The 171627-nt window shown below is 62.6% G+C and carries 160 protein-coding genes and 11 pseudogenes (1 of these 171 cut by a window edge); 99 read left to right on the forward strand and 72 right to left on the reverse strand.

The window, feature by feature from the left end:
* From PTE31013_RS16295 to PTE31013_RS16310, 4 genes are all read right to left on the reverse strand, one after another.
* Positions 1-770, reverse strand: partial view of a DHA2 family efflux MFS transporter permease subunit gene (locus tag PTE31013_RS16295; RefSeq protein ID WP_150613824.1) — the 5' end (the start) only. 781 nt of this gene lie to the left of the window's left edge; 770 of the gene's 1551 nt are visible here — the first part of the coding sequence; the start codon lies at positions 768-770; the stop codon falls past the left edge of the window.
* A 36-nt stretch (positions 771-806) separates the two neighbouring features.
* Positions 807-2042: an HlyD/EmrA/EmrK family protein gene (locus PTE31013_RS16300; protein ID WP_150613825.1), complete on the reverse strand. Its 1236-nt coding sequence runs from the start codon at positions 2040-2042 to the stop codon at positions 807-809.
* 73 nt (positions 2043-2115) lie between these two features.
* Positions 2116-3633, reverse strand: coding sequence for an efflux transporter outer membrane subunit (locus tag PTE31013_RS16305; RefSeq protein WP_150613826.1), 1518 nt, complete (start codon positions 3631-3633; stop codon positions 2116-2118).
* A gap of 117 nt (positions 3634-3750) precedes the next feature.
* Positions 3751-4221, reverse strand: coding sequence for a MarR family winged helix-turn-helix transcriptional regulator (locus tag PTE31013_RS16310; protein ID WP_174978603.1), 471 nt, complete (start codon positions 4219-4221; stop codon positions 3751-3753).
* A 317-nt stretch (positions 4222-4538) separates the two neighbouring features.
* Here PTE31013_RS16310 and typA point away from each other — a divergent pair, with 317 nt between their 5' ends.
* Together typA and PTE31013_RS16320 are read left to right on the forward strand one after the other, a co-directional pair.
* Positions 4539-6359, forward strand: a complete 1821-nt coding sequence (typA, locus tag PTE31013_RS16315) for a translational GTPase TypA (RefSeq protein ID WP_150613828.1) — start codon at positions 4539-4541, stop codon at positions 6357-6359.
* Positions 6360-6573: 214 nt separating this feature from the next.
* Entirely contained in the window at positions 6574-7686 is a 1113-nt protein-coding gene (locus PTE31013_RS16320) for an enoyl-CoA hydratase/isomerase family protein (RefSeq protein ID WP_150613829.1), read from the forward strand.
* Between the two features lie 38 nt (positions 7687-7724).
* Here the strand turns inward: PTE31013_RS16320 and PTE31013_RS16325 are convergent, their stop codons facing one another.
* The gene (locus PTE31013_RS16325; protein ID WP_150613830.1) at positions 7725-8153 is read right to left on the reverse strand and encodes a hypothetical protein; all 429 of its coding nucleotides are present in this window, start codon (positions 8151-8153) and stop codon (positions 7725-7727) included.
* 174 nt (positions 8154-8327) lie between these two features.
* On the reverse strand, positions 8328-8981 hold the full coding sequence (gene lexA, locus PTE31013_RS16330) for a transcriptional repressor LexA (protein WP_150613831.1): 654 nt from the start codon (positions 8979-8981) through the stop codon (positions 8328-8330).
* Between the two features lie 254 nt (positions 8982-9235).
* Here lexA and PTE31013_RS16335 point away from each other — a divergent pair, with 254 nt between their 5' ends.
* The 6 genes from PTE31013_RS16335 to PTE31013_RS16360 all read left to right on the forward strand — a co-directional run bounded on the left by PTE31013_RS16335 (position 9236) and on the right by PTE31013_RS16360 (position 15364).
* Positions 9236-10267, forward strand: a complete 1032-nt coding sequence (locus PTE31013_RS16335) for a sulfate ABC transporter substrate-binding protein (protein ID WP_174978594.1) — start codon at positions 9236-9238, stop codon at positions 10265-10267.
* Positions 10268-10300: 33 nt separating this feature from the next.
* Positions 10301-11164 (forward strand): sulfate ABC transporter permease subunit CysT, encoded by an 864-nt coding sequence (gene cysT / locus PTE31013_RS16340; protein WP_150613832.1) that lies wholly within the window; start codon positions 10301-10303, stop codon positions 11162-11164.
* 20 nt (positions 11165-11184) lie between these two features.
* The gene (cysW, locus tag PTE31013_RS16345; RefSeq protein WP_246174635.1) at positions 11185-12090 is read left to right on the forward strand and encodes a sulfate ABC transporter permease subunit CysW; all 906 of its coding nucleotides are present in this window, start codon (positions 11185-11187) and stop codon (positions 12088-12090) included.
* A 27-nt stretch (positions 12091-12117) separates the two neighbouring features.
* Positions 12118-13200, forward strand: coding sequence for a sulfate/molybdate ABC transporter ATP-binding protein (locus PTE31013_RS16350; protein ID WP_150613834.1), 1083 nt, complete (start codon positions 12118-12120; stop codon positions 13198-13200).
* A gap of 32 nt (positions 13201-13232) precedes the next feature.
* Positions 13233-14171 (forward strand): CysB family HTH-type transcriptional regulator, encoded by a 939-nt coding sequence (locus PTE31013_RS16355; protein ID WP_150613835.1) that lies wholly within the window; start codon positions 13233-13235, stop codon positions 14169-14171.
* 152 nt (positions 14172-14323) lie between these two features.
* Complete coding sequence (locus tag PTE31013_RS16360; RefSeq protein ID WP_150613836.1) at positions 14324-15364, forward strand: asparaginase; 1041 nt, start codon at positions 14324-14326, stop codon at positions 15362-15364.
* A gap of 124 nt (positions 15365-15488) precedes the next feature.
* Here the strand turns inward: PTE31013_RS16360 and glxR are convergent, their stop codons facing one another.
* The 3 genes from glxR to gcl all read right to left on the reverse strand — a co-directional run bounded on the left by glxR (position 15489) and on the right by gcl (position 19323).
* On the reverse strand, positions 15489-16391 hold the full coding sequence (glxR, locus tag PTE31013_RS16365; protein WP_281351822.1) for a 2-hydroxy-3-oxopropionate reductase: 903 nt from the start codon (positions 16389-16391) through the stop codon (positions 15489-15491).
* Between the two features lie 216 nt (positions 16392-16607).
* On the reverse strand, positions 16608-17399 hold the full coding sequence (gene hyi / locus PTE31013_RS16370; protein ID WP_150613838.1) for a hydroxypyruvate isomerase: 792 nt from the start codon (positions 17397-17399) through the stop codon (positions 16608-16610).
* Between the two features lie 157 nt (positions 17400-17556).
* Positions 17557-19323, reverse strand: coding sequence for a glyoxylate carboligase (gene gcl / locus PTE31013_RS16375; protein WP_150613839.1), 1767 nt, complete (start codon positions 19321-19323; stop codon positions 17557-17559).
* Between the two features lie 129 nt (positions 19324-19452).
* Between gcl and PTE31013_RS16380 the strand changes: the two genes are divergently transcribed.
* From PTE31013_RS16380 to PTE31013_RS16420, 9 genes are all read left to right on the forward strand, one after another.
* Positions 19453-20364, forward strand: coding sequence for a LysR family transcriptional regulator (locus tag PTE31013_RS16380; RefSeq protein ID WP_150613840.1), 912 nt, complete (start codon positions 19453-19455; stop codon positions 20362-20364).
* A 116-nt stretch (positions 20365-20480) separates the two neighbouring features.
* The gene (rpsF, locus tag PTE31013_RS16385) at positions 20481-20858 is read left to right on the forward strand and encodes a 30S ribosomal protein S6 (protein ID WP_150613841.1); all 378 of its coding nucleotides are present in this window, start codon (positions 20481-20483) and stop codon (positions 20856-20858) included.
* A 46-nt stretch (positions 20859-20904) separates the two neighbouring features.
* Positions 20905-21207, forward strand: coding sequence for a primosomal replication protein N (gene priB, locus PTE31013_RS16390; protein WP_150613842.1), 303 nt, complete (start codon positions 20905-20907; stop codon positions 21205-21207).
* Positions 21208-21209: 2 nt separating this feature from the next.
* Positions 21210-21491 (forward strand): 30S ribosomal protein S18, encoded by a 282-nt coding sequence (gene rpsR / locus PTE31013_RS16395; protein ID WP_017232288.1) that lies wholly within the window; start codon positions 21210-21212, stop codon positions 21489-21491.
* Positions 21492-21518: 27 nt separating this feature from the next.
* Positions 21519-21971, forward strand: coding sequence for a 50S ribosomal protein L9 (gene rplI / locus PTE31013_RS16400; protein ID WP_150613843.1), 453 nt, complete (start codon positions 21519-21521; stop codon positions 21969-21971).
* A gap of 302 nt (positions 21972-22273) precedes the next feature.
* Entirely contained in the window at positions 22274-23641 is a 1368-nt protein-coding gene (locus PTE31013_RS16405) for a replicative DNA helicase (protein WP_150613844.1), read from the forward strand.
* A gap of 114 nt (positions 23642-23755) precedes the next feature.
* Complete coding sequence (locus tag PTE31013_RS16410; protein WP_150613845.1) at positions 23756-24382, forward strand: DUF47 domain-containing protein; 627 nt, start codon at positions 23756-23758, stop codon at positions 24380-24382.
* 13 nt (positions 24383-24395) lie between these two features.
* Complete coding sequence (locus PTE31013_RS16415) at positions 24396-25406, forward strand: inorganic phosphate transporter (protein WP_150613846.1); 1011 nt, start codon at positions 24396-24398, stop codon at positions 25404-25406.
* Between the two features lie 367 nt (positions 25407-25773).
* Entirely contained in the window at positions 25774-26037 is a 264-nt protein-coding gene (locus tag PTE31013_RS16420; RefSeq protein ID WP_150613970.1) for a cupin domain-containing protein, read from the forward strand.
* Here PTE31013_RS16420 and PTE31013_RS16425 read toward each other — a convergent pair whose 3' ends face one another.
* From PTE31013_RS16425 to PTE31013_RS16475, 11 genes are all read right to left on the reverse strand, one after another.
* Positions 26038-26856 carry a C40 family peptidase gene (locus tag PTE31013_RS16425; protein ID WP_150613847.1) on the reverse strand — a complete coding sequence of 273 codons (819 nt, stop codon included), beginning with the start codon at positions 26854-26856 and terminating at the stop codon, positions 26038-26040.
* Between the two features lie 199 nt (positions 26857-27055).
* Positions 27056-28801 (reverse strand): PhoH family protein, encoded by a 1746-nt coding sequence (locus PTE31013_RS16430; RefSeq protein ID WP_150613848.1) that lies wholly within the window; start codon positions 28799-28801, stop codon positions 27056-27058.
* Between the two features lie 299 nt (positions 28802-29100).
* Complete coding sequence (locus PTE31013_RS16435) at positions 29101-29562, reverse strand: peroxiredoxin (protein ID WP_150613849.1); 462 nt, start codon at positions 29560-29562, stop codon at positions 29101-29103.
* Positions 29563-29621: 59 nt separating this feature from the next.
* Entirely contained in the window at positions 29622-30527 is a 906-nt protein-coding gene (locus tag PTE31013_RS16440; RefSeq protein ID WP_150613850.1) for a polysaccharide deacetylase family protein, read from the reverse strand.
* 197 nt (positions 30528-30724) lie between these two features.
* Entirely contained in the window at positions 30725-31774 is a 1050-nt protein-coding gene (locus PTE31013_RS16445) for a bifunctional UDP-4-keto-pentose/UDP-xylose synthase (RefSeq protein WP_150613851.1), read from the reverse strand.
* A gap of 7 nt (positions 31775-31781) precedes the next feature.
* The gene (locus PTE31013_RS16450; RefSeq protein WP_150613852.1) at positions 31782-32705 is read right to left on the reverse strand and encodes a formyltransferase; all 924 of its coding nucleotides are present in this window, start codon (positions 32703-32705) and stop codon (positions 31782-31784) included.
* Positions 32702-33724: a glycosyltransferase gene (locus tag PTE31013_RS16455; protein WP_150613853.1), complete on the reverse strand. Its 1023-nt coding sequence runs from the start codon at positions 33722-33724 to the stop codon at positions 32702-32704. Before PTE31013_RS16455 ends, PTE31013_RS16450 begins: the two co-directional genes overlap by 4 nt.
* Positions 33721-34887, reverse strand: coding sequence for a DegT/DnrJ/EryC1/StrS family aminotransferase (locus tag PTE31013_RS16460; RefSeq protein WP_150613854.1), 1167 nt, complete (start codon positions 34885-34887; stop codon positions 33721-33723). The genes PTE31013_RS16455 and PTE31013_RS16460 overlap by 4 nt, the downstream gene beginning before the upstream one ends.
* 91 nt (positions 34888-34978) lie before the next feature.
* Complete coding sequence (locus tag PTE31013_RS16465; RefSeq protein WP_150613855.1) at positions 34979-35350, reverse strand: SMR family transporter; 372 nt, start codon at positions 35348-35350, stop codon at positions 34979-34981.
* Between the two features lie 113 nt (positions 35351-35463).
* Entirely contained in the window at positions 35464-37164 is a 1701-nt protein-coding gene (locus PTE31013_RS16470; protein WP_174978604.1) for a glycosyltransferase family 39 protein, read from the reverse strand.
* A gap of 56 nt (positions 37165-37220) precedes the next feature.
* The gene (locus PTE31013_RS16475; RefSeq protein ID WP_150613857.1) at positions 37221-37607 is read right to left on the reverse strand and encodes an Mth938-like domain-containing protein; all 387 of its coding nucleotides are present in this window, start codon (positions 37605-37607) and stop codon (positions 37221-37223) included.
* Between the two features lie 321 nt (positions 37608-37928).
* Here PTE31013_RS16475 and PTE31013_RS16480 point away from each other — a divergent pair, with 321 nt between their 5' ends.
* From PTE31013_RS16480 to moaE, 6 genes are read left to right on the forward strand one after another with little or no spacing between them, the layout of a single operon-like run.
* Positions 37929-39155 (forward strand): pyridoxal phosphate-dependent aminotransferase, encoded by a 1227-nt coding sequence (locus PTE31013_RS16480; RefSeq protein ID WP_150613858.1) that lies wholly within the window; start codon positions 37929-37931, stop codon positions 39153-39155.
* Positions 39156-39192: 37 nt separating this feature from the next.
* Complete coding sequence (locus tag PTE31013_RS16485; RefSeq protein ID WP_150613859.1) at positions 39193-40503, forward strand: homoserine dehydrogenase; 1311 nt, start codon at positions 39193-39195, stop codon at positions 40501-40503.
* Positions 40504-40543: 40 nt separating this feature from the next.
* Entirely contained in the window at positions 40544-42010 is a 1467-nt protein-coding gene (thrC, locus tag PTE31013_RS16490) for a threonine synthase (RefSeq protein ID WP_150613860.1), read from the forward strand.
* A gap of 42 nt (positions 42011-42052) precedes the next feature.
* Positions 42053-43264 carry a molybdopterin molybdotransferase MoeA gene (locus PTE31013_RS16495; RefSeq protein WP_150613861.1) on the forward strand — a complete coding sequence of 404 codons (1212 nt, stop codon included), beginning with the start codon at positions 42053-42055 and terminating at the stop codon, positions 43262-43264.
* A 39-nt stretch (positions 43265-43303) separates the two neighbouring features.
* Positions 43304-43561, forward strand: a complete 258-nt coding sequence (gene moaD / locus PTE31013_RS16500) for a molybdopterin converting factor subunit 1 (RefSeq protein ID WP_150613862.1) — start codon at positions 43304-43306, stop codon at positions 43559-43561.
* 55 nt (positions 43562-43616) lie between these two features.
* On the forward strand, positions 43617-44099 hold the full coding sequence (moaE, locus tag PTE31013_RS16505; RefSeq protein ID WP_150613863.1) for a molybdopterin synthase catalytic subunit MoaE: 483 nt from the start codon (positions 43617-43619) through the stop codon (positions 44097-44099).
* A 57-nt stretch (positions 44100-44156) separates the two neighbouring features.
* On the opposite strand, the gene PTE31013_RS16510 is transcribed toward moaE, so the two are convergent.
* Positions 44157-44642: a group III truncated hemoglobin gene (locus PTE31013_RS16510; RefSeq protein WP_150613864.1), complete on the reverse strand. Its 486-nt coding sequence runs from the start codon at positions 44640-44642 to the stop codon at positions 44157-44159.
* 282 nt (positions 44643-44924) lie between these two features.
* On the opposite strand from PTE31013_RS16510, the gene clpB reads away from it, so the two are divergent.
* Positions 44925-47561 carry an ATP-dependent chaperone ClpB gene (gene clpB / locus PTE31013_RS16515; protein WP_150613865.1) on the forward strand — a complete coding sequence of 879 codons (2637 nt, stop codon included), beginning with the start codon at positions 44925-44927 and terminating at the stop codon, positions 47559-47561.
* Between the two features lie 243 nt (positions 47562-47804).
* Here the strand turns inward: clpB and PTE31013_RS16520 are convergent, their stop codons facing one another.
* Positions 47805-48704 carry an AraC family transcriptional regulator gene (locus PTE31013_RS16520; RefSeq protein WP_150613866.1) on the reverse strand — a complete coding sequence of 300 codons (900 nt, stop codon included), beginning with the start codon at positions 48702-48704 and terminating at the stop codon, positions 47805-47807.
* 244 nt (positions 48705-48948) lie between these two features.
* Between PTE31013_RS16520 and PTE31013_RS16525 the strand changes: the two genes are divergently transcribed.
* The 3 genes from PTE31013_RS16525 (at position 48949) to aceA (ending at position 52308) form a co-directional block, all read left to right on the forward strand.
* Positions 48949-49443 (forward strand): gamma-glutamylcyclotransferase family protein, encoded by a 495-nt coding sequence (locus tag PTE31013_RS16525; protein WP_425495575.1) that lies wholly within the window; start codon positions 48949-48951, stop codon positions 49441-49443.
* Between the two features lie 251 nt (positions 49444-49694).
* Positions 49695-50606, forward strand: a complete 912-nt coding sequence (locus PTE31013_RS16530) for a DMT family transporter (protein WP_150613867.1) — start codon at positions 49695-49697, stop codon at positions 50604-50606.
* A gap of 379 nt (positions 50607-50985) precedes the next feature.
* Complete coding sequence (gene aceA, locus PTE31013_RS16535) at positions 50986-52308, forward strand: isocitrate lyase (RefSeq protein ID WP_150613868.1); 1323 nt, start codon at positions 50986-50988, stop codon at positions 52306-52308.
* A gap of 235 nt (positions 52309-52543) precedes the next feature.
* On the opposite strand, the gene PTE31013_RS16540 is transcribed toward aceA, so the two are convergent.
* Entirely contained in the window at positions 52544-52978 is a 435-nt protein-coding gene (locus tag PTE31013_RS16540; RefSeq protein ID WP_174978605.1) for a universal stress protein, read from the reverse strand.
* Positions 52979-53106: 128 nt separating this feature from the next.
* Positions 53107-54093 carry a LysR family transcriptional regulator gene (locus PTE31013_RS16545; RefSeq protein WP_246174637.1) on the reverse strand — a complete coding sequence of 329 codons (987 nt, stop codon included), beginning with the start codon at positions 54091-54093 and terminating at the stop codon, positions 53107-53109.
* Between the two features lie 119 nt (positions 54094-54212).
* Here PTE31013_RS16545 and PTE31013_RS16550 point away from each other — a divergent pair, with 119 nt between their 5' ends.
* Both PTE31013_RS16550 and aceB read left to right on the forward strand, forming a co-directional pair.
* On the forward strand, positions 54213-54920 hold the full coding sequence (locus PTE31013_RS16550; RefSeq protein WP_150613870.1) for a haloacid dehalogenase type II: 708 nt from the start codon (positions 54213-54215) through the stop codon (positions 54918-54920).
* A 93-nt stretch (positions 54921-55013) separates the two neighbouring features.
* Complete coding sequence (gene aceB / locus PTE31013_RS16555; protein ID WP_150613871.1) at positions 55014-56612, forward strand: malate synthase A; 1599 nt, start codon at positions 55014-55016, stop codon at positions 56610-56612.
* Positions 56613-56736: 124 nt separating this feature from the next.
* Here the strand turns inward: aceB and PTE31013_RS25275 are convergent, their stop codons facing one another.
* Complete coding sequence (locus tag PTE31013_RS25275) at positions 56737-56859, reverse strand: hypothetical protein (protein ID WP_281351823.1); 123 nt, start codon at positions 56857-56859, stop codon at positions 56737-56739.
* Positions 56860-57003: 144 nt separating this feature from the next.
* Between PTE31013_RS25275 and pip the strand changes: the two genes are divergently transcribed.
* Positions 57004-57942 (forward strand): prolyl aminopeptidase, encoded by a 939-nt coding sequence (gene pip / locus PTE31013_RS16560; RefSeq protein ID WP_174978606.1) that lies wholly within the window; start codon positions 57004-57006, stop codon positions 57940-57942.
* Positions 57943-58121: 179 nt separating this feature from the next.
* Here pip and PTE31013_RS16565 read toward each other — a convergent pair whose 3' ends face one another.
* Complete coding sequence (locus PTE31013_RS16565; RefSeq protein ID WP_150613973.1) at positions 58122-59912, reverse strand: DEAD/DEAH box helicase; 1791 nt, start codon at positions 59910-59912, stop codon at positions 58122-58124.
* Between the two features lie 426 nt (positions 59913-60338).
* Here PTE31013_RS16565 and tsaB point away from each other — a divergent pair, with 426 nt between their 5' ends.
* The 4 genes from tsaB to PTE31013_RS16585 are packed head-to-tail and all read left to right on the forward strand — an operon-like array spanning position 60339 to position 63739.
* Complete coding sequence (tsaB, locus tag PTE31013_RS16570; protein ID WP_150613872.1) at positions 60339-61127, forward strand: tRNA (adenosine(37)-N6)-threonylcarbamoyltransferase complex dimerization subunit type 1 TsaB; 789 nt, start codon at positions 60339-60341, stop codon at positions 61125-61127.
* Positions 61127-61606, forward strand: a complete 480-nt coding sequence (rimI, locus tag PTE31013_RS16575; protein WP_150613873.1) for a ribosomal protein S18-alanine N-acetyltransferase — start codon at positions 61127-61129, stop codon at positions 61604-61606. The genes tsaB and rimI overlap by 1 nt, the downstream gene beginning before the upstream one ends.
* Complete coding sequence (locus tag PTE31013_RS16580) at positions 61593-62639, forward strand: uracil-DNA glycosylase (RefSeq protein WP_150613874.1); 1047 nt, start codon at positions 61593-61595, stop codon at positions 62637-62639. Before rimI ends, PTE31013_RS16580 begins: the two co-directional genes overlap by 14 nt.
* Positions 62600-63739, forward strand: a complete 1140-nt coding sequence (locus tag PTE31013_RS16585) for a DUF1853 family protein (RefSeq protein ID WP_174978595.1) — start codon at positions 62600-62602, stop codon at positions 63737-63739. Before PTE31013_RS16580 ends, PTE31013_RS16585 begins: the two co-directional genes overlap by 40 nt.
* Positions 63740-63764: 25 nt before the next feature.
* On the opposite strand, the gene thiD is transcribed toward PTE31013_RS16585, so the two are convergent.
* Positions 63765-64598, reverse strand: a complete 834-nt coding sequence (gene thiD / locus PTE31013_RS16590; RefSeq protein WP_150613876.1) for a bifunctional hydroxymethylpyrimidine kinase/phosphomethylpyrimidine kinase — start codon at positions 64596-64598, stop codon at positions 63765-63767.
* 1 nt (position 64599) lies between these two features.
* The gene (lplT, locus tag PTE31013_RS16595) at positions 64600-65892 is read right to left on the reverse strand and encodes a lysophospholipid transporter LplT (RefSeq protein WP_150613877.1); all 1293 of its coding nucleotides are present in this window, start codon (positions 65890-65892) and stop codon (positions 64600-64602) included.
* 339 nt (positions 65893-66231) lie between these two features.
* Between lplT and alr the strand changes: the two genes are divergently transcribed.
* Both alr and radA read left to right on the forward strand, forming a co-directional pair.
* Entirely contained in the window at positions 66232-67302 is a 1071-nt protein-coding gene (gene alr / locus PTE31013_RS16600; protein ID WP_150613878.1) for an alanine racemase, read from the forward strand.
* Between the two features lie 23 nt (positions 67303-67325).
* Positions 67326-68699: a DNA repair protein RadA gene (gene radA / locus PTE31013_RS16605; protein ID WP_150613879.1), complete on the forward strand. Its 1374-nt coding sequence runs from the start codon at positions 67326-67328 to the stop codon at positions 68697-68699.
* Between the two features lie 169 nt (positions 68700-68868).
* Here radA and PTE31013_RS16610 read toward each other — a convergent pair whose 3' ends face one another.
* The 7 genes from PTE31013_RS16610 to dapC form a co-directional block, all read right to left on the reverse strand.
* On the reverse strand, positions 68869-70815 hold the full coding sequence (locus tag PTE31013_RS16610) for an ATP-binding cassette domain-containing protein (RefSeq protein WP_150613974.1): 1947 nt from the start codon (positions 70813-70815) through the stop codon (positions 68869-68871).
* A gap of 173 nt (positions 70816-70988) precedes the next feature.
* Positions 70989-72416, reverse strand: coding sequence for a cardiolipin synthase (gene cls / locus PTE31013_RS16615; protein ID WP_150613880.1), 1428 nt, complete (start codon positions 72414-72416; stop codon positions 70989-70991).
* A 110-nt stretch (positions 72417-72526) separates the two neighbouring features.
* Positions 72527-73423: a 50S ribosomal protein L3 N(5)-glutamine methyltransferase gene (gene prmB, locus PTE31013_RS16620; RefSeq protein ID WP_150613881.1), complete on the reverse strand. Its 897-nt coding sequence runs from the start codon at positions 73421-73423 to the stop codon at positions 72527-72529.
* Positions 73424-73442: 19 nt separating this feature from the next.
* Entirely contained in the window at positions 73443-74594 is a 1152-nt protein-coding gene (gene dapE / locus PTE31013_RS16625) for a succinyl-diaminopimelate desuccinylase (RefSeq protein WP_150613882.1), read from the reverse strand.
* A gap of 4 nt (positions 74595-74598) precedes the next feature.
* A complete protein-coding gene (locus tag PTE31013_RS16630) occupies positions 74599-74946 on the reverse strand; it encodes an ArsC family reductase (RefSeq protein ID WP_150613883.1) in 348 nt (115 codons plus the stop codon).
* 86 nt (positions 74947-75032) lie between these two features.
* Positions 75033-75860, reverse strand: coding sequence for a 2,3,4,5-tetrahydropyridine-2,6-dicarboxylate N-succinyltransferase (gene dapD / locus PTE31013_RS16635; RefSeq protein ID WP_150613884.1), 828 nt, complete (start codon positions 75858-75860; stop codon positions 75033-75035).
* Between the two features lie 24 nt (positions 75861-75884).
* Positions 75885-77087: a succinyldiaminopimelate transaminase gene (gene dapC / locus PTE31013_RS16640; protein WP_150613885.1), complete on the reverse strand. Its 1203-nt coding sequence runs from the start codon at positions 77085-77087 to the stop codon at positions 75885-75887.
* Between the two features lie 343 nt (positions 77088-77430).
* On the opposite strand from dapC, the gene PTE31013_RS16645 reads away from it, so the two are divergent.
* The 5 genes from PTE31013_RS16645 (at position 77431) to def (ending at position 86452) form a co-directional block, all read left to right on the forward strand.
* On the forward strand, positions 77431-78417 hold the full coding sequence (locus PTE31013_RS16645; RefSeq protein ID WP_150613886.1) for a DMT family transporter: 987 nt from the start codon (positions 77431-77433) through the stop codon (positions 78415-78417).
* Between the two features lie 121 nt (positions 78418-78538).
* A complete protein-coding gene (gene smc / locus PTE31013_RS16650; protein WP_150613887.1) occupies positions 78539-82054 on the forward strand; it encodes a chromosome segregation protein SMC in 3516 nt (1171 codons plus the stop codon).
* A gap of 39 nt (positions 82055-82093) precedes the next feature.
* Positions 82094-83620, forward strand: coding sequence for a cell division protein ZipA C-terminal FtsZ-binding domain-containing protein (locus PTE31013_RS16655; RefSeq protein WP_150613888.1), 1527 nt, complete (start codon positions 82094-82096; stop codon positions 83618-83620).
* Between the two features lie 188 nt (positions 83621-83808).
* Positions 83809-85902, forward strand: a complete 2094-nt coding sequence (gene ligA / locus PTE31013_RS16660) for an NAD-dependent DNA ligase LigA (protein ID WP_150613889.1) — start codon at positions 83809-83811, stop codon at positions 85900-85902.
* Between the two features lie 16 nt (positions 85903-85918).
* Complete coding sequence (gene def, locus PTE31013_RS16665; RefSeq protein ID WP_150613890.1) at positions 85919-86452, forward strand: peptide deformylase; 534 nt, start codon at positions 85919-85921, stop codon at positions 86450-86452.
* Positions 86453-86733: 281 nt separating this feature from the next.
* Here the strand turns inward: def and PTE31013_RS16670 are convergent, their stop codons facing one another.
* The 3 genes from PTE31013_RS16670 to map all read right to left on the reverse strand — a co-directional run bounded on the left by PTE31013_RS16670 (position 86734) and on the right by map (position 91829).
* Entirely contained in the window at positions 86734-88323 is a 1590-nt protein-coding gene (locus PTE31013_RS16670; protein ID WP_150613891.1) for a pseudouridine synthase, read from the reverse strand.
* Positions 88320-90884, reverse strand: a complete 2565-nt coding sequence (locus PTE31013_RS16675) for a [protein-PII] uridylyltransferase (RefSeq protein WP_150613892.1) — start codon at positions 90882-90884, stop codon at positions 88320-88322. Before PTE31013_RS16675 ends, PTE31013_RS16670 begins: the two co-directional genes overlap by 4 nt.
* Positions 90885-90965: 81 nt before the next feature.
* On the reverse strand, positions 90966-91829 hold the full coding sequence (gene map, locus PTE31013_RS16680) for a type I methionyl aminopeptidase (protein ID WP_150613893.1): 864 nt from the start codon (positions 91827-91829) through the stop codon (positions 90966-90968).
* Between the two features lie 484 nt (positions 91830-92313).
* Here map and rpsB point away from each other — a divergent pair, with 484 nt between their 5' ends.
* The 16 genes from rpsB (at position 92314) to PTE31013_RS16760 (ending at position 107899) form a co-directional block, all read left to right on the forward strand.
* Entirely contained in the window at positions 92314-93066 is a 753-nt protein-coding gene (gene rpsB / locus PTE31013_RS16685) for a 30S ribosomal protein S2 (RefSeq protein WP_150613894.1), read from the forward strand.
* 155 nt (positions 93067-93221) lie between these two features.
* Positions 93222-94100, forward strand: coding sequence for a translation elongation factor Ts (gene tsf / locus PTE31013_RS16690; protein ID WP_150613895.1), 879 nt, complete (start codon positions 93222-93224; stop codon positions 94098-94100).
* Between the two features lie 100 nt (positions 94101-94200).
* Positions 94201-94914, forward strand: a complete 714-nt coding sequence (pyrH, locus tag PTE31013_RS16695; protein WP_026131984.1) for a UMP kinase — start codon at positions 94201-94203, stop codon at positions 94912-94914.
* Positions 94915-94999: 85 nt separating this feature from the next.
* On the forward strand, positions 95000-95560 hold the full coding sequence (frr, locus tag PTE31013_RS16700) for a ribosome recycling factor (protein WP_150613896.1): 561 nt from the start codon (positions 95000-95002) through the stop codon (positions 95558-95560).
* Between the two features lie 64 nt (positions 95561-95624).
* Complete coding sequence (gene uppS / locus PTE31013_RS16705) at positions 95625-96407, forward strand: polyprenyl diphosphate synthase (RefSeq protein WP_150613897.1); 783 nt, start codon at positions 95625-95627, stop codon at positions 96405-96407.
* Positions 96407-97216 (forward strand): phosphatidate cytidylyltransferase, encoded by an 810-nt coding sequence (locus PTE31013_RS16710; RefSeq protein WP_150613898.1) that lies wholly within the window; start codon positions 96407-96409, stop codon positions 97214-97216. The genes uppS and PTE31013_RS16710 overlap by 1 nt, the downstream gene beginning before the upstream one ends.
* Positions 97217-97218: 2 nt before the next feature.
* Positions 97219-98418 (forward strand): 1-deoxy-D-xylulose-5-phosphate reductoisomerase, encoded by a 1200-nt coding sequence (gene ispC / locus PTE31013_RS16715; protein ID WP_150613899.1) that lies wholly within the window; start codon positions 97219-97221, stop codon positions 98416-98418.
* A gap of 42 nt (positions 98419-98460) precedes the next feature.
* Positions 98461-99852 carry an RIP metalloprotease RseP gene (gene rseP, locus PTE31013_RS16720; protein WP_150613900.1) on the forward strand — a complete coding sequence of 464 codons (1392 nt, stop codon included), beginning with the start codon at positions 98461-98463 and terminating at the stop codon, positions 99850-99852.
* A 71-nt stretch (positions 99853-99923) separates the two neighbouring features.
* Positions 99924-102227, forward strand: coding sequence for an outer membrane protein assembly factor BamA (gene bamA / locus PTE31013_RS16725; RefSeq protein WP_174978596.1), 2304 nt, complete (start codon positions 99924-99926; stop codon positions 102225-102227).
* Between the two features lie 55 nt (positions 102228-102282).
* The gene (locus tag PTE31013_RS16730; RefSeq protein WP_150613901.1) at positions 102283-102825 is read left to right on the forward strand and encodes an OmpH/Skp family outer membrane protein; all 543 of its coding nucleotides are present in this window, start codon (positions 102283-102285) and stop codon (positions 102823-102825) included.
* 26 nt (positions 102826-102851) lie between these two features.
* On the forward strand, positions 102852-103910 hold the full coding sequence (lpxD, locus tag PTE31013_RS16735) for a UDP-3-O-(3-hydroxymyristoyl)glucosamine N-acyltransferase (RefSeq protein ID WP_174978607.1): 1059 nt from the start codon (positions 102852-102854) through the stop codon (positions 103908-103910).
* A complete protein-coding gene (gene fabZ, locus PTE31013_RS16740) occupies positions 103907-104365 on the forward strand; it encodes a 3-hydroxyacyl-ACP dehydratase FabZ (protein WP_150613902.1) in 459 nt (152 codons plus the stop codon). Before lpxD ends, fabZ begins: the two co-directional genes overlap by 4 nt.
* Positions 104366-104382: 17 nt before the next feature.
* Entirely contained in the window at positions 104383-105174 is a 792-nt protein-coding gene (lpxA, locus tag PTE31013_RS16745; RefSeq protein WP_150613903.1) for an acyl-ACP--UDP-N-acetylglucosamine O-acyltransferase, read from the forward strand.
* A gap of 3 nt (positions 105175-105177) precedes the next feature.
* The gene (gene lpxB / locus PTE31013_RS16750; RefSeq protein ID WP_174978597.1) at positions 105178-106353 is read left to right on the forward strand and encodes a lipid-A-disaccharide synthase; all 1176 of its coding nucleotides are present in this window, start codon (positions 105178-105180) and stop codon (positions 106351-106353) included.
* 122 nt (positions 106354-106475) lie between these two features.
* Complete coding sequence (gene rnhB / locus PTE31013_RS16755) at positions 106476-107123, forward strand: ribonuclease HII (RefSeq protein ID WP_246174644.1); 648 nt, start codon at positions 106476-106478, stop codon at positions 107121-107123.
* Positions 107120-107899, forward strand: a complete 780-nt coding sequence (locus tag PTE31013_RS16760) for a TrmH family RNA methyltransferase (protein ID WP_150613905.1) — start codon at positions 107120-107122, stop codon at positions 107897-107899. Before rnhB ends, PTE31013_RS16760 begins: the two co-directional genes overlap by 4 nt.
* 106 nt (positions 107900-108005) lie before the next feature.
* On the opposite strand, the gene ppsR is transcribed toward PTE31013_RS16760, so the two are convergent.
* Positions 108006-108884, reverse strand: coding sequence for a posphoenolpyruvate synthetase regulatory kinase/phosphorylase PpsR (gene ppsR / locus PTE31013_RS16765; protein WP_150613906.1), 879 nt, complete (start codon positions 108882-108884; stop codon positions 108006-108008).
* Between the two features lie 265 nt (positions 108885-109149).
* Between ppsR and ppsA the strand changes: the two genes are divergently transcribed.
* The 3 genes from ppsA to PTE31013_RS16780 all read left to right on the forward strand — a co-directional run bounded on the left by ppsA (position 109150) and on the right by PTE31013_RS16780 (position 113272).
* Entirely contained in the window at positions 109150-111540 is a 2391-nt protein-coding gene (gene ppsA, locus PTE31013_RS16770) for a phosphoenolpyruvate synthase (RefSeq protein ID WP_150613907.1), read from the forward strand.
* 176 nt (positions 111541-111716) lie between these two features.
* A complete protein-coding gene (locus tag PTE31013_RS16775; protein WP_150613908.1) occupies positions 111717-112151 on the forward strand; it encodes an NfeD family protein in 435 nt (144 codons plus the stop codon).
* A 143-nt stretch (positions 112152-112294) separates the two neighbouring features.
* A complete protein-coding gene (locus tag PTE31013_RS16780; protein ID WP_150613909.1) occupies positions 112295-113272 on the forward strand; it encodes an SPFH domain-containing protein in 978 nt (325 codons plus the stop codon).
* Between the two features lie 166 nt (positions 113273-113438).
* Here the strand turns inward: PTE31013_RS16780 and smpB are convergent.
* Positions 113439-113888: pseudogene (gene smpB, locus PTE31013_RS16785) on the reverse strand (SsrA-binding protein SmpB); the annotation flags it as partial.
* 154 nt (positions 113889-114042) lie between these two features.
* Here smpB and PTE31013_RS16790 point away from each other — a divergent pair.
* Entirely contained in the window at positions 114043-114477 is a 435-nt protein-coding gene (locus tag PTE31013_RS16790) for a type II toxin-antitoxin system RatA family toxin (protein ID WP_150613978.1), read from the forward strand.
* The gene (locus tag PTE31013_RS16795) at positions 114467-114802 is read left to right on the forward strand and encodes an RnfH family protein (RefSeq protein WP_150613911.1); all 336 of its coding nucleotides are present in this window, start codon (positions 114467-114469) and stop codon (positions 114800-114802) included. The genes PTE31013_RS16790 and PTE31013_RS16795 overlap by 11 nt, the downstream gene beginning before the upstream one ends.
* Before the next feature lie 93 nt (positions 114803-114895).
* Here the strand turns inward: PTE31013_RS16795 and PTE31013_RS16800 are convergent, their stop codons facing one another.
* Entirely contained in the window at positions 114896-115825 is a 930-nt protein-coding gene (locus PTE31013_RS16800) for a DMT family transporter (protein ID WP_150613912.1), read from the reverse strand.
* Positions 115826-116108: 283 nt separating this feature from the next.
* Here PTE31013_RS16800 and guaB point away from each other — a divergent pair, with 283 nt between their 5' ends.
* Genes guaB through guaA form a run of 3 tightly spaced genes read left to right on the forward strand, consistent with a single transcriptional unit; the run spans position 116109 to position 119826 of the window.
* On the forward strand, positions 116109-117569 hold the full coding sequence (gene guaB, locus PTE31013_RS16805) for an IMP dehydrogenase (protein WP_150613913.1): 1461 nt from the start codon (positions 116109-116111) through the stop codon (positions 117567-117569).
* A gap of 6 nt (positions 117570-117575) precedes the next feature.
* Positions 117576-118268 carry a hypothetical protein gene (locus PTE31013_RS16810; protein WP_150613914.1) on the forward strand — a complete coding sequence of 231 codons (693 nt, stop codon included), beginning with the start codon at positions 117576-117578 and terminating at the stop codon, positions 118266-118268.
* Positions 118243-119826, forward strand: coding sequence for a glutamine-hydrolyzing GMP synthase (gene guaA / locus PTE31013_RS16815; RefSeq protein ID WP_150613915.1), 1584 nt, complete (start codon positions 118243-118245; stop codon positions 119824-119826). Before PTE31013_RS16810 ends, guaA begins: the two co-directional genes overlap by 26 nt.
* Before the next feature lie 272 nt (positions 119827-120098).
* Here guaA and PTE31013_RS16820 read toward each other — a convergent pair.
* A pseudogene (locus PTE31013_RS16820) lies at positions 120099-120242 on the reverse strand (IS3 family transposase); the annotation flags it as partial.
* Between the two features lie 45 nt (positions 120243-120287).
* Here PTE31013_RS16820 and PTE31013_RS25385 point away from each other — a divergent pair.
* Positions 120288-120464, forward strand: a pseudogene (locus PTE31013_RS25385) (IS30 family transposase); the annotation flags it as partial.
* Here PTE31013_RS25385 and PTE31013_RS25170 read toward each other — a convergent pair.
* The 5 genes and pseudogenes from PTE31013_RS25170 to PTE31013_RS16850 form a co-directional block, all read right to left on the reverse strand.
* Positions 120415-120998: pseudogene (locus tag PTE31013_RS25170) on the reverse strand (transposase); the annotation flags it as partial. The pseudogenes PTE31013_RS25385 and PTE31013_RS25170 sit on opposite strands and share 50 nt — an antisense overlap.
* Before the next feature lie 132 nt (positions 120999-121130).
* Entirely contained in the window at positions 121131-122336 is a 1206-nt protein-coding gene (locus PTE31013_RS16835) for an MFS transporter (RefSeq protein ID WP_150613918.1), read from the reverse strand.
* Positions 122333-122662: a hypothetical protein gene (locus PTE31013_RS16840; protein WP_150613919.1), complete on the reverse strand. Its 330-nt coding sequence runs from the start codon at positions 122660-122662 to the stop codon at positions 122333-122335. Before PTE31013_RS16840 ends, PTE31013_RS16835 begins: the two co-directional genes overlap by 4 nt.
* A gap of 2 nt (positions 122663-122664) precedes the next feature.
* Positions 122665-123228 (reverse strand): isochorismatase family protein, encoded by a 564-nt coding sequence (locus PTE31013_RS16845; protein WP_150613920.1) that lies wholly within the window; start codon positions 123226-123228, stop codon positions 122665-122667.
* Between the two features lie 28 nt (positions 123229-123256).
* Positions 123257-123709: a MarR family winged helix-turn-helix transcriptional regulator gene (locus PTE31013_RS16850; protein ID WP_150613921.1), complete on the reverse strand. Its 453-nt coding sequence runs from the start codon at positions 123707-123709 to the stop codon at positions 123257-123259.
* Positions 123710-123756: 47 nt separating this feature from the next.
* Here PTE31013_RS16850 and PTE31013_RS16855 point away from each other — a divergent pair.
* Positions 123757-123930, forward strand: a pseudogene (locus PTE31013_RS16855) (DUF3363 domain-containing protein); the annotation flags it as partial.
* A 42-nt stretch (positions 123931-123972) separates the two neighbouring features.
* Here PTE31013_RS16855 and PTE31013_RS16860 read toward each other — a convergent pair.
* The 18 genes and pseudogenes from PTE31013_RS16860 to PTE31013_RS16945 form a co-directional block, all read right to left on the reverse strand.
* A pseudogene (locus PTE31013_RS16860) lies at positions 123973-124101 on the reverse strand (IS3 family transposase); the annotation flags it as partial.
* A 280-nt stretch (positions 124102-124381) separates the two neighbouring features.
* Positions 124382-125407, reverse strand: a complete 1026-nt coding sequence (locus PTE31013_RS16865) for a porin (protein ID WP_150613922.1) — start codon at positions 125405-125407, stop codon at positions 124382-124384.
* Positions 125408-125495: 88 nt separating this feature from the next.
* Positions 125496-126845 carry an MFS transporter gene (locus tag PTE31013_RS16870; protein ID WP_150613923.1) on the reverse strand — a complete coding sequence of 450 codons (1350 nt, stop codon included), beginning with the start codon at positions 126843-126845 and terminating at the stop codon, positions 125496-125498.
* Between the two features lie 115 nt (positions 126846-126960).
* Entirely contained in the window at positions 126961-127884 is a 924-nt protein-coding gene (gene kce / locus PTE31013_RS16875; RefSeq protein ID WP_150613924.1) for a 3,5-dioxohexanoate:acetyl-CoA acetone transferase, read from the reverse strand.
* Between the two features lie 18 nt (positions 127885-127902).
* On the reverse strand, positions 127903-128721 hold the full coding sequence (locus tag PTE31013_RS16880; protein ID WP_150613925.1) for an IclR family transcriptional regulator: 819 nt from the start codon (positions 128719-128721) through the stop codon (positions 127903-127905).
* Positions 128722-128748: 27 nt separating this feature from the next.
* A complete protein-coding gene (locus tag PTE31013_RS16885; protein WP_150613926.1) occupies positions 128749-129501 on the reverse strand; it encodes an NAD(P)H-dependent oxidoreductase in 753 nt (250 codons plus the stop codon).
* 4 nt (positions 129502-129505) lie between these two features.
* Positions 129506-130453, reverse strand: coding sequence for a DUF6282 family protein (locus PTE31013_RS16890; RefSeq protein ID WP_150613927.1), 948 nt, complete (start codon positions 130451-130453; stop codon positions 129506-129508).
* Between the two features lie 60 nt (positions 130454-130513).
* The gene (locus PTE31013_RS16895; RefSeq protein ID WP_150613928.1) at positions 130514-131275 is read right to left on the reverse strand and encodes an HpcH/HpaI aldolase family protein; all 762 of its coding nucleotides are present in this window, start codon (positions 131273-131275) and stop codon (positions 130514-130516) included.
* Between the two features lie 2 nt (positions 131276-131277).
* Positions 131278-131673 carry a cupin domain-containing protein gene (locus PTE31013_RS16900; RefSeq protein ID WP_150613929.1) on the reverse strand — a complete coding sequence of 132 codons (396 nt, stop codon included), beginning with the start codon at positions 131671-131673 and terminating at the stop codon, positions 131278-131280.
* Positions 131674-132191: 518 nt separating this feature from the next.
* Positions 132192-132383 (reverse strand): annotated as a pseudogene (locus PTE31013_RS16905) (phosphopyruvate hydratase); the annotation flags it as partial.
* A 121-nt stretch (positions 132384-132504) separates the two neighbouring features.
* Complete coding sequence (locus PTE31013_RS16910; RefSeq protein WP_150613930.1) at positions 132505-133308, reverse strand: enoyl-CoA hydratase/isomerase family protein; 804 nt, start codon at positions 133306-133308, stop codon at positions 132505-132507.
* Between the two features lie 13 nt (positions 133309-133321).
* Positions 133322-134071 carry an SDR family oxidoreductase gene (locus tag PTE31013_RS16915; RefSeq protein WP_150613931.1) on the reverse strand — a complete coding sequence of 250 codons (750 nt, stop codon included), beginning with the start codon at positions 134069-134071 and terminating at the stop codon, positions 133322-133324.
* 52 nt (positions 134072-134123) lie between these two features.
* Complete coding sequence (locus tag PTE31013_RS16920) at positions 134124-135302, reverse strand: thiolase family protein (RefSeq protein ID WP_150613979.1); 1179 nt, start codon at positions 135300-135302, stop codon at positions 134124-134126.
* Positions 135303-135382: 80 nt separating this feature from the next.
* Positions 135383-135661 (reverse strand): muconolactone Delta-isomerase, encoded by a 279-nt coding sequence (locus PTE31013_RS16925; RefSeq protein ID WP_150613932.1) that lies wholly within the window; start codon positions 135659-135661, stop codon positions 135383-135385.
* Between the two features lie 41 nt (positions 135662-135702).
* On the reverse strand, positions 135703-136854 hold the full coding sequence (locus PTE31013_RS16930) for an acyl-CoA dehydrogenase family protein (RefSeq protein WP_150613933.1): 1152 nt from the start codon (positions 136852-136854) through the stop codon (positions 135703-135705).
* Between the two features lie 47 nt (positions 136855-136901).
* Positions 136902-138179, reverse strand: a complete 1278-nt coding sequence (locus PTE31013_RS16935) for an MFS transporter (protein ID WP_150613934.1) — start codon at positions 138177-138179, stop codon at positions 136902-136904.
* A 132-nt stretch (positions 138180-138311) separates the two neighbouring features.
* Positions 138312-138968, reverse strand: a complete 657-nt coding sequence (locus PTE31013_RS16940) for a 3-oxoacid CoA-transferase subunit B (protein ID WP_150613935.1) — start codon at positions 138966-138968, stop codon at positions 138312-138314.
* Positions 138969-138974: 6 nt separating this feature from the next.
* The gene (locus PTE31013_RS16945; RefSeq protein ID WP_150613936.1) at positions 138975-139688 is read right to left on the reverse strand and encodes a 3-oxoacid CoA-transferase subunit A; all 714 of its coding nucleotides are present in this window, start codon (positions 139686-139688) and stop codon (positions 138975-138977) included.
* A gap of 288 nt (positions 139689-139976) precedes the next feature.
* Between PTE31013_RS16945 and PTE31013_RS16950 the strand changes: the two genes are divergently transcribed.
* The 7 genes from PTE31013_RS16950 (at position 139977) to PTE31013_RS16980 (ending at position 146411) form a co-directional block, all read left to right on the forward strand.
* The gene (locus PTE31013_RS16950; protein ID WP_150613980.1) at positions 139977-141176 is read left to right on the forward strand and encodes an acetyl-CoA C-acetyltransferase; all 1200 of its coding nucleotides are present in this window, start codon (positions 139977-139979) and stop codon (positions 141174-141176) included.
* Between the two features lie 28 nt (positions 141177-141204).
* On the forward strand, positions 141205-142032 hold the full coding sequence (locus PTE31013_RS16955) for an alpha/beta fold hydrolase (RefSeq protein ID WP_174978599.1): 828 nt from the start codon (positions 141205-141207) through the stop codon (positions 142030-142032).
* 50 nt (positions 142033-142082) lie between these two features.
* A complete protein-coding gene (locus tag PTE31013_RS16960; RefSeq protein ID WP_150613938.1) occupies positions 142083-142973 on the forward strand; it encodes an MBL fold metallo-hydrolase in 891 nt (296 codons plus the stop codon).
* A gap of 93 nt (positions 142974-143066) precedes the next feature.
* Positions 143067-143987 carry a LysR family transcriptional regulator gene (locus tag PTE31013_RS16965; protein WP_150613981.1) on the forward strand — a complete coding sequence of 307 codons (921 nt, stop codon included), beginning with the start codon at positions 143067-143069 and terminating at the stop codon, positions 143985-143987.
* An 81-nt stretch (positions 143988-144068) separates the two neighbouring features.
* Complete coding sequence (locus PTE31013_RS16970; protein ID WP_150613939.1) at positions 144069-144578, forward strand: nuclear transport factor 2 family protein; 510 nt, start codon at positions 144069-144071, stop codon at positions 144576-144578.
* A gap of 122 nt (positions 144579-144700) precedes the next feature.
* On the forward strand, positions 144701-145450 hold the full coding sequence (locus PTE31013_RS16975; protein ID WP_150613940.1) for an electron transfer flavoprotein subunit beta/FixA family protein: 750 nt from the start codon (positions 144701-144703) through the stop codon (positions 145448-145450).
* A 13-nt stretch (positions 145451-145463) separates the two neighbouring features.
* Positions 145464-146411: an electron transfer flavoprotein subunit alpha/FixB family protein gene (locus tag PTE31013_RS16980; protein WP_150613941.1), complete on the forward strand. Its 948-nt coding sequence runs from the start codon at positions 145464-145466 to the stop codon at positions 146409-146411.
* Positions 146412-146553: 142 nt separating this feature from the next.
* Here the strand turns inward: PTE31013_RS16980 and PTE31013_RS16985 are convergent.
* Positions 146554-146760, reverse strand: a pseudogene (locus PTE31013_RS16985) (LysR substrate-binding domain-containing protein); the annotation flags it as partial.
* A gap of 108 nt (positions 146761-146868) precedes the next feature.
* Here PTE31013_RS16985 and PTE31013_RS16990 point away from each other — a divergent pair.
* A pseudogene (locus PTE31013_RS16990) lies at positions 146869-147036 on the forward strand (DUF3363 domain-containing protein); the annotation flags it as partial.
* Between the two features lie 58 nt (positions 147037-147094).
* On the opposite strand, the gene PTE31013_RS16995 reads toward PTE31013_RS16990, so the two are convergent.
* Complete coding sequence (locus tag PTE31013_RS16995) at positions 147095-148075, reverse strand: AraC family transcriptional regulator (protein WP_150613943.1); 981 nt, start codon at positions 148073-148075, stop codon at positions 147095-147097.
* A 293-nt stretch (positions 148076-148368) separates the two neighbouring features.
* Here PTE31013_RS16995 and PTE31013_RS17000 point away from each other — a divergent pair, with 293 nt between their 5' ends.
* The 4 genes and pseudogenes from PTE31013_RS17000 to PTE31013_RS17015 form a co-directional block, all read left to right on the forward strand.
* Positions 148369-149436, forward strand: a complete 1068-nt coding sequence (locus tag PTE31013_RS17000) for an aldo/keto reductase (protein WP_150613944.1) — start codon at positions 148369-148371, stop codon at positions 149434-149436.
* Positions 149437-149580: 144 nt separating this feature from the next.
* On the forward strand, positions 149581-150600 hold the full coding sequence (locus tag PTE31013_RS17005; protein ID WP_150613982.1) for an SDR family NAD(P)-dependent oxidoreductase: 1020 nt from the start codon (positions 149581-149583) through the stop codon (positions 150598-150600).
* 120 nt (positions 150601-150720) lie between these two features.
* Positions 150721-150957 (forward strand): annotated as a pseudogene (locus tag PTE31013_RS25175) (hypothetical protein); the annotation flags it as partial.
* Between the two features lies 1 nt (position 150958).
* A pseudogene (locus PTE31013_RS17015) lies at positions 150959-151264 on the forward strand (DUF3363 domain-containing protein); the annotation flags it as partial.
* A 16-nt stretch (positions 151265-151280) separates the two neighbouring features.
* On the opposite strand, the gene PTE31013_RS17020 reads toward PTE31013_RS17015, so the two are convergent.
* A complete protein-coding gene (locus PTE31013_RS17020; protein WP_150613945.1) occupies positions 151281-152210 on the reverse strand; it encodes a LysR family transcriptional regulator in 930 nt (309 codons plus the stop codon).
* A gap of 296 nt (positions 152211-152506) precedes the next feature.
* Between PTE31013_RS17020 and PTE31013_RS17025 the strand changes: the two genes are divergently transcribed.
* Positions 152507-153925 (forward strand): aldehyde dehydrogenase family protein, encoded by a 1419-nt coding sequence (locus PTE31013_RS17025; RefSeq protein ID WP_150613946.1) that lies wholly within the window; start codon positions 152507-152509, stop codon positions 153923-153925.
* Between the two features lie 164 nt (positions 153926-154089).
* On the opposite strand, the gene PTE31013_RS17030 is transcribed toward PTE31013_RS17025, so the two are convergent.
* A complete protein-coding gene (locus PTE31013_RS17030; protein ID WP_150613947.1) occupies positions 154090-154971 on the reverse strand; it encodes a LysR family transcriptional regulator in 882 nt (293 codons plus the stop codon).
* Positions 154972-155068: 97 nt separating this feature from the next.
* Between PTE31013_RS17030 and PTE31013_RS17035 the strand changes: the two genes are divergently transcribed.
* From PTE31013_RS17035 to PTE31013_RS17070, 8 genes are all read left to right on the forward strand, one after another.
* Positions 155069-155668, forward strand: coding sequence for an NADPH-dependent F420 reductase (locus PTE31013_RS17035; RefSeq protein WP_150613948.1), 600 nt, complete (start codon positions 155069-155071; stop codon positions 155666-155668).
* A 47-nt stretch (positions 155669-155715) separates the two neighbouring features.
* Entirely contained in the window at positions 155716-156210 is a 495-nt protein-coding gene (locus PTE31013_RS17040; protein WP_150613949.1) for an SRPBCC domain-containing protein, read from the forward strand.
* Positions 156211-156226: 16 nt separating this feature from the next.
* Positions 156227-156730, forward strand: a complete 504-nt coding sequence (locus PTE31013_RS17045; RefSeq protein ID WP_150613950.1) for an SRPBCC domain-containing protein — start codon at positions 156227-156229, stop codon at positions 156728-156730.
* Between the two features lie 24 nt (positions 156731-156754).
* Positions 156755-157549 carry an SDR family NAD(P)-dependent oxidoreductase gene (locus PTE31013_RS17050; RefSeq protein ID WP_150613951.1) on the forward strand — a complete coding sequence of 265 codons (795 nt, stop codon included), beginning with the start codon at positions 156755-156757 and terminating at the stop codon, positions 157547-157549.
* Positions 157550-157754: 205 nt separating this feature from the next.
* Positions 157755-158030 (forward strand): Rossmann-fold NAD(P)-binding domain-containing protein, encoded by a 276-nt coding sequence (locus PTE31013_RS17055; RefSeq protein WP_174978600.1) that lies wholly within the window; start codon positions 157755-157757, stop codon positions 158028-158030.
* A gap of 282 nt (positions 158031-158312) precedes the next feature.
* Positions 158313-158954 carry a DUF2239 family protein gene (locus PTE31013_RS17060; RefSeq protein WP_150613952.1) on the forward strand — a complete coding sequence of 214 codons (642 nt, stop codon included), beginning with the start codon at positions 158313-158315 and terminating at the stop codon, positions 158952-158954.
* Between the two features lie 22 nt (positions 158955-158976).
* A complete protein-coding gene (locus PTE31013_RS17065; RefSeq protein WP_150613953.1) occupies positions 158977-159438 on the forward strand; it encodes a DUF1330 domain-containing protein in 462 nt (153 codons plus the stop codon).
* Positions 159435-160346 (forward strand): alpha/beta fold hydrolase, encoded by a 912-nt coding sequence (locus PTE31013_RS17070; RefSeq protein WP_150613954.1) that lies wholly within the window; start codon positions 159435-159437, stop codon positions 160344-160346. The genes PTE31013_RS17065 and PTE31013_RS17070 overlap by 4 nt, the downstream gene beginning before the upstream one ends.
* Here PTE31013_RS17070 and PTE31013_RS17075 read toward each other — a convergent pair.
* Complete coding sequence (locus PTE31013_RS17075; protein ID WP_150613955.1) at positions 160288-161196, reverse strand: LysR substrate-binding domain-containing protein; 909 nt, start codon at positions 161194-161196, stop codon at positions 160288-160290. The genes PTE31013_RS17070 and PTE31013_RS17075 overlap by 59 nt on opposite strands.
* A 158-nt stretch (positions 161197-161354) precedes the next feature.
* On the opposite strand from PTE31013_RS17075, the gene PTE31013_RS17080 reads away from it, so the two are divergent.
* Genes PTE31013_RS17080 through PTE31013_RS17090 form a run of 3 tightly spaced genes read left to right on the forward strand, consistent with a single transcriptional unit; the run spans position 161355 to position 163095 of the window.
* Positions 161355-161915: a sugar ABC transporter gene (locus PTE31013_RS17080; RefSeq protein WP_150613956.1), complete on the forward strand. Its 561-nt coding sequence runs from the start codon at positions 161355-161357 to the stop codon at positions 161913-161915.
* On the forward strand, positions 161908-162234 hold the full coding sequence (locus PTE31013_RS17085) for a hypothetical protein (RefSeq protein ID WP_150613957.1): 327 nt from the start codon (positions 161908-161910) through the stop codon (positions 162232-162234). The genes PTE31013_RS17080 and PTE31013_RS17085 overlap by 8 nt, the downstream gene beginning before the upstream one ends.
* Positions 162235-162255: 21 nt before the next feature.
* A complete protein-coding gene (locus PTE31013_RS17090) occupies positions 162256-163095 on the forward strand; it encodes an MBL fold metallo-hydrolase (RefSeq protein ID WP_150613958.1) in 840 nt (279 codons plus the stop codon).
* Between the two features lie 69 nt (positions 163096-163164).
* On the opposite strand, the gene PTE31013_RS17095 is transcribed toward PTE31013_RS17090, so the two are convergent.
* Positions 163165-163365 carry a hypothetical protein gene (locus PTE31013_RS17095; protein ID WP_150613959.1) on the reverse strand — a complete coding sequence of 67 codons (201 nt, stop codon included), beginning with the start codon at positions 163363-163365 and terminating at the stop codon, positions 163165-163167.
* Positions 163366-163562: 197 nt separating this feature from the next.
* Positions 163563-164267, reverse strand: coding sequence for an SDR family oxidoreductase (locus PTE31013_RS17100; RefSeq protein ID WP_150613960.1), 705 nt, complete (start codon positions 164265-164267; stop codon positions 163563-163565).
* Between the two features lie 291 nt (positions 164268-164558).
* On the opposite strand from PTE31013_RS17100, the gene PTE31013_RS17105 reads away from it, so the two are divergent.
* The 8 genes from PTE31013_RS17105 (at position 164559) to uraD (ending at position 171469) form a co-directional block, all read left to right on the forward strand.
* Entirely contained in the window at positions 164559-165173 is a 615-nt protein-coding gene (locus tag PTE31013_RS17105) for an LON peptidase substrate-binding domain-containing protein (protein ID WP_150613961.1), read from the forward strand.
* A 151-nt stretch (positions 165174-165324) separates the two neighbouring features.
* Positions 165325-166194 carry a ParB N-terminal domain-containing protein gene (locus PTE31013_RS17110; RefSeq protein WP_150613962.1) on the forward strand — a complete coding sequence of 290 codons (870 nt, stop codon included), beginning with the start codon at positions 165325-165327 and terminating at the stop codon, positions 166192-166194.
* A gap of 2 nt (positions 166195-166196) precedes the next feature.
* A complete protein-coding gene (locus tag PTE31013_RS17115; RefSeq protein WP_174978601.1) occupies positions 166197-166868 on the forward strand; it encodes a GntR family transcriptional regulator in 672 nt (223 codons plus the stop codon).
* A 186-nt stretch (positions 166869-167054) separates the two neighbouring features.
* Positions 167055-167858, forward strand: a complete 804-nt coding sequence (dkgB, locus tag PTE31013_RS17120; protein WP_150613963.1) for a 2,5-didehydrogluconate reductase DkgB — start codon at positions 167055-167057, stop codon at positions 167856-167858.
* A gap of 156 nt (positions 167859-168014) precedes the next feature.
* A complete protein-coding gene (gene tadA, locus PTE31013_RS17125) occupies positions 168015-168560 on the forward strand; it encodes a tRNA adenosine(34) deaminase TadA (protein WP_150613964.1) in 546 nt (181 codons plus the stop codon).
* Positions 168557-169501 (forward strand): muramoyltetrapeptide carboxypeptidase, encoded by a 945-nt coding sequence (gene ldcA / locus PTE31013_RS17130; RefSeq protein ID WP_150613965.1) that lies wholly within the window; start codon positions 168557-168559, stop codon positions 169499-169501. The genes tadA and ldcA overlap by 4 nt, the downstream gene beginning before the upstream one ends.
* 354 nt (positions 169502-169855) lie before the next feature.
* Positions 169856-170800, forward strand: a complete 945-nt coding sequence (gene puuE, locus PTE31013_RS17135) for an allantoinase PuuE (RefSeq protein ID WP_150613966.1) — start codon at positions 169856-169858, stop codon at positions 170798-170800.
* A 135-nt stretch (positions 170801-170935) separates the two neighbouring features.
* Positions 170936-171469 carry a 2-oxo-4-hydroxy-4-carboxy-5-ureidoimidazoline decarboxylase gene (uraD, locus tag PTE31013_RS17140; RefSeq protein ID WP_425495576.1) on the forward strand — a complete coding sequence of 178 codons (534 nt, stop codon included), beginning with the start codon at positions 170936-170938 and terminating at the stop codon, positions 171467-171469.
* The last annotated feature ends 158 nt before the right edge of the window (positions 171470-171627 follow it).

Raw genomic sequence — 171627 nt, forward strand, 5'->3', positions numbered from 1 at the left:
GTAATTTCCCATATGACGAAGAAGCAGAACGACACCAGTGCCACGAGTGCGAGCACGACAATGGTCGACGAATTGAACCAGTCGAGTTCCTTGCCCTTGTCGAGCATCACCTGGAGCGAGCCGACCCACAACACGAGCAAGGCCAGCCCGACGGTGTCGATCGGCTTGCGTTGCGTGGCGGTTTCACGCTTGGCGTAGATCAACCATGTGACATACGCGGCGGCGATGCCGATCGGGATGTTGATGTAGAAGATCCAGGGCCAATGGTAGTTATCCGAGATCCAGCCGCCGAGAATCGGCCCCATCACCGGCGCGACCAGCGTTGTCATGCCCCATAGCGCAAGGGCCATTGAACTCTTCGCGCTCGGATAGCTCGAGAGCAGCAGCGATTGCGAGAGCGGAATCATCGGCCCGGCCACCGCGCCCTGCAACACGCGAGCCGCGAGCAGGAATTCGAGCGTGGGCGCCATGCCGCACAGCCACGACGCCAGCACGAACAGCAGGATCGACGAAATGAACAACCTGACCGCACCGAAGCGCTCGGTCAGCCAGCCCGTGAGCGGCACCGAAATGGCGTTGGCCACGGCGAACGACGTAATCACCCACGTTCCCTGGCTCGACGAGACGCCAAGGTCGCCGGAAATGGCGGGAATCGATACGTTGGCAATCGAGGTGTCGAGCACGTTCATGAACGTGGCGAGCGACAAGGCGATGGTGCCGAGGACCAACTGGCCCCCCGTCAGGGGACCAGAAGCGTTTTGATTTGCCATGAGATGTCAAAGGGGGTGGGGGCACCCCCCTCCGCTTTACAGGGGACGTGCGCGAGCCGGCTGGTTGCGCGTGTCGCTGGCGCCGTCTGCGCCTGAGGCAGCCGCGGCACCGGCGTTTTCGGTGATGATCTTGGCGACGATGTCGTCGGCGTCGTGGCCGATTTTGTCGAACACGTCGGTGGCGTACACCGGCAGGGCGGGCGCTTCACCCAGTTCCTTGCCATTCGTGTTTCGCACGTCCACCTTGACCTGCATCGACAGGCCGACACGCAGCGGATGCTGCTGCAACTGCTTCGGGTCGAGCGCGATGCGCACCGGCAGGCGCTGCACGACCTTGATCCAGTTGCCCGTCGCGTTTTGCGCCGGCAACAGCGAGAACGCGCTGCCCGTACCTGCCGAGAAGCCCGCCACGGTGCCCTTGTATTCCACCGCCGAACCGTACACGTCGGCGGTGAGTGTCACCGGTTGGCCGACGCGCATGTGCGCGATCTGGACTTCCTTGAAGTTGGCATCGACCCAGACTTGATTGAGCGGCACCAGCGCCATGAGCGGTGCGCCCGTGGCCACGCGCTGACCGACCTGCACCGAACGCTTGGCCACGTAGCCGTCGACCGGCGCCGGGATCGACGTGCGGGCGTAGTCGAGATACGCTGCGCGCACCTTCGCCGCGGCCTGTTGCACGTTCGGGTGCGTTGTCACCGAGGTCTTGTCCGTCAGGGCCCGGTTCGACACCCATTGCGCACGCGCCTGCTCGAGTGCGGCCTGTGCCGTCTTCACGGCGTCCTGTGCGTGGGCCAGTTCTTCGCGCGACACGGCGCCCGTCGCAATCGCCATCTCGCGGCGCTTCACGTCGGCCTGCGTCTTGGCCAGCTCCGACTCACGCATGGCCACGGTGGCGGCGTAGGCGTCATTGTTCACGAAGTAGGTGCGCACCTGACGCACGGTCTGCGCCAGATTGGCCTCGGCTTGCAGCAGGGCGACGCGGGCATCGGTCGGGTCGAGCGTGACCAGTGGCTGGCCCGCCTTGACCAGTTGCGTGTCATCGGCCTTGACGCCAGTCACGGTCCCTGGCACCTGCGGGGTGATCTGCACCACGTTGCCTGCGACGTAGGCGTCGTCGGTGTCTTCGTAGAAGCGCGCGTACAGCCCGTAATAGGCACCGTAGGCGATGGCCGCGATCGCGATCACGGCCGTTAGCGTCAGCATCATGCGGCGGCGCTTGCCATTGCCCTGAGCCGGCTGGGCAGGTGCTTGTTGTTGGTTCTCGCTCATCATTCGCTCCGTACTAATCTCTTAATGTGCTTCGACGTTGTCTTGTCAGTCTTGTGTGATGTGTAGCGGCCGCTCAGTGCGTCTGCACGGCGTTGCCGTCGGTCTTGGCGGGGCGTTCCTGCCCCACGACGAGACCCGCCGCCTGGGCATCGAAGCCACCGCCAAGCGCCTTGATCAGGCCGATCTGCTGGTCGCGGCGTGCACTTTCGATATTCACGCGCGCCTGTTCCTGCGTCAGCAGCGACGACTCTGCCGCGAGCACGGTCAACTGCGGCGTGAGACCCGCCTTGTAACGGTCGACGGCCAACTCGTAGGCGCGTTGCGCGGCGTCTTGTGCGACGCGTTGCGAGACCATCTGCTTGTCTGCCGAGCGGATCGACGACATGCGATCCGCGATGTCGCCGAGCGCCTGGTTCAGCGTCGAGTCGTAGTTCGCCACCGCGCTTTCATACGCCGCGTATTGCCCCTTCAGGTTGGCGCGCAGGCGGCCGCCGTCAAAGATCGGCAGCGAAATTACCGGACCGTACTGGATGCTCTGGCTGCTCGGATCGATCAGCTTTCCGAGCCCGAAGGTGGAAAAGCCAAATGCGGCGTTCAGGTTCACATCCGGATAGAAGCGTGCCTTCGCGACATCGACACCCTTGAGCTGTGCTTCCACGCCCCAGCGTGCCGAGACGATGTCCGGGCGGCGGCCAAGGAGCGTGAGCGGCAGGTTGTCGGGCAGGGCCGGTGTCGCGAGCTGTGCGAGTGTCGGACGCGCGACCGACAGGCCGCGATCCGGCCCCTTGCCGAGCAATACGCCGAGTTGATGGCGCGTCAGCAGGATCTGGCCGTCGAGTTGCGCGATTTGCGTTTGAATGTCGGCCGTGTTGCTCTCGGCCTGCTTCTGCTCGACTTGCGTGTCGAGACCCGCCCGCACGCGGTCCGCCGTCAATCGGCCGAGGTTTTGACGTTGCTTGCTGATGCGATCGAGCACGTCATGCAGGGCGTATTGCTGGGCGAGTTGGTTGTAAGCGCGAGCCACGGCCGTGGCCAGCGCGAGCCGCACCTCCTGATCTTCGGCTTCTTCGGCGCGCTCGGCCGACGTGGCTTGTGCCCGCGCCGAGCGGTTCTTGCCCCACAGGTCGAGTTCCCACGACAACGATGCCGTCAGATCGCCCTGGGTGAACCAGGTGCCGCCGTAGCCCGGCGGGTAGATGGTGTTCTCCGTGAATTTTTCACGATAGATGCTGCCCGAGGCGTTCACCGACGGCAGCAGCGCGGCGGCCGCGCCTTCGGTCTGTGCCTGCGCCGCCTTCAGGCGGGCGGCCGCCATGGCCAGATCGGGGTTGCCGGCAAGGGCTTCGTCGATCAACGAGACGAGTTGCGGGTCGCCGAACCGCTGCGCCCAATCGGTGCCCGGCCACTGGCCGCCCTCGCCGGGCAGGCTGCGCTGGGTCTGATACTGCTCGGGGGTACTGATGTGCTTGTCGCTATGGATGCCGGCAAAATTCGCACAACCGGCAAACCCCAGCGTCACTGCCGCCAGACAGAGGGCGGAAATGATGGAGCGGGCCCGCAGATGCGGGAGGAACGGTGAGGCCACTTTCATCGCGAAGCCTTTACGAGTGACATTAGGGACCGACAATAATCGGAAACTGGGGATGACGAGTACCAGGAATAGTGGACTCGACACGCTTTTCTGCGGCAAATCGAGGGCGCGTCGCCGTCATCCGGTCTCGCCGTTGGCGATGACTCGTCGCAACAGGCTTTTCAGAAACCCCACCTCTTCCACGGAGAATCCCCGCATCAGATGGTCGGCTGCGCGCACGAAAATGTCCGGCATTCGGTCGGCCATGGCGTATCCGGCGTCGGTCGCACTCAGGTTCACGGTGCGGCGATCCATCTTGCTGCGCTCACGCACGAGCAGACCCTGTGCTTCGAGCCGGTCGAGCAGGCGCGTGACGGCGCTCGCGTCGATACAGTAGTCGCGCGCCAGATCGGCCGCCGTCTTGCTCTTGCCTGTGGCCACCTTGTAAAGCATGGTGGCCTGGGTGCTCGTCAGGCCGTATTGCGACGTTTCTTTCGTCAACTCCGCCAATATCAACTGGCGCACGCGGGCGACGAGATAGCCCAGGGAATTGTCGATGTCGTAGGCACACCCCGGGGAATCATTCGGGGGCGCATCCGGCGGCGACAGCGGCGCGGCATCGGAAGGGGGCGTGGACGGATCGATCATTTTCGTGTTGCTGCAATAGTTGACTAGTCACGATTATAGCGGTGACTTAATAAATTGCAAGGCCATGCAATGATTGACTAAGCAAATATTTCACTGAAAATTAGACGCCAGACTCTAATTTGGTGTGGCTGTGAGGGGGCGGCGCGTCCCGGTGAAAGCGACGCTGGCGCGGTTTCCACAGGGGGTGTCGTTGTTGCATTGCAGAAAGGCCATGACGTGAGACACGCGCAAGTGGTAGAATCGCTGATTCTCCAAAGGCTTTTTTCGAGCACCTCTTCATGACCCGCGCTCTCCGTAATATCGCCATCATCGCGCACGTCGACCACGGCAAAACCACGCTCGTCGACCAATTGCTGCGCCAGTCGGGCACCTTCCGCGAAAACCAGCAAGTCGCTGAACGCGTGATGGACTCGAACGACATTGAAAAAGAGCGCGGCATCACGATCCTCGCCAAAAACTGCGCCGTCGAATACGAAGGCACGCACATCAACATCGTCGACACGCCGGGACACGCGGACTTCGGCGGTGAAGTGGAGCGCGTGCTGTCGATGGTCGACAGCGTGCTGTTGCTCGTCGACGCCGTCGAAGGCCCGATGCCGCAAACGCGCTTCGTGACCCGCAAGGCCCTCGGCCTTGGTCTGAAGCCGATCGTCGTGGTCAACAAGATCGACCGTCCGGGCGCACGTCCGGATTGGGTGATCAACCAGACGTTCGATCTGATGGACAAGCTCGGCGCCACCGACGAGCAGCTCGACTTCCCGGTCGTCTATGCGTCGGCCCTGAACGGTTTCGCCAGCCTCGACTCCGATGTGCGCGAAGGCACCATGCGCCCGCTGTTCGACGCGATTCTCGAGCACGTGCCGGTCCGTGAGGCCGATGTCGACGCGCCGCTGCAACTGCAGATCAGCTCGCTCGACTACTCGACGTTCGTGGGCCGTATCGGTATCGGCCGTATCACGCGTGGCCGTATCAAACCGGGCCAGCAAGTGGTGATGCGTTTCGGTCCGGAGGGCGAAGTCCTCAAGCGCAAGATCAATCAGGTGCTGACGTTCCGCGGCCTGGAACGTGTGATGTCGGACGGCGCGGAAGCGGGCGACATCGTGCTGATCAACGGTATCGAAGACGTGGGTATCGGCGCGACGATTTGCGACGTGGATGCGCCGGAAGCCTTGCCGCTGCTGACGGTGGACGAGCCGACGCTGACCATGAACTTCTGCGTGAACACCTCGCCGCTGGCCGGCCGCGAAGGCAAGTTCGTGACGAGCCGCCAGATTCGCGACCGTCTGCACAAGGAACTGAATCACAACGTGGCGCTGCGCGTCAAAGACACCGACGAGGATTCCATCTTCGAAGTGTCGGGCCGTGGCGAACTGCACCTGACGATTCTCATCGAGAACATGCGTCGCGAGGGCTACGAACTGGCCGTGTCGCGTCCGCGCGTGGTGCTCAAGGAAATCGACGGCGTGAAGCACGAGCCGTACGAAATGCTCACCATTGACGTGGAAGATGAGCATCAGGGCGGCGTCATGGAAGAAATCGGCCGTCGCAAGGGCGAAATGCTGGACATGGTGTCGGACGGCCGCGGTCGTACGCGTCTTGAGTACCGCATTCCGGCGCGTGGCCTGATCGGCTTCCAGGGCGATTTCCTGTCGATGACCCGCGGTACAGGCTTGATGAGCCACATTTTCGATGCGTACATGCCGCTCAAGGACGGTACGCTGGGCGAGCGTCGCAACGGCGTGCTGATCTCGCAGGACGACGGCGCGGCCGTGGCCTATGCCCTGTGGAAGCTGCAGGATCGCGGCCGCATGTTCGTGTCGCCGGGCGACGCGCTGTACGAAGGCATGATCATCGGTATCCACAGTCGTGACAACGACCTTGTGGTCAACCCGATCAAGGGCAAGCAACTCACGAACGTGCGTGCGTCGGGTACCGACGAAGCCGTGCGCCTGGTGCCGCCGATCGCGATGAGCCTCGAGTACGCTGTGGAATTCATCGACGACGACGAACTGGTCGAAGTCACGCCGCAGACGATCCGCCTGCGCAAGCGCTATCTCAAGGAACATGAGCGCAAGCGCGCGTCGCGTGAAGAGAAGTAAAGCCGGCAAGGGGATCGCGGCGTAGCAGAGAGACTTCTGTTGCGCACCGATGCCTGTCTGTTGGAAAGAAAGCCGGTGCCTCGCGCCGGCTTTTTTGTTTTATCTTGCCGTGTTGGCTGATGTGCGGCGCAAGTGTGTCCGCATGGTGTTGATCGCCCCAGAGGATCGCGTTGTGCGCGCGTCCGTTCCATTGACGTCTTTGAATCGCCCAGACATGACCGACTTTGTTCGCACCGAAATCCGTGGTCGCATCGGCTTCATCACGCTGACCCGCCCGAAAGCGCTCAACGCGCTCTCGCACGACATGATTCGTGCAATGGCTTCGGCCCTCGACGCGTGGCGCGACGATCGGGATGTGCTTGCCGTCGTCTTGCAGGGCGAGGGGGAGAAGGGCTTGTGCGCGGGTGGCGACATCCGCTATTTCCACGAGGCCGTGAGTGCGGGGCGCACCGACATCATGGATTTCTTCACGGACGAGTATGCGTTGAACTACACGATCGCCACTTACCCGAAGCCCTATATCGCGCTGATGGACGGTGTGGTGATGGGCGGCGGTATGGGCATCTCGCAGGGCGCGGCGCTGCGCATCGTCACCGAGGCCACGCGCATGGCAATGCCCGAGACGGCGATCGGTCTGTTTCCCGACGTGGGTGGCGGATGCTTTCTCGCCAATCTTGCCGGTCATCTTGGCGAGTACCTTGGCACGACGGGCGTGGTGTTCGGTGCCGTCGACGCGTGCGAGATCGGCCTGGCTGACATAGTGGTGCCGCGCGCCGAATTGCCTGCGCTCTGCGCATGGCTGGCGAACCGCGATTGGCCGGACAGCGGGGCGGTACTCGATGCGGCACGCGCGTTCGCCCGACAAAGCTCGCCGCCTGCCGGCCTGGCCCCTGGCAAGCTCGCGCCGCTGCGCGACGCGATCGACCGTCATTTCGGTCTGGCGGATATGCCGGCCATCCTGGCGTCGCTCAAGCACGAACCCCGCTGCGAGTTCGCCGGCTGGGCACAGGAGACGGAAGCGCTGTTGCGCGCCAAGCGTTCGCCGTTGATGGTGTGCGTTACGCTCGAACAGGTGCGCCGCGCACGCAAGCTGTCGCTCGCCGATGAGTTGCGCGAAGAGTGGCTGATGATGCGCAGCGTCTTCAATCTTGACGGGCGCACCGGGGCTGAAGGCATAGAAGGCATTCGCGCGATGGTCGTCGACAAGGATCACTCGCCGCGCTGGCAGCGCGACAGCATCGAGGCGGTGACGCCCGCGGACGTCGCGCGATTCTTCGACGGCGATCGTTCCGGTGCGGACAATCCGCTGCGCGAACTCGGGCAATAATTCCGTCGCACAGTGGATCGGCGTGCTCGCCAGAAGGCTTACACCGCTGCCTGACAGAACTGCTCGCCAACGGCCAGATCGAGCTTGCGGCAGATGTCGGCGATGCTGCCGACCATCACGATGTGCGACACGTCGCGATACACGCGGACCTCGTGCCCCTCGTGCGCACCCTGTGCCGTAGGCGCGTCGTGCCGCTGGGTGCCTCGCACGCTGCGTGAGGCCTTGACGGCTTTTCCCGTGGGACAGGTGCGGCGCGTCGCCGATGCCACGGCGGCCGCGAGCGTGCGGGGCAGGGCGGTAGAGCGCGAGCGCGCAGGCACGGTGTAGGAGCGTGCGATGGCCGGGGCGGCGGCAAACGGGCCGGACAAGGCCGAGAGTCCGTACACCGCAGACAGTCGCGCCTGCGACGACGCACGAACGCGCGGTTGATCAAACGACGTACGCAGCAAACCAAAGAGTCGAGCCATGATGCGATCTTTCCTCCAATGTGGGTCTGAGGGGCGCGTCCTGCCACGACCTTGGGAAATTGCGGGCGCAGCAGGGCACGGGCGCCGGACCCAGCCCGGCGCAGTCGGAAAAGCAAATCGTCAGTGAGCGGGGCGCTGCGTTACCGTGACGCGGCGCAGTGCCCGGGATGGTGCCTAGAGATCGTTATTGCGGATCAGGCCGACCGCAATGCCTTCCAGCGCAAAGTCACCGCTGCCTTCATTCACGTTGATGTTCTGGAAGTCGGGGTTCTCGGCGATCAACTCCACGCCGCCCGGCACACGGTGAAAACGTTTGACGGTCACGTCGTCACCGATGCGCGCCACGACGATCTGACCCTCGCGCGCGTCGGCGGCCTTCTGCACCGCCAGCAGATCGCCGTCGAGAATGCCCGCGTCGCGCATCGACATGCCGCGCACCTTCAGCAGGTAATCGGGTTGGCGTGCGAACATATTCGGATCGCACTGGAAATTGCGTTCGATGTGTTCCTGCGCCAGGATCGGGCTACCCGCCGCCACGCGCCCGACGAGCGGCAGCGACAGTTGCATCAGACCCATGTGCGGCAATGTGAACTGATAGGCGCCACCGGCTTCGTCCAGCCGCTTGAGACGGATGCCGCGCGACTGGCCCGCGGCCAGTTCGATCACCCCTTTGCGCGCCAGCGCCCGCAGGTGCTCCTCCGCGGCATTGGCGGAAGAGAAGCCGAGTTCGGCGGCGATCTCCGCACGCGTCGGCGGAAAGCCGGTGCGCTCGATCGCTTGTCGGACCAGTTCGTAGACCTGCTGTTGACGAGCAGTAAGTTTGATCATGGCATCACTGTATGGAAGCACAGGTGGCTGTATTTTTGTACAGTGTTTGCAAAAACGCAAGCGAAAACTTCATCGGGACATGGCGTTCTTGCGTCACGCACGGGGCTTGGGACTTCCCGCCCGTTCCGTGTGGCGTGGATAAACACGCGTCAATCCACAATTCGGCATAAGCAATTGCTTAAGTATTATTTTTAATTATTTAGATGTCCCCATAGACTGGCCTCCTACACAAGACACAAGGGGGCGTGCAAGTCATGAGCCAAGCCATACGGGGATGGAAAGTCAAGGCGTTGGCGGTCGCACTGGGCGGGCTGACGCTGGCGGCGGGCCTGTCGATTCAGGCACAGGCCGCGAGTCTTTCGCTGCTCAACGTGTCGTACGACCCGACACGTGAGCTGTACGCCGACTACAACAAGGCGTTCGAGGCCCACTACAAGCAGACCACTGGCGACACGGTGACGCTCAAGGCCTCGCACGGCGGCTCGGGCAAGCAGGCCCGTACCGTGTTGGACGGGGCGCCGGCCGACGTCGTCACGCTCGGCATCTCCGCCGACATCGACGAACTGGCGCGGGCCGGTCTGGTGCACAAGGATTGGCAGACACGTCTGCCCGACAACGCCACGCCGTACACGTCGACCATCGTGCTGCTCGTGCGCAAGGGCAACCCCAAGCAGATCAAGGACTGGAACGATCTCACCCGGCCGGGCATCAACGTGGTCACACCGAACCCGAAGACGTCGGCCGGTGCCCGCTGGAACTACCTCGCCGCGTGGCTCTATGCGCTCAAGCGGCCTGGCGGCAACGAGCAGACAGCGCGGGCGTTCGTCGCGGCGCTATACCGGAATGTCAGCGTGCTCGACTCCGGCGCGCGAGGGGCCACGACGACCTTCGTCGAGCGCGGCATCGGCGACGTGCTGATCGCCTGGGAAAACGAAGCACTGCTCTCTGTGAAGGATCTCGGTCCGGACAAGTTCGACATCGTCGTGCCGTCGTCATCGATCCTCACGGAACCGCCGGTCGCGGTGGTCGACAGGAACGTGGACAGGCACGGTACCCGCAAGGCCGCCGAGGCCTATCTGCAGTGGCTGTATTCGCCGCAAGGGCAGGAGATCGCCGCGAAGCACTTTTATCGTCCCCGCTCGCCGGACATCGCCAGAAAGTACGCATCCCAGTATCCAAAGCTCAAGCTCTACACGGTGGACGCCGATCTGGGGGGCTGGACGAAGACGCAGGCCAAGCATTTTGCCGACGGCGGCATCTTCGATCAGATCTACACGACGAAGTAATCCCGGGACCTCGGGAGACAAAGGGATGCACACATGAGTACCGCACTGTTTCCTCGCTGGCGCAAGCCGAGTGCCTTGCCCGGCTTTGGCTTGACGATGGGCTACACCGTGGCGTACCTGAGCCTCGTGGTGCTGGTGCCGTTGCTGATGGTCTTCATCAAGGCAAGCTCACTCGACGTGGCGAGTTTTTTCTCCGCCGTCAGCTCGCCGCGCGTGCTGGCCTCTTACCGTCTTACGTTCGGCCTCTCGCTGGCGGCCGCCGTCCTTAATGCGGGGTTCGGATTTGTGCTGGCATGGGTGCTGGTGCGCTACACATTCCCCGGCAAACGCTTCGTCGACGCGCTGATCGACCTGCCGTTTGCCTTGCCGACGTCGGTCGCGGGGATCGTGCTGGCCGCGATCTACGCGCCGAACGGCTGGATCGGACGCTGGTTCGCGCCGCTTGCGATCAAGATCGCCTTTACACCGTTGGGCATCTTCGTGGCGCTGACGTTCATCGGGCTGCCGTTCGTCGTGCGCACGCTCCAACCCGTACTCGAGGTATTCGAACGCGAGCAGGAAGAGGCCGCCGCATGCCTGGGCGCGACACGTTGGCAGACGTTGCGCCACGTGATTCTCCCGGCGCTGCTGCCCGCCTTGCTGACCGGTTTTGCGCTGGCGTTTGCGCGCGCGGTGGGGGAGTACGGTTCGGTCATCTTCATTGCCGGCAACTTGCCGATGGTCTCGGAGGTCACGTCGTTGCTGATCGTCACCAAGCTCGAGCAGTACGACTATGCGGGCGCCGCGGCGCTGGCCGTGGTGATGCTGGTGATTTCGTTCCTGTTGTTGCTGCTGATCAATACCCTGCAATGGTGGTGGCAACGCCGTCATGCGGGCCGAAGCGCCAGTGGCGTGTAATTCAGGAGAGCGTTTCGATCATGTCCGATTCCCTTGCATTGCCACGCGCGTTGCCGCCCTCCACCCAGGCCCGCCAGGCCCATCCGACGGGCGAGCCGGCGTTCGTCAAGGCCGGACTCATTGCCGTGGCGCTGCTGTTCTTCGCCTTGTTTCTGCTCTTGCCGCTCGCGTCGGTCTTCGTCACGGCGCTGGGCAAAGGCTTCGCCGCGTACTGGGATGGGCTCACCCACGACGATGCGCTGTCCGCCCTTCGTCTCACGCTGCTGATCGCCGCCATCGCCGTGCCGCTCAACCTGGTGTTCGGTGTGGCAGCGTCGTGGGCGATCGCGCGCTTCGACTTCAAGGGCAAGAGCGTGCTGACCACGCTCATCGACCTGCCGTTCTCGGTCTCGCCGGTGATCGCGGGCCTCACGTTCCTGCTGATCTTCGGCCGTCAGGGGCCGCTGTGGGACTTTCTCGACGCGCACAACCTGAAGATCGTGTTCGCGTTGCCCGGACTGATCCTCGCCACGGTGTTCGTCACGTTCCCGTTCGTGGCGCGCGAACTGATCCCGCTCATGCAGGCGCAGGGCGGCGAGGAAGAGGAAGCGGCGCGCGTGCTGGGCGCGAGCGGCTGGCAGGTGTTCACACGTGTGACGCTGCCGAAAATCAAATGGGGTCTGCTGTATGGCGTGATCCTCTGCAATGCCCGGGCAATGGGCGAGTTCGGTGCCGTGTCGGTCGTCTCCGGCCATATTCGCGGCGAGACGAACACGCTGCCGCTGCACGTGGAGATTGAATACAACGACTACCACACCGTGGGCGCGTTCGCGGCGGCGTCGATTCTGGCGTTGCTCGCGCTCGCCACGCTGGCGTTGAAGCTGTGGGGCGAACGCAAGCTGGCACAAGACGAGGCCGCGCGCCGTAAAGACGCCGTGCGGGCCTGAGCGGACATCGCCTCAAGGAGCAAGACAATGAGCATCCAGGTACAACAGCTGTCGAAACGCTTCGGCGATTATGCGGCGCTCGACGACGTCACACTTGAATTTCCGGCCGGCGAACTGGTCGCGTTGCTCGGGCCGTCCGGCTGCGGCAAGACCACGCTGCTGCGTATCGTGGCGGGGCTCGAGTTCGCCGACACCGGCCGCGTCGTGTTCAACGGCGAGGACATGGCGTCGGTCGGCACGCGCGAACGCCAGGTCGGCTTCGTGTTCCAGCACTACGCGCTTTTCCGTCACATGACCGTGTTCGAGAACGTGGCGTTCGGCCTGCGCGTGAAGTCGCGCCGCCAGCGGCGCTCGGACGCGCAGATCCGCGCCAAGGTGCACGAACTGCTCGGCCTCGTGCAACTCGAGTGGCTGGCCGATCACTATCCTGCGGAACTCTCGGGGGGGCAGCGTCAGCGCATTGCGCTGGCGCGTGCACTGGCCGTGGAACCGAAAGTGCTACTGCTCGACGAACCGTTCGGTGCGCTCGATGCCAAGGTGCGCAAGGCACTGCGCAGCGAATTGCGCCGTCTGCACGACGAGCTGCATATCACCACGATCCTGGTCACACACGATCAGGAAGAGGCGCTCGACGTGGCCGATCGTATCGTGCTGATGCATCACGGCAAGGTCGAACAGGTCGGGGCGCCGCAGGACGTGTACGACACGCCGCGCAGCCCGTTCGTCTATGAGTTTCTCGGCGATGCGAACCGGCTGCCGGGCGCGTTGCGCACGCACGACTTCATCGCCGATGTCGGTGCCGGCGCGTTTCGTGTGACGGTGGGAAAGGACGATTTGCCGGCCCTGTCGCAGGACGGTCGCGCGATGGCGTACGTGCGTCCGCACGATCTCGCGCTACTGCCGGCGCACGACGGCGGGCCGGGGATCGACGTGGCGGTGCGTCGTGCGATTCCCCTGGGCGGCACGGTGCGCGTGGAACTCGCCGCACCAGGGGGCGCGGTGTGGGAGGCAGAACTGACCCGCTCGGGCTGGCAGGCGCTGGGGGCGGGGCAGGGGGCGACGCTGCGGGCGGTGCCGCGTCAGTTGCGGGTGTTTGCCGAGCAGGTGTGAGCCGCACGGCGCAGCAAGGAGGGAATCCCATCATGAATTTTCAGCAATTGCGCTACGTGCGCGAAGCCGTTCGGCAGAATCTCAACCTGACGGCAGCCGCGAGCGCGCTCTACACGTCGCAGTCGGGCGTGAGCAAGCAGATCAAGGATCTCGAGGACGAACTGGGCGTGGATGTCTTCGTGCGTCGCGGCAAGCGGCTCACGGGCCTCACCGAGCCCGGCAAGGCCGTACTGCAACTGATCGAGCGCATGTTGCTCGACGCCGAGAACCTGCGTCGGGTGGCGCGTCAGTTCGCGGATCAGGACAGCGGTCACCTCGTGGTGGCGACGACCCACACGCAGGCGCGCTATGCGCTGCCGCAGGTCATCAAGTCGTTCACGCACGTCTATCCGAAGGTGCATCTGGCGTTGCGTCAGGGCAGCCCGCGTCAGATCGCGCAGATGGTGATCGACGGCGAGGCCGACATCGGCATCACGACCGAGGCGCTCGATCGCTTTCCCGATATCGTTACATTCCCGTGCTATTCGTGGCATCACGTTGTCGTCGTGCCGAAGGATCACCCGCTGGTCGGGCGTGAGCGCGTCACGCTCGCGGACATCGCCGACTACCCGATCATCACCTATGACGGCGACTTTACAGGCCGCTCGCACGTGGACAAGGCGTTCTCCGATCTGGGGCTGGTGCCGGACATCGTGCTCACCGCGCTCGATACGGATGTGATCAAGACTTACGTCGAGCTGGGATTGGGCGTGGGGATCGTGGCGGCGATGGCCGTCGATCCGCGCAAGGACCAGGATCTGGCCGTACTGGAACTGGACAATGCGTTCGAGCCGAGCACGACGCGCATCGGCTTGCGTCGCGGCGCGTTCCTGCGCTCGTATGCTTACCGTTTCATCGAAACGCTTGCCCCGGCGCTCAAGGAGCAGGACATCTCGACGCAACTGCGGGAAGCGCTCGAATTTGCGGCCTGACGCTGCGTCGCGCTGTCGCGCCGGGCGCCTTCCGACGCACTGCCGGGCGTTCGCCGGCGCGTCGCCGACGTCGGCCCCGATCCCGCCCAACGAGGCGGGATCGATATTTTCAACGATTGGGAAGCCGGGCAGTATTGGATACAATCAATGCCATGACTTCGACCTCATTCAACCCGATTCCCCACTACACCGTGTCCTCGGGCGATCTGCCGCGCATCGCGCTGCTCGCCACGGGCGGCACGATCGCGGGCAGCGCGGCCGACGCGACGCGCACCGCCGGTTATCAGGCCGGGGCGCTCGGTGTCCAGGACCTGCTCGCGGCGGTCCCGGCGCTGGGCAGCGTTGCGCATATCCACGCGGAGCAGGTCGCTCAGATCGATAGCAAGGACATGAGCGTGGCGCTGTGGCAGAAGCTGGCCGCTCGCGTGAACGCCTTGCTCTCGCAGCCCGACGTGGCCGGTGCGGTGATCACCCACGGCACCGATACGCTCGAAGAAACGGCGTACTACCTCCATCTGACGGTCAACAGTCGCAAGCCGGTGGTGCTGACCGCGGCGATGCGGCCCGCGACGGCGCTCTCGGCCGACGGCCCGCTCAACCTGCTCAACGCCGTGCGCGTGGCCACCGACCCGATTTCGGCCGGACGTGGCGTGATGGTGGCCGTCAACAACCAGATTCATTGCGCGCGCGACGTCATCAAGACGAGTACCTACAAGGTCGACGCGTTTCACTCGCCGGAGATCGGCTTGCTCGGCTGGGTGCAGGACGAGCGCGTGGCGTTTCAACGCGCGGCGTTGCAGTATCACACCGTCGAGAGCGAGTTCGTCGGACTCTCGGGCGAGCTGCCGGCCGTGGAAGTGGTGTCGAGTTATGCGGGTGTGTCGCGGATCGCCGTCGACGCCCTGGTAGAAGCCGGCGTGCAGGGCATCGTGGTCGCGGGCACGGGCAACGGCTCGCTGCATTCATTGCTGCAACAGGCGCTGGCCGAGGCCGTGCAGCGCGGCGTGACGGTCGTGCGTGCGGCACGCGTGGGCAGTGGGCACGTCATGCATAACGGCGCGGCGCCCGACGATCAGTACGGCTTCGTGAGCGCAGGCAACCTGCACCCGTTCAAGGCGCGCGTGCTGCTGATGCTGGCCTTGCAGGCCGGCGTGGCGCATGAGCGGATGCAGAGCCTGTTTGACGAGTATTGATCCAAGGCGTCGGCGCGTAAAAATCGGCCTTCAAAATATACGGGCGCCGGACCTTGCGGCCCGGCGCCCGTTGTCGTCCATCGCCTCTCCCTGATGGCCTGACGCGCCTTACGCGGTCAATGCTTTACGCCACCGTATGGTTGGCCAGCATTTCCAGTGCGCGCACCATGCCCGAGTGATCCCACGCGGCGCCGCCGTTCGCGGCACACGCGTTGAACAGCTCCTGGCACGTGGCCGTGTTCGGCAGCGACACGCCGAGGGCCTTGGCGCTCTGCAGCGCCAAATTCAGATCCTTCTGGTGCAGGGCAATCCGGAAGCCCGGTTCGAAGTTGCGCTTGACCATGCGCTCGCCGTGCACTTCGAGAATGCGCGACGACGCGAAGCCACCCATCAGCGCCTCACGCACCTTGGCCGGATCGGCACCCGCCTTCGACGCGAACAGCAGGGCCTCGCCCACGGCTTCGATCGTCAGCGCGACCACGATCTGGTTGGCGACCTTGCAGGTCTGGCCAGCGCCACTCTCGCCGACGAGCGTGATGTTCTTGCCCATCAGCTCGAAGAACGGCTTCACATCGTCGAACGCCGCTTGCGAGCCGCCGACCATGATCGACAGCGTGCCGGCCTTCGCACCGACTTCGCCGCCCGAGACCGGGGCGTCGAGGTACTCGCAACCCAGTGCCTTGACCTTCTTGGCGTATTCCTTCGTTTCGATCGGCGAGATGGAACTCATGTCGACGACGATCTTGCCTGCCGACAGGCCTTCGGCGAGGCCGTCCTGACCGAACAGGACAGCGCCCACGTCGGGGGTATCCGGCACCATCACGAAGACGATGTCGGCACGCTTGGCGACTTCCTTGGCCGACGTGCAGACCGTGGCCTGACCGTCGATCAGGTCTTGCGGGGGCGTGCGGCGCTCATACAGGAACAGCTTGTGACCGGCGTTCTGCAGATGCTTCGCCATCGGCGCGCCCATGATGCCAAGACCAATGAAACCGAGTTGTGCCATTTCGAGACTCCTTGTTGCCAAAGTGTGAGTTTTTGTCGCTGACGCCCGGACGAGCGGGGCGGTGATGCCGTGTCATGTCCCCCGTGCTCCGGCCGCATGCCCCCTGCACGCGGCCGGCGGGGCCCTTCCTCGTCGAAACCCGGTCAGCCGGCGCACCGCCAAGGGCGGATGCGCCTTCGTTTCGTCCGCACGCCACCGGGGGAGGTGCCGTGCGGCGCGTATGGGGGAGCGCAGGAATTACGCCGCTTCGCGCATGCCCGCTGCCTTGAACCAGCCGAGGCCCTCGGTCGTGGTGGTGGCGGGCTTGTACTCGCAGCCGATCCAGCCCGTGTAGCCGATGCGATCGAGGAACGCGAACAGATAGGGGTAGTTGATCTCGCCCGTGCCCGGCTCGTTGCGGCCCGGGTTATCCGCCAGTTGCACGTGGGCGATGCGCGCCAGATTCGTCTCGATGGTCTTGGCGAGTTCGCCTTCCATGCGCTGCATGTGATAGATGTCGTACTGCAGGAACAGGTTGTCCGAGCCAACCGCGTCGAAAATCTCCAGTGCCTGCTTCGTGCGGTTCACGAAGAAGCCGGGAATGTCGTACGTGTTGATCGGCTCGACCAGCAGCCGGATGCCTTCGGCCTTGAGCGCATCGGCGGCGAAGCGCAGGTTGGACACGAGCGTGTCTTGCGCGACTTGCGTCGACAGGTCCGCGCCTTGCTTGCCCACGAGGCAGTTCAGTTGCTTTACGCCCAGCGCCTTGGCGTAGGTGATGGCTTCGCCCACGCCGTCGCGGAATTCGGCCACGCGATCAGGGAAGATCGCAATGCCGCGCTCGCCCGCATCCCAGTTACCGGCAGGCAGGTTGTGCAGTACGAGGTCGAGCTGGTACTGGTTCAGCTTGTCAGCGATCTGGTCGCGATGAAACGCGTACGGGAACAGGAACTCCACGCCGCGAAAGCCCGCTGCGGCGGCCGCCTTGAAGCGGTCGAGGAACGGCACCTCGTTGAACAGCATGGTCAGATTGGCGGCAAATTTCGGCATTGCGCTGACTCCTCTTTCTCTCTTTTAGGGGGTGGTTTCGACGATTTCGATGTCAGGGTGTTGCGAGGTTGCGGAGCGCCTGCCTTGGGACGGTCAAGGGGTCTAGCCGAGAGCGCAGGGGACGCAAGCGCCCCGCAAACCGTTTTGCAGCGTTGACTTACGCCGACACTGCGTTGTCTTCTTCCACGACGTCGATGATTTCCTCGAACTCGTTGACGTTGTCGATCTCGGTGCCCATCGCAATGTTGGTCACACGCTCGAGAATCACTTCCACGATCACCGGCACGGAGAACTCGGCCATCAACTTGCGGGCCTGGGCAAACGCGGGCTGGATGTCGTTCGGCTGGAACACACGGATCGCCTTCACGCCGAGGCCTTCGGCCACCTTCACGTGATCGACGCCATAACCGTTGACCTCCGGCGAGTTCACGTTCTCGAACGCGAGCTGCACGCAGTAGTCCATGTCGAAGTTGCGCTGCGCCTGGCGGATCAGGCCCAGGTACGAGTTGTTCACGACCACGTGGATGTACGGCACCTTGAACTGCGCGGCCACGGCCAGCTCTTCGATCATGAACTGGAAGTCGTAGTCACCCGAGATCGCCACCACGTCCGACGACGGCGAGGCAACCTTCGCACCGATGGCGGCCGGCACCGTCCAGCCCAACGGACCTGCCTGGCCGCAGTTGATCCAGTGGCGCGGCTTGTTCACGTGCAGGAACTGCGCGGCGGCGATCTGCGACAGACCGATGGTCGAGACGTAACGCACATCCCGGCCGAAGAACGCGTTCATCTCCTGGTACACGCGCTGCGGCTTGATCGGCACCTGATCGAAGTCCGAGCGGCGCAGCATGGTGCGCTTGCGCTTCTGGCAGTCGGCCACCCATTGCGCACGATCCGGCAGGCGACCGGCGGCCTTCAGTTCCTTGGCGACTTCCACGAACAGGGTGAGCGCGGCCTTGGCGTCGGAGACGATGCCGTAGTCCGGGCCGAACACGCGGCCGATTTGCGTCGGCTCGATGTCGACGTGCACGAACTTGCGGCCCTTGGTGAACACATCGACGCTGCCCGTGTGGCGATTGGCCCAGCGGTTGCCGATCCCCATCACGAAGTCCGAGGCCAGCATCGTCGCATTGCCGAAGCGGTGCGAGGTCTGCAGGCCGACCATGCCGGCCATGAGCGGATGGTCGTCGGCGATGGTGCCCCAACCCATGAGCGTGGGCACGACCGGCACGTTTACCGTCTCGGCGAACTCGACGAGCAGGTCGGCGGCGTCGGCATTGATCACGCCGCCGCCCGAGACGATCAGCGGGCGCTCCGAGGCGACCAGCATCTGGATGGCTTTCTCGATCTGGGCACGCGTGGCCGCGGGCTTGTACACCGGCAGCGGTTCGTAGGTGTCCGGATCGAATTCGATCTCGGCGACCTGCACGTCGAACGGCAGGTCGATGAGCACCGGACCCGGACGGCCCGAGCGCATCAGGTGGAACGCCTGCTGGAACACGCGCGGCACGAGCGCGGGCTCGCGCACCGTCACGGCCCACTTGGTGACCGGCTTGGCGATCGACTCGATGTCGACGGCCTGGAAGTCTTCCTTGTACAGACGGGCGCGCGGGGCCTGGCCGGTGATGCACAGGATGGGGATCGAATCGGCCCAGGCCGAGTACAGGCCGGTAATCATGTCGGTGCCCGCCGGACCCGAGGTGCCGATGCACACACCGATATTGCCGGCTTCGGCGCGGGTGTACCCTTCGGCCATGTGAGACGCGCCCTCGACGTGGCGTGCGAGCACGTGCTCCACGCTACCGGCCTTGCGCATTGCCGAATAGAACGGGTTGATGGCGGCACCGGGCACACCGAATGCGGTGGTAATACCTTCTTTCTCGAGCACTCGGATTGCGGCCTCTACGGCGGTCATCTTGGCCATGTGACGTCTCCAATGGGTAAATGGGTAATGAGTCAATGCGTTGGAGGTCACTTTAAGCCGGTACGATTTGTTTGATAAGATCACAAAAGATCGTTTTTTTAAGAACAAAAAGTATCGAATGGAGGGGCGATGGACCGTTTCAAACAGATCGAAACCTTCGTGCAGGTGGCCGAAGCGGGCAGTCTGGCCGCAGCGGCCCTCAAGGAGGGGGTCTCGCCGGTGATCCTCGGGCGGCGCATCGACGCGCTCGAAAAGCGCCTCGGCATCAAGCTCATGTACCGCTCGACGCGGCGGCTTGCGTTATCGGAAGAGGGCGGCGCGTTCCTGGAACGTTGCAAGCAGTTGCTCGGCGACTGGGAGATGGCCGAGAACGAAATCAGCGCGGGGCGTCACGCCGTCTCGGGGCACCTGATTGTCTCGGCCCCGGCGGCGTTCGGGCGCAAGCACGTCGCGCCACATGCGCCGGCGTTCCTGCGCCTGCACCCCGAGGTGCAGATTTCGTTCAACCTGACCGACCGTGTGGTCGATCTCGTGCGCGAGGGGTATGACATGGGCATTCGCATCGGCGGCTCGGTCGACCCGAATTTCGTGGCGGTCAAACTCGCCCAGAATCGGCGTGTGGTGTGCGGCACGCCGGCGTATTTCGCCCGCTACGGCCGTCCGAAGACGCTGGAGGACCTGGCCAGACACAACTGCCTCGCATTCAACTTGCAGGGCGGACAGCAGCGCGGTTGGTACTTCAAGCGCCAGGGCAAGCTCGTGACGATTCGCGTGACGGGCAGCCTGGATTGCAACGACGGGGAGTTGCTGCACCGCTGGTCGCTGGAGGGGATCGGGCTGGGCTGGCGCTCGACGTGGGAGATCCAGCGCGAATTGCTCTCCGGCGAGCTGGAGACCGTGCTCGACGAGTACGCGCTACCCGACTACGACATCCTCGCGGTGTATCCGCAGCAGCGTTTCCAGCCCGCGCGGGTGCGTCTTTTCATCGAGCAATTGCGGCAGATCTACGCCCGTCCGAACTACTGGCTGGAGAACACCTGACCGCCGGCGATCGGGCGGTAGTTGATGATCGACGTGAAATCCGCTAGAATCGCGTGTTCTGCAACCTTGCTGCACTGGTTTTGACGCCCGGGCGGCTTTGTCCATAAGGAGCTTATATGCGTCATTATGAAATCGTATTTATCGTTCACCCCGATCAGAGCGAGCAGGTGCCTGCGATGATCGAGCGCTACAAGAGCATGGTGACGGCCAAGGCCGGTCAGATCCATCGCGTCGAAGACTGGGGCCGTCGTCAACTGGCCTACATGATCGAGAAGCTGGCGAAGGCTCACTACGTCTGCATGAACATCGAATGCGACCAGGAAACCCTGGACGAGCTGGAACACGCATTCAAGTTCAACGACGCCGTGCTGCGTCACCTCGTCGTTCGCATGAAGAAGGCCGAGACCGCACCGTCGCCGATGATGAAGGAAGTGGCCCGCGAAGAAGCCAAGAAGGCTGCCGCGACGCCCGCGACCGAAGCCGTCGCTTCGTAAGTAGCGCACCGGAACGCACCAGGGCGCCAACGGAGACGTCGACCGCGTGAATCGCTTACGGCTCGAAGCCAGCATTGTCGAAATCGGCACGCTGCGCTATACCCCAGCCGGGCTTCCCGTGATCGATGTCACGCTGGCCCACGCGGGAACGGCCGAAGAGGCGGGTGTGGCCCGTCAGGTCGAGTTCTCGTTGCCAGCCGTTGCGATCGGTCCCCTCAGTGCCAAAGTCATGGCGTTGGGACTCGAGAAACCGGCCCAGTGGGCTGGGTTTCTGGCCAAGAAGCATCGCAATAGCCGCACCCTGGTGTTTCACATCACAGCATTGCAAGTATTTGAAAAGGATTGTTGAACATGCCGCGTCCTAACGGTAAAAACAAGAAGTTTGATCGCCGCCGCCAACAGCAAAACCCGCTGTTCAAGCGCAAGAAGTTCTGCCGCTTCACCGTCGCTGGTGTTGACCAGATCGATTACAAGGATATCGAGACGCTGAAGGACTTCATCGGCGACAACGGCAAGATTACCCCGGCTCGCCTGACGGGCACCAAGGCGCATTACCAGCGCCAGCTCGATACGGCCATCAAGCGCGCGCGTTTCCTCGCGCTGATGCCGTACACCGATCTGCACGGTGCTTAATCGCCAGTCGACGAAGGAGAATAGATAATGCAAGTGATTCTGCTGGATAAGGTCGTCAACTTGGGTAACCTGGGCGACATCGTGAAGGTCAAGGACGGTTTCGCACGTAACTTCCTGATCCCGACGAAGAAGGCTCGCCGCGCCACCAAGGACGCGATCGCCGAGTTCGAAGTTCGCCGCGCCGAACTGGAAAAGGCTGCCGCCGAGAAGCTGGCTGCCGCACAAGGCGAAGGCGAAAAGCTGTCGGGCCTGACCGTGCAAATCTCGCAGAAGGCCGGCGTTGACGGCCGTCTGTTCGGTTCGGTCACCAACTTCGACATCGCCGAAGCCCTGGCTACCCAAGGTTTCAAGGTCGAGAAGATGCAAGTGCGCCTGCCGAACGGCCCGCTCAAGACCGTGGGTGACTTCCCGGTTCAAGTGGCGCTGCACACGGACGTCGTCGTCGACGTGAACGTGTCGGTGCTGGGCGAGCACGCCTAAGCGATATCCGCGTCAGCTTCCCGACGCGAACAAAAAACGGAAGTCGGTCCGCCGGCTTCCGTTTTTTTTATGCCTGTCCCTTCTGTCGTGTCGGCTGCCGGATGGCTCGATGGCCGTGCACATGCCAGTCTATGCCGGCCGTATCACGGTCGCGCACTCCCTTTCACGTTCCTCTCGTTCGATAGCGCCGCCTTATGTTGCCCCCAGGGAAACTGCTGAACAAAACACGTTCGGAAAAATCGCCGCGCAAGCGGGATTTCGCCGGGTCGGACCGAGAACGCGGGAACGGTATAATGCCCGGCATGAACGCACCCGATCCCCAACTCGATTCCCTCAAAGTGCCGCCGCACTCCATCGAGGCGGAGCAATCCGTGCTCGGCGGGCTGCTGCTCGACAACGGGGCGTGGGATCGAATCGGCGACTTTCTGGCGGAATCGGATTTCTACCGCTACGACCACCGGCTCATCTATCAGCACATTGGCCGACTGATCGCCGGCGACCGACCTGCCGACGTGATTACCGTCTTCGAGTCGCTGACCTCCGCGGGCAAAGCCGAGGACGTGGGCGGGCTCGCCTATCTGAACGCGCTGGCACAGAACACGCCGAGTGCCGCGAACATCCGTCGTTACGCGGAAATCGTGCGGGACCGTGCAGTGTTGCGCAAGCTTGTCACGGTGGCCGACGAGATTGCCTCCGACGCCTTCAATCCGCAGGGCAGGGAAGTGCGCCAGATGCTCGACGAGGCCGAAGCGAAGGTGTTTGCCATCGCGGAAGAAGGCTCGCGCAGCACCAACGGCTTTCTTGAGTTGCAGCCGCTGCTCACGCAGGTCGTCGAGCGCATCGACGAGTTGTACCACCGCGAAGGCGGCAGCGACATCACCGGCATTCCGACGGGGTTCGTCGACCTGGATCGCATGACGTCGGGTTTCAACGGCGGCGACCTGATCATCGTGGCCGGCCGTCCTTCGATGGGTAAGACGACCTTCTCGATGAACATCGGCGAGCACGTCGCCGTGGAAGAGGGGTTGCCCGTCGCCGTGTTCTCGATGGAAATGCCGGGCACGCAGTTGGCCATGCGTATGCTGGGGTCGGTGGGCCGTCTCGATCAGCATCGGTTGCGTACCGGCAAGCTGGTCGACGAAGACTGGCCGAAGCTCACGCACGCCATGCAGAAGATGAACGAGACGCAGCTTTTCGTCGACGAGACGCCTGCGCTCAATCCGATGGAGCTGCGCGCGCGAGCGCGTCGTCTGGCGCGTCAGTGCGGCAAGCTGGGGCTGATCATCATCGATTACCTCCAGTTGATGAGCGGGTCGGGCAACGGCGAAAACCGCGCGACGGAAATCTCGGAGATTTCGCGTTCGCTCAAAGGTCTGGCCAAGGAACTGAACGTGCCCGTGATCGCGCTCTCGCAGCTCAACCGTAGTCTTGAACAACGCCCGAACAAGCGTCCGGTCATGTCGGACTTGCGTGAATCGGGCGCCATCGAACAGGATGCCGACATTATCCTGTTCATCTATCGCGACGAAGTGTACAACCCCGATACGCCCGACAAAGGCACCGCCGAGATCATCATCGCCAAACAGCGTAACGGTCCTATCGGCCAGGTGCGCCTGGCGTTCATCGGCGCGTATACGAAGTTCGACAATCTGGCCGGCCCCCAATACTGACGCGTTGATTTCCACCCATTCGTAGGGGCGTGCGGTAACGCACGCCTGCAACGAGGTAGAATGTGACGTTTTTGTGTCGACCCGCCCCCAATTCATATCCGGAGTTTTCCAATAATGTTCGGTCGCTTCATGCCCACCGAGGGCAAGTTCTTTGAGCTGTTCAACCAGCACGCGGCGTGTATGGTTGCCGGCAGCCGCGAGCTGTCTGCCATGCTCAACGATCTGCCCAATGCCGAGGCACGCACCGTTGCCGTGCAGAACAACGAGAAGAAAGCGGATCGCATCACGCACGAGACCATCGACCTGATGCACAAGACGTTCATCACGCCGTTCGATCGCGACGAGATCCACAAGTTGATCAGCACGATGGACGACATCCTGGATCTGATGGAAGACGTGGCGACCGCCGTGTGGATGTACGACATCAAGAGCGTGCCGACCGAGGCGCGTACGCTGGGCGAAATCTGCGTGAAGTGCTGCGAGCGTGTGCAAAGCACCGTGGCGCTGCTCCACGACATGGATCGTGCCCGCGAGATCCTGAAGCTCTGCGAGGAAATCGACGGACTCGAATCGGACGCCGACCGCCTGTTGCGCGCCTCGCTCTCGAAGCTGTTTCGCGAAGAGTCCGACGTGAAGGAACTGATCAAGCAGAAGGCCGTGTCCGAATTGCTCGAATCGGTGACCGATAAGTGCGAGGACGTTGCCAACATCATCGAAGGCATTGTGCTGGAAAACGCCTGAGCGGAGACTTTCGATGGCAACGCTGCACATCAGCCTTTGGCTGATCGGACTGTTGGTCGCACTTGCGCTCCTGTTCGACTTCATGAACGGCTTTCACGACGCCGCCAACTCGATCGCCACGGTGGTCTCGACGGGCGTGCTCAAGCCGCACCAGGCGGTGGCTTTCGCCGCCATGTTCAACGTGATCGCACTGTTCATCTTTCACCTGAAAGTCGCGGCCACGGTGGGCAAGGGGACGGTTCACCCCGAGATCGTCGATCACTATGTGATCTTTGGCGCCCTTGTCGGGGCGATCGCGTGGAACGTGATCACCTGGCACTACGGCATTCCGTCGAGTTCGTCGCACGCGCTGATCGGCGGTTTGGTCGGCGCCGCGGTGGCCAAGGCAGGCACGGGGGCGCTCGTCACGAGCGGTCTGCTGCAAACGGTTGCATTCATTTTCATCTCGCCGCTGCTCGGTTTCGTGCTTGGTTCGTTCTTCATGCTGCTGGTGTCCTGGCTGTTTTTCCGCACGCCACCCGCGCGCGTGGATCGCTGGTTCCGCCGCTTGCAACTGGTTTCGGCCGGCATGTACAGCCTGGGACACGGCGGTAACGACGCGCAGAAAACCATCGGCATCATCTGGATGCTGCTGATTGCCGCGGGCATGTGGCCGCAAGAAGCCGCGGAACCGCCGCTGTGGGTGATCGTGGGGTGCTACCTGGCGATCGGTCTGGGCACGATGTTCGGTGGCTGGCGTATCGTGCGCACGATGGGGCAGAAGATCACCAAGCTCAAGCCGGTCGGTGGTTTCTGTGCCGAAACGGGCGGGGCGTTCACGCTGTTCTTCGCGTCCTGGCTTGGTGTGCCGGTCTCGACTACGCACACCATCACCGGGGCCATCGTGGGCGTTGGTGCCACGCGCAAGCTCTCGGCGGTGCGTTGGGGAGTGGCGGGCAACATCGTGTGGGCATGGGTGCTGACAATACCGGCGTCGGCGTTCATTGCCGCGATCGCCTGGTGGGTCGGCAAGCAGATCCTGTGATCCGGGCTCGGCGGGCGACCCGTTTCATGACGGTGTAACCCGCCCGGGCAACGAAAAAAGCGGCGTCAGCCGCTTTTTTTGTGTGCTTCGGCCGTCCATGGACGGTATGACGACATTGACAGGCCATATCGGCGCGATCGAGAGAATCAATTTCAATAGCCAATTGCGATTAATTATTATTTGTTCATAGTGTTTAATCGAGCCCCTGGGAGGCTAACATGAAGGCATTGATCCATCGTTGTCTGCATCGTCGTCCGGTGTCCACGCTGGTGGGCGTGGCGATCAACGTCGGCGGCGCCGCGACGCTGCTTGCGCATCTGCGCTGACCCAGAGACACCCTTCAATCCATCGTCGACACGGCATGCCCATGCAACGCGACGCATTCGAACGAGAACTGTCCCACGAAGGCTTCACGCAGCAGGTGACGGTGACCCGCGCGGCGGGCGAACTCGAGACGCATACGCATCCCTTTGAGGCGAAGGCGTTGATTCTCTCCGGTGAGCTCGCCATCCGTGTGGGCGACAACGAGCGCGTGTATCGCGAGGGTGATGTCTTCCATCTGGGCGCCGATGAAGCTCACGCGGAGCGTTATGGCCCGGCAGGCGTGCAGTATCTCGTCGGCAGGAAGTGATTACATCGAGCTGTTGGCGAAGCGGGCGATCGGGTCGTCGTCCTGCGCGGCCGGGGCGGCGAGATTGGCCGTGCGGCTTGGCGCCGAGACCTGTGGCGTTTCCATCGGCGACGGTGTCGCCGCGGTAAGCGGCCGGTTCGGTGCCGGGTTCATCGGTTCGACAGGCTCGCCGGTCGGCGCGACTGCCGCGGGTGTCCGGGCAAGCGAGGCCGGCGCCGAGCGATTCACATACGTCGTATTGCCTGCGGGGGCCTTGTTGGCCGCTACGCGTCTAACCCCATCGATCCGGCGCGCCCAATACGGAATGTAGAGACTCTCCAGGCGCACCGTTCCCCCTGTGTTCGGCGCGTGTACGAACTGCCCCTGACCCACGTAGATGCCCACGTGCGAGTGGGCGCGCCCTGTCGTGTTGAAGAAGATGAGATCGCCCGAGGCGAGGTCGTCGCGCGCCAGCGGTGTGCCAACACCGCTCATGTCGGCCGCCGTGCGGGGCAGGTTCACACCGGCAGCGCGCGCCACGACATAGCGCACGAGGCCGCTGCAATCGAAACCGGAATCCGGGGTATTGCCGCCGTAGCGGTAAGGAATGCCAACGAGGCTCATCGCTTCGAGCGTGATTTCCTCCTGACCTGCGCTGCGCTCGGGGCCCATCGTACGGTTGCCGTAATTCGCACCGCCGCCCTGTCGGATCGACGGACCCGATGAACAGGCGGCGACCAGCAACGTGAGCGCCAACGCGCCTGCGCAACGGCCCCACGCGTTCGGCAGGACTGCCGGATGCGTCACGTCGCGAGCAATGAGGCGAGAGAGTAGTCGCATGCGCCGAGTTTACGACGCTTACGGGGCCGATGCATCGCAAAAGTGCCGAAATGGGGGCGTTCCGTGGCATCGACGTCACAAATCAGCGAAATCCCGGGCGATGTTGTGGTCGGTGCGCCGCCCCGGCGGCAACAAAAAACGGCGCCCGAAGGCGCCGTCTTGGCGAGCCGGGAGGCTCGCTGTCCGCTGTCAGCAGACCTCAGAGAATTTCTGCTGCGTAGTCGGCCAGGCGCGAACGTTCACCACGCGCGAGCGTGATGTGCCCACTGTGTCCCCATCCCTTGAATCGATCCACCACATAGGTGAGCCCCGAACTGCCTTCGGTCAGGTACGGCGTATCGATCTGCGCGATGTTGCCCAGGCAGATCAGCTTGGTCCCGGGGCCGGCGCGCGTGACGAGTGTCTTCATCTGCTTCGGCGTGAGGTTCTGCGCCTCGTCGATGATGACGAACTTGTTCACGAACGTACGGCCGCGCATGAAGTTCATGCTCTTGACCTTGAGTCGTGAGCGAATCAGTTCCTGCGTGGCTGCACGCCCCCATTCGCCTGCGGAATCGTCGGTCTTTTGCAGCACTTCGAGGTTGTCGTCGAAGGCGCCCATCCACGGTTGCATCTTTTCTTCCTCGGTGCCTGGCAGGAAGCCGATATCTTCACCGACGGGCACGGTCGCGCGCGTGATGATGATTTCGTTGTAGCGCTTCTCGTCGAGCGTTTGCGCCAGCCCGGCGGCGAGCGCCAGCAGCGTCTTGCCGGTACCGGCCTGTCCGAGCAGCGTGATGAAGTCGACTTCGGGATTCATCAGCAGGTTCAGCGCGAAGTTCTGCTCGCGGTTGCGTGCCGTGATGCCCCACACATTGTTCTTGTGGTGCCCATAGTCGCGCAGCGTTTGCAGCAGGGCTGTCTTGCCGTTGATCTCGCGAACCTGCGCGTAGAAGGGGGCCTCGCCGTTGTTGGTTTCCAGGTAGACGAACTGGTTGATCAGGAAGCTCGCGCAGAGCGGCCCGGTAATGCGATAGAACGTAGTGCCGGTGCGGTTGTCCTGCCAGCTCTCCATGCCCTTCCCGTGCTTGGTCCAGAAGTCCGGCGGCAGGGGCATCACGCCCGAGTAGAGCAGATCGCTGTCCTCGAGCACCTTGTCGTTGAAGTAATCTTCCGCGGGCAGGCCGAGCGCATGCGCCTTGACGCGCATGTTGATGTCCTTCGACACCAGCACGACCTGACGATCGCGGAACTTGTCCTGCAATGCGCGCACGACGCCGAGAATCTGATTGTCGGCCTTGCCCTGCGGCAACCCGTCGAGCGGCGGCACGTCGGACAGGTCGGTCTGGAAGTACAGGCGACCCGTGGCGTCCTTGTTGCCGAGTCGCGAGAGGAGGATGCCTTCGGCCATCGAATTCGTGCCGCTCTCGGCGACGAGCCCGTCAAGCGTGCGGCTCACCTGACGCGCATTGCGCGCCACTTCCGACATGCCCTTCTTGTGGTTGTCCAACTCTTCCAACGTCATCATCGGCAGATAGACGTCGTGCTCTTCGAAGCGGAACAGGCTGCTCGGGTCGTGCATGAGCACGTTCGTGTCGAGCACGAAGAGCTTGGCCGGTTCCTGGTCCTTGACGCGCGCGCGTCTCGACCCCGTGCCCGCCGCTGCCGCCGGCTTCACGGCCTTGAGAGACGGTGCGGCACCGTTCGACTCGGCCGCCGGGGGCGCCTGCGGCGAACGTGCCGCAGGCGACATCGGTGCTGTCGTCTGCGGTGCCGTTGCGGGTTTGGGGACGACCTTCAATTCGGCCGTGCCGGCACCCGTGGCACCGGCCGTCTCACCCAGTGCGAGTTGTTCAGACGAGGGAATCGGTTTCTTGGCCTCCGTGCGCGAAGGTTTGAGGCGAGTGGGGAATTGTTCCGGGGCAAGCAGCGAGCCCGGTTTGGTCGGCGCCGATGGCAATGGCATAGATTTCCCGTTCAAGAAAACACAACACGACTCGGCCGGGACAGGCAGCGGTACCCCACGTCCCGGCAACAAAAAAGCCGCCTGCCCGGACGCACCGGAGAGGCGGCTTGGCTGAAGGCGCCGCCGTGGCGACGCCTGCAATAGTCTCGTTCAATGCGCTTCATCATTACGGCCGACTATAACGTCTCTTGCCGTGCTTGTATAGCGCCGAATGTATGCGTTGGCAGTCGCGATCGGCCCGCGCGCAACACCGCGCGGAATCGTGCTCGCGCGGGCTCCGCGACGGCGCCCGCGCAGGGTCAGATTGCCTGCACGGCACTCAACACTTCGGCAACGTGATCGGGCACGCGCACGCTGCGCCATGCGTTGCGCAACACGCCCTTCTCGTCGATCAGGAATGTGCTGCGTTCGATCCCCAGATGTTCTTTGCCATACAGTTTTTTCAGCTTGATGACACCGAACAATTGGCAGACGGCTTCGTCGCCGTCCGAGATCAGCGGGAAGGGCAGATCCAGCTTTCGCTGGAAATTTTCATGCGAGCGCAGGCTGTCACGCGACACGCCGACGATTTGCGCTCCGGCGGCCTGGAACTGGGCGTAGTTGTCGCGGAAGTTCATGCCTTCCGTCGTGCAGCCGGGGGTGTTGTCCTTCGGGTAAAAATAGATCACCACCTTCTGGCCGCGATGCGCCTTGAGCGAAAAATCGCCGCCGGTGGCCGGTGCGGTGAAATCGGGCACGGGGGTGTCGATGGCTACCGTCACTATGGTCTCCTTGGGTGGCCTTTGCCAGGCCGGAACGGGGAAGTGGGTCGAAAACGGACTCAGGCCGTGGCCTGGCCCTCGAGAATCAGATCGCCCGAGCGGCCCGGAATTTCGCCCCACACGACGGGATGCGCCGGTAGCGAGGCGAGATCGAGCGTCTCGTAGTATTGGCCCATTGTCACCAGGCCATGTCCCTGGCGACGCCACCCGGCGAGCAATTGACGGAACAGCGGGGCCAGCTTCTGACCTTCGAGTTCTGCGTGAAGGGTGAACACGTGATCTTGCGCCGGATCGCGGGTCAGGGCAAGCAGATGCTCGGCCACGCCGTGGATGTCGCGACCATCGATGCCCAGCAACTCGTCGACCGTCGGCAGTGTCGTCGGCATCTGCACATGCTGCAGGCGCACGCCATCGACGATCGGGTAGTGCGGGGCGGTGCCGCGTCCGTCCGACGCATACTTCATGCCCCAGGCATCGATCTGCCGAAACGCGTGTGAATTCATCTGCCAGCCGGCTGCGCCATGCGTGGGCGGCGAGGCTCCGAAGACCTGGATGAAGCGCGCATGGGCCTGCGACATCTGTCGTTGCGTCCAGGCCGCATCGCGCGTGCGCACGTTGTCTTGCCAATACGTGTGATCCCACGTGTGGATGCCGGTCTCGTGATTCGCGTCCCGCACCATGCGCATGACGTCGGCGGCGCGCCGCCCGATGTCCGGGCCGGGGAGCAACGTGCCATACATGAGCGTCTTGAAGCCGTAATGCTCGACCACCGACGTGCGTGAGACCTTCTTCAGAAAACCGGGACGGAAGACGCGCTTGAGCGCCCAACCGGTGTGGTCCGGCCCGAGGCTGAACAGGAACGTCGCTTGCGCCTCATGCTCCGCGAGTGCCGCGAGCAGATTGGGCACGCCTTCGCGCGTGCCGCGCAGGGTGTCGACGTCGATCTTCAGGACAATGTTGGCCATAGCCGCCCTTGAATGAGGTATCGCGACGACCGCGTGCGATATCCTGGACTGCGAAACAAACTACCGAGTCAAAAACGCCCGATGTGCCGAGGGCGCACCGGGCGTGCAATACGATGGGCGGCAACGGGCAATGCGCGGCCCGTAACGCCCAGATGGCAGGCCGGACGGCTGAGCCCGGACCTTGCCCCTGATGTCGCTTACTCGACCTCGACCAGACGGCGAGCTTCGGCGACATGGCCACGATACGCTTCGAAAATCTTGCGCAGCGCATCGTCCATCGACGTGGTGGGGGCCCAGTCGAGTTCCTGCATGGTGTTCTCGATCTTCGGTACGCGGTTCTGCACGTCCTGGTAGCCGTTGCCGTAGTACGCGCCCGACGAGGTCTCGACGAGCTGAACCTTCTTGGCCGTCTCGGCGTACTCGGGGAATTCGGCCGCCAGCTTGAGCATCATGTTGGCCAGCTCGCGCACCGAGAAGTTGTTCGCGGGGTTGCCGATGTTGTAGATCTTGCCGCTGGCGATCTTGTCCTTGTTGTCGATGATGCGCACCAGGGCGTCGATACCGTCGTCAATGTCGGTAAAGGCGCGCTTCTGGTTGCCGCCGTCGACCAGGCTGATGTTCTCGCCGCGAGCGATGTGGCCGAGGAATTGCGTGACCACGCGCGACGACCCTTCCTTCGGCGTGTAGATCGAGTCGAGACCGGCGCCGATCCAGTTGAACGGACGGAACAGCGAGAAGTTCAGGCCTTCCTGCATGCCATAGCCCCAGATCACACGATCCATGAGCTGTTTCGAGCAGGCATAGATCCAGCGCGGCTTGTTGATCGGGCCGTAGATCAGCGGCGAGTTTTCCGGATCGAACTCGCTGTCGGTGCACATGCCGTAGACCTCGGAGGTCGACGGGAAGACCAGGTGCTTGCCGTACTTCACGGCTGAGCGCACGATCGGCAGGTTCGCCTCGAAGTCGAGTTCGAACACACGCAGCGGGGCCTTCACGTAGGTGGCCGGCGTGGCGATGGCGACGAGCGGCAGGATCACGTCGCACTTGCGCACGTGGTACTCGACCCACTCCTTGTTGATCGTGATGTCACCTTCGAAGAAGTGCATGCGCTCGTGATTGATCAAATCGCCAAGGCGATCGGTGAGCATGTCCATGCCATAAACTTCCCAGTCGGTCGTCTCCAGGATGCGCTTCGACAGATGGTGGCCGATGAACCCGTTGACACCGAGAATCAGGACTTTTTTCATATTGCGGTCAGTGATTGAGCTGGGAAAACTGTGCCGGCGTGACTGCTTTGCCGTCCAGCAATAGTTCATGAATGACGACGGCGTTCGCGTCGCCACAAACGCCAAGGAGCGCATTATCCACTACTTGCAGTCCGCAGGGCAAACCGGCGGGTGCGGGCGCGCGTGACAAACGGGCGCGCGTGACGACCCAACGGCGGTCCGCCAGGTCGGTGAACGCCCCCGGATAGGGCGGTGCGACCGCGCGAATCAGGTTGTAGACGTCCTTCGCGGGCTTCGTCCAGTCGATGCGGCCGTCTTCCGGCTTGCGTCCGCCGAAGTAGCTGCCCGCGGCCAGTTCGTTGGTCTGTCGCGGCGCCGTGCCGGCGATCAGGCCGGGCAGACAGCGCCAGAGCGTCTGCTCGGCGGCAACGGTGACCTTCTCGAAGACCTCGCCCGCCGTGTCGTCCGGCAGGATCGGCACGGCGGCCTGGTCGATGATGGCGCCGGCGTCCGGCTTGGCGGCCATCTCGTGCAGCGTTGCCCCGGTTTCCGTTTCGCCCTGCAAAACCGCCCAGTTCACGGGCACGCGGCCGCGATACTTCGGCAGCAGCGAACCGTGCATGTTGAACGCGCCGCGCGGGGCGAGGTCGAGCACCGCCACGGGAATCATGTGACGGTAGTAGAAGGAAAAGATGAAGTCCGGGGCGATGGCGCGGATGCGGGCGGCGAGCGCGGGATCGGCCGGGTCGTCGGGGGTGACGACCGGGATGCCGTGCTCGGCGGCGACACTGGCCACGCTGCCGAACCAGATATTCTCGTTCGGATTGTCCTGGTGCGTGACGACGAGCGCGACGTCGACGCCGCGTGCGAGCAGGACCTGCAGGCAGCGCACGCCCACGTTGTGATAGGCGAAGACGACGGCCTTGGCGGCTGGGGTCACTTGGGCGTTCATGAGGCGTGCGATCCCAGTTCCGTGGCGCCAGTCGCCTGGCGCACGCTCGACGCGGCGCCGGCGCCCTTGTCCGGATGGCCGGAAGACGGCTCTTCCAGCACGGCTTGCACCAGATAGCGCGGACGCTGGCGAACCTGCTGATAAATGCGGCCGATGTACTCGCCGAGCAGGCCCATGCCGAACAGGATTACGCCCAGCAGGCAGAACGTGACGGCGAACAGCGTAAACACGCCCTGGACTTCCGAGCCAAAGAGGAAGCGGCGGGCCATCAGCACGACGAACAGCACACCGGAGGCCGCCGACAGGGAAATGCCGACGCCCGAGAGCCACTGCAACGGCACCACCGAGAAGCCGGTGACGAGGTCGAAATTCAGGCGAATCAGGCTATAGAGCGAATACTTCGACTCGCCGGCGAAGCGCTCCTCGTGGGCGACATCGACTTCGGTGGGGTTTTGCGCGAACGTGTAGGCGAGCGCGGGAATGAACGTATTGATCTCGCGGCACTGATTGACCGTGTCGACGATATGACGACTATAGCCGCGCAGCATGCAGCCCTGGTCGGTCATGCGGATGTGCGTGATGCGCTCGCGCAGGCGGTTCATGGCGCGCGAGGCGCGGCGGCGGAACCACGTGTCCTGACGGTTCATGCGCACCGTACCCACGTAGTCGTGTCCGGCCGCCAGTTGCTCGACGAGCTTGCCAATTTCCTCCGGCGGATTCTGCAGATCGGCGTCGAGCGTCACGACCCATTCGCCGCGCGTGTGTTCGAAGCCGGCCAGGATGGCCATGTGTTGTCCATAGTTGCCGTTGAACAGCACGACGCGCGTTGTGTCCGGGCGCGCGCGGTATTGCTCGGCGAGCAGCGCGGCCGAGCGGTCGCGGCTGCCGTCGTTGACGAACACCACTTCATAAGCCACGCCCAGCTTGTCGAGCGCCGGATACAGCCGGGCGAAGAGGGCGGCGAGTCCGGCCTCTTCGTTATAGACCGGGATGACGATGGAGAGTTGTGGACAATTCATTTTTGATGTTCGGCGCAGAGGGCATTGACGGCGTCGCAGACGCGCACGACGTCGGCGTCCGTCATGGCGGGGAAGAGGGGCAATGTCAGGATCGCACGGCCCAGGCGCTCCGTATGCGGGAACTGCCCTTCCCGGAAGCCTAGCGCGCGGTAGAGGGTGAACAGGTGGATGGCCGGATAGTGCACGCCGCTGCCGATGCCACGTGCCTTGAGCTTTTCCATGAAGCCCGCGCGGTCGATCGTGAGGTGCGCCAGCGGCAGCTCGACCTGGAACATGTGCCAGTTCGAGTGCGTGAAGTCGGCGCGCGGCAGGCCGAGGCCCAGCGCCACGGCCGGACCGCCCGCGAGCGTGTCGAAGTACTGTCGCGCGAGCGCTGTGCGACGGCGGTTGAATTCGGCCAGATGCGGCATCTGGCCGAGGCCGACGCGTGCGGCGACGTCGGTGAGGTTGAACTTGCCGCCGAGCACATCGACATCCATGCCATCGAGGCCGGTGCGGGTCACGCCCTGCAGGCGATACTTCTCGGCCAGACGCGCTTCGTCCTCGTTGTTGAAGACGAGCGCACCGCCTTCGATGGAGGTCAGGTTCTTGTTGGCGTGGAAGCTGAACGAGACGAGGTCGCCGAAGGCGCCGATGCGCTTGCCGCCCCAGGTCGAGCCCATCGCTTGCGCGGCGTCCTCGATCACGCGCAGGTTGTAACGTCGCGCGATGTCGTACAGCCGGTCCATGTCGAGCGGCAGCCCGGCGAGATAGACGGGGATGATCGCGCGCGTCTTGGACGTGATCGCCTTTTCGAGCAGATCGAGATCGAGATTGCGGGTGGCCGGGTCGACGTCGACGAACACGGGGGTTGCGCCGACTTCCAGGATCACGTTGGCCGTGGCGACCCACGACAGCGGCGTGGTGATGACTTCGTCACCGTCTTGCACGCCGGCCAGGCGCAGGCCGATTTCGAGCGTTGCGGTACCTGAGTTGAAGACGCGTACGGGGCGCCCGCCGAAATAGTCGGACAGGGCCTTCTCGAAGGCCTGCACTTGCGGGCCCGAGGTGATCCAGCCGGAGCGCAGCACCTCGGCGACGCCGTCGATGGTGGCGTCGTCGATGCTCGGCCGGGTGAACGGCAGGAACGGTAGATTCGGTTGGGCGGTTGCCGAGTCGCTCATGATGTAAGACCAAGCCTCAGATAAGCAGGGGGAAAAGCGCCAGCGCTTGCGTGTTGCGGCGCGTCCGTGAATTCGATCCGCGTTGGCAGTCTCAACTGCGCGCCAGGATATAAACGCCGACCAGGATGATGCCGATCGCCACGACGCGTTGCATCGACAGCGTTTCGCCAAACAGATACCACGCGGCAACGGCATTCACGACGTAGCCGAGCGAGAGCATCGGGTAGGCGATCGAGACCTCGACGCGCGAGAGTGCCAGAATCCAGACCACGACGCTGATCGCATAGCATACGAGCCCGCCCATGATCGGCACTTGCGTAGCGAGCTTGATGCCGATGGGTACGATGTTGGCGCGCGTGAATTCGAGCGCACCGATCGAGCCGGCGCCGGCCTTGAGCAGCAACTGGGCGCACGCATTGAGCAGCACGCCTGTGAGAATAAGCGAAAACGTAGCGAGATTCATGGAACGTTTGTGAACAATTATGGGTGCCGCAAATTGGCTGGCGCTTAGTTTCCCGAAGCGCGTCAGCCGTTCTTTTGCCTTCGACCGAACGGATCCGGAGATCGCTAGGTGCACTATTTTACGTTGTCTTCTACCTGGGGTTTGGCGATCACGACGCGGCGGGCGTCACGCGCGATGATCCGCATCGGCAAGTGCGCGGATTCGAGCTTGCCGAACGTGTCCGGATCCACCAGCGCGAGCGCTTTCGGATCGGCGCGCCAGCGGGCGTAGAAGTCGTCGAGCGTGGGCAGCCATTTCTGCGGCTCCTGCTTGACGCCGAATTCGAGTTCGTCCGGGTGCTGCACCATGATCATCGTATGGCCGAGGTAGTAAGGCATCGTGTGATCGAGCACATTCACGGAATAGAACGGCACGTTCGGCCCAAGCCGCTGCATTTCCGCCTGGATCGCCGGCACGAGCAACACCCCCGAGCTTTGGCGGCCGAACACTTCGTGTCCCATGCCACCGACGCTCACGAGCAACAGCATGGCGCCGGCAAAGGTGAGCAGTGCGCGCCGCGCGCTGTGCCGCGCCAGCCGCCATGCCACAAGCGTGCCGACCAGGCCGATGCCAACGGCAACATACAGCCAGATCTGGAAGGCCTTGTACAACTCGTTCGGATTACGCACGCTTCCGGGGCGTCCCGCGAAGATGGCCACCATCACGAGCGCGGCGATCAGCAGGATCGCATATCCGGCCAGATGCACGCGTACCGTGTCGCGGCGCAACTGCGCCAGATACAGGCCGAAGAGCAGCGACATGGCCGGCGCGATGGGCAACAGATACGAGATCAGCTTCGAGTGCGAGGCGCTGAAGAACACGAAGATGAAACCCGACCACACCCACAGCATCAGCGTGGGGGCGAAGCCGTTGGGCTGACGGGGCATGCGCAGCGTGGCGCGTACGGTGCCCGGCAGGATCGAGAGCCAGGGCAGGAAGCCGACGAGGAACACGGGCACGAAGTACCACGGCGCGCCATCGCGGTTATGGCCCTCCATCGCAAAGCGCCGGAAGTGCTCGTTGATGAAGAAGAAGTCGAAGAATTCGGGGTTGCGCAGTTGCACCAGGACGAACCACGGGGCCGCGATCGCGAAAAAGACGATCAGGCCGCTGCCCAGGTACAGGCGCCGCCACAAGGTCCAGTCCCGCGCGATGAGCGTATAGAGGACAAGCACGGCGCCCGGCAGCACAACACCGACGAGTCCCTTGCTCAGCACGGCAAGCGCCATGGCCGCCCAGCACAGCCACATCCAGCCACGCACGGCGGGGCGCGCGAGGCCGGGCCGCTGGGCGAGCAGCAGCGCGCACAGCGAGAGTCCCATGAAAAACGACAAGCCCATGTCGAGCACGTTGAAGTGCCCGAGCAGCGACCACAACGGCGCGCTGGCGAGTGCTACGGCCGCGAACAGGCCAACCCGGGCATTGAACACCCGCCGGCCGGTATAGCCGACCATCAGCACGCCCGCGAACCCAGTGAGCGCGGTCCATAGCCGCGCTTGCCATTCGCCAAGCCCGAATGCCGCGAACGTGAGCGCATTCATCCACGTTTGCATCGGCGGCTTCTCGAAATACTTGTAGCCGTTGTATCGCGGCGTGATCCAGTCGCCCGTGGCCCACATTTCGCGCGCCATTTCCGCGTAGCGGCCTTCGTCGCTCGCAATCAGGTGGCGGTAGTCGAGCACGCCGAACCACACGAGCGCAAAGGCGATGAGCAGCAGCCAGAAGGCGGCGGGTGAGAGCGGGTAGGACGTGGGCGGCGCGTTGGGCGCGCACAGGGGCGGCGTCGCGAGGGGGGCGGCGGCCGGCAGGCCGGTAGCGAGCGGGCGGCGGCTCACTCAGTCGCCTCGGTTTCGATGAGCAGGGCGAGTACGACGCGGCGTCCTTCGCTCATCAGGATGTTGTACGTGCGGCAGGCGGCCTGCGTGTCCATGGAGTCGACACCGACGCGCTGGCTGGTGAGCGACGTGGTCAGCCGCGGGTGCGCGAAGCGCAGGCGGTCGCCGCTGCCGAAGATCACGACTTCGGGATCAAGCGCGCGCAATTGATCGAAATGGGCGGATTCCAGTGCGTCGAAACGCGAGACTGGCCAGGCCTGGATCTCGCCCTCGGGCGCAATGATCACGCTGTGCTCGTGACGAATCTTGTTGACCTCGACATAGCCCGGGCCGTAGCCGGTGACCGTGTTCAATGCTTGCGACGGGTCTTGATGCAGTTTCACTTTCGAAAGATTCCCTACCCGGTGCTTGCCCGGGGGTGGATGAGCGTCGGCGGATCGATCAACGGGCGGGCATCTTGCCTCGCGTGGCGCAAACCGTCAATGATGCATTGCCGAACTCTGTCATAATTGGCTAAATTATAGCTTTTTGCCGTACGCAGCACGGCAAAACCGTTGCAGTGCGGCATTTGCCACGCCGAAACCGGGGAAATGCGGTGCCATGTGCGCTTCGCGCGCATCGCCGTCCGACCGCCGGAGCGTCGTGCGTCCCGCCTGCTGCCGGCTCGTCCGGATCCTGCGCCGTCCGCCAAGACCACAACCGCCGTGAAACCGATCCTCAAATCGCTGAAATTGCAGAATGTCTGCTACGACATTCGTGGGCCCGTGCTCGAACATGCCAAGCGCATGGAAGACGAAGGTCATCGCGTCATCAAACTGAACATTGGGAATCTGGCGCCGTTCGGTTTCGAGCCGCCCGACGAGATCGTGCAGGACATGATCCGAAATCTGCCGAATTCGGCGGGTTACTCGGATTCGCGGGGCGTGTTCGCGGCGCGCAAGGCGATCATGCACTACTGCCAGCAAAAGCGCATCAAGGACGTCCAGCTCGACGACATCTACCTCGGCAACGGGGCGTCCGAGCTGATCGTGATGGCCATGCAGGCGCTGCTCAACGACGGCGACGAAGTGCTCGTGCCCGCGCCCGACTACCCGCTCTGGACGGCCGCCGTCAGCCTGTCGGGCGGCACGCCGGTGCATTACGTCTGTGACGAGCAGGCCGACTGGCAGCCGGACCTGGCGGATATCCGCAAGAAGATCACGCCGAATACGCGGGCGATCGTCATCATCAACCCGAACAACCCGACCGGGGCACTGTACTCGGACGAACTCCTGAAAGACATTGTCGCCCTCGCGCGCGAGCACAAGCTCATCATTTATGCCGACGAGATCTACGACAAGATCGTCTACGACGGCGCCGAGCATACCTCGATCGGCTCGCTCTCCGAAGACGTGCTCACCATTACGTTCAACGGCCTGTCCAAGAGCTATCGCGCGTGCGGCTACCGCTCGGGCTGGATGGTCGTGTCGGGCGACAAGCGTCCGGCGTGCGACTACATCGAAGGGTTGAACATCCTGGCCTCGATGCGCCTGTGCCCGAACGTGCCAGGCCAGTACGCCATCCAGACGGCGCTAGGCGGCTACCAGAGCATCAAGGACCTGATCGTGCCGGGCGGGCGCCTGTACGAGCAGCGCGAGATCGCGCACCGCATGCTCACCGACATTCCCGGCGTGACCTGTGTGAAGCCGAAGGCCGCGCTGTACCTGTTCCCGCGTCTCGATCCGGCGGTGTACCCCATCGCCAACGATCAGGACTTCATCCTCCAGTTGCTGCTCGAAGAGAAGGTCCTGCTGGTGCAGGGCAGCGGCTTCAACTGGATGCATCCCGACCATTTCCGCGTGGTGTTCCTGCCTCACGAGGGCGACCTGGAAGACGCCATCAGTCGCATTGCCCGCTTCCTTGACGGTTATCGCCGTCGCCACGGCAAGTGATGCGCGCCAACCGATTTCGACTTTTGAGTAAAACTGCATGAAACCGATCAAATTGGGCCTGCTCGGCCTTGGCACGGTGGGCTACGGCGCCTTCCAGGTACTGGCTCGCAACCAGGAAGAAATTCAACGTCGCGCCGGCCGGGGGATCGAGATTACGAAGGTCGCGGTGCGCAATGTCGAACGCGCGCGCGGCCTCGTCGGCCATGCCGCTGTCGTGACGGGCGATCCGTTCGAGGTGGTCAACGATCCGGACATCGATGTCGTGGTCGAGACCATTGGCGGCTATGACCTCACGAAGGAACTGGTCCTCAAGGCGATCGAGAACGGCAAGCACGTGGTCACGGCCAACAAGGCGCTGCTGGCCCTGTATGGCAACGAGATCTTCGCCGCCGCGCGCAAGGCCAACGTGATGGTTGCCTTCGAGGCGGCCGTCGCCGGTGGTATTCCCATCATCAAGGCGCTGCGCGAAGGCCTGACTGCGAACCGCATCCAGTGGATCGCCGGGATCATCAACGGCACCACGAACTTCATTCTGTCGGAGATGCGCGACAAGGGGATCGACTTCGACGTGGCACTCGCCGACGCCCAGCGTCTGGGCTACGCGGAAGCCGATCCGACATTCGACATCGAAGGCGTCGACGCCGCGCACAAGCTCACGCTCATGAGTGCCATCGCGTTCGGCGTGCCGGTGCAGTTCGACCGCGCCTATGTCGAAGGCATCACCAAGCTGTCGGCGCTGGACATCAAGTATGCGGAGGAATTTGGCTATCGCATCAAGCTGCTGGGCATCACGCGTCGTACCGACGCCGGCATCGAACTGCGCGTGCATCCGACGCTGATTCCGGCCAAGCGCCTCATCGCCAACGTGGAAGGCGCCATGAACGCCGTGCTGGTGCAGGGCGACGCCGTGGGCGCCACGCTTTACTACGGCAAGGGCGCGGGCGCCGAGCCGACCGCCTCGGCCGTGGTGGCCGACATCGTCGACGTGACGCGTCTGCAAACGGCCGATCCGGAGCATCGCGTGCCGCATCTGGCGTTCCAGCACGATGCGCTGTCGAACACGCCAGTGCTGCCCATCGACGAGGTCACGACCAGCTACTACCTGCGCCTGCGCGTGGTCGATCGCGCGGGTGTGATGGCGGCACTCACGCGCATCCTCGCCGATCTGGACATCTCCATCGATGCGTTGCTGCAAAAGGAATCGCGCGAGGGCGAGCACCAGACCGACATCATCATCCTGACGCACCAGACCCAGGAAAAGCACATCAACTCGGCCATCGCGAAGATCGAAGCCATGGACGCCGTGCTCTCGACGGTCACGCGCATCCGTATGGAGGCGCTGAGCTAAGCGCCGGCCACACGAACCGATACGACAGGACACGACCCACATGAAATACATTTCCACGCGCGGCGCGGGCCTGACCTCGGGCGAGCCGCAATCGTTCTCCAGCATTCTGCTTGGCGGCCTGGCCCCGGATGGCGGCCTCTATCTGCCGACGCAATACCCGCAGGTGACGGCCGACGAACTGCGCGTCTGGCGCCAGTTGTCATACGCCGAACTGGCCGCGAAGGTGCTGGCCAAATTCGCGGGTGACATTCCGGCCGAGATCCTGGCCGACCTGACGGCACGCACCTACACCGCCGAGGTGTACCGCAACGTGCGTCCGGGCGAGGATGCTGCCGAGATCACGCCACTGCTGCCGCTGGGGGTCGAAGGGGGCACGCAGCTCTCGCTGCTGGCGCTCTCGAATGGCCCGACGCTGGCGTTCAAGGACATGGCCATGCAGTTGCTGGGCAACCTGTTCGAGTATGCCCTGGCGCAGCACGGCGATGCGCTCAACATTCTCGGTGCGACGTCCGGCGACACCGGTAGCGCGGCCGAGTATGCCATGCGCGGCAAGGAAGGCATTCGCGTGTTCATGCTCTCGCCTGCGGGCAAGATGAGTGCGTTCCAGACGGCCCAGATGTACAGCCTGCAGGATCCGAACATCTTCAACCTCGCGGTCGAAGGCGTGTTCGACGACGCGCAGGACATCGTCAAGGCGGTGTCGAACGATCATGCCTACAAGGCGCGCTACAAGATCGGCACGGTCAATTCGATCAACTGGGCGCGTGTCGTGGCGCAGGTCGTCTATTACTTCAAGGGCTACTTCGCGGCCACGGGCGGCAAGTCGGGCCAGGACGGCGAGGTGTCGTTCACGGTGCCGTCGGGCAACTTCGGCAACGTGTGCGCGGGCCATATCGCGCGCATGATGGGCCTGCCGATTCGCAAGCTGGTCGTGGCGACGAACGAAAACGACGTGCTCGACGAGTTCTTCCGCACTGGCCACTACCGCGTGCGCAAGTCCGCCGAGACGTTCCACACCAGTAGCCCGAGCATGGATATCTCGAAGGCGTCGAACTTCGAGCGTTTCCTGTTCGATCTGCTCGGCCGCGATGCGCAGGCGACGGCCGCGCTGCTCTCGAAAGTCGAGCGCGAAGGCGGCTTCGACCTGTCGGGCACCGAGGCCTTCGCCCGTGTGGCGCAGTTCGGTTTCGTCTCGGGGCGCAGCACGCACGCCGATCGCGTGGCAACGATCCAGGACGTGGCCACGCGCTACGATGTGGTCATCGACACCCACACGGCCGACGGCGTGAAGGTCGCGCGCGAAGCGCTCGAGCCCGGCGTACCGATGGTGGTGCTCGAGACGGCCCAGCCCGCAAAGTTTGCCGAGACGATTCGCGAGGCCTTGCATCGCGAGCCGCCGCGTCCGGCCGGATTCGAGCAGCTCGAATCGCTGCCGCAGCGCTGCGAGACGGTGCCGAACGACGTCGCGAGCGTGAAGGCCTATATCGCCGAGCACACCGGCCTGTAAGGCGGCGCTCGTCCTGCCCCCTGACTTCCCCGCGCCTTCGACATGCTGAGTACACAAGAAGCCCTGGACGCCGTGCTGGCGGCGGCCCGTCCGCTGGATCGGCGGGAGACGGTCGATACCCTCGCGGCCAACGCCCGCGTGCTGGCTGCCGACGTGATCGCCACGCTCGACGTGCCGCCGATGGACACGAGTGCAATGGACGGCTATGCCGTGCGGGTCGCCGACCTGACGGGAGACGAGACGGTGTTGCCGGTCTCGCAACGCATTCCCGCGGGGCACGCGCCTGAGCCGCTCGCCCACGGCACGGCGGCGCGCATCTTCACGGGAGCGCCGGTGCCGCCTGGCGCCGACGCCATCGTCATGCAGGAGCAGTGCGAGGCGCGCGAAGACGGCATCGTCGTGATTCGCCACACGCCTTGTGCCGGGGAATTCATTAACGGGCAGGGCGCGGATATTCGCCGCGACAGCGTGGTGCTTGCCGCCGGGACTCGGCTGCGTGCGCCATCGCTGGGTCTGGCGGCGTCGGTAGGCATGGCGAAGCTGCAAGTCGCGTGCCGGTTGCGTGTGGCCGTGTTCTTTACCGGTGACGAACTGACCATGCCGGGCGAGGCGTTGCGCGCGGGCAGCATCTACAACTCGAACCGCTTCGTGCTGCGCAGCCTGCTCGAGAACCTGGGCTGCGAGATGACCGATTACGGCATCGTGCCGGACAATCTGGCCGCGACGCGCGCGATTTTGCGCGATGCGGCGCGCGCCAACGATCTGATCCTCACGTCCGGCGGCGTGTCGGTGGGTGAGGAGGACCACGTCAAACCGGCCGTGGAAGCCGAGGGCCGCCTCAGTTTGTGGCAGATCGCGCTCAAGCCGGGCAAGCCGCTGGCCTACGGCGAGATCAACCGGCCGAGCGGGGAGACGGCGCATTTCATTGGCTTGCCTGGCAATCCGGTGTCGAGCTTCGTGACGTTCCTGCTGTTCGTGCGCCCGTTCATCCTGCGTTTGCAGGGCGTGACGGCGGTGACGCCGCGGCGCATTCCCATGCGCGCGGACTTCACGCAGACGAAGGCGGATCGTCGCAATGAATTCGTGCGGGCCCGGATCAACGAACAGGGGGGTCTCGACGCGTTTGCGAACCAGAGTTCGGCGGTGCTGACGTCGACCGTCTGGGGCGACGGCCTCATCGACAATCCGCCGGGACATCGCATCGAAGCCGGCCAGACGGTGGCGTTCCTGCCGTTCTCCGACCTCCTATATTGAGAGATAGGCGCGTCGTCGCTGCGGCGTGCCAGCCAGACTATGCAGATCGAACTTCGTTTTTTCGCCAGCGTCCGAGAGGCGCTCGATGTCGCTGAAGAGCGTGTGAATGTCCCTGCCGGGATTGCCACGGTGGGAGACGTGCGCCAGTGGCTGTGCGGCCGCGGCCCGGTCTGGGCCGACGCGCTCGGCCAGCAGCGTGCGCTGCGCATGGCGCTCGACCATACGATGGTGCCGGCGACGACGCGCCTGACCGAGGGTTGCGAGGTCGCGTTCTTCCCGCCCGTGACGGGCGGTTGAGCCAACGTTCCTCGCCCATATCTCAGCGAACTACCGGACAGGAGGCGCCGCCAATATGCCGATTCGTGTACAGACCGAGGATTTCGACTTGTCGGAGGAGGTCCGACGGCTGCGTGCCGACGACCTGCGGGTCGGGGCCGTGGCGAGCTTCGTCGGCACGGTGCGCGATTTGAACGATGGCAAGGACGTCTCGCGCATGACGCTCGAGCACTATCCGGGCATGACGGAGAAGGCGCTGGACGCGATTGTCGAGCAAGCGCGCGCACGGTGGCGACTGTTCGACGCGCTGGTGATTCACCGCTACGGAGAACTGGGGCCCGGTGATCAGATCGTGCTGGTGGCTGTCACGTCCGCCCATCGGGGGGATGCGTTCGCCGCCTGCGAGTTCATCATGGACTACCTGAAGACCGAGGCACCGTTCTGGAAGAAGGAAGTCACGCCGCAGGGCGAGCGCTGGGTCGACGCGCGCGAGACGGACGCAGCCGCGCGCGAGCGCTGGGCAACCGAAGTGGCGTCCAGATCGACTGATAAGTCCTGATTTCTTTCTTGATTATCAAATAACATCGGCGAAGATTTCATATCATCGCCGATCTCGTCATTCATAAGCCCGCGCGGGCCTTGTCTGCTTCACGCTGTCGAGTAGCGCTCGCTGCGCCGGGGGCAGCGTGTATTCCCACCCGAATAGATTCAACTGCAGGCTCTCCGCGATCCGGATGGCCGGTTCTGCGAAGGCAATGGCGGCCTGCGGTTCAAAGAGCTTGTCCAGCGTATCGAAGAAGAGGGCGAGCCAGCGGCTGAAATGCTCGCCACTCAGGTGGCCGAACGGCTGATGTGCCTGCGTCACATTGCCGCGGTAGCGTTTGGCACCGAGCACGATGCTGGACCAGAACGCTATCATTTTTTCCAGATGCATGTCCCAGCGACCTTCGAGTGCCTGGCGGAACACCGGGCCGAGCATGTCGTCGTCGCGAATGCGTCCGTAGAAGGTGTGCACGAGCAGACGCACGGCGTCTTCGTCGATCTCGGCGAGGCGCGTTGCGGGCCGTGGGTTCGGGCATTGGCGGGAGATTTGCGCAGACATTTCGATGGGCACCTGGGTGGGCGCGCGGGCGATGTCCGGCGTCCTGGCGTCTCGATGACGCGTGGTGCGTGAGGCTGAAAGTGGCTATTATGAGCTTCAAATCCGGGCGTGTCCTGCGGCGGCTTCATGCCGCCCACTCTGCCTCGGTCGAGCGCCGCTGTCCCCGGGCCGACCCGTTCCGGCGTTGCGCGAAATGTCAATCGTCGCGCTGCCATGCCCCCTTGAAACTGCAGGGGCTTGTCCGCACATCCGATCCAGAAAGATTTCTTACCGGAGCACTAGATGCGACAAGACAAATTCACCACGCAGTTCCTGGAAGCGCTGGCTGATGCCCAAAGCATGACAGTCGGTCGCGACCAGCAGTACATCGAGCCGCTGCACCTCCTGGCGGCGTTGATCGCACAACCCGAGGGCGCCGCGCGCTCGTTGCTGCAGCGCGCGGGCGTACAGGTGCAACCGCTCGCGCACGACGTCGAGACGGCCATCGCGAAGCTGCCGCAGGTGCAGGGCACCGACGGCAACGTGCAGGTCGGCCGCGAACTTGCGGGCCTGCTCAATCAGGCCGACAAGGAAGCGCAGAAGCATGGCGATAGCTATATCGCCAGCGAAATGTTCCTGCTCGCGCTCGCCGACGACAAGGGCGCCACGGGCAAGCTCGCGCGCGCCCGGGGCCTGTCGCGCAAGTCGCTCGAGGCCGCCATCGAAGGCGTGCGCGGAGGCCAGTCCGTCAACAGCCAGGATGCCGAGAACCAGCGCGAAGCCCTCAAGAAATACACGCTCGATCTGACCGAGCGCGCGTCGCTTGGCAAGCTCGATCCGGTGATCGGCCGCGACGATGAGATTCGTCGCACGATCCAGATTCTGCAGCGCCGCACGAAGAACAATCCGGTCCTCATCGGTGAACCGGGCGTGGGCAAGACCGCCATCGTGGAAGGGCTCGCGCAACGCATCGTCAACGGCGAGGTGCCGGAGTCGCTCAAGAACAAGCGCGTGCTCGCCCTGGACATGGCGGGTCTGCTCGCGGGCGCGAAATTCCGTGGCGAGTTCGAAGAGCGTCTGAAGAGCGTGCTTAACGACATCGCCAAGGATGAAGGCCGCACGATCCTGTTCATCGACGAAATCCATACGATGGTCGGCGCCGGTAAGGCCGAAGGCGCCATGGACGCGGGCAACATGCTCAAGCCGGCGCTTGCGCGTGGCGAATTGCACTGCATTGGGGCGACCACGCTCGACGAATATCGCAAGTACATCGAGAAGGACGCCGCGCTGGAGCGCCGCTTCCAGAAGGTGCTCGTCGACGAGCCGAGCGTCGAGGCGACCATCGCCATTCTGCGTGGCCTGCAGGAGAAGTACGAGCTGCACCACGGGGTGGAAATTACCGATCCGGCCATCGTGGCCGCGGCGGAACTCAGCCAGCGCTATATCACCGACCGCTTCCTGCCTGACAAGGCCATCGACCTGATCGATGAGGCCGCGTCGAAGATCAAGATGGAGATCGACTCGAAGCCGGAAGTGATGGACAAGCTCGACCGTCGCCTGATCCAGTTGAAGATCGAGCGCGAAGCGGTCAAGAAGGAAACCGACGAAGCGTCGCAGAAGCGTCTGGCGCTGATCGAGGAAGAGATCTCGCGCCTGGAGCGCGAATACGCCGATCTCGAGGAAGTCTGGACCGCGGAGAAGGCCGCTGTGCAAGGCAGCGCTCAGGTCAAGGAAGAGATCGACCGCGTGCGTGCCGACATCGCGAAGCTCCAACGCGAAGGCAAGCTCGACAAGGTGGCCGAGCTGCAATACGGCAAGCTGCCGCAGCTCGAAGCGCAGTTGAAGGACGCCGACGCGGCGGAAGCGGCGGGCCAGCAGTCGCATCCGCGTCTGTTGCGCACGCAGGTGGGCACCGAAGAGATTGCCGAAGTGGTCTCGCGGGCGACCGGCATCCCGGTCTCGAAGATGATGCAGGGCGAGCGCGAAAAGCTGCTCCACATGGAAGACAAGCTGCACGAGCGCGTGGTCGGGCAGGACGAGGCGATTACCGCCGTGGCGGACGCCATTCGGCGTTCGCGTGCCGGGTTGTCGGATCCGAATCGTCCCTATGGGTCGTTCCTGTTCCTCGGGCCGACCGGTGTGGGCAAGACCGAGGTGTGCAAGGCGTTGGCGATGTTCCTGTTCGACGCCGAGGATCACCTCATCCGCATCGACATGAGCGAGTTCATGGAGAAGCACAGCGTCGCGCGGCTGATCGGCGCGCCGCCGGGCTATGTGGGTTATGAAGAGGGCGGCTACCTGACGGAAGCCGTGCGTCGCAAGCCGTACAGCGTGATCCTGCTCGATGAAGTCGAAAAGGCGCATCCGGACGTGTTCAACGTGTTGCTGCAAGTGCTCGACGACGGACGCATGACCGATGGACAGGGCCGCACGGTGGACTTCAAGAACACCGTGATCGTGATGACCTCGAACCTCGGATCGTCGATGATCCAGTCGATGGTTGGCGAGCCGCAGGAGCGCATCAAGGACGCTGTGTGGGTGGAGATCAAGGATCACTTCCGTCCTGAGTTCCTGAACCGCATCGACGAAGTCGTGGTGTTCCACGGTCTTGACCAGAAGCACATCGAGTCGATTGCCACGATCCAGATCGAGATCCTGCGTCAACGTCTGGCCAAGCTCGACATGACCCTTGAGGTCAGCAAGGCGGCGCTCACGCACGTGGCACGCGAGGGCTTCGACCCGGTGTTCGGGGCGCGGCCGCTCAAGCGGGCGATCCAGCAGGAGATCGAGAACCCGGTCGCCAAGCTGGTACTGGCGGGCAAGTTCGGGCCGAAGGACACCATCCCGGTCGACTGGCGCAACGGGCGATTCACGTTCGATGGCGACGCGACCCGGCCGGCGAGCGAGGTGAGCGAAGCGACCGAACCGGCTGTCGAGTAAGCCTGGGCGCGGCCCTGAGCCTTGCCTGATCCGCATGACCTGTCCCCGCGTTCCGTCAGGCACGCGGGGATTTTTTCGTCGACCGGTGACGCGCGCCGTGCTGCCTCGTGCCGGGAATGTCGTCGTGCCGGTGATCCGCCGCCGCATCCCCGTCTGTGCGACGGGATGTCGCAACGGGGGCCGTCATGCGCGTTCGTCGCGCATCCGGCCCAAGGCGTTGCCATCGGAGGGGCGAGATGGTGCTCAGTCGTCGATGGGGCGATCGGCGCGAGCGGACGGCATGTCGGGCCCTGTGGCGAAGAACTCGCTGGGTGTCCGACCAAAGGTGCGTTTGAACATCGCGGAAAACGCGCTCTGGCTGCGATAGCCCAGTTCGCGGGCGATGCGGGCCAGTGGGTATCCCTTCGAGGCCAGCGGAATCGCCTGCGCCAGCACCACCTGCTGGCGCCACTGCACGAAGCTCATGCCGAGTTCCTGCCGGAACAGCCGCCCGATGGTGCGTGGGCTGGCGCCGGCATGGCGGGCCCATTGATCGAGCGTCCAGGCGCGCGCCGGGTCGGCCAGCATGGCGTTGCACAGCGTGAGCAGCCGCTTGTCTCGCGGCAGCGGCACCGCAAGCGGCAGTGGCGACGCGCGCCGCAATTCGTCGAGGATCAGTGCGCCCAGCAAGTGTTCGCGAGGTGCGTCGAGTGCGGCCTCGGGCACATCGATGGCGGCAATCAACTCGCGCAGCAGCGCCGAGACCTCCACGACGCGGCAGTGATCCAGTCCGGCCGGGATGACGTCAGGGTGAACGTACAGCGTTCGCAGGTACGAGGGTTCGTTGACCTGGAGACTATGCACGACATCCGGCGGAATCCAGATGGCGCGTGAAGGCGGGACGATCCACGCCGCATCGGCCACCGCGATCTGAATGACGCCGCGCGGCGTATACGCGACCTGGGCCCAGGCATGGCGATGATCGGGCACACGGATGCCGTCGCGCAGCGGTCGCGCGCGCAGCCGCACCGGACGCTCGCGCGTCGGCGTGAACGCCAGCGGCAGCACGTGGGGTCCGGGGTCGGCCGGCGCGGCCGTGTCGAGATCAAGACCCGATGGCTCGACGTTCCACGGACCGGACTGCGCGGGCGCGAGGTTGGGCATGGCATCAGCGCGACAATTTGGATTCCAGCAGTGTAAACCAACCGTGTATCGTGGTTCGCGCGTTGCCCAGCGATGAGAAACATGGCCCCCGTATCGCGTGCAAGCCTTGCGCAGGACACGCGCGCGCCATAGTTTTCCGAACGGCAAAGACGCTATGCTGGATGGCAGTGCGCGGCGAACGGCGTATGGATCGTCGTGCGGCACGCTTCCCGACTGACCGCCTATTCCGATTTGGATGCTCGTGATGAACACTGCAACGCGTGACCACTATGACACCCACGACTTGCGAGACTCGCAAGGCGAGGTGATCTACGTCTTCGTCTACGGCACGCTGCGTGCTGGGGAAATCAACGACGTGACGTATGCAGCTGAGCGTCACGGCATCGAGGCCCCCGTCTATGTCGGTACGACTTCACTCGGCGGGCGGCTCTACGATTTCGGTGACTACCCGGGCATGGTGTTCGACGCCGCAGCGGGTGACGGCCACATCGTGGGCCGCGTGACCGGCGATGTTTATCGTATCGCAGCGGCGCTGGTGCCCGTGCTCGATGAGATCGAAGCGGTGTATCCGGGCGAGGCGGGGTTGTTCGTTCGAGAATTGCACGATGTTGCCTGCGAAGGCGCAACGTACCCCTGCATCGTCTATCCGGTGAGCGAATCGGCCGTGAGCCAATTGCCGCAAATTGCCGGTGGGGACTGGGTCAGCTATCGCCATGCGCGCGATGCCAGCGTGGCGTGACGCTGGCGTCGCCACCGCATGGGGATCGGTCGGCCACCATATCGCGCGTCAGCATGTTTGCTCAACGCGAGGATTCCGAAAACGGGCCGGCCATGCGTGACCTTCCGCCATGGCGGACGGTAAGGTTTGACAATGGGCTCAACCATGTCGATGCCGCCATGTCCGATTTTGACCGGCAGGCCTGGCGCTGATGTGGGACGATTCACCCGTTCCCATTCTTTCCGACGGCCTGCCGCGCCGTCCTCCCGATCATGCGTTCGTCCGACATTGCACGCTTGCTGACGCTCTCCGCCATCTGGGGCGCGAGCTTTCTTTTCATGCGCATCATCGTTCCCGTGCTCGGGCCACTGCCCACGGCGTTCCTTCGTGTGACCCTCGGTGCCATCGGCATGGCCGTGATCCTGCTGGTGTTTCGCGCGCGCTGGGCGTTCAAGGGAAGGCTCGGGGCGTCGATGCTGCTCGGCGTGATCAATTCCGGCATTCCGTTCGTGATGTACTGTTTCGCCGCGCGCGTGCTGCCTGCCGGCTACTCGGCGATTCTGAACGCGACCACGCCGCTCATGGGCGTCGTCATCGGCACGCTATTCTTCCGGGAGCGCCTGACCGGGGCCAAGGGGCTGGGCGTGTTGTTCGGGCTGGCCGGGGTCGCCATCTTGACGCGCACCGGGCCCGTCTCGATGTCGGAGCCGGTGGTCATGGGGGCGTTGGCGTGTCTCGTTGCCACGTCGTGTTATGGGCTGGCGGGCTATCTGACCAAGCGCTGGATCTCCGACCGGGGCGGCCTCGACGCGAAGCTGGTCGCCTTCGGCAGCCAGTTGGGCGCGGCCGTTGTTCTGCTGCCGTTCTTCGGTTACGTGTCGGCGACGTCCGGCATTCCGGGCCCGGCCACTGGTGGCGTCTGGGCCGCGATGGCCGCGCTCGGCTTCCTGTGCAGCGCGGTGGCCTATACGTTGTTCTTCCGCCTGATCGCGGACCTGGGCCCGCTGCGCTCGCTGACCGTGACGTTCCTCATTCCGCCGTTCGGCGTACTGTGGGGCGCGTTGTTCTTGAATGAAGCAGTGACGATGGCGCACTTCTTCGGCGGCTGTTTCATTGCGCTGGCCGTATGGCTCGTTTGCAAGCCGCCCAAGGCGCTGCCGGCGGCCCGCCGAGCTGCGTCGTAATTACCGCGCCTCCGGGGTATTGCGCCAGTCGCACACGCGGATGGGGAAGCCGGGGGCTCGCTGTCACCGGTTTTTCATGATATGGAATGTCTTTGCGGTGCGTAAAAATTTGCGCTGCTGGGCACAACGGTGCAATTTCAGACAGGGAAATATCATTTCGCATAAAGAAATTATTTCGATATGCTATTGATTAATATGAATAAAAAATATCGAATGGCAGCGTAAATTGCTCTGTTGCGTTGCGTGAAAAATTCCTAAACTCTTATACAAGACTCGCCGATTTGGAGACGCTGACAGCGATCGACCGCTGACCCGGCGATGCTCGGGCGGCGAAGCGTCACCCCGCTTGATTTGTTTCGAGAGACCAGGAGAGATCACCATGACGACGCGCCAAGAGCAAGTGGAGCAACTTGAGCAGGACTGGGTGACCAACCCGCGCTGGAAGGGCATCAAGCGTGGCTACTCGGCCGAAGACGTGGTGCGCCTGCGCGGTTCGATCCAGCCGGAACAAACGCTTGCCCGCCGCGGAGCGGAGCGCCTGTGGCGCATGATCAACGATGAACCGTTCGTGAACGCCCTGGGCGCGCTGACCGGCAATCAGGCGATGCAGCAGGTCAAGGCCGGCCTCAAGGCCATCTATCTGTCGGGCTGGCAAGTGGCCGGCGACGCGAACATGGCGGGCGAAATGTACCCCGACCAGTCGCTTTATCCGGCCAATTCGGTGCCGCAAGTCGTGCGACGCATCAACAATACCTTCACGCGCGCCGACCAGATCCAATGGTCGGAAGGCAAGAACCCGGGCGATGACGGCTATATCGACTATTTCGCCCCGATCGTGGCCGACGCGGAAGCCGGCTTCGGTGGCGTGCTCAACGCCTTCGAACTGATGAAGGCGATGATCGAAGCGGGCGCCGGCGGCGTGCACTTCGAAGACCAGCTCGCGTCGGTCAAGAAGTGCGGCCACATGGGCGGCAAGGTGCTCGTGCCGACGCGCGAAGCCGTGGCCAAGCTGGTGGCGGCGCGTCTGGCCGCCGACGTGCTCGGCGTGCCGACTGTCCTGATTGCCCGTACCGACGCCGAAGCCGCAGATCTGATCACCGCCGACGTCGATCCGCTCGACCAACCGTTCTGCACCGGTGAGCGTACGGTCGAAGGCTTCTACCGCACGCGCAACGGCCTCGATCAGGCGATTGCCCGTGGTCTGGCCTACGCGCCATACGTAGATTTGGTGTGGTGCGAGACCGGCAAGCCGGACCTCGAATTCGCCAGGCAGTTTGCCGAGGGCATCCACAAGCACTTCCCGGACAAGATGCTTTCGTACAACTGCTCGCCGTCGTTCAACTGGAAGAAGAACCTCGACGACGCGACCATCGCCAAGTTCCAGAAGGAACTCGGTGCGATGGGCTACAAGTTCCAGTTCATCACGCTGGCCGGCTTCCACAGCCTGAACTACTCGATGTTCAACCTGGCACACGGCTATGCCCGCCGGCAGATGAGCGCGTTCGTGGAGTTGCAGGAAGCCGAATTCGCTGCGGCCGACAAGGGCTTCACGGCCGTCAAGCATCAGCGCGAAGTGGGTACGGGCTACTTCGATGCCGTCACGCAGACGATTGAGCGCGACGCATCGACCACAGCCCTGAAGGGTTCGACGGAGGACGAACAGTTCTTCGACGAAAAGAAGGCAAAGGTCAAGGCAGCCTGACAGGGCTGAGGGAGGGCGCGGTGCGCCCGCCCGCGGCGATGCGCGTGGGGGCACATCGTGAGCGGGTGGAGCGACACCGCGCAATGACCGCGCGTCCGGCCTATCCGGCCGGGGCGGCCCTGACTGCGGTCCCGTCGCGGTGAGGGTTGCGATGCACGCCTGAACGAGAGGAGGCTCGTGAGCGTATCCCGCTCACGGGCCTTTTTTCATGCGCTGCCGAGTGGGCGTCGGTGAATCAACGGTAGACGAGAACCGGAATCTTGGAGTGCACGAGAACGCGTTGCGTCTCGCTGCCGAGCAGCAGGCTGGTGAGGCCGCGGCGTCCGTGCGAGGCCATCAGGATGACGTCGCAACCGTGGCGTTGCGCCGCGTCGATGATGCCCAGGTAAGGCGTAGGAAAGGTGGAAGTGTCGCGGTCAAACGCTACGCCTGCCGCCGCCGCCGCTTCGGCCAGTTTGTCTAGATGCGCGCATGCCTCGTCGGCAATGCGCTCGCTGAAGGTGGCTGGCGCTTCCAGCACGTATTCGCTGAAGGGAGAGTAGGGATACTCTGCAAGGCAACAATAACCCGTCACTCTCGCGCCGAGCGCACGCGCCAATTCGAGTCCGCCCGTGACCGCTTTTTCGGAAAGCTCCGAGCCGTCGGTCGGAATGAGGATGTGAGTAAACAGCATATGACCTCCCGCAGTTGGCGTTGCTGAACACGCGTTGACAGGTTCGCGCAGGTATCACGGTCTTGCAGCCAGTCCGCAGTCTCTATGCTTCCGATGCCGTTCGATGCCTGGGAACCTGGGCATCGTCAGCGGACCCTTCGCTTCGATTCTATGGCTCTGGCGCGGCGCAACAACGGGGGCAAACCCGATAGTGCCGGTAGTGGGGTGTCGTCTCGCCAATAGACCGAACTGCTGTAGTGATGCTTGAGATGGTCGATGAACAGGCGCACGCGCAGTGGCAAATGGCGGCGTTGCGGGAATACGGCATGAATGCCGATGGGCGGCGCGGCAAAGGCGTCGAGCACGCTGACGAGCCGACCCGCCCGGATATCGTCGCCCACCTCCCACCACGAGCGCCACGCAAGACCGTGGCCGTCCAGGCACCAGTCGTGAAGCACCGCGCCGTCGGTGCATTCCATCGTGCCATTCACGCGAATGGTGACGACCTTGCCGTCCTGCGAGAAGGTCCAGCCGCGCTGCTGGTTGGCTGTCGATCCGAAGGCGAGACAGTTGTGACGGGCGAGCGCGTCGAGCGATTCGGGGCATCCGTGCCGCTCGAGATACGCCGGCGACGCCACGCACACGCGCTGGTTCTCGCCCAGCCTCAGCGATACGAGACTCGAATCGGGCAACTCACCCAGCCGGATGACGCAGTCGAAACCTTCGTTGACCAGATCGACGAGACGGTCCGAGAGGTCGAGCGTCACGGTCACGTCCGGATGCGACTCGATGAACGCCGGCAGCAGCGGGGCGACGTGCCGGCGCCCGAACCCGGCCGGTGCCGACAGCCGCAGATGGCCACTGGCCTTGACCCCACCCGCCGACACGGCCGCCTCGGCGTTGTGCATCTCGTTGAGAATGCGTTGACAGTCCTCGAGAAACGCCGATCCCTCGAACGTGAGCGTGACCCGCCGTGTCGTGCGCACGAGCAGCTTCACGCCCAGTCGGGACTCGAGCGCATCGATGCGGCGCCCGATCACCGCGGGTGCCACGCCTTCGAGCGCAGCGGCAGCCGACAGACTTCCCTTGGCGGCCACGGCGACGAACGTTTCGATCTGTTTGAAGCGATCCACGCGACGGATTATGTACTGAAAAGTAAAAGATAAAGTGATTTTTGTGCACTTTTATGGCGCCTGGTATCAATAATACAATCCGCAGACAATGACAAGCGATATTGAGTGATACCCAAGTTATGGCTTCGCATATTCAGGCAGTGATCTTCGACGCCTACGGCACGTTGTTCGACGTGTACGCCGTTGCGGCGGCCGCCGAGCAGCAGTTCCCGGGCCGCGGGGCGGCGCTTGCCGAGCTGTGGCGGGCGAAGCAGATCGAATACACACAACTGCGTACGCTCTCGGGCCCGCGTGGCGAACGCTACCGCCCGTTCTGGGACATCACCGCCGATGCGCTGCGCTATGCGGCTGCCCGCCTGGACCTCCCGCTCTCGCCCGTCGTCGAGAAGCGTTTGATGGACGAATACACCTGCCTGTCCGTCTTCCCCGAGAACCCGTCCGTGCTGCGCGCATTACGCGCGATGGGCCTCAGGCTCGGCGTGCTCTCGAATGGCGATCCCCGCATGCTCGACGTGGGCCTGAAGAGCGCCGGGATCAATGCCTTGTTCGAGCACGTCCTGTCGGTCGACGCCGTACGCAAATTCAAGACTGCCCCGGAGGCCTATCAACTTGGCCCCGACGCGTTCGGCCTACCTGCCGACGCCATCGTTTTCGTCTCCAGCAACGGCTGGGACGCGGCCGGTGCCACCTGGTTCGGTTACCCGACGTTCTGGGTCAACCGCGCCGGGCTGCCGGTCGAGCAACTCGGCGTTACGCCGCAAGGGATGGGGCGCGACATGCGCGACTTGCAGCGGTTCGTCGAGGCAGTGACGGGAGCGCGCGCCTGACGCCGAGCGTGGTGTGAGGCCCTGTGCAAAGCCCCTGATGTTCTTCCTTGCGGCGCACTCCCTTATATAAATCAAGATCGTTGGAGATCCCTGATGTCCCTGATTCTGCCCCCCGGCATGCAACTGCATGTCGATGCCAGTACCGATATTAGTACGGAATACGAAGCGATCCTGACCCCCGAGGCGCTCGCGTTCATCGCCAAGCTGCACCGTGCCTTTGAGCCGCGCCGTCAGGCCTTGCTTGCCGCCCGTACGGCGCGTGCCGCACGCCTCGACGCCGGCGAAATACCCGATTTCCTGCCCGAGACGCAAGCGATTCGCGACGGCGACTGGCGGATCGCACCGCTGCCCGCGGCGTTGCAATGCCGTCGTGTGGAAATCACGGGGCCGGTCGAGCGCAAGATGATCATCAACGCGCTGAACTCGGGGGCGGACAGCTACATGACCGATTTCGAGGACTCGAACACGCCGAACTGGCATAACCAGTTGCAAGGGCATATCAACGTGCGCGATGCTGTGCGCGGCACCATCAGCCTCGAGCAGAACGGCAAGCGTTACGCACTGGACGCCAAGGTCGCCACGCTGATCGTGCGTCCGCGTGGCTGGCATCTCGACGAGAAGCACGTGAGTGTGGACGGTGTGCGCATGTCGGGCAGCCTGTTCGACTTTGGCCTGCATGTCTTCCATAACGCGAAGGCATCGCTCGAGCGCGGCTTCGGGCCGTACTACTATCTGCCGAAGCTGGAGAGCCATCTCGAGGCGCGTCTGTGGAACGACGTGTTCGTGCTCGCGCAGAACGAACTGGGCCTGGCGCAAGGCACGATCAAGGCGACGGTGCTCGTCGAGACCATTCTCGCCGCGTTCGAAATGGACGAGATCCTCTATGAGCTGCGTGAGCACAGCGCGGGCCTGAACGCTGGCCGTTGGGACTACATCTTCTCGTGCATCAAGAAGTTCAAGGTCGATGCCGACTTCTGCCTGGCCGATCGCAGTCGCATCAACATGACGGTGCCGTTCATGCGGGCCTATGCGCTGCTGCTGCTCAAGACGTGCCATCGCCGCCATGCACCTGCCATCGGCGGCATGAGCGCGCTGATTCCAATCAAGAATGATCCGCAAGCGAACGAGCGCGCTATTGCCGGCATTCGCAGCGACAAGGCGCGCGATGCGGCCGACGGTTACGACGGTGGCTGGGTGGCGCACCCGGGCCTTGTGCCCGTGGCGATGGAGGAGTTCGTCAAGGTACTGGGCGATCGCCCGAACCAGATCGACAAGCAACGCGACGATGTGACGGTCAAGGGCCAGGATCTGCTGGTGTTCCAGCCCGAAGCGCCGATCACCGAGGCGGGCCTGCGCAACAACATCAATGTCGGCATTCACTATCTCGGGGCGTGGCTGGCGGGCAATGGCTGCGTGCCGATCCATCACCTGATGGAAGACGCGGCGACGGCTGAGATTTCGCGCTCGCAGGTGTGGCAGTGGATCCGCTCGCCGAAGGGCAAGCTCGACGACGGCCGCAAGGTCACCGCCGAACTGGTGCGCGAACTGATTCCGCAAGAGCTTGCCAACGTGAAGGCACTCGTGGGACAGGTGGCGCCGACGTACGATCGCGCGGCCGTCATCTTCGAGCAGATGAGCACGAGCGACGACTTCGTCGAGTTCCTCACGCTGCCGCTCTACGAAGTGGTCTGACGCGCGGAACCGGTCTGATGGTCGCCTGAGCGGACTGCGATCCTGGCGTGAATGCAGCGCGCGCTTCGCCGCACGAATGGGACGATGGCAACATCGTCCCATTTTCCATTCGGCGCGTGCTTTGTCATGTTTGGGGTGCCGCGCTACACTGAACTTCGACGCTATTGTCCTCGTCCGGCTCTGCCGACTTTTCACGATCTTCGTAGCGCTTGCGCGCGACGTTGACGATGCCCTGACCCTTGTTCATGTGAGGATGCCGATGTCGCTCGATATTCCTGATAATGCTTCGCGCAACCTGCCGAACGGTCCGCGTGCGCAGACCCTCGCGCCGCAGGGTGAGCCGCGTGGACCCGGCAAGGTCGTCGAGACGCGCCCGGACGCGCTGCGCGGCCTGTACCCGCCGATCGAGCCGTTCGAGAGCGGCATGCTCGACGTCGGCAACGGGCACCGCGTTTACTGGGAGCGGTGTGGCAATCCGCACGGCAAACCGGCGGTGTTTCTGCACGGCGGGCCAGGTGGCGGATGCTCGCCGGAGCACCGGCGGCTGTTCGATCCGGCCCAATATTGCATCACGCTGTTCGACCAGCGCGGCTGCGGTCGTTCGGAACCGCATGCGAGTCTCGAGCACAACACCACGTGGGATCTGGTGGACGACATCGAGTGCTTGCGCGTCAAGTTCGGGTACGAACGTTGGCTGGTGTTGGGCGGCTCGTGGGGCAGCACGCTGGCGCTGGCCTATGCGCAGGCGCACGTCGAGCGGGTGAGTGAATTGATCGTGCGCGGTATTTTCACCGTGCGCCGCGACGAGTTGCAGTGGTATTACCAGAGGGGCGCGTCGTGGCTGTTTCCGGATCGCTGGGAGTCATTCCTCGCGCCGATCCCGCTTGAAGAGCAGGGCGATCTGATGCGCGCGTACCAGATGCGCCTGACGCATCGTGATGAGGCGGTGCGAATCGAGGCGGCGCGCGCATGGAGTATGTGGGAGGGCAGTACCATCACGCTGTTGCCTGACGCGCATCTTGCCGAGGCGTTCGGCGATCCGCGCTACGCGATTGCGTTCGCGCGCATCGAGAACCATTACTTCGTCAACGATGGCTTTTTCGCCCCGAATCAGTTGATCGACGGTGCGCGCCACCTGCGCGACATCCCGGGCGTGATCGTCCAGGGGCGCTACGACGTGGCCACGCCCGCCCGCACGGCGTGGGAATTGCACAAGGCGTGGCCGGAAGCGGATTTCTATTGGGCGTCCGACGCCGGGCACGCCTTCAGCGAGCCCACCATCCTGCACTGGTTGATCGAAGCCACGGATCGGTTTGCGACGACGCCGTAAGATCGGTGGAGGTTGCTGGCGACAGTCGATGGGGGTGTTCGTGCCCGTGCGCTGCCGTCATCGAGCGATCGAGCGCGCATAAGCGAAAACCCCGGCGTTGACGGTTGACGTCAACATCCGGGGTTTTCAAGGCATTGCACAGGACCGAGGTATTGCCGGTCCTGTCGGTGCTCGTCAGCTTAGTCGCCGCGACGCTTGTTGAAGCCGCCGCCGTTGCGATTGCCGAAGCCGCGGTCTTGACGCGGCGCGTCAAAGCTGCGGGGGGCACGATCCTGACGGTAGCCACCTTCGGCCTGGCGCGGGGCGCGACGCTCGAAGCGGTCAGTCGAGCTGCCATTCGAGAAGCCGTTACCGCCATTGCCACCGCCGTTCTGCGGGTAGGCACCTTGGAAGCCACTGCTCTCGCGGCGCTCGAACGGCGCGCCGGCCGGCTTGTTGCCGCCAAAGCGCTGACCGCCCTGATAGCCGCCGCTACCGCCAGTGCCACCGCCGGTGGCGTGACGCGGACCGTTGTTGCTCCAGCGGCTGCCGCCATTGCCTTGACCCTGACGCGGACCGCTGCGGCCCTGGCCCGGACGCTTGCCGCCGGTACCGGCCTTCGGTGCGGCACGGCGCGGTTCGAAACCGGCCACGACGTTGACCGGCAGCAACTCACGCGTGTAGCGTTCGATGCGGCGCACTGCGCCGACTTCGGCGTGTGCGGCCAGGCTCACGGCCACGCCACGACGACCGGCACGGCCCGTACGACCGATGCGGTGGACGTAGTCTTCCGCGAACTTCGGCAGATCGTAGTTGAACACGTGCGTGATACCCGGCACGTCGATACCGCGTGCGGCCACGTCAGTGGCGACCAGCACGCGCACACGACGCTCGCGCAGTGCGCGCAGTGTACGGTTGCGCACGCCTTGCGGCATGTCGCCGTGCAGGGCGGCGCTGTCGAAACCGGCTTGTTCGAGCTGGTCGGCCAGCAGATCGGCGTCGCGCTTGGTCGACGTGAAGACGATGGCCTGGTCGAGCGAATCGTTGCCGAGCAGGTGCGTGAGCAGACGATCCTTGTGGGCGCGGTCGTCCACGTAATGGAGCGTTTGCTCGATGTTGGCGTTGGTGCGCTGATCGGAACCGCGCGTGATCTCGATGGTTTCCGGATCGCGCAGCAGACGGCGCGTGATCTCACCCATGCGGCCGTCGATGGTGGCCGAGAACAGCAGCGTCTGGCGCGATTCGGGGGTTGCGTCGACGATGGTCTGGATGTCGTCGATGAAGCCCATGTCGAGCATGCGATCGGCTTCGTCGAGCACCAGCATCATCAGTTGCGACAGATCGATCTTGCCGCTCGAGATGTGATCGAGCAGACGGCCCGGCGTGGCCACGATGATCTCGGGCTGCTTGGCCAGCATTTCGAGCTGACGCGGGTAGGGCATGCCGCCCAGAATGCTCACCGTGCGCAGACGGCGCAGTTGCTTGCCGTACGTGTCGGCCGCGGTCGAGACCTGTTGCGCCAGTTCGCGCGTCGGCGTGAGCACGAGCAGCAGCGGTTGCGCGGCAACGCGACGCACGCGCTGGCCCTTGCGGGCCTTTTCGCCCGGCTCGGCCGGCTGGTTGCGCGGATGCGCGGCCGGGGCGCGGCTGCTCAGCTCGCCGCTCGCCTGCATTTCCGCGAAGCGGTGAATGGCCGGCAGCATGAAGGCGGCCGTCTTGCCGGAGCCCGTCGGGCTGGACACGAGCAGGTCGCGACCGGCGAGCGCGGCGGGAATCGCGCGCTGCTGCACCGGCGTCGGGTGGGTGTAGCCTGCGGTGGTGAGTGTCGACAGAATGGCTGCGTTCAGGCCGAGTGCGGCGAACGTGGGCTTGCCGTCGTCATTGCCTGCCACAGCGGCATCCACCACTGCGGCATCAACCACAGCGGCATCAACAGTAGCGTTGGTGTTTTCTTCGGACGAAGGGAAATACGTCTGCGCGAGCGCAGACATCTTGGAAGTTTGTTCCATGAAGCCTCTTGCGGATCAAAAAGGTGATGTCGGGGCGTTGGCGCCAATCGGCAAACCCAATTCGTCGCAAGCAGGAAGCAAATCGCGGATGGGGCAGAAAGCGGATCGAAATCCGTATCGTAAGCCAGGGACGGTGGCGGGTCGTTCCTATCAGGAACGCCAGTACCGGCAAGAACTACAGCGGCTTATCACAGGATTGGGGCAAAACGCAGTTTTTCGTCACTTTACGAGAGGTTCACTAACGTCCCGCGAAGCGAAGCGCGGATTATAGCAGTGTTTTTAGGAAAGTGCACGTTCGGATTTGCACGGGGTGAGGTGGGCCACCCGGACTGGGGGAGGGGGGCGAGATGCAGGGTGTCGTGTCAGTCCCGCTAGGTGGCTCGTCGTCCACCCGATTACAATAGCGCCATGTCTTCGATTACGCTTCTCGCCCTCGATACCTCGACCGAATTCTGCTCGGTTGCCCTATACCGTTACGATCCTGCCAGCGGTGCCCCGGCCGTTGTGGTCGAGCGCCACCTCGACACGGGGCCGGTCTCCAGTACGCATATCCTGCCCGCCGCACGCGATGTGCTGCGCGAGGCCGGTGTCACGCTTGCCGAATGCGACGCGATTGCCTTCGGCGCGGGCCCGGGGTCGTTTACCGGGTTGCGCACGGCCTGTGGTGTCGCACAAGGACTGGCGTTTGGTGCCGCGCTGCCCGTGGTGCCGGTCGGTACGTTGCTCGCGTGTGCCGAAGCGGCGCGCGCGCTGCACGTCGACACGCAACGTGTGCTTGTCGCGCTCGATGCGCGCATGAACGAGGCCTATTGGGCCGACTACGCCTGGGACACGGCAGCGGGCGACTGGCGCGAAGTGCAGCCGCCGTCGCTCGATGCCGCCGAACAGGTACGCGCACCCAAGGTGGATTTCGTCGTCGCGGGCAACGCCGCGCTGGCGTTTGGCGATCGATTGCAGGCGAGCACCCGGGCACAGGCGGTGCTGGCCGACGCCATGCCGCGTGCCCGGTACGTCGCCGCGCTCGCCGCCCGCGCTTTCGCGCGCGGCGGCGCGATTCCCGCCGATCAGGCCATGCCGGTGTACATCCGTAACAAGGTGGCCCAAACGACGGCCGAGCGCGAGGCGATCAAGCAGGCGGCGGCACAGGCTGCTCAGGTCGCTCAGGCCGAGAAGGCAAATGGCCCGGAGGTGCCCTGATGCGCCAGACCGGCCCGAACCATTATTCACCGATGACGCTGGCCGATCTCGACGAGGTCGTGGCCGTCGAAGTGCGCGCGTACCCTTATCCCTGGAATCGCCAGAATTTCACCGATTCGCTCGACGCCGGGCATCAGGGCGTCTGCCTGCGGGCGGTCGATGGCGTGCTGCTCGGCTATTTCCTGCTGATGCCGGTCCTCGACGAGTCGCATTTGCTCAACGTGTGCGTCGCCCCGGAAATGCAGGGCAATGGGCTGGGCGTGCAGTTGCTCGAAGAGGTGGTGCGCGTCTCGCGTGCGCAGGGCATGGGCGGCGTGTTGCTGGAGGTGCGCCCGTCGAACGTGCGTGCACTGCGCATCTACGAGCGCTTCGGATTCGTGCAGATTGGCCGCCGCAAGGCATACTATCCCGCGAACGGGCGTCGTGAAGACGCCATTGTGATGCGCCTGACGTGGGAGACCGACCGTGCCGTGGCCTAAAGCGATTCTGGAAGAGTTCGGGCTGTGGCCGGTGTGGATGTCGCACGAGGCCGTGGCCAAGGCGGCGACGGCCGCCTGGGACGAGGGCGATGTAGCGACCGTCATCGACACGATAGCCTCGCGGGGCGGCGCGCATGCCGACGATCTGCCGCCGTGGGACGTGACGCCGAGCGTCGCCCCGACGATGGCGCGCGCTGCCACGCGCCCCGCAGCGTTGGACGAGGCGCCGGTTGCGCCGGCCCGACGTGAGACGGCGCCGGTATCCGCACCGCGTGGGGGCAATCGTCGCGCGGGGGATCTGTCGCCCGACGACAGGCCGATGTGGCTCGACAGCGATGGCAATGGCGATGGCGATGCCGCCGCCGATGCCGCACTGTGGTCGATCATGCGCGATGCAGGCGAGACCGGTGCGCCATCGCGTCCTGCGCTGCCGGGTGTCGAGACGCTGGACTGGGAGGCGCTGACGGAGCGCGTCGCGAATTGCCGCCTGTGCGGCTTGTGCGAAAAGCGCACCCAGACAGTGTTCGGCGTGGGCGACCGCGAGGCCGACTGGCTGCTCGTGGGGGAGGCCCCGGGCCAGCAGGAGGACGTGCAGGGCGAGCCGTTCGTCGGTCAGGCCGGCAAGCTGCTCGACAACATGCTGCGCGCCGTGACGTTGCAGCGCGGTGAGAACGTGTATATCGCCAACGTGCTCAAGTGCCGTCCGCCGAACAACCGCGATCCCGAAGCGGACGAAGTGGCGAGCTGCGAGCCGTACCTGAAGCGTCAGGTCGCCCTGCTCAAGCCGCGGGTGATCGTGGTGATGGGCCGCTTCGCCGCGCAGAGCGTCTTGCGTACGCAGGCGAGCATTGCCAGCCTGCGCGGGCGAGTGCATGAATATGAGGGGGTGCCGGTGATCGTGACGTACCATCCGGCCTACCTGTTACGCAGTTTGCCCGACAAGGCCAAGGCCTGGACGGATTGGTGCCTGGCGCGGGCTACCTACGAGACCGTGTGCGAATCGACTCCGTCCAACACGCCTACGGCGAACTGATCGAGACGCTGCGCGAGGCGCCGGTGCGCGACCTCGCGTGGCTGCTGTTGTCCGCCGACCTGCTCAGTGCCACCCGCCTTCCCGCGGCGCTGGCGCATTTCGATGGCGCGCAGGCGATGGCCAACTCGCCTGGCGGGCCTGCCGACCCCATCTCCCATTCCCGATGCCTGCACGACTGGCTGCTGGCCTGTGATGCCGACACCGAGCCGTTGCGGGCGTTTCTGGCGCGTGGCGAAAGCCACCGCTTGGGCCGCTATGCGGAGCAACTGTTGCATTTCGCGCTGCTGCACAGTCCCCGGTTCGACCTGCTGGCGGCAGGCTTGCAGGTGCGCGACGCCCGGCGCGGCAACATGACGCTCGGCGAGTGCGACTTCCTGCTGGCGCGTCGCGCCGACCATCAATTGCTGCATTGGGAGTTGGCGGTAAAGCTGTATCTGTTCGTGCCGCCCCCGACGCCGTCGCCGGTGCTTGACGAGCGCACCGTGCAGTTTCATTGGCTTGGGCCGAACCTGGCGGACAGCCTGGCCGACAAGGTGGCGCGGTTGCTGGATCATCAGTTGCGCCTGACAACGCTCGAAGCGGCGCGTATTGCGTTGCCCGCCGCCGGGCCGTGGCTGCCGCAGGTGTATCTGAAGGGCTGGCTGTTTCATCCACTCGCGCAACGCGGGCAGTTGCCGGCGGTGGCGTCCGAATCGCACGGTCGAGGTTGGTGGGCGACGCTCGACGCGTGGTGGGCGCATGCGCAGTCGATGCCGCATGCGTCTGCCGCGGCGCACGAGTGCAGGTGGGCGTTGCTGCCGCGCGCCCGTTGGCTGGCGCCGGCGCGTGTTGGCGATTCGGCGGCGCTATCGCTTGCCGCGATGCATGCCCGAATCGAGACGCATTGGCGCGAACGCGGTATTGCCGAGCCGTTGCTGATCGTGTCGTTGACCCGGCGCTCAGGCGAGGAGGATTGGTTCGAAGGCGAGCGCGGGTTTATCGTGCCGGATTTCTGGGCACCGCGTGCCCGGCATCGTATCGAAGAACTAAGCGAGCGCGCTGACGCGGCTGCGCGTCGCGCACTCGCGCAGAGCGCCGACGACGGTGCGCCGTCGATCTGACCCGCGCGATGCGCGTGTCAGCGCTTCACCCCTTGGGCCAGACAGCGTGGAAGTGATGCACGGGGCCGACGCCGTGACCGATGTCCAGCGTATCGCTGGCGGCAAGCGCACCGTTGAGATACGCCTTGGCGTCGCGCACGGTGTCTGACCAGTCGTGACGGCGCGGCCGCAACGCAGCGAGCGCGGCGGAGAGCGTGCAGCCGGTGCCGTGGGTATTGTGGACGGCGATGCGCGGGGCGCTGAAGCGCTCGACGCCCGCCGCGCTCACGAGCCAGTCCGGGCTCAGATCGCTGGCTAGATGGCCGCCCTTGACCAGCACATGGCGAGCGCCCAGCGCGAGCAGCGCTTGCGCTTGCCGTTCCATCTCACGTTCGTCGGTTGCCGGATCGACGCCGAGCAGCGCCGCGGCTTCCGGCAGGTTCGGCGTGATCAGGTCCGCCAGCGGCAGCAATTCATCGCGCAACGCGGCGACGGCGTCCGGTTGCAGCAACGCGTGACCGCTCTTCGAGATCATCACGGTATCGAGCACGACAAAGCGCGGCTTGTACTGCCGCAAACCGGCGGCAATGGCGCGTACGATCTCGGCATTGGCAAGCATGCCGAGCTTGACGGCGTCGACCGCCAGGTCCTGGAAAACGGCATCCATCTGCGCCGTGACGAAGCTCGCCGGCGGCGTGTGGATGCCGGTGACCCCTTGTGTGTTTTGCGCGGTGAGCGCGGTAATCACGCTGGCGCCGTAGGCGCCAAGCGCGGAAAACGTCTTCAGGTCGGCTTGGATGCCGGCACCACCGCTGGAATCCGAGCCGGCGATGGTGAGGGCGATGGGGACAGCGGGGGCGGACGACTGACGCGAAGGCATATCAATGCTTGATTTCGCCGATGAGCGCGACCGAATCGAATTCGCGCTGATTGGCCTGGTGACGTTTCATAACGAGCCACATCGTGCCCGAGACAAACACGCCGAACAGAATGATGACGACACCCACCGGCACGTTGCACCAGATCAGCAGTGCATAGAGGCACAGCATGATGAGCACGGAGAGGTTCTCGTTGAAGTTCTGCACGGCGATGGAATGACCGGCGGAGAGCAAGATGTGGCCGCGATGCTGGAGGAGGGCGTTCATCGGCACCACGAAGAACCCGGCGAGCGCACCGACGACGATGAGGAAGATGTACGCGATGATCAGGTACAGCGGCACGGGCCAATTCGTACCCCACGGCAGCAGATCCTTCGAGAAGAAGGCCATCGCCATCACAGCAACGCCCATGGCGATGCCGACCGGCAGCACGGAGAGCGAGCGTTTGAGTGGGATGCGTGAGGCGGCGGCGATGGCGCCGATGGCCACGCCCACGGCCGACACCGCCTGCAGGATGGCGCCTTCGGACAACGTCATGCCCAACGCCTTTTCGGCCCAGCGCAGCACGATGAACTGCAGCGTTGCCCCCGCCCCCCAGAACAACGTGGTGACGGCGAGCGAGATCTGGCCCAGCTTGTCGCGCCACAGCGTGACGAAGCAGTCGGCGAAATCGGAGACGAGCCGGATCGGATTGTGTTGCTGGCGTGCGTAACGCGCGCCCGTGTCGGGGATGCGAAGGTTGAAGAGCGCGGCGATCACGTAGATGACCATGATGACCACCATCGAGGCCATCGCCGGCGTATTGATGACCTCGGGCGTGCGTTGGAGCACCCACTCGGAAATATGCGGACTGATCAGGGTGCCACCGAGGACGGTGCCGAGAATGATCGAGCTGACCGTCAGCCCCTCGATCCAGCCGTTGGCCGCGACCAGTTTCTCGGCGGGCAGCAATTCGGTGAGGATGCCGTACTTCGCGGGCGAGTAGGCCGCCGCGCCGAAGCCGACTACGCCGTACGCGATCAGCGGGTGCGAGCCGAACAGCATCATCAGGCAGCCGGCGACCTTGATCGAGTTGCTGACGAACATGACCTTGCCCTTGGGCATCGAGTCGGCGAAGGCCCCTACGTAGGCGGCGAGAATGACGTACGAGAGCACGAAGAAGAGCTTGAGCAGCGGCGTCATCCACTGCGGGGAGTGCAGGTCTTTCAGGAGCGCGATTGCGGCGATGAGCAATGCATTGTCGGCCAGCGACGAAAAAAACTGCGCGGCCATGATGGTATAAAAGCCTTTCTTCATCGGTACTTGAGTCGATCCCGTGCTGCGTATAACTTGCGTATCTCGGTTGTCGGTTTCCGCAGTGCCCGCGACGGGCTTCCTGACGGAAAGAAACCGGGCTTAAACATCGGGGTATCGGCACGCTTCGGCCATTCAACTGTCGCTATTCGACCGTATATTCGGCCTTGATGCCCCCCGTGTCGGGCGCCCGGTCGCCCTCGGTCTGAGACCGATCTTGTTATCGGGAGAAAGATTTCGGCAAAACAAGTTGTGCGCACGGCTTTATAACACGAAAATATGCCGATGCGTTATGCCGCCAGCCTGTCCCGGCGAGCGTCTCCTTCGATTCCGTATTCGCTTATGCCCCGTCCAATCAAAGCCTCGATTCATACCGCAGCCCTTGCCCACAATCTCGATGTCGCTCGCCGCAGCGCGCCCAACGCCAAGGTATGGGCCGTGGTCAAGGCCAATGCCTACGGGCATGGCATCGAGAACGCGTATCCCGGATTGCGAGACGCCGACGGCTTCGGCCTGCTCGATCTCGACGAGGCCGTGCGGCTGCGCGAGCTCGGCTGGGCCGGACCGATTCTGCTGCTCGAAGGGTTCTTCAAACCCGACGACCTGACCATCGTCGACAAGTACGGCCTGACGACCACCGTGCACAGCGACGAGCAACTGCGCATGCTGGAGACGACGCGTCTGAGCAAGCCACTCAACGTGCAGCTCAAGATGAACTCGGGCATGAATCGTCTGGGCTTCTCGCCCGAGCGTTTTCGCGCTGCCTGGGAACGGGCTCGCGCCATTCCCGGCGTGAGTCAGATCGTGTTGATGACCCACTTTTCCGATGCAGACGGTCCGCGCGGCATCGCCTACCAGATGGAAGCGTTCGAGCGTGGCGCATGTGACGTGCCCGGCGAGCGAAGCCTCGCCAACTCGGCCGCCACGCTGTTCCATCCGGAAGCGCACGGCGCGTGGGTGCGCCCGGGCATCATGCTCTATGGCTCGTCGCCGAGGGGCCTCGAAGTGTCAGCGTCGGCGCTTGATCTGCAACCGACGATGACACTCGAAGCCGAACTCATCGGCATCCAGGACATTCCGGCGGGCGGCACGGTGGGCTACGGCAGCGTCTTCACCGCCGACGCGCCGATGCGCGTGGGTACGGTCGCGTGCGGTTATGCCGACGGCTATCCGCGCGTCGCGCCCTCGGGCACGCCGGTGCTCGTCGACGGGGTGCGCACGCGCACGGTGGGCCGCGTGTCGATGGACATGCTGGCTGTCGATCTCACGCCAGTGCCGCAGGCGCGCGTGGGCACGCCAGTCACGCTGTGGGGACGGGGCCTTTGCATCGACGAGGTCGCGGCGTCGGCTGGCACGCTCGGCTATGAGCTGATGTGTGCCGTGGCGCGCCGCGTGCCCGTGCACGCGAACTGAGTCGCACGACAGGATCGCCACGCATGGCCAAAGCCAAGACTGTCTATATTTGTACCGAATGTGGCGGACAGACGCCCAAGTGGGCGGGGCAATGCCCCCACTGCAACGGCTGGAACTCGCTCGTCGAATCGGTGGCGGAAGCGTCGACCGGTCATCGATATCAATCGCTCGCCAAGAGCACGCCGGTGCGTAAGCTGGCGCAGATCGAAGCGGCCGACGTGCCGCGTTTTTCCAGCGGCGTGAGCGAATTCGACCGCGTGCTGGGGGGCGGCCTGGTCTCGGGCGGGGTGGTGCTCATCGGTGGGGATCCCGGGATCGGCAAGTCGACGCTGCTGCTCCAGTCGCTTGCACATTTGGCGCGCGAACGGCGCGCCCTGTATGTCAGTGGCGAAGAATCGGGCGCGCAGATTGCCCTGCGCGCGCAACGCCTGGGCCTCGGTGCCTCGGGAGAGGGCGGTGGCGAGCTGGACTTGCTGGCCGAAATCCAGCTCGAAAAGATCCTGGGCGCCATCGAGTCGGAGAAGCCCGACGTTGTCGTGATCGACTCGATCCAGACGATCTACTCCGAAGCACTCAGTTCGGCCCCGGGGTCGGTGGCGCAGGTTCGCGAATGCGCAGCGCAGCTCACGCGCAGCGCGAAGCAGAGCGGCGTGACGGTGATCCTGGTTGGCCACGTGACCAAGGAAGGCAGCCTCGCGGGGCCGCGCGTGCTCGAACACATCGTTGATACGGTGCTGTATTTCGAGGGCGATACGCACTCGTCGTACCGGCTGGTGCGGGCGTTCAAGAATCGTTTCGGTGCCGTCAACGAGTTGGGCGTGTTCGCGATGACGGAGAAGGGGCTGCGCGGCGTGGCGAATCCGTCGGCATTGTTCCTCTCGCAACACGAGCAAAGCGTGCCGGGCTCGTGCGTGCTTGTCACGCAGGAGGGGACGCGGCCACTGCTCGTCGAGGTGCAGGCGCTGGTCGATACGGCGCAGGTGCCCAATCCGCGGCGTCTGGCGGTGGGGCTGGAGCAGAACCGGCTGGCGATGCTGCTCGCGGTGATGCACCGTCATGCGGGCATCGCCTGTTTCGATCAGGACGTGTTCCTGAACGCGGTCGGCGGCGTGAAGATCTCGGAACCCGCGGCCGATCTGGCGGTGCTGCTGGCGATTCATTCCTCGCTGCGCAACAAGCCACTGCCGCGTGGCATCGTGGCGTTCGGCGAGGTCGGACTGGCTGGCGAGATCCGGCCAAGCCCGCGCGGTCAGGATCGTCTCAAGGAAGCCGCCAAACTCGGCTTTTCGATAGCGATCATCCCGAAAGCGAATGCGCCGAAGCATCCCATCGACGGCCTGGAAGTGCACGCCGTCGACCGTCTGGAGCACGCGATTTCTGTGGTAGCCGGGTTGTAGTCGAACGCTATCGGAGCAGGTCTTGTTTGGGGGTATGCCGGACCGCCCCAGACCACCCCAGGCATCACGGGGCGCGGGTGACAAGAAGCCCGGTTCCGTTGAAGTGCGCCTCAAGGATGGGTTCTGTCTCCAACGCTGGAGGGCACCCCAAGTCGACCGGGCTTTCCTTTTAGAGGATCTGCTCGAGCGCCTCCTGCGCGTCGAGCCATTCGGCTTCAACGTCCGAGAGCTTGGCCGTGATGTCGACCTGCTGCTTGAGGCTGTCGGTCAGCAAGGCTTTTTTCGCGTCTTCATAGGTACTGCTGTCGGCGAGGATGGTGTCGAGCCGTGCCTTCTCGTCCGAGAGTTTCGCCATCGACTGCTCCAGCTTCTCGATCTTGCGTTGCAGCGGTTTGCGCAGTTGCGACAGCCGCTGACGCTCCTGCGCTTCGGCACGCTTCTGATCCTTGCGATTGACACCGTCGGCGCTGTCGATCCCTTCACCGCTACCGCCGCCGCCGCTGGCGTCGCGCGCCGCTGCGCGTTGGTCGGCCGCATGTTGCAGCAACCAGTCGCGGTAGTCGTCGAGATCGCCGTCGAACGGCTTCACTTCGCCGCCGGCCACCAGGAGGAACTGATCCGTGGTTGCGCGCAGCAAATGCCGGTCGTGCGAGACGAGAATCAATGTGCCGTCGAACTGTGCGAGCGCCATCGTGAGTGCGTGGCGCGTTTCGAGGTCCAGGTGGTTGGTCGGTTCGTCGAGCAGCAGCAGGTTCGGCTTGCGCCAGATGATGAGCGCCAGTGCCAGACGCGCTTTCTCACCACCGGAGAACGGGGCGATCGACGACGTTGCCATGTCGCCACGGAAGTTGAAACCGCCCAGGAAATCCCGCAGCTCCTGCTCGCGCGTGTCCGGGGCGAGACGCTGCAAGTGCCGCAACGGTGAATCGTCGTGACGCAGCGTTTCGACCTGATGCTGCGCAAAGTAGCCGATCTGAAGACCCTTTCCGGTCTTCACCGAGCCTGTGAGCGTCGCGAGCGTGCCGGCGAGCGTTTTGATCAGCGTCGATTTACCCTGGCCGTTGGCGCCGAGCAGCCCGATGCGTTGCTCATTCTGCACCGACATCGTGACATGCGGCAGGATGACTTTCTCGCTGCCGTCCTCGAGCGGGTAGCCGCAACGCACGCCTTCGAGCACCAGCATCGGGTTCGGCGCGCTGTCCGCCGGTCGGAATTCGAATGTGAACGGCGACGCAATGTGCGCCGGGGCGATGCGCTCCATCTTTTCGAGCGCCTTCATGCGGCTTTGCGCCTGGCGCGCCTTCGTCGCCTTGGCCTTGAAGCGCGTGATGAATGACTCCAGGTGTGCGATCGTCTTCTGCTGCTTCTCGAAGGCGCTTTGCTGCAATGTCAGTTGCTGGCCGCGCAGGATCTCGAACTGGCTGTAGTTGCCGCCGTAACGCTTGATCTGCTGATTCTCGATGTGCAGCGTGACGTTGCACACCTCGTCGAGAAATTCGCGGTCGTGCGAAATCACGATGAGCGTGCCCGGATAACGCTTGAGCCAGTCTTCGAGCCAGACGATGGCGTCCAGGTCGAGGTGGTTGGTCGGCTCGTCGAGCAACAGCAGGTCGGACGGGCACATGAGCGCCTGCGCCAGATTCAGTCGCATGCGCCATCCGCCCGAGAAGCTGGCGACGGGCAACTGCGTTTGCGCCAGGGTAAAGCCGAGGCCGAGCAGCAGCGCCTCGCCACGGGCCGGGGCGGTATACCCGTCGGCGTCGGCAAACGCCGCATGGGCGTCGGCCTGGGCATGGCCGTCGTGCGCGATTTCGGCCGCCGCGATGTTCGCTTCGATCTCGCGTAGCCGTGTGTCGCCGTCGAGCACGTAGTCGAGTGCGGTCCGCTCGACCGCCGGCGTCTCCTGCATCACATGCGCGACACGCCAGCTACTGGGCACGAAGACATCGCCGCCATCGGCGTGCAACTGCCCGCGCAACAGCGCGAAGAGGGTGGACTTGCCTGCGCCGTTGGCGCCAACGAGGCCGACGTGCTCGCCCGGATTGAGCGTGACGGAGGTGTCCTCGAAAAGCGGTTTGGTGCCGCGCGCGAGGGATAGGTGTTCGAATCGGATCACGAAAAAGGCCGAGGGGAAAAGCGGGTCAGTGCGCCCTTGGCCTGCGCGGTAGGCATGCATCGACGATCCGATCCGGATCGAACGCGACATGCCGGAAAATCCACGCGCAAGGGGCGGCAAAACCGGTATTTTACCGGTCCGCGCAGGCGAATGCGATGTGCGCCGTCGACGGGTTACAGAATTGGGGCAAAAAGCCGCGCCACGCGCATCACAATCTGGCGCCATTTCGGAATCATCCGAAATTCGTCCTTGCCCAGCAAGGCGGCACGCTCGAAGTCGTGCGTGAGCATGGATGCGACGTCGTTCGCGAAGGCGCGGTCGACGGTCAGCAGCATGATCTCGAAATTGAGGCGGAACGACCGGTTGTCGAGGTTGGCGCTGCCGATGGCGGCCGCGTTGTCGTCGATCAGCACGACCTTCTGGTGAATGAAGCCGTCTTGATATCGGTAGACATTGATGCCGCTGCGGGCGGCTTCGAAGGCATACGAGGTGGTCGCTTCGAACACCACGCGGTGATCGGCCCGGTCGGGGATCAGGATGCGCACGTCCACGCCGCGCAGCACGGCCAGGCGCAACGCGGAAAACACCGCTTCGTCGGGCACGAAATAGGGCGTGGTGAGCCAAACCCGTTGTTGCGCGGCGTTGATGGCGGTGACGAAGAACAGCGATGACGTTTCGAGCCGGTCGGCCGGGCCGCTGGGCACCACCTGGCAGTGCATGTCCCCGCCGGAGGCGACGGGCTGGCGGTTGAGTTCCGGTACCGTGCCGGTACTCCAGTGCCAGTCTTCGGCAAACGCGCGTTGAATGCCAACCACGGCCGGACCGCACACGGCAATGTGCGTGTCGCGCCAGGGCGCCAGCGGCGGCTTCTCCCCGAGATACTCGACGCCGACGTTGTGGCCACCGATGAACGCTTCGTTGCCGTCGATCACGACGATCTTGCGGTGATTGCGAAAGTTGAGCTGGAAGCGATTGACGAAGATGCCACGTCTGGCGGCCGCAAACTCGTGCACGAGAACGCCGCCTTGGCGCAGCGTGTCGCAATAGCGGCGCGGCAGGTCGTGACTGCCGATCCGGTCGTAGAGAAAGTAGACCTTCACCCCTGTGGCGGCGCGTGCGAGCAGGCGCGCGGCGAGGGCACGTCCGAGGAGGTCGTCCTTGACGATGAAGAATTGAATGACGATATAGTCGCGCGCGCGGTCGATCGCGGCGAAGATGGCATCGAACGTGGCGTGGCCGTTCACCAGCAAGCGCACGCGATTGCCCGCGACGAACGACATGCCCGTCATGGCGGTGAGCGCCGCAAACTCCGGATGAGCTTCCATGGCGACGGGCGGCTCGCCGTGCCATTGCGTTTCGCCGATGCGCGATTGCAACGCCCGATTACGGGCGCGACGCGCTTCGACATAGCCGATGAACTTCGACCGGCCGAGGAACAGGTAGGGGATCAGCGTAAGGTAGGGCATCGTCACGAGCGACACCGCCCATGCGACGGCACCCTGCGAAGTCCGTACCGTCAGCACGGCATGGATCGCGGCGATGGCCCCCAGTGCATGGATGCAGGCGACGGCAAAGCCGACGTCGAGCCAATTGAGCACCATGACGGACAATCTTCCTCCATGCCGTGAGTCGCGCGGACCCGGGAACCCAAGTGTAACCGGGCCGCATGACCTTAGGCGAGGACTTGCTGCAACGGATGTACCCCGGGGGATTACGGCAGATCGGCAGCCTGCACCAGGAACACCATGTCGTCGCCGGCACTCGTGGCCAGCCACGTCATCGGCAGGTCGGGGAACGCCGCTTCGACAAAGTGACGTTCGTTGCCGATTTCCACCACCAGGACGCCGTGGTCCGTCAGGTGCCCGCGTGCGCCGGCAATGATGCGCCGAACCACGTCCATCCCGTCGTCGCCCCCCGCCAGGGCAATCCGCGGCTCGTGGCGATACTCGGCCGGCAGCACCCGCATCGAGCCTTCGTTCACATACGGTGGGTTGGTCAGGATGACGTCGTAGCGCTTGTCCGCGAGCAATGGCGTGTACAGATCGCCCAGGTGCAGCGCGACGCGGTCGTCGAGGCCGTAGTCGGCCACATTGATCTTCGCCACGGCGAGCGCGTCGGGGGAAATGTCGACGGCGTCGATCTGCGCCGCTGGGAAGGTCTCGGCGGCGAGGATCGCCAGGCAGCCCGAGCCGGTGCACAGTTCGAGGACGTCGGCCACGTCGTCGGCGTGATCGACCCACGGCTGCAAGGCGTCTTCCAGCAACTCACCGATGAACGAGCGAGGCACGATGACGCGCTCGTCCACGTAGAACCGGTGGCCGTGCATCCACGCTTCATTCGTGATGTAGGACGCCGGCACGCGCTCGCCCGCACGACGGTTGATGACCGAGAGTACGCGCTCGATTTCGTCGGGCAGCAAACGGGCGTCGAGAAACGGATCGAGCGTGTCGATGGGCAGGTGCAGCGTATGCAGCAGCAGGTACGCGGCCTCGTCGTATGCCGTGGCCGTGCCATGACCGAAGGCCAGCTCGGCCTCGGTAAAGCGCGAGACGGCGTAGCGCAACAGGTCGCGCAAGGTCTGGAAGGGATGGGTCGCGTGTGTCGTCATGGTGAATGCGTCGCGCGCCTCAGGCCACCAGGCGCGCCAACACGCCCCGATAGATATTCTTGAGCGGCTCGATGTCGGCCACGGCGATGTGTTCGTCGATCTTGTGGATGCTCGCATTGCAAGGGCCGAATTCGATGACCTGCGGGCAGATGCGCGCGATAAAACGCCCGTCGGACGTGCCGCCCGTGGTCGAGAGTTCGGCCTCGAGTCCTGTCTCCTCGCGGATGGCGCCCGAAAGCGCTGCCGACAGGTCACCGCGAGGCGTGAGGAACGGTTGACCGCTGATCGACCAGTCAAGCGTATAGGTCAGGCCGTGACGGTCGAGCAATGCATGCACACGTTGCTGGAGGCCATCCGACGTGCTGGCCGTGGAGAAGCGGAAGTTGAACGTCACCGTCAACTCGCCGGGAATGACGTTGGTCGCCCCGGTGCCGGCGTGGATGTTCGAGATCTGCCACGTGGTGGGCGGGAAATACTCGTTGCCGTTGTCCCACACGGTCTGCGTCAGCTCGGCCAGCGCCGGCGCGAACAGATGCGTGGGGTTCCTGGCGAGGTGCGGATAGGCGATGTGGCCCTGCACGCCCTTGACGACGAGCTTGCCCGACATCGACCCGCGACGGCCATTCTTGACCATGTCACCCAGCCGCTGGCTCGAGGTCGGCTCACCGACCACGCAGTAATCCAGGCGCTCACCGCGCGCGGCGAGCGCCTCGACGACCTTCACGGTACCGTCGGTGGCGGGGCCTTCTTCATCGCTGGTCAGCAGGAAGCCGAGGCTGCCGGCGTGGTCCGGGTGTTGGGCGACGAACTCCTCCGAGGCGACCACGAACGCCGCGAGCGACGTCTTCATATCGGCGGCGCCACGGCCATAGAGCATGCCATCACGATGCGTCGGGGCAAACGGATCCGAGTGCCATTGCTCCAGCGGGCCGGTCGGTACCACGTCCGTGTGGCCCGCGAAGACGAGCAACTTGCCGTCGGTGCCGCGCGTTCCGCGCTTGAGCGCCCAGAGGTTGGTCACGCCGTTCGAGGCGATGGTCTCGCACGCGAAGCCGATGGCTTCGAGGCGGCGCGCCAGGATAGCCTGGCAATCGCGGTCTTCGGGCGTCACCGAGTGACGGGCGATCAGTTGCTCGGTAAGCGCCAGCGTGGCGCCTTGGGAGAAAGTCATGAAATCAGAATCGTGAGGCGTAACTGTCGGGCGTGAAGCCCACGGAAACCTGGCCGTCGGCCACCAGCACCGGGCGCTTGATGAGCGACGGGTTTTCGATCATCAGCGTGCGGGCCACCGATACCTCGGCGGCTGCCGCCTGTTGTTCCGGCGAGAGCTTGCGCCAGGTCGTGCCCTTGCGGTTGAGCAGCGTCGCGAGTGGCACCTGATCGAGCCAGGCGCCGAGCAGCGCGTCGTTCACGCCCGCCTTCTTGAAGTCGTGAAAGTCGTACGCCACGCCATGCGCGTCGAGCCATGTGCGCGCCTTCTTCACGGTGTCGCAGTTGGGAATGCCATACAGCACTGCCGTCATCGCCGGAACTCCTGGTGTCGCAATTGCAATAACGCAGCGAGGCGTCGCCGCGAAAAAGGCGGCGACACCTCGGTTGCCGCGTTGCCTTACTCGCCGCGCAGCAGGTCGTTGATGGCCGTCTTGGCGCGCGTTTGCGCATCGACCTTCTTCACGATCACGGCGCAGTACAGGCTGTACTTGCCATCCTTGGAAGGCAGGTTGCCCGGCACGACGACCGAACCGGCCGGCACGCGGCCATAATGCACTTCACCGGTTTCGCGGTCGTAGATCTTGGTCGACTGGCCCAGGTACACGCCCATCGAGATCACCGAGTTTTCTTCGACGATCACGCCTTCCACGACTTCCGAGCGCGCGCCGATGAAGCAGTTGTCCTCGATGATGACCGGGTTGGCCTGCAGCGGTTCGAGCACGCCACCGATACCGACGCCGCCCGAGAGGTGAACGTTCTTGCCGATCTGGGCGCACGAACCGACCGTGGCCCACGTGTCGACCATCGTGCCTTCGTCAACGTAGGCGCCGATGTTGGTGTACGACGGCATCAGCACCACGTTCTTGCCGATGAACGAGCCACGACGCGCCACGGCCGGGGGTACGACGCGGAAACCGCCGCGCGCGAAATCTTCGGCGGTGTAGTTCGCGAACTTGCTCGGCACCTTGTCGTAGAACTGGCTGAAGCCGCCCGCGGGCATCACGGCATTGTCTTCGAGGCGGAACGACAGCAGCACGGCCTTCTTGATCCATTGGTTCACGATCCAATGGCCATCTTGCTTCTGGGCCACGCGCAGGGCACCCCTGTCCAGTTCGGCGATGACGTGGGCGACGGCCTCACGCACCTCGGCAGGTGCCGACTTGGCCGACATCTCGGCACGGTTGTCCCAGGCTTGGTCGATGGTGGTTTGCAGTTGTTGCGACATGGCGAGAATCAGTTGCAGTGAGAATTAAAGGGATTGGCAGAACTGCACGATGCGCTGGGCGCCTTCCGTGCATTCGTCCACATCGGCCACGAGGGCGATGCGCACATGGTTCTCGCCGGGGTTGGCGCCGTGCGCCGCGCGGCCCAGGTACGACCCGGGCAGTACGGCCACATTGTATTGCGCCAGCAACCGGCGCGTGAATTCCGTGTCGGACAGGCCGGTTTTCGTGTCAACCCGTGCCCACAGGTAGAAGCCGGCGTCCGGCAGACGCACGTCGAGCACGTCGGCAAGCATCGGCGTGACCGTCTGGAACTTCTTCAAGTACTTGCTGCGGTTCAGGCGCACGTGCGCTTCGTCGTTCCACGCAGCGACACTCGCCGCCTGCACGGCCGGGCTCATGGCGCAGCCGTGATAAGTGCGGTAAAGCAGGAATTTCTTGAGGACGGCGGCGTCGCCCGCCACGAAGCCCGAGCGCATGCCCGGCACGTTCGAGCGCTTTGACAGACTGGAGAACACAACCAGGCGGTCGAATCCCCGGCCCAGTCGATGGGCGGCCGCGAGGGCGCCCAGCGGGGCATGCTCTTCGTCGAAGTAGATCTCGGAATAGCACTCGTCGGATGCAATCACGAAGCCGTATTCGTCGCAGAGGTCGAACAGGCGCTTCCAGTCGGCGAGGCTCAGCACGGCGCCGGTCGGATTGCCCGGCGAGCAGAGATAGACAAGCTGGACGTCGCGCCAGACGTCGGCCGGCACGGCGTCGTAATCGGGGCCGAAGTTGCGCGCGGGATCGCTGTCGACGTAATAGGGCGTGGCCCCGGCGAGCAGCGTGGCGCCTTCGTAGATCTGATAGAACGGGTTGGGGCACACCACGCGTGCGCCGGGCTTGCTGCCGTCGACGACCGCCTGTGCGAACGAAAAGAGGGCCTCGCGCGAGCCCGTGACCGGCAGGACTTCCGTGGCCGGGTTCACGTTGGGCAGCGCGTACCGGCGCTCCAGCCATTGGGCGATGGCAGCGCGCAGCGGTTCGCCGCCCGCAGTGGCCGGATAGCTCGAGAGGCCGCCCAACCCGTCGATCAGGGCTTCCTTGATGAACTGCGGCGTCGGGTGCTTGGGCTCCCCGATGCCGAAGCTGATGGCCTTGTACGCGCTGGCGGGCGTGATGTCCGCCACCAGTGACTTCAGGCGTTCAAACGGGTAGGGCTGGAGCTTGTCGAGTAATGGGTTCACGAGAATTCAAACAGACTCAGGGCTAGGGTTCGCGCTGCCATTCAAGGCAACTCTCGAGGCAATCCGGCACTGTGCGGGCCGGTCGGGCGTTGCGCCGACGTGCTGCACGGCGAGCGCTTTCCGGCGCGGGTCTTGCGGGAACCGGCCAGACAGGAATGTGGAATCGTTCGTCACAACGCCTGGAGGACAGTTCCCGAACGCGCAAAAGAATGGCAAGATCGGCAAAGCGAAAATTATACCGTTATGGCGCGCACAAAGCGCGACCGCCACGTAATTCAGCCTATTCCGAGGCGCCGATGGGGCAAGCTCGCGGAATATCGCAGCGTTTTCAGGAGTCACCTGTATGACCGTAGCCGGCAACGGCGCGCGTGGCCTGGCGTCGACGTCGGGCGCTTCGTTGCGCGCCCGGGCGGCGCCCGCCTTGACCATTCTCATCGGTTCGTCGGTGTGGGGGCTGGCGTGGTTTCCCTATCGTTTGCTGGCCCAGTGGGGCGTGGCGGCCGTCCCCGCGCAGATCGGTACCGCCAGCGTTGCACTGTTGCTGCTCACGCTCGTGTATCGCCGCTCGCTTGGCACGCTGCGGTGGTCGTGGCTGCTCGTCGGCGTGGCGTTCGCGGGCGGCGCAACCAACGTCGCCTTCGTCTGGGGCACGACGCACGGCCATGTGATGCGTGTGCTGCTGCTTTTCTACCTGACCCCGGTCTGGACGGCGCTGTTCGCCCACTGGCTGCTCGGCGAGCGCGTCGGCGTGCGCGGTGTGGGGCTGATCGCGCTGGCGCTTGGCGGGGCGGGGCTGATGCTCTGGTCGCCCGCGCTGGGCTGGCCAGTGCCGAACAACCCAGGCGAATGGGCGGGCGCCATCGCCGGGGCGGCTTTCGCGCTCAATAACGTACTGTTGCAGCGTGTCAGCCAGGCGTTGCCGGGCGTGCGTGCCGAAATGCGCAGCTGGACGCTGTATCTCGGCTGCGTGGTCGGCGGGCTGCTGGTGTTGCCGCTCGACGGTGGGGCCGAAACGGGGCGCGCCGCCGTCTCGGCGCTCACGTCGAGCTCGGCGATCGCGGCGCTTGCACTCGCATTGGGCTGCACGATTGCGCTGACCAACGTCGTGGTGCAGTTCGGCCTGGCCCGGGTGCCGGCCAACCAGGCGGCGCTCATCATGCTTTTCGAGATCGTCGTGGCCGCGATGTCGTCCTGGTGGCTGGCCAGCGAAGGGCTCGGCGCGCGCGACATTGCCGGCGGACTGTGCATTGTCGCCGCGGGCGTGCTGTCCGGCATTTTGCCGGATTCGGGGCGTTGTAAATCCGCGACGGCGGGGGATGCGATGGTATGATGCGAACCGAATATCTCGATGTAAGTGGCCTGTGCGCGCCAGCGCGCGCGAGGCCCGACAGGACCAGTCAAGCGCGTCTTCGTCTTTCCCCTCATTCCATGACCGATAAAGCGAACCTGCCGTGCGTCTGACCTCCATCAAACTCGCTGGCTTCAAGTCCTTCGTCGATCCGACGAACTTCTCGGTGCCCGGCCAGTTGGTCGGGATCGTCGGCCCCAACGGGTGCGGCAAATCCAACATCATTGACGCCGTGCGCTGGGTGCTCGGTGAGTCGCGCGCCTCGGAGCTGCGCGGCGAATCGATGCAGGACGTGATTTTCAACGGGTCGACGGCCCGCAAGCAGGCCAGCCGCGCCAGCGTCGAACTCGTGTTCGACAACAGCGCCGGGCGTGCCGCCGGGCAGTGGAGCCAGTATGCCGAGATCGCCGTCAAGCGCGTGCTCACGCGCGACGGCACCTCCAGCTACTACATCAACAACCTGCCGGCTCGCCGCCGCGATATCCAGGACATCTTCCTTGGTACCGGTCTCGGGCCGCGCGCCTACGCCATCATCGGGCAGGGGATGATCTCGCGCATCATCGAGGCCAAGCCCGAAGAGTTGCGCGTATTCCTCGAAGAAGCCGCCGGCGTCTCCAAGTACAAGGAGCGCCGTCGCGAAACCGAGAACCGCTTGCAGGATACGCGTGAGAACCTCACACGCGTCGAAGACATCCTGCGCGAACTCGGCGCTAATCTGGAAAAGCTGGAATCGCAGGCCGTGGTAGCCAATCGATTCAAGGACTTGCATCGCGACGGCGAAGAAAAGCAGCAATTGCTGTGGCTGTTGCGCAAGAACGAAGCGCAGAACGAACAAGAGCGTCAACAGCGTGCGATCGAATCGGCCCAGGTCGATCTGGAAGCGCAGATGGCGCGACTGCGCGGCTCGGAATCGGATCTCGAAACGCTGCGCGCCGCCCACTACACGGCCACCGACGCGGTCCAGGCGGCGCAAGGCGCCATGTACGAGGCGAATTCGGAAGTCAGCCGGCTGGAAGCCGAGATCCGCTACGTCGTCGAGTCGCGCAATCGCGTGCAGGCGCAACTGGCGGCGCTCACCTCGCAGCGCGAGCAGTGGCAGGCCCGCTCGGCGCAGTCGGAAGAGGCACTGGCGCTCGCCGAAGAAGAACTCATCATCGCCGAAGAGCGCGCGGCCACGGCCCAGGATCAGGCGGCCGATCAGAACGACGCACTGCCGGCGCTCGAAGCCGGCTGGCGCGAGGCGCAGACGCTGCTCAACGAACAACGCAGCGAGATTTCGCAGGTCGAGCAGAGTCTGAAGCTCGAAGCGGCGCATCAGCGCAATGCCGATCAGGCGTTGCAGCAGTTGCAGCAGCGTCAGGAGCGTCTGCAAGGCGAGGCGCGCGGGCTCGACAAGCCCGACGAAGCCGAGCTGGAGATGCAGCGTGCGGATCTCGCCGAACACCAGGCGATGCTCGAAGATGCGCAAGCCGAACTCGCCGATGCGCAAGAGCGGCTGCCGCGGCTCGAAGCCGAGCGTGCCGACGCGCAGGCGCGGGTGCAGGCCGAAGCGGCGTCCATCGCGCAGCTTGAAGCGCGTCTCACGGCGCTCAAGCAACTCCAGGAGAGTGTGCAGACGGAAGGCAAGGTACAGCCATGGCTCGACAAGCACGAGCTGGCGCAATTGCCGCGTCTGTGGAAGAAGCTGCATATCGAGCCGGGCTGGGAAAACGCACTCGAATCGGTGTTGCGCGAGCGCCTGGCGGCACTGGAAATCAGCAATCTCGACTGGGTGAAGGCGTTTGCGAGCGACGCACCGCCGGCCAAGCTGGCGTTCTATTCGCCGCCGCCGGCCGCGCGCCCGCTCGACACGCCGGCGTCGCTGCGCCCGCTGCTCTCGTTGCTGCGCATCGACGAACCAGGCCTTCGCGCCGTGTTGCAGGAATGGCTGGGCCATGTGTTCGTCGCCGACGATCTCGCGCAGGCGATGGTCGCCCGGGCACAACTGCCGGACGGCGCATCGCTTGTCGTCAAGGCGGGGCACCAGGTGACGCGCGTGGGCGTGCAGCTTTACGCCGCGGACTCCGAGCAGGCCGGTTTGCTCGCGCGCCAGCAGGAAATCGAGAATCTGGGCAAGCAACTGCGTGCGCAGGTGTTGCTGTCGGATGAAGCCAAGGCCGCCGCCGTGCGCGCGGAGGCTGCCCATAGTCAGGCGGCGCAGTCGCTCACCGAGGTGCGTGGGCGTGCCGAGCGCGCCACACAGCGTGTGCACGCGCTGCAGATGGACGTGCTCAAGCTGACGCAAGCGTATGAGCGCTTCAACGCTCGCAGCACGCAGATCGACGAAGAGTTGCGCGAAATTGCCGCGCAGATCGAGGAGCAACTGGCACTGCGTGCCGAATCGGAGGCGAACTTCGAGCAGAGCGACGCGCGCCTTGCCGAATTGCAGGCGACCTTCGAAGACGGACAGCTCGAATTCGAATCGCTCGACAGCCGGCTCTCGGACGCCCGCAACCGCGCGCGCGAGCTGGAGCGTCTGGCGCAGGAGGCGGCTTTCGGTCAAAAGGGGATTTCGAGCCGGATCGACGAGCACCGCCGCAGTATCCAGACGGCGCTCGAGCAGGCCGAAGGTCTTGTGGTCTCGATCGAGCAGGCGCAGGCTGAACTGGCGCAGATCACCGAGCAGACCGTTGAGAACGGCTTGCAGGACGCGCTCGAACTCCGCGCGCAGAAGGAAGAGATTCTCGGTGCCGCCCGTATCGAACTCGAGGCGCTCACGCAGAAGTTGCGTCAGAGCGACGAAGAGCGCCTTGCAGCGGAGCGCGGGCTGCAACCGCTGCGCGACCGGATTACGGAATTGCAGTTGAAGGAACAGGCGGCACGCCTGAACCGCGAGCAGTTCGTCGAGCAACTGACGACGGCCGAAGTCGACGAGCAAGCGCTCTCGGCCAAACTGACGCCCGACATGAAGCCGTCGTACCTGCAAGGCGAAGTCACCCGCATCAACAACGCGATCAACGCGTTGGGTCCGGTCAACATGGCCGCGCTCGAAGAGTTGGAGACGGCGCGCGAGCGCAAGGTCTTCCTCGATGCGCAGTCGGCCGACCTGAATGACGCCATCGACACGCTCGAGGGCGCGATTCGCAAAATCGACGAAGAAACGCGGGTGCTGCTCCAGGGCACGTTCGACGAAGTGAACAAGCATTTCGGCGAGCTGTTCCCAATGCTGTTCGGCGGCGGACAGGCCAAGCTCATCATGACCGGCGACGAAATTCTCGACGCCGGCGTACAAGTCATGGCACAACCGCCGGGCAAGAAGAACTCCACGATTCATCTGCTGTCTGGGGGAGAGAAGGCGCTCACGGCCATTGCGCTGGTGTTCGGCATGTTCCAGCTCAATCCGGCGCCGTTCTGTTTGCTCGACGAGGTGGACGCGCCGCTGGACGACGCCAACACCGAGCGCTACGCCAAGATGGTGGCGCGCATGTCGGACCGTACCCAATTCGTATTTATTTCGCACAACAAAATCGCGATGGAAATGGCCAATCAGCTCATCGGCGTCACCATGCAGGAACAGGGGGTGTCGCGGATCGTGGCGGTGGACATGGAGTCTGCGATCAATCTGGCCGAGATCGTCTGACCCCGTGCCCATGATGGAGAAGAGAGAGGAACGCCGCGCATGAATGAACTGCAGCTCAGCTTGATTGGCGCAGGGGTAGTGGTACTGCTGGGAGTCGTGGCCTATAACGCCTGGCAGGGCAGCAAGGCTCGGGCACGAATACCGCGTCGCATGCCGGTCGACGGTGCCGGCATCGATGCGACCGCTGGCGTGCCGGACGCCGACGACGACCGTCCGTTCATCGAACCGACGCTTTCGCCGCCGCGTGTGCCGGCGCAGTCGGGCGAGCGTCGTGAGCCGACGCTGGGGCCGGCAGTGGCGACGAGCACGTCGGTGCAGGATGCTTTCGCGATCAACGAGGATGCCTGGGATGCGCCGCCGGCGTCGCGCAAGCGTGCTGCGCAGGACGATGCAGCCCATGCCGCGAATGGTACCCACGCCACCCACGCGGACGAACCCGTCGTCGCCATGGGCGAGGCGACGACCGTGGCCGACGGCACTGATCTCGACACGCAAGCGCGGGTCCGTGACGCGCAGCAAGCCGCCGCTGTGAGCGCAGTCGCTCGCCTTGACGCAGAACTGGCGGCAGATGACACGGTGGACGCTGCGGCGGCTGGAGCGGTCGCCGCGGCGGCCGGGGCTACGGACGCCCCCGACGCTGACAACGCCGAACCCATTGCGAACGCCAATGAAGGCGCCGCGCCCCAGGCTGAGGCTGCGGCCGCACCGGCGGTGACGGTGGCGCAGCCTGCTGTGCCGAGCGGCCCGCCGCCGGTGATCGACGCGCGCATCGACTGTGTCGTCGAACTGCCGTTGGCGAATGTGATCGCGGCGGAGCGTTTGATGCCGCTGACGGTGCGCATGCGCCGCGCGGGCAGTAAGCCCGTCAACATCGAAGGCCGCGCCGACGAGCATTCGCCGTGGGAGTTGATTCGCTCCGGCGGGCGCTATCACCAGTTGCGCGTGGCCGTGCAGTTGGCCAACCGCGCCGGCGCCCTGAACGAAGTCGAGTACTCCGAGTTCTCGAATCTCGTGCAGACGCTCGCCGATGCGGTCGATGCCTTGCCCGAACTGCCTGAGATGATGGAGACGGTTGCTCGTGGCCGTGAACTCGACAGCTTTGCCGCGCAATGCGACGCCCAGTTGTCGGTCAACGTGCTCTCGGACGGCGCGCCGTGGTCGGCCAATTATGTGCAGGCGGTCGCCACGCAAGACGGGCTGCTGCTCTCGCGTGACGGTATGCGCTTCGTCAAGCTCGATGCGCGCCAGAATCCGGTCTTCATGCTGCAGTTCGGCGACACCAACTTCCTGCGCGACGACCTGACATACAAGGGCGGCGATCTGATCACGATGCTGCTCGATGTGCCGGTGGCTGACGAAGACCTGCTGCCGTTCCGTTTGATGTGCGATTACGCACGTTCGATCGGACAGCGCATCGGCGGCCGGGTGGTGGACGACCAGCGTCGGCCGCTCTCGGATGCTGCGCTGCAAAACGTCGACAAGCAATTGCTCAAGCTCTACGAACGCCTCGAGGCACGCAGGCTGCCGGCGGGCTCGCCGGTCACGCGCCGCCTGTTCAGCCAGTAAGGTCGAGGCGCTCGTCAAGACGGTCCGCGGCGGTCGACGAACCGTCGGATGCCGCGTTCGATGCACGCCGTTCACCGTCGGGTGAGCGGCGTTTTTGTTCCGTTCGATGGATGCGTGCGATCGACAACGCGCAGGCGCGTGTGTCGAAGGCATAATGTCCTCACTTCCCGTATCCCGAGTCTGCTTGCATGTCCCAAACTTCTGTTCCGGGTCAGGGCGCGAACGCCCCTACCGCTACCGATGCAACGGCCGCCGCCCGCCGCGCGGCCGAACTGCGTGCCGAGTTGGCGCGTCACAATCGCGCGTATTACGAAGAGGATGCACCACTGATTCCCGACGCTGAGTACGACCGTCTGTTTGCGGAACTGGTCGTGCTCGAGACGGACCATCCCGAATTGAAGCGTCCCGATTCGCCCACGCAACGTGTGGGGGGCAAGCCCGTGGAGGGTTTCGCGCCAGTGGTGCACCGTGTGCCGATGCTTTCGCTGAATAACGGCTTTGCCGACGAGGATGTCGAAGCCTTCGACCGTCGCGTGTCGGACGGGCTGCGCGAGGGTGGTGCGCCGTCGGGCGATCTGTTCGGTGCGCCCGTCGAATATGCGGCCGAGCTGAAGTTCGATGGGCTGGCGATCGCCTTGCGCTATGAGAACGGCGTGCTTGCGCAGGCGGCGACGCGCGGCGACGGCACGACCGGTGAGGACGTCACCGCCAACATTCGCACAATCAAGAAGATTCCGCTGCGCCTGACGACCGATAATCCGCCCGAGGTGCTTGAGGTGCGGGGCGAAGTGCTGATGTTTCGCGCTGACTTCGACAAACTCAATCGCGCACAGGAAGCGGCGGGCGAGAAGGTATTCGTCAATCCGCGCAATGCGGCCGCGGGCAGCCTGCGACAGCTCGATTCGAGGATGACGGCGAAGCGACCGTTGTCGTTTTTTGCCTACGGGGTGGGCGAACTGGCGGGTGTCCCGATGCCGGAGACGCACGCCGCATTGCTCGACTGGTATGTCACGCTGGGTATTCCGGTCAACGATCGGCGTGAAGTCGTGCAGGGCGCGCCCGGGCTGCTAGCGTTTTACCGCGCGGTGGGTGCGGCGCGCGAGTCGCTGCCTTATGACATCGATGGCGTGGTCTACAAGGTCAACCGTCGCGACGAGCAGGACCGTCTCGGTTTCGTCTCGCGTGCCCCGCGCTTCGCGCTGGCCCACAAATTCCCGGCGCAGGAAGCACTGACGACCTTGCTGGACATCGAAGTGCAGGTGGGTCGAACGGGGGCGATTACGCCGGTGGCGCGGCTTGCGCCCGTCTTTGTCGGCGGGGCGACCGTCACCAATGCTACGCTGCACAATGAGGACGAGATTCGCCGCAAGGACGTGATGATTGGCGATACGGTGATCGTGCGCCGGGCGGGCGACGTGATTCCGGAGGTTGTTGGGTCGGTGCTCGAGCGCCGGCCGGCCGATGCGCGGGCGTTCGTCATGCCGACGGCGTGTCCGGTGTGCGGGTCAGCCATCGAGAAGCTGCCCGACGAGGTCATCGCGCGCTGTACGGGCGGCTTGATTTGCGCGGCGCAGCGCAAGCAGGCGTTGCTGCACTTCGCGCAGCGCCGGGCGCTCGATATCGAGGGGCTTGGTGACAAGCTCGTGGAGCAACTGGTCGACCAGCACATCATTCGGACGCCGGCGGATCTGTTCAAGCTGGGCGTGGCGAAGCTTGCCGCGCTCGACCGGATGGCCGACAAGTCCGCGTCCAATCTTGTGGCGGCGCTCGAGACGGCTCGTCATACGACGCTGGCGCGGTTCATCTTCGCGTTGGGCATTCGCCATGTGGGCGAGGCGACAGCGAAGGATCTCGCGCGTCATTTTGGCAAGCTCGACAACCTGATGGCCGCGAACGCTGAGGAACTGCTGGCCGTGCCGGACGTGGGCCCGATTGTCGCCCAGTCCATCGCTAATTTCTTTGGCGAACCGCATAATGTCGAAGTGATTGAGCAGTTGCGGGCGGCGGGCGTGACCTGGGCGGAGGGCGAACCGGCCGCTGCGGCACCGCTGCCGCTGGCAGGCAAGACGTTCGTGCTGACGGGCACGCTGCCGACGCTCTCGCGCGACGACGCGAAAGCCATGTTGGAGGCGCGGGGGGCAAAGGTTGCCGGATCGGTCTCCGCGAAAACCGACTATGTGATCGCGGGCGCGGAGGCTGGCAGCAAGTTGGCGAAGGCCGAGGCACTGGGTGTGCCCGTGCTGGACGAAGACGCTATGCGGGCGATGTTGGCCGCGCTTTGATGGGAGGATCCAATCGATGATTCGCGACATCCTGAAGATGGGCGATCCGCGCCTGCTGCGCATCGCCAAACCCGTGGAGCATTTCGACACGCCGGAGCTGCGTGAGCTGGTGTCTGACATGTTCGACACCATGAAGCACGCGAACGGCGCGGGGCTGGCGGCCCCGCAGATCGGCGTCGATCTGCAACTGGTGATCTTCGGTTTCGAGCATAACGAGCGCTATCCGGACGCGCCTGAAGTGCCTGAAACCGTGCTCATCAACCCGGTCATCACGCCGCTCACGCAGGACATGGAAGAGGGCTGGGAAGGCTGCCTCTCAGTGCCGGGGCTGCGCGGCATGGTCAATCGTTATTCGATGCTGCGCTATGAGGGGGTCGATCAGTATGGCCGGGCGATCGATCGCGTGGCCGAGGGCTTCCATGCCCGGGTCGTTCAGCACGAATGCGACCATCTGATCGGCAAGCTCTATCCGATGCGTATTACCGACTTCAGCAAGTTCGGTTTTACCGAGATTCTCTTTCCTGGACTCGACCCCAAGAGCGACGATTGATGCGTGCGACGGGACGGTGTTTCGCCCGTTGACTCGCGTCGGCGCGATTCAGGATCCGCGGTGATTCGTGGGGCGAGACGAAGTGGATCGGGGCGGCGCGGCGTTGATCTGATGAGCAGCAAATTGCGGATCCTGCCGAGTGTTTCGACCGGATCGCGGGCGCGGTCCGGCATTGCGCTTGTGTGAAAGACGCAACCCCATGCTCAGAAAAGCGGCATGGGGTTCGTCAGCAACCTGGGCCCGCCTCGATGGCGGGCTTTTTCATGGATAGCGCGGCTGACTCAGAAGCCTTCTCCAGCGCGCAGGTAGCGCCACTCACCCACGGGCAGGTTGCCCAGCGTGATGCGTCCCATGCGCACGCGCTTGAGGCCGGTCACATGCAGGCCGACCAGTTCGCACATCCGGCGGATCTGGCGTTTCTTGCCTTCCTTGAGCACGAAGCGCAGTTGCTCCGGGTTCTGCCACTCGACCTGAGCGGGCTTGAGCGGTTGATCGTCGAGTTCCAGGCCATGACGCAACCGGGCCAGAAGGTCGGCCGGGAAGTGTGCCTGAACGTTCTCGACGTGCTCGTTGTAAGAGACGCGTACGAGGTATTCCTTTTCGATCTCCGAGTCTTCCCCGATCAATTGCTTGGCGATGCGACCGTCCTGCGTCAGGACGAGCAGGCCGGTCGAGTCGATGTCGAGGCGTCCGGCCGGCGCGAGACTGCGCAGATGCGACGGCGAGAAGCGCACGCCGGCATCGTCTTCGGCCCAGTGATGTTCACGCGTGACCAGCACCACGGCAGGCTCGTAGCCGTCTTCGGCCTGTCCGGAGACGTAGCCGATGGGCTTGTGCAGCAGGATCGTCATGCGATTGGCTTGCTCCTTGCGGGCGGCCTGCACAACGGTGATGTCCTGCGTCGGCAGGATCTTCGTGCCGAGTTCCGTCACGACCTTGCCGTCAACGCGAACCCATCCCTTGGCGATCCACTCGTCGGCTTCGCGACGCGAGCACAGGCCGAGTTCCGACATGCGCTTGGACAGGCGCAGCGACCCGGCGGCGTCGTGGTGGGTCTTGACGTCGCCGTCAGCCCCGTGCTCGACGCGGGGCGCGCGCGCGGGGCGTGCCCCTCGCGCGGTACGGGCATCGCGATCATCGCGGACGAAGCGGCCGCTCGCTGCGCCTTCGGCAGCGCGACGCGGGCGATCTTCGTCGAAACGGCGGGGGGCACGTTCGTCGGTACCACGCTTGACCGGGCGAGCGAAATCGCCACGGGCACCGCCTTCGGCAGCGCGACGCGGGCGATCTTCGTCGAAACGGCGGGGGGCACGCTCGTCGGTACCACGCTTGGCCGGGCGAGCGAAATCGCCACGGGCACCACCTTCGGCAGCGCGACGCGGGCGGTCTTCGTCGAAACGGCGGGGGGCACGCTCATCGGTACCACGCTTGGCCGGGCGAGCGAAATCGCCACGGGCACCGCCTTCGGCAGCACGACGCGGGCGGTCTTCGTCAAAACGGCGCGGACGCGATTCGTCGTCGGAACGTGCCGGACGTGCACCGGCAACGCGTTCGCGTTGGCCACGTGCGGGCGGGCGTTCACCCGAGGGACGCTTCTCGTATGGCGCCGCGCTGCCTGCCGCGGGCTTGCGTGGTGCAGTGCCACTGCCCGCTGGACGACGTGCGCCCGCTGGCGTCGCCGTATCGTCCACCGGACGCGGACGCACGGGTTTCGCGGCGGGCTTCTTTTTTGGGCCGCCGGCGCCGAGCATCGACGCGGGCACGGCTTTGGTCGGACGGCTCAGCGCGCCGGATGAACGCACCGGAGCGCGAGTCTTGTCGAGAGTGCGGGGATGTTTGGCGCTCAGTTTGGCGCGCGGGGTATCGCTCATGATTCCAATGCTTCGAGTAATTCGGTCTCGACGGCAATTTGCAGACGACTGTCCTGCAAACGGCTGCCATCGAGCAGGAACGTGTCTTCGACACGCTCGCCGAGGGTGTTGATGCGGGCGGTACGCACGCTTACGCCGTGACGCGCAAGCACGCGAGCGACCGCGTACAGCAGACCGGTGCGGTCGTTGGCCGACACCGATAGCAAGTAGTACTGACCGCGATCGTCGGGTCGCAAATCGACGCGCGGGGTGACGGGAAAGCTGCGAGAACGTCGCGGGAGCCGGCCTTTGCTGGGCTCCGCCAACGGCTCCACGCGTGTGAGCAGCGACACCAGTTCGCTCTCCACCAGATTGATGATGTCGCGGTAACTCGTGTCGAGGCCCGGATCCGTCAGCAGGAAGCTGTCCAGCGCAAAGCCTTGGCTGGTCGTATGGACCTTGGCGTCGAGAATCGACAACCCTTTGCGCTCGAAATAGCCGCAGATGCGCGCGAACAGGTCGACCTGATCGCGCACGTAGACCATCACCTGCAAGCCCTCGCCAATCGGTGACGGTCGCGCCTTGACGATGGGGGCCGCGCTGTCCACGTGCCGCCAAAGATGGCGCGTTTGCCAGGCCACATCCGCCGGGTCGTTGCGCAGGAAGTACGCGACGTCCAGCGTGTGCCAGAGCGCTTCCTGCGCGCGCTCCGGCACCGTGTAGAGGCGCAGCAGCCCGAGAGCCTCTTCCTTGCGCGCTTTCAGTTGCGAACGCGGATCCGGGTTGGCGCCGCCGAGCACCTGCAACGTCAGCCGGTAGAGGTCTTCAAGCAGCTTGCCCTTCCAGGCGTTCCACACCTTCGGGCTGGTGCCGCGGATATCGGCGACGGTAAGCAGATACAGCGCGGTCAAGCGCCGCTCGTTCCCCACCTTCGCCGCAAAGCGGCGGATGACATCGGGATCGGTGGTGTCCTGCTTTTGCGCGACCGTGCTCATCGTCAGATGCTCGCCCACCAGCCAGACGATCAGGTCCGTGTCCTCCTTGTCAATGCCGTGACGCGTGCAGAAGCGTCGGGCATCGGCCATGCCAAGTGTGGAGTGATCACCACCACGACCCTTCGCAATGTCATGGAACAGGGCCGCGATCGTCAGCGCCCACGGGCGATCGAAGTTCGCGATCAACTGGCTGCAGAAGGGGTACTCGTGCGCGTGTTCCGCCACGGCGAAACGGCGGATGTTGCGCACCACCATCAGGATGTGCTGATCGACCGTATATACGTGGTACAGATCGTGCTGCATCTGCCCGACGACGCGACGGAAGTTGATCAGATACCGGCCGAGCACGCTCGTCTGGTTCATGAGGCGCAACGCGTGCGTGATGCCCTGCGGCTGCTGGAGAATCCCGAGAAACGTTTTGCGATTCTCGGGATCGGCGCGCCATTGGGTGTTCATCAGTTCGCGGGCGTTATAGAGCGCGCGAAGCGTGCGTGCCGACAGCCCTTTCACGCCGACGACCTGTTCATAGAGCAGGAACGTCTCGAGGATTGCGTTCGGGTGACGCTGGTACAACTCGTCATCCACGATTTCGATCATCCCTTGCTTCTCGACGAAGCGCTCGTTGATCACGCGCGTGACCCCGCTGGTTTGCGGGAACAGGCGGGCTTCGACGTTGAGCAGCAGCACCGTATTGAGTTGCGACACGGCCTTGGCGGCCCAGTAGTAACGTCGCATGAGCTGCTCACTGGCCCGCTTGGTGGCCGTGGCGTCGAAGCCGAGACTCTGGGCAAGCGGCGTTTGCATGTCGAACACGAGCACGTCCTGGCGGCGTCGCGCCAGCAAGTGCAGCCGCGCCCGCAGGCCTTTGAGGAACTGCTCGTTGCGGCGCAGCTCCTTGAGCTCGCGGTCGGTCAACAGATCCCGCGCGAACAGTTCCGACCAGCTATTGCCGAGGCCGGCGGCCTTCGTCATCCAGAGAATGACCTGCAGATCGCGCAGACCGCCGGGGCTTTCCTTGCAGTTCGGTTCGAGGCTGTAAGGGGTGTCCTGATATTTGGCGTGACGCTGGCGGATCTCCAGTTGTTTGCTGCGGAAAAACGCACGCGGATCGAGATCGGCCGAGAAGCGGCGCTCGAATTCGTCGAACAGCGCCGGGTTGCCGGTGAGCAGGCGTGCTTCAAGCAGGCTGGTTTGCACCGTGACGTCGGCATGCGCTTCGGTCATGCATTCGTCGACCGTGCGGACCGACGATCCGATCTCGAGCCCGATATCCCAGAGGAAGCCGATAAACGGTTCGACGTGCGACGTGAGCGCGTCCGGGGTGGCATCGTGGTGGAGCAGGAGAATGTCGACGTCCGAGTGCGGATACAGTTCACCGCGCCCATAGCCGCCCACGGCAACGAGCGCGAAACCATCGGGCATCTGGCACTCGGTCCAGGCGTCGCGCATGGCTTGATCGACGGCGTGGCACAAGCCATGGAGCAACACGTCGATCTTGCCGTGTGTGGAAAAGCGTTCGACGAGTTCGGCCTTGCGGTCCTTGAGGGCCTGACGTAGCGGAGACGGGGCGTGCGCACGCGCGTGCATGGCGGCTTCCTGGTGGTGAAGGTAACGAGTCAGGCCGGACGGCTGCCGTGGCGACAGACGGCTGGGTCGGGCGACGGTGGCTCAGGCGGCAGCGGCAAACGATGTCACATACGACGAGCCCGGCGGCGGCGGCGGCGTCAGGGCCGAGTGCGTGAGTACTTCGTGGCCCGTGGGCGTCACGAGCACTGTGTGCTCCCATTGCGCCGACAGGCTGCGATCGCGCGTCTTGACCGTCCATTGATCGGGCATGGTCCGAATCTCGCGCTTGCCCGCGTTGATCATCGGCTCGATGGTAAAGATCATGCCGGTCTGCAACTCGAGTCCGGTGCCCTGGCGACCGTAGTGGACGATTTGCGGATCTTCATGAAACACCTGGCCGATGCCGTGCCCGCAGTATTCGCGTACCACGCTATATCCCTGGGCTTCGGCATGCGTCTGGATCGCATGGCCGATATCGCCCAGATGCGCGCCCGGGCGCACCTGGTTGATGCCGAGCCACATGCATTCATACGTCACCTGCGCCAAACGCTTCGCGAGGATCGAGCCTTCGCCAACGATGAACATGCGGCTGGTGTCGCCGAAGTAGCCGTCCTTGATGACCGTGATGTCGATGTTCAGGGCGTCGCCGTTCTTGAGCGTCTTGTCGCCCGGAATGCCGTGGCAGATCACGTCGTTGACCGAGATGCAGGTGGCCTTGGGGTAGGGCGGATAGCCGGGCGGCTGATAGTTCAGCGGTGCCGGCACCGTGCCCTGTTCGTTGAGCATGTACTCATGGCAGAGCCGGTCGAGCTCCCCGGTCGTGACGCCAGCGCGTACGTGCGGTGTAATGAAATCGAGCACCTCGCTGGCCAGTCGGCAAGCGACGCGCATCATTTCAATGTCGTGGGCATTCTTGAGGGTGATGGCCATTGCGGAATCGGAGAAATTGCGTAAACAGTGTCGCATTATCGCACCAACGGGCGGTTTTCGGCCCGTCCGGCGTGGATTTCGGAGCGTTCCGAAGATGAAATTCCGAGGTTCCGGGCGCGCCGTGCATCGGCGCGGCGAACCGTGCGCAGTGCCGCGCGAACCGGGCCTTTCCGACTTGTCATCACAACTGCACGCGTGGCTTGAGTGCTGATGGGCTGGGATGCTATAATCTCGGGCTAAGTCGAGGACGAAATGCTAACAAACCCAAGGGTTTTCCCTTGTGTTTCAATGGTCTTCGCCGGGTTGTCGGGGTGGTTTTGCCCCACTGTGGTGCCGAATGGCGCTGCGTCCGGCGAGGTGCGGGGTTGGTTATGTTCGTCATCGGCTTGGAATTTTTGAAATCGCGGGCCGGCGCACCCAGGGTGCCCGATCTTCGCAGGCGGGTCATGCAAAGCTGTGTGGCAGTCTGGCGAAACGGGTACGGCAGCCGGTCTAAGACCTAACCCTCACGGAGAATCACATGTCTGTCACTATGCGTCAGATGCTGGAAGCGGGCGTCCACTTTGGTCACCAAACCCGTTTCTGGAACCCCAAGATGGCCCCCTATATCTTCGGCCATCGCAACAAGATTCACATCATCAACCTCGAAAAGACGTTGCCGATGTACCAGGACGCACTGAAGTATGTGCGTCAACTGTCCGCCAACCGCGGCACGATCCTGTTCGTGGGCACGAAGCGTCAAGCGCGTGACATCGTGGCGGAAGCCGCAGGTCGCGCCGGCATGCCGTACGTCAACAACCGCTGGCTGGGTGGCATGCTGACGAACTTCAAGACGCTGAAGTCGTCGATCAAGAAGCTCAAGGACATGGAGCAGGCCCTGGAAGCCGGTGAGCAAGAGCGCATGAGCAAGAAAGAAGCGCTGCTGTTCGATCGCGAAATGGCCAAGCTGCAGAAATCGATCGGCGGCGTGAAGGAAATGGGCGGCATGCCCGACGCCATTTTTATCGTCGACGTCGGCTACCACAAGATCGCCATCACGGAAGCCAACAAGTTGGGCATTCCGGTGATCGCCGTGGTCGACACGAACCACTCGCCGGAAGGTGTGGATTACGTCATCCCGGGTAACGACGACTCGAGCAAGGCCGTTGAGCTGTACGTGCAAGGCGTTGCCGACGCCGTCCTTGAAGGCCGTGCAAGCGCCGTCAAGGAAGTCGTGGAAGCCGTGCGCGGCGATGGTAACGACGAGTTCGTCGAAGTGAACGAAGGGGCGTAAGCGGCCGCCGCTGCGTGACAAAAGGGGCTGCTGGTGGCGCCCCTTTTTTTTAGTCCGATTTTCCCGCGTCGGGTGCGCGGGGCGCCATGGGGCGGGCAGTGAGGCCGTCCGGGCGCCATCCTCCCCCGACTGATTCGATATACAGGAGTAACGATATGCCGGCAATTACTGCAGCAATGGTGGGCGAACTGCGTGCCAAGACCGATGCGCCGATGATGGAATGCAAGAAGGCGCTGACCGAGGCCGACGGCGACATCGTCCGTGCTGAAGAAATCCTGCGTGTCAAGCTGGGCAGCAAGGCCAGCAAGGCCGCCAGCCGTATCACCGCCGAAGGCGTGATCGCTGCGTACATCGACGGCGGCAAGGGTGCCGTGGTCGAAATCAACTGCGAGACCGACTTCGTCTCTAAAAACGACGACTTCCTCAAGTTCGCGAACGACGTGGCCAAGCTGGTCGCCGAGTCCAACCCGGCCGACGTGGCCGCCCTGTCGGCGCTGCCGCTTGACGGCAAGACGGTTGAACAAGTGCGCGCGGACCTGATTGGCAAGATCGGCGAAAACATGACGATTCGCCGCTTCCAGCGTTATGACACGGCAGGCAAGCTGGCGGCTTACCTGCACGGCACGCGTATCGGTGTGGTCGTCGAGTACGACGGTGCCGACGCGGACGTGGGCAAGAACGTCGCCATGCACATTGCCGCCATGAAGCCGGTGGCTGTGTCGGGCGATCAAGTCTCGCCGGAACTGATCGAGAAGGAGCGCAAGGTCGCTGCCGAGAAGGCTGCCGAATCGGGCAAGCCGGCCGAGATCGTGACCAAGATGGTGGAAGGCAGCGTGCAGAAGTTCCTGAAGGAAGTCTCGCTGTTCAACCAGGCTTACGTGAAGGACGACAAGTCGACCGTCGAGCAGATGCTCAAGGCGAACAACACCACGGTCAAGGGTTTCACCATGTTCGTGGTCGGCGAAGGCATCGAGAAGAAGCAGGACGACTTCGCGGCGGAAGTGGCTGCGCAAGTGGCCGCGGCCAAGCAGTAATCATTCGCGCAGTACCGTAGTATCCGGGGGCGGCGGTGCCGTCCCCGTTGTTTCATCCAGAATACCCAACAGTGCCCGACCAGACTTCTTAAGGACCGCCATGTCTACTCCTTACAAACGCGTACTTCTCAAGCTCTCTGGTGAAGCCCTCATGGGTGACGATGCATTCGGCATCAACCGCGCGACCATCGAACGAATGGTCGACGACATTGCCGAGGTCGTTCGCCTGGGCACGCAATTGGCCGTCGTGATCGGCGGTGGCAACATTTTCCGGGGTGTGGCAGGTGGTGCGGCGGGTATGGACCGTGCAACGGCCGACTACATGGGCATGCTGGCCACGATGATGAACGCACTGGCGCTCCAGGATGCCATGCGCCATGCCGGTATCGAGGCGCGTGTGCAGTCCGCGCTGCGCATGGACCAGGTGGTCGAGCCGTACATTCGCCCGCGCGCGATCCGCCAGCTCGAAGAGGGCAAGGTCGTGATTTTCGCCGCCGGCACGGGTAACCCGTTCTTCACGACCGACACGGCGGCTGCGCTGCGCGGCTCGGAAGTCGGTGCTGAAGTGGTGCTCAAAGCCACCAAGGTCGACGGCGTATACTCCGCAGACCCCAAGAAAGACCCCAACGCGGTAAAGTACTCGACCATCAGCTTCGATGAAGCCATCTCGAAGCACCTGCAGGTCATGGACGCGACGGCTTTCGCGCTGTGCCGCGATCAGAAGATGCCGGTGCGTGTCTTCTCGATCGTGAAGCCGGGCGCGCTCAAGCACGTCATTCTCGGCGAAGACGAGGGAACGCTCGTCCACGTTTGAGCTCAAATTGCGGCGTCGGTGTGCTTGGGCGCGCCGACGCCCTATTATTTACGTTTGCGTAACAATTCAAGGTTTGGAGGTTGTCATGAGCGTTGCTGACATCAAGAAGAGTGTCGAGCAAAAGATGAAAAGCTCGATCGAGTCGTTCAAGAACAACCTGGCGAAGATTCGTACCGGTCGCGCGCATGCCGGCCTGCTCGATCACGTGCAGGTGGACTACTACGGCTCGATGGTGCCCATCTCCCAGGTCGCCAACGTGAACCTCGTGGATAGCCGTACGATCGGCGTGCAACCGTGGGAAAAGAAGATGGTTGCGGTGGTCGAGAAGGCCATCCGCGAATCGGATCTGGGCTTGAATCCCGCCACGCAAGGCGATCTGATTCGTGTGCCGATGCCGATGCTGACCGAAGAGCGCCGTCGCGAACTGACCAAGCTGGTCAAGCAGGAAGGCGAAGCCGCCAAGGTGGCGGTGCGTAATCTGCGTCGCGATGCCAACGAGCAACTCAAGAAGCTGGTCAAGGACAAGGAAGCGTCGGAAGACGACGAGCGCCGTGGCAGCGACGAGGTGCAGAAGCTCACGGACAAGTTTGTCACCGAGATCGACGAACTGGTCAAGCAGAAGGACGCCGAGATCATGACGGTCTGAGTGCCCCGGCACTCACCGCAAGATCTCCGCTGACTTTCGCGCTCGATATCCGCGCCGTACCTCAATGGGTTTTCTCAGCTCTACGCGCTCCGTTCCCAAGACAGAGAGCATTCCGCGCCACGTCGCCATCGTCATGGATGGCAACGGGCGTTGGGCTACCCGTCGCAAGCTGCCCCGCGTGGCGGGCCACAAGCGTGGCGTCGATGCCGTGCGTGAAGCGGTGACGGCCTGTGCCGAAATCGGTGTCGAGTACCTGACGCTGTTCGCGTTCAGTTCCGAGAACTGGCGTCGACCGCAGGACGAGGTGTCGACGCTGATGCAGCTTTTCATTCTCGCGCTCGAGCGTGAAGTCGGGAAGCTGCACAGCAATGGTATTCGCCTGCGCGTCATCGGTGCGCTCGACGCCTTCGAGCCGCGCATCCAGGAGCTGGTGCGGCGTGCCGAAGCGCGTACGCAGGACAACACGGGCCTCACGTTGACCATCGCCGCCAACTACGGCGGGCGGTGGGACATTTTGCAGGCGGCGCAGAAGCTCGCCGCCGCGCGCCTGGCGAGTGGCGGCCCGGCGGCACTTGAGACGTCGTTCACCGAGGACGATCTTGCGCCCTACCTGAGTATGGCCTATGCCCCGGAGCCGGATCTCTTCATTCGCACCGGTGGCGATCAACGCATCAGTAATTTTCTGCTGTGGCAACTGGCGTACACTGAGTTGTATTTCACCGAAGAATTCTGGCCGGACTTCAACGCCAATACCCTCAAACGGGCCGTCGCCGAGTTTCAACAGCGCGAGCGCCGTTTCGGCCGTACCAGCGCGCAAGTTCAGAACCCTCCGGGACATTCCGCCTGATGCTCAAGACACGCGTCATTACCGCTGTCGTACTTCTCGCCATTCTCTTGCCTGTGATCTTCGTCGGTACGCCGGCGCAGTTCGCTTTACTTGCCGCTGTGATCGTGGCTGCCGCTGGCTGGGAATGGGGCCGGCTGGTAGGCCTGAACGGCACGGGCGCCATCTTTTACGGCGCGCTCGCCCTGCTGGGCGTGGGCCTGACATGGGCGGGCGGCTGGATGCTCTCGTCGATCTGGCTCAAGCCCGCGGCCATCTTCTGGGTGCTCGCCGGCCCCTACACGCTCGCGCGCAAGCCGGCGACCCGAGGGGCATGGCGCGGTTTGCTGCTCGTCGCCGGCCCCGTGTTGCTGATCGCGGCATGGCAGGCGCTGTGCCTGGCGCGTGATCGCGGCGTGGCATTCCTTCTCTCGGTGCTCGTGCTCGTCTGGCTTGCCGACACGGGGGCGTATTTCACCGGCCGTGCGTTCGGCCGGCGCAAGCTCGCGCCGTCGATCAGTCCTGGAAAGTCCTGGGAAGGGGCGATAGGGGGATGGTTGCTGGTGCTTGCGGTCGCCGCGGGGGTCCTCGCCAGCGGCTTGCAGGCCCCGACCCTCGTTTCGCATGTCGCCCGCACGCAGGGCCTGGCACTCGGCGCGTTGGCGTTGACGGTGCTGGTCGCTTTCTCGGTCGTGGGCGACCTATTCGAATCTCAACTCAAACGGCAGGCCGGCGTGAAGGATTCCAGCGCGCTGCTGCCCGGCCACGGGGGCGTGCTCGACCGAATCGACGCGTTGCTCCCGGTGCTCCCGCTGGCTTTGCTCTTCGTCTGATCATGTCGCAACGACTCTCCATTCTTGGCTCCACCGGCTCCATTGGCGTCAGCACGCTCGATGTGGTGGGGCGTCATCCCGGCCGATTCTCCGTCTACGCGTTGTCGGCACACCGTAACCTGGATCGCCTGTTCGAGCAGTGCGTCGCGCATCGCCCGAAGGTGGCGGTGGTGGCGGATGCCGATGGCGCTCGCACGCTTGCGGCGCGTCTGGCCCATGCGGGGCTGAAGGTCGACGTGACCTACGGTCCGCAAGCCTTGGTCGAGATCGCACAAGCGACCGAGGCCACGATGGTCGTCGCGGCGATCGTCGGCGCCGCAGGGCTGCAGTCGACGCTTGCCGCCGCCCGCGCGGGCAAGCGCATTCTGCTCGCGAACAAGGAATCGCTGGTGCTCTCCGGCGCCCTGTTCATGGCAACGGCCGAACGCGCCGGCGCGACGTTGCTGCCGCTCGACAGCGAGCACAACGCCATCTTCCAATGCCTTCCGCAAGTGAGCGGCGAGGACCGGGTCTCGAAGCGCGGCGTCGAAAAACTCGTATTGACCGCGTCGGGCGGGCCGTTCCGCGAGCGTGAACTGGCGTCGCTCGAGAACGTGACACCGGACGAGGCGTGCGCGCACCCGAACTGGGTGATGGGCCGCAAGATTTCAGTCGACTCCGCCAGCATGATGAACAAGGGCCTCGAAGTCATTGAGGCGCATTGGCTGTTCAATATGCCGCCCGAGAAAATCGAGGTGCTGATCCATCCGCAGAGCGTGATTCACTCGATGGTGACGTACACCGATGGCTCGACGCTCGCGCAACTCGGCAATCCAGACATGCGCACGCCCATCGCCCACGCACTGGCGTTCCCGGATCGGGTGACCTCGGGCGTGGCGGGCCTGAATCTGGCCGACATCGGCAAGCTGACGTTCGAAGCGCCGGATTTGCGCCGTTTTCCATGCCTGCGCCTGGCGTTCGACGCGCTGCATCGCGGCGGCACGGCCGGTGCGTTGCTCAACGCGGCCAACGAGGTTGCCGTGGCCGCGTTCCTCGAAGGGCGCATCCGCTTCACGGCCATCGGTCAGGTGGTCGAGCAGGTGCTCGACGCCGTTGCTGTCGGTGAGGCGACTTCGCTCGACGTCGTGCTCGACGCCGACCGTCGCGCGCGCGAACTGGCAACGGCGATCGTCGCCAAATTGCCGGCCCGGGCGTCGTCCTGACGCCTGCCCCATGTTGTAACGTCTTCGCGGCCCCCTTCGCTCATGACTCTGCTGACCACGTTGCTTGCGTTTGCCGTCGCCATCGGCGTTCTCGTGGTGTTCCATGAGTTGGGCCACTACTCGGTCGCGCGACTGTGCGGGGTCAAGGTCCTGCGGTTTTCGGTCGGCTTCGGCGCGCCCTTGCTCAAGTGGACGATGGGGCGTGATCGTACGGAGTGGACCGTCTGCGCGCTGCCGCTGGGCGGCTACGTCCGAATGCTCGACGAGCGCGACGAAACGCAGGTTGTCGCCCCGGAAGATCGTGCGCGGGCCTTCAATCGACAATCGGTCTACAAGCGTTTTGCCATCGTGGCGGCCGGTCCGGTTGCGAATTTCCTTCTGGCGATCGTTCTGTACGCGGGGCTGAATGTGGCGGGCGTGACCGAGCCTGTCGCGCGCATTGCGCCGCCGGCCGCCGGTACGCTGGCGGCTCGCGCGGGGCTGTCCGGTGGCGAATTGATCATCGGCGTCCGCGAGAACGGGAGCAGTCCCGACGAGGCCGTCGGCGACGAGACACCCGTGCGGTCGTGGGAAGATCTTCGCTGGCGGCTGGTCGACCCGATGATCGAGGGGCAGCGTGTCACGCTCGTGGCGCGTACCCGCGACGGGCGCGCTGAATACATGCTGGACAGCGCCGGGCAGCACTTCGACGCCAATGGCGAGCAGGACTTCATGCAGCGTCTCGGTCTGGCGCCCTCGGCGCGGGTCAGCGTGGGCCAGCTTCTGCCGGGGGGCGCGGCAGGGCCAGCTGGACTGCGTGTCGGCGACGAGATCACGGCGGTCGACGGCAGTCCCGTCGCGTCGGCCAAGGTGCTGGTGGACGCCGTGCGCGCCCACCCGGGCAAGCCGATGACCCTCACCGTGCGACGCGATGGCGCGCTGCGCAACGTGACGCTGACGCCGAGCGCGGAAGTCGATTCGACCGGGGCGAGCGGGGCACGCGTGGGCAAGATCGGCGCGGCGCTGGCAACCCAAGTTGATACGGTGACGGTCCGGTATGGGCTGCTCGAGGCGATCGGCAAGGGTGCGCAGCGCACTTGGGACGTCACTTCGTTCAGCGTACGAATGTTCGGGAAGATGATTACCGGGCAGGCGTCGCTCAAGAATCTGAGCGGGCCGGTAACGATTGCGGACTACGCCGGGCGTTCGGCCCGACTCGGGCTGGATTATTTCGTTGCCTTTCTCGCGCTTGTCAGCATTAGCCTCGGCGTATTGAATCTGTTGCCGATTCCAGTTTTGGACGGTGGCTATCTGTTATATTATGCGGTCGAAGCGATTACCGGTCGGGCAGTTTCCGAGCGGTGGCAGGGCGCACTGCAACGAGTGGGCATCGTTTGCATCCTCGCGCTGTCTGCCGTAGCCCTATTCAACGACCTGTCGAAGTTGTTGCACTAGACAGCGTCACGTGCCTGCCGTCGCGGGCGAATCCGAGTTGTTACGATTCAATTGTTTCTTGGGGAAGCAAGTTGTCGAATAAATACCACCTTGTTCCGAAGACCCTGGTGATTGCGGTTCTGGCGGCACACAGTTTCCTGGCGCGGGCCGTCGAGCCGTTCGTGGTCAAGGACATCCGAGTGGAGGGCTTGCAGCGCATTGAACCCGGTACTGTGTTCTCGTACTTGCCGGTCAAGCCGGGTGACAAGTTCAACGATGATAAGGGCACCGAAGCAATTCGTGCCCTTTATGCAACGGGCCTGTTCTCGGACGTGAGCGTTGAAGCGCAAGGCAACGTGCTGGTGGTGCACGTCAACGAGCGCCCCGCGATTGCGTCCATTGACTTCCTCGGTATCAAGGAATTCGACAAGGACGGCTTGAAAAAAGCGTTGCGTTCGGTTGGCCTGACGGAAGGCCGCAGCTTCGACCGCAACCTGCTCGAAAAATCGGAACAGGAACTCAAGCGTCAATACCTCACGCGCGGTTATTACGCTGCCGAGGTGAAGACGACGATCACGCCGCTCGAGCGTAATCGCGTGGGGATCCAGTTCGCCGTGACCGAAGGCCCGAAGGCCACGATCCAGCAGATCAACTTCGTCGGCAACAAGGCGTTCTCGTCGTCTGACCTGACGGCCGAGATGCAGCTTGGTACGCCGAACTGGTTGTCGTGGTATTCGAAGAACGACTTGTACTCCAAGGACAAGCTCACGGGCGATTTGGAAAAGGTCCGCTCGTTCTACCTGAACCGCGGTTATCTGGAATTCAACATCGACTCCACCGACGTTTCGATTACGCCGGACAAGGACGAGATGTTCCTGACGATCAACCTGCACGAAGGCGAGCCGTACAAGGTATCGGACGTCAAGCTTACCGGCGAGATGCTGGGCAAGCAGGACGACGTGCGCAAGCTTGTGCAACTCAAGGCCGGCGATACGTTCTCGGCAGCCAAGCTGCAAGCCAGCACGAAGGCCATTTCCGACATGCTCGGCAACTACGGTTTCGCATTCGCCAACGTGAATGCCCAGCCGACGATCGATCGGAACAACCACACGGTGGCGCTGACACTGACGATCGATCCGGGTCGTCGCGTGTACGTTCGCAAGATCAACATCGTGGGCAACTCGCGCACACGTGACGAGGTGATTCGCCGCGAAATGCGCCAGCTCGAAAGCTCGTGGTACGACGCCGACCGACTGAAGCTGTCGCAGGACCGTATCAACCGCCTGGGCTACTTTACCGACGTGAGCGTGACCACCGAGCCGGTGGCCGGTTCGAACGACCAGGTCGACCTCCAGGTGAAGGTCGAAGAAAAGCCGACCGGTACGATCAACGTCGGTGCGGGCTTCTCGTCGACGGACAAGGTCGTGCTGCAAGCCGGTATCAGCCAGGACAACGTGTTCGGGTCGGGAACGTCGCTGTCGGTGAACGTGAACACGGGTAAGACCTACCGGACGTTGGCCGTCACACAGGTCGATCCGTACTTCACGGTCGACGGTGTGAGCCGTATCACGGACATCTACTACCGCACGTATCAGCCGCTGCTGCTCACGAGCGATTCGGATTTCCGTATCAATACGCTGGGCGGCAACCTGAAGTTCGGCGTGCCGTTCTCGGAAGTCGATACGGTGTTCTTCGGCCTGGGCTTTGAACAGACGCGTCTGCATCTGACGAGCGATGGCACGACCCCGCAACGCTATATCGATTACGCCAACCAGTTCGGCTACGTCAGCAACAACTATCCGCTGACGATCGGTTGGTCGCGCGATTCGCGTGATAGTGCACTGATCCCGAACCGCGGTCACTACCAGCAGGCCAACATCGAAATCGGTACGCCGATCGGCACGACCAAGTACTACCGTGCCTATTACCAGCACCAGTACTACTACCCGGTGAGCCGCGGCTTTACGCTGGCGCTCAACGGCGAAATCGGCTACGGCCACGGGATGGGCGGTCAGCCCTTCCCGATTTTCAAGAACTACTTCGCCGGTGGTATCGGTTCCGTGCGCGGCTATGAGCCAAGTTCGCTGGGGCCGAAGGACACCAATGGCGAGCCGCTGGGGGGCGCGTCGAAGCTGATCGGTAACATCGAACTGACGTTCCCGCTGCCGGGCACCGGGTATGACCGCACGCTGCGTATCTTCACGTTCATGGACGGCGGTAACGTGTTCGATAACGGCCAGGCGATTACCCTCAATAACCTGCGCTATTCTTACGGCTTCGGCTTGTCCTGGATTTCGCCGATCGGCCCGCTCAAGCTCTCGATGGGCTTCCCGCTTGTCAAGAAGGTGGGCGACCAGTACCAGAAATTCCAGTTCCAGGTCGGTACGTCGTTCTAACGACGGCGAGCCGATCGGTTCCGAGCGTTTATTGTAGTTATCGTTGTAAAGGGGTATGACATTGAACGGTATCCGTAAGCATTGCCTGCGCGGCGTGGCCGCGGCGTTGCTGGCTGGGGCGGCCTTTGCTGCCATGGCTCAGGATGCGCGCATTGCCGCAGTCAATTCGGATCGCATCCTGCGCGATTCGGCACCGGCCAAGGCCGCACAAGCCAAACTCGAAGCCGAATTCTCCAAGCGAGACGCGGACCTGCAGGCCATGGCCCAGCGTCTCAAGGCGATGTCGGACAAGCTCGACAAGGACAACCCGACGTTGTCCGACGCCGAGCGCGCCAAGCGTCAGCGTGATCTGGCCGCCGCCGACACCGAATTCCAGCGCAAGCAGCGCGAGTTTCGTGAAGACCTGAATCAGCGTCGCAACGAAGAACTCGCCGCAGTGCTCGATCGTGCCAATCGCGTCATCAAGCAGATTGCGGAAGCCGACAAGTACGACCTGATCGTACAGGAAGCCGTCTACGTGAGCCCGCGTATCGACATCACTGACAAGGTGCTCAAGACCCTGAACGCGAGTTCGGGCGGTGGCACCGGCGGCAAGTGACGGGCTCGTCCTCGTTGCCGGGGTCGCTGTCGATTTCGTTGGCGCAGTTGGTCGCCCGCTTCGGCGGCGACCTCGTGGGCAATGGCGAAGTCACCGTGGCCGGCCTGGCACCGCTTGATCGTGCGGGCGCGAATCAGCTCGCGTTCCTGTCCAATCCGCTGTATCTCGCCGATGTGCCTAACTCAGGCGCGGCGGCCGTGATTCTTTCCCGGGCCGACTTCGACACGCTGCCGTCTCATGAGGGGCGTGCGTGGATCGTCGCACCGAACCCCTATGCGTACTTCGCGCGCGTGGCGCAGATGTTCGCGCAGGCGGCGGCCCCGGTCCCCGCGGCGGGTATTCATCCGAGCGCTGTCGTTGATCCGACGGCCGTCGTGCCGGCATCGTGCGTGATCGGTCCGAACGCCGTGATCGAGGCCGGTGCACGTCTGGGAGAGCGGGTGCGTCTGGTGGCGAACGTGTTCGTCGGTCGAGGCACGACATTGGGCGACGACGTGCTCGTCTATCCGAATGTCACGCTTTACCACACGAGCGTGATTGGCGCGCGTTGCGTGATTCACGCGGGCGCCGTCATCGGGTCGGACGGTTTTGGTTTTGCGCCGGACTTCTCTGCCGCCGGTGGCGAATGGGTGAAGATTCCGCAGGTGGGACGCGCAGTGATCGAGGACGACGTCGAAATCGGCGCGTCGACCTCCATCGATCGCGGGGCGATGGCCGATACGGTGATCGAGCGCGGTTGCAAGATCGACAACCAGGTGCAGATCGCGCACAACGTGCGTGTCGGCGCTTTCACGGTGATCGCTGCGTGTACGGGCATCGCCGGTAGCAGTACCATCGGTAAATTCTGCATGCTGGGTGGCGCCGTGGGCGTGGCCGGGCATGTCACGATTGGCGACCGCGTCGTCGTGACGGCAAAATCGGGGGTATCGAAGTCGATTCCCGGCCCGGGGACGTATACGAGCGCGTTTCCGGCCATCCCAAACGCCGAATGGAACAAAAACGCGGCCATCATGCGCAATCTGGACAAGATGCGTGATCGCGTGCGTCAACTTGAAGCGAAGGTCAAAGACCTGCAAGATAAATGAGCGAGACCACTATCAATATCGACATCCACAAGATCATGAAGCTGCTGCCGCATCGGTATCCGATGCTGATGGTGGATCGCGTGATCGCGCTGGAGCCGCACAAGAACATCAAGGTCATCAAGAACGTCACGATCAATGAGCCGTATTTCACAGGCCATTATCCGCAGCGTCCGGTGATGCCTGGCGTGCTGATCGTCGAGGCGCTGGCACAAGCCGCCGCGCTTCTCACCTTCTCGGAAGAGGTGGTGCATGACGAGAACACGCTCTACTATTTCGTGGGAATCGAGAGCGTACGCTTCAAGCGCCCTGTCGAGCCGGGCGACCAACTCCTTTTGGACGTGCACTTCGTGGCCCACAAGCGAGGCTTCTTCAAATTCAAGGGGCAAGCCCTCGTAGACGGCAATATCGCGGCGGAAGCCGAGTTCATGTGCATGGTCAAGAAGAACGGCGAGTAACCGGAATTAAGACGCTCATGACGAACATTCATCCCACTGCGGTCGTCGATTCCAAGGCGCAACTGGCTGACGACGTCGTTGTCGGTCCCTATGCGATCGTCGGGCCGAACGTGACGATCGGCGCTGGTACGCAGATTCTTTCCCACTCGGTTGTCGACGGTCATACGGCGCTGGGCGAAGGCAACAAGATCGGCCCGTTCGCGTCGATCGGCGGCACTCCCCAGGATATGAAATACGCTGGCGAGCCGACGAGGCTCGTCATCGGCGATCGCAATACGATCCGCGAGTTCACGACCATTCACACCGGCACGGTGCAGGATGGCGGTCTGACCAGTGTTGGCAGCGACAACTGGATCATGGCGTACGTGCATATCGCTCACGATTGCCATGTGGGCAACCACACGGTCTTTTCCAGCAATGCGCAAATGGCCGGCCACGTCATTGTTGGCGACTGGGCGATCATCGGCGGCATGACGGGGGTGCATCAGTTCGTGCGCATCGGGGCACATTCGATGGTCGGAGGCGCGTCGGTACTCGTGCAGGACGTACCGCCGTTCGTCATCGCGTCGGGTGACCGCGCGGTGCCTTACGGTATCAACGTCGAAGGGCTGCGGCGCCGCAACTTCACGGCCGATGCGATTACGGCGCTGCGTCACGCGTACAAGCTGCTCTACAAGAGCGGGCTGACGCTTGACGAAGCGAAGGTGCAGATCGAAGCCTTTGGCAACGCCGGGGCACCGGACGTGTCCGATGCCGTGCGCGCGCTGCTCGACTTCCTCAACGCCAGCACGCGCGGTATCGTGCGCTGACCCATGCCGACGACCCTTCCCGGTGCCGGCCAGCGAACCCTGGCGATGGTGGCCGGGGAGTTGTCGGGCGATCTCATTGCCAGCAGCGTGCTTGCCGGTCTCAAGCAGAGCCTTCCGGCCGATATTGCTTACGCAGGTGTCGGCGGCCCTCATATGGCGGAGGAAGGTTTCGACGCCTATTGGCCCATCGACAAACTCTCTGTCATGGGCTATGTCGAAGTCATCAAGCATTTGCGCGAGATTCTCTCGATTCGCAAGCAACTTCGCGAGCGCTGGCTGGCGGATAAGCCGCTCGCGTTCGTCGGCTTCGATGCCCCGGACTTCAATTTCGATCTCGAAATCAAGCTGCGTGAGGCGGGCATTCCCACGATTCATTTCGTGAGCCCGTCGATCTGGGCGTGGCGCGGTGGCCGCATCAAGAAGATCAAGCGCGCCGTCGATCACATGTTGTGTCTGTTCCCGTTCGAGCCGGAGATTTACCACCGCGCGGGCATCGACGCGACGTTTGTCGGCCACCCGATGGCCGACAAGATTCCAATGGTGCCCGACGTCGCTGGCGCGCGCGGCAAGCTGGCGCTGCAAGGCACCGGCCCGGTCGTCGCTGTCTTGCCGGGTAGCCGGGCGTCGGAGGTGCAGCGGCTCACGCCGGTGTTCTTCGCGGCCATGCGCCTGCTTGCCAGGCGCGAGCCGTCGATTCAATTTGTGCTTCCGGCGGCGACACCGCGCCTGCGCACGCTGATGCAACCGATCGTGGACGCGCACAGCGATCTCAACCTGAGCGTGATCGACGGTCGCGCACCGCTCGCGCTGGAGGCCGCGGACAGTGTGCTGCTGGCGAGCGGCACGGCCACGCTCGAAGCCGCGCTGTACAAGAAGCCGATGGTCATCTCGTACAAGGTGCCGTGGCTGACGGCGCAGATCATGAAGCGGCAGGGCTACTTGCCTTACGTTGGGTTGCCGAACATTCTGTCGGGCGAGTTCGTCGTGCCGGAGTTGCTGCAGCATTTCGCGACCCCGGAAGCGCTCGCCGACGCCGTCTGGAAGCAATTGACCGACCCGGCATTGCGCGAGGCCTTGCAGGCACGTTTTACGAAAATCCACGAGCAGTTGCGCCAGAATACGGCCGAGCGATCGGCCGAAGTGATCGCACGTGTGCTGCGTGAGAAGGGGCGGATATGAGCGAGGACGTGAAGGGGCGTCGCGGCTTGCGCAAGGGCGCCTCGGGCGATGACGTGTCGCCCGCGCCCGTCAACCCACGGGTGAAGTCGGCCATCAAACCGCGCACCCGGTCGCCCAAGGCAATGCTGCCGCAAATGGCGCTCGAATTGTTCCCCGACGTGGCTACAGATCTGACTTGCGGCGTGGATGAAGTCGGGCGCGGCCCGCTCGCCGGACCCGTTGTGACGGCGGCGGTGATTCTCGATCCGGAGCGTCCGATCGAGGGGCTGGCCGATTCGAAGAAGCTGACGGCGCAGCGTCGCGAAGCGCTTTACGAGGAAATCGTCGAGCGCTCTCTCGCTTATTGCATTGCCGAGGCGAGCGTGGCGGAGATCGATTCGCTGAATATCCTTCACGCGACGATGCTCGCGATGCAGCGCGCGGTGAATGGGCTGTCGCGCGTGCCGACGCTTGCACTCATCGACGGCAATCGCTGCCCGATGCTACCGATGCGGGCGGAAGCCATCATCAAGGGCGACGACAAGGTGCCGGCAATTTCGGCGGCGTCGATTCTCGCAAAGGTCACCCGCGACCGCCAACTCGTCGCGTTGCACGAGGCATTCCCGCAATATGGTTTCGACGAGCATGTCGGTTATGGCACGCCGCGCCACCTCGCGGCGCTGCGTCTGCATGGGCCGAGTCCGCATCATCGTCAATCGTTTGCGCCGGTGCGCGAAGCCTTTGCATTATTCGGCGCGCTCACCGTCTCGCGTGTGAGCCGTTCGTCATGAAACTCATCAGTTCCAAAGACAATCCCTTCTACAAGCGGCTGAAACAACTGGCGCAGTCGAACCAGCAGCGGCGCAAACTCGGTCAGACATTGCTCGAAGGCGTGCACCTGGCCGACGCCTATCTCGACGCACTGGGACAACCGCTTGTTTGCGTGGCAGCGGAATCGGCGCTGGGGAACGACGAAGTCGCACAGATCTGGGCGAGGGTCGACGCCGATCGTCGCGTGTGCTTGCCGCATGTGCTGTTCGAACCGTTGTCGACGCTCGTCAACGGCGTGCCGCTGCTTTTCGTGGTCGAGATGCCGTCTGGGCATTTACCGGCGACGCAAACGACGGACTGCGTCATTCTCGACGCGGTGCAGGATGCGGGCAATGTCGGTTCGATCCTGCGCACGGCGGCGGCGGCCGGTGTGCGCGATGTGTATTGCATGTCGGGCACGGCGCTCGCGTGGTCGAGCAAGGTGCTGCGTGCCGGTATGGGCGCGCATTTCTCGCTGAATATCGTGGAGCATTGCACGCCGGATTCGCTCGCTCCGCGTTTGTCGGTGCCGTTGCTGGCGACGAGCTTGCAAGCGAGCACGTCGCTCTACGCGCAGGATCTGCGCTCGGCCGTGGCGTGGGTTTTCGGAAACGAGGGGGCTGGGGTGTCACCGCAGTGGCTTGAGCGCGTGCAACGGCCGATCCGTATCCCGCAGCCGGGCGGTATGGAGTCGCTCAATGTGGCGGCGTGCGCGGCGATCTGCCTGTTCGAGGCGGTGCGTCAGCGGCTATCTTGAGACGACGTTTGGCGGCGTGCACGCCAACCCCAACAAGAAGGGACGCTTGTGGCGTCCCTTTCTGTTTTCTGCTTTCGGCGTGGCACTGCGGGTGCGGCGGACAACGTCAGTAGACGTCGCGCTCCAGCTTGATTTCCTGCAGGATGGTCGTGGCAATTTCCTCGATGGACTTGTGCGTCGACGACAGCCACCGGATGCCCTCGCGTCGCATCATCGCCTCGGCCTCGTTGACCTCGTAGCGGCAATTTTCCAGCGACGCATACTTGCTGCCGGGGCGACGTTCGTTGCGAATCTCCGAGAGGCGCAGCGGATCGATGGAGAGCCCGAAGATCTTCTCCTTATATTGATCGAGCGTGGAGGGCAGCTTCTCGCGTTCGAAGTCTTCCGGAATCAGCGGATAGTTCGCGGCCTTCACGCCGTATTGCATGGCGAGATAGAGCGTCGTCGGCGTCTTGCCGCTGCGCGACACGCCCACGAGGATCACGTCCGCACTTTGCAGGTTCTTGTTGGACTGACCGTCGTCGTGCGCAAGCGAGAAGTTCACCGCCTCGATCCGGTTCTTGTACGCCTCGCTGTCTGCGTTCTGGTGGACACGGCCGATGGCATGCATCGACTTGAGGCCCAGTTCCAGTTCCAGCGGTTCGATGAACGTCTGGAACATGTCGAGAATCACACCCTGGCAGTTACGCAGGATCTCGTTGGCCCGGGCGTCGACAAGCGTGCTGAAGATGATCGGGCGGATGTTCTCGGTCCGATACATTTCATTGATCCGTTGCGCCGTTTCATAGGCTTTATCGACGGAATCGACGAACGGAACGCGAATCTGACGGAAACGCATCTCGAATTGCGCGAGGATCGAATGCGCGAACGTTTCGGCCGTAATGCCGGTGCCGTCGGACACGATGAAGACCGGACGCGCGGCGACCGGTTTGGCCGGTGCGGCGGGAGAGGTCGGGGAATTTCCGTTGGTGATGGCGTCGGTCATGCGCAGAATCGCAAAATGGTGCGTTGCACGGTAGAATAGCGGCAACTTGTTGGATAAGCAATTGCGAGACGCTTGCGCACCGCCCGGCGTCAGGCCCGTGGAGCGGGGCGCGGCGGGAAGTCAGGCGAGTTCGGCGCCGGTCGTCTAGGACTTGCCCCTGGTTCGCGACGCCGCCCATGCGCGATTTCTTATCCAACAGGTCGATCGGCCTCTGTCAGTCCCAGCCGATCCTCCGAGAATTTTTTTTCTTACCTTAGGGGCTTTTATGACTAACGCAGCACACGACGGCGCCTACGTGGTGCCGTTTGAGCATCTGCGCATGACCGATGTCGAATCGGTCGGCGGCAAGAATGCATCGCTTGGTGAAATGATCAGCCAACTGGCCAGCGCCGGCGTGCGCGTACCGGGTGGCTTCGCCACGACGGCTTACGCATTCCGCGAGTTCCTTCACCACAACAATCTGACCGAGCGTGTTGCGCAGCGCCTCGAGGGCCTGGACGTCGACAACGTCAAGGCCCTCGCGCAGGCCGGTGCCGAAATCCGTCAATGGATCGTCGACGCCCCGCTGCAGCCGCAGCTCGAGAAGGATATTCGCGAGCAGTTCGCCCGTATCACCGCCGACCAGCCGGATGCGTCGTTCGCCGTGCGTTCCTCGGCCACGGCCGAAGATCTGCCGGATGCGTCGTTCGCCGGCCAGCAAGAAAGCTATCTGAATGTCGTCGGCATCGAAGACGTGCTCGATCGCATGAAGCACGTGTTCGCGTCGCTGTACAACGACCGGGCCATTTCGTATCGCGTTCACAAGGGTTTCACGCACGCTGAAGTGGCGTTGTCGGCCGGCGTGCAGCGCATGGTCCGCTCGGATTGCGGCGCGTCGGGCGTGATGTTCACGATCGACACGGAGTCGGGTTTCCAGGATGTCGTTTTCATCACGGCCAGCTACGGCCTGGGCGAAACGGTTGTGCAGGGCGCCGTGAACCCGGATGAGTTCTACGTCTTCAAGCCGACGCTCAAGGCCGGCAAGTACCCGATCATTCGCCGTACGCTCGGCTCGAAGCTGCTCAAGATGGAATTCACGCAACCGGGCGAGCCGGGCCGTGTGAAGACCATCGACGTGCCGATGGAGATGCGCAACCGTTACTCGATCACCGACGATGATTGCGTCGAGCTGGCCAAGTTCGCGCTGATTATCGAGAAGCACTACGGTCGTCCGATGGACATCGAGTGGGGTAAGGACGGTAAGGATGGCAAGATCTACATCTTGCAGGCACGTCCGGAAACGGTGAAGAGCCAGGCGATCGGCAAGGTCGAGCAGCGCTTCAAGCTCAAGGGCAATGCACCGGTGCTGACCACGGGCCGTGCCATCGGTCAGAAGATCGGCGCGGGCGCAGTGCGCGTGATCATGGACCCGAGCGAGATGGAACGCGTGCAGCCGGGCGACGTGCTGGTGGCCGACATGACCGACCCCAACTGGGAGCCGGTGATGAAGCGTGCCGCGGCCATCGTGACGAACCGCGGCGGTCGTACGTGCCACGCGGCGATCATTGCCCGTGAACTGGGTGTGCCGGCCGTGGTGGGTTGTGGCGATGCCACCGACGTCCTCAAGGACGGCGCGCTCGTCACCGTCTCGTGCGCCGAGGGCGATGAAGGCAAGATCTACGACGGTCTGCTCGAGACCGAAATCACCGAGATCCATCGCGGCGAAATGCCGAAGATCCCGGTGAAGATCATGATGAACGTGGGCAACCCGCAACTCGCCTTCGACTTCGCGCAGTTGCCGAACGAAGGCGTGGGTCTGGCGCGCCTGGAATTCATCATCAACAACAACATCGGTGTGCATCCGCGCGCGATTCTCGAGTACCCGAACATCGACGCCGACCTGAAGAAGGCGGTCGAATCGGTGGCTCGCGGTCATGCGTCGCCGCGTGCGTTCTATGTCGACAAGCTGGCGGAAGGGATTGCCACGATTGCCGCTGCCTTCTATCCGAAGAGCGTGATCGTGCGTCTGTCGGACTTCAAGTCGAACGAGTACAAGAAGCTCATCGGCGGTTCGCGTTACGAGCCGGATGAAGAGAACCCGATGCTGGGCTTCCGCGGCGCGTCGCGTTACATCTCGGAAGACTTCGCCGAAGCGTTCGAGATGGAGTGCCGTGCGCTCAAGCGCGTGCGCGACGAAATGGGCCTGACCAATGTCGAGATCATGGTGCCGTTCGTGCGTACGCTGGGCCAGGCGGAGCGTGTGGTCGACATGCTGGCCGGTTACGGGCTGAAGCGTGGCGAGAACGGCCTGAAGCTGGTGATGATGTGTGAAGTGCCGTCGAACGCCATTCTGGCCGACGAGTTCCTCGAGTTCTTCGACGGCTTCTCGATCGGTTCGAACGACCTGACGCAGCTCACGCTGGGTCTGGACCGCGACTCGGGCATGGAACTGCTGGCCAGGGACTTCGACGAGCGCGACCCGGCGGTGCGGTTCATGCTCAGCCGCGCGATCAAGGCGTGCCTGTCCAAGGGCAAGTACGTCGGCATCTGCGGTCAGGGCCCGTCGGACCATCCGGACCTGGCCGTGTGGCTGGCGAAGGAGGGCATTGCGTCGATGTCGCTGAACCCGGACACGGTGATGGAAACGTGGCAACAGCTTGCCAATCTGGCGAAGTAACTGTCCCTGACGGTCATGCACTGTCACGATAGCGACCTCGATTAGGACGCGTCCGAGCGGCACCTCGGACGCCGCCGAAAGGTAGGGCCATCCCGCGGGATGCGCGCGCTGATCGGTGGGTTTCGTGCTATAAACCCCGGTATCACACCGGGGTTTTTTTGTGTCTGGGAGTTGCGATGGAACAGGCTTGGCTGTGGTTCGGCATTGCCGGATTGACCGTGGTGCTGGAGCTGGCAAGTGGTACGTTCTATCTCTTGATGGTGGCGCTCGGCATGACGGCCGGCGGCATTGCGGCACTGTTGCGCATCGACTGGCCGTTGCAGTGGGTGGCTGCGGCCGCGGTCGCCGGCGTGGCTGTCTGGATGCTGCGCCGGAGCCGGTTCGGCCAGCGACGCATCAAGGTCGACGCGTCGGCCGATCCCAATACCAACCTCGACATCGGTCAGCGTTTGCACGTGGACGCCTGGGATCCTGACGGTCAGGCGCGCGCGATGTATCGCGGTGCCGAATGGGATGTCGCGCTTTTGCCGGGAGAGTCGCCGAGCGCAGGATGGTTCGTGATTTGCGAGGTTCACGGCAGCCGGCTGTACGTCGCGCATGTGACGGCTTAGGGGGCCGGTTAGGGGGGCAGTTTGGCGTGCAGACGCGCGTATCTCGCCTTCGCATCGACGTCGTCGCATTGCATCGCATCATCCGCCGTTGCGGGTGACGGGGAATTCACCCGCTGACGTGGCGGGTGCTTCAAGGGGGAAACATGTTTTCCAACGTCGCGTTTATTCTCTTCATCATCGCTGTGATCATTGCAGCGCGCTCGATCAAGATCGTGCCTCAGCAGCACGCCTGGGTGGTCGAGCGTCTCGGCAAGTATCACGCGACACTCACACCGGGGCTGTCGATCGTCGTGCCGTTCGTGGACCGTGTGGCCTACAAGCATCTGCTCAAGGAAGTGCCGCTCGATGTGCCGAGCCAGGTTTGCATCACTAAGGACAATACGCAGTTGCAGGTCGACGGGATCCTCTACTTCCAGGTCACGGATCCGATGAAGGCGTCGTACGGTTCGAGCAACTTCATTGTCGCGATCACGCAACTCGCGCAAACGACGCTGCGTAGCGTGATTGGGAAGCTGGAACTCGACAAGACCTTCGAGGAGCGCGAATTCATCAACCACAGCGTGGTGAATGCGCTTGACGAGGCGGCGTCGAACTGGGGCGTAAAGGTCCTGCGCTATGAAATCAAGGACCTCACGCCACCGAAGGAGATCCTGCATGCGATGCAGGCGCAGATTACGGCTGAGCGCGAAAAGCGCGCGTTGATCGCGGCGTCGGAAGGCAAGAAGCAGGAGCAGATCAATCTGGCGGCCGGCGCGCGGGAGGCGGCGATTCAGAAGTCGGAGGGCGAGCGCCAGGCGGCCATCAACCAGGCGCAAGGTCAAGCGGCGGCCATCCTGACGGTGGCGAACGCGAATGCCGAGGCCATCCAAAAGGTTGGCACGGCAATTCAGACGCAGGGAGGAATGGAGGCCGTGAACCTGAAGGTTGCGGAGCAGTACGTGGAAGCGTTCAGCAAGATCGCGAGGACCAACAACACCGTGATCGTGCCGGGGAATCTGGCGGACATGGGCGGCATGATCGCGTCGGCACTCAAGATCGTGCGCGGTATCGAAGGCGGGTCGACGCAGAGCGTTGACGGCGGCGGCGCTGGCGGCTTGGGAAATTCGAGTGCCCGGCGCTAGTCCGGCATCGCAAGAAAACGGCGCGTGCTGAACGGTCCAGGTTCCGTGGTTCAGTGCAATACGGGCCGCTTTCTCTTGGCGGTGGGGGGGGCCGTCCGCCCGCCGTCCGCTCGCTTCGAGGCACACGTTACCCGTTACGCGGCGATAGCGTCTTAGGTATGGCGCCTTACGTTGGCGTGCGCATCAGGCGAGCTCTCTCGCGTTCCCAGTCGCGCGTCTTTTCCGTCTCACGCTTGTCGTGCAGCTTCTTGCCCTTGGCCAGCCCGATCTCGCACTTCACGAGGCCTTTGCTGTAGTGCAGGTTGAGGGGCACGAGCGTGTAGCCGCGTTGCTCCACCTTGCCGATGAGTTTCTTGATTTCGTCGGCCTTGAGAAGCAGCTTCCGGGTGCGCACAGGGTCGGGTTTGATGTGCGTCGATGCCGTTTGCAGCGGGCTGATGTGTGAGCCGATCAGAAAGATCTCGCCATGCTTGATGACGACATAGCCTTCCTTGATCTGCGCCCGCCCAGCGCGAATGGCCTTGACTTCCCACCCTTCGAGCGCGATCCCGGCTTCGTATCGCTCCTCGATGAAGTAATCGAAGAAGGCTTTCTTGTTGTCGATGATGCTCATGGATCCTTGGCGGGTAACTTGGTCGGACCCGGTGAGTCGGGCTCGGGTAAAATAGCGATTTTAACAAAGAGTCTCGGCAAGAGGCGGCTTGCGTTGCGAGCGCATCGATACTGCATCGATGACTACCGTATCCTGCATGCGCCTTGCCCGACAGACGATGGCCGAAGTCAGTAAAACCGTTCTCGTGCATTTCTCCGCCGAGCAAATGTACGATCTGGTGACCAATGTCGCCGACTACCCCAAATTCCTGCCTTGGTGCGGCGGTGTCGATATTCGGCACCAGGATGAGCACAGTATGGAGGCGTCGCTGATCATCGACTTCAAGGGCCTGAAGCATTCGTTCGCGACGCGCAATCTCCAGGAGCGTCCGCATTCCATTCAGATGACCTTCGTCGAAGGGCCTTTCAAGCGTTTTCACGGCACATGGAAGTTCACGGCGCTGCGCGAGAACGCGTGCAAGATCGAGTTCGGTCTTCACTACGAATTTGCAAGCTTTCTGCTCGAGAAGGTGATCGGCCCTGTGTTCAGCCACATCGCCAATACGTTCGTCGATGCATTCGTTAAGCGTGCGGAGACCGTTTATGCCACGTGAGTTGCACGTCGAGGTCTGCTACGCATTGCCCACCGGGCAGACGATTGTCCCGATGACGTTGCCGGAAGGCGCCACGATGCGCGAGGCGATCGAGCGCAGCGGTTTGCTGCAGCGGTTTCCGGAGCTGGATATTTCGCGCATGAAAGCCGGTGTGTTCGGCAAGCTGCGTGCGCTGGATGTCGCCGTGGAAGCGGGGGATCGGATCGAAATCTACCGGGGGCTGAAGGCCGACCCCAAGCTCGCGCGTCAGCGACGCGTGGAAAAGGTGCGCAACGAAGGGAGCCGCGAAGGGCAGAAGTGGCTCGGCAGTCGCCGCGGCAGTTGAGGGCGGCAGCGCTGCGCCGGTGCTGCGCGGACGGGTAGGCGGATCAGAACCCTGGTGCGTGTGCTGATTGGCGTGCGAATCACCGCACGCGAGTCAGTGTGCCGTCCGCCGCGAATGCAAACGTACCGACGCGCTGACACCTGCCAGCAGCAAGGCGATGGCAGCGAGTTCCAGCAGGCGTGGCAGACGCTGTTCGTAGACGAAGCCGTAGACCAGTGCGAACAGCGTTTCAAACACGATCATCTGTCCCGACAGCGTGAGCGGTAGCCGCCGGCTCGCCGCATTCCAGAAGGCATTGCCGATGGTCGACGCGCCCACCGCCACGGCAATGTTGACGATCAGGAACATTTGCCAGTCGCGCGGCGCGTCGAGCGCGACCGGGTGCGGAAGCCACACGGCCGGAATCGCGAGCACTAGCGCGAGCACGCCGGTGGCAACGCCCGTCAGCAGCGACCATTCCTGGCTCGTGAAGTGTCCGAATCGCGCAAGATAGCGGGCGTTGGCGACCGCGTACCACGTCCAGCTCACGAGCGCGCCGACCGCGCAGCCGATGCCGGCCAGCGTCAGCCGCCAGTCCGCGCCGCTTGCCGAGGCATGGGCGAACACGTCGACGTTGATGCAGACGATGCCCGCCGCGACCAATGCCAGCGGGCCTGCCAGTCGCGACAGGGGCAGGGCGCCGTGGTCACGGCTGCCGATCAATGTCACCGTCACGGGCAGCACGCCCACAATCAGCGAGGCCGGCGCAATTCCGGCCATCTGGACCGCACCCGCAAGAAACAGGTAGTACACGAGATTGCCGACAAGGCTCAACCGGAACAGCGCGCGCCAGTCGTTGCCGGTGACGGCGTGCCGTAGACGCGCCCAGAGCGGGACGAGCAGCACGGCGGACACCAGTCCGTAAAGGACGTAACGGGCGGCCGACAGTTCCAGCGGCGAGAAGCCGGGCAGCAGGCGAGGGGCCAGAAAGACCAGGCCCCACAAGGCGCCCGCTGCCAATCCATAAGAAATGCCTTGCCCCATGAAATTCGTACCCGTGGTTCGTGATGGCGAGATGCCGGTGATCCGCGCCGGACGGCAGCGTGGCGTGCCAGTCAGGTCAGTGCAGGAAGGGCCGCAGAATAGCATGGGGCCGGGGCACTGCTCTTGTGAAATTCGGCAGTCGGCGTGGCTGGCGAGCCGGTCGCCGCAGCGGCGATGCGTGTTCGATCCGGCGCTCGGGAAAAAGCCCCTTGACATGTGGGGCAGACGCGCCATACCTCCTGCGATTTCTGTATAATTCGGTTTTGCGCCTATAGGATTTGTCATGCGTCTGATCCAAAAAGCACTCACTTTCGATGACGTGCTCCTCGTCCCGGCCTACTCTGCCGTTCTCCCGCGCGACACCAGCCTGAAAACCAAGCTCACGCGCAATATCACCCTGAACATGCCTTTGCTGTCGGCCGCCATGGATACGGTGACCGAAGCGCGCCTGGCCATTGCCATGGCGCAACAGGGCGGTATCGGCATTATTCACAAGAATCTGAAGCCGGCCGAGCAGGCGCGTGAAGTGTCGAAAGTCAAGCGATTTGAATCGGGCGTGCTGCGTGACCCGATCACGATTCCGCCGCACATGAAGGTGCGCGACGTGATTGCGTTGTCGCGTCAGCATGGCATTTCCGGTTTTCCGGTCGTCGAGGGCGCACAGCTCATCGGCATCGTGACGAACCGCGACCTGCGTTTCGAGAGCCGCCTGGACGAGCCGGTACGCGCGATCATGACGCCGAAGGACAAGCTCATCACAGTGCGCGAAGGCGCGTCGCCGGCGGATGCCGAGAAGTTGATGCACAGTCACCGCTTGGAGCGTGTGCTGGTCGTCAACGACGCATTCGAGCTGCGCGGCCTGATGACGGTCAAGGACATCATGAAGGCGACCGAGCACCCGCTCGCGAGCAAGGACGAACACGGCAAGCTGCGTGTCGGTGCCGCCGTTGGCGTGGGCGCAGACAATGAAGAGCGAGTCGAGTTGCTGGTGGCGGCGGGCGTCGACGTGATCGTCGTCGACACGGCGCACGGCCACAGCCAGGGCGTGCTCGACCGTGTGCAGTGGGTCAAGAAGCATTTCCCGCAGATCGAAGTGGTCGGCGGCAACATCGCGACGGCAAGCGCCGCGGTGGCGCTGGTCGAACACGGCGCGGACGCCGTCAAGGTCGGTATCGGCCCGGGCTCGATCTGCACGACCCGTATCGTGGCGGGTGTTGGTGTGCCGCAGATCACGGCGATTGCCAACGTGGCCGAGGCGCTCAAGGACACCGGCGTTCCCCTCATTGCGGATGGTGGCATTCGCTACTCGGGAGACATCTCCAAGGCGCTGGCCGCTGGCGCGCACACGGTGATGATGGGCAGCATGTTCTCGGGCACGGAAGAGGCGCCGGGCGAGGTGTTCCTGTACCAGGGCCGTTCGTACAAGAGTTATCGCGGCATGGGATCGGTGGGCGCGATGAAGGATGGTGCCGCCGACCGTTACTTCCAGGATCCGGCCAACAACGCCGACAAGCTGGTGCCGGAAGGCATTGAAGGCCGTGTGGCCTACAAGGGCAGCGTGATGGCGATCCTCCATCAGTTGACGGGCGGGATCCGCTCGTCGATGGGGTATCTGGGTTGCCCGACGATCCAGGACCTGCACGAGAAGGCGGAGTTTGTTCAAATCACGGCCGCTGGTATGCGCGAATCGCATGTGCATGACGTTCAGATCATGAAGGAAGCCCCCAACTACCAAGTGGAGTAATCGCCCATGAAGGCCATGTTGCGTACGGTACTGTTCCTCGATGCGGCGCTGAATCTGGCACTCGGTGTGCTGCTGATCGCGTCGTTCTGGTCATCGCTGTATGCGGCCATTGAAGTGCCCGCGCCATCGCCAGTGCTGTATGCGCAGGCGCTCGGTGTGGCCTTCATCGGCATGGCCTGGCTGCAATGGCACGCGACCCTGAATGGCCAGTTGACGGCGACCGTCGCGAAAGTGACAGGGCATGTCAACTGGGTGATCGGTGCATTCGTGCTGGGGTGGCTGATTTCCGGCCAGTTGGCGGTGACGGGGGGCGGCAAGTTGTTGATGCCTGCGCTCGGTGCCGTGCTGCTGGTGGTGGGCGCCATTCTCGTCAAGTTGGCGTCGAGCGTGCGTACGAAAGAGCGCGTGCAGGCGGCGCAGCAGGCGGGCGGTCGCGGGCGTGGCGGGGTCGTGAGCGACACCGTGCGCGACGTGCCGTACGATTATTCCGATGTCCGGGCTGGCGACGAGGCCCGAGGCAAGCGCGCTGAGCCGCGCATGGAGACGCCTCGCGGCGACTCCGCTTCCGTCAATACCACGCCGGTCGCGCCTGCGGGCACCACCGGCATTGTCACGCCCGTGCCTTCTGCCACGGCGCCGACGTCCAACGAATCCACTTCCTCCGTACCTCACGATGCACGACAAAATCCTCATTCTTGACTTCGGCTCGCAAGTCACCCAGCTCATCGGACGCCGCGTTCGCGAAGCGCACGTCTACTGCGAGATCCACCCGAACGACGTATCGGACGAATTCGTTCGCGAATTCAATCCGAAGGCGATCATTCTGTCGGGTAGCCACGCGAGCACGTATGAGGATCAGGATCTGCGCGCCCCGCAGGCGGTCTGGGATCTGGGCGTGCCGGTGCTGGGCATCTGCTACGGCATGTTCGCGATGACGGTGCAGTTGGGCGGTCAGGTCGAGGCGAGCCACCATCGCGAGTTCGGTTACGCCGAAGTGCGCGCGCAGGGCCATACGCCACTGCTCGAAGGTCTTGAGGATTTCCGCACGGCCGAGGGCCACGGCATGCTCAAGGTGTGGATGAGCCACGGTGACAAGGTCACGCAATTGCCGCCGGGTTTTGTGCTGATGGCGTCGACGCCGAGCTGCCCGATCGCGGGCATGGCCGACGTGTCGCGTCACTACTACGCGGTGCAGTTCCACCCGGAAGTCACGCATACCGTGAAGGGCCGTGAGCTGCTTGAGCGCTTCGTGCTGGAGATTGCCGGGGCGAAGCCGGACTGGATCATGCGCGACCACATCGAGGAAGCCGTCAAGGCGATTCGCGAGCAGGTGGGTGACGAGGAAGTGATCCTGGGGTTGTCGGGCGGTGTCGATTCGAGCGTTGCGGCGGCGCTGATTCATCGCGCCATTGGCGACCAACTGACGTGCGTATTCGTCGATCATGGTCTGCTGCGTTTGAACGAAGGCCAGATGGTGATGGAGATGTTCGAAGGCCGTCTGCATGCGAAGGTCGTGCACGTGGATGCCGCAGAGCAGTTCATGGGGCATCTGAAGGGTGTGACCGATCCGGAGCAGAAGCGCAAGATCATCGGCCGCGAGTTCGTTGAAGTGTTCCAGGCGGAAGCGAAGAAGCTGAAGAATGCGAAGTGGCTGGCGCAAGGCACGATCTATCCGGACGTGATCGAGTCGGGCGGAGCGAAGACGAAGAAGGCGAAGACGATCAAGAGCCACCATAACGTGGGCGGCTTGCCGGAGACGCTGGGTCTGAAGCTGCTTGAGCCGCTGCGCGATTTGTTCAAGGATGAAGTACGTGAGCTGGGCGTGGCGTTGGGTCTGCCGCACGACATGGTCTATCGTCACCCGTTCCCGGGCCCGGGTCTGGGGGTGCGCATCCTGGGGGAAGTGAAGCGCGATTACGCCGATCTGCTGCGCCGCGCCGATGCGATTTTCATCGAAGAGCTGCGCAACACGGTCGAGCCGAACAGCGGCAAGACGTGGTATGAGCTGACGAGCCAGGCGTTCGCGGTGTTCCTGCCGGTCAAGAGCGTGGGCGTGATGGGCGATGGCCGTACGTATGAGTGGGTCGTGGCACTGCGTGCCGTGCAGACGCAAGACTTCATGACGGCGCATTGGGCACACCTGCCGCATGACCTGCTCGGCAAGGTGTCGAACCGCATCATCAACGAAGTGCGTGGTCTGAACCGGGTCGTGTATGACATCTCGGGAAAGCCGCCTGCGACGATCGAGTGGGAGTGAAAATCCCAGCTGAATCAGGGGCTTAATCCACTCCCGCAGTCGCGCATTCGCTGATGTTGCGTTGATCCGTGATCGGGCTCTCGGTTCAGTTCGTCCGCTGTCTAGGCTCAAATTTGGACAGAATTTGGACAAGAAACGGCTTGGCAAACTGCCAAGCCGTTTTCCATTATAGAGCTGTAGCGATGCTGCAGCGCCGGCGGAAATGACTCACGACGCCTGTCCTTGAGCGGCGATTTGGACGCACGCCACAACCCGGGTCGCCTGACCTACCTTTTACGAGCCGTGCGCTCAGTCTTCAATGAACTGAAGAAGCTCTCCATCGCGGAGTTGTCCCATACCTCGCCGGCACGGGTCATGCTGCACGTGATGCCCTGCTCCTTGAGCGGCGCCTGGAAGTGTTCGCTCGTGTATTGGGCGGATTCAACCGGTCGTTGCAACACCTGTAATCGAAGAGGTGTTGCATGGTGCGAAGTGCAAAACGAGTGTATGAACTGACGGGACGAGCAGCGATGCATTCGCCCGGTGCCCCGTCAATTGGGCATGAGATCGAGCGTCGTTTTTGGCAGCAGATCGCGACTGGCATGACAAGCGAGAAAGCTGCGCACGCAGAGCCTGCTTGCGCATCAGCCGCTCGACGCGATGCAGGCCGCAGCGTAAGCCGAGTGCGAGCACATCGTGCCATACTCGTCTGGCGCCATATGTACGGTCACTGCTAAGGAAGCTCTGGCGCACTTGGACACTCAGGACTTCGTCGGTCCGGCGCCGCTGGCATGGCGGGCGAACCAACCACGCATAGAAGCCGCTTCGCGAGACACCGAGCGCCTCGCACATCATCCCCACCGGCCAGATTCCTCGGTGCTTCGCCATAAAGCCGAACTTCACGTCGACTCCCGCGCGAAGTAGGCCGCCGCTTTTTTCAGCAGGTCGCGCTCCATCTTGAGCTTCGCGTTCTCCTTCCGCAGTCGCTCAATCTCGGCCCGCGCCGACGTCATCACGCCTTGCCCAGGGAAAGCACGCTGCGGGTCGGCCACAGCATCCCGCATCCACTTACGCAGGACGTTCTCATGCACGTCGAGCTCGCGCGCCGCCTGCGCGACGGACACGCCGCGCTCCTTGACCAACTTGACTGCCTCGAGCTTGAACTCGCGACTGAACACTCTTCTCGTTCCCAACTGCCATCTCCGGTTTCACCTTCACACTTTAATAAGGTGTCCACCGAATCGGCAGCAGCCCAGTGAGGTCGTGTCGTTCAACATGAGCGAGAGGCGTTCCCTTTGTGAAGTTCGTCCCCCTGGCCGATTAATCTACCGCGTCATGGTGTAGACGGCCACGATGGCCGCGGCGATGCCCGATGCTGCGCCGACGCCGAGTGACCAGCGTGGACCCAGATGGTTCGCCACCCAACCCACGATCGGTGCACCAATTGGCGTACCCCCGAGCGCGATGGCCACGCGCAGTGCCATCACCCGTCCCCGCATGGCGGGCTCGGTCGTGAGCTGCATCAGGCTGTTGGTCGCGTTGGTGAAGGTCAATGCGGCTATCCCGATGACGACCAGGGCACCGGCGAACAGCCCATAGCTCGGGGCGATCGCGGCCAGCGTGCAACCGAGTCCGAAAATCGCGGCACCGATCGGCAGCGAGGTAAATCGTGGCCGATCGCGGCCCGCGGCAAGTAGTGCCCCTGAGACGGTACCGATGGCCATGATCGACGACAGGAGGCCGTAGCCACGTGCATCTGCGTGGAAGACACCGACGGCCATGGTTGAGATGAAGATCGGGAAATTCAGTCCGAACGTACCGATCAGGAACAGCATGACCAGGATCGCCTTGAGGTCTGGTCGGGACCATACATAGCGCAATCCCTCGGTCAGACTACCCTTGGTTCGGTGTGCCCGTGCGTTCGCATGCAGACCGGAGACACGGAGCAGAAACAGCGAGGCCAGCACTGCGACGAAGCTGGCCCCGTTGAGCAGAAACGCCCAGCCGGTGCCAACCGAAGCGATGACCACGCCGGCTATCGCGGGCCCGATCATGCGCGCCGCGTTGAACGAGGTCGAGTTGAGCGCGACAGCGTTTGGCAGATCCGCATCGCCGACCAGTTCTGTCACAAAGGTCTGGCGCACGGGGGCATCAAACGCCGAAGCGCAGCCGGACAGAAAGGCGAACACATAGACATGCCAGAGCTGGACGCTACCCGTGACGGTGAGAAGCCCCAGCGCCAAAGCAAGAACACCCATTGACGCCTGGGTCGCTATCAGGAGCTTGCGCTGGTTGTAATGATCGGCCGCGAAGCCAGTCCAGGGCAGCAGCAGGAGTTGTGGGCCGAACTGGAGCGCCATGACCGCGCCCACGGCCGATGCATCGTGACGGGTGAGTTGGGTGAGGACCAGCCAGTCCTGGGCCGTGCGCTGCATCCATGTCCCGACATTCGAGACCAGCGTCCCGGTCGCCCAGATCCGGTAGTTGACGTTCCTCAGCGAACGGAAGACGCCCGTTGCTGCCGCGCTCACGAATGCTCTGGCGTATTGCCGCCGTGGAAGCGGCCAAATAGCCGCGCGGAAAGTAGCCCGATGGCCAGGATGCCAAGCCCGAACGCGATGGCATCGCTCGTGCGTCTCAGGTCGAAATCACCGATGCGGCAAACGAGCACGTAACCGATGACCAGATTGAGAAACCCCCAGAGCACGTTTACCGTCGATGAGGACAGCCCTTGCCCTGGCGGTTCTGCGAATGGACTCTGGAACGGTTCTCCCATTACGCCGGCGACGAAGTGCGGCACAGCGTTCGTGAGAAAGGCGCCGCCGAAGAAGTAGGAGACGAGTTGAAGCCATACCATTTTCAGACGCTCCTTGTTGACAGTAGGTCGATGACGTCTTGAGCCGTGCCCGTTTCACCCAGCTTCGGAAAAATGTTCTTGATGCTGTAGTCATGCGCCTCAGAACGCGCGTCCGTCATGGCGTCGAGAGCCAGAGTGACATTGAAGCCATGCTCGTACGCCTGACGCGCGGTCGCCTCAACGCCAGTCCCGGTGGCGACACCAGTGATGACGACTTGGGTAACGCCCAGTGTCTTTAGTTGGTTTTCGAGACCGGTGTTGGCGAACGCGCCCCAGGTTCGCTTCGTCACAACGATATCGCTAGGCTGCTGATCGAGTTCGGGGATGAAGTCAGTCCACCCCGCCGGGAATGATCCACTGTGACGTGGCCGCTCGGTACGGCCCGGCGCGACGCCGGCAACGTTAACGAGAACGACCGGCAGGCCGCGTTCGCGAAACGCATCGAGCAGTGCGCGCGAACGATCCACGATCCCGTCAATGGGGTGAATGAAAGGGGAGCCGACGATGCCTTTTTGCAGGTCAACGATGATAAGGGCGGTAGTCGGGTCGAGCGTGGTGAGGGCCATGCGATTTCCTGAAACGAGTGGTGCCGGCTCAGAAGTCGGCGAGGCGTTGCAGCAGCTTCACTGCAGCCGCGAGTTCGCCTTGTTCCTGGGGGGATAGTTGCGCCTGCAGGGCACGGACCAGCCAGTCTTCTTTGGCGGTCCGGCTCTCCTTGAGGGTCTTCCTAAAACCGGGTGTCAGGTCGACGAGGGTTTGCCGACCATCGGTGGGATCGGGTTTGCCGCTGACTGCCTTCATCGCCTCTAGTCCGGCCACCGTGATACGCATGGACTGCGGACGGACGCTTTCCGCACGGGCCAAGGCGGACACGGTGGCGGGCCCGTCGCGATCCAGGCGGAGAAGCACCGACTTCTGGGCAGACGTGAAGTCACCGGGATGGGCTTGCTCCCGCACACGTCGAATCAGTTTGCCTAGTGAAATGCGCAATTCGCCGGCTAGGGTGGCCGCCGACGATGTGTTGGATGTGAGTGATGACTTGACCATGTCCAGACCATAACATAAATACAGAAAAACTGTACAGATTAACTGTATTGATGGTTGCGCTTTGGCGGCACAGGTATCGGCCGGTGGTCGACGGCCAGCGCGTAATCGGCATCTATCGGCGTTCCGTCATGCGTGCCACCGGACGTTACGTGATGCTCGATGACGGCACGGGCTTCTCGCTGGTACCGTGGAAGAGGGTGATGGAACAGCGGCTGGGCCTATAGCTCGGTGCTACGGTGCGCGGTGGCGGCTTGTTGTAGTGGTCAACCCATCCCGGACGCTGTGTTAAGTTTTTCTTCCGCAACCGCCGGTGCCAGTCCGTCATTGAACTGATGCGGCCGTACCCAGTTGTACCGGTGCATCAGGTAATGGATGGTATCCCGGTGTGCTTCCGCTCCCTCCGCATTCCCGTCCACGCGCGACCCGCATTCAACTCGTGCATGACGTCCGCAGAGACCTCCCGGGGCAGCCCTAGATCGTAGAACGATGTTGCAGGCTGCCCGACAAGTTCATTGAGCGGATACCCGCTTACCCTAGCGAAGGCAGCGTTGGCGTATTCAGCGATTCCATCAGCGCTGGCTCGGGTTATGAGGAAATCATCGGGACGGAACGCCTCTGACTCAAGTGGAAATTGATCTGTCGACGTTTCGTGCAGGATAATTTCCCCGCGATTTAGAAGAAGTGCGTTATGCCAAACTGAACACCCCGAGCGTTGGCGCCGGAGTAGTCAAGCGGAATCCCGGCGGTCGCGGCCCCCATAAGCGTATTCGTCGCGGCCTTCCTGTTGTCGAGAAACGCCGCAGCGGCGTACAGTTGAGTCGCTTTCGAAAGGAAATACTGTGTCAGGAGGCCGACCTGCTGGGCATTGTTGCCGCGCCCGGACCGGTCGTGCTGATAGGTGTATCCGAGCGACACGGAAGCGACCGGAGAAAAATTCCACCGAACGGACGTGCTGACCACCTGGCGTTCGATATTCGCGCTTCCCAGCTTGGCGGTGTGGAATGCCAGATAGGCGGTGACGTGGTCGAAGTCATAATGCCCGCCGAAGTAGGTCGACCGGAGAGTGTCCGTGTTCGTCGCATTCTTCACGGCCTGATAGACGGCGGTCAGATAGACGCGGTTCCTGATGTATCTCAGTGCCGCCTGATAGCTTGCGTTTGCGCCGGTCAGGCCGTTCCCAGTGGTTCCAAATCCGTAGTAAAGCTCAGTCGAAACACCTGCAATCGCGGGTGAAATGTAGGCGACCGTGTTGTCCGTGCGAACCGTATAGTCAGACAGGTTGTTCAAGCCGGAGGCAATGCTCGCCCCGAGGAATGCGTCGAGCTGCCCCTCGGAGAAAAACATCGGACTCGTTTGCCGGCCGAAGCGCAGTTCGCCGACGTTGTCCTTCGAAAGCGAGACGTAGGCCTGGCGGTTGAACTGACGTGCAGGGTCGGCGGCGGTGCCATTGCTGATATTGAAACCCTGCTCGAGAACGAAGCCCGCCTTGAGGCCGCCCCCCAGATTCTCGATACCCTTGAGGCCCCACCTGGACCCATAGAGCCCGCTTGATCCCATGCGAGCGGTAGTATGAGTGCCTGTATTCGTGTATTCGAGAAAGCCGTCGATGACACCATACATGGTGACGGACGAGGTCTGGGCAACTGCATGCGAGCAAAACGCGAGTGCGATCGAACCGATGACGATCTCTCTTTTCATATAGGTATCCTAATTATTAGTTATATTTTTATTTACGCCTGTGGGGACGTACGTAATTTGTCTCTAACTGAGCTTTCGTGTCTGGAGGTTAGTAAATCGAAGGGTTCTCGCGATTCGTCGCGGTGTCATCGGCGCGCACTTGAGCCTTGGGAAGCAGCGTTGCGAGGAGGGCTCCAATCAGCATGGCTCCTGCGAGTACATAAAGTCCAGAATCCACACGACTTGTAGCCTGCCTGGCGACGCCCAGGACATAGGGCGCAGCGTAACCGCCGAGATTTCCGATCGTCGCCATCAAGGCGATGCCGCCGGCAGCGGCCGCTCCTCGCAGAAGCGCGCCCGGGACGACCCAAAGTACGGTGATTGAAGAGAGCGCCCCCGCCAGTGCGATGGACAGGCAGCCTAGGGCCACGACTGGGGAGTTCATGAACGTGCCGGAGCCAAGAAAGCCCAGCGCGCCCACAATGCCGCTTACCGTAATATGACCGATACGTTCATTTCGGCGGTCCGAACTACGGCCGACAAGAATCATCGCGACGGATGCAAACGCGAACGGAATGGTGTTTGTCAAACCATTCAGGAACACGTCCTTCACGCCTAGATCTTTCACGATCTGGGGAAGCCAGAACGAGACGCCGTAAATGCTGCCGAGCAGGGTGAAATTCACCAAGGCCAGCAACCAGACGTGACGATTGGCGATGGCGTCCGCGAGTCGATGGCCGCGACCTTCGGCGCGACGTTGCTCCTCTTCCTGTTCCAGGGCGCCGGTGATGATCTTTCGCTCTTCCTGGCGTAGCCACGCCGCGTCGTGCGGGCCATCGCTCAGATAGAAGTAGGTGGCGATGCCGCCGATGATCGCCGGGGTGCCTTCCAGAATAAAGAGCCACTGCCAGTCCACGAGACCAGCGACGCCGTTCATCGATTTCATGATCATTCCGCTGATCGGGCCGCCTAGCACGCCGGCGAGCGGAACGCCGACAAAGAAGAGGCTGCAGACCTGCGACCGGAGCTTCATCGGAAACCAGTACGTGAGATAAAGGAGGATGCCCGGATAGAATCCAGCCTCGGCAACGCCCAAAAGAAAGCGAAGCGTCAGAAATGCAGCAGGCGTCGTAACGAGACTCATGCAGACCGAGATAGCACCCCAGACGACAAGGATGCGAGTGATCCAGAATCGTGCGCCGAAGCGTTGAAGCAGCAGGTTGCTCGGAATTTCGCACAAGGCGTAGCCGAGAAAGAAGATTCCTGCGCCAGTGCCAAACGCAACGTCCGAAAGTCCGATATCGGCACTCATATGCAGCTTGGCAAAGCCGACATTCACTCTGTCAAGGAAGGAGATGATGTACAGAATGAGAAGAAATGGAATAAGTCGGGTTGCAATCCTGTTATAAGTGGCTGCTTCCGTATCGGATGAGAATGCGGATGATGTAAAAAATTTCATTCATGTCTCCTCGCCCAATCATATGGATGTCATATTGGGTGTTATATAAATTACCTGCTTTTAAAACTCGACCTGCATCGCCAGTGAACGCCAAAAGCGGGGGCGATCTGCCAATTCAAAAGCCGACGTTCGATGCCCCCTTAAGGGCGAGCATTTTTCGGGCCTCATCCGGACTGGCGACTTCGAGGGAGAGGGCTTCGATGACTTTCCGGATTCGCGCAACCTGATCGGCATTGGTCTTTGCGAGCTGTCCCGGTCCATCCCAGAGCGAGTCTTCAAGACCTACGCGCACGTTTCCGCCGGTCGCCGCCGATATCGACGCAATCGGCATTTGATGCCGCCCGGCGCCAAGCACCGACCACACACATTGCGCTCCGAAAAGCCGGTCCACCGTGCGTTTCATGTGCGCGAAATCCTCCAAGTGCGTGCCGATTCCCCCGCGAAGACCAAACACGGACTGAATGAAGATCGGCGCCTTCAGCAGGCCTCTGTCTAGAAAGTGCGCGGCCGCATAGAGATGGGAAATGTCGTAGCACTCGATCTCGAAGCGCGTTCCATTTCCCGCGCAGGATTCGAGGATGTAGGCAATATCCCGGAAGGTATTCTTGAAGATCAGATCGTCGCTGTTCTCGAGGTACGGACGCTCCCACTCGTGCTCAAAGTGATCAAATCGCTTGAGCATCTCGTAAAGGCCGAAATTCATCGATCCCATATTGAGTGAAGCGACTTCCGGCTTGAATTTCAGTGCCGGTGCGAGCCGCGCTTCCAGTGGCATCGTGGGAGAGCCGCCCGTCGTAATGTTGACCACCACGTCGCTTCGTTCTCGGATCGCCGGGAGGAACGCCGAATAGATATCGGGATCCTGAGAGGGCCGGCCGTCAACGGGATCTCTCGCATGTAAATGGACGATCGATGCACCCGCGGCGGCGGCTTCGATCGCCGAGTTCGCAATCTGTTCCGGGGTGACCGGAAGGTAAGGCGACATTGACGGCGTGTGAATCGCGCCGGTTATCGCACAAGTGACAATGACTTTGTTCATTCGTTAACAACGCCAGATTTAAGAGAGACGGGGTGGTGAATCGGAGTCGCCGGGTCCGCGATATCCCAGCTTCCTGGAAATCGCCGAGGCGCACGCAAGCAGTGCCTGAATGTCAAGTTCGTCGATCTTTTCCGGCAGGAACTGCACGGAATCAACCACGGCCACCGAAGCGATCAGCGTGCCATTCGCGTCAAAGACTGGCGCGGCCAGCGCGTTGAGACCAGTAACCGCCTGATTGGGTGCTGCGGCCCAGCCCTGACGCCGGATAGCATCCACCTCGGCGACCAGATTTCTCTCGTCGTGAATGGTGTACGGCGTATTCGTGGACAGTGCGTTGCGGACTGTGTCCTTCAACCATGACGGGTTGCCGAAGGCCAGGCCGATCTTGCCCTGGGCGGTATAGTGAAATCCCAATATCGAACCGGGCCTGACCGTAATCTCAATTGGCGCTGTACTGGGCACCACGGCAACGATATGGATGCCGTCGGCGGCCGGAACGCCGAGAACGACCGAGTGATTGCGCTTGTCGCGAAGCATCCGCATGATGGGCTGGGAAACGCCCGCAATGTCGAAGTTTCCGCTTACCAGCAGGCCGAGTGCTATCAATCGGGTGCCGACTCGGTAGCGTTCGGATTCCTCGTCCTGGACGATATAGCCGTACTGGACCAGCGTGCGCAGATGGCGAAAGATCCGGGTCTTCGTGGTTTCAAAATGGGCCGCCAGATCGGTGATGCGTACGGCCTCCTTCTGCTTGGCGACATGCTCAAGGATGCGAAGGGCGAAGATGACCGTCTGAACGGAATTCGCAGACTCGGGACTTTCGGTTATATCGTTCATTTTCTTGCACAGATCGGTGAGTTGAAATTAGCTCATCTTATCCCAGCCGTCCTCGGCTGCCGGCCCGGGTTCCGCGTCGGCAGAGGGCTGAGGAACACCGTGCGCCAGCCAGTCTCCAGACGTCGCGATCCCGGCGAGATACGCGCGCCATTGCTGCAGATATCTGCCTCGTTCCTCGTCGCCAACGCGGGGAGCGGCATACGCGACAAAGGGATCGGACGTTTCGAGTCCAAGATAGCCGAGCATGCAATGGCTCACGCCGTGGAGCACGGTGCTCATTTCCCCGTATGAGCCGCCGGCAGAGAAGCGGTGCTCGGTTCCCCCGGTCGAAATGGCCAGTACACCGCGTTTTCCCAGAAAGTAGCCGTGCTCATACCGCTTGCCGTCGGCATAGGCGAACCCGTAGGCGAGGACACGGTCGAACCATCCCTTGAGGATGGCGGGCACTCCCCCCCACCAAAGCGGAAAGACGAACACAAACAGATCGGCTTTTCCCACGCGTTCCTGTTCGCGCCTGATCTCATCGGAAAACGTCTGGTCTTTCGACGCGGCCAGTTGCTCACTCTGATAGTGGAACCGTGAGGAATCCGATTCGGACATGAAATCGTGCCTCCCGGCGACCGGATTGAAATTCTCACCGTAGAGATCCGAAACCTCGACCTGAAAGCCCAGATCCCGCAATACGTCGATCGCGCAGTCTTTCAATGCCGCTGTGAAAGAAGTCGGCTCCGGATGCGCGTAGACAACCAGCGCACGTTTCATGGTCAGCGAACGATTCACGATGTCACGCCTCGTCGTCCAGGCCGATAAGTTCGGCGGCGTTCGTCGAAACCATCTTTCGGACGTCGTCTTCCGAATATCCGAGATCCAGGCAGAGGGAAACGACGTTTCGGAAACCGTCGACTACGCGAGGATTCCCCACCTGACCGAGGTCGGAACCGAGAATCGTCTTGTCAACCGTACCCGCCTTGATCAGGCCGTCCAGAATGGGCGGATCATAGAACCGGAACTTGGAATTCTCGGCGAACATGCACATCGAATGTTCAAGGTAGACGCCCATCGACGCGAGCTGGCGAATATCGTCAGTCGTTGCGTCGATCACATACGTCGGATGGTTGCAAATCATCCTGGTAACGCCGCGTCGCTTTGCCTCTTCGAACAGCGGCCAGATTTCGCTGATGTGCAGGTGACCCGAGGAGAGCACGACGTCGTGCTCCGCGATCATGTCGAGGATAGGCAGCACTTCCGGAAGGAGCTTTCCACCATTGTCGAGGATGGTCAGCGGCTTCGGTTCCAGCATCTTCTTGCGGGCTTTCGGAAACTGAAAATCCTCACCAGCCGCTCGATGATGGCGGATATGATTCGCCGAGGTAAACGTCGGCATCCAGATCAGGCGGGCGCCGAGCGCGATTCCGTGCTCGACGGCATAAATATTGAGGCCGCCCGTCTGGTTGTTCAGCGGAACGCCCGAAAGCAGCTTGACGCCGAGATGCTTGAAATGTTTGTTCAGCATCTCGGTGACGGGCGTCGCGGAATAATAGTGATCCTTGATGAGGATGGCGCGCAAGCCGGCTTCGGATGCCTCTTCCATCGCTTCATAGTGAGTGAAGTACCGAGGCATGACCGACGGGCCACTATGGCAATGGAGATCCACGGCACCCTTGACGATCCGGTCTACCATGCCGGGATCGGTTTCTCGCCAATTCTTCACTGGTTTATCTACGACGTTCATTTTCAATTTCCCGAACTGGTTTTATGACGGCAAAAAAGTGCATGCTCCGCGACGGGCGGGCTATGACTTTTTCGCGTTACGTACGATTGAACTTGCCTGAGCGCGCAGCATCGACTGATCCGAGCCGACGATGAACATGCTGACGCCCATCTCCGAGTGTTGGGGGATGTCTCGCGCATCGGCGACGAACAAGCCGACCGGCTTTTGAGCGTCGGCACACGTGTCTATGACGCGCCGAACCGCAGCCGTCACGGACGGCTCGCCAATGTCGGAACAGCCAAGCGAGACAGCGAGATCGGCGCGCCCGATGAGATAGCAATCGACGCCTTCGACCTGCACAAGCTCATCAAGATTCTCGATTGCTTCGCGGTCTTCGATCTGACAAACCACGACGGCCGTCGAATCCGATTTCTCGATATGCTCGCGCATGCCGATTGCGCCATAAGCCCCGGCTCTCGGCGAGTTGGAAAAACCGCGAAGGCCTTCGCGATAACGGCAGTTGCGAACGATCTGCGCGGCGCCTTCCCGTGTTTTCGCGTGGGGCGAAAGCACCCCTGTATAACCGAGGTCGAGCACGGAGAGGGCGCCCGCGGCCGTCGTGTCCGGCAGGCGGACGAGGGCGGGTATGCCTGAAGCGCGGGCCGCGAGTGCGAGCGCGTCGAGCGAGGTGCGATCAAACGGGGCGTGTTCTGCATCGACGACGAGGAAGTCGAGCCCCGACGCGCCGAGAATTTCCACGATCTGATGATGCCCGGTCTTGACGAACGTGCCGATGAGCAATTCGCGGGCGCGGATACGTTGCTTGAACGAAATCGCTTCCATCGTCAGCTTTCCTCACCATCAACGGCAAACTCGGCCTTCTGATAATCGACGAGGTGTGCGTAGTCGCTGCGGATGGGAGCGAACACGTCAAGGTTCATTACGACTTCGTCGCCTATCGGTTCCGCGTAATGCATCGTATGCGGCGGCACGCGCAGCATCGAGCCGGGCGTCATTTTGAATACCTGGTCGCCGACGTGATAGTTCATCGTGCCCTGAACGCAGATTGCGAGTTGTTCGAAGTCGTGCATGTGCGGCTTGATGTCCATCCCCGGCGTCGCATAGTTCATGACGAGAATGCAGTTTTCGCCCCGGAAGCCGACACGTTCAACCCCCTTGCGGACGAATTCGCGGGGCAGATCGTTCCAGTTGTACATGCAGGGTTCAATCTTCTTCGTCATTGTCTTGCTCCAGAAGTGTTATGTTTCTCTATGCGTAACACGCGTTACGTTTATAGAAACTATATTAAAGCCCATCGGGAGGGTCAACCGGGTGTAAACCCGCTTTACGGATATTTCCTGACAGGGGAAGGCCGGCTGGATTCACGGCGATGCGGTGACCCCTGACCTGCCAGAGGTGTTGTCGGGAGTCGACCAACGCCAATTAGCGAGAGACGTTGTCAATCGGCGCCAGGCGCGGGTCATTGCTGCGACGACGCATCTGGCATGAGCGTTCCGGCTGCCATATTTCGCGACGCTGCCTGTGATCAAATCGGCTGCATGATGACGCCGGACGTTTTACCTAAAGCGCTCGGAACACTGTGGGAACGCGAGGGATGAGAACGGCGGGGGCAGGAGACGCCGTACAGACGGCAGTAGGGGGTGTCGTACGTTGGCGCGCATCAGGGAGTTCAGTTTTTGATCCGCGCACCCGGGAGAAGCTAGGCGTTTTTCTGGAACGGCACTTCTAGCCCAACGGATCAGTCCATCACCACGTCGCCGCCGACACCGCCGGAGCGCGCAAAGGGGACGGCGAACATGCCATGCCTTTTGGCGAAGTGAAGGGCATAGTGAGCTTCGGTGATGGTGCCGAGCTGATTGGGTTTGACAACGAGCCCGTCGACGGGCGGCGTTTCATGTCCATTGTGGAGCACCGGCAAGTTCATCACGGTGAGATCGTCGCCCCCGTCTTACGTCGCCCCTCGACCATCACTTGTCGTGCTCATCGGCCCATCAATTATCGTGCTCACGCTCACCGGTTGATGTGATTGCCAGGAGATGGGGGCGCGACGTTTAGCGCCCCCGATACCGGGGCGGCCGCTTTTCCGCGAATGCTCGCCGGCCCTCAATGCGGTCTTCGCTGTCGCGCAGCGTGCCCCATGCGAGATTCGACAGCGCGATGAACTGCTCAGGCGCCAGATGTGCCGTTTCCAGCGCTAGCTTCTTGACCATCTGCACGGCAAGCGGCCCGTTGCTGGCGATACGTTGGGCGAGCGATGTCGCTTGATCCTGCAACGCATCGGATGCATACAGATCGCTGACAAGGCCGATACGAAGCGCGTGCTCCGCATCGATGCGTTCACCCGTCAGCGCAAGCTTCATTGCGTGCACGGCTGGAATTGCCCGCAGCAGGTACTGCACGCCGCCCACAGCCGGAATGCTCGCAACCTTAACCTCCGGTAGTGCAAACGACGCTGTCGTGCTGGCGATTCTGATGTCGCACTGTAGTGCAAGTTCAAGGCCACCGCCGAGGCAGTAGCCGTTGATCGAAGCAATCAGTGGCTTCCAGAGACGCAGATCGCTGAGGTCGATGAGGCGCGTGTAACCTCCGTTTCCGGCCTCCTTGCCGCGGCTGCTGAGAATGCCGGCGGCGAACGGCAGCGCAGGCGGCATCGTCGCCTTCAGGTTTGCTCCCGTGCAGAAGGCTTTGTCGCCGCTACCGGTGAGGACAATCGCATTAACCGTATCGTCGTCCTGTGCATCGGCCAGATGCCGCCGCAATTCGAGCAGGTCGTCGATGGTCAGCGCGTTAAGTGACTCGGGGGCGTGAAGTTCAATCACGAGCACTGCGCCGGATCGCCTGACGTGAACTGTCATGATGTGTTTCCCCTTAGACGCTAGGGCTCGACAACGAGCGCCCGCCACAAACGTACAGCGTCTGTCCGGTAATGTATGAGGCGGCCTCGCTGGAGAAGAACACCGCAGCAGCAGCGACATCGTGAGGGCTGCCCATGCGGCGGGCAGGCACACTGCCTTTCAGACGCTCGCGCACTTCGTCCGAATAACCCTGAAGCAGCGGCGTATCGATAATGCCCGGCGCGATGGCGTTCACGGTGATGCCGTCTTTGGCCAGCTCGATCGCGAGTGAGCGGGTCAGACTGACCACGCCGCCCTTGGCCGCCGAATAGTTCGCTTGGCCGAAACCACCAAGCCACGCTCGCGACGATATGTTGACGATCCGACCGCTGCGCTTGGCGATCATGCCCGGCACGATGCTGTGCGCGCACAGAAACTGCGACTTCAGGTTGACTGCGATGACGGCGTCCCAGTCGTCTTCGGTTAGATTGACGAAGCGCTTGTCGCGGGTCATACCGGCGTTGTTCACCAGAATGTCGGGGTGCTGCCACTCGCGCGTCACTGCGTCACATGCGTCTTGGACGCTAACGGGGTCCGTCACGTCGACGCGGACGGGCAGCAGGCGACTCGAATCCGCATCGAGTCGCGCCCCGACTGTGGCGAGAGCCTCCTCGCTGCAGTCCCATATCGCGACGCGGTGCCCGGCTGCCAGCAGCGCGCTCGCAATGCCGAATCCTATACCGTTGGCGCCGCCGGTCACGACGGCAATTCGTTGATCTTTCATGATGTGTGGTTCGGGAACCGAGTTATTTATCTTTGAGGCGAGCCAAGGTCCGTCAGACCGACAGGATCGTGACGACTGCCGCAGCGGAGTCTCCGGCGAGTTGCCCCCCGTTGTTCTCAGCCAGCGCGACCTGTGCGTCGGGTCGCTGACGTGCGCCCGCCTGGCCACGTAACTGCCATGTCAGCTCGACGATCTGTGCCGCGCCGGTGGCGCCAATCGGATGTCCCCGGCTCAACAAACCACCGCTCGGATTCACGCTGATGCGGCCGCCGATATCCGTTGCGCCGGATCGCAGCAGTTCGACGGCACCGCCGCCCGTCTCGCAGATCCCAAGGTTTTCGTAGTGGATCAATTCGGCCGGCGCGGATGCGTCGTGCAGTTCGATCACATGCAGATCCTCAGGACCGACGCCAGCCAACTCGTAGGCCTTGCGCGACGCAACGACTGCCACGGGTTCGCGTTCGCCGGAAACTTTCGCTGACACCACCGTGCTGGCACGAACGAACACTTTGCGCCGAACACTCAGCGCGTCCGCCCGCGATTCCGCACACAGGACGATCGCGGCCGCACCGTCCCCAATCGAGGAGCACATGAACAACGTCAGTGGATCACTGACGATCCGGCTGTCGAGCACCTCGCCGACGGTCGTGGTGTTTCGGAACTGCGCATGCGGATTGAGCGAGCCGGCGTGACGGCTCTTCACCACGACGCGGGCGAAATCACCAGGCTGGCAACCGGTTTCGCTCATCCATTTCCGGGCCTTGGCGGCGTACAGATCCATGAAGAGCGATCCGGTTCCGGCTCGATAGCCATCGGGCAACGCCTCCTCGAGATCGACCGCGCGGCTGAACGCTCCGAACGAGACGGTCTTGTCTTCATGCGTCAGTTTTTCGGCTCCGACCACCAGCGCGATGTCGCAAGCGCCGGATGCGACGGCCAGCCATGCAAGGTGAAAGGCCGTGCTGCTCGACGCACAGGCATTTTCCACATTGAACATCGGCTTTCCGGCGAGGCCGGTATTGCGCAATGACGATTGCGCCCGGATCATTTCCTGGCCGGTGACCACTCCGGCGGCAGCATTTCCAAAGTAAACCTGATCGATCTGCTCGGCTTCGATGCCCGCGTCGGCGAGCGCGAGCGAGACGGCTTCTTCCGACAGGGATTTCAGGTTACGGTGCAAAAATTTGCCGAATGGCGTCATACCGACGCCGGTAATCACTACGTTTCTCATGATGTCTGTCTCAGATGTTGCCGTTATGGCGCGACCGACTTGCGACACGAGCCGACTCGTATGTCGCGCCTCAATGGAGATCAGGCGAGCGCGCTCGGATGTCGTGCAAGCGGGATCACATCAATCTCAAGGTACGGAAACAACGGAAGCGCAGAGACGGTCGCGTGAAAATCGTCTGCGTCCACGCACTCCCACAGCGAGACATTTGCCGTACGGCCAGCGACTCGCCACAGATGCCTGAGCTTGCCGGCACGCTGGTACTCCTGTGCCAGTGTCGTCTCGGCCTCCCTGATGGCCTTGAGTTGATCGGCCGGCATGTCGGGCGGGATTTTTACGGTCATGATGGTGCAAAACAACATGTCTGTTCCTTGTTGAGTTGATTCAGCGGGCTGCGCGTGGCTCAGGCAAATGCCGACGTACCTGTGATCTCACGGCCGTGGATGAGCGCGAGAATGCCGTTCGTACCGTCGGGCACTTGGAACATGCGCGCGTCGGCCCACAAGCGATCGATGCCCAGCTCCTTACTGATGCCCATGCCACCGAGAATTTGCATCGCGGTGAGGATCGCGCGCTCGCACGCCTGAGTGGCGTAGCGCTTCGCCATCGCCGACGTTCCGTTCGCGCGCTCGCCGTGATCGACGGCATCCAATGCATTCAGGCAGAGCAGGCGCGACGTAACAATTGCCGTTTCGATATCGGCGAGATCCTGCTGAACGAGTTGGGTCGCCCCGAGCGTCCGGCCGAACTGTCTCCGATCCCGTGCGTGCTCTGTTGCCAGATCGAACGCGCGTCGCGCGAGATGCACGGTCATCAGGCCGATCAACGGCCGATTCACGTTCCATCCGAGTGTCAGATATTTCGCTGCGTCGCCGGCTTCGCCGATCAGATGCGTGGCCGGCACCCGGCAATCCTCGAAATGCAGTTCGCCGAGATGGCCTTGCTGAAGCCCCATTACGGGGATCTCGCGTACGTCGAACGGCGATTGAGCGCGATCAACTAACACACGGCGCGGTTGGGGTTTGTCACCACTCAAGCCATCGTCGATGCATGACACGTTGAACACGTCCGCGATCGACGCGTTCGTGATCCAGATCTTGCTGCCGTGAATCGACGCGTGATCGCCGTTTCTGACGACACGTGTTCGCACCGCGCGGGAATCGGAGCCGGCACTGGGCTCAGTATTTGCCGTACAGCAAATCTTGCGGCCCGCGATGAGGTCGGTGAGGTACGTGTCGCGAATCTCGGGCGACGCGCCTGCATGAAGCCGGGCGACGGTCCCCTCGTGCGACAGCAGTGACAGCGCGACGACGGGCGGCAACTGCTCGACGATTAGGCCGTAATCGACCATCGACAGACCCGCGCCGCCAGCCTCCTCAGGCAGACGCGGCGCCGCGATGCCAAAGTTGGCGAGGACGGCGAAGATCGTCTGCATGGCCTGTTTCGGCAGCGGCCGGTCGATGGGATGGGTGGCCAGGACGGGAGCGATGTCCTGAGCAACCATGCGCCGGGTCGAGTCGACAAGGGCTTGTTGATCTTCCGTGAGTCGGAGCATATGACGGTTTCGTTTGAGTGGATAAATGTCGCGAATTGTGCGCGGCCTTAGGCGGCTGGGCTCTCGAGCGCATCGGGTCGCTTATCCTTGTTGGCGAACACGTCATCGAGACGCGTGTCCTTAGTTTCCGGCAAGCTCAACAACGCTGCCGTCGAGATCAGATACGCCGCGAAGCAGCAACCACCGATCGCGGTCGCAAGTCCAGTCTTCGTGGAGACGTAGCCGACCGCCGTAATGGCCAGTGCACCGAAAGTCTTGCCTACGTTGTACGAGAACCCCATGCAGGTCGTGCGGACTTCGGTCGGAAACAGCTCGCTCAGAAACGGTCCGACCGCAGCGAACATTCCTATCACGAAGAAGCCGACCAGCATGCCGAGCACCTGCGTGATCCATGGGGACAACGGAACGAAGCAGTAAAGCAACGTGACAATCCATGAGCCGATGGTCATGAACAGGAGAATCGGGCGGCGCCCCCATCGGTCGCAGTAGGTCGCAGTGAATGCGAAGCCGAGAAAAGTGCCTCCAGCCATGAGCAGGATCGTCTCGATCATTGACCCCGAACGCATGTGCCGTTCGGCGAGCAGCGACGGAATCCATATTGTCACGACGTAGGCAGCAGCCTGAAGGCCGAACACGAAAGCGGCAGCAATCATCGAGGTACGGATATGTTCGCGACGAAATACCGATCCGAGATTCGCCTTCTCCTTGCCCGTCGAGCGTGCTGCCTGACGGTAAATCGGCGACTCCTGCACCCGAAATCGGACGAGGACGATCAACAGACCGGGGACGGCGGTGATCCAGAACGCAGCCCGCCAGCCAAACTCGGTCGGGAAGTGCGCCAGCGTGTACGTCGCGACGGCCACCGCAGCGACCCAGCCAAGGCAGAAGCCGGACTGGATAAAGCCCAACGCTCGTCCACGTACTTCCGGGCGCGTGACTTCGGCCATCAGCGCTGCGCCGACCGCCCATTCGCCGCCGAAGCCCAGCCCCTGCAGCGCGCGCACCACGAGAAGCTGTTCATATGACTGAGCGAAGCCTGACAGCAGACCGAACAGCGCAAACCAGAGCACGGTGAACATCAAAATCTTTACTCGGCCGATTCGATCACTGAAAATTCCCGCAAGCCATCCGCCGATTGCGGCTGACAGCAACGAGATGGTCCCGATCGCGCCGGCCTCGGGTTTCGTTAGCGACCATGCTGCGACGAGCGTCGGCAACAGGAAGCTGTATATCTGCACATCGAAGGACTCCAGTGCCCACCCGAAATAGCAGGCCCAGAAGGTGCGCTTTTCCTGCCGGCTCCCGCCGCGATACCAGTTGAACATGTCTCCACCTTTTGTTGTGTTGTCGAAATCTAGTCCGGTGCATACTTGGCACCAATGCAGCCAATATCGTCTGCATTTGCATTTCTAACGATGCGAATGGAACGTCACGCCTCCGCGCTACCGCCCTAGGTACTATGCCGATATCGGCATGAGCGCGAAGTCGAGATCGACGCCGGTCGCCTCGACCAGCATGCGTGGCTCGACCCCCGCCATCAGTTCGCGAACCATGACCGCTTCCGGCGTAATATCAAGCGTTGCGAGATTCGTGTAGACACGGCTCACGCAGCCCAGTCCGGTGAGCGGGTATTCGCATTGATCGCGAAGCTTGCTTCGCCCGTTGCGATCAAGGTGTTCCATCATCACGAAGATCTGCTTCGCGCCGATCGCCAGGTCCATCGCTCCGCCGACAGCCGGAATCGCATCGGGCGCTCCGGTATGCCAGTTCGCGAGGTCGCCGCGGCGGGACACCTGGAATGCACCCAGCACACAGATGTCGAGATGTCCGCCTCGCATCATCCCGAACGAGTCCGCGTGATGAAAAAACGCGGCGCCGGGCGCGAGCACGATCGGCTCCTTGCCCGCATTGATCATTTCCCAGTCTTCCTCGCCGGGTTGCGCCGCACACCAGCGTCCTAGCACACCGTTTTCGCTATGCAGGAAGATTTCCTTGTCTGCAGGAAGGTGATTGGCCACAAGCGTCGGCAGGCCGACGCCGAGATTAACGTACGCGCCTTCGGGAATGTCCCGGGCGACGCGGGCTGCGATTTGGTTACGGACAGCGAGTTCCATGGCGTGTCATTCCGTCGTGAGTGCGGGCCTTGAGGCCTCAAGGGAGTCGGCGCCCGATTCAGTGCGGAGAACGATCGCGTCGACAAAGATGCCCGGCGTGACGATTGCCTCCGGGTTCAGCCCGCCAAGTTCGCGAATTTCCGAGACGGTCGCGATGGTGTGACGCGCTGCCATCGCCATGACCGGGCCGAAATTGCGGGCGGTATTCCTGTAGACGAGGTTGCCCCAGCGGTCACCGGCCTGCGCGTGGATGAGTGCGAAATCGACGAACAGCGGCGTCTCGAATACGTAGTGGCGACCATTCAGTTCGCGGGTCTCCTTCCCCTTCGCGAGCAACGTGCCGTAGCTGGTTGGCGTGAAAAAGCCGCCGAGCCCAACGCCGGCCGCCCGAAGCCGCTCCGCGAGTGTTCCCTGGGGTACCAGTTCGAGCTCGATCGCCCGTTGCCGATACAGCGCTTCAAATACGTGCGCACCGGCCATGCGCGGGTAAGAGCAAACGATCTTGCGGACACGACGAGCGTTCAGCAATGCCGCGATGCCGGTGTCCCCTTGACCAGCATTATTTGTGATAACGGTCAGGTCCCGCGTGCCTTTCTCGAGCAGCGCGCCGATCAGCGCTTCGGGCATGCCGGCGCCGCCGAAACCGCCGATCGCAATGTGAGCGCCATCCTGAATCGGTGCAATTGCCTCCGCACAGCAGGGCAGTATCTTGCTGATCATTCTTCGGTTATCTCCTGGGTGTCGAAGCTGATGGGGACTTGCGAAACTGAAATCGACCCCGATCGCTTCGTTTCGAAGGTTGCCGAACGCACGTCATCTGCGCAATTTCGCAATCAGCAACATCACGTTAATGCCTCATTAAGTGCTCGTCCGGAAGCGGCCTGGCGCGTGCTCCGCTACGAACTTAGCGTCGCTGAAACACCATCTTTCACGACGGGAAATTGCACTCAATCGCTGGGCGGGCGATCCTTGGCGGACTTCCTACAATTCGATACGAAAGGAGACGACATGACCCGACACGCGTTGATCGCCTGCCCGGTGCGCACCCCGATCGGAAAGTTCGGCGGCGCGCTACGCTCGCTCGGTGCCGATCAGCTTGCGGTTCACGTGATTCAGGCGGTTCTTGCCCGTAGCGGTGTTCCTGCCGAATCCATTGACGATGTGATCGCATCCCAAAGCTACGCTTCCAGTGAAGCGCCGTGCATCGGCCGTTACGCGGCGCTCGATGCAGGCATGCCGGTCAGCGTGGCAGGGTATTCCCTCGATCGCCGGTGCGGGTCAGGCGTACAGGCCATCGCGAACGCCGCCATGGCCGTGCAGAGCGGCAACGCGGAGGCGGTGCTGGTAGTCGGAGTCGAGAGCATGAGCAACGTCGAGTACTACAGTACCGACATGCGCTGGGGGCGCCGTGCCGGTAGCACAGTGTTCCATGACCGTCTCGAGCGGGGTCGCGAGCGATCGCAACCGGAGCGTCGCTTCGGCCGGATTTCCGGCATGCCTGAGACCGCCGAAAATCTTGCGCGCGACTATGGGGTCACGCGCAAAGATGCCGATTCATTCGCAGTGCGAAGCCATCGGCTGGCTGCCGCTGCCTGGGAAGCCGGCCGATTTTCCGATGAATTAGTCCCCATCGAGGCGAAGACTATGCGCGGCGCCAGTACTGTGTTCGAGCGGGATGAGGGCGTTCGACCCGACGCTTCGGAAGACGCGTTAGCGGCCCTGCGACCGTTGCTGCCGGGAGGCGTCACGACCGCGGGAAACGCCAGCCAGCAGAACGATGCCGCGGCAGCCTGCCTGGTGGTGTCGGAAGCGTACGCGAATCGCTATGCGCTGAGTCCGCTCGCGCGGTTTGCCGGTTGGGCGGCGGCGGGTTGCGAACCTGGCAGGATGGGCATCGGTCCCGTTCCGGCGGTATCGAAACTGCTCGGTAAGGTCGGCATGACGCTGAGCGACATCGATCTGATCGAACTAAACGAAGCGTTCGCCGCTCAGGCGATCGCCGTGCTGCGCGAGTGGCGGATCGACGGCGACGAGCGCGTGAACGTCAACGGCTCGGGCATCTCGCTGGGCCATCCAGTCGGCGCGACCGGGCTGCGAATCATGGCGACGCTGGTGTACGAAATGCAGCGACGTAATGCCCGGTTCGGCCTGGAAACCATGTGCGTTGGTGGCGGACAAGGCATGGCGGCGCTTTTCGAGCGAGTCTGACGTGAACAATGAGGCAGAGACTGAAATTATGAACTGGGTCGAAGTCAACGATACGAGGTTGCGTTACAAACGGCAGAGCGCACCTGGGCCCTTACTCGTGCTGATCCACGAAATGGGCGGCGCGATCGAGTCGTGGGATCAGGTATGCGACGACCTCGGCGAGACGGCTAACTGGCTGCGATACGACATGCGCGGTGCTGGCGACTCTGAGAAGGTGCGCCATGTGTCGATCGACGATCACGTCGAGGATCTTCTGGCTTTGCTCGATATGCTCGGGGAGGTACGACCGGTCGTCCTCGCCGGAGTCGCGGTTGGCGCGGCGATCGCGCTTCGCTTCGCTTCGCGGCACGCGAAGCGAGTTGCGAAAGTGATCGGTCTCGCGCCGGCCTGTGGTGTTGCGGCGGCGAAGCGCGATGGCACCAGGGCGTTGGCCGAACGGGTTCGCGTCTCGGGATTGCATGATACCTACCCGTTGCTGTTCTCGCTGGGGTGGCCAGAAGCGTTTGCCGGCGAAGATCCCGCACCACCCACCGTGCGAGACCGCTATCTACAGCGAAGCCTCGAGAACGATCCCGCCAGTTTCGCTGCAGTGCTCGACATGCTGAGCGATCTCAATCTCGACTCCGACCTTGCCGCGCTGAAGTGCGATACGACGCTGATCGGCGGGCGGCATGACGCATTGCGTCCTCCGGCGGAGATTGAGCGTCTCGCTTCGCTCGGATCAACGATCGATTATGTGATCGTCGCGTCGGGACACTTTATGACGGTACAGAACCCGAGACTGGTCAGCAGGCTGCTGCGGCGGCACGGGCTGCTCGGTGAGCCGCTTCGTGACGTCGTGGAAGCAACGACATGACGATCACTATGGCAAATGCGGCGTAACTCGATATTTCAGGAGACAAAACCATGATGCAATCACGAATGGTGGGTGATGTGAAAGTCACTCAGATCATCGAATACAGCGGACCGACACACGACCCCGCATTTCTGTTCCCGGATCTGGCGGCGGGTTCGCTCGCCACGCATCGAAACGTGATGGCGCCAGCACACTGGATGCCGCACATGAACAAGCTGATCGTGACAATTCAGTTGTGGATTGTGCATGCCGGCAGCGAAATCATCGTGGTCGATACGGGCGTCGGAAACCTGAAGCCGCGACCGGGCATTTCGCGGATGCACATGCTCAATACTCTGGTGCGCGAGTGGATGATTGCGGCAGGCGCCGCACCGGAGGACGTAACGCACGTAGTACTGACACACCTGCACGCCGATCACGTCGGCTGGAACACGACGTGGGCCGATGATCGATGGGTACCGACTTTTCCAAACGCGCGTTATCACCTGCCGAAAGACGACTTCCTGTTCTGCCGGGAAGGGCGCAATCGGGAGCCGGGCGTAATCGACGTGTTCGGTGATTCATTCTTCGACAGTGTGTTGCCGATCGTCGACGAGGGACTGGCCGACATGATCGACGGACCGGGCGAGATCGCCGGCGTGTTGAGCGTCGAGCCGGCGCCCGGCCACAGCCCCGGACAAGTGGCGTTCCGGATTCGTTCGCGTGGCGAAGAGGCGATCTTTTGTGGTGATATTCTGCACAGTCCGTTACAGATCGTGCAGCCAGAAATCAATTCTGGCTACTGCATCTGGGCGGACAAGGCGAAGGAGACACGCTGGAATTTTCTGCAACGCGCGGCACAGCGCGAGGCCCTGATCCTGCCGGTTCACTTTGGGGCACCGTACTGCGGTTACGTGCGCAAGGAGGGAGCGGGTTTCCGCTTCGAGCCTGCGACGTGGTGAATCTTTGCGGCTTCTCGCCTTCATCGATAGCGTGCTGTATGGCGTCTGTTCGCCGGCGGCATTCCGTAACGGGGGGAGCCAACCGTGTCCACTATGTATTTCGATATCACCGATTTCCGATTGTTCGTGAACGTCGCGGATACATCGAGCCTCACAAGAGGTGCGGAGCGCACATTTCTTTCTGTGCCGGCCGCGAGTAATCGAATCAAGAACATCGAGGAGCGTCTACAACTACGTCTTCTGGATCGTTCGCCACAACGAATCGTTCTGACCGAGGCCGGCCGAGCCTATCTGAATGGGGCCAGGCAGGTATTGTCGCGGCTCGATCAGCTCGGCTCCGAGCTCCAGCAATTCACGAGCGGCCTCAGCGGGCAAGTACGGGTTCAGGCGAACACGACGGCAGTGACGGAATACCTTCCGCCGATTTTGAGCCGGTTTTTGAAGGCATTCCCAGATGTACAAGTGGGGATGCGTGAAAAGACCAGCGCGGAAATCGTGCGCAATATCAGGGATGGCGGTGCTGACATCGGTGTGATATCGGGCAGCGTTCCCACCGATGGAATTGAAAGCGTGCCGTTCGTCTCTAGTCAGCTTATGTTGATCACGCCGCCTGAACATCCTCTACTGCAGCGCCAGTACGTGTACTTCAAGGACACGCTGGAATTTCCCTTCGTGTCGCTAATGGATGGTGCGGCGTCGAACGAATTCTATGCGCGGGCCGCCGCCGCGATACAGAAGACGATGATCATACGCGTTCAAGTCGCAGGGACAGATGCGATTATCCGGATGGTCGAGGCGGGCGCTGGTATCGCGCTCGTACCGAAGGCTTCGCTCACGCGCCTCGCGTCATTGGCGGCGATTGGTGCGCGAAGTCTGAGTGACGCGTGGTCGATCCGGGAGTTCCGGGTTTGCGCACGTAGATTCGACGAGCTTTCGCCGATCGCACGTACGTTCGCGACGCTGCTCCTCGACGGATACCGGCAGCAACCGAACGGTGCACCATTGGACTATTGACGACCGCTTCTCAATGGGCGTTTCGAAGGCCGGGCAGTTTTCGCACGCCCACATCTCAAGTTCCCCAACAGAGCATGCGACATGACAATCCAATCCGTATCAACGAAAGATGTCCCGGGGGCCGGTTCCGTCCCTCCTACGCTGCAGCGTCTCGCGGACGAACTCGAGATCATTCAGCTTCGCGGCAGGTACTGCGACCTGCTCGATTCAAAGCGATGGCGCGAGTTTGTCGATCTCTTTACCGAGGACGGTGTTTTCGACGGTATCGACCGGGTGGTTGGGAAACAGGACATCTTCCGTTTCTTTTCAGAAGTGGTGCCTACGATTGCGGATGGGTTCTGGCATTTCTGCACGAACGGCACCGTAATGATCGACGGAGACCACGCGGAAGGCCGGATCGCCATGCTGTACCTGTCGTTCGGACAGGGGCGGTCATTCGTGTCCGCCGGCCACTACGATGACGTGCTGGTCCGGACCGAGCGAGGTTGGCGTTTCTGCTCACGGAAGATCGAGTTTTATTTCTATAACGAATTGAAGGACGGATTCAACATGGCATCCGCAGGGCGGCAGTCAGCACGACTGACATCCTGACGACGGCATGGAGGATCGCCCATAGTGGGAATTGCGCAACAACGCGATCGAGTGCGTGTGATCCGACGTGAGGTAAATCCGCATTGGCGTCTCGCGCGCAACTGGAATAACGGAGCTTGAACATGAAAGTCTTGGTCGCTGTGAAGCGAGTCGTGGATTACAACGTGAAGGTCCGCGTGAAATCGGACGGTACGGGCGTCGATATCGCCAATGTGAAGATGTCGATGAATCCGTTCGACGAAATTGCCGTGGAAGAGGCGGTACGTCTGAAGGAAGCCGGTGTGGCAACTGAAGTGATCGCCGTGTCGTGCGGTGTCACGCAGTCCCAGGAAACGCTGCGCACGGCGCTTGCAATCGGCGCCGATCGCGCTTTCCTCGTTGAATCGAATGAAGACCTGCAGCCGCTGGCGGTCGCGAAGATCCTGAAGGCGCTCGTCGACAAGGAACAGCCGCAGCTCGTGATTCTCGGCAAGCAGGCCATCGACGACGATTCGAACCAGACCGGCCAGATGCTCGCAGCACTCGCGATGCTGCCGCAGGCGACGTTCGCTTCGAAGATCGTTGTCGCTGACGGCAAGGCGACCGTGTCGCGTGAAGTCGATGGCGGTGCGGAAACGCTGTCGCTGAAGCTCCCGGCGGTGGTCACGACCGACCTGCGCCTGAACGAGCCGCGCTACGTCACGCTGCCGAACCTTATGAAGGCCAAGAGGAAGCCGCTCGAAACGATCAGACCGGAAGACCTCGGTGTGGACGTCATGCCGCGTCTGAAGACGCTGAAGGTTGCCGAGCCGCCCAAGCGCAGCGCGGGTGTGAAGGTGCTGGACGTGAAGACGCTGGTCGAGACGTTGAAGACGGAAGCCAAGGTGCTGTGAGGGAGAGAGAAAAATGACGATTCTGGTGATTGCAGAGCACGACAACGCGTCAATCAAGTCTGTGACGCTAAACACGGTCGCGGCCGCCGCGATGCTTGCCACATTTACCAGTGCGGACGTTCACGTCCTGGTGGCGGGTCACGATGCGCGAGGTGCGGCGGACGCGGCCGCCAGGATTGCGGGCGTTTCGAAGGTGCTGCTGGCCGACGCTCCGCAACTGGCCGACGGCCTCGCGGAAAATGTCGAAGCGACCGTGCTCACCATCGCAAATTGCTACTCGCACATCCTCGCGCCGGCGTCCGCATACGGCAAGAACGTTGCGCCGCGTATCGCCGCGAAGCTGGACGTCGCGCAGATCAGCGACATAACCGCAGTCGATTCGCCCGACACGTTCGAGCGCCCAATCTACGCGGGTAACGCCATCGCGACGGTGCAATTGTTGGACCCAATCAAAGTGATCACTGTGCGTTCGACGGGCTTCGACCCAGCTTCGCCGGAAGGCGGGGGAGCTTCAGTCGAGACGATTGACACGACGGCCGATGCTGGAAACTCGCGGTTCGTGAGCCGTGAAGTGACGAAGCTCGATCGTCCGGAACTCACGAGTGCGAAGATTATCGTCTCAGGAGGCAGGGGGCTCGCTAGCGGCGAGAACTACACGAAGGTTCTGGAGCCGCTCGCGAACAAGCTCAACGCAGCGCTGGGCGCCTCGCGTGCGGCTGTCGACGCAGGCTACGTGCCGAACGACTATCAGGTGGGCCAGACGGGCAAGATCGTCGCGCCGCAGTTGTATATTGCCGTCGGTATCTCGGGCGCGATCCAGCACCTCGCTGGTATGAAGGACTCGAAGGTCATCGTCGCGATCAACAAGGACGAAGAAGCGCCGATTTTCAGCGTGGCCGATTACGGTATCGTTGGTGACTTGTTCGACGCGATCCCAGATTTCGTCGCAGCACTGGCCTAAAGGAGAGCCGCATCATGCGAAGCACCTTCGCTGAGCATTGAGTCGAGCGGATGCGGGTTGCACGCAATTGCGCTCTGAAGACGGCGGACTCTTGGGGGGCAGTCCATTCCCGGTACGGATCGGAGCAGAAGAATGCGTCATTTTAGCCGCCAGCCGATTGCCCGGTGATGGATGGAACGAAGTCCAGAAACGCGCGTGTTTTTGCAGGGAGATAGTTACGTGACGGATAAAAAGCATAAAGCGGGAAGCGTACGTCAGCCCAGTCTGGAAGGATATTGACTAGCCGGCCCTCTGCCAACAGACGTTCTACACCGAGTTCCATGACTTGTGCCACACCGAACCCGGCTAGGTGTTAGCGCCGATGTAAAAACGAACCGCCCCGGATTTGGTGGAGGCTCCAACGCTTGAGAGAATGGAGCGATGAACAAGTCGAACAAGTTTTATGCTGAAGTCCGTGAGCGTGATGCTCGCCAGCGGGCGCTACGCGATGCTCGATGACGGTATGGGCTTCTCGCTGGTGCCGTGGAAGCCGGTGATCGCACAGCGACTTGGGCAGCAGCTAGCTGCTGCGGTGCGCGGCAGCGGGGTGTCATGGGAGATTGGCTGCCAACGCGGTCCACAACTTTGCGGTAAGCCCATCCTACTTAGAGATTGGAGAAGCGAACCCGAGCACCGCCGCTCTCCTAGAAACCGAGTTCGCTGGACGTGCTAGATATTTGAGGCGCCTCGACCTCTCCCTGCGCCGTGCGCCGATACTGCCCCGGTGCAACAGCCATGACGCGCTTGAATGCGCTGCTGAAGGCACTTTCGGAAGAGTATCCGACCGCAGCCGCGGCCTCCGAAATCGAAGCACCAGCTCGAAGTTCACGTCTCGCCAGATACATCCGCCATTGGGTCAAATAGGCGAGAGGAGGAACGCCCATAATTTGGCGGAATCGAACCGCGAGTGATGTTCTCGACATCCCTGCCTTTTTTGCAAGTTCTTCCAGGCCCCAATTTCGAGATGGTTCGCCATGAATGCTACTGAGCACAATGGCCAACCGGTGGTCGCCAAAGCCTTTTAGCCACCCCTCATCGCCATTCGGCGCATGAGCCAAATAAGCCCGCAATGTCTGAACGAATAGCAATTGCGTCAGTCCCGATATGACGACGGTCCGCCCAGGTCGTCCGCCTTTCATTTCTGCCACAAGTTGTTTTAGCAACCACGAAATCGGCTCGGCTTCGTCTGTCGTTCCTCGTACGTGGATGAGCGGCGGTAGACCATTCAAGAGCAACGCTTGCTGGTCAGCATCGATCTGCACTATGCCCCCCAACATGGTGAAGTCGCACCCTTGGCCAAGCTGATACTGATCGTCGCTGTCTCTAACGACTGGCGTGGTCGTCGCGTTAGGAATCAAGGCTGCGGCACTGGCCAGCGTGAGAGTGCGTGTGCCGTTGGTGATTAAGACATCACCGACGTTCACTCGGGCTGGCTCAGACATGCAATCAATCGAATACCAGCAGCCTCCCTCTGTGACTGCGCAGAATTTGATCGCATCCAGATTGGTGAAACGGCGTGCCCAAGTACCGCCAGCTACCAGTCGTCCTGACAAGTCGCACCGGACCTGGAGGAAGTCCAGCAGGTCTGAAAGTGGATCAGGATACGTATTTGTACTATTGAGCATAAAAACTGAACGGACAAACCTTCTTAGTACAGAACTGAAAGCCTACCATGTAAGCATCGATCTGTCCTGAAGAAGATGCATGTTCACCTCGCAATCCCCCATCGACTCAGGATTCGGGGCTGCTTCCACCGTCTAAGAATGCATTGACAGCATTTTCGATGCGTCCAAGGAAATGCACGGCGTGCGCCTCCGTGCCACTGAGCCGGCAGCGGCGGGTCGTCTCTGATGGTTGAACGAACAGCTCACTAGCGCTCGCATCGACTGAATTTTTTAACTTTGATAGGAGAAGTCAAATGCCCCTGAACCACTATGTCACGCTCGGGCGTTCTGGATTGCGCGTTAGCCCGTATTGCTTGGGGACCATGACGTTCGGCGAAGACTTCGGTTGGGGTGCAAGCCCCGAAGAGTCGTTCGCCATGCTCGACGAGTATCGAAGCCGCGGAGGAAATTTCGTGGACACGGCCAACATCTATACCGCTGGTCATTCCGAACGGATCATCGGTGACTATCTTCGACAGAAGAAAGTTAGACGCGACGAGATCGTGCTCAGCACGAAGTTCTATTGCAATCTGTTCCCAGGCGATCCGAATGGCGGCGGAGCGGGACGCAAAGCCCTGATCCAGCAGTGCGAAGCCTCGTTGAACCGGCTCCGGAGCGACTACATCGACATCTACTGGCTGCACAACTGGGATCGGACGGCACCGATCGAAGAAACCTTGCGAGGTCTCGATGATCTCGTCACGGCAGGCAAGATTCGTTACGTGGGCTTCTCGGACATTCCCGCTTGGAAAACAGCCGAGGCGCAGACGATCGCCCACTTCCGCGGATGGGCGCGGATCATCGCGCTGCAACTCGAATATTCGCTGCTGGAGCGGACGAGCGAAGGCGAGCTGTTTCCGATGGCGCACGCGATGGGAATGGGCATCATGCCCTGGTCGCCACTCAAGAGCGGATTCCTGAGCGGCAAGTTCAGGCGTGGCAGCGAAGGCAATGTCGATACTAAGCGCACGAACATGGTCGGCGTTCCGAGTGCGGCGGATTACGACATCATCGAAGTAGTTGTGGACGTCGCTTCGGAACTTGGGATCAGTCCCGCATCGGTGGCGCTGGCTTGGGTCAGGTCACAAGCTGGCGTTAGCTCCACCCTGATTGGCGCCAGGCGACTCGATCAGCTCAAAACTAATCTCGACTCGCTCGAAGTGACGCTGTCCGCCGAGCAGATGGGTAGGCTCAGTGAGGCTTCCAGGCCGAAGCTGAATTTCCCAGCCGAGAACAACGAGACCCTGGCGCCGATGCTTGCCTTCCCCGGCACGACGGTTGACGGCCGAACTGTGCCGTCGCCCGCGCGGCTCTCTGCTTGATTGAAATAGAACGAGGTTTATCCAGTCGCCTCACCAGATCGTCAAGGCCCTGCAAACGAATGCCGCACTACTCGGATTTTCACGGGACAGTTGTTCATGAAATTGCCGAACACTTACTTTGATTTAGAAAAGGGAAATATAGCAATGAGCACAGTCCAAGCACCAATCGGTTCGGGTTTTAGCCGCGCTTCCACGACCGCCGACATCATTAAGGGCGTAGATCTAGTCGGCAAGGTAGCGATCGTCACCGGAGGCTACTCAGGCCTCGGACTTGAAACTGCACGCACGCTCGCCTCAGCGGGCGCGAGAATCATTGTGCCGGCGCGTGATGTCGAGCGTGCGCGCAGAACCATCGCCGAAGCTGGCGGCGGCATGCAGGTTCTATCGATGGATCTTGCCGATCCCCGCTCGATCGATGATTTCGCACGCGACTTTGTTGAAACAGGCCTGCCGCTTCATCTGCTCATCAACAACGCCGGCATCATGGCGTTGCCCGAACTGAAGCGCGATGCGCAAGGCAATGAGCTTCAGTTTTCTACCAACCACCTCGGCCATTTTCGGCTGGCTCTACGACTCTGGCCGGCGCTCAAGCGGGCCGGTGGCGCGCGCGTCGTATCAGTCTCGTCCGCCGGGCACCGCTTCTCGCCAGTCGTTTTCGACGACATCAATTTCGAGCGCCGTGACTACGATGCTTTCAAGGCCTATGGCCAGTCGAAGACGGCCAATATCCTCTTCGCGGTTGGCCTCGACCGTCGAGGCAAGGACGATGGCATTCGTGCGTTCGCACTCCATCCGGGCGGGATCGCGGGAACGAATCTCGGCACGCACGTCGGGGTGGAAATGCTGAAAAAGACAGGGTTCGTCGATGAGAACGGCCGGCCAATCGTCGATCTGGCCCGTGACCTGAAATCGGTTCCCCAGGGCGCGGCCACCCACGTCTGGTGCGCGGTCAGTCCGCAACTCGACGGCAAAGGCGGGGTGTTTTGCGCCGATTCGGATATCACGCCCGTACTGCCGCGGGACGGTTCCCCCGATCTGGCCACCGAAGATCGCACCAAACGCGGCACCGGCGTCCAAGCGTATGCGATAGACCCGGACGCGGCCGAGGAGCTTTGGCGCGAAAGTGAGGAAATCACTAACGTCTCCGTCCAACGCCCGTCGTAATGTGCTGAAGTTGCGTTTGCCGCTCGCCACAGCTATTAACGAAAGGAAGTAGAGAGATTAAAACGCAAAGGCGATCGATACTATGCGGCCGGAATGAACAATACGAACAGATGACAATCTCTGGCTAGCCCGACGGAGATTGGTTTGGGAAGTTCCGTCGTTCCGCGCGTCTTCGTTGCCTTGCAGCAGGCACGCGACAGCGTGAAGGCTGCTACTAATGGCTTCCGTCGCCAGTTACGGGTCGCGCTATCGGACGGCATCCCACCATCGCGTTTCTCGACCTTCCTGGCGTTGTGCCGCGAAGAAGAACCGGAAATCGAAATACGTCTATTCGAGGTTCCGCTGGCGCAGCAGATCACTTGGCCGTAACCTGCTGGCGACGTTGCGCGGGCGCGAGTTCCCGAAGGCCGCAAAGGATATCGCCGCAGAAACCGGCTTGGAACATCGACCAATAACGGATGGGCAGCGCGTGGTCGGCACTTACCGGCGCAGTGTCATGCTCGCCAGTGAACGCTACGCAATGCTGGATGACGGCACGGGCTTCAGGTTGGTGCCATGGACGTCTGTGATCGGAAAACGGCCCGAGCAGCAACTCGCCATGACGGTGCGCGGTGGTGGCGTGTCTTGGGAGATTGGGCGACAGAGAGGAATGTCAATCGCCTGATCCGCTATGGCAATGACTACGTGTGTTCCACGCTACTGAGACTCCCTTGCGGAGCATCGCGAACCTCGTGAATGAGATCAATCAGTGCGCGCAACCCGGCAGGTATATGACGATGGCCGGAATAATACAGACACAATCCAGGGTATGGTGCCGTATAGCTTTCAAGTACCCGCTCAAGTCGGCCGCTTACCAGATCATCGGCGATGTACCACTCGGCTAGCTGGGACAAGCCGAGGTCATTGCGTACTGCCTGAAGCATCAGCAATGGTGCGTCAAGGATCAATTGCCCAGGCACTTCGACTTGTACTGGCTTACTGCCTTGAACGAACTCCCACGGCGATGGGGATCCATTGGGAAGACGCGCTCGGATGCATTGATGTTTTGCAAGGTGTGCAATGACAGTCGGCTTTGGATGCAGGGTGAAATACTCTCTCGAGCCGACAACGGCTTTTGGTATGTTGTGGCTCAGCGGGACACTGATCATGTCACGCGGCACAAAAGAACTCGCACGCAGTCCAGCGTCGAAACCCTCAGCGATGATGTCCACCATCCTGCCTTCGGTCACGATGTCGATGGTCATGCTGGGGTAGCGACGCAAGAATTCCATCATGATCGGCTCAAAGGCCATGAGCGCCGCGCCCAATGAGCTATTGATGTGCAGCGTTCCGGTTGGCGTCGCTTTTTGATCGTTCACGGCGGCCATTGCGTCCTGAATCTGCTTGATCGCTGGCTTGATCTGATCCACGAACTGCCGTCCGGCATCAGTCAACGACACGCTGCGTGTCGTTCGATGGAATAGCCGTGCACCCAGTCGGCTTTCCAGGCCTGCAACGGCATTGCTGACAGCCGAGGTGGACATCTCCAGCTTGACAGCCGCCGCGCGAAAGCTCTGCTGTCTAGCAACAGCCAGTACGACTTCCAGTTCAGTTAAGCCGCTCTTATACATTGTCCTGGATTTCTATACAAAAATGCTCACTTTGGGCATCTTATCAGAACAATTCAGCGAACCGGAAGTGATGCCTCTGGGCCGAAAGGCAAGACGGGGCGAGCTTACGCCTCGAGTTGGGACCGACATCTTCAGCGTTGTGGTCTCATCTACGGAGAACTGATATGAGTCCGCTCTCCGCCCAATGTTCTAATTTATTATCCCTTTTTTCAAAATGAATCATCCGTGTTTGGGTAACTTATCAGAACAATCCAATTAGCCTAAAGTAACTCATTATCCAGTTTCCAAGGCATACCATGCGTAGTTTCAATCACGCCTATATTGATGGCGAATTCGTTCCGGTGCAGGGAGGCGAGGTCGTTCAAATCATCAATCCTGCGAATGAGAAGATTATCGGCACAGCTACACTCGCAAATCGTCAGGATGCCAAACGGGCTATCGCGGCTGCATTTCGCGCGCAGTCGGCATTGGGTCGCACGACCAAGACTGAGCGCATCGACATGCTCAAGCGTCTCCAATCCGCGGTCCTGGCGCGGACGGACGAAATCCGTGACGTCACGATTGAAGAATACGGCGGCCCCTTCTCGCGCGCGAAGTGGGTCAGCCAATATGTGTCCCAGTGTTTTGCCAATACTGCCGAAGTCCTTGAGAGGTATGACCTCACTCGTCGTATCGGGACTGCCGATGTAGTCATGGAACCCGTTGGCGTGGCGGCGTTGATCGTTCCGTGGAACAGCGTGGCTGGCACCATGTGCAGCAAGCTGGCGTCGGCTATCGCCGCCGGCTGCGCATCAGTCATCAAACCCAGCGAATTCAGCCCCCTTCAGACTCAGGTAGTTGCCGAGGCCTTGCACGAGGCGGGGCTTCCCGCCGGCATCTTCAACATTCTGTTGGGACGAGGTGGAGATGTTGGGGACGAACTGAGCACCAACCCCGATGTCGCCAAGATTTCGTTCACCGGGTCGACGCAGACTGGCAAGATTATTGCCCGTGCCGGTGTGGAAACAATGAAACGAGTCAGCTTGGCACTGACCGGCAAATCTGCGTCCTTGTTGCTGGACGATGCTGACTTCCCCTCTGCGATTCCATTAGTGCTTGGGGCGGCGTTCCTAAACAACGGCCAGGCTTGCGTGGCAGGCACGCGGCTCCTGGTTCCGCGAGCACGTCAAGCAGAAGCCATTGACCTAGTACGGGAAAACGTCGCAGCCATGCGTGTCGGCGACCCGGGAGATCCCGCAACCACCATCGGACCGTTAGCTACACAGGCTCAATACGAGCGCATTCAACGCTTCATCCACCTGGGCTTGGAAGAGGGTGCCACGCTTGTGACAGGCGGCAAAGGTCATCCGCAAGGGTTTGACGCTGGCTATTTCGTAAAGCCGACCGTTTTTTCGGGCGTGCGCAACGATATGACCATCGCCCGTGAGGAGATCTTCGGGCCGGTGCTGTCCATCATCGCGTACGAAGATGAAGACGAGGCAATCCACATCGCCAACGAATCGATCTACGGATTGCACGCATACGTGTTTTCGTCGCAATCGGATCGTGCTCGCCGCGTGGCGTCTCGGCTTGAAGCCGGCACTGTATTGATCAATCGTGTCTCAACGGATTTACTGGCGCCATTCGGCGGAGTCAAACAGTCGGGCATTGGGCGGGAAAACGGAGTTTTCGGTCTCGAAGCGTTCCTTGAAGCCAAGGCGATCGTAACGGCTTAGTTAAATTGAATGTCTGCTTCCGATAAACGCAGACGTGCATCATCCCCACAGCGCGCAGGAATATCGCTCACCTCGCGAGTTGCCGCGCAGGAGTGGTTTATCAACTCAAGTGGGAGACTGTGTCCGGAGCTTCAGGGGGCTGCTCCACTTGCCGAGTGTCCTAACTAGATCTGCAGTGGCAGTGCTCTAGCAAAGAAATCCGTAGTACCTCGTACACGTGTGGGCACGAATCGGCGCTTCGGCCAGACAAGGCTAACATCTCTAGGCTCGTTGATGAACTCATCGAGAACCGTGATCACGTCCGGATGCTGAAATTCCCCCACAAGCGAAGCCCGGTGGAACATGCCGATGCCAACGCCGGCAAGTACGCCAGCCAAGATCGTTTCGACGCTGCTGGAGGAAAGATTGCCGCTGACCGGCACGTTGAATCGACCTTCCGGCCCCGTGAACGGCCATTCCGTCATGTCGCCGTAGATCAGACAATTGTGATTGGCAAGCTCAGCTGGCGCCTTCGGGATACCGTGTTGCGCGAAATAGTGACGAGAGCCAGCGCAAACGAGTGAGGTTTCGGCCACACGTCGCACGACGGAATCGGGATCGTTCACGGGACTGACGCGAATTGCCAGATCGATCCGGTCTTCCACCATGTCCCTCACGGCGTCGGACAGCACCAGATCGACTCGAAGGCCAGGATGATGTGACAACAGTTCGGGAATCAGCGGTAGCACATGCAAGCGGCCGAATGTTGATGGCGCGGCGATCCTGACAAGGCCCGAGACATCCAGGGTGCTACTGGTCAGCTCGCTGTCGGCCACCTGTATCTCGTCAACCAGCGGTTTGATGCGATCGAGATACCTCTGTCCTTGGTCGGTCAAAGTCACTTTCCGCGTGCTGCGATGGAGAAGCGCCACCCCGAGGCGTCTTTCCAACGCACCGACCGCCTTGCTGACCGCGGACTGCGACTGGCCGGTCTTGCGCGCAGCCGCAGAAAACCCACCGGTTTCGACTACGGCGATGAAGGCGTTCAGTTCGTGAAAATGATCCATTCTTATTGGGAATCAGTCTTATGATCGATTCGACAATTATCTCAATAAAAGGAATCAATTACTATCCTCCCAAGCATATTTGAGAGGGAGCGATTTCATGAGTTATTCGATCATCGGTTTTGGAGAGGTAGGCCAAGCGCTCGCCCGTGCCTTCGCCCGCAAGAGCATTGACGTGATCGTCGCCAGCCGGCGTCCACCTCAGGCACTGGCGCCGCAGGCGCAGACGATCGGCACGACAGTCCTCCCGAAGCCGTTGCAGGAGGCCGTCCAGGCCGACGTCATTATTCTTGCGGTGCCGTTTCGGGAATACACAACTGTCGCCAAGGCTCTGGCGAACTGGCAAGGCAAAACGATCATCGATGCGACCAATGCGTATGGCGTGTCGGTTGATGAATTGGGAGGCCTGCCGTCTTCAGCGGTCATTGCCGAGGCGTTTACCGGCGCCAAATTTGTGAAGGGCTTCAATCATCTGCCCGCCGGCTTGCTGGCCGCCGATCCGAATGTCGAAGGTGGCCGCCGTGTTGTTTTTCTCGCCAGTGACGACGACAGCGCAGTGCCGCCGGTAGCGGCCTTGGCCGAACGCCTTGGCTTCGCGCCGGTGCCGTTGGGCAAGCTCGCCGAAGGCGGCACTCTCGTCCAAGCGCGCGGACGTACTTGGGCTCCGCTGATCTTCCAAGACCTCATCAAGCCCAACTGAACTCGCGCGATCTGCGACTGCAATCACGCAGGCAACGGGAGAAACTCATGTACGAAACCATCAAGTGGCCCGACGAAATGAAACCGAGTCGCTCACCGATCCACTTCACCAACGAACTTGACGTTGCGGCCTCGGTGGAGACGATCTGGTCGCTGCTCACCGACCCCAAGGCGTGGCCTAGCTTTTATCCCGGCGTCCAGCACGTGCAGTTGCTGGATGGTCACGCGCGCTTCGGTGCCGGCACGCGCTTCGAGACGAATCTGGCTGGGCAGGATGTCCATGCCTCGGTTCAGGAATTCGAGCCGATGACACGCATCGCCTGGGGCGGCTATCCGAAGGCCGCCGAGCATTCCAGGGCTTATCACGCCTGGATCATCACCCCGACGGCCAACGGTTGCCATCTATGGACCGAGGAAACGATGCGAGGGCCGCACTGGATTGAACTGGCCAAGCAGGCGCCGGACATTTACTGGCTCACCCACGAAAAGCTGCTCAAGGATATCGCCGAAGTCGCGGTCGCCCGCGAGAAATCGGGCGCTTGAAGATCGGGAGGAAGACATGATCGACAAAGTGATCTGGCCTGAGCGTTACGACCCGGGAACGTCGGCTATCTATGCACTCAACGACATCGACATCAAGGCACCGCCCGAAGTGGTCTGGAAGCTGTTGGTCGATGCCGAGCATTGGGTGCGCTATTTTCCCGCCGAGGATCAGGTGAGCATCCTGTCAGGGGAGCCGGAACTGAAGCTGGGCACGCGCTACCACCGGGTGACGGTCGGCTATCCGATGAGCCTGACCGTGACCGAATGCGTGCCGAACCGCCGGCTGGCATGGGCAACGACGGTCGATGGCGACGACACCGGCTCGACCGCCTACCACGGCTGGGTCATCACGCCAAGTGACGAAGGCTGTCATGTGCTGACAGAAGAAACCCAGCAAGGCGAGTTCTTCCTCGACGTGATCGGACGCCAATACCCCGGTGCGCTATATCGCTACCACCAGGACTGGGTCGAACGCCTTGCCCGAGCGGCGGAAGGCGAAGTGGCGAAACTGGCAGGCTGACCCATCCTCAAACGGAGAGAATCCATGCATATCGAACTCAAGAACCGCAAGGCGATCGTGACCGGTTCCACCGCCGGCATTGGCCGCGCGATTGCCGAAGGGCTGGCGCGCGCAGGCGCGGCGGTCGTCATCAACGGGCGCACGCAGGAACGTGTCGATGCCGCATTGCGCGAGATGCGCACCTTGTTGCCGGAGGCCGAATTGACCGGCGTCGCCGCGGATATCGCCACGGCGGTAGGGTGCACGGCTCTTTTCGAGCACGCGCCGGACGCGGATATTCTCGTCAATAATGCGGGCACTGCACGCCTGAACAATTTTTTCGATCAGGTCGACGACGAATGGCTGGACTTGTTCCAGCTCAACGTGATGAGCGGCGTGCGCGCCGCGCGTCACTACGTGCCAAAAATGGTGGAACGCGGCTGGGGGAGGGTCGTGTTCATCAGCAGCGAATCCGGACTGAACATCCCGAAGGAGATGATCGACTACGGCGTCACCAAGACCGCGATTCTAGCTGTCTCGCGTGGGCTGGCGGAACTCGTCGCTGGCACAGGTGTTACCGTCAACGCCGTGTTGCCCGGCCCGACCAACTCCGAGATTCTATCCAAGTGGATGAATTCGGCTGCAAAAGAGCAAGGCATCACGCAGGCACAAGCCGAGCGAGAGTTCCTGGCAGCCGCCCGCCCGACAACACTGATCAACCGTTTCGCCACCACCGAAGAGGTTGCGAACATGGTGGTATATGCCTGCTCGGAACAAGCTTCTGCGACCACGGGTGCCGCATTGCGGGTCGATGGCGGCGTAGTTCGTTCGATCGCTTGAAATAGCGGTGTGGCGGCAATAGCGCCGATGGAACTTCGCCATCTACACCGCTTTGTGGCGGCAGGTGAAGCGCTGCGTGTCGCGCGAGCAGCGTGACGTCCCCCCGTCTTCAGTATCACAGAGCTTTAGCGTCCGGGGGGGGGCAACTCAGCGATATGGAGCGCGTGCTGGGCCAGCTTCCCATGCCCGTTAAGGCCGCCGCGTTGTGGAACTGGAGGGGCCGTATCCGGTGTCTCCTCGTGACATCGCGGCGAGCCTGTCCCGATTGCTGGGCCGGGAAGTCGTGGCTAATGCCGTCGCGCGCGACACCTGGGAAACGCTGTTTCGCGCACAAGGAATGTCCAATCCGTTGCCTCGAATGCAGATGATCGATGGTTTCAACGAAGGCTGGTTGTGCTTCGAGGGCGGGGCGGTGGAACGCCGCCTCGGCAATGTGACCTTAGACATCGCACTGCACGGTCTGATCGAACAGGCCTCGTGAGCCGATTTCCATCCGAGTGGATCGGTTTCTATTTCAGAAAGAAAGCGATTTTCCAGATCCATGATTTCTTCCATTTCGACCGCCGGCGATGAAGTCATCCCGGCGCGCTCCCGGGCAAACTTGGCTCGCTGTCGTCGCGCTGGCCATTGTTGGCCGCTAATCAGGATCACGAACAGTTGTTGAGTTTGCCGGTCATAGGGTGACGATGTTTTACCCGGATAAATTTGACGAATTAATTTTATCCGGGTAATAATAGTCGGGTTCATTTTACGAGAACCAGACATGCCTGATCCCTTAACCCAATCCTGCACGGCATTTGCCGGCCGTAGGCTGCTGCTGGCGGGCCCGTTGGCGGAAGTGGCGATGAAGGTGAAACAATCCGCCGAGGGTGCCGACACGGTCCTCGTCTTTGACGACGCTACCGGCCGCGTCATTGATCTCGATCTGCGCGGAAGTGATGCGGAAATCCTTGAGCGGCTCTCGCAGCCGCCGAAGACGTTTGCGGGACGCTATCGCCCCAAGGCGGACGCGACACCCGGCACGACGACCTCGGAGAAAGGCGATAACCCGCAGTCTCGCGGGCGTCCCAAACTGGGCGTCATCGCCCGCGAGGTGACCTTGCTGCCCCGGCATTGGGAATGGTTGGCGGTTCAGCCCGGTGGCGCCTCCGCAGCGCTGAGGCGCCTTGTCGACGAAGTCCGTAAGGGCATGCATCCTCGCCAGCAAAGACGTGCCGCCCAGGACGCCGCATACCAGTTCATGCAGGCGATCGCGGGTGATTTTCCCGGCTACGAAGAAGCGACGCGGGCGCTTTTCGCAGACGATCGCCCGGGGCTGGAAGAGCGGGTCGCCGCGTGGCCCGAAGACATCCGGACCTATGCGCTGCGTCTCGCATTTAGCCCGGCCGACGCGTCGCATTCCTGACATCGCATTTAACGCCACCACCATGAGCCGAACCAACGCCTCAGCCTATCGCGAACCGACACAGGACGCCGGACGGCAGTTCGTGCAGCGCGATTTTACCGGTCGCGTCGTCATGCTCAATCTGCTGCGGTTCAGAGACATCGCCGATTATTCCGGCTACCCCGAACTGGCGCCCGCTGAGATGATCAGCGGCGCCCAGGCCTTCGATCGCTACATCCAGCATACGCTGCCCCTTTTGCGGAAGACCGGGGGCGATATCCTGTTTCTCGGCGAAGGCGGATCTTTCCTGATCGGCCCCGTCGAGGAGTCGTGGGATCTGGCAATGCTGGTTCGCCAGGCCAGCGTCGCTTCTTTCCTCTCTTTCGCCAGCCATCCAGGGTATCTCGCGGGGCTCGGTCATCGCACGGCGGCGGTGAAGGATTCCCGCCTTCTCCCACTGTCGGAAATGCCGTTGCCCATGGTTGCCGAAACAGCGCAGCCATGAACATCACAAAGGCCAACGGCATTGCGCTCGCCTGGGACAGTTTCGGCCATGCCTATGCTGAGGCAATCCTGCTGATTTCCGGGCTCGGGACGCAGATGATCCGCTGGACCACGCCTTTTTGTGAGGGCTTGGCCGAAAAGGGCTATCGCGTGATCCGCTTCGACAACCGGGATGCGGGATGCTCCACACATTTTCGCGCCTCGGCCGCACCGGATTTCGGCGTGCTCGCGGCCGCGCTGATGGCCGGACGCCAGCCTGAAGTGGCCTATACGCTTTACGACATGGCGGCCGACGTCATCGGTCTGCTCAATGCCCTCGGCATCGCGCGGACGCATGTCGTCGGGCGTTCGATGGGCGGCATGATTGCCCAGATCCTGGCGAGCGACCATGCCGACCGGATCCTTTCCCTGACGTCGATCATGTCGAGCACGGGTAATCCAGCCCTGCCGCAGGCAGCGCCCGACGTGATGGCGATGATGATGCGTCCCGCGCCTGATCCCGTTGTCGATCCGGGAGGCTTTCTGGCGGTGCGTCTCGCTTTCGCGCGCAGAATTGCGGGGAGGGGGTATGCGTTCGATGAAGCGACCCATCGTGCCATCCTGCTGGAAGAAGCGCGGCGCTGCTACGATCCCGGCGGCGTGGCGCGGCAGATTGCGGCCATGGCAGTGACAGGGGACCTGCGAGCGCGTCTTGCGACGATCAAAGCGCCGGCGCTCGTCATACATGGAACCGATGATCCACTGATCCCGCCCGCCTGCGCACAGGACACCGCACGCTCAATCCCGAATGCGGTCTACCTGCCTATCGATGGCATGGGGCATGATTTGCCCCATGCACTCAATCAGACGCTTATCGACGCGATGTGTGGAGCGGGCCGACCAGAGTTTCGTCGAGGAGCCATTGGCTGAACGCTTGAATTGGCCCTCTGCTCAATCCGATCGGCTCAGGGAGGATGAGACAGAAGGTTTTGGAGATGGTTTTCCCTTCTGGCCATGGGGCGACCAGACGTCCTAGCGAGAGTTCGGTTTCAACATAGAGGCGCGGCACCAGCGCTACGCCGAGGCCGGCCAATGCCGCTTCGATCAGCATTCCGTGAAGGTCATAGCGCGCACCCATCGCAGGATTGGTCAACGGGGTTCCGGTCTCCTGAGCGTAGCGTTGCCAAGCGTCAGGGTTCTGTCGTCGGTGCAGGCGCGGTAGGTCGTCCAGTGAGGTTGTTCCTTCGCCTTCTGTCAGAAGGTCGGGATGGCAAACCGGAACCAGCACCTCATGCAGCAGGTGGTGAGTCCGCATTCCCGTCCACGCCGGGTGCTCGAAGTGAATTGCCGCATCGAATCCGCTTTCCGCGAGGACGAAGGGATCCATGCGCTCGGCTAGGTGCACAGTGATATTCGGATGCCTCTGTTGGAATCGTGACAAGCGAGGAATGAGCCATCGCATCGCGAAAGTCGGGATGGTGGCAATGTCGAGGCTTGCGCCGTCGCTCGGCTGTCCCATCAAGTACTGACTATCCCGATCCAGTCGGTCAAGCGATTCGCGAACTTGGACCGCGTAGCGTTCCCCGTTGGGCAGGAGGCGGACACGATTGCCGACCCGCTCGAACAGCGTGACCCCGAGGAACGCTTCGAGCCGGCCAATCTGGCGACTGATGGCGCCTTCCGTGAGCGACAGTTCCTCCGCCGCGCGCGCGAAGCTGCCGTGACGGGCGGCTGCCTCGAATGCCGTCAGTGCCGTGCTGCTGGGGATCTTCCTTCGCATGAGTGTTCCTGGTCTGAGGATGGTGATCCAGCCTAGCTTGATCTTTCATCACTGAAGCATACCGAAAAATCGTTTTATGAGCAGAGATTGAGCTCATATCATGATGGAACATCAACAAGGAGGGCCGGCGCACAACGCTTCCGGTCGCAAGTGATCTGATGATCTATACCGTCGAATGCAGCTTTGCCGATCCGGCCAGTGAAGCAGCGTGGAATGATTTCTATAGCCTGGAAAAACTACCCGCGCTCATTTCAGTGGGCGGTTTCCATACCTCGCAGCGTTTCAGGGCGTTGCGCGCGGGTTGCCCTACCTACCTTGCCGTCCATTCGATCGACGGTCTGGCTGTGCTCCAGGGCGACGAATACCGTCAGAAGGGCGGCGGCAATTTCGCACGCTGGCAGCAGCACATCACCGATTGGCACCGCAATCTTTATGGTGGTCTTGACCGCGCCCCCGCCATCGGTGAAGGCGATTGTCTGGTCTTGAGTGCAGTCGGTCCCGAGCCGCTCATCGAGATGGGGCTCATGCCTGAGGAGATCCGGGCGGTCGCATTGGAGAAGTTTCCTGAGAACCGGTGGTTGGCAAAGCTGGGGCACGCCACGAGCCTGCACGTAGACCCGCTTCCGAAGGGGGTGCATCTCTATGCGCCGATGACCGCGCAATTGACAAGTGGCCGTGGCCTCGCGCCCCAAACGCCGGAGCAGAAGCAAAATGCCTAACGTGACGATCTTCATGCCGACGGAAAAGATGCCGTCTGATGCGAACCGAGCGGAACTCGCCGCGCGATGCACTCGGCTTTGCACGGACATCCTCCAGGCGGCGCTGGACAACGTACATGTCATCTATGTCGCGGCCCACCACGGGAGAGGGCATCCGGCCTATGTGGAAATCAAGTACCGCCTCGAATCGCTCAGGACGTCATCGGTCATGGACGTCTTCATGGCGCGACTGGATGAGGCCATTACGCGCCATACGGGGCTAACGGCGCGTATCCGTTGTTTCGGCTACGCGGCCCCCGCCATTCATGCGCGCAACTGATTACGAGCCAGGAGCACTGCAATGAACAACATGAAGCTTCCAGGTCAGCAGATTGGCGCGTTTTCGATCACGGCCATCAGCGACGGATACCTTTCCGCAACGCTGGACACGCTCTCCAATATTGATCCAATGGATGCGTCCAAGTTACAGCGGGCCGCAGGCGTGAGCGACCCATCTGCCATTCACATCAACTGCTACCTGATTCGTGGCAAGGGCCGTACGGTCCTGATCGACGCGGGGGCGGGCGGTTTCAAGCAGTGGGGCGGAAAATTGACAGCGAATCTCGCGCTTGCTGGCGTGCAACCCTCCGACATCGACACGATCCTTCTGACCCATGCGCATCCCGACCATGTGGGAGGACTGCTCGATGCGTCGGGAGAGGTCGCTTTTCCCAACGCTGAGTTGATCGTTCATCAGCATGAGGTTTCCTTCTGGGAGGACGATGGCAATCTCAGTCGAGCGAGTGAGCGCGCGCGTGGCAACTTCCTGTTTGCTCGGAAGGTGTTCGATAAGTACCGGGAGAAGATGCGCACGTTTATCGACGACGAAGTCCTCCCTGGCGTCAGTGCGGTGCCTCTTCTGGGGCATACCGCCGGGCATTCCGGTTATCGCCTTGAATCCGATGGCCATAGCCTGTTGATCTGGGGGGATATCGTTCATTTCCCTCACATCCAGATCGCTCGTCCCGACGTCTCCATTGCATTCGATCACGATCCGCAGCTTTGCGCTGACACACGATCCAGGTTGTTGGATGTCGTCAGCGCCGACAAACTCCTGATTGCGGGGATGCACCTCGGCGAACTCGGGTTTGCGCGGATCAAGCGTGCAGGAAATGCCTACAGGATTTCTTATGAATCCTGAGTAAGACGCGCGCACCTTCAGTCAGGCGCATCCGAGGGGAGTAGGGCGCCTCGCCCGTGCCTGAATCAATCAAGTCTCCAGTGTCCCAAACAGTTGGGCTTCGCGCTGTTTAACGTAGGCAATTCCCGCAGCGTCTGCGGCAACCTTCGCGGCGAGCGCGGTGGTTGCCAAAGCCAGGCGGCCGGCGACAGCTACCGGTGTCGTCCCGACGGCTTGATTGCACGTACGCATCGGCAAAGCCAATCCGTCGCCGGCGGCTTTTGTGAGCATGTGATTCTCAATCACAGTTAAGGAATTTCGACGAAGTTTGTTCGTACGTTGATTGCCACTGTCCTGAGCACGGTCGCTGTTTCGTCTGTCGCCGCCGAGCCTCAGTACCTGGATTCGCGCAAGGTCATGACTTGCGCGAGCAGTCGGGGGAGGCAGCCATACGGATTGGCGCTGGTGGCGGCGGGCGCGCGCGGTGCTCAGACCGAGCGCGTCAGTCCGCCATCGACGCGAATGTTCTGGCCGGTGATGTACCCGCCACCTTCCGACGCCAGAAACGCCACGGTCGCAGCAACTTCTTCCGCCTTGCCGTAACGTTGCATCGGCACACTCTCACGGCGTGTCTCCTGCTGCGGCAGGCTGTCGATCCATCCCGGCAGCACGTTGTTCATCCGCACGTTGTCCTTCGCGTACTTGTCCGCAAAGAGCTTCGTGAACGACGCCAGGCCGGCGCGAAACACGGCCGACGTCGGGAACATTTCGCTTGGCTCGAACGCCCACGCCGTCGAGATGTTGATGATCGCGCCCGAGCGTTGCTTCTGCATGATCGGTGTCACCAGCCGTGTCGGACGGATCACGTTCATCAGGTAGGTGTCCATGCCACGATGCCAGTCTTCGTCGGTAATCTCCAGGATCGGCGCGCGCGGACCGTGCCCAGCGCTGTTGACCAGCACATCGACACGTCCCCAACGGTCGAAGGCAAGCTCGACCAGTTTCGCCAGCGCTTCGTTGGATTGATTCGATCCCGTCACGCCCACGCCGCCCAGCTCACTGGCCAGGGCCTCGCCCTTGCCCGACGACGACAGGATGCCGACCTTGAAACCATCCGCCGCGAGACGCCGCGCCGCCGCCGCGCCCATGCCACTGCCACCTGCCGTGATCAACGCCACGCTTTCAATCGTCATGCCGATATCCTCCAGAGGCGCGGGCGCGCCCACAACGGCAGCCCGCATTTTGATTCGTGTGTGCAAGCCTAACATCTTGACAAATGCCGGATGACGCGCCGGCGCGCGACCAGGGAACCCGGTGTGACGCAGAGGACCATTGCCCAGCGTATCCGCGCCTCAGCGGCGGCGTTGGGCAGGAATCGGTTCGGGCGGGATCTGCCAGGCACAGGCGTCGTTGGGGCGGCGGGCGCTCCGCGCAGCGGCAGGACGGCGACGCTTGTTGCGGGCGACTTCGTGTCATCATATGGCATGGCCCAGATCCCACTCTTCCCGCTCGGCAACGCCCTGTTTCCTGCTGGGGTGTTGCATCTGCGCATCTTCGAGGTGCGCTATCTCGACATGATCAAGCGATGTCTCGCCGATGGCAGCGAATTCGGTGTGGTCGTCCTGCGCAAAGGCAGCGAGGTGCGCTTGCCCGATGGCGTTGAGGAGCCGGCCATGATCGGCACGATGGCACGCATCGACGACTGGCGCGCGACCATGCCGTCGCTGCTCGAATTGGTGTGTCGTGGCACGACCAAGTTTCAGCTCTCGTCCATCGAACAGGGGAAGTACGGCCTGTGGACGGGCGAAGCGCACATGCTGCCGGACGACGTCAACGTCGCCATTCCCGACACCTTGCAGACCAGTGCCGACACGTTGGGCAAGCTGATTGCCGGGTTGCAGCGCGACCCCGCGCGCGCGGCAAAATTGCTGCTGGCACCGCCGTACCGCCTGGACGAATGCGGGTGGGTTGCGGATCGGTGGGCCGAATTGTTGCCGCTCCCGCCGCACGAAAAAGAAGCCCTCCTGGGCGTCTTCGATCCGGCGGCGCGTCTGGCGCGCATCCAGGCGTTCCTGACCGATCACGGCGTGCTGTCCTGACTGTCGATCCGGGAAGGGGGTGGGGCGTTCGTTTCGTCAAAGCCCGCCAGACAGGCGATAATGCCGCCTGCAACGTTTTTCCATGCCGCGACGGACCGCGTCGTGCCGCAGCCAGCGGCGCCGGGGTGCGGCGGTATCGTCACAGAAATCCATGACAGTCCAGATCAACGAAGAACTCAAGGCGTACATCGATCCGCTCACGCCTGACGAATACGGGGCGCTCGAACAGAGCCTGCTTGCCGAGGGGTGTCGCGACGCCCTGGTGCTATGGGGCGACGTGCTGGTCGACGGCCACAATCGCTACGCGATTTGCCGCAAGCACGACATCGAATTCCGTACGGTGCAGAACCTGTCGTTCAAGTCCATGGACGACGTGCGTCTGTGGATGATCGACAATCACCTCGGTCGGCGCAGCGTGTCCGATTACCAGCGCGGCGTGCTGGCGTTACGTAAGAAGACCATTCTCGAAGGTCGCGCCGGTAGCGAGGCCCCAGCGCAGGCCGAGGCGCCGCAGGCCGCTTCCGCAGGCGAGGCCGCCGAGGCAACCGGGGCCAATGCGTCGATCCCCGCGCATACGATGGCGCTCACGCGCGCGGCGTTGGCGCGTGCGGCACGTTTGTCGAGCAACACGCTGGGGCAAATCGAGCAGATCCACAATGCGGCGGCACCGGAGCTGGTGGATGCCGTCAAGCGCGGCGAGGTGTCGATCAATGCGGCGGCGGCCGTCTCGACCTTGCCGCAGGCGGCGCAGGTGGCGGCGGTCGTCGCCGGCAAGCAGGAGTTGCGAGAGCTGGCACGTCAGGTGCGCGAGGCACGTCCGGTCAAGCCGCGCAAAAAGAAAGACGACGAGATCGTTGAGGACGATGACGGCACGCCGCCGTGGGATACCACCGCAGCGCCGGCCGACGAACTCACGCGTCTGTCAAAAGAACTCAAAGCCATGACCGCCGAGCGCGATGCGCTCAAGAAGAAGGTAGCCCATCTGAGCATCGCGCTGGCGGAGGCGCGAGCGGGCAAGTGAGCATGCGAACTCCCAGACCCCAGGGCCTTCATCAGGCCATCCGCGACACGCTTCGAGACGAGATCTTGAGCGGCGTGCTCCCGGGTGGGTACCAATTGCGTCAGGAAGCGCTGGCCGAACGCTTCAACGCGAGCCGCGTGCCCGTGCGCGAAGCGTTGCGGCAATTGGAAGCGGAGGGGTTGGTCACACACCATCTGAATCGTGGCGCGACCGTGGCGAGCATGAATCTCGAGCAGTTGTGCGAATTGCTAGAGATTCGCGTGGCGCTGGAATGTCACGCCGCCAAACTGGCTGTGCCCAATATGGCCGAGCGCGACTTCCAGGTCATGGAGCAGATTCTGGCCGACTACTCGGCATCCGACGTCGTCGCCGAATGGGCCGAGTACAACCGGCGTTTCCATCTTGCGCTCTCGGCGCCCGCCAACAATCGACGTTTGCGCATGCTCATCGAAGCGCATTGCCTCAATACCGATCGCTATTCAAACCTTGCGATGTCGCAGGCCACCGGCAAAGAAAAGCCTCAGCACGATCACTACGAGATTCTGGCGGCATGCCGGCGTCGCGACGTGACGGCGGTCGTGTCCCTGCTCGAGGCGCATATCCTCACCACACGCAACGAAATCAAGGCCATGGCGCGCGCCGACGTCAGCTTCCTCTCGCTCGCTGCCATCTGAGTCGTCGTCGCTGATTACAGTGGCTGACGGCTCGATTTGTGCTCAGTTGTGAATTCAGTGCACGAATCTTGTTCGTCTGCGGGGACTTCTTGCGTGAGCGGGAATCCGGGACACTGTGCGCTTCGGTCGCGCCGGTCAGCGAGTGCAGATGCGGTTGGCGCGACGTCACTGACAGGAGTTGCATTCATGAGTCTTCCCGCCTTCGGCCTCGGCACGTTCCGTTTGAAGGGCCAAACCGTCGTCGATACCGTTACCCAGGCGCTGGCGCTGGGATACCGCGCGATCGACACTGCGCAGATCTACGAGAACGAGGCTGACATCGGGCGCGCACTGGCGGCATCGGGCGTCAAGCGTGACGCGTTGCATCTCACGACCAAGATCTGGGTCGACAACTTTTCCCGTGACAAGCTGATTCCGAGCCTGAAGGACAGTCTTTTGAAGCTCGGCACCGACCGTGTCGATCTGACGCTGATTCACTGGCCGTCTCCGGCCAATGCGGTGCCGATGGACGAATATCTCGGCGCGTTGCGCGAAGCGCGCGAGCAGGGTTTGACCGGCGCCATCGGCGTGTCCAATTTCACCGTCGCGCTGTTGCAACAGGCAATCGGCATCGTTGGGTCGGGCGAGTTGGCGACCTTGCAGATCGAACTGAGTCCGTATCTACAGAACCGCAAGGTGGTGGAATTTGCGCGTTCGCAGGGCGTGCACGTCACGTCTTACATGACGCTGGCGTACGGCAAAGTGCTGAACGATCCGGTGCTTTTGAAGATTGCCGAGGCGCATGGGGCGACCACGGCGCAAGTCGCGCTGGCCTGGGCGATGCAGCAGGGGTACGCCGTCATTCCCTCGTCCACCAAGCGCGAGAATCTCGCGAGCAACATGAAGGCTTGCGACCTGCGGCTGAGCGATGACGACCTGGCACACATCGCCACGCTCGATCGCAACGAGCGTCAGGCCAATCCGGCGTCGCTCGCGCCCGCTTGGGACTGAAATACGCGGTTAGGGGGATTGTGGGCCGCTCGCCCGGCGTGCGACAGAGGCGGGGCGTGTGCGAGAATAGCGCATTGCCGGACTCGGCCAATTGCGCTGTGCTGGGCGCGTCCCAAACGGGGCGGGTGATGTGCAGCGGCTTTTCGTCAACGTTTCATGAATCGAGATTTACCCGCCACCGACGAGACCTACATGGGCCTGGCGCTCCAGCAGGCCCGCGTCGCGATGGTGCAGGGCGAGGTGCCGGTCGGCGCTGTGGTCGTATGCGATGGGCAAGTGATTGCCGTCGGGCACAACTGCCCGGTCGGCGGTCACGACCCGTCGGCCCATGCCGAAATGCAGGCATTGCGTGCGGCGGCACAGGCATTGGGCAACTACCGGCTGCCGGAATGCGAACTGTACGTGACGCTCGAGCCGTGCGTCATGTGTGCGGGCGCGATCATGCACGCGCGCGTGAAGCGCGTCGTATATGGGGCTGCCGATCCCAAGACCGGGGCGTGCGGCAGCGTCGTCGACCTGTTCGCGGAACCTCGGCTCAATCATCATGCCGAAGTGCTCGGCGGCGTCATGCGCGACGAATGCGTTGGCATTCTCCAGACCTTTTTCAGTGAGCGACGTGCCGCTGCGAAGGCGCGTCGCTCGTCGGCGGCTGGCGACACGGCTGGCGAGACTCCGACGTCAACACCGGGATCCCTCAATTGACGCAGACCAGGCTTCTCGAACTGATTGCTCCTTCCGGCTACGCGCCGGATCCCGACGTCGCCGCGCGCGGCATCGAGACGTTGGAGCGCCTCGGCTACACCATCAGCAATCGCGAGTCGCTTGAGCGCCGATATTTGCGCTTTGCGGGGACCGATGCCGAGCGCGTTGCAGAAATCAACCGGTTGGCGGGGAGTGCCCATCCCATGCCTGAGATCGTGCTCGCGGTGCGCGGCGGTTACGGTGCTGTGCATTTGCTCGACCAGATCGACTACGAGGGCTTGCATCGCCGGTTATCGGGGGCGCCGGTTGCCATCATTGGCCATAGCGATTTCACGGCGGTGCAACTGGCGCTGTTGGCGCAGGCCCGTCTCACCACCTTTGCCGGGCCGATGTTGCTGGCGGACTTCGGGGCCGATCCCTTAAGCGATTTCACCCTGACGCAATTCCAATCCGTTTTGCGCTCGCCCCGTCACGTGACCGAGTGGCAGGGGGACGGAGCGAGCGGCGACATCGATGTGTCGGGCACCTTGTGGGGAGGGAATCTGGCGATGGTATGCAGCTTGATCGGCACACGGTACCTGCCGCAGATCGATGGGGGCGTGTTGTTCGTCGAGGATGTGAACGAGCCGCCGTATCGCGTCGAGCGGATGTTGTACCAGTTGCATCAGTCCGGCATTCTGGCGCGGCAGCGGGCGTTGGTGCTGGGCGACTTCTCGCAATACCGCGTGACCGAGTACGACAACGGTTACGACATGCCGGCGATGATCGAGAGCGTGCGCAAGGTGATCGGCATTCCGATCGTGACCGACATGCCGTTCGGCCACTGCCCCGACAAACTGACCTTGCCGGTGGGCGGGCAGGCCAGATTGCAGACGTCCGGGGCACAGGTCACGCTGACACTTACGGGATATCCCTATCTGTCCGAGTCATCACTGGCGTAGCGCCGACCGAGCGTCCGGCAAAGCAGCATAGCGGCAAGCGAAAGCACGCCGGGTCGATACGACGGCCCTGCGTGCTTTTTTGTTGTCGAGATGATTGACGTGCGTTGTCCGATTTTCTCCTAATTTTTTCGATATTTGGCGAATTTTAAGCAAAATCATCGCGATCGAAAATCCGTGGGCGGGGGTGATGCCGGGGGTAAATGGGCGACGGAGCGCGCCTGAGCGGAAGGGATAAAGAGGGGGCGACTATACGATTAAGCGCAGCCTGAATATCTGAATCTGGCTATGTTTCCGCGGGGTGGATTTGGCTACACTGCTTCGATCGTTTCGCCATCCCCAGAATGCCAGGACACCATGGCCAGCCACATTGCAAGTTCCAACGACTATCCGCGCGACCTGATCGGTTATGGGCGTCACGTACCGTTTGCCGACTGGCCGGGGCGTGCACGCATTGCTGTCCAGTTTGTTCTGAACTACGAAGAAGGCGGCGAGAACTGTGTATTGCACGGTGATCGCGCGTCCGAGCAATTCCTGTCCGAGATCATTGGCGCGGCGGCATATGAAGCGCGTCACATGAGCATGGAGTCCATCTACGAGTATGGGTCGCGGGCGGGCGTGTGGCGCATCTTGCGCGAATTCGAGCGTCGTGGTCTGCCGTTGACCGTATTTGGCGTGGCGATGGCCATGCAGCGTCATCCCGAAGTCACCGCCGCGTTCCAGGAATTGGGACACGAAATCGCGTGTCACGGATGGCGCTGGATTCACTACCAGGGCATGGACGAGGCGACCGAGCGTGAGCACATGCGCGTCGCCATCGACATCTTCAAGGAAATGACGGGAAGCGCGCCGCTTGGCTGGTATACCGGCCGTGACAGCCCGAATACTCGGCGTTTGGTGGTCGAGCAGGGCGGGTTCGTGTACGACTCCGACAACTACGGAGACGACTTGCCGTTCTGGACGCAGGTGAAGACGGGGAACGGCGAGGTCAAGCCACACCTTGTCGTGCCGTACACCCTGGATTCCAACGACATGCGCTTTGCGGCGCCGCAGGGTTTCAATACAGCGGATCACTTCTTCCACTACCTGCGTGATGCCTTCGACGTCCTGTATGCCGAAGGGGACGAGGCGCCGAAGATGCTGTCGGTGGGCATGCACTGCCGATTGTTGGGTCGCCCGGGGCGATTTGCGGCGTTGCAGCGATTCCTCGATCACATTGAAAAGCATGATCGCGTGTGGGTGTGTCGTCGAATCGACGTGGCACGTCACTGGCAGGCGCGCCATCCCTACGCGGTGGCGTAAGCGAGAAAGGTTGCGTGAGGTGACTGCGTCCGGAGGGGGGCGTAGTCGCTGGTTGAAATTTGAAATTGGCCGGCGTCACCGGGCTGTGCGAGCGGCATGGCGGGTCGTCGCCGTTGTTTTCCAGGAGAGCTGTTAATGAACGCCCCGTTGCCTATGACCCAACGTACCGTTGCCGAACTATCGGCGTTGCCGCGTGCCGAGTTCGTTGCGGCGCTCGACGGCATCTTCGAGCATTCCGCGTGGGTGGCCGAAGCGGCTTGGGAAGACCGTCCGTTTGCTACCGTCGAGGCATTGCAGGATGCCATGTGTCAAGCCGTCATCGATGCTGGCGAAGGCCCTCAGCTCGACCTTATTCGTGCTCACCCGGAATTAGCGGGCAAAGCGGCCGTGCGAGGCGAACTGACGGCGGAGTCTACGCGAGAGCAGGCAGGGGCGGGGTTGGACCAGTGCAGCGCGGACGAGTTTGCGCGGCTGACCGAACTCAATGAAGCGTACAAGGCCAAATTCGGGTTTCCGTACATCCTGGCGGTGCGGGGGCATAGCCGCGCCAGCATCATCGAAAATTTTGCGGCGCGCGTTGCAAACAGCCGGGCGGACGAGATCGACGAGTGCTTGCGGCAGATCTTCCGAATAGCCGGATTCCGGTTACAGGATCTGGTTCGCGGCTGAGTTGATGGCCGATTGGGCGATACACCTCCGTCTCAGCCCGAATCATTCAGTTTCAGACATTACCGAGTCTCAAGGAGTTGGCATGGCCCTCGCCCCGCAAGATCCGAACGCACCGGAATTCGTGCGCCGTTACGTCAATCTGGCTGATCCGCGCCTGG

The sequence above is a fragment of the Pandoraea terrigena genome (assembly GCF_902459705.1).
GTDB lineage: Bacteria > Pseudomonadota > Gammaproteobacteria > Burkholderiales > Burkholderiaceae > Pandoraea > Pandoraea terrigena.

Bases quoted from the DNA above. Each gene is read 5' to 3' on its own strand.
- PTE31013_RS16300 (WP_150613825.1), bottom strand. From the start codon at position 2,042: ATGAGCGAGAACCAACAACAAGCACCTGCCCAGCCGGCTCAGGGCAAT.
- PTE31013_RS16305 (WP_150613826.1), bottom strand. From the start codon at position 3,633: ATGAAAGTGGCCTCACCGTTCCTCCCGCATCTGCGGGCCCGCTCCATC.
- typA (WP_150613828.1), top strand. From the start codon at position 4,539: ATGACCCGCGCTCTCCGTAATATCGCCATCATCGCGCACGTCGACCAC.
- PTE31013_RS16320 (WP_150613829.1), top strand. From the start codon at position 6,574: ATGACCGACTTTGTTCGCACCGAAATCCGTGGTCGCATCGGCTTCATC.
- PTE31013_RS16325 (WP_150613830.1), bottom strand. From the start codon at position 8,153: ATGGCTCGACTCTTTGGTTTGCTGCGTACGTCGTTTGATCAACCGCGC.
- lexA (WP_150613831.1), bottom strand. From the start codon at position 8,981: ATGATCAAACTTACTGCTCGTCAACAGCAGGTCTACGAACTGGTCCGA.
- PTE31013_RS16335 (WP_174978594.1), top strand. From the start codon at position 9,236: ATGAGCCAAGCCATACGGGGATGGAAAGTCAAGGCGTTGGCGGTCGCA.
- cysT (WP_150613832.1), top strand. From the start codon at position 10,301: ATGAGTACCGCACTGTTTCCTCGCTGGCGCAAGCCGAGTGCCTTGCCC.
- cysW (WP_246174635.1), top strand. From the start codon at position 11,185: ATGTCCGATTCCCTTGCATTGCCACGCGCGTTGCCGCCCTCCACCCAG.
- PTE31013_RS16350 (WP_150613834.1), top strand. From the start codon at position 12,118: ATGAGCATCCAGGTACAACAGCTGTCGAAACGCTTCGGCGATTATGCG.
- PTE31013_RS16355 (WP_150613835.1), top strand. From the start codon at position 13,233: ATGAATTTTCAGCAATTGCGCTACGTGCGCGAAGCCGTTCGGCAGAAT.
- PTE31013_RS16360 (WP_150613836.1), top strand. From the start codon at position 14,324: ATGACTTCGACCTCATTCAACCCGATTCCCCACTACACCGTGTCCTCG.
- hyi (WP_150613838.1), bottom strand. From the start codon at position 17,399: ATGCCGAAATTTGCCGCCAATCTGACCATGCTGTTCAACGAGGTGCCG.
- gcl (WP_150613839.1), bottom strand. From the start codon at position 19,323: ATGGCCAAGATGACCGCCGTAGAGGCCGCAATCCGAGTGCTCGAGAAA.
- PTE31013_RS16380 (WP_150613840.1), top strand. From the start codon at position 19,453: ATGGACCGTTTCAAACAGATCGAAACCTTCGTGCAGGTGGCCGAAGCG.
- rpsF (WP_150613841.1), top strand. From the start codon at position 20,481: ATGCGTCATTATGAAATCGTATTTATCGTTCACCCCGATCAGAGCGAG.
- rpsR (WP_017232288.1), top strand. From the start codon at position 21,210: ATGCCGCGTCCTAACGGTAAAAACAAGAAGTTTGATCGCCGCCGCCAA.
- rplI (WP_150613843.1), top strand. From the start codon at position 21,519: ATGCAAGTGATTCTGCTGGATAAGGTCGTCAACTTGGGTAACCTGGGC.
- PTE31013_RS16405 (WP_150613844.1), top strand. From the start codon at position 22,274: ATGAACGCACCCGATCCCCAACTCGATTCCCTCAAAGTGCCGCCGCAC.
- PTE31013_RS16410 (WP_150613845.1), top strand. From the start codon at position 23,756: ATGTTCGGTCGCTTCATGCCCACCGAGGGCAAGTTCTTTGAGCTGTTC.
- PTE31013_RS16415 (WP_150613846.1), top strand. From the start codon at position 24,396: ATGGCAACGCTGCACATCAGCCTTTGGCTGATCGGACTGTTGGTCGCA.
- PTE31013_RS16420 (WP_150613970.1), top strand. From the start codon at position 25,774: ATGCAACGCGACGCATTCGAACGAGAACTGTCCCACGAAGGCTTCACG.
- PTE31013_RS16425 (WP_150613847.1), bottom strand. From the start codon at position 26,856: ATGCGACTACTCTCTCGCCTCATTGCTCGCGACGTGACGCATCCGGCA.
- PTE31013_RS16430 (WP_150613848.1), bottom strand. From the start codon at position 28,801: ATGCCATTGCCATCGGCGCCGACCAAACCGGGCTCGCTGCTTGCCCCG.
- PTE31013_RS16440 (WP_150613850.1), bottom strand. From the start codon at position 30,527: ATGGCCAACATTGTCCTGAAGATCGACGTCGACACCCTGCGCGGCACG.
- PTE31013_RS16445 (WP_150613851.1), bottom strand. From the start codon at position 31,774: ATGAAAAAAGTCCTGATTCTCGGTGTCAACGGGTTCATCGGCCACCAT.
- PTE31013_RS16450 (WP_150613852.1), bottom strand. From the start codon at position 32,705: ATGAACGCCCAAGTGACCCCAGCCGCCAAGGCCGTCGTCTTCGCCTAT.
- PTE31013_RS16455 (WP_150613853.1), bottom strand. From the start codon at position 33,724: ATGAATTGTCCACAACTCTCCATCGTCATCCCGGTCTATAACGAAGAG.
- PTE31013_RS16460 (WP_150613854.1), bottom strand. From the start codon at position 34,887: ATGAGCGACTCGGCAACCGCCCAACCGAATCTACCGTTCCTGCCGTTC.
- PTE31013_RS16465 (WP_150613855.1), bottom strand. From the start codon at position 35,350: ATGAATCTCGCTACGTTTTCGCTTATTCTCACAGGCGTGCTGCTCAAT.
- PTE31013_RS16485 (WP_150613859.1), top strand. From the start codon at position 39,193: ATGAAACCGATCAAATTGGGCCTGCTCGGCCTTGGCACGGTGGGCTAC.
- thrC (WP_150613860.1), top strand. From the start codon at position 40,544: ATGAAATACATTTCCACGCGCGGCGCGGGCCTGACCTCGGGCGAGCCG.
- PTE31013_RS16495 (WP_150613861.1), top strand. From the start codon at position 42,053: ATGCTGAGTACACAAGAAGCCCTGGACGCCGTGCTGGCGGCGGCCCGT.
- moaD (WP_150613862.1), top strand. From the start codon at position 43,304: ATGCAGATCGAACTTCGTTTTTTCGCCAGCGTCCGAGAGGCGCTCGAT.
- moaE (WP_150613863.1), top strand. From the start codon at position 43,617: ATGCCGATTCGTGTACAGACCGAGGATTTCGACTTGTCGGAGGAGGTC.
- PTE31013_RS16510 (WP_150613864.1), bottom strand. From the start codon at position 44,642: ATGTCTGCGCAAATCTCCCGCCAATGCCCGAACCCACGGCCCGCAACG.
- clpB (WP_150613865.1), top strand. From the start codon at position 44,925: ATGCGACAAGACAAATTCACCACGCAGTTCCTGGAAGCGCTGGCTGAT.
- PTE31013_RS16520 (WP_150613866.1), bottom strand. From the start codon at position 48,704: ATGCCCAACCTCGCGCCCGCGCAGTCCGGTCCGTGGAACGTCGAGCCA.
- PTE31013_RS16525 (WP_425495575.1), top strand. From the start codon at position 48,949: ATGAACACTGCAACGCGTGACCACTATGACACCCACGACTTGCGAGAC.
- PTE31013_RS16530 (WP_150613867.1), top strand. From the start codon at position 49,695: ATGCGTTCGTCCGACATTGCACGCTTGCTGACGCTCTCCGCCATCTGG.
- aceA (WP_150613868.1), top strand. From the start codon at position 50,986: ATGACGACGCGCCAAGAGCAAGTGGAGCAACTTGAGCAGGACTGGGTG.
- PTE31013_RS16550 (WP_150613870.1), top strand. From the start codon at position 54,213: ATGGCTTCGCATATTCAGGCAGTGATCTTCGACGCCTACGGCACGTTG.
- aceB (WP_150613871.1), top strand. From the start codon at position 55,014: ATGTCCCTGATTCTGCCCCCCGGCATGCAACTGCATGTCGATGCCAGT.
- PTE31013_RS25275 (WP_281351823.1), bottom strand. From the start codon at position 56,859: ATGAACAAGGGTCAGGGCATCGTCAACGTCGCGCGCAAGCGCTACGAA.
- PTE31013_RS16565 (WP_150613973.1), bottom strand. From the start codon at position 59,912: ATGTCTGCGCTCGCGCAGACGTATTTCCCTTCGTCCGAAGAAAACACC.
- tsaB (WP_150613872.1), top strand. From the start codon at position 60,339: ATGTCTTCGATTACGCTTCTCGCCCTCGATACCTCGACCGAATTCTGC.
- rimI (WP_150613873.1), top strand. From the start codon at position 61,127: ATGCGCCAGACCGGCCCGAACCATTATTCACCGATGACGCTGGCCGAT.
- thiD (WP_150613876.1), bottom strand. From the start codon at position 64,598: ATGCCTTCGCGTCAGTCGTCCGCCCCCGCTGTCCCCATCGCCCTCACC.
- lplT (WP_150613877.1), bottom strand. From the start codon at position 65,892: ATGAAGAAAGGCTTTTATACCATCATGGCCGCGCAGTTTTTTTCGTCG.
- alr (WP_150613878.1), top strand. From the start codon at position 66,232: ATGCCCCGTCCAATCAAAGCCTCGATTCATACCGCAGCCCTTGCCCAC.
- radA (WP_150613879.1), top strand. From the start codon at position 67,326: ATGGCCAAAGCCAAGACTGTCTATATTTGTACCGAATGTGGCGGACAG.
- cls (WP_150613880.1), bottom strand. From the start codon at position 72,416: ATGGTGCTCAATTGGCTCGACGTCGGCTTTGCCGTCGCCTGCATCCAT.
- prmB (WP_150613881.1), bottom strand. From the start codon at position 73,423: ATGACGACACACGCGACCCATCCCTTCCAGACCTTGCGCGACCTGTTG.
- dapE (WP_150613882.1), bottom strand. From the start codon at position 74,594: ATGACTTTCTCCCAAGGCGCCACGCTGGCGCTTACCGAGCAACTGATC.
- PTE31013_RS16630 (WP_150613883.1), bottom strand. From the start codon at position 74,946: ATGACGGCAGTGCTGTATGGCATTCCCAACTGCGACACCGTGAAGAAG.
- dapD (WP_150613884.1), bottom strand. From the start codon at position 75,860: ATGTCGCAACAACTGCAAACCACCATCGACCAAGCCTGGGACAACCGT.
- PTE31013_RS16645 (WP_150613886.1), top strand. From the start codon at position 77,431: ATGACCGTAGCCGGCAACGGCGCGCGTGGCCTGGCGTCGACGTCGGGC.
- PTE31013_RS16655 (WP_150613888.1), top strand. From the start codon at position 82,094: ATGAATGAACTGCAGCTCAGCTTGATTGGCGCAGGGGTAGTGGTACTG.
- ligA (WP_150613889.1), top strand. From the start codon at position 83,809: ATGTCCCAAACTTCTGTTCCGGGTCAGGGCGCGAACGCCCCTACCGCT.
- def (WP_150613890.1), top strand. From the start codon at position 85,919: ATGATTCGCGACATCCTGAAGATGGGCGATCCGCGCCTGCTGCGCATC.
- PTE31013_RS16670 (WP_150613891.1), bottom strand. From the start codon at position 88,323: ATGAGCGATACCCCGCGCGCCAAACTGAGCGCCAAACATCCCCGCACT.
- PTE31013_RS16675 (WP_150613892.1), bottom strand. From the start codon at position 90,884: ATGCACGCGCGTGCGCACGCCCCGTCTCCGCTACGTCAGGCCCTCAAG.
- map (WP_150613893.1), bottom strand. From the start codon at position 91,829: ATGCGACACTGTTTACGCAATTTCTCCGATTCCGCAATGGCCATCACC.
- rpsB (WP_150613894.1), top strand. From the start codon at position 92,314: ATGTCTGTCACTATGCGTCAGATGCTGGAAGCGGGCGTCCACTTTGGT.
- tsf (WP_150613895.1), top strand. From the start codon at position 93,222: ATGCCGGCAATTACTGCAGCAATGGTGGGCGAACTGCGTGCCAAGACC.
- pyrH (WP_026131984.1), top strand. From the start codon at position 94,201: ATGTCTACTCCTTACAAACGCGTACTTCTCAAGCTCTCTGGTGAAGCC.
- frr (WP_150613896.1), top strand. From the start codon at position 95,000: ATGAGCGTTGCTGACATCAAGAAGAGTGTCGAGCAAAAGATGAAAAGC.
- uppS (WP_150613897.1), top strand. From the start codon at position 95,625: ATGGGTTTTCTCAGCTCTACGCGCTCCGTTCCCAAGACAGAGAGCATT.
- PTE31013_RS16710 (WP_150613898.1), top strand. From the start codon at position 96,407: ATGCTCAAGACACGCGTCATTACCGCTGTCGTACTTCTCGCCATTCTC.
- ispC (WP_150613899.1), top strand. From the start codon at position 97,219: ATGTCGCAACGACTCTCCATTCTTGGCTCCACCGGCTCCATTGGCGTC.
- rseP (WP_150613900.1), top strand. From the start codon at position 98,461: ATGACTCTGCTGACCACGTTGCTTGCGTTTGCCGTCGCCATCGGCGTT.
- PTE31013_RS16730 (WP_150613901.1), top strand. From the start codon at position 102,283: ATGACATTGAACGGTATCCGTAAGCATTGCCTGCGCGGCGTGGCCGCG.
- fabZ (WP_150613902.1), top strand. From the start codon at position 103,907: ATGAGCGAGACCACTATCAATATCGACATCCACAAGATCATGAAGCTG.
- lpxA (WP_150613903.1), top strand. From the start codon at position 104,383: ATGACGAACATTCATCCCACTGCGGTCGTCGATTCCAAGGCGCAACTG.
- lpxB (WP_174978597.1), top strand. From the start codon at position 105,178: ATGCCGACGACCCTTCCCGGTGCCGGCCAGCGAACCCTGGCGATGGTG.
- rnhB (WP_246174644.1), top strand. From the start codon at position 106,476: ATGCTGCCGCAAATGGCGCTCGAATTGTTCCCCGACGTGGCTACAGAT.
- PTE31013_RS16760 (WP_150613905.1), top strand. From the start codon at position 107,120: ATGAAACTCATCAGTTCCAAAGACAATCCCTTCTACAAGCGGCTGAAA.
- ppsR (WP_150613906.1), bottom strand. From the start codon at position 108,884: ATGACCGACGCCATCACCAACGGAAATTCCCCGACCTCTCCCGCCGCA.
- ppsA (WP_150613907.1), top strand. From the start codon at position 109,150: ATGACTAACGCAGCACACGACGGCGCCTACGTGGTGCCGTTTGAGCAT.
- PTE31013_RS16775 (WP_150613908.1), top strand. From the start codon at position 111,717: ATGGAACAGGCTTGGCTGTGGTTCGGCATTGCCGGATTGACCGTGGTG.
- PTE31013_RS16780 (WP_150613909.1), top strand. From the start codon at position 112,295: ATGTTTTCCAACGTCGCGTTTATTCTCTTCATCATCGCTGTGATCATT.
- PTE31013_RS16790 (WP_150613978.1), top strand. From the start codon at position 114,043: ATGGCCGAAGTCAGTAAAACCGTTCTCGTGCATTTCTCCGCCGAGCAA.
- PTE31013_RS16795 (WP_150613911.1), top strand. From the start codon at position 114,467: ATGCCACGTGAGTTGCACGTCGAGGTCTGCTACGCATTGCCCACCGGG.
- PTE31013_RS16800 (WP_150613912.1), bottom strand. From the start codon at position 115,825: ATGGGGCAAGGCATTTCTTATGGATTGGCAGCGGGCGCCTTGTGGGGC.
- guaB (WP_150613913.1), top strand. From the start codon at position 116,109: ATGCGTCTGATCCAAAAAGCACTCACTTTCGATGACGTGCTCCTCGTC.
- PTE31013_RS16810 (WP_150613914.1), top strand. From the start codon at position 117,576: ATGAAGGCCATGTTGCGTACGGTACTGTTCCTCGATGCGGCGCTGAAT.
- guaA (WP_150613915.1), top strand. From the start codon at position 118,243: ATGCACGACAAAATCCTCATTCTTGACTTCGGCTCGCAAGTCACCCAG.
- PTE31013_RS16840 (WP_150613919.1), bottom strand. From the start codon at position 122,662: ATGGTATGGCTTCAACTCGTCTCCTACTTCTTCGGCGGCGCCTTTCTC.
- PTE31013_RS16845 (WP_150613920.1), bottom strand. From the start codon at position 123,228: ATGGCCCTCACCACGCTCGACCCGACTACCGCCCTTATCATCGTTGAC.
- PTE31013_RS16850 (WP_150613921.1), bottom strand. From the start codon at position 123,709: ATGGTCAAGTCATCACTCACATCCAACACATCGTCGGCGGCCACCCTA.
- PTE31013_RS16865 (WP_150613922.1), bottom strand. From the start codon at position 125,407: ATGAAAAGAGAGATCGTCATCGGTTCGATCGCACTCGCGTTTTGCTCG.
- PTE31013_RS16870 (WP_150613923.1), bottom strand. From the start codon at position 126,845: ATGAAATTTTTTACATCATCCGCATTCTCATCCGATACGGAAGCAGCC.
- kce (WP_150613924.1), bottom strand. From the start codon at position 127,884: ATGAACAAAGTCATTGTCACTTGTGCGATAACCGGCGCGATTCACACG.
- PTE31013_RS16880 (WP_150613925.1), bottom strand. From the start codon at position 128,721: ATGAACGATATAACCGAAAGTCCCGAGTCTGCGAATTCCGTTCAGACG.
- PTE31013_RS16890 (WP_150613927.1), bottom strand. From the start codon at position 130,453: ATGAACGTCGTAGATAAACCAGTGAAGAATTGGCGAGAAACCGATCCC.
- PTE31013_RS16895 (WP_150613928.1), bottom strand. From the start codon at position 131,275: ATGGAAGCGATTTCGTTCAAGCAACGTATCCGCGCCCGCGAATTGCTC.
- PTE31013_RS16900 (WP_150613929.1), bottom strand. From the start codon at position 131,673: ATGACGAAGAAGATTGAACCCTGCATGTACAACTGGAACGATCTGCCC.
- PTE31013_RS16910 (WP_150613930.1), bottom strand. From the start codon at position 133,308: ATGACAGTTCACGTCAGGCGATCCGGCGCAGTGCTCGTGATTGAACTT.
- PTE31013_RS16915 (WP_150613931.1), bottom strand. From the start codon at position 134,071: ATGAAAGATCAACGAATTGCCGTCGTGACCGGCGGCGCCAACGGTATA.
- PTE31013_RS16920 (WP_150613979.1), bottom strand. From the start codon at position 135,302: ATGAGAAACGTAGTGATTACCGGCGTCGGTATGACGCCATTCGGCAAA.
- PTE31013_RS16925 (WP_150613932.1), bottom strand. From the start codon at position 135,661: ATGTTGTTTTGCACCATCATGACCGTAAAAATCCCGCCCGACATGCCG.
- PTE31013_RS16930 (WP_150613933.1), bottom strand. From the start codon at position 136,854: ATGCTCCGACTCACGGAAGATCAACAAGCCCTTGTCGACTCGACCCGG.
- PTE31013_RS16935 (WP_150613934.1), bottom strand. From the start codon at position 138,179: ATGTTCAACTGGTATCGCGGCGGGAGCCGGCAGGAAAAGCGCACCTTC.
- PTE31013_RS16940 (WP_150613935.1), bottom strand. From the start codon at position 138,968: ATGGAACTCGCTGTCCGTAACCAAATCGCAGCCCGCGTCGCCCGGGAC.
- PTE31013_RS16945 (WP_150613936.1), bottom strand. From the start codon at position 139,688: ATGATCAGCAAGATACTGCCCTGCTGTGCGGAGGCAATTGCACCGATT.
- PTE31013_RS16950 (WP_150613980.1), top strand. From the start codon at position 139,977: ATGACCCGACACGCGTTGATCGCCTGCCCGGTGCGCACCCCGATCGGA.
- PTE31013_RS16955 (WP_174978599.1), top strand. From the start codon at position 141,205: ATGAACTGGGTCGAAGTCAACGATACGAGGTTGCGTTACAAACGGCAG.
- PTE31013_RS16960 (WP_150613938.1), top strand. From the start codon at position 142,083: ATGATGCAATCACGAATGGTGGGTGATGTGAAAGTCACTCAGATCATC.
- PTE31013_RS16965 (WP_150613981.1), top strand. From the start codon at position 143,067: ATGTATTTCGATATCACCGATTTCCGATTGTTCGTGAACGTCGCGGAT.
- PTE31013_RS16970 (WP_150613939.1), top strand. From the start codon at position 144,069: ATGACAATCCAATCCGTATCAACGAAAGATGTCCCGGGGGCCGGTTCC.
- PTE31013_RS16975 (WP_150613940.1), top strand. From the start codon at position 144,701: ATGAAAGTCTTGGTCGCTGTGAAGCGAGTCGTGGATTACAACGTGAAG.
- PTE31013_RS16980 (WP_150613941.1), top strand. From the start codon at position 145,464: ATGACGATTCTGGTGATTGCAGAGCACGACAACGCGTCAATCAAGTCT.
- PTE31013_RS16995 (WP_150613943.1), bottom strand. From the start codon at position 148,075: ATGCTCAATAGTACAAATACGTATCCTGATCCACTTTCAGACCTGCTG.
- PTE31013_RS17000 (WP_150613944.1), top strand. From the start codon at position 148,369: ATGCCCCTGAACCACTATGTCACGCTCGGGCGTTCTGGATTGCGCGTT.
- PTE31013_RS17005 (WP_150613982.1), top strand. From the start codon at position 149,581: ATGAGCACAGTCCAAGCACCAATCGGTTCGGGTTTTAGCCGCGCTTCC.
- PTE31013_RS17020 (WP_150613945.1), bottom strand. From the start codon at position 152,210: ATGTATAAGAGCGGCTTAACTGAACTGGAAGTCGTACTGGCTGTTGCT.
- PTE31013_RS17025 (WP_150613946.1), top strand. From the start codon at position 152,507: ATGCGTAGTTTCAATCACGCCTATATTGATGGCGAATTCGTTCCGGTG.
- PTE31013_RS17030 (WP_150613947.1), bottom strand. From the start codon at position 154,971: ATGGATCATTTTCACGAACTGAACGCCTTCATCGCCGTAGTCGAAACC.
- PTE31013_RS17035 (WP_150613948.1), top strand. From the start codon at position 155,069: ATGAGTTATTCGATCATCGGTTTTGGAGAGGTAGGCCAAGCGCTCGCC.
- PTE31013_RS17040 (WP_150613949.1), top strand. From the start codon at position 155,716: ATGTACGAAACCATCAAGTGGCCCGACGAAATGAAACCGAGTCGCTCA.
- PTE31013_RS17045 (WP_150613950.1), top strand. From the start codon at position 156,227: ATGATCGACAAAGTGATCTGGCCTGAGCGTTACGACCCGGGAACGTCG.
- PTE31013_RS17050 (WP_150613951.1), top strand. From the start codon at position 156,755: ATGCATATCGAACTCAAGAACCGCAAGGCGATCGTGACCGGTTCCACC.
- PTE31013_RS17060 (WP_150613952.1), top strand. From the start codon at position 158,313: ATGCCTGATCCCTTAACCCAATCCTGCACGGCATTTGCCGGCCGTAGG.
- PTE31013_RS17065 (WP_150613953.1), top strand. From the start codon at position 158,977: ATGAGCCGAACCAACGCCTCAGCCTATCGCGAACCGACACAGGACGCC.
- PTE31013_RS17070 (WP_150613954.1), top strand. From the start codon at position 159,435: ATGAACATCACAAAGGCCAACGGCATTGCGCTCGCCTGGGACAGTTTC.
- PTE31013_RS17075 (WP_150613955.1), bottom strand. From the start codon at position 161,196: ATGCGAAGGAAGATCCCCAGCAGCACGGCACTGACGGCATTCGAGGCA.
- PTE31013_RS17080 (WP_150613956.1), top strand. From the start codon at position 161,355: ATGATCTATACCGTCGAATGCAGCTTTGCCGATCCGGCCAGTGAAGCA.
- PTE31013_RS17085 (WP_150613957.1), top strand. From the start codon at position 161,908: ATGCCTAACGTGACGATCTTCATGCCGACGGAAAAGATGCCGTCTGAT.
- PTE31013_RS17090 (WP_150613958.1), top strand. From the start codon at position 162,256: ATGAACAACATGAAGCTTCCAGGTCAGCAGATTGGCGCGTTTTCGATC.
- PTE31013_RS17095 (WP_150613959.1), bottom strand. From the start codon at position 163,365: ATGCTCACAAAAGCCGCCGGCGACGGATTGGCTTTGCCGATGCGTACG.
- PTE31013_RS17100 (WP_150613960.1), bottom strand. From the start codon at position 164,267: ATGACGATTGAAAGCGTGGCGTTGATCACGGCAGGTGGCAGTGGCATG.
- PTE31013_RS17105 (WP_150613961.1), top strand. From the start codon at position 164,559: ATGGCCCAGATCCCACTCTTCCCGCTCGGCAACGCCCTGTTTCCTGCT.
- PTE31013_RS17110 (WP_150613962.1), top strand. From the start codon at position 165,325: ATGACAGTCCAGATCAACGAAGAACTCAAGGCGTACATCGATCCGCTC.
- PTE31013_RS17115 (WP_174978601.1), top strand. From the start codon at position 166,197: ATGCGAACTCCCAGACCCCAGGGCCTTCATCAGGCCATCCGCGACACG.
- dkgB (WP_150613963.1), top strand. From the start codon at position 167,055: ATGAGTCTTCCCGCCTTCGGCCTCGGCACGTTCCGTTTGAAGGGCCAA.
- tadA (WP_150613964.1), top strand. From the start codon at position 168,015: ATGAATCGAGATTTACCCGCCACCGACGAGACCTACATGGGCCTGGCG.
- puuE (WP_150613966.1), top strand. From the start codon at position 169,856: ATGGCCAGCCACATTGCAAGTTCCAACGACTATCCGCGCGACCTGATC.
- uraD (WP_425495576.1), top strand. From the start codon at position 170,936: ATGAACGCCCCGTTGCCTATGACCCAACGTACCGTTGCCGAACTATCG.